Source organism: Variovorax sp. OK605 (assembly GCF_900115445.1).
Classification (GTDB): domain Bacteria; phylum Pseudomonadota; class Gammaproteobacteria; order Burkholderiales; family Burkholderiaceae_C; genus Variovorax.
This window is the reverse complement of record NZ_FOWL01000001.1, coordinates 447979-669571: the sequence shown is the minus strand read 5'-3', so window position 1 is coordinate 669571 and position 221593 is coordinate 447979. Positions and strand designations below refer to the sequence as shown.

The following is a 221593-nucleotide window of genomic DNA, read 5'->3' as shown; positions in this document are numbered from 1 at the left end:
CGCTCGAGCGCGGGCAGTTGCGTGATGCTGTTGCGCGTATGGCCGGCCAGGCCGGTGCGCGTGGCGTAGCTGCGCACCCGTTGCGGGTCGTCCGCCGCCAGGAACAGCTTGCCGGTGGAGGTCAGGTGCAGCGCGGCGCGCCCGCCGATGGCGCGAACCACCTGCATGCCCGAGCGTTCGCTGTACGAACGCTCGATGTACACGATCTCGTCGCCCTGGCGCATGCTCAGGTTGACGGGTTGCTGGGTGAGCTTGTGCAGCTCGCGCATGGGGCCCAGCGCGGCGTCGCGCACGTTGAGCCGACCCTTCACCAGGTTGCCGAGCTCCAGCAGGCGCATGCCCAGCCGGTAGCTGCCGGCCTCGGGCCGGTCGACGAAGCGGCCGACCGCCAGGTCATTGAGGATGCGATGGGTGGTGGACGGGTGGAGTCCGGTCTTTTCGCTGATCTCCTTCAGCGAAATCGCCTCTTCGCGGGATGCCAGCACGTCGATCAGCGCGAACATGCGCTCGATCACCTGGATCACGGGAACGGCGGGAATGTCTGATTGGTTTTTTCTCATGGCGCTCTGCGGTGAAGACCGGGCGCCATTTTACCTTGTGAAATCAGTTGATGCCTGCCAATGTCCATCCACCAGCACTTCGTGCGGGGAGAAGCGGGCCTTGTAGTTCATCTTCGGGCTGTGTTCGATCCAGTAGCCGAGGTAGACGTGCGGCAGGCCCAGCTTGCGCGCCTGCTCGATCTGCCAGAGCACGCTGTAGGTGCCGTACCCGTTGGACGTCGTCGCCGCGCTGGACACTTCGTGTTCTTGCTGCCCCCCCTGGGGGCCATTCGCTTGCCTGGCGCTGCCCGGCGCGGCGCGGGTGTCCGGCTCGTAGAAGGTATAGACCGCCGAGATGCCGTCGTTCAGCACGTCGAGGATCGACACCATCTTCAGCGCGCCCGCGCTGCCGTCGGGCAGCGTTTCGCGGAACTCGACCAGCCGCGAATTCACGCGGCTCTGCAGCAGGAACTGCGTGTACTGGTCGATGCTGTCGTGGTCCATGCCGCCGCCCGCGTGGCGGCCGTTCTGGTAGCGCAGATAGAGCTGGTAGTGCTCGGGCATGAAGCACAGCTTGAGCACGCGCGCCTGCAGGTCGGCATGCTGCTTGAGTGCGCGCCGCTGGCTGCGGTTGGGGTGGAAGCTGTTGGCCAGCACCCGCAGCGGAATGCAGGCGCGGCAGCCGTCGCAGTAGGGCCGGTAGGTGAACATGCCGCTGCGCCGGAAGCCGCTGAGCACCAGGTCGGAATAGGCGTCGTTGTGGATCAGGTGGCTGGGCGTGGCCACCTGCGAGCGGGCCTGGCGATCCGGCAGGTAACTGCAAGGATAGGGCGCCGTCGCGTAGAACTGCAGGGTGTGAAGCGGAAGGTCCTTGAGGTGCGTCACGTCGTCACATCGGGAGAATGAGGTCGCGCGGAAAGGATGTCGGCCCAGTATACGGGCTCGAATCGCCACCGTGGGCCCTCCAGTTGTCGCGCGGCAGCCACGTGCGCGACGAAGCGTTTGCGCGCCATTTCGCGCGCGCCCAGGCTCGCGAGGTGGGCCGTGTTCTGCTGGCAGTCGATCATCTGCACGCCGGAATGGCGGCACAGCGACACCAACGCCGCCAGCGCGATCTTCGAGGCATCGGGCCGGCGCGTGAACATCGACTCGCCGAACACGGCGCGGCCCAGCGCCACGCAGTAGAGGCCGCCCGCCAGCTCGCCGTCGATCCAGGTCTCGACGCTGTGCGCGAAGCCGGCGCGATGCAAATGCGTATAGGCCTTCACCATGTCCGGCACGATCCAGGTGCCCGACTGGCCCACGCGCGGCGAGCGCGAGCAGGCCTCGATGACGGCCTCGAAACCATGGTCGATGCGCACCTCGCACCCCGGCGTTTCCGCAAATCGGATCAAGGTCTTGCGCAGCGAGCGGTGCAGCTTGAAGTCGGCCACCCGCAGCACCATGCGCGGGTCCGGGCTCCACCACAGGATCGGCTGGTCCTCGCTGAACCACGGAAAGACGCAGTTGCTGTAGGCCTGCATCAAAGTATCGACGTCGAGTGCACCGCCGGCGGCAAGAAGTCCGGGCACGGGGTCGGCCATGCCCCATGCGGATGCGGGGTCGGGAAGGGCGTCTCCGGGTTCGAGCCAAGGCAGTTGTCGCATGGATGCAGGTATACACGGCTTCCCGAGAAACTGAATCCGGTTGCGGGAAAATTGCGTATGTCCCGGGTCCGTCCAACCGACAGTCCCCGGGGCACTGCAACCGTTGGCACGACACACCCACAAGACCCGTCGAAGACCATATAGTGCACAGCTTGCGTTCGCAGTACCACAGCGGATCCGGCAGGCATGCATGCTTTGCGCGGGGACCAGCACAAGAGGACCACGTTGACCACTGAACCCAATCCCACCCGCTTTGGCAGCGGCCAGGCGGTGCGCCGCCTGGAGGACGAAAGCCTGCTGTCGGGCGCCGGACGCTACACCGACGACGTCACGCTCCCCCACCAGGCGCACCTCGTTTTCCTTCGTTCTTCCTACCCGCACGCGCGCATCGTGTCGATCGACACCAGCGCTGCCGCGGCCATGCCCGGCGTGCTGCGCGTGATCACCGGCGCCGAGATGGTCGAGGCGGGCGTGCAGCCCATGCCGGGCGCCGCGGGCTTCAAGCGCGCCGACGGCAGCGACAGCGCCAGCCCGCCGCGCCGCGCCATTGCGCACGAGCGCACGCGCTTCGTGGGCGAGGCGGTGGCCGCCGTGGTGGCCGACACCGTGCAGCAGGCGCGCGATGCGGCCGAGGCCATCATGGTCGACTACGAAGACCTGCCGATGGTGGTCGACCTGGCCAGCGCCACGGCCGACGGCGCGCCGCAGCTGTGCGAGGAAGCCACCGGCAACATCGCCGCCGAGATGCGCCATGGCAGCAGCGACGCCGCCACCGCGGCCTTCGCCAAGGCCAGCCATGTGGTCGCGCTCGACGTGAACAACCAGCGCGTGGTCGCCCTGACGATCGAGCCGCGCTCCGTGCTCGCCGCGAACGACGCCGAAAGCGGCCGCCTCACGATCCGCATGAGCACGCAGATGCCCTCGGGCGTTCGCGACTCCGTCTGCGCGGCCATCGGCCTGGCCAAGGACAAGGTCCGCGTGGTGGTGGGCGACGTCGGCGGCGGCTTCGGCATGAAGACCGGCGCCTACCCCGAAGACATCGCGGTCGCCTTCGCCGCGCTGCAGGTCGACCGGCCCGTGAAGTGGGTGGCCGACCGCAGCGAAGAGTTTCTCTCCAGCGCGCACGGCCGCGACATCGAGGCCCGCGCCGAGATGGCGCTCGACGCCAGCGGCAAGATCCTCGCGCTGCGCATCAAGACGCTCGCCAACGTCGGCGCCTACGCCACCGGCACCGGCGTCGCGATCCAGCTGCTGATCGGGCCCTGGGTGCAGACCAGCGTCTACGACATCCAGACCATCGACTTCCATTTCAAGGCGGTGCTCACCAACACCGCCCCCACCGGCGCCTATCGCGGCGCGGGGCGCCCCGAGGCCATCTTCACCATCGAGCGACTGATGGACGAGGCCGCGCGCCAGACCGGCATCGACCGCATCGTGCTGCGCCGGCGCAACTTCATCCGCCCCGACCAGATGCCGTACCAGAACCCGATGGCGCAGACCTACGACACCGGCAACTTCGAGTCGGTGATGGACCAGGCCCTGGCGCTGGCCGACTGGCAGGGCTTCGACGGCCGCGCGGCCGAGTCGGCGCGCAACGGCCGCCAGCGCGGCCTGGGCATTGCCACTTTCCTCGAATGGACCGGCGGCAACGTGTTCGAAGAGCGCGTCACGGTCTCGGTGCAGGCCGACGGCGTGATCGAGGTGTTCTCCGCCGTCAACGCCATGGGGCAGGGCATTGCCACCTCGCTGGCGCAGCTGGCGGTCGATGCCTTCGGCGTGCCCATCGACAAGGTGCGCGTGGTGCTCGGCGACACCGACCGCGGCGACGGCTTCGGCAGCGCCGGTTCGCGCTCGCTGTTCACCGGCGGCTCGGCCGTGCGCGTCGGGGCGGAGCGCACCATCGACAAGGCCCGCGAACTCGCGGCGCAGGAGTTCGAAGCCGCGCTCGACGACATCACCTACAGCCGCGGCGTCTTCACCGTGGCCGGCACCGACCTCGAGCTCGACCTGTTCACGCTGGCCGGCAAGCAGCCCGACCGCGAGATCTTCGTCGACTCCACCAGCACCGTGGCCGGCCCCACCTGGCCCAACGGCTGCCACATCTGCGAGATCGAGATCGATCCGCCCACGGGCGAGATCAGCGTGGTGGCCTACAGCTCGGTGAACGACGTGGGCCGCGTGATCAACCCGATGATCGTGCGCGGCCAGCTCGAAGGCGGCGCGGTGCAGGGCATCGGGCAGGCGCTGTACGAGCAGGTGGTGTACGACAACGAAACCGGCCAGCCCGTCACCGGCAGCCTGATGGACTACGCCGCGCCGCGCGCCGACATCGTCGACACCATGTTCAACATGGAAATGGACGAATCGACGCCCTGCAAGAACAACCCGCTGGGCGTGAAGGGCGTGGGCGAGCTCGGCACCATCGGCGCCACGCCGGCCATCGTCAACGCGGTGGCCGACGCCTTCGCGCGCAACGGCCTCGCCACGCGCGCGCCGCGCCTGCACATGCCGCTGAGCCCGGCGCGCGTGTGGCAGGCCATGCAGACCGTCGACTGACGCCGCACCGGAAGGTGCCGCTCGAAGGGCGAAAGCCATGCTCGTCACCACCGAACTGCAGACCGACCCCATCCGCGTCGCCAGCTACCGCTGCGACGCGGGGCCCGACGCGCAGCCCTTCACCGAGCTGCACGAGAGCTACTCGGTGTCCTACGTGCGCAAGGGCAGCTTCGGCTACCGCACGCGCGGCCAGGCCTATGAACTCGTTGCAGGCTCGGTGCTCGTGGGCCACCCGGGCGACGAGTACATGTGCACGCACGACCACCATGTGTGCGGCGACGAATGCCTGGCCTTCCACCTGTCGCCCGGCTTCGTCGAGCTGATCGGCGGCGACCGGAAGACCTGGCGCACCGGCGGCCTGCCGCCCCTGGCCGAGCTCGTGGTCATCGGTGAACTCGCGCAGGCCGCGGCCGATGGGCAGGGCGATGCCGGGCTCGACGAACTGGGCATGTGGTTCGCGAGCCGTTTCGTCGAGGTCGTCTCCGGCGGCAAGAAGGCCGCCAGGCCATCGGATGCCGCGCCGCGCGACCGCCGCCGCGCGGTCGACGCCGCCATGTGGATCGACGCGCATTCGCAGCGCGACATCGGCCTGGAAGGCGCCGCCGCCGAGACCGGGCTGAGCGCCTTTCATTTCCTGCGCCTGTTCTCGCAGGTGCTGGGCGTCACGCCGCACCAGTACCTCGTGCGCTCGCGCCTTCGGCATGCCGCGCGGTTGCTGGCCGACGACGCGGGCCGCCCCGTCACCGACGTGGCGCTCGACGTGGGCTTTGCCGACCTCAGCAACTTCGTGCGCACCTTCCACCGCGCGGCGGGCGTGTCGCCGAGCGGCTTTCGCAAGGCCGCGCGCGGCGACCGCAAGATTTTCCAAGACCGGATCGCCGCACTTTTCGATGATGGCCGCCTGATCCACCCATCGAGCAGGAAGCCATCATGTACGACCACATCGGACTGAAAGTCAAAGACCTCTGCGCGAGCCGCCGCTTCTACGAAGCCGCGCTCGCACCGCTGGGCCACGTGCCGGGCTCCCACGACGACAGCTACGCCGGCATCGGGCCGGCCGACGCGCCCGCGCTGTGGCTCTACGCGGCGAAAGATGCAAAAGATGCGAACGGCCCGGGCACCCACGTCGCCTTTCGCGCGCCGAACCACGAGGCCGTGGCCGCGTTCCACCAGGCGGGCCTGAAGGCCGGCGGCACCGACAACGGCGGCGCGGGCCCGCGGCCGGACTACAGCCCGACCTACTACGCCGCCTTCCTGATCGACCCCGACGGCAACAACGTCGAGGCGGTCTGCCTTTGATGCGCGCCACGCTTTGACACGAGGTTCACCATGGCCACGATCTACAAGGAATTCATCGTCGAAGCGGATGCGGCCCACGTGTGGGACGCGCTGCGCGATTTCAACGCGGTGCACACCCGGCTCGCACCGGGCTTCCTGACCGCCTGCACCATCGACGCCGAAGGCGGGCGCGTTCTGACCTTCGCCAACGGGCTCGTCGCGCGCGAGATGCTGGTCGGCCTCGACGACGCGCATCGCCGCCTGGCCTACACCGTCACCGGCGGCAAGGCCGCGCACCACCACGCCACGGCGCAGGTGTTCGAAGAGGGCGCGGGCCGCTCGCGCTTCGTCTGGATCACCGACGTGCTGCCCGACGCCATGGCGGCCTACATCGAGCCGATGATGGCGCAGGGCGGCGCGGCGATGAAGGCCGCGCTCGAGGGGCGCGCGGCCCCCGCGGCGGCACCGGCGGGCGCTGTCTAGCTGCCTGGAAGGCTAGAAGTCTTCCAGCGGCAACCCGACGTAGTTCTCCGCCAGCGAGGTGGAGGCTGCGTGCGAGTGCACCAGGTAGTCGAGCTCGGCTTCCTGGATCTTCTGGCCGAAGGCGCCCGTCTCGGGGAAGCGGTGCATCAGCGAGGTGAACCACCACGAGAAGCGCTCGGCCTTCCACACGCGGCGCAGGCACAGGTCGGAATAGCGGTCCAGCGCCGAGGCCGACTTTTCCGCGTAGAAGATCTCGAGCGCGCGCGACAGGTAACCCACGTCGGCCGTGGCCAGGTTCAGCCCCTTGGCGCCGGTCGGCGGCACGATGTGCGCCGCGTCGCCGGCCAGGAACAGCGCGCCGAAGCGCATCGGCTCGGCCACGAAGCTGCGCAGCGGCGCAATGCTCTTCTCCAGCGACGGCCCGGTCACCAGCCGCTCGCGCGCCTCGGGGTCGAGCCGCGCGCGCAGCTCGTTCCAGAAGGCCTCGTCGCTCCAGTTTTCCACACGCTCTTCGGTCGGCACCTGCACGTAGTAGCGGCTGCGCGTGGCGCTGCGCATGCTGCACAGCGCAAAGCCGCGCTCGGTGTTGGCGTAGATCAGTTCGTGCGACACCGGCGGCACGTCGGCCAGCACGCCGAGCCAGCCGAAGGGGTAGACCTTCTCGTAGGTCTGGATCGCGTCGGCCGGCACGCTCGCGCGGCTCACGCCGTGGTAGCCGTCGCAGCCGGCGATGAAGTCGCATTCGAGCTCGTGCGTCTGGCCGTCCTTCTCGTAGCGCACGCGCGGCTTGGCCGAGTCGAAGTCGTGCAGGCTCACGTTGGCCGCGCTGTAGATGGTGGTGAGCCCTTCGGCCGTGCGCGCTTCCATCAGGTCGCGCGTCACCTCGGTCTGGCCGTACACCGTCACCTGCTTGCCGCCCGTGAGGCCGTGCATGTCGATGCGGTGGCGCGCGCCCTTGAACAGCAGCTCGATGCCCTCGTGCGGCAGGCCCTCGGCCTTGGCGCGGGCGTCGACGCCGGCACGCGCCAGCAGGTCCATCGTGACCTGTTCGAGCACGCCGGCGCGGATGCGCCCCAGCACGTAGTCGCCGCTCTGGCGTTCGACGATGACGTTGTCGATACCGGCCTTGTGCAGAAGCTGCCCGAGCAGAAGGCCGGCGGGGCCGCCGCCGATGATCGCGACCTGGGTGCGCATGTTCGTCATGTTCGTTGTCTCCGGGAGGGTTTTGCGCAGCGTAGGGCGCACTCGGGCCCCTGTGGGGGCGGCACCGGAGGCTCTGTGCGATCATGCGAACGCGTGCGCGATCATCGCGCAACACTTCGTCTGATCGACCCGACCCCCGCCGAATGACCATCGCCAGAGCCGATTTCATCGAGGGCATCGCCAAGGGAATGGCGGTGCTCGAAAGCTTCGACACCGAGCGCCAGCGCCTGAACGCCACGCTGGCCGCCGAGCGTGCCGGCCTCACGCGGGCGGCCGCGCGGCGCCACCTGCTGACGCTGGCGCACCTGGGCTACCTGGAAACCGACGGCAGCTATTTCTGGATGGCGCCCAAGGTGCTGCGCTTCTCGGGCAGCTACCTGGCGTCGTCCCGGCTGCCGCGCGCGCTGCAGCCCACGCTGAACCGGCTGGCGGCGCAAACGGGCGAGTCGTACTCGGCCGTGGTGCTCGACGGCGAAGAGGTGGTCATCGTCGCGCGCAGCGGCAGCTACGGTACGCCCACGCGCGTGCTGGCCTACGGCCTGCACCTGGGCGCGCGGCTGCCGGCGCATGCCACCTCCACGGGCCGTGTGCTGCTGGCCGCGATGGCGCCCACCCAGTTCACGCAGTGGCTCAAGGGTCGGCACCTGGCCCGCCTCACGCCGCAGACGGTCACGCTGGCGCGCGGCCTGCGCCAGCAGGTTGCCCGCGCGCGCAAGGACGACTATTGTTTTGCCAGCGAGGAGCACGAGCTCGGCGTGCAGGCGCTGGCGGTGCCGCTGCGCGACATGCAGGGGCACACGGTGGCCGCGCTCAACGTGGTGCTGTCGGGCACGCGCTACCAGGAGGAGGCGCTGCAGCGCGACATGCTGCCGCTGCTGTTCGAAGCCGCGCGCGAAGTGCGTTCCCTGCTCTGACCCGCCCTGATCTGAACTTTCGCCGCACCGCACGCCTCGAATCCCCGAAACGGACACAACCATGCGACTCCTGCTTCTGGAAGACGACGTGATGATCGGCGAGGCCGTGCTCGACCTGCTGCGCGCCGAGCAATACGCCGTCGACTGGGTGAAAGACGGCGAGGCCGCCGAGTCGGCCCTGCGCACCCAGCAATACGACCTGGTCATGCTCGACCTGGGCGTGCCGCGGCGCGACGGCCTCGAGGTGCTGCGCAACCTGCGCGCGCGCAAGCAGCGCATGCCCGTGCTCATCGCCACCGCGCGCGACTCGGTGCAGCAGCGCATCGAAGGGCTGGACGCCGGCGCCGACGACTACGTGCTCAAGCCCTACGACCTCGACGAGCTGCTGGCGCGCATCCGCGCCTTGCTGCGCCGCGCGGCGGGGCGCGCGGAACCGGTGTACGAGCACATGGGCGTGAGCATCAACCCGGCCACGCGCGAGGTCACGGTGGCCGGCCAGCCGGTGGTGCTGTCGGCACGCGAGTGGGCCGTGCTGGAGCCGCTGCTGGCGCGGCCCGGCATGGTGCTGTCGCGCGCCCAGCTCGAGGAAAAGCTCTACAGCTGGAAGGACGAGATCAGCAGCAACGCGGTCGAGGTGTACGTGCACGGGCTGCGCAAGAAGCTCGGCGCCGAGCTCATCCGCAACGTGCGCGGCGTCGGCTACATGGTGCCCAAGGCATGAGGCGCAGGCTGACGGGGTCGCTGCGCGCGCGGCTGCTGTGGTTCCTGCTGGCGGCCATCGTGCTGGCGGCGGGCGCGCAGGCGCTGGTGGCCTACCGCACGGTGCTGGCCGAGGCCGACGACATCTTCGACTACCACATGCAGCAGATGGCGCTGTCGCTGCGCGCCGGCCTGCCGCCGAGCGCGGCGGTGGGCGGCATCGGCTCCGGCGAGCAGAACTTCGACTTCGTGGTGCAGGTGTGGACGGCCGAGGGCGTGCGCATCTTCGAGTCGGCGGAAGAGGCCGCGCTGCCGCAGCTCGCGGTGCTGGGCTTTGCCGACGTGCATGCGCGCGGCACCACCTACCGCGTGTTCTCGATGCAGACGCGCGGCCTGGTGATCCAGGTGGCCCAGGACATGGCGGCGCGCCGCCACATGGCCGGCACGCTGGCGCTGCGCACCATTGCGCCGGTGGCGCTGATGGCGCCGCTGCTGATGCTGGTCGTGTGGTGGGTGGTGAGCCGGTCGTTGGCGCCGGTGGCGCGCGTGCGCAAGCAGGTGGCCTCGCGCCAGGCCGACGACCTGTCGCCGGTCAGCGAAGAAGACCTGCCCGAAGAGGTGCGCCCGCTGGTGCAGGAACTCAATCTGCTGTTCGACCGCGTGCGCCATGCCTTCGACGCGCAGAAGCACTTCGTGGCCGACGCGGCGCACGAGCTGCGCTCGCCGCTGGCGGCATTGAAGCTGCAGGTGCAGGGCCTGCAGCGCGCCCCCGACGACGCATCGCGCGAGCTGGCCGTGAGCCGGCTCGTGGCGGGCATCGACCGCGCGACACGGCTGGTCGAGCAGATGCTCGCGCTGGCGCGCCACGAGGCCAGCATGGCGGCCGGTGCGAAGCCCGAAGCGGTTGACCTGTGCGAGGTGGCGCGGCTCGCGGTGTCCGACGCGGTGGCCGCGGCGCAGGCGCGCGGCATCGACATCGGCATCACGCATGCCGATGCCGCGGTGGTCAGCGGCCAGCCCGAGGCGCTGCGCATGCTGCTGCGCAACCTGCTGGAGAACGCGGTGAAGTACACACCCGTCGAGGGCCGTGTCGACATCGGCATCGCGCAGCAGGGCGACGCGGTCGTGCTCAGCGTGGACGACAGCGGTCCGGGCCTGCCGCCCATGGAGCGCGAGCGCGTGCTCGACCGCTTCTACCGCTCCGGCGAGACGCAGGCGCCCGGCAGCGGCCTGGGCCTGGCCATCGTGAAGTCGATCGCCGACCTGCACGGCGCCACGGTGGCGCTCGACACGTCGCCGAGCCTGGGCGGGCTGCGCGTGCTGGTGCGCTTTGCGGTGCGCGCCTGAGTCCTTGAGCCTTTCAGCGATGGCGCGCCGTTTAAGCGGTGCTTAAGCCAGCGCAGCGACATTCCTTTCATCGTGTTTGCGTCCATACGCCTTGAAAGGAACCGACAAATGAACTCCCGTCTGACTTCGCCCCGCGCCCTGGTGATTGCCCTGGCGACCGCGGGTGTGATCGGTGCCGTCGGTGCCGGTGCGTACACCAGCGCCCGTGCCGTGGGCGCCCCGACCACCAACGCCACCGCCACCGCGCCGGCGGCCATGGTCACGCTGCCCGACTTCTCGACCATCACCTCGCGCGACGGCCCGGCCGTGGTCAACATCAGCGTGACCGGCACCATGAAGGCGTCGGACGACGAGGCCGCGGCCGAGGTCCAGGGCATCGACCCCGAAGACCCGATGTTCCAGTTCTTCCGCCGCTTCCAGGGCCAGATGAACCCGCGCGGCCAGCAGCAGCAGCAACGCGACGTGCCGGTGCGCGCGCAGGGCTCGGGCTTCATCGTCGATGCGAACGGCATCATCATCACCAACGCCCACGTCGTGAAGGACGCGAAGGAAGTCACCGTCAAGCTGACCGACCGCCGCGAGTTCCGCGCGAAGGTGCTGGGCGCCGACGCCAAGACCGACATCGCGGTGCTGAAGATCGACGCCAAGAACCTGCCCGTGCTCGCGCTGGGCAACACCAAGGACCTGAAGGTCGGCGAATGGGTGCTGGCCATCGGCTCGCCCTTCGGCTTCGAGAGCACCGTGACGGCCGGCGTGGTGAGCGCCAAGGGCCGCTCGCTGCCCGACGACAGCTACGTGCCCTTCATCCAGACCGACGTGGCGGTGAACCCCGGCAACTCCGGCGGCCCGCTGCTCAACACGCGCGGCGAGGTGGTGGGCATCAACTCGCAGATCTACAGCCGCAGCGGCGGCTACCAGGGCCTGTCGTTCGCGATCCCGATCGACGTGGCGATCCAGGTGAAGAACCAGATCGTCGCGACCGGCAAGGCCACGCACGGACGCCTTGGCGTGGCGGTGCAGGAGGTGAACCAGGCCTTTGCCGATTCGTTCAAGCTCGACAAGCCCGAAGGCGCGCTGGTCTCGAACATCGAGAAGGGCGGCCCCGGCGACAAGGCGGGCCTGAAGGCCGGCGACGTGATCCGCAAGGTCGACGGCCAGGCCATCGTGTCCTCGGGCGACCTGCCCGCGGTGATCGGCCAGCAGGCGCCAGGCAAGAACGTCACGCTCGAGGTGTGGCGCCAGGGCGAGCGCAAGGAACTCCAGGCCAAGCTCGGCGACGCGAGCGACAAGCCGGCCAAGGTCGCGAAGGCCGATGCCGACGTGGGCCAGGGCAAGCTGGGCCTGGCATTGCGCCCGCTGCAGCCGCAGGAAAAGCGCGAAGCCTCGATCGACACCGGCCTGCTGATCGAGGATGCCGCCGGCCCCTCGGCGCAGGCGGGCGTGCAGGCGGGCGATGTGCTGCTGGCCATCAACGGCACGCCGGCGCAAAGCGTGGAGCAGGTGCGCGAGGTGGTCGCGAAGGCGGCCAACAAGTCGGTGGCGCTGCTGATCCAGCGCGGCGAAGACAAGATCTTCGTGCCGGTGCGCATCGGCTGATCCGCACACCGGCCGAGCGAACGCGGTGAGCGAGCGGACCGGCGCCGGCCTCTCGGCGCACATCCTGCCCACGTCGGCCACCATGATCGGCGTGTGCATGACCGTGATGTCGATCGGCCACCTCGGCCCGCGCGACGACATGCGATTGCTGATCGACCGCCTGCTGGCGGTCGACGCGCTGGTCTTCCTGGCCAGCGCGTTGCTGTCTTTCATCTCGATGCGGGCGCGCCGTTCGGGCGCGCGGCTCGAGAGCTGGGGCGAGATGGTCTTCATCGCCGGCCTCGGCCTGTTGGCGCTCGGCGCGGTCACGCTGGCGTTCGCGCTGCGCTGATCCGTTTTTCGCCCCGTTTTCGGCCCGCGTCAGGGCAGGGCGCACGGCCAGTCCAGCCGCACACGCGTTCCGCCGTTCGAATCGTTCGCCGTCTCGATGTGCAGCCGCGCGCCGATCGACTGCGCGCGCGAGCGCATGTTCGAGATGCCGTGCCCCGCGGGCCGGCCGTCGTCGGGCGCCGCGGGCAGGCCGCGCCCGTTGTCGGTGAGCACGATGCGCACCAGCGGCGGCGTGCTGCCGCCGTGCCAGCTGGCATGCATCACGATGCGCGTGGCGCGCGCGTGCTTCAGCACATTGGTGAAGGCTTCGAGCAGGATGCGTTGCAGCTGCAGCGCGGCCTGCGCGGCGAACGGCGCGAGCGCGGGCATCACCGCCACGTCCCACACCAGCTCGATGCCCGCGGCGTCCAGCCGCGGCTGCAGGCGGTAGCGCAGCGTGGCGAGCACGGTGGGCAGGTCGTCGTGCGTGGGCTGCAGCGAATCGACGGCCATGCGCATCTCGTCGAGCGCGAGCTTCACGTGTTCCTCGACCACGCCGCGGTCGGGCGCGGCCTGCGTCACCACGTTGAGCAGGCCCACCAGCTGCGAGCCCACGCCGTCGTGGATCTCCCGCATGATGCGCTGGCGCTCCAGCAGCACGGCCTGCGTCTGCTGCTGCTGGCGCATGGTTTCGAAGGCGGCGCGCAGCTGGTCTTCGCGCTCCGCCACGCGGGCCGCGAGGTTGGCATTGAGCGCGCTGTAGTCGTCCACGGTGCGGCTGTAGCGCTCGACCACCAGGCCCGCCAGGATCATCACGAAGAAGAACATCGCATGCGGCGTGAGCGTGTACTCGGCGCCGCCGAACAGGCCCATGCGCACCAGCAGAAGGTCGTGCGCGCCCGCCAATATGGCCATGGTGCCCGCCGCCATCAGCACCGCCGCGATGCGCCGCTTCGCCACCAGCGCGCCGTGCACCACGTAGGGCAGGCAGACGATGCTGGTCAGCTGCAGGATGACCAGCCCGCCGGTCCACAGCAGCGGCTTCGCGAAGGCGAAGGAGGCGCAGGCCAGCGTGACCGACAGCGCCAGCGCGCCATGAATGGAGCGCACCAGCCACGGCGGATTGCGCTCGAGCACCAGCAGCACGAAGCGCGCGATGAGCCCGATGTGGCAGGCATAGCAGACCGCCACCACCGCGCCCCACAGCGGCCAGGGCACCGGCACGTCGGGCCACACGCGGTCGAGGTTGCGCCCCACGCCCGACAGCGCGGCCAGCGCGAAGCAGCCGTACAGCGCATCGCGCTGGCGCAGCCAGAGCCCGCCGGCCAGCCCGCCCATGAGCAGCAGGCTCACCGCGTAGACGATGGCCGAGGTGTTGCGCCAGTTCTGCTGCGAGCGGTACTGCACCGCGAGCGACGCCTCGGTGCCGTACTGCACGCTGGCCAGCCCTGCGCCGCGCTGCCGCTGGATGGTGGTGCGCACGACCAATGACTGGGCCTGCCCCTCGCGGTGCAGCGCGGCCGCCACGGGCATCAGCAGGTTGCTCTTGGACGCGTCGTGGTCCGGGTTGCCCTGCACGCCGTAGCTGGCGACCAGCGCGCCGTTGAACGACACGGCCACCTGGTTGCCCACGCCCGACATCAGCAGGGCGGCGGGCTCGTCGGGCGGCACGGCCATTGCCGGCAGCGCGATGCGGTACGTGGCCCTGCCGCCGCGGCCCGGAAACTCATGGTCCCAGCGAAACGGCAGTTGCACCCGGCGTTGCTGCGCGGGCAGGCCTTCGGGTTCGAGCGTGGCGTCGGCCGATGCGATGTCGATGGTGCGTGCACTGCTGCTTGTGCCGTTGCTCGCACCGGTGCGTTCGGCGGCTTGCGCCGCGCTGCCTGCCATCAGCAGCGACAACCACAGGCACGCGCACAGCGCGGCGAACAGCAGACACCGCAGGCGCCGGGCGCCGCTGGCGTTCACCCTAAGGAAGCCAGCCGAGGTTGCGTGCTTCGAACACGGCTTCCGATTTGTTGTGCACATCCAGCTTGCCGTAGATATTGCGGATATGGGTTTGAACGGTGGACGCAGAGACTCCCATCTGCACCCCGACTTCCACATAGGTGAAACCACGAGAGACAAGGTCGAGCACCTCGAACTCGCGCGGCGAGAGCCGCTCGGGCGCCACCGCGCTGCTGGGCTTGACGGCGGTGACGACCGCCGCCGCTGCCGTCGCCGCAACAGGCTGCCCCAGCGCGGCGCCCGAATGCGCCTGCCAGCGGCGCAGCAGCTTGCGCGCGATCACCGGCGACATCGGCGAGCCGCCCGCGCGCAGGTGGCGGATGTGGGTGGCCAGGTCGGCCTCGGTGCCGTCCTTCAGCAGGTAGCCGCTGGCGCCGGCTTCGAAGGCCTGCACCATGTTGGCCTCGTCGCCGAAGATCGACAGCACCATCACCGCGCAGGCCGGCTGCATGTTGCGGCACTGGCTGATCACCTGCAGGCCGGGGCGGTCGGGCAGGCCGAGGTCGACCAGCAGCACGTCGACCGGGTTGTCGGCCAGCCAGCCGAGGATGTCGGCGGCGTTCGAGGCGCTGTAGGCCAGGCTCAGCGAGGGGTCGGCGTCGACGACCCGCGCGATGCGCTCGCGCATGCCGGTGTCGTCTTCGACGAGGGCAACCTGTGTCTCCACGGTCATGTGCGCGCGGTTTCTGAAGGGCTGCATGCGGGCATGCAGGACATGAAGGCAGGGCGCATGGCGACGGGATTCCTCGGGCGGTTGCGGGGCGAGATGCAGGGAAAGACGCCTCGCAGGGTAGGGGGCGGTCCTTGCGCTGCCCATCCTATATACGGGGGAGGCGGCTTACGGCTTTCGGTGGCTCGACTTTGAACGGCGTGATGGCAGGGTCGGCGCCCGGCGTGTTGCCTTGCCGAGCCGGGCCGCGACCAGTGCGAGGTGATCTGCCAGCTCGCTCGGTGATTCGAGCTCGAAGTCGTACGGCAGGCAACCCAGCCAAACGGCCAGTGCATCGAGCGAATTGGCGCCGGTTGCGATGCGCGTCGCACCATTGCCGAGGGCCTCCGGCACGCCGCTCACCCAGCCGAGGTAAGCCTCCAGCGTCTCGGGCGTCGCGTGCACCACGACCTGCGCATGGTGCAGGTACGGCGAGACCTGCAGCGCATGTTCCATGTACGAGGCCACGTCGCCGTGCGGCAAGCGGCGCGGCGTGAAGCGTGCGCCCGTGGGCTCGGCGCCGTCGATGCGGTCGAGGCGGAAGGTGCGCCAGTCTTCGCGCGCCATGTCCCATGCGAGCAGGTACCAGCGCTGCCCGGTCTGCACCACGCGGTGCGGCTCGACCGTGCGCTCGGTGGTGGCGTCGTGGTGGTCGCGGTAGCCGAAACGCAGCACGAGCCGCGCGGTGCAGGCGTCGGCCAGAAAGGACACGGCCTTCAGCCGCACCGGCGACTTGCCGCGCATGACCGGCACCACCGACGCGCGCACGCTGTCGAGCCGGCGGCGCAGGCGCGGCGGCATCAGCTGCTCAAGCTTGGCCAGCGCGCGCATCGAAGCGGTCTCGATGTCGCCGGCGGCGTTGGCCGGGTTGCCCAGGCCGAGCGCGACGGCGATGGCCTCTTCGTCTTCCAGCAGCAACGGCGGCAGCGCCGTGCCCGCGCCCAGCCGGTAGCCGCCGGCCACGCCCGAGGTGGAGTCGACGGTGTAGCCGAGGCTGCGCAGCCGGTCGACGTCGCGGCGCAGCGTGCGTTCGGTGATCTCGAGGCGGGCGGCAAGCTCTGCGCCGCTCCAGAAGCGTTGCGCCTGGAACAGCGAGAGCAGCCGGATCAGGCGGGCGGTGGCGGACAGCATGGGCGCATCATGCCTGTCATCGAGGACAGGAACTGTCCGCAATGGGTCGTAGCCTTGGACGTCATCTCAACCACTGGACGAAGACCCATGACGACGAAGACATACAACGGCAGCTGCCACTGCGGCAAGGTTCGCTTTCAGGCCCTGATCGACCTCGCGCAGGGCACGGGCAAATGCAATTGCTCCATCTGCACCAAGGCGCGCGCATGGGGCGCCATCGTGAAGCCGGAGGCGTTCACGCTGCTGTCGGGGGAGAAAGACCTGTCGCTGTACCAGTTCAACACGCACAGCACGGAGCACCTGTTCTGCAGGCACTGCGGCATCCGGCCGTTCGGGCGCGGCAACGTGCCGCAGATCGGCGGGGCGTATGTCAGCGTGAACCTGAGCTGCCTGGACGACGTGACGACCGAGGAGCTGTCGACGGCGCCCGTCCGCTACATGGACGGGCGTCACGACAACTGGTTCGAGCCGCCGGCCGAGACGCGCTACCTCTGAGCGAAGCAGCGCCGACCGGCGATCGTGCGCACCGCTTACTTGCGGCGGCGGTTCGTGGAAGCGGCAGGTGCCGAGGTTTGCGACGGCGCAGCGCCGCCGTCCACGCCCAGGCGGCCACCGCCGCCGAGGCCCTGGCCGCGCACCGTCTGCGCCTTGTAGTTGCGCAGCGAGCGGACCATCTGGTTGAAGGCGTCCATGAAGGCGGCCGCAATCACCTTGCCTTGCGGCGTGCGCGTGTAGCCGCCGATGCCGCCCGCGCCGGAAAGGCCGCCCAGGCCGGCAAAGCCCGCGAAGTCGGTCTTGGACGCGCTGCCTTCGGCGGCAGCCACCTGCACGCCCGAGCGGTTGTCGATGAGGGTCAGCAGGGCGCTAGCTTCCTTGGTCTGCATGCTGGCGCCGAGCTGTGCGATGGCACGGCCGCGGCCGCCACCCACCAGGCCGCCCAGCGCGCCACCGAGGCCGCCGGCGTCGCTGTTGCTGAACACGATCTCGGGCGACAGGCCGTAGTCGGAGGCCACCATCTGGCCGCGGCCGAAGTTGCTGCCGCCGCGCATTTCGCCCGACTGCATCAGCGCGCGTTCGCGCGTCATGGCGTTCATGCCGGCCGCGCCGCGCTCGACCACCACGAAGCAGTTCGATTGCTGCACCAGCAGGCGCAGCAGGTTGGCCGTGGGCGGCAGCTTGTATTCGCCGGTGAGCACCGTGTACCAGCCTGCGCTCTGGTTCTCGATCAGCGAGACCGTGCCCAGCGGCGATTCGCAGCGCTCGAGCTGGCTGCTTTCGCCGGAGGTGGCGCCGCCTGCGGCGCTGCCGGTGGCCACGGTCTTGGCCGACTGGCTGCCCATCTGCATGTCCATGGTCTGGCAGCCCGAAAGGGCCAGAAGGCCGGCGAGTGCGCTTGCGAGAGAAAGTTTGGAAAAAGCCATGTCCTGATCTGTCAAGTGAGAAGAATGCGGCGCCCGTGGCGGACGTCACTTGTCAAAACCGAAGATGGAATTGCCATGGCCTGTACGACCTCCCGATTCGACGCGCCGCCGGCGACCGCGCGACGATACGACCCGAGAAATCGGCACACCAGTGCCGAAAGTCATGTGCCTGTGCGCACGGCCCGGTCGCTCGCCTTGCATCGCATGGGGAAGCAGCGCGACCGGAGTCCGAAATCGGGGACGTGTGGGTGGGGGCAACCCGGGTCCTCGATCGCTCCGGCCGCAACGTCGAACAGGCGTTCTGTTCGAGGGGACGACGCATGGAGCGGGGGCATTATTACTCAGGAAACTTTTTTTAACATTGGCGTAACGGCGGCGGGCGCCCGGCGCTGTTTCTCGAGGAAAACGCGAGGCTGCTGCGGCGTCGCCACGGTTACATGTCGGCCTTCGACGAGGCCGCGGCGTGTGCCTTCAGGTTGCGTAGTCGCCGCTGGCCTCCGGCTGGTAGAGCACTGCCAGCACGCGCGTCGCGCCCTCGGTGCCATTGGGCATGTCCCAGCGCGCGAGCGTCCCCGTCTTCACGCCCAGCAGGCCGATGCCCACCGGCGACAGCACCGAGACGAAGCCCGCGCCCGGCTGCGAGTCGCCGGGGTAGCACAAGGTGATCTTCTGGCGCTGCTGCGTGGACGGGTCCTCGACCTCCACCTGCGAGTTCATCGTGACGATGTCCGCGGGCATCTCGCGCGAGGGCAGCACGTCGGCCAGGTCGAGCAGCTCGGCGAGCGCGGGAGGTTGCTGGCCCGTCAGTTTGCCGAGACGGACGAAGTCGAGTTCGGTGAGCGTGCGCTCCCCGTGAATGGTTGCAAGCATGAAGCACTCCAGTTGAATGCGTCGCCGTCCTGAATGAAGGAACGAACGGCGTCGCTGCCGCGCGGCGGGTGCCCGGCGGTCAATGGTTCGCGCATCAAGAAGAAGGGTAGCGGACCGCCGGGCTCAGGAAAGTGCGGAGGTGCGTCGCAAGACCACCGCGGTCGCCGCAACGGCTGCACCCGCGCGACGGCCGGCCGCTGCCTTGGGCAGGGCTGCGCATGCGGCAGGGTGTTTGCGGGAGGTGGACCACGGAGACATTCGCGCGAGTTTAGGTGTGTGAGCCGAGGGCATCAAGCAAAGGCCTCATGTGCCTTGCCGATAAGCGGCATGCGGCCACGCACAATCAAAGCCATGCGGACCTTTCTTCTCTATGTTGCGACGGCGCTCGCGGAAATCGTCGGCTGCTATCTGCCTTATCTGTGGCTCAAGCAGGAGCGCCCGGCATGGCTGCTGGTGCCGGCTGCGATCAGCCTCGCGGTGTTCGCGTGGTTGCTGACATTGCACGAGACGGCGGCGGGGCGGGTGTACGCGGCGTATGGCGGCGTGTACATCGGCGTGGCGATCGCGTGGCTCTGGGCGGTCGACGGCATCAAGCCCACGGCGTGGGACCTGGCCGGCGTGGCCGTGTGCTTCGTCGGCATGGGGCTCATCGCGTTCCAGCCGCGATAGGGCGCTTCGCGCAAGCTGCGCCGCAAAAGGAAATGCCTCGCTACCTTGTGAGTAGCGAGGCATTCAGGAACCACCGGAGTGGTTTGTTTTGGCTCCTCGACCTGGGCTCGAACCAGGGACCTACGGATTAACAGTCCGGCGCTCTACCAACTGAGCTATCGAGGAACAAGCCTTAGATTATATGCAATTGATTTGCCGATTTTGGATCGACGCTTCATTTTTTTGAACGGTGTGCAACACCGTCGATGCCGCTGCACAAATGAAAATGCCCCGCTACCTTGTGAGTAGCGGAGTATCCAGTGGCCTTGGTGCTTTTTTGTGGCTCCTCGACCTGGGCTCGAACCAGGGACCTACGGATTAACAGTCCGGCGCTCTACCAACTGAGCTATCGAGGAACAAGCCTTAGATTATAGCGTGCTTTTTTGCTCGTTCTCAAGCGCGCACAGATTTCGAAGACACAACCGTGATCAGAGCGCCACGGTCAGCCCGAGCCGCAACGTGCGCGGCGCGCCAGGGAACAGATAGACATGGCTGAACTGGTAAGGCGACTCCTTCCAGTAGCGGCGATCGAACAGGTTGTCGACAGCGAGTGTCCACGTCGTGTTCACACCGCGCATCCTGGTGTCGTAGCGCAGCACCGCATCCACGCGCGTCCACGAGGGCAAGGTGACCGAGCCGTCGGGCAGCACGTTGCGCCGGCCTTCGTACGACAGCTGTCCCGCCACCTCGAGTCCCGGCACTGCCGGCACGCGGTACGCGGCCTGCGCGCGCAGCACCTGCTTGGGCACGTTGGTGGGCGACTGGCCGTTGAGCGCCGGGTTCGCCGTGCTGTCGCGGCGCTTCGCGTCGATCAGCGTCACGCTGCCGCCCAGGCGCCATGGCCCCTGGTTCCATTGCGCGCCGCCCTCCAGGCCGCGGTGCACCGCGCGGCCGTCGTTGCGCACGTCGCAGAACCCGCTGCACTGGTCGATGTTGGTGACCGGCCGCGAGATGTCGAAGTACGCCACCTGCCAGTTGAAGCCGTCGTTGCCGCCCTTGACGCCCAGCTCCCACTGGCGCGAACGCAGCGCGGGCAGCGCCTGCCCGGCATTGCCGTACGTCGCGCGGTTCGGCACGACCTGCGATTCCACACCCTGGCCCCAGCTCGCATACCCCAGCAGCCCCGGCTGGAGGGCATAGCTGGCCGCCAGCCATGGCGTGGTCACGCCTTGCTTGTAGCCCGTCGGTTCCGAGCCGTCGTTGCCGATGCTGCGGCGATCGAGCCGCGTGTGGCGCACGCCCACCCAGGTGCTGAAGCGCTCGGTCCAGCGGATCGCGTCCTGCACCGACAGCTCGGTCGAGCGCTCGTCGCGGTTGGTCTGCGGCGTGGTCGCATCGGGGCTCGGCGGCACGATGGCCGTGCCCCAGATGTTGCCGATGCCCGCGAAGTTGTAGGCCTGGTTGTCGAAGCGGTTGCGCACACGGCTTTGCAGCAGCCCGAAGCCCAGCTCGTGCTTCACGCTGCCCGTCATCACGTTGCCCTTGAGATTGAGGCTGCCCGCGGTCTGCGTGCGGCGCTCGTTCTCGCTGCGGAAGTCGTAGACGTCGAAGGTGCCGTCGGAGCAGTAGCGGTCGTAGTTGCCCTCGGCGCTGCAGCCGAAGGCATAGGCCAGCCGGTCGTCGCTCTTCAGGCGCTGCTGGCCGATCTGCGCGGACCAGCGCCAGTCGGCGTTCAGCGCCTGGCTGAAGCGCACGGTGCCGGTCAGCGCCTTGAACACCGACGGCTGCGACCACGGCTGGTTGTTGAGGTTGATGCGCGGGTCCACCGGCCGGGGCAGCACGCTGCCCAGCAGGCTGTAGCCGTTCTGGCTGGGCTGCGTCTTGCGGCTTTGCTCGATCTCGAATTCCAGCACCGAGTCGCGCGTGATGCGCCAGTCGGCCGCCAGCGAGAACAGGTTGCGGTTGCCGTCGAGGTTGTGCGTGAGCGGCTTCAGGTTCTCGCTCGCCACGTTGAGCCGGTAGCCGAACTCGCGGTTCTCGCCGAAGCGCCCGCCAAGGTCGAGCGCGCCGAGCACGCTGCCGCGGCTCGTGGTCTCGATGCGCACCGTGCGCAGGTCCTGCTCGGTCGGCCGCTTCACGACGTAGTTGACCAGTCCGCCCGGCGCACTGGTGCCGGCCTGGATGCCGCTGGTGCCGCGCAGGATCTCCACGCGCTCCTTGTTGTCCAGCGGGATCGAGGTCTCGGCGCTGATCGGCAGGCCTTCGCGGCGGTAGTTGAAGCGGTTGTCCAGCACGAAGCCGCGCACCGTCAGGTAGTCCCAGTAGCCGGCCGAGTTGTAGGCGTCGGTGACCGAGGCGTCGAACTGCGTGAGGTCGGCCAACCGGCGCGCGCCGCTCGCGCGCAGTTGCTGGCTGTCGACGATCGTGGCGGAAAGCGGCAGCTCGCGCAGCGGCACGTCGCCGAAGCCGCTCACGTCGGCCTGCGGCGCGGCGACCGCGTCGGTGACGGTGACTTCACGCAGCGCGGCCGACTGGGCTGGCTGGGCCGGTTGCGCCTGTTGGGCTGGTTGCGCCTGCGCGCCCCACGCGGCAGCAAGCAGCGCCGCGGCAATGGCACACGACAAAGGGGAAAGGGGCGAGAGAGTGTGTTGCTTCATTCTGTTCAAAGGCTGGCCGCGGCGGCCTGCATGGCCGCCATCCATTGCGCGGCCGTGAGTTCGGGGTCTTCGGCGGCGACCAGTGCGCGCACCACGGCGACCGAGCCGACGCCGGTGGCCAGCACCTCGGGCAGCCGCATGGTGTCGATGCCGCCGATGCCCACCTGCGGGTAGCCGCGCAGCAGCCGTGCATAGGCGCCGAGCCGGGCCACGCCCTGCGGTGCGGTCGCCATCTTCTTGAGCGTGGTCGGGTAGACCGCGCCCATCGCGATGTAGCTCGGGCTCACCCTGTCGGCGCGCACCATCTCCGCATAGCCGTGCGTGCTCACGCCCAGGCGCAGGCCGGAGGCGCGCAACCGCGCGAGAGATTCGGGCGAGAGCGCGTCCAGGTCTTCCTGGCCGAGGTGGATGCCGTAAGCCCCCGCCGCAATGGCGACCTGCCAGTGGTCGTTGATGAACAGCAGGGCGCCGGTGCCTTGCACCGCGTCGACGGCCGCCTGCACTTCGCGCTCGACGGCCGCGGCGTCTTCGGACTTGAAGCGCAACTGCACCGTCGGCACGCCGGCGCGCGCCATGCGGCCGACCCATTGCGCATCGGGCAGCACGGCGTAGAGGCCGAGCCGCTCGGGGCAGGGCGGAAACGCATCGCCGCGCGCGGTTGGCGGAAACGCCCGCATGCCGAAATCTTCGGGTGCATCGGGCCACAGCGCGGCGTCGAAGCTGCTCAGCCGCTGCGTCTGCGCGCGCCACGCGAGCGCGAGGCATTCGGCATCGATCTCGATGAAGCCGAGCGCGGAGCAGGCCCGCTTGGCGCCGCGGTACACGGGGTCGTCCGACGAGAAATTCGGCGCGCTCACGGGCGCTGAAGCAATGGCGCCAAAGCGCAACCCGTGCGCCGCGACGATGGCTTGCGCAACGGCGCCTGCTTCGAGTGCGGTGCTCATGGCGCGTGGTGCCAGAAAGGCGTGCCGAGCACGGGCGTGCTGGGGTGCGCGGCGTCTTGCGCGGCCATGGCGCCGGCGCGGTGCGCGGTGCGGCCGGCCTGAACGGCGTCGGCAAAGGCGCCGGCCATGGCGACGGGGTCTTGCGCGAGCGCCACGGCGGTGTTGAGCAGCACGCCGTCGTAGCCCCACTCCATCACCTGGCAGGCATGCGAGGGCAGGCCCAGCCCCGCATCGACCAGCATCGGCACCTTGAGCCGATCGCGCAGCACCTGCAGCGCATACGGGTTGACCGGGCCGCGGCCGGTGCCGATGGGCGCGGCCCACGGCATCACCGCCTGGCAGCCCACGTCGACCAGCCGCTGGCACAGCACGAGGTCTTCGGTGCAGTAGGGCAGCACCTTGAAGCCGTCGCGGATCAGCTGCGTTGCCGCATCGACCAGGTTCAGCGTGTCGGGCTGCAGCGTGTAGTCGTCGCCGATCAGCTCGAGCTTGATCCACGGCGTGTCGAACAGCTCGCGCGCCATCTGCGCGGTGGCGATCACTTCCTGCACGCTGTGGCAGCCGGCGGTGTTGGGCAGCACCGGCACGGCCAGCTTGCGCAGCAGCTCCCAGAAGCCATTGCCGAGGTCGCTGTTGCCCGAGCCCTGGCTGGCGGTCTGGCGGCGCAGCGAGGCGGTGAGCATGGCGGGCCTGGCGCGTTTCACCGCGGCCTCGAGCAGGTCGGGCGAGGGGTAGCGCGCGGTGCCGAGCAGCAGGCGGCTCTGGAAGGTCTCGCCGTAGAGAACCAGCGGATCGGCTGCGGTGGGTGCGGCGGGTGCGGTGGCTGCAGTGGCTGCAGTGGGTGTGGCGGTCATGTTGTCTGTCTCCATCATTCAGCCGCCCGTCACGGGGCGGATCACTTCGATGCGGTCGCCGGGCTGCAGCGCGCGCGCGGCGTAGGCCGAGCGCGGCACGAACTCGCGGTTCACCGCCACCGCGAAAGGCGGCGTGGCGGCCAGTGCGGCCAGCGCGTCGGTCAGCGTGGCACCGTCGGCCAGCGCGAAGGGCTTGTCGTTGATCAGGATGTTCATCGTCATGTGTCGGGTGCCTGCATGCCGAAGGCCTGCGCGAGGTCGGAGCGGCCATGCGTGAGCAGCTCCATCGCCACGTCGAGCATGGCCGGCGCGATCATGAAACCGTGGCGGTACAGGCCGTTGACCTGCAGCACGCGCGGCTGCGGCAGGCGGATGGCGGGCAGGTTGTCGGGCAACGTGGGGCGGCACTGCGTGGCGATCTCCACGATGCGTGCTTCGGCAAAGCCGCTGTGCACGGCGTAGGCCGCGCTCAGCAGTTCGAGCGTGGAGCGCACGCTGGCGGGCGACATGTCGTCCGACTCGATCTCGGTTGCGCCGATCACGAACAGGTTGCCGGGCTTGGGCGCGATGTAGAGCGGGTAGCGCGGGTGCACCAGGCGGGTGGGGCGCTGCAGGCTCACTTCGGGCGCATGCACGCGGATCACCTCGCCGCGCACGCCGCGCAGCGCGCTCCATTGGGGCTTGGCGCCGAGGCCGCGGCAGTCGATGACCCAGTCGGGCTGGCCGGCCGTGCCGGGCGAAAAGTCGGCGGGGGCGCGCGGCGATTGCCAGTGCAGCGTCACGCGCGGGTCGTTCTCGAGCGTTGCGCGCAGCGAGGCCAGCAGCGCGCGGTTGTCGAGCTGGCCTTCGCCCGGCAGGAACAGCCCTTGTGCGAAGCGTTGGCCCAGCGAAGGTTCCAGCGCGGCGATGGCTTGGCCGTCGAGCGTCTGCATCGGCGCGAGTTCGGGCACCTGCGCGCCGGTGTTCGCAAGCACGCGCGCCAGCCGCGTGGCCTCGGCGGCGTCCTGCCGGTGCCACAGCACCAGCGTGCCTTCACGCTGGAAGAACACCGGCTGCGCCAGCGGCGCGAGCAGCTCGGGCCAGCGCGACAGCGCATGCTGGCCCATGCGCACGACCGACACCGGCGCCACCGCCGACTCGGCCAGCGGCGCCAGCATGGCCGCGGCCACGCGCGCAGCGGCACCCTCGGCGTCGGGGCTTCCTGCTTCGAAGAGATCGACCGTGCAGCCCTGCCGCGCCAGCGTCACCGCCAGCAGCCGGCCCATGAGGCCCGCACCGAGGATCGCGGCCGATTCGAAAGGGAGGTTCATCGAAGAGCGGCTCATCGCCAGGCTCCTTCGCGTCGCCGATAATTTTCCGCATGACCCAAGGACCCACCCAGCGCTACGCACGCGTGCTTTCCATCGCCGGTTCCGACAGTGGCGGCGGCGCCGGCATCCAGGCCGACCTCAAGACCTTCGCGGCGCTCGGCTGCTACGGCATGACGGCCATCACCGCGCTCACCGCGCAGAACACGCTCGGCGTGTCGGGCATCCACGGCGTGCCGGCCGGGTTCCTCAAGGCGCAGATCCAGGCCGTGGTGGAAGACATCGGCGTCGACGCCGTCAAGCTCGGCATGCTGCACGCGCCCGAGGTGGTCGAGGTGGTGGCCTGGGCCATCGACCGCTACCAGCTGAAGAACGTGGTGCTCGACCCCGTGATGGTCGCCACCAGCGGCGACCGGCTCATTGCCGCCGACACGGTGCAGGTGCTGGTGCGCGAGCTGTTCCCGCGCGCGCTGGTGGTCACGCCCAACCTGGACGAGGCAGCCTTGCTGATCGGCCATGCCATCGGCGGCATCGACGCGCTCGACGGCGCGGCCGACGAGCTGCTCGCGCTCGGCGCGAAGGGCGTGCTGCTGAAGGGTGGCCACCTGCCCGGCGACGAGGTGGTCGACGTGCTGCTGCAATCCGGTGGCCAAAGAAAGCGCCTGGCGTCGCGGCGCATTGCCAGCCGCAACCTGCACGGCACCGGCTGCACGCTGTCGTCCGCCATTGCCGCGCACCTGGCGCTGGGCGCGGCGCTGCCCGAGGCGGTCGAGCAGGCGCGTGCCTACATCCTCGGTGCCATGGCGGCCGGGGCGGACGTGAAGGTCGGCGCGGGTCATGGCCCCCTCAACCACGGCTTTGCGCCAGTGCCGACGCGCCGCCTGCCGTTGTAGCGGTCGGCTTGGGGCGGCTGAGCCAGGCGAGCACGAAGGTCGCCGCCAGCGTCGGCAGGGCCGAGCCGAACTGCGGCGCCCACCTGGCCAGCGCGTGGTAGGCCGCGATGCCCGCGATCCAGATCAGCGCCGCGGCCACGTCGACCTTGCGCGCACCGGCCAGCGACACCGCCCGGCCGCTGCCCAGCCGCCCGATGATCACGCCGTACAGCGGCACGAACACCGAGCTCAGCATCAGCAGGAAGGGCTCCAGCGTGTGCATCGGCAGCACCAGCGCCAGCGCGATGCACAGCGCGGCCAGCAGCAGGCCCCAGCGTTTCACGCTCCAGCGCGGCAGCAGGCTGTGCGTGGACACGGCGCCTGAATACACGTCGCCATAGGCGTTGTCGAGCTCGTCGATCAGGATCAGGCCCAGCGCCACCAGCCCGCCTTGCGCCAGCAGCAGCGCGGTGACCAGCCCGGTGCCGGGTTCGGCCACGCTCACCACCATCACGCCCAGCGCATAGCACCAGATGTTGGCCAGCGCGTAGCCGATCCAGGTGCCGCTGAAGGCACTGCCCAGCCCGCCCGCGCTGCGCTTGCCGTGCCGCGCATAGTCGGCCACCAGCGGCAGCCACGAGACCGGCATGGCGATCACCAGGTCGAGCGCGCCGAACATGCCCATCGAACCGTCCCCCGGGCGCGCCCAGAAGGCGTCCAGCCCCTTGGCCTGCAGCTGCGTGGCGAACTGCCAGCTGAGCCACAGCAGCGACAGCACCACCAGCGGCAGCCCGAAGCGGCTCACGAAGCGGCGCACCAGCCTGACCATCGAGCCCGCGAGCAGCGCCAGCAGCACCGCGCCCCACAGCAGCGTGGTCAGCACGCCGCCCCAGGCGGTGCCCAGCGAGGGGCCGAACGCCGACTGGCCGATGGCCTGCGTGCCTTCGCGCATCACGACCAGTTCGAAGGTGGTCCAGCCCACCAGCTGCACGATGTTGAGCAGCACCGGCAGCCGCGCGAAGGCGCTGCCGTAGGTGGCGTGCATCAGGCCGGCGCTGGCCAGGCCGCTTTCGCAGCCCAGCCGCGCGGTCCATGCCAGCAGGCCGGCGCCCAGGCACGAGCCCAGCAGGATCGCCAGCGCCGCGTCGCGCGTGCCCACGGCCGGCACCAGGTAGGCGCCGATCTGCATCACCAGCAGGCCCACGCCCAGGCTGAACCAGAGCGAGGCATGGTCGTGCCAGCCGAACACGCGCTTCGATGCGTGCAGCGGGGTCAGCGCCTCGTTGGCGCCGGGGGCGGTGTCGTTGTCGTCGTGTGCCATCCGTTTGCTCCAGTGCAAAAGGTTTGGCAGGTGGGCGGGGCCCGAGCGGCGCGGCCGTCACGCGAGAGAACGTGAGAGACCACCGGACCAGCTTCCCTGCGCGAGGATTACCTCGGGCCTGCCAGATGAATGGCAGGCGCAATCAGGTTCAAAGGGACTTTCTCAGCCGGGCGGCAAGCCGCCCAGCACCCCTAGCAAATGCGCCATGGCGGACCACGGCGCAGGGCGGAGTCTATCCGGTGTCGGGAAGCCGCAACGCCGGGCGTGCCATTGCGCGGTGGCGGTTCAGAATCGCCCGAGGGAGAAAAACCAGAAAGAACGAGGGCGCGCGTGCACGCACGCGTGAGGATGAACCGTATGGCGGACGATTTCGCAAGCATGCGCATGCGGCGCTTCAGGGTCGACGTCGGCACCATCATCTGCGCCGTGGCGCTGGTGCAGTCGCTGCTGCTGGTCGGGCTGGGCTATTGGGCGGTCGAGCGGCTGGTGTCCGAGGTGGGCACGGCCGCGCACAAGATCAACCACGACCGCGTCGAGGACAACGCGCTGGCCTTCCTCGCCCGGACGGCGGCGGTGGTCCGCGCCATAGGCGACTCGCCCAGCCTGCATGCCGCGGGCGAAGACGGCGAGCAGACCGCCGAGATGCTCTGGACGCTGCTCGAGCAGAACCCCGAGCTCGACAGCCTCAACGTGGCCACCGGCGACGGCCACCTGGCCGCGGCGCTGCGCTACCCGTCGCCGGCCATCCGCCAGGTGCAGCGCAGCGCCGAATTCAGCACCGAGACCTGGCAGTACAAGCGCTCGCCCGACGCCGAAGGCGGCGACGCGAAGCAGCGCTTTGCCACGCACGGCATCAGCGCCTTTCGCAGCGACTACGACCCGACGCACCGCAGCTGGTTCACCGACGCGGTGAAGGCCCGGCGCCCGGTCTGGACCGCGCCTTTTCTGTCGGCGGCGTCGCAGGAACTCGCCATCAGCCTTTCGGAGCCCGCCGGCCGGCTCGACGACGAGGGCCGCACGCAGCACATGGTGGTGGCCGCCAACGTGTCGCTGAGTCACCTGTCGAAGCTGGTGCGCATCTTCGGCGAGCTCGGCCATGGCGACAGCGCCTTGCTGAGCGCCGACCACCACGTGCTCGCGCGCAGCGACCACCCCGACCCGGTGCGCGTGCTGGAGTCGCCCGACAGCGGCGTGCTCGGAACGGTGCACGCGCACATGCTGGCCGCGGGCACCGCGGGCGAGACCGAGGACATGGCCTTCGCCGTCACGCACGACGGCCGGCGCTACCTGGTGCAGACCTCGCACCTGCCGTCCACGCGCTGGCAACTGGTCAGCTGGGAGCCCGAAGACCTGCTGCTCGGCGACCTGCAGCGCACGGTGATCTGGGCGCTGCTGCTCACGTTCGGCTTCGTGGGCGTGGCGCTGTACATCTCGCTGCGGCTGTCCAAGCTCGTGACCCAACCCATCGAGAACCTGTCGCGCGTGGCGCGCCGCATCGGCCGGCTCGAGCTCGACAACCTGCCGCTCGCGTCGAGCCGGGTGCTGGAGATCCAGCACCTCAACCAGGCGCTGGAAGAGTCGGCGCGCAGCCTGAAGGCGTTCAGCAAGTTCGTGCCGGTGGACATCGTGAAGCAGCTCGTGGCCGAAGGGCAGGCGCTGGCGCCGGGCGGCTCGCCGCGGCGCATCACCGCCATGTTCACCGACGTGGAAGGCTTCACCTCCATCTCGGAATCGCTGGAGGCCGACGTGCTGGTCAGGCAGCTCACGGAGTACTTCAACCTCGCGGCGCGCATCTTCGCGCGGCATGGCGGCGTGGTCGACAAGTTCATGGGCGACGGGATCATGGTGCTGTGGGGCGCGCCGGCCGACCTGGAAGACGCGGAGTACCACGCCTGCGTGGCCGCGCTGGAGCTGCATGCCGAAATGGCCGAGCTCAACGCCAAGTGGCACGCCGAAGGCCTGCGCGAGTTCCGCACGCGCATCGGCATCCACACCGGCCACGTGATCGCGGGCGTGCTGGGCTCGAGCGACCGGCTGTCCTACACCGCCGTGGGAGACGTCATCAACGTGGCGAGCCGCATCGAAGGAGCGAACAAGGAGCTGGGCACGCGCACGCTGATCTCCGAAATCACCTTCGCGGGGCTCGGCGGCCGGCTGGCCGCGCGGCGCATCGAGGAGATGGCCGAGCTGCGCGGCCGGCAGACGCGCATGGTGCTCTACGAGCTGCTACAGGTCGAGCACCAGCCGGGCTGAGCGGGCCCGCGAACAGCAGGGCAGGAACTGGTCGTTGGCGGCCTGCTCCGCGGGCGTGAGGTAGAGGTCGCGGTGGTCGATGTCGCCGCAGAGCACGCGCGTGAGGCAGGTGCCGCACACGCCCTGCGCGCACGACACGGGAATCGCGACGCCTTCGGCCGCCAGCGCATCCACCACGCTGAGCGATGCCGGCACGCGCACCACGCGGCCCGAGTTGCGCAGCTCGACCTCGAAGTCGCCTGGCTCCGCAGCCGGCGTCGCGGCGCCCGCGAAGTACTCGAAATGCACCTGCGCTTCCGCCCACTGCAGTTCGCGCGCGGTGGCACGCACGGCCTCCAGGAAGCCCTGCGGACCGCACACGTACAGGTGCTTGCCCGGCGCGGGCTGGCCGAGCGTTGCCGCCAGGTCCAGCCGCTGCGCCGGCGGGCCGTCGTCGTGGTGGAAGAACACCTTGGCGGCGAACGCGCTGCCTTGCAGCCGGCGCCGGTAGGGCGCACGCGCGGCGGTGCGGCTGCAGCAGTGCAGCGAAAAATCCGCACCCAGCGCGGCCAGCCGCTGCGCCATCGACAGCAGGGGCGTCACGCCGATGCCACCGGCCAGCAGCAGGCTGTGCGTGGCGCCTTCGTCGAGCGGAAAGTGGTTGCGCGGCGGGCTGATGTTCAGCACCGCGCCTTCGTGCACCGCGTCGTGCATGGCGAGTGAGCCGCCGCGCGAGGCCGTGTCGCGCAGCACGCCGATCTCGTAGTGCTCGTCCTGCGACGGCAGGTTGCACAGCGAATACTGGCGCACCAGGCCTCCGGGCAATGCCACGTCGATGTGCGCGCCGGGCGCGAAGGGCGGCAGCCGCGCGCCGTCGGCCGCGACCAGGCGGAAACCCGCCACGCCCTCGGCCTCCACCGTCTTGCGCGCCACCCGGACCGCGAGCACAGCGCTCATTCGCGCACGAGGAAGTTGCCGGCCTCGAAATGCACGGGCGGTGCGGCGGGGTCGAAGCTCACGCCGGCCGGGTCGCCGCCTTCGCGCACCGCGTCGAGCTGGCGCTGCAGCAGCCGGCGCAGCATGACGATGCCGCGGTCCGACGAGGCCAGGTGCTCCTCGGAATGCGCCGTGATCGCGCCCTGGCTCACCTGCGCCTCGTAGTCGCCCGGAAAGGCGCGGTGCTCGGCCTCGCTCAGTTCCTCCCACAGCTTGCCGTTCAGCCGCGAGCGCACGCGCGCCAGGTCGCCGGGCGTCTTCACGCGGCCCACGGTGTAGATGCGAAAGCTGTGGTCGTCCATGGGCAGCACCCAGCCGATGGATTCCACCCGCCCGTACGCCGCCACGCGCGGGTTCGGCACCACGCGCAGCGTGGGCAGCACCGGGCCGGCCACGCGGCGGAAGGTGGCGCCGTCTTCCAGCTTGCGGATGGAGGTGATCGTCACGCCGGTCTCGGTGCTCTCGAAGCTCACGTCGGGCATCTGGCCCATCAGCGCCACGAACTGCGTGCCGCTGAAGCTGCCGTGCAACACGGGAACATGGAACGGGTCGGCCACGTTCTCGTAGTGCTGCAGCCAGTTGCACGGAATGACCTGCGGCCCGCCGCCGCCGATGCTGTTGCCGTCGGCCTCCAGCGTCTCGCCTTCGTCCATCGTTTCCAGGCAGTCGTAGCGCGGCAGCACGGGCTTCTTCTCGGCCGGGCCGAGGTAGGCCCAGACCAGGCCGTACTGCTCCTGCACCGGATACCAGGGCTGGCGCACGCGGGAGCGGCCGCGCGCGCCGCCGTCGGGCTCGCAGGGCTGGTCGACGCAATGGCCCTGCACGTCGAACATCCAGCCGTGGTAGCAGCAGCGGATGCCTTCTTCTTCCACGCGGCCGTAGTACAGCGAGGCGCCACGGTGCGCGCAGCGCCAGTGCACCAGGCCCGCGCGGCCCTTCCTGTCGCGGAACAGGATCAGGTCTTCGCCGAGCACGCGCACCTGGCGCGGCGTGTCGCCGGCATCGGCGGCCAGGCCGATCGGGTGCCAGTAGCGGCGCAGCAGCTCGCCCATGGGCGTGCCGGCACCGACCTCGGTCAGCTCGGGCTTGTGGCTCGGCGGCTTGCGGCCGTAGGCGGTGCCGGTGTCGAACGCGATGGGCTGCCAATCGCCACTGGTCGTCGCGGCAGCCGTGGCCGTGGAGGAGGAGGAGGAGGAGGAGGAGGGAGGTGCGACGGCGCTCATTCGGGGGTGACTCCTGCGGCCTTGATCAGGTCCGCGACACGGGGAAAGTCGGCCTTGTAATTGGCCCGGAATTCGGCGGGCGTGCTGCCCAGGGGCTCGAAGCCGAAGCCGGCCAGCCGCTCCTGGACGTCGGGCATCTTCGTGATCTCGCGCAGCGCGGCCGACCATTCGTCTAGCACCGGCTGCGGTGTCTTCGCGGGCGCGTACACGCCGATCCAGCTGTCGAGGTCGAAGCCCGCGAAGCCCTGCTCGGTGAAGGTCGGCACGTTGGGCATTGAGCGCACGCGCTGCCGCCCGGTGATGCCCAGCACCTTGATGCGGCCCGACTGCGCCAGCGCACGCGCCGTGGCCGGGTTGGCCCAGGCCACGCCCAGCGCCTCGCCGAACATGTCGTTGTGTGCCGCCGCCTCGGCCTTGTAGGGCACGTGGACCAGGTCGATGCCGGTCTGGCGCGCCAGCAGCTCGCCGAACAGGTGCGCGTTGGAGCCGTTGCCCCAGGTGCCGTAAGACACGCCCGGGTGCGCCTTGGCGTAGGCCACGAACTCGCGCACGTTCGAGAACGGCGCCGAGGCGCGCGCGATCAGCATCGGGCCGCCGGTGGCCAGCTGCGACAGCGGCTCGAAGTCCTTCACCGGGTCGTAGGGCAGCCTGGGCTGCAGCACCACGTTGTTGATGTGCGTGAGCGGCAGCGTCAGCAGTACGGTATAGCCGTCGGGCGCGGCCTTGGCCACCGTGTCGGCGGCAATGGTGCCGCTCGCGCCGGGCTTGGCCTCGACGATCACGGGCTGGTTCCAGCGCGTCTTGAGCTTCTCGGCGTAGATGCGCGCGATGACGTCCATCGGCCCGCCCGGCGACCCGAAGGGAACGATGCGCACCACGCGGCCGGGAAAGCGCGGGGCCTGCGCGAAGGCGGGGCCGGCAGCGAGTGCCGCGAGGCCCGCGCCAAGAATGCCGAGCGTGCGGCGGCGCGTGGCGCCTCCGTGCGGCGAGGGTCTGAACCGATTCATCGTGTCTCCAGTCGTGTTGTACTTGTGCGCTCGACGATACGGACCGCCCGCCCCATGGGCAATTCGAAGCTTTGGATATGAGATATGGCCCAACGTGATATCCGCAGCCTCGACGTCGGCATGCTGCGGACCTTCGATGCGCTGATGCGCGAACGCAGCGTGTCGCGCGCGGCAACTCGGCTGTTCCTGAGCCAGCCCGCGGTGAGTGCCTCGCTCAACCGCCTGCGCGACACCTTCGGCGACCCGCTGTTCACGCGCACCGCGCACGGCGTGGAACCCACGGCGCGCGCGCAGGCGCTGGCCGGCCAGGTGGAGCGCGTGCTGGCCGACCTGTCGGCCATGCTGGAGCCGGGCGAGGGCTTCGACCCGGCGGCCTCGCAGCGCATCTTTCGCATCTCCGGCGGCGACTACGCCAGCCACCTGCTGCTGCCCACGCTGGCCAACGAGCTGGTGGCGTGCGGCTCGCGCGTGCGCATCTACTGGGAGACCAGTTCGTTCCTCACGCTGACCGAGCGCCTGCGCAAGGGCGACTTCGACATTGCCGTGCTGCCGCGCCTGCAGCCGCCGAGCGACTGCGAATCGGCGCTGCTGTACGAAGACCGCTACGTGGTCGCGGTGCGGCGCGGGCATCCGACGATGGGCCACGGCGCCACGCCGGGCGTCACGCTCGAGGCCTTCTGCGCATCGCCGCATGTGTTCCTGGGCTATGGCAGCTCCGCGCTGGACGACCTCATCGACCAGGTGCTGGCGCGGCTGGGGCACACGCGCAACATGAGCGTCGCCATGACCAGCTTCGGCCAGATCGTCGACCTGCTGGCGCAGACCGACCACGTGGCCGTGATGCCGCTGCGCGTGGCCGACCGGTTTCGCGACCTGCTCGCGGTGCACCCGCTGCCGTTCGAGCTGCAGGGCTACCGCTCGGTCGTGTGCTGGAACCGGCGCTCGAATTCCGATGCGGGGGTGCTGTGGCTGAAGGACGCGCTGTTGCGCATCGGGCGCATCGGGCGCAGCGAAAGCACGGCTACCGCGGCTTGACCCTGCGCGCGAAGGCCTCGAGCCCGTCGATGGTCATCTGCACGTGGCGCTCGAAGCTGCTGTCCAGCGGCACCGCCGTGCCGTTGTCCCATCGCAGGATGAAGGCCTTGTTGGCCAGCAGCGGCAGGTTGCGCGTGAGCACCGGGTGGTCGAGCGGGCGAATGGTGTGCACGCGCTCGCGCAGCTCCTCGGCCCAGGCCTGCGTGTTGTCGGCGGGCAGCGGCGAGAACTCCATCGTGAGAAAACCCAGCATCGCCGCGATGGTGCAGTTGTAGGCCTCCAGCAGCGGCTCGCCTTCGAAGCCGGCCTCGGTCAGCGCGGCCAGCACGCCTTCGACCAGCTCGATCGGCAGACTGCCGTTGGACACCAGCTGCGCGCCCAGCAGCTGCGCCACGTTCGGGTGGCGGCGCACGGCGGCGCGGCAGCGGCGGAACAGCTCGGCCATCCACGCTTGCCAGGCCAGCTTGCCCGGCGGCGGCGTCACCTGGGCCATGACGGCGGATGCCACTTCGGCCAGCAGCGCCTCGCGCGTGCTCACGTGCCAGTGCACCGTGGCCGGGTACACGCCCAGGCGCGCCGCCACCTCGCGCATGCTGAAGGCGCCGAGGCCGAACTCGTCGATCTGCTCGAGCGCGACTTCGGCGATGCGCTGCCTGGTCAGCGCTGTGCCGCCTGAAGGGCGACCGGCGGTCCTGGGCGGGGCTTTTTTCGGGGTGGGGGTGGGCGTGGGAGGGGACATTGGCTGCGATTGTGTGGCAGTTGAATTGGCGGTATAAACAATATTAATTGAGCACTGATCAATAAAAATGACGATCAACGCTCGGCACGCAACCATGCAAAGGACGATTCCATGAGCGACCCCATCGACCAGGCCCTTGCCGACGCACACCGGCGCTTCACCGACGCCAACCCGGCCAGCCGCCGCCAGTTCGACGAGCAGGCGCGCTACATGCCGGGCGCCAACAGCCGCTCGGTGTTGTTCCATGCGCCGTTCCCGCTGACCATCGCCAGGGGCGAGGGCGCCGCGCTGTGGGACGCCGACGGCCACCGCTACGCCGACTTCATCGCCGAGTACACGGCCGGCGTCTACGGCCATTCGGCGCCGGAGATCCGCGACGCCGTCATCGAGGCCATGCGCAGCGGCATCAACCTCACGGGCCACAACCTGCTCGAAGGCCGGCTGGCCAAGCTCATCTGCGAGCGATTTCCGCAGATCGAGCAGCTGCGCTTCACCAACTCGGGCACCGAGGCCAACCTGATGGCGCTCACCGCGGCGCTGCACTTCACGGGCCGCCGCAAGATCGTGGTGTTCTCGGGCGGTTACCACGGCGGCGTGCTGGGCTTCGGCGCCGGGCCGCTGCCGACGACCGTGCCGTTCGACTTCCTGGTGCTGCCGTACAACGACGCGCAGCTGGCGCGCGAGCAGATCGAAAAGCACGGCGCCGATGTTGCCGCGGTGCTGGTCGAGCCGATGCAGGGCGCGAGCGGCTGCATTCCGGGCCGGCCGGATTTCCTGCAGGCCCTGCGCGAATCGGCCACGCGCGTGGGCGCCTTGCTGGTGTTCGACGAGGTGATGACTTCGCGCCTGGCGCCGCATGGGCTCGCGAACCAGCTCGGCATCCGCGCGGACCTCACCACGCTGGGCAAGTACATCGGCGGCGGCATGTCCTTCGGCGCCTTCGGCGGGCGTGCCGACGTGATGGCGCAGTTCGACCCGCGCACCGGTTCGCTCTCACACTCGGGCACCTTCAACAACAACGTGATGACGATGGCGGCCGGCTACGCGGGCCTCACCCAGTTGTTCCCGCCCGAGGCGGCCGGTGCGCTGGCGGCGCGCGGCGAGGCCATGCGCGAACGGCTCAATGCGCTGTGCGCGAAGGAGGGCGTCGGGCTGCAGTTCACCGGGCTGGGCTCGCTGATGAACGCGCATTTCGTGAACGGCGAGGTGGTGCGCTGCGAAGACCTGGCCGGCGTCGACGGGCGGCTGCGCCAGCTGCTGTTCTTCCACCTGCTGGCGCAGGGCATCTACGCGTCGCCGCGGGGTTTCGTGGTGCTGTCGTTGCCGGTGGCCGACGCGGACATCGACCGTTTCGTCGCCGCCATCGGCGGCTTCATCGGCGAGCACAAGGCGTTGCTGCCCCGCGCCGGTTAGCGCTGCGTCAGCGCGTGCCGGCCACGCCCAGCAACTCGTGCAGCCGCGTGCTGGTGGTCGTGTACTGCAGGTGCACGGCCTTGCCTGGGAACACGATGGCCGTGGCGCCCCAGGCGGCCAGCGTGGCCTCGTGGAAGCCGCAGACGATGAGCTTCTTCTTGCCCGGGTAGGTGTTGATGTCGCCCACTGCGAACACACCGCGTTCGCGGGTTTCGTACTTCTCGGTGTCGGCCGGCACCTTCTTGCGCTCCAGTGCCAGGCCCCAGTCGGCGATCGGGCCCAGGCGCGGCGAGATGCCCAGGCAGGCGACGAGTGCGTCCAGCGGAAACTCGACCGTGGCCGCGTCGGGCGTGGCGATCTGCAACTGCTTGCCGTCGAAGGCGCTGGGCTGGCCGACCTGGAAGGCCAGCTTGCCTTCGGCCACCAGCGCGCGCATGGCGGCCACGGTGGCTTCGGCGGCCTGGAAGCCGTCGCGGCGGTGCACCAGCGTGACCCGTTTTGCGATGGCCGTGAGCGCGATGGCGGTTTCCAGGGCGATGTCATCGCCCCCGTTGACCACCACCGCCTGTCCCGCGAAGCGGTCCAGCGATTCGGGGTGATAGAAGAGCGAAGTGCCCTCGAAGCGCGCGATGTCTTCCAGCGCGATGCGCTTGGGCACGAAGGCCCCGACGCCGGCGGCAATGAACACGGTCCTGGCCAGGAAAGCCTTGCCGGCCGACGTGGTCAGCAGCAGCCGGTCGTCGGCCTGGCGCTCGAGCGTGGCAACCTGCTCGCCGAAGTGGAACTGCGGCTTGAACGGCGCCACCTGCTGCAGCAGCGACTGCGCCAGGTCGCGCCCGCTGGTCACGGGCGTACCGGGAATGTCGTAGATCGGCTTGTCGCCGTACAGCGCCACGCACTGGCCGCCCGCGGCGGGCAGTGCGTCGACGATGTGGTAGGAGATTTCGAGCAGGCCCAGCTGGAAGGCCTGGAACAGCCCCACGGGGCCGGCACCGACGATCAGGGCGTCGGTTTCGACAGGGGCCACAGGAGCCCCGGGCGCCGTCATGGTGCTCAGCGAATCAACTCCCCGACCTTGTCGGTCTTGTCTTTCCATTCTTCGGCATCAGGCAGCGCGGGCTTGCGCTTGGTGATGCTCTTCCAGCCGTCGGCCAGGGCCAGCTCGGCATTGATCTTGATGAAGGCGATCTGGTTGGCCGGCAGGTCTTCTTCTGCGTAGATCGCGTTGACCGGGCATTCGGGAATGCACACGGCGCAATCGATGCATTCGTCCGGGTCGATCACCAGCATGTTGGGACCTTCGCGGAAGCAGTCGACGGGGCAAACGTCCACGCAGTCGGTGTATTTGCAACGGATGCAGGCTTCGGAGACGACGTGGGTCATTTGTCTTTTTGCGTCAGAAGTGGTCGGGAAAAACCCTAGATTTTAGGCCTTTGCGGCGGAAGGTTGCACAAGTACCGCGGCAGCGGTCTTGTGCGAGGCCGTGTCGACCAGCACCAGCGAGCCCAGCGCCCGCGACTGCGTGAACGGCAGCACCGCCAGCGGCTGCTGCAGCGCGAGCACCACGTCGCCGATGGAATTGGCTTCGAGCTGCGTGGCGGGCTCCGAATCGAGCGTGGTGATGTTCACCCGGTCGACGATGCGCGCCACCTTGGCCTTGACCCAGCGGTGGCCCTGCAGCGCCCAATAAACGCGGCCCGTCACCAGCGGCTCGTCGTCCAGCCAGGCCACGGTGGCCGTGATCTCGCGCACCGGCTCGAAGGCGCCGGGCGCCAGCAGCCAGTCGCCGCGCGACACGTCGACCTCGCGGTCGAGCACGATGCCCGCGCTGTGGCCCGCATGCACCGCCTGCGGCTGGCGCGTGTGGTTGAGCACCTGGGCGACGGTGGCGGTCTGGTTGCTCGGCAGCACGGTCACGCGCTGGCCCGGCTCCACATGGCCCGAGGCCACGCGGCCCCAGAACACGCGGCGGCCCTGCGAGGTGTCGGCCGAAGCCGAGAACTTCTCGACCCATTGCACCGGGAAGGCGAAGGGCACGGCCTCGTCCTGCGCGGTGACCGGCAGTTCCTCGAGCAGCTCGAGCAGGCTCGGGCCTTCGTAGCCGACCCAGTCGGCGTGGCGCGTGGCCACGTTCCAGCCCTTGAGGGCCGAGATCGGCACGATGGCCGCCACCTGCACGCCGGCCGCTTCGGCAAAGGCGTTCAGCGCGGTCGAGATGCGTTCGAAGGCCAGGCCGGCATCGGCGATGGCGTCGAGCTTGTTCACCGCGAACACGATCGACTGCACGCGCAGCAGGTGGCACAGCAGCGTGTGGCGGCGCGTTTGCGGCAGCAGCTCGCGCTTGACCACGGTGCCGTCTTCCACCTCGGCGGCCCAGGCCAGCTTGGTCGCGTCGACCAGCACCACGGCGGCGTCGGCGGCCGAGGCGGCCGTGACCATGTTGCGCGTGTACTGCTCATGGCCCGGCGCGTCGCCGATGATGAACTTGCGCTTGGCCGTCGAGAAGTAGCGGTAGGCCACGTCGATCGTGATGCCCTGTTCGCGCTCGGCCGAGAGGCCGTCCGTCAGCAGGGCCAGGTCGGTCTCGCCGCCGCGCTGCACGCCGGCCAGCTGGTCCTGCAGCACGGTCTTGCTGTCGACCAGCAGGCGGCCGATGAGCGTGCTCTTGCCGTCGTCGACCGAACCGCAGGTGATGAAGCGCAGGGCGGTGCCGGTGTCGCCGTGGACGGCGAGTTCGTTGGAGGTGGCTGTCGTCGTGCTCATCAGAAATACCCGTCTTTCTTGCGCTTCTCCATCGAAGCTTCGGAGGTCATGTCGTCCATGCGCGTGGCGCCGCGCTCGCTGACGTCGACCGACAGCGTCTCCAGCACCACGTCGGCGGCATCGGCCGCCAGGCTTTCCACCGGGCAGGTGGTGGTGATGTCGCCCACGGTACGGAAGCGCACGTCGCGCACTTCCACCGTCTCGCCGTCGCGCGGCGGGGTCAGCTCGGTCACCGGCACCAGCAGGCCGCGGCGCTCCACCACTTCGCGCTTGTGCGTGTAGTAGATCGAGGGCAGGCCCACTTCCTCGCGGGCGATGTACTGCCACACGTCGAGTTCGGTCCAGTTCGAAATCGGGAACACGCGGAAGTGCTCCCCCGGGGCCAGGCGCGTGTTGAACAGCGTCCACAGCTCGGGGCGCTGGTCCTTGGGCTGCCATTGGCCGAAGCTGTCGCGGTGCGAAAAGATGCGCTCCTTGGCGCGCGCCTTTTCCTCGTCGCGGCGGGCGCCGCCGATCAGCGCGTCGAAGCGGAACTCCTCGATGGCTTCCAGCAGCGTCACCGACTGGTGCGCGTTGCGCGACTCGCCCGGGTGGGCCAGGCGCACGGTGCCGCGCTTCATCGAGTCTTCCACGCTGCGCACGATCAGCTCGGCGCCGAGTTCCTTGGCGCGCTGGTCGCGGTAGGCCGTCACTTCGGGGAAGTTGTGGCCCGTGTCGATCATCAGCAGCGGGTAGGGAATGCGGCCCGCGCCGAAGGCCTTTTCCGCGCACTTCAGCAGCACCAGCGAGTCCTTGCCACCCGAGAACAGCAGGGTGGGGCGCTCGAAGGCCGCGGCCACTTCGCGCAGGATGAAGATGGTTTCTTCTTCCAGCGCGTCGAGGTGCGTGTTGGAGAGGTGCGCCGGCGGCAGCAGCAGTTCGGTTTCGGTACGGGCGTTCATCTGGTGAGGTGCTGAATGCGAAGAATCGGTCAGGGGATGGCTCTCTGTGCGCTCGGTGGGTTCAGTGCGAGAGATGCAGGCCGCACTCGCGGTTGTCTTCGCCTTTGGTCGGGTCCACGTAGTCGAAGTTGTTCGGCAGGCCGTGCTTCTCGCAGTATTCGTACAGGTCCTTGGACGACCAGTGCAGCAGCGGCGCGACCTTGATCAGCCCGTCGGGGTTGACGCTGACCGGGTCCATCTGCGCGCGCACCGCGGTGTCGGTGGCCCGCAGCGCGGTGAACCACACCTTGGGCGCCGTCTCGCGCAGCGCGCGGGCAAAGGGCTCCAGCTTCACTTCTTCGGTGAAGGCGGCGTGGCGCGGATCGTCGAGCGCCGGCGTCGCGCCTTCCACCGCTTCGCGATGCGCGCGCGAGCGGCGCGGCAGGTAGATGTGCAGGTCCAGGCCCAGCAGCCGGGTCACTTCGTCCGCAAAGCGGTAGGTGGCCTCGGTGTTGTAGCCGTTGTCCATCCAGACCACCGGAACGTCGGGCCTTGCGCGCGTGACCATGTGCAGGATCACGGCCTCGAAAGGGCGGAAGTTGGTCGTGATGATCGACGGCTGGCCCAGGCCGGTGGCCCAGTCCACCAAACCCTCGGCGTTGCGGCCGAGTTCGGTGTTGATGCGTGCGAAGTCGATGTCGGTGGCGATGCTCATGTCGAGGGTTCCGTGCGTGCTCAGCTGCCGGCCACGAAGTGCGGCGCGGTCTGCACCGCGTCGCCCTGGTAGAAGGTGGCGAAGCGGTCGAACTGGCGCTGTGCGTCGGAGGCGTCCACGCCTTCTTTCAGCACGGCGCTGGAGAAGCCGGTGCGCTCCATCTGCACGAGCTGGTCGATCAGCACGTCGCCGGTGGCGCGGATGTCGCCCTTGAAGCCCAGGCGGCGGCGCAGCAGGAAGGCCTGGCTGTAGGCGCGGCCGTCCGTGAACTTGGGAAAGTTCAGGTCGATGCGCTCGATGTCGGCCAGGCACACCTCGATGGCGAGCGGGTCGGCGTCGTTGGCCAGTTGCAGCACCTTCGGGTCGCCGTCGTCGATGTGGTCTTCGGCCGCCAGGATGTTCAACGTCTTGTTCATGCTGCTTCCTCCACCTTGAAACGCGCACCGTTGGCCGCGGCCTTGAACGGGTCGGCGCCCACGCGGCGCAGCGTGTCGATGAAGTTCTCGCCGTTTTCACGGGTGTCGCGGTAGGTGGTGAGCACGGCCTCGATCACGCCCGGCACTTCGGCCGCCGAGAACGAGGGGCCGACCGCCTTGCCGGCCACCGGCGCGCCGCTGAGCGCGGACCCGTCGGAGCCGCCCAGCGACACCTGGTACCACTCCTTGCCGTCCTTGTCGACGCCCAGGATGCCGATGTGGCCGCTGTGGTGGTGTCCGCAGGAGTTGATGCAGCCGCTGATGTGCAGGTCGATCTCACCCAGGTCGTCGAGTTCGTCGAGGTCCTGGTAACGCTCGGTGATGGCTTCGGCGATGGGAATGGAGCGCGCATTGGCCAGCGCGCAGAAGTCGCCGCCGGGGCAGGCGATCATGTCGGTCAGCAGGTGCACGTTGGCGCTCGCGAAACCGGCGGCGCGGGCGGCGAGCCACAGCGCGTGCAGGTCCTCGGCATGCACCCAGGGCAGCACCACGTTCTGGTCGTGCGTCACGCGGGCCTCGCCGGCGGAGAAGCGGTCGGCCAGCTGGGCGAGCGTGTCGAGCTGGTCGGCCGAGGCGTCGCCGGGGGCCTGCTTCAGGCGCTTGAACGACAGCGTGACGGCGCGCAGCGCGGGGTTCTTGTGCGGCGCCACGTTGCGGGCGAGCCAGCGGGCGAACTGCACGTCGTCGGCAGCGTGGGTGCGCAGCTCGGCATCGGTCTTCTCGGCGCTCTGCAGCACGCGGGTGGCCAGCGTCGGCGGCACGAAGGAGGCGGCCACGCGGTCGAACTCTTCCTGCGTGATGGTGTGCGGTGCGCCGTCGTGCTCCAGGATCTGCTTGTACTCGGCGTCCACGTCGTCGATGTAGCGCTGGCCTTCGGCCTTCACCAGGATCTTGATGCGCGCCTTGTAGATGTTGTCGCGGCGGCCGTAGCGGTTGTACACACGAATCACCGCTTCGAGGTAATTCATGATGTGCTGCCAGGGCAGGAACTCGCGCAGCACGGTGCCGATGATGGGCGTGCGGCCCATGCCGCCGCCCACCTGCACGCGAAAGCCGATCTCGCCGGCTTCGTTCTTCACGATGTGCAGGCCCACGTCGTGCCAGCCGGTGGCCGCGCGGTCTTCGGTGGCGCCGGTGATGGCAATCTTGAACTTGCGCGGCAGGAACGCGAACTCGGGGTGCAGCGTGCTCCACTGCCGCATGATTTCCGCGTACGGGCGCGGATCGGCGATCTCGTCGATGGCGACGCCGGCGCGCTCGTCGCTCGTGATGTTGCGGATGCAGTTGCCGCTGGTCTGGATGCCGTGCATGTCGACCGAAGCCAGCAGGTCCATCACGTCGGCCGACTTCGACAGCGGAATCCAGTTGTACTGGACGTTCTGGCGCGTCGAGAAGTGGGCGTAGTGGGTGGGCAGCTTGTGGCTGCCGAGCTGGCCCTGGGTCTCGATGGCCTTCTTGTAGACCTCGGCTTCGGGCTCGTCGTACTCGCGGGCGATGCGGGCCAGCACGCGCAACTGGCGGCTGGAAAGCTCGCCGTACGGCACGGCCACGCGCAGCATGGGCGCGTAGCGCTGGACGTACCAGCCGTTTTGCAGCCGCAGCGGCCGGAACTCGTCCTCGTGGAGGCGGCCCTTTTGCCAGCGTTCGAGCTGGTCTCGGAATTGGGCGGCCCGTTGGTGAACGAACTGGCGATCGAATTCTGTGTATTGGTACATCGTGCGTGTGTCTTGAGGAAGTGCGGTGCCGCACGTTCAACGGGGCGCCCCAGCAAGAAGCCGAGATTCTGAAAGCGCGCCTTATGGAAACAAACTATTTTTTGGTTCGCGTCTTATGCGGATAAGCTTATTCACCAGTATCCATGCGGGTTTCGGGACGGTTGGTTGCTTATTCCGGATAAGGCGAGCGAGCCGCGAACGGGTTGTCGGACCCGGGAATTCTAGGAAGTGAAGAAAGTCCGGGCTGGCGTGCGGAAGTTGCCTAAAGTTTTCATTGGCGCTGCCGATATCCAGCCTAGGAGAGCGGCCGACCGGTCGCTTTTTTTCAGATTCGACGCTGCTGCCCGTGCGCGGGCGGCAGTTCCTTCACATCCCCTGGAGTCCCGACCATGTTCTTGAGCAATGTCTCAATCGGCAAGCGCCTTGCCATCGTGCTGGGCGCCATCCTGGCGCTTTTCCTTGCCACCAGCGTCGCCGCGGTGCTGAAGCTGCAGCAACTGAGCCAGGAGATCGACACGATGATCCAGGACAACGTGAAGACCGAGCGCGCCGGCTCCGACTGGCTGCGCCACACCACTTCCGGCGTGCAGCGCGCCGCCGCCATTGCCAAGAGCAGCGACGCCAGCCTGATCGACTACTTCGCGCCGGCCACGGCCAAGTCGATCAAGGACACCAACGAACTGCAGAAATTCATCGAGGGCAAGCTGGTCAAGCCCGAGGAGAAGGCGCTGCTGGAGAAGGTCGGCAACCTGCGCAAGGCCTACCTGGCTTCGCGTGAAGAAGTGAGCAAGCTCAAGCTGACGGGCGACCTGGCAGGCGCCAACCGCGCCTTCGACAGCCAGTTCCAGCCCACGTCGGTGGCCTACCTGGCCGGCGTGCAGCAGGTCGTGGACACCCAGCGCGAGCAGCTCGACGCCGCCGCGGGCCGCGCCAACGACCTGCAATCGCAGACCCGCATGCTGCTGATCGTGTGCTCGGCCGTGAGCCTGGTGGCGGGTGCGCTGCTGGCCTGGCTGCTGGCGCGCAGCATCACCGCACCGTTGCGCAGCGCCGAGAGCATGGCGCAATCGATCGCCGAAATGGACCTGACCGGCGCCCCCCAGCTCACCTACGCCAAGGACGAGACCGGCCACCTGCTGCGCGCGCTCGACCAGATGCGCGACGCCCTGAAGGGTTCGCTCTCGCAGGTGCACGGCGTGGTGATGAACGTGTCGACCGCCAGCACGCAGATCGCCTCCGGCAACCAGGACCTGTCTTCGCGCACCGAAGAGCAGGCCAGCTCGCTGGAGCAGACCGCCGCCTCCATCGAGGAACTGACTTCCACCGTCAAGCAGAACGCCGACAACGCGCGCCAGGCCAACCAGCTCGCCACCTCCGCCTCGGAAGTGGCCGTGCGCGGCGGCAGCGTGGTGTTCCAGGTGGTGGAGACCATGGGTTCCATCAATGCGTCGTCCAAGAAGATCGTGGACATCATCAGCGTGATCGACGGCATTGCGTTCCAGACCAACATCCTGGCGCTGAACGCGGCCGTGGAAGCGGCCCGTGCGGGCGACCAGGGCCGCGGCTTCGCGGTGGTGGCGTCTGAAGTGCGCAGCCTGGCGCAACGCTCGGCCGCCGCGGCCAAGGAAATCAAGACGCTCATCGGCGATTCGGTCGAGAAGGTCGAGGAGGGCAGCCGCCAGGTGGCCGACGCCGGCCGCACCATGGACGAGATCGTGGGCAGCGTGAAGCGCGTGACCGACATCATGGGCGAGATCAGCGCCGCGAGCCAGGAACAGACCTCGGGCATCGAGCAGATCAACCAGGCCATCACGCAGATGGACCAGGTCACGCAGCAGAACGCCGCGCTGGTCGAAGAGGCCTCGGCCGCCGCGCAATCGCTTCAGGAGCAGGCGGGCAGCCTGTCGGAAATCGTGAGCCAGTTCAAGCTGGAGCCAGGCGCCAGCGCAGGCGGCCGCTCGCCGCGTGCTCTCGCGGCGAATGCACCGCGCGGCATCGGCATGCGCGACGTCGCGTTCCAGTAAGAAGCGACGAAAGACCGACGCCGAAGGGCGTCGGCCGGTGCTGCTGCCTCAGCGCAGCATCGAAGACATCGCCGAACAGCAGTTCAGCATGCGCACCGCCGCTTCCACCGTCTCGGCGGTGAAGCGCAGGGTGACGCCGTCGAGGCGCTCGAAGGCCGGCCACTGGCAGAACAGATCGGCCAGCGAGGGCGACTGGGCGCGCAGCGTCACGGTCTGCGGGCCCGTGAAGACCAGCGGCCTGGCGTTGGCACGCTGGGCCAGCGCTTCTTCCACGCCGGCACGGATGGCGCGGCGCGATTGCTCGGGCGACAGCGAGATGCCGCTGCCGAAGCCCGTGGCTTTCTTGGTTTCCACGAAGGTCGCGTGCGGGAACAGCGGGCGGTTCTCGGCGATGAACACGTCGTCGCCGCTGCCCATGACCACGGGCGCGCCGTACTCGCCGGCCAGCGCACCGTACAGGCCGGCTTCGCCCAGCTCCTGCCCGTTCAGCGAGATGCTCGCAAAGGCAAAGCTGTTGATGGTGTGCGCCAGGATGCCGCGGCCTTGCCCGCGCGAGTGGTAGCCCACCATGCACACCGCGTCCACGCCTTCTTCCACGCCGGCCACCATGCTCAGGTAGCGCGGCTTGCCTTGCACCACGCGCGCGCGCGGGTCGAGCACGTCGGGCGGCATGTTGCGAAAGCCGCCGTGCGAGTCGTTCACCAGCACCTCGGTGGCGCCCGCGTCGAAGGCGCCGGCAACGGCCGCATTGGCTTCCTGCGTCATCAGCAGGCGCGCGCGTTCGAACTCGGGGTTGCCGGGGCGCACCTGCTCGGGGTGGTAGACGCCGGCGACGCCTTCGATGTCGGTGGAGATCAGGACTTTCATGGGCGGTGCGATCGGAAATCGGGTCAGAGGGAAGAGGGGTGCAGCAGCTCGGAGAGCGCCGCGCGGTGGTTGCCGTCGCGGCCGGTCACGGCCTCGGCGCGCCACAGCGCATGAATGATCGCCTGCTCGGTGCTGTCGGCCGCGGCCTGGAACAGGCCGTCAAGCAGGCTGTCGTGCAGCATCGCCACGGCCGGCATCGGCCGTTCGGCGCTGTCGGGCACGGTGTAGGCGGTGGAAAAGGCCAGCACGATGTCGCCGCTGCCATGCCCGAAGACCGAGCCCGTGCGGGCCAGCCCGGCGCCCGCGCGCAGCGCCAGGCGGCGCAGCTGGCGCGCGTCCAGCGGGGCGTCGGTGGCCACCACGATGATGATCGAGCCCTTCTCGGTCTTGTCGGCGTCTTCCGTTGGCGGCAGGCTGCGCGCGGCCTGCCGCGCGGCGAGCCGCTCGCCCACCGCATGGCCGGCCAGCAGCAGCTGCGGCTGGCGCCCGTAGTTCGCGAGCACCAGCGTGCCCACGGTGTGGCAACCGCCTTTGCCACCTTTGCCACCTTGGCCACCTTGACAGCTGCTTCGTGCGGACACGCGCCTCGATGCGCTGCCGATCCCGCCCTTCAGCTGGAAGCTCGACATGCCGCGCCCCGCGCCGACCGAGCCCTGCGCAAAATCGGCGCCGGCGCCTTGCAGCGCCTGCAGGTAGTCGGCCTCGCTCACGGCCAGCCGCTGGATGTCGTTGAGGTAGCCGTCGTTGCACTCGAACACCAGCGGGTTCACCGTGGGCAGCGCGCGGCCGGTTTCGGGGTTGTTCGCCACGCAATGGCGGATCTGCGCGGTGGCCACCGTGCCGACCGAGAAGGTGTTGGTCAGCGCGATCGGCGTTTCCAGCACGCCGAGCTCTTCGAGCTGCACCAGCCCCACGCTCTTGCCGAAGCCGTTGAGCACCACGGCCGCGGCGGGCACCTTGTCGCGGAACGGGTCGAGCGCGTGCGGGCGGATCACCGTCACGCCCGTCTGCACGCCGCCGTCGTTCAGCGTGCGGTGGCCGACGGTGACGCCGGCCACGTCGGTGATGGCGTTGCGCTCGCCCTGGAGCAGGTTGCCGATGAAGGGAAGGGTGGCTTGCTGCTGGCTGGAAGACATGGGGACGGAAGTTACTGGCGGTCGATCTTCGGATCGAGCGCGTCGCGCAGTGCGTCGCCCAGCAGGTTGAAGGCGAGCACGGTGAAGAAGATGGCCAGGCTGGGGAACAGCGCCACGTGCGGCGAGGTCACCATGTCGGCGCGCGCTTCGCTGAGCATCGCGCCCCATTCGGGTGTGGGCGCCTGCGCCCCCATGCCCAGGAACGACAGGCTGGCCGCCGTGATGATCGAGGTGCCCACGCGCATCGAGAAATACACCACGATCGACGAGATGGTGCCCGGCAGGATGTGCCGCACGATGATGGTCCAGTCGGACGCGCCGATGCTGCGCTCCGCCTCGATGTAGGTCTGCTGCTTGAGCACCAGCGTGTTGCCGCGCACCAGGCGCGCGAAGGCCGGCACGCTGAACACCGACACCGCCACCACCACGTTGGTCATGCTGCTGCCCAGGATGGCCACCACGCCCAGCGCCAGCAGGATGCCGGGGAAGGCGAACAGCACGTCGGAAACCCGCATCACGATGCGGTCCCACCAGCCTTCGTAGTAGCCCGCCAGCAGGCCGAAGGCCGTGCCGATGAAGCCGCCCACCAGCACCGACAGGAAGCCGGCCATCAGCGAAATGCGCGCACCCGCCAGGATGCGGCTGAAGATGTCGCGGCCCAGCGGGTCCACGCCCATCCAGTGGGTGGCCGACGGACCGCTGTTGAGCATGTCGTAGTCGAAGAAGTTCTCGGGGTCGAAGGGCACGATCCACGGCGAGAACACCGCGATGAACACCAGCAGCGCCACGAACGCCGCGGCCACGAGGCCCACGGGCTGTTTCTTGAAGCGGCGCCAGCACTCGCCCCAGGGCGTGCGGATCTTGCCCGCGCTTTGCAGGGTGGCGACCGGGGAGGTCGGAAGAATGATTTCGGCAGGCGCGCCGGAAGCTTGCGTCATGTCGGCTGCCTCACTTGTATCGGATGGTCGGGTTGATGTAGCCGTACAGCACATCGACCACCAGGTTGATCAGGATGAATTCGAGCGAGAACAGCAGCACCAGCGTCTGGATGACGGGGTAGTCGCGCATCTGCACCGCGTCCACCAGCAGGCGGCCCAGGCCGGGCCAGTTGAACACCGCCTCCACCAGGATCGAGCCGCCCAGCAAAAAGCCGAACTGCAGGCCCATCATGGTGACCACCGGAATCAGCGCGTTGCGCAGCGTGTGCTTGAACACCACGCGCGACTCGTGCACGCCCTTGGCGCGCGCGGTGCGAACGAAGTCTTCCTGGATCACCTCGACGAACGAGGCGCGCGTGAAGCGCGCCATCACGGCCGCCACGGCCGCGCCCAGCGTGATCGAGGGCAGGATGTAGTGCTTCCAGGTGCTGGCGCCCACCGTGGGCAGCCAGCCGAGCTGGACCGAGAAGATCTGCATCAGCAGCATGCCGAGTGCAAATGCGGGAAAGGAGATGCCCGAGACCGCGAGCGTCATGCCCAGCCGGTCCGGCCATTTGTTGCGGTACACCGCCGAGACGATGCCGATGCCCATGCCGAAGATCACCGCCCACACCATGCTGGTGATGGTCAGCATCACCGTGGGGAAGAAGCGCTCGCCGATTTCCACCGACACCGGCCGCCGCGTGCGGATCGAGGTGCCGAAGTCGCCCTGCACCATGTGGGTGAAGAAGCTCACGAACTGCTGCGGCAGCGGCTTGTCGAGCCCGAGCTCCTGGCGCACCATGGCCACGGTCTGCTCGTCGGCGTCCTGGCCCGCGGCAAGGCGCGCGGGGTCGCCGGGAAGCATGTGGACGAACAGGAACACCAGCACCGCCACGATGAGCAGCGTGGGGATCAGGCCCAACAGTCGTTTGAGGAAGTAATTCAGCATGGGAGGCGTTTGTCGCGATCGGGCGGCGGCGGCATGCCGCCGCCCGTCGGACAGTCAGTCAGGAAAACGAGGAACCGGGGATCAGTTCGACACCGCGACGGCGTCGATGTTGATGTTGCCGTCGGGCATCACGAACACACCCGACAGGCGCTTGGCGTGGGCCGACAGGTTCTGCTCGGTGACCATCGGCACGCGCGGCAGGTCCTTGCGGATCTGCTCTTGCGCGGTCTTGTACAGCGCGGCCTTCTCGCCTTCGTCGATCGTCACCAGCGCCTTGGCCAGTGCGTTGTCGACCACGTCGCTCTTGTAGAACGACATGTTGTTCAGCTTGGGTGCCCAGGCTTCCGAGGCGAACAGCGGGCGCAGGCCCCAGTCGGCTTCACCGGTCGACGACGACCAGCCCGTGTAGTACATGCGGACCTTGGCGGTCTTGGCGTCCGGCCATGCATCCACCTGCTCCGTGCGCTGGCCCACTTCGAGCGCCTGCACCTGCAGCTTGATGCCCACTTGCGCGAGCTGCTGCTGCACGAACTGGATGGTCTTCTGGCTGGTCGTGTTGTTGTAGGCGCTCCACAGCACCGACTCGAAGCCGTTGGGGTAGCCGGCTTCGGCCAGCAGTTCCTTGGCCTTCTTCACGTCGTAGGGAATGGGGGCCATCTTCTCGGCGTACTTCACGCCCTGGGGCAGCACGCCCTGCGCCGGGAAGGCATAGCCGCCGAACGCGACCTTGGCCAGCGCTTCCTTGTTGATGGCGTAGCCGATGGCTTCGCGCACCTTCGGGTTGTCATAGGGCTTCTGCAGCATGTTGAATGCCAGGAAGCGCGTGATGATCGACGGCGTGGCCACCACTTCGAGCTTGTCGCTCTTCTTCAGCAGGTCGGCCTGCTCGTAGGGAATGGGGAACGCGAAATCGGCTTCGCCGGTCTGCAGCATGGCCGCGCGCGTGTTGTTCTCCAGCACCGGCTTCCATTGCACGGTGTCGACCTTGGGGAAGCCCTTCTTCCAGTAGCCGTCGAATTTCTTGGCCTTGACGGAGTCGGTCTGCTTCCACTCGACGAATTCGAACGGGCCGGTGCCCACGGGGTGGAACGCGATGTCCTTGTTGCCCCACTTCTTCAGCGCGGTGGGCGAGATCATGGCGGCCGAGGCGTGGGCCAGCGAGTTGATGAAGGGGCCGAAGGGCTCCTTCAGCGTGATGCGCACGGTGGTGGCGTTCACCGCCTCGACCTTGCTCACGCGGTTGAACTGGTTGTAGCGCAGCAGCTTGTTGTCCTGGTTCAGCACGCGGTCGAGCGTGAACTTGACGGCTTCCGCGTTGAAGTCGGTGCCGTCGTGGAACTTCACGCCGGTGCGCAGCTTGATGGTGTAGACCAGGCCGTCCTTGGACACGTCGTAGCTCTCGGCGAGCACGTTCTGCACCTTCAGGTCCTTGTCGAACTGGAACAGGCCTTCATAGAAGGTCTTCGTCACGGCCGTGGTGATGGTGGTGTTGGTGTTGTACGGGTCCAGCGTTTCCGGCTGGTAGCCGATCGACAGCACCACGTCTTTGGCGGCCAGTGCCGTGCCCGAAGCGGCCAACGCGGCCAGGCCCAGCAGTGCGGATGCCCATCGAAGGGAGGAAGAAGATTGCGTCATGGAAGAACTCCAGTCGGTTCGTGGAAAAAAGCAGGGGGGGGCCTGCCGGTTGAAAAAATAGGGTCTGAAAAGATCAGCTCAAAACGCGCCGCCGATGGCATGCCGTGCAACGAAATGCCCCGGTGCCACCTGCACCAGCGGCGGCACCACGGGCTCGTCGCCCACCGCGCGAATGGGGCTGGGAATCTCGCCTTCGAGCAGCGCGCGCGGCTTGTGGCGGCGCGACGGGTCGGCCACCGGCACGGCCGCCATCAGCTTGCGGGTGTAGGCGTGCTGCGGTGCCTCGAACACCGCGCGGCGCGGGCCGATCTCCACGATCTGGCCCAGGTACATCACGGCCACGCGGTGGCTGATGCGCTCCACCACCGCCATGTCGTGCGAGATGAACAAAAAGGCCACGCCCAGCTCGCGCTGTAGGTCGAGCATCAGGTTGACGATCTGCGCCTGAATGGACACGTCCAGCGCGGACACCGACTCGTCGGCCACCACCACCTTGGGGTTGAGCGCCAGTGCGCGCGCAATGGCAATGCGCTGGCGCTGGCCGCCCGAGAACTCGTGCGGGTAGCGCTGCGCCACCTCGGGCGGCAGGCCGACCTTCTGCAGCAGCCAGTCGACGCGCTGCTGCGCCTCGGCGCCCTTGGCGATGTTGTGGATGAGCAGCGGCTCCATGATCGAGAAGCCCACCGTCACGCGCGGGTCGAGCGAGGCGAACGGGTCCTGGAAGATGAACTGGATGTTGCGGCGCAGCGCCTGCAGCTCGCGCGTGGGCAGCTCGCGGATGTTCTGGCCGCCGAACTCGATGGCGCCGCTCTGGCTTTCCACCAGACGCAGCAGCGAGCGGCCCGTGGTCGACTTGCCGCAACCCGACTCGCCCACCAGCGCCAGCGTTTCGCCGGGGTACAGGTCGAAGCTGATCTTCTCCACCGCATGCACGCGGCGCTTCACGCGCCCGAGCAGGCCGCTGCGCACGTCGAAGCGCGTGACCAGGTCGCGCACGCGCAGGATCGGGCCCGCGTCGTCGCGCACCGTGTTCTGCGGCGTGGCCGCTTGCACCGGCGCGGCATCGGCCGTGGCGTCGACCGTGAATTCGGTGCGCAGCAGCTCGAACTTGGCCGGCAGGTCGGTGCCCTGCATGGCGCCCAGCTTGGGCACGGCGGACAGCAGGGCGCGGGTGTAGGGGTGCTGCGGCGCGGCGAACACGGCGTCCGACGTGCCGGCCTCCACCTTGTCGCCGCGGTACATCACCAGCACGCGGTCGGCAATCTCGGCCACCACGCCCATGTCGTGCGTGATGAACAGCACGCCCATGCGCATCTCCTTCTGCAGCTCGCGAATGAGCTGGAGGATCTGCGCCTGGATCGTCACGTCGAGCGCCGTGGTGGGCTCGTCGGCAATCAGCAGCTGCGGCTTGCACGACAGCGCCATCGCGATCATCACGCGCTGGCGCATGCCGCCCGACAGCTGGTGCGGGAAGCGGTCGAGCACGTTGCGCGCCTCGGGAATGCGCACCAGCTCCAGCATGCGAAGCGCTTCAGCGCGCGCGGCCGAATTGCTCTTGCCCTGGTGGATGCGGATGGCTTCGGCAATCTGGTCGCCGGCCGTGAACACCGGGTTCAGCGAGGTCATCGGCTCCTGGAAGATCATGGCGATGTCCGCGCCGCGGATGCCGCGCATCGTCTGGTCGCGCGCCTGGGCCAGGTCGAGCACCTCGCCGTTGCGGCGGCGGAATGCCATGCGCCCGTCGAGGATGCGGCCGCCGCCGTGCTCCACCAGGCGCATCAGCGCCAGCGAAGTCACCGACTTGCCCGAACCCGACTCGCCCACCACCGCGAGCGTTTCGCCGTGGTCGATGTGGAACGACAGTTTCTTCACGGCATCGACGGTGCGCTCGGAGGTCGAGAAGCGAACGGTGAGGTCGTCGACGGCGAGAACGCGGCCGTCCGGCAGGGCAAGGGAAGGGGTGGACATGGGAATGCGAGAGAAAAGGGGAACGCGCGGTGTCAGGCGAAGATGGCCGTTTGCGGCGCTTCGTTGCCGCGCGCGTGGCCGCGGTACATGCCTTCGGTGTTGAAGGCCAGGCTCAGGTTGCCGTGGCGGTCGACGGCAATCAGCCCGCCGGTGCCGCCGATGGCAGGCAGCGACTGCTGCACCACCGCGTGCGTGGCGGCTTCGAGCGTGGCGCCGCCGTAGGCCATGCGCGCGCACACGTCGTAGGCGGCGGCCACGCGGATGAACATCTCGCCGCTGCCGGTGCACGACACCGCGGCCGTGCGGTCGTCGGCATAGGTGCCCGCGCCGATGAGCGGCGAGTCGCCGATGCGGCCGACGCGCTTGTTGGTCATGCCGCCGGTGGAGGTGGCGGCCGCCAGGTGGCCGTGCATGTCGAGCGCGACGGCGCCGACGGTGCCCATCTTCCTGTCCTCGTCGAGCGGTGCGGCGGCTGCGGCCGATGTTGCCGTCGTTGCGGTCATCGAAGCGCCGTCATGGTCCGTCACCACGCGGCCGGTGTCGCGCACGCGATACAGCTGCTGGCGGCGCGCCTCGGTCGAGAAGAACGAGGGCTCGACCATCTCCAGCCCGTGTTCGCGCGCAAAGGCCTCGGCGCCCGCGCCGGCCAGCAGCACATGGGCGCCGTCTTCGAGCACGGCACGCGCGGCGCGCACCGGGCGGCGCACGTGGCACACGCCGGCAATGGCGCCGGCGGCCAGCGTGGCGCCGTTCATCACGGCGGCGTCGAGCTCATGGGTCTCGTCGTGCGTGAACACCGCGCCGTGGCCAGCGTTGAACAGCGGGCACTCCTCGAGCATCTCGACCGCGAGGCAGGCGGCGTCGAGCGCGGAGGCGCCTTTCAGCAGCATCGCCTGCGCGGCGGCCACGATCTGGTTCAGCGCGTCGTGATAGGCCTGCGCCTGTTCGGGGCTGGTGGTGGCGGCGCTGATGGTGCCGGCACCGCCGTGGATGGCGATCACGGGCACGTGGGTCTGTGTCATCGGGAAGCTTTCTTCTTGTTCTGGCCGGCGCCGTTCAGGGCGGCGGCTTCGGTTGTGTCGTCGAAACGCGCGACGGTGTTCATGCCGGTGCCGCGCGGCAAGCCGTTGGCGCCGTGCAGCCACGGGCGCACCGCCTGCAGGATGCGGCCGGCGGACTGCACCGGGTCGGGCGCGCGCAGCGCCACGGCGCTGGTGAGGGCCTCGATCAGCGCGAGCACGCTGGTCTCGCAGTTCGGGCGGTAGCTGGTTTCGGTCTGGCAATACAGCGCCACGTCGGCCAGCGGCGCGAGCGGCGAGCTGGGGCGGTCGGTGAGGGCGAGCACGGCGCAGCCCTGGCCGCGCGCGATCTGCGAGAGCGCCACCGTGTCGGTCAGGTAGCGCGGAAAGGTCAGGCCGATGAACAGGTCCTGCGGACCCGCGTGCATCAGCGTGCGCGCGGCGTGCGTCACGCCGCTCACGCCCGAGAGCAGGCGCACGTCGTTGCACGAGCCGTCCAGCCCGTGCTGCAGCAGGCCGGCCAGCCAGGCGCTGGCGCCGAAACCGGCGATGTAGATCGAGCGCGCCTTGCCGATGCGCTCCACCGCGGCTTCGCAGGCGGCGTAGTCCAGCGTCTGGCGCGTGGCGTCGATGTTGCGGCGGCTCTCGTCGAGCGCGGTGGCGAACACCTCGGCCACGGTCGACGGGCGCTCCAGGTTGCCGCGCAGCCGCTCCACGGGCGCCACCAAAGACTCGAAGCCGCGCACGAGCTCGGCGCGGAAGGTGGCGTAGCCGTCGAAGTCCAGCGCGCGGGCAAAGCGGTTGGCCGTGGCGACCGACACGCCCACCGCGGCGGCGAGCTCGTCGATGGGCAGCGTGGCCACTTGCAGCGGGTGCTCCAGCACGTAGTCGGCCACCTGGCGGTGCGAACGCGTCAGCCGCGGCAGCGCCTGCGCAATGCGCTGGGCCACGGTGGTGCCTGGGGTGTCGACGGTCGTGCTCATGAAAGGTGCGGCGTGCCCGAAAGTGTGCGTTTTTTGAAAACCAGTTTACAAATATAAGTCAAACAAGAAAATTTTCTGTCATTTTTGATCGTGTTTGCAAGGAACGGGCCAGCGGTGAAGGGGCATTGAACGCAGGGCCGCGCGGCGTTTTCCCTTGTGGGGCGGGCCTTCCGGCGTCGTCGGGGCCTGGCCTCTAGGGATTTCCCTGATGTGGCTGCTTCGTCAAAATCCACCGCAAACAGGAGGGTGTGAGATGGGCGAGAAAAAGAAGCTGGACGCAGCGTCGGTCCTGGGCGGACGCATCCTGAAAGTCGACCACGCGGGCGAGCAGGGCGCGGTGAACATCTACCGGGCACAGATCTTCATGGCGCGTTGGACCGCGCCGTCGCTGGTGGGTGAACTGCGCGAGTTCAAGTCGCACGAGGAGAAGCACAGGGCGCTGTTCGCGGCCGAGTTGCAGCGTCGCGGCGTTCGCCGATGCCGCAGCTATTGGCTGTGCGGGATCGGTGGATGGGTGCTCGGGTGCGTGACCGGTTTGCTGGGCCGGCACGCCATTTCCGCAACGACCGTCGCGGTCGAGCGCGTGGTGCTCGGACACCTGAAGGAACAGCTGCACACGCTCGCCGGGCAGGACGAGGCGGCGGTCCGGGTGATCTCGCAGATCGTCGACGAGGAGCAGCTGCACCACGACCGGTCCGCGTCGCATGTGCGCACGGACCATGTGTGGTCGAAGCTGCTCGGGCCTGTGGTTGCCGCGTCGACGGAGTCGGTGATCTGGTTGGGGATGCGGCTCTGAGTGTTGTGCGCGGCGCGCGGTCTGCCAGCGCTGGTGTCGGTCTCTTGGCTCTTGCCGAGCGCTACGCTGCCACCCGCACGCCGAAGCTCGGCGTGCTCGGGATTGGCGTCTCGAAGCACCTCTGGATGACTCAACGGAGGCCATTCATGGCTGCTTCTGCCTGCTCGCCCGCTCCCTTCGATACCGGCCTTGCCGAATCTCTCGCCATCCAGGCCTGCGACGAGACCGACAGCTTGCGCGAAGTGTTGTCCGCCTACGCATGCCTCGAAAAGCTCATCGAGCCGGCCGAGTTGGGCGACACCGAACAAGTCCATCCGACCCGCACCGAGCTCGCTGCATTGGTCGGCATGGTGAACTTGGAAATGAGCCGCCGGCTCGCCGTGATCGACGCGACGCTTCAATCGATGCGCGCCGAACTCAACGCGCGACCTACAGAAGCATCCCCAGCCAACTGATTGCGCGGCCGGCCGCATAGAGGCCCAGCCCGAACACCGCATGCGTGACCAGGCTGTGCATGCGCGCCATGGCCGGCCGCGGCGTGCGGCTGGCCGCGATGCCTGCACCTATGCCCGGCTGCAGCACGAAGAAGGGCGCGGCCACGCCGGCGATGCCGACGATCAGCGCGGGGCCGAGCGTGGGGTTGCTTGCCCATGCCATGCCCCAGACGGCGAGCAGCACGGCGGCGAATGCGATGCCGATGGCGTAGTGGGCCGTCCATCCGATGAGCCGCTCGTTGCGCACGGGCGGCGTCGCGGCGATGGGGTTGTGGCGCAAGCGTCCGCGCGTGAGGTGGACGAGCCAGCGGCCGACCAACGCGTAGTCCAGCGCGGGAACGCCGAACAGGCGCTTTCGCACCATGGCCCAGATGTCCATCACCACCGTCGCGCCCGCGCCCGATGGCGAGCGCGTGGGCGAGCCAGTCGGTTGCGGCGGTCATGCGGCAACCCCTTCGGCGCGGGCACCGATCGACCAGCACGCGGCCACCAGGCGGACTTCATCGCCGTGTACGAAGGGTTCGAACGCGGCGCGCACGGTGTCGATGACTTGCGCGCGGGTTCGTTCGTCGGCCTGCGACAGCGCCGAACCGACGGGCCCCATCCGGCTCAGGTAGCCGAGCAGGTCTTTCTCGGGCAGCGTGCAGGGCACGTCGATCGGCTCGATGGCGATGCCGTGCCAGCCGCTTTGTTGCAGCACGGCCTGGACGTGTGCGCGGTCGGCAAAGGCGAACTGCCCCGGCGCCCCCGGCTTGCGCGCGGGAAGGTTCGGCAGCAGCGGTGCCGCGGCGCGCTCGGCGGTGGTCATGAAAGGGTTCTCCGCGGCGCTGCGCCAGGCGATGAACCGCAGCGACGCGCCACGCGCCGCGGCGCGGTGCAGGTTGGCGAACGCGCTCACCGGGTCGTCGAAGAACATCACGCCGAAGCGCGAGACGAGCAGGTCGAAGCTGCCGGGTGCAAACGTGTGGGTCTGCGCGTCGGCGCAGACGAAGGTGGTGGGCATGTCTTGCCGCTCGGCGCGCGTGCGCGCGGTGGCGATCATGGGCTGCGAGATGTCGATGCCGCTGCATTGGCTTGCGGTACCGAGCTGCTGCGCCACGGCGAGCGTGGTGCCGCCGGTGCCGCAACCCACGTCGAGCACGCGGCGCGCGCCCGCGGCACGGGCTGCTTCGACCAGCAGGTCTTCGAAGGGTTTGAAGAGGCGGTCGAGCGAGGCTTGCGCGTCGACCCATGCGTGGCCCGATGAGCCGTTCCACAGCCGTGCCTGCTCGTTGCCCGTGGACTGGGTGGTTTCCATGATTTCGTTTCCTTTGGCTTGCCTTCGCGAGGCGGAAACCGCACTATGCGAGCTCAAGCCGACTTGAGGTCAAGAGGGGAGGGTCCAAAGAGTGATGCATCTGGACATCAGCGAGGTGGCGCAGCGTTCCGGCGTGCCGGCTTCGGCGCTGCGGTATTACGAAGAAAAGGGGCTGATCGCCTCGACCGGGCGGCGCGGCCTGCGCCGCCTGTTCGACATCGGCGTGCTCGAACGGCTGGCGCTGATCGCGCTGGGCCGCACCGCGGGTTTTTCGCTGGACGAGATCGCGCGCATGTTCGGCACCGATGGCCAACCGCGCATCGACCGGCTGATGCTCACGGCCAAGGCCGACGAGCTCGACCGGACCATCCGCAACCTGAGCGTGATGCGCGACGGGCTGCGGCATGCCGCCGTGTGTTCCGCGCCCAGCCATATGGAATGCCCGAAGTTCAGGCGCATCCTGCGGGCCGCGGAGGCTGGGGCGAAGGTGAAGTCGGAGAAGAAAGCACCGAAGCCACCGAAGCCACCAAAAGGCTGACGGAGATGACGGCTGGCCAGGGTGGCGGGTTGCGCCCGGGGTGCGATCCCGCCGACGGCGGGCCCTGTTTCGCGAATGTCCCCCGGCCTGCGGCCTCCTCCTTTATTTCGCGAAACAGGACCCACCATCGATGTGCTCGTTGTCAGGTGCGGTCGTTGATCGGCGAGCACCCGGTGTTCTGTGCACGCGTCCGGAACCAAGTCCGCACAGCGTCGCGCATCAAGCGCCGTTCACACCGGCGTCTTCTGCATGAAGACGCTGAACGGGTCGGGCCCGTACCCGCCGAACGGCCCGCGGCGTTCGTAGCCCGCGCGTGCATAGAGCGAGATGGCCTCGGGCTGGCTAGGTCCCGTCTCCAGCATGAACGTCATGCATCCCTTCGCCTTCGCTTCGTGCTCGAGAAAACCCAGCACCTTCGCCGCAATGCCTTGTCCGCGGTTCTCGGGTCGCACGAACATGCGCTTGAGTTCGCCGAACTCGGGGCCGACGACGATGGCGCCGCAGCCAACGGCCTTGCCTTCAAGGTCGCGCGCTACCGCGAACAGCACGTTCGCGGCCGACAGCGCCGCGATGTCGATGCCGTGGTGGCTCTCCGGTGGGTACAGCGGCTTCTGGTACGCGTCGAGGTCGTCGATGAGTTGGACGACGTCGGGTTGGTCGGGGCTTTCGAGGGAAATCTGCATCGGTCGATGCTATCCGGGCCGTCGATCAATCGACGGGTCGGGCGGACCTGAGCCGTCGTTCGGTCGCACGGCCCAGTGCGTCCTTCAAGAGTGCCATCTTGCGGGTATTGCAAGGTTCGCAGTCGTAGAAGCTGTCTGTGCCAGCGATGGGATCGAGTTTTGCAGTCGACTCGAAGACATTGATTCGCCCCGTAGGTTCGATCCCGACAACGATGGTCTTGCCATTCTTGAACGTGACGGACGCTCCTCCCGAGCAACCCGTTCTCTGCGTGTCCTCGCTGAAATAGGATTTCTTCGAGACCTTGCGCATGTTCCGCAGGGCGTAGCGCACGTCGTTCTCGGTCAGCACGACATCGGCGCAATCCAGGAAGTTCTTGTTCTCCCAGGCAGACCCGCTGGAGGGGTCGACGATGTCGATCTGCTTGATGGAATCGCCCGGGTATCGCTTGTCGGCCGCATGAGCGGGGACGATGACCGCTGCTGCAGCCAGCGCTATCCAAAGGATGCCGGCTCTGCTCATGGCATGGGCGGGAAGATTCCAGATTCGCCCCGTGCTTCCATCGGATCTCCTCGCGTGGTTGTTCGTCAGCCCAGCTCTTGCGTTGTGGCAGTGGCTTGGCTGCCTCGGCACGACCTCCCGGCGCATGCTACCGCAGGGAATTCGGAGCCAAGCCCGAAGTGCTCGGTGCTCTCGCGCAAAGCCCACCCGCGCACAAGGTTCCCTCCTTCGCCCAACAATGCCCTTCAACGGCAGGCCGGTCGGCCTGCCGATTTCTTGAATCCGCACGCGCGAAGGAGTAGCACTTTGGAATACCGTCATCTGGGCAAATCGGGCCTCAAGGTCCCCGTGCTGAGCTTCGGCACGGGCACCTTCGGCGGCAAGGGCGAGTTCTTCAGCGCATGGGGCAGCACCGACGTGGCCGAGGCTCGCAAGCTCATCGACATCTGCCTCGACGCGGGCGTCAACATGTTCGACAGCGCCGACATCTATTCGGCCGGCGCGGCCGAGTCGGTACTGGGCGAAGCCATCAAGGGCCGGGCGCGCGACCAGTTGCTGATCTCCACCAAGGCCACCTTTCGCAGCGGCAAGGGCGAGAACGAAGTGGGGTCGTCGCGCCATCACCTGGTGGCGGCGGTCGATGCGGCGCTCAAGCGCCTGGGCACGGACTACATCGACCTGTTCCAGCTGCACGGCTTCGATGCGAGCACGCCGGTGGAAGAAACGCTGTCCACGCTCGACGACCTCGTGCGCGCGGGCAAGCTGCGCTACATCGGCGTGTCGAACTTCTCGGGCTGGCACCTGATGAAGTCGCTGGCGGTGTCGCAGCGCTACGGCTACGCGCGCTACGTGGCGCACCAGGCCTATTACTCGCTGGTGGGGCGCGACTACGAATGGGAGCTGATGCCGCTCGCGCAGGACCAGGGCGTGGGCGCGGTGGTGTGGAGCCCGCTGGGCTGGGGCCGCCTCACGGGCAAGATCCGCCGCGGCCAGCCGCTGCCGGCCAACAGCCGCCTGCACGTGACGGCCGACATGGGCCCGCCGGTGCCCGACGAGCTGCTGTATCGCGTGGTCGAGGCGTTGGAAAAAGTGGGCGCCGAAGTCGGCAAGACGGTGCCGCAGGTCGCGCTGAACTGGCTGCTGCAACGCCCGACGGTGTCGAGCGTGGTTGTGGGCGCGCGCGACGAGGCGCAGCTGCGGCAGAACCTGGGCGCGGTGGGCTGGAACCTCACGCCCGCGCAGGTCGCCGAGCTCGACGCGGCCAGCGCCACGACGCGCGCCTACCCCTACTGGCACCAGCAGGGCTTTCTGGAGCGCAACCCGAATCCGGTCTAAGCCGGCGTGAGCCCCAGCACCCAGCGCTTGAAGTCTTCCAGCGCCCCGGAGGCCGGCCGGCCTTCGGGGTAGGCGAAGTAGTAGCCCTGGCGCACGTCGAGGTGCCGGTCGACCGGAATCACGAGCTCGCCGGTGCGCAGTTCCTGCGCGATCAGGATGCGCGGGGCCAGGCCCACGCCCATGCCGGCCGCCGTGGCCGCCACCACCATGGTGAAGAGCTCGTAGCGCGGCCCGCGCGAGGCGTGCACCGTGTACTCCCAGCCCTGCTGCGCATACCAGTCGCGCCAGGCATGCGCGCGCGTGCTCAGGTGCACGTGGCGGCAGCGCGCGAAGCTCGCTTCGTCCCACGGGCCGTGCGTGTCGCGAAACGCCGGGCTGCAGATGGGCACCATCCCGCCTTCGGAAAAGATCAAGCCGCCGCGCGTGTTGGGCCAGAACTGGTCGCCGAAGTAGATGGCCGCGTCGTAGGCGTTCTCCTGGAACGAGAAGGGCTGCGAGCGCGCCGACAGGTTGACGGTGATGTTCGGATGCAGCCGGCTGAACTCCGGCAGCCGCGGTATCAGCCATTGCGTGGCAAAGGTCGGCACCACGGCCAGTTCGAGCACAAAGCCCATCTCATGCCCGGCGCTGATCTCCAGCGTGTCGCGGCGGATCTGGTCGAGGTGGTGGCGGATGCGCGCCGCGTACTCGCGGCCCACGTCGGTGAGCGTGAGGCGCTTGCGCACGCGCGAGAACAGCGGCACGCCCAGCCGCTGCTCGAGCGCGGCCACCTGCCGGCCGACGGCGCTCTGCGTCAGCGCCAGCTCGCTCGCCGCGCGGGTGAAGCTCCCCAGCCGCGCCGAGGCCTCGAAGGCCTGCAGCGCGCCGAGGTTGGGAATGTCTTTTCTCATCGGCGCTATTCTGCAAGCTGCGTGCGGGCGGATGCACGACAAGAAAGGCAGTTCATGCGTCGTGCGGTGATCATCGGGGGCGGGGCCATCGGTTCGGCCATCGCATATTTCCTGACCCGCGACCCGGAGGAAGAGCCCTTCGAGGTCACGGTGGTCGAGCGCGACTTCTCTTACCGGCAGGCATCGTCGGCGCTCTCGGCCAGCTCGATCCGCCAGCAGTTTTCCACCGCCATCAACATCGAGATGTCGCTCTACGGCATCGGCTTTTTCCGCACGCTGGGCGAGACGCTGCGCGTGGGAAGCGACGTGCCCGACATCGGGCTGGTCGAGCCCGGCTATCTCTACCTGGCCTCGCCGGCGGGCGAGCAGGTGCTGCGCGAGAACCATGCGATGCAGAAGGCGCACGCGGTCGACGTGGCGCTGATGGCACCCGATGAACTGAAGGCGCGCTTTCCGTGGATCTCCACCGAAGGCGTGGCGCTTGCCTCGCTGGGGCTGTCGGGCGAGGGCTGGTACGACGGCTACAGCCTGCTGCAAGCCTTTCGCAAGAAAGCGGCGTCGCAGGGCGCGCACTACGTGCAGGCGCATGCGACCGGCTTGCGCCGCAACGCTCGCAACGTGACGGGTGTTCAGCTCGACGACGGTCGGGTCCTGGATGCAGACGTTGTCGTCAACGCCGCGGGTGCCTGGGCCGCGAAGGTGGCGGAATGGGCCGCCATCGACCTGCCGGTGCGCGGCCGCCGCCGCAGCGTGTTCAGCTTCTCGTGCCCCGACACGCTGCCCGGCTGCCCGCTGGTGATCGACACCTCCGGCATCTGGCTGCGGCCCGAGGGCCGCCAGTTCATCTGCGGCTTCGCGCCGCCCGCAGACCAGGACCCGGACGACATGCCGCTCGACGTGGAATACGAAGCCTTCGAGCGCCTGATCTGGCCGTCGTTGGCCGAGCGCGTGCCGGCCTTCGAGGCCGTCCGCATGACGGGGGCGTGGGCCGGCTACTACGAGATGAACGTGTTCGACCACAACGCCATCCTCGGCCTGCACCCAAACTGCGACAACCTCTACTTTGCGAACGGCTTCTCGGGCCATGGTCTGCAGCAGTGCCCGGCGGCGGGGCGCGGCATTGCGGAGCTGATCCGCTACGGCGCCTACCGCAGCCTCGACCTGTCGCCGGTGTCCTTCGCGCGCATCCTGGAGAACCGGCCGCTGCTCGAGAAGAACGTGATCTGACAGCGCCGGCGACGCGCCCGGTGGCTAAGGCGAGTTCTCGTCTCCATGGAAGATCTTGGTCCGGAACAGCCCGAACACGGCGAACGCCGATTCCGGCTTGCCATTGCGCGCAAAGGTGTAGCCGGTAGGGCAAAGCCACCGGTCCGGCTTGCGCGCCGCGAACTCCGCCGGGCTCAGCCGCTTGCGCAGTTCGCGCTTGAGGTACAGGGAGCTGTCGCACTCGATGGCGGGCGATCCGCCTGCTTAAGTGACGAGCGGTGAGAGCACGAGCGCCGCGATCGCCGCGATCGCCGAGAGCACGCGCTGCCCGCCCGCGCGGCGCGCCAAGGCGTAGATGCACGCGCCGATGCCGAGCACGACGCAAGCCGGAACGAGAAGGATCGACCACATGCGCCGACGATACGGCATGCCGGTTCGCCCCCGGGGCATTGGCTAGGCGGTGCGTGGGAGAGGGCGTACGATCTTCGCCAGAGAGGTGCACCCAACCATGACCGCACAGACACTCATCGATACCGCCCGCGCGCTGGTCGCCGGGGACAAGGGCCTGCTCGCCATGGACGAGAGCAACGCCACCTGCAACAAGCGCTTCGCGGTGCTGGGCATCCCGCAGACCGAGGCGGCGCGGCGCGACTGGCGCGAGCTGATCGTCACGGCACCGGGGCTGGCCGACAGCATCAGCGGCGCGATCCTGTTCGACGAAACGATCCGCCAGAAGACCAACGCCGGCGCGCCGTTTGCCAAGGCGCTGGCCGGCGTGGGGATCATTCCGGGCATCAAGGTCGACACCGGTGCGAAGCCGCTGGCCGGCCACCCGGGCGAGACCGTCACCGAAGGCCTCGACGGCCTGCGCGAGCGCCTCGCCGAATACGCCGGCATGGGCGCGCGCTTTGCCAAGTGGCGCGGCGTGATCGCCATCGACAGGGGCTTGCCGACCCGCGCCTGCATCCGCGTCAACGCGCATGCGCTCGCACGCTACGCCGCGCTGTGCCAGGAGGCCGGCATCGTGCCCATCGTCGAGCCCGAGGTGCTGATGGACGGCGACCATTCGCTCGCGCGCTGCGCCGAAGTCACCGAAGAAGTGCTGCACCGCACCTTCGCCGAGCTGCGCGCGCAGGGCGTGCTGCTCGAAGGCATGCTGCTGAAGCCGAACATGGTGCTGCCGGGGCAGAAGGCCGCCACGCAGGATTCGGTCGAGGCGGTGGCCGAGGCCACTGTCGGCTGCCTGCTGCGCACCGTGCCTGCCGCCGTGCCCGGCGTGGCGTTTCTCTCCGGCGGCCAGGCGGCGCACCTGGCGTCGGCCCGCCTGAACGAAATGAACGTGCGGTTCAAGTCGCGCATGCCGTGGGCCTTGACCTTCTCGTTCTCCCGCGCGGTGCAGCAGCCCGCGCTCGATGCATGGAAGGGCGACGGTGCCAACGTGGCGGTCGCCCAGCAGGCGCTGGTGCTTCGCACCCGCTCCAACCAGGCCGCGCGCCGCGGCAACTACAAGGAAGAGGCATAGACACGCGCATGACGACCCCCCAGGATCTGTACCGCCAGAAGCTGGCATCTCCCGCCGATGCCGTGCGCCAGGTGCGCAACGGCGACATGATCGTCGTGCCCACCGGCGTCGGCGAGCCGCCCACGCTGCTCACCGCGCTGTCGGAGCAGCGCCGCGATTTCCGCGACGTGAAGGTCGCGCAGATCCTGGCGATGCGCAAGTACGCCTACATCGATCCCGAGACTGTCGAGCATGTGCGCCACGTCGCGTTGTTCTTCGGCGGTGCCACGCGCGCGGGCGGGCAAGAGGGCTGGATCGACTTTTTGCCCAACTACTTTTCCGAGATCCCGGCGCAGATCGAGCGCGGGCAGATCCCGGCCGAGGTGGTGTTCAGCATGGCCTCGCCGATGGACGCGCACGGCTACTTCGCCGTGAGCCTGGGCGCCGACTACACCATGGCCGCCATCGCCAAGGCGCGCGCCGTGGTGCTCGAGGTGAACCCGAACGTGCCCTTTGCCTACGGCGCCTGCCATGTGCACATCTCGCAGGTGGCCGCGCTGGTCGAGAGCGACGCGCCGGTCATGGAGGTCGGCTTGCCGAAGATCGGGCCGGTGCAGCAAGCCATCGGCAAGCACGTGGCCGAGCTGATCGACGACGGCTCGACGCTGCAGATCGGCTATGGCGGCATTCCCGACGCGGTGGTCATGCAGCTCACGGGCAAGCAGGACCTGGGCATCCACACCGAGATGATCGGCGACGGCATCCTCACGCTGGTGGAGAGCGGCGCGGTCACCAACCGGCGCAAGAACTACCTGCCGGGCAAGTCGGTCGCCACCTTCGCGCTGGGGTCGAACAAGCTCTACCGCTTCATGGACCGCAACCCGGCGCTGGAGATGCACCCGGTCAACTTCACCAACGACCCGGCGCTGGCGGGCCTGAACGACAACCTCGTGGCCATCAACGCGACGATGCAGATCGACCTGCTGGGCCAGTGCGGCTCGGAGAGCCTGGGCCATGCGCCGTATTCGGGCACGGGCGGGCAATCGGACTTCGTGCGCGCGGCCAACCGTTCGCGCGGCGGCAAGGCCTTCATCGTGCTGCCTTCCACGGCCAAGGGCGACACCATCTCGCGCATCGTGCCCTCGCTGTCGCCCGGCACGCACCTGAGCACGAGCAAGAACGACATCAACTACGTGGTGACCGAGTACGGCGTCGCGCAGCTGCGCGGCAAGTCGGCCAAGCAGCGCGCGCGCGAGCTGATCGGCATCGCGCACCCGGATTTCCGGGCGGAGTTGACGGAGCAGGCGAAGCGGGCGAAGTTGCTGTAGGCCTGCTGCGTCAACCGGTGGATCAACCCGCCTTTGCCGCCTTCACCAGCGAAGGCGTCGCCTTGTAGGTCTCAGGGAACAGCTTCTTCAGGTCGTCGATCTTCGGCATGTCGTTGATCGCGATGTAGGGCTGGCTCGGATGCAGCGTCAGGTAGTCCTGGTGGTAGTCCTCGGCCGCGAAGAAGGGCTTGGACATCTCGACCGTGGTGGCCAGCGGCTTGCCGAAGGTCTTGGCCTGGTTCAGTTGCGCGATGTAGGCGGTGGCGATGCGCGCCTGCTCGGCGTTCTCGGCGAACACGGTGGAGCGGTACTGCGTGCCGCTGTCGGGGCCCTGGCGGTTGAGTTCGGTCGGGTCATGCGCGACCGAGAAATAGATCTGCAGCAGCTTGCCGTAGCTGACCTGCTGCGGGTCGTAGGTGATGCGCACCGACTCGGCATGGCCGGTGCGGCCCGAACCCACTTCGTCGTAGCGCGCCGTCCTGGCGTCGCCGCCGGCATAGCCCGACACGGCATTGCTCACGCCCTTGACGCGCTGGAACACGCCCTGCACGCCCCAGAAGCAGCCGCCGGCGAACACGGCGGTCTCGGTCTTGGCGGTGGGCGCCACCAGGTCGGCCGTGGGCGCGGGCACGCGGCGGGCGGTTTCGGCAAACGACGGCACCGCATGCCACACCAGGGCGGCGGCAGCCAGCGTGCTGGCAGTGAGTGCGAGGGATTTCATGGGGTTTCCTTGAGGCAGACGGTTCGGCAGGTGGCGGAGCTCGGAAGGGTGGCAAGACATTGACGCCGAATCCGCCGGGCGTCAATGGCAATTGCCGTGGTGCTTGTTGCCTGGCTTACTTCTTCATTTCGTCCTTGCCCATGCTGTCCTTCTTCATGGCGTCCTTGGACATGGAGTCCTTCGCCATCGAGTCCTTGGCCATGGAGTCCTTCTTCATGCCGTCCTTGGACATGGAGTCCTTGGCCATCGAATCCTTGGCCATGGAGTCTTTCTTCATGCCGTCCTTCGACATGGAGTCCTTGGCCATGCTGTCCTTGGACATCGAGTCCTTGGCCATTTCGTCCGCGGCGAAGGCCGAGGCGCCGGCAAAGGCCATGCAGGTAGCGAGCAGGGTGGCGGTGAGCTTGTTCATTTGAATTCCTTGGGTGTGTTTGGATTTCGTTTCAAAGATCGGCCTGGTTACAGTGAACCTGAACTCGGCCTCGCGCTTTCTTCGGCAGTCGAGCGGCTTCACCGGCCCCTCAGCTCCCTCCGAACCAGTTGTAGCCCTGGTCTTCCCAGTAGCCACCGGAATAGGTGTTGGTGACGAACATCGCCTTGATGTGCTTCGGGTTCTTGTAGCCAAGCTTGGTCGGCATGCGCAGCTTCATCGGGAAGCCGTACTTGGGCGGCAGCGGCTGGCCGTCGTAGGTGAGGGTGAGCAGCGTCTGCGGATGCAGCGCGGTGGGCATGTCGATGCTGGTGTAGTAGTCGTCCGCGCACTTGAAGCCGACGTACTTGGCCGTGGTGTCCGCGCCGATGTGGCGCAGGAAGTCGGCAAAGCGCACGCCGCCCCACTTGCCGATGGCGCTCCAGCCTTCCACGCAGATGTGCCGCGTGATCTGGTCGTGCTGCGGCATGGCGCGCAGCTCGGCCAGCGTCCAGGCGTGCCTGTCGGCGACCATGCCGGTCACTTCGAGCTTGTAGCTGGCCTCGTCGACCTCGCGCACCTCGTTCTCGCCGTAGTAGGCGTTGAAGGGGAAGGGGCGGGTGATCTCGGCCTCGGTGTAGGTCGGCGCCAGCTGCGTGGGGCTGAAGATCAGGCCCTGCACCTTGTCGTTGAAGCGCGAGATTCTGGTGAGCGCGGCTTCCACCTGCGTGTTGTCGCTGATGCTGCAGCCCGTGAGCAGCGACAGGCCGCCGAGCGTGAGCGAGCGCTGCATGAAGGCGCGGCGCGAAGGCTGGTCGAGCTTCTTCGCGATCAGCGTGCGGGCTTCGTGCAGCACGGCGTCGCCGTCGATGCCGGTGACGCGGGCGAGGGTGGGGGCTTTGAAGATCTTCATGATTGCTGGGTCACTTGCCTGGGTTCGCTGGCTTGCCTGGTGCACGGCCGCGGAGCATGGTGAGGAGCGTGCGGGGCACCAGCGCCACCATCACGAGGTGCACGGCGACGAAGGCGACGATGGCCGCCATCGCGAAGAAGTGGATGCGGCGCGCGAACTCGTAGCCGCCCAGCAGGTCGCGCAGCACGGCGAACTGCACCGACTTCCACAGCACCAGGCCCGACAGCACGATGACGATCAGGTCGAGCATCACGAACAGGTAGGCCAGCTTCTGCACGCTGTTGTAGTGGCGCGGGTCGGCATGCGAGAGCTTGCCCTTGAGCGCGGCCAGCAGGTCGTGCCAGATGCCCGCCGGCGTCACCGGGAAGAACTTGTGCGCCAGCCGGCCGCTGGCAATGTTCATGGCCAGGTACACGAAGCCGTTGAACACCAGCAGCCACATGGCCGCAAAGTGCCACTGCAGCGCGCCGCCGAGCCAGCCGCCGAGCGTGATGACCGTCGGAATGGTGAACGGGAAGAACGGCGAGGCGTCGTAGATGCGCCAGCCGCTGGTGACCAGCACCAGCACGGCCAGCGCATTGAGCCAATGCGTGATGCGCATCCACAGCGGGTGGATGGGCCGGGGGTCGGGTGCCGAGGCCGGGGCTTCCGGGGCTTCGGGCGCTTCCAGCGGGGCGATGGCGGTGCTGTTCATGGGCCGGATTGTTGGGCGCACCCCATGGCCGATTCATCACGCAAAGTTCAATTAATCGTGATAACTCCCCGGGCCGGATCGCGGGAGAATGGCGCCCCATGGACACTGCCAAGCGCGTGCTGATCGTCGAGGACGACGCCCACATTGCCGAACTTCTGCGCATGCACCTGCGCGACGAGGGCTACGCGGTCGAGCACGCCGCCGACGGCCACGCCGGCCTGCGCGAGCTGGAGCGCGGCAACTGGGACGCGCTGGTGCTCGACCTGATGCTGCCCGGCATCGACGGCCTGGAGATCTGCCGGCGCGCCCGCGCCATGACGCGCTACACGCCGATCATCATCATCAGCGCCCGCTCGAGCGAGGTGCACCGCATCCTGGGCCTGGAGCTGGGCGCCGACGACTACCTGGCCAAGCCCTTCTCGGTGCTGGAGCTGGTGGCGCGCGTGAAGGCGCTGCTGCGGCGCACCGACGCGCTGGCGCGCAATGCGCGCATGGAGTCGGGCAGCCTGACGCTGGGCAACCTGGACATCGAGCCGCTGGCGCGCGAGGTGCGCGTGGACGGCAAGCTCATCGAGCTCACGCCGCGCGAGTTCGACCTGCTGTACTTCTTTGCGCGCAACCCCGGCAAGGTGTTCTCGCGGCTCGACCTGCTCAACCAGGTCTGGGGCTACCAGCACGACGGCTACGAGCACACGGTGAACACGCACATCAACCGGCTGCGCACCAAGGTCGAGGCCGACCCGGCGGAACCGCGGCGCATCCTCACGGTGTGGGGGCGCGGGTACAAGCTGTCGGCCACCGCCACGGGGGAGGACGCATCGTGATGGCCTGGGCCACGCTGTCGCGGCGGCTGTCGGCCGTGTTCGCGGTGCTGCTGCTGGTGTGCTGCGGCGCCTCGGTGTGGCTGCAGGTGCGCTCCAACGGCATGCACGAGCAGGAGGTGATCCAGCGGCTGTCGGGCGGGCTGGCGGCGCACATCGCCGAGAACGCCGAACTCATGAAGCCGGGCGGCCTGAACCAGGACGCCGTGAAGGACCTGTTCGACAAGCTCATGGCCGTCAACCCCAGCGTGGAGGTCTACCTGCTGGGGCTGGACGGCCGCATCGAGGCGCAGGCCGCGCCGCCGGGGCACCTGAAGCGCGACAGGGTTGCGCTGGAGCCGATTCGCCGGCTGTTGTCGGGCGGCGCGCTGCCCATCGCGGGCGACGACCCGCGCAGCGCGGGCGGCTCCAAGGTGTTCAGCGCCGCGCCGTTGCGCATGGGCGGTCGGGATGCGGGCTACGTGTACGTGGTGCTGCAGGGCGAAGACCACGACGCGCTGGTCGCCAACGTGGCGGCCGACAACGTGCTGCGCACCACGCTGTGGTCGATGGGGCTGGTGGCGCTGCTGGGGCTGCTGGCGGGGCTGGCGGCCTTTCGCCTCATCACGCGGCCGCTGCGCGAGCTCACCGCGGCGGTGAAGCGCTTCGAGACCGACGGCATCGCCTCGCTCGAAAGCGAAGCGCCCACGCTGGCGCGGCTCTCGCAGGGCGGCGACGAGATCGCGCAGCTCGGCCAGGCCTTCACGCAGATGACGCGGCGCATCGCCGAGCAATGGCGCGAGCTCACGCTGCAGGACCAGCAGCGCCGCGAGCTGTTCGCCAACATCTCGCACGACCTGCGCACGCCGCTCACCTCGCTGCACGGCTACCTGGAGACGCTGCTGCTCAAGGCCGGCACGCTCGACGAGGCCGAGCGCCGGCGCTACCTGGAAATTGCGCTGGGCCAGAGCCGCAAGGTCGGCCGGCTCGCGCAGGAGGTGTTCGAGCTGGCGCGGCTCGAATACGGCGTGGTCAAGCCCGAGAAGGAGAACTTCGCGCTGGCCGACCTGGTGCAGGACGTGTTCCAGAAGTTCGAGCTGGCGGCCGAGGCGCGCCACCAGCGCCTGAGGCCCGACATCGCACCGGGCCTGCCGGTGGTGTCGGCCGACCTCGGCATGATCGAGCGCGTGCTGACCAACCTGCTTGACAACGCGATCCGCCACACGCCCCAGGGCGGCGAGATCGTGGTGCAGCTGCGCGCCGAGAACGCGGGCGTGACGGTGCAGGTGAGCGACACCGGCCCCGGCATTCCGGGCGAGCTGCAGCCTGCGCTGTTCATGCGGCCGGTGTTCATGAGCGGCTCGCGCATCGACAGCGCGAGCAGCGGCGGGTTGGGGCTGGTGATCGTGAAGCGCATCCTGCAGCTGCACGGCAGCGACATCCGGCTGGTGCAGCAGCCGGACAAGGGGGCGGTGTTCCGCTTCCAGCTGGGCGGCGTGACGGCCTGAAGCGGCGAGGGCGCCGGGCCGGTGGCCCCGATCCAATAAGTCAGGCCGGTGGTCCGACGTGCCGGTTCAACCGCTCCAGCAGCCCCTTCAGGTCGAAGCCCCGGGCGGCCACCGACTTCGGCACGACGTGGAAGAGCCGCGGCATCGGGTAGAGCAGCACGAAGCGGCCGTCGTGGCGCCACTTGAGCACGTTCTGCCAGACGATCGTGTGGTCGGAGTGGGGTACCGTGAGGCGCAGGCCGTGGTCCAGCAGCTCGGCGTTGAACTCTTCATGGATCGCCTTGTACTTGCGGTAGTGGCGCCGCGCCATGAGCGGCAGCACGATGAAGCGCGTGGCCAGCAGCACGCCGCCGCCGCCGACCAGCCCGCCGACGGATGCGGCCTCCAACAGCGGCGGGCCGAATGCCGCGCCCAGCACCAGCAGCAGGCCGATCCCGACCGTCAGCGCGAGCCGCGCGGGGGTGAGCCTGGCATGGAGCTTCATGGCGGCCAGGTAGTCGTCTTCGGAGATGCGGAACGTCGCGGTCATCGGGGCTTCCATGGTTTGCGTGCGTGCGGCGGTCGATGCTACAAGAGCGGCGCGACAGCATCGCCCATCACCGCCCAGCACATCGCCGCAAGGAGACAAGCCACATGCCCGCCTTCGACACCGTCCTGATCGACAAGGACCCGCGGCACCCGCGCATTGCGCGCCTCGTGCTCAACCGGCCCGACAAGCTCAACGCCATCGGTGAGACCACGCCGGCCGAGATCCGCAAGGCGGTGGAGTGGGCCGAAGCCGACGACGAGGTGCACGTGATCGTGGTCGAGGGCGCAGGGCGCGCCTTCTGCGCCGGCTACGACCTGGGCGACTACGCCGAGGGCCATGGCCGTGAAGGCAAGGGCGACCACCCCTGCCGGCAAGAGAAGACGCCCTGGGACCCGATGCTCGACTACGCCGCCATGAAGCGCAACACCGACGACTTCATGGCCCTGTGGCGCTGCCACAAGCCCACCATCGCCAAGGTGCACGGCTACGCGGTAGCCGGCGGCAGCGACATCGCGCTGTGCTGCGACCTGCTGGCCATGGCCGACGACGCGCGCATCGGCTACATGCCCACGCGCGTGTGGGGCTGCCCGACCACCGCCATGTGGACCTACCGGCTGGGCGCGCTGCGCGCCAAGCAGCTCATGTTCACGGGCGACACCATCGACGGCGCGCAGGCCGCCGAATGGGGGCTGGCGAATTTCTCGGTGCCCGCCGAGCAGCTCGACGACGCCACGCTGAAGCTCGCGCAACGCATCGCGGGCGTGCCGCGCTCGCACCTGATGATGCACAAGCTGGTGGTCAACCAGGTGTGGCATTCGATGGGGCTGGAGCAGAGCCAGATGTTCGCCACCGTGTTCGACGGCGTGACGCGCCACAACCCCGAGGGGATGTGGTTTCGCCGGCAGGCGGAGGTCGAAGGCTTCAAGAGCGCTGTCGCATGGCGCGACAGCGGCCGCAACATTCCGCAGGGCGACGAGGCGAGGGCGCTCGTCGCGGAACTGGAGGCCAGGCTGGCGGCGGCGCGGGCGGCGGTGCCGCCCGCGGGCTGATCGCCTGGCTCAGATGGGCGTCAGATGGGCGCGCAGGGGCTCAATGCCGCCCCGACCGGCCGCGTGGCCTTGCTGGTGTTGCTTTCATCCAGCGTGCCGAGCGGGCGTGTGAACGTGCAGCCGTAGTCGGGGTCCTTCACCGTGGCCGGCGTGATCACGTCGTCGCCCGCTGGTTTCGCGGCGCTGTCGTGCTCCCACGCGACCATGTCGTCGAAAGCCTCTTCCTGCTCCTTGATGGTGAAGTCGCAGTGCGTGATGCCGCGAATGGCGCGCTGCACCAGCCAGCCGCCGTTGCCCTTGGCCGCCGCGCGCTTGTTGTAGATCTGTTCCATGCTGAACGGCACGTACAGGTCGCCGAGCGTGTGCAGCGTGACCACCGGAATCTTGAATTCGCCGTTGACCTTGGGAATCCAGCGCAGGCCGTCGGTGCGCAGGCGGTTCGCGTCGACTGCGGCCGTGAGCTTCTGCGCATCGGCGTTGAGCGTGTCGGAGCGCGGGATGTCGCCGCTGATCTTGTAGGTGAAGCGGTTGGTGTCCAGCGTGCTCTTGTTGAGGATGCCGTTGACCGTGCCGTCGCTGCCGAACACGCCCCACACGGCGGCGAAGGAACCGCCGCTCTTGAAGCCCAGCGGGAACATCGGGCGCTCGCCGCCGGTGAGGTTCTCGATCACCGAGGCGTACCGGGCGCCGATGACCGTGGTGTCGATGTTCGGAACCGGCGAGGTCGTGAAGTCGGTGAAGAGCACGCCGCCCACCTGCGCGGCGATGTCCACCCACTTCGGCGTCGGGTAGCTGGCCTGCCCGGCCAGGGCCTGCGCGGCCACCTGCGCGCCGGCGAAGTAGTCGAACAGCTCGGTGTCGCCCACCACGCCGCACATCGGCACCGCGCCGTTGTACTTGACCTTGTGGTTGGCGGTGGCGTAGGTCTCGTCCTCGATGGCCGCCGCCGTGATGTGGCCGCCCATCGAATGGCCGGTGATGAAGATCTTCGAAGGCACGGCCACATCGCGGCCGTTGGCCTTGGCGATGGCGTTGAACTGCAGGGCCAGCGCGTTGGTGTCTTCCACGCCCGCGCGCACGTCGTAGAAGTTCTTGCTGTAGCTCGAAGCGGCCCAGGCATAGCCCAGCTGGATGAAGTGGCGGCGGATCGACGGGTCGCTCACCTCCAGCTTGTTGCCTTCGCCCGCATAGCCGTGGGCGTACATCACCAGCTTGCCGTTCCAGTTCTGCGGCACCTCGATGTGGTACTGCGCGCCGCCCAGCATGCCGGCCCAGCGGCTGGTGGTGCTGTTGTCGACGGTGTCGCTCGCGTCGGCGGCCAGCGCGGCGAAGGTGGTGGCCGTGGGGTCGGCCGGCGCGAACGAATTGCGGCTGTCCTGCAGGCGGGTTTCTTCCGCGACGGGGCCGGGCGGCGGGGCGACGGCCGGCGGCGGGGCGGGAGGTGCGGGCGGCACCTCGGCCACCGGCGTGAACGAGAAGCCGCTGTTGCCGCCGCCGCCGCCGCCGCCGCAGGATGCGACGACGAGGCTGGCTGCCAGGGCAATGAGTGTCAGGCGCGCTGAATGCATGTGTGTCTCTCTCCGTTCTTGTGGGTCTTGGGAAGAAAAACCGGCGCAGCACTGCACCCCCGGTCATACAGAACGACCGTGCTATTTCACCGAGCCGGCGGCGCAGCGTAGGGGTGTTGCGAAATGTGTAGCTGCGGGGTTACCCGCAGCGGCTATCGCCTGCGCGACAGCAGGCACCGGCACGCGGCAGCGCAGCCGCCAGCGCGCCGCAGCAGGCACCAGCGGGTCAGTCCTTGCGGCGCGTGACCACCACCGACGCCTCCAGGCCTTCGTAGGCCTCCGCGTCGCCGTACCAGCTGCCCGAGATGGGCGCGGCCTGCGCCGGGTCGCGCGTGACGCCCACGCGGATGAGCTGGCCGCTGCCCATCAGGTTGTTGGTCGGGTCGAAGGCGAGCCAGCCCACGCCCGGCAGGTAGGCCTGCAGCCAGGCGTGCGTGGTGCCGGCGCCGGTCATCGACTCGCCCTGCGCCGGCGCGGCGATGTCGAGCGCCGCGTCGTAGATGTAGCCCGAGACGAAGCGCGTCGCGATGCCCAGGCGGCGCGTGGCTTCCATCATCAGCAGCGCGTAGTCGCGGCAGCTGCCGCTGCCGAGCGTGAGCGTCTGCAGCGGCGTCTGCGTGCCTTCCTCGTCGCGCGCCTTGTACTCCAGGCTCTGGCCGATGTGCGCGTTCATGCGCGTGAGCACCTCGCGCGTGCTGTTGGGCTTGTCGGCGTGCAGGAACTGGTGGGCCCAGCGGATCAGCGTGCCCTGGCTGTCGTCGTCGTGGTGCGGGCGCAGGTAGTGCTCCAGGTCCAGGCGCTCCTGCAGCGTGTAGGCGAAGGGCAGGAACTCGGCGGCCGGGTCGAGCGCGAGCTGGTCCTGCTGCGCCGGCACGTGCTCGATGGTGAACGAGCAGACGATGCGCAGCTCGGTCGCCTCGCCCATCGGCTGCACCAGCGCCACGGAGTTGGAGTGCGGATCTTGGATCAGGCGGGTGAAGGCCTGCGGGCTCACCTGCAGGTCGGTGGCGAGCACGCGCAGGTCGTGGCTGTCGCGCGGACGGAACATCACGCGGTGCAAGCCGAAGGTGACCGGCTTGTTGTAGCGATAGACGGTGGTGTGCTTGATGTCGTACTGGGTGGCCATGCGCCGCATTTTGCGCGTCTAAGGCGACAGCCGGCTCGACCAGCTGCTCGGCGCCTTCGGGCAGGCCAGGCGAGCAGGACGCTGCCCTGGCTAGAGGCGCTGCGTACCGAGCGCCTTGGCCAGCGTGGCTGGCAGCGGCAGCGGCTCCGCATGCCATTGCGCGGCCAGCAGTTCGGCGCACAGCGCGGCGAAGCTCAGGCCGCGCGAGCCCAGCGCGGTGCAGGCCCAGAGGCCGGCGGCTGGCGCGCCGATCGCGCCGATGGGGCCGAGGGGGCCGATCGGGCCGACCAGGGGGCGCCGGTCGCCGGACGCGCAGCGCACGCCGACCCATGTGTGGACCTCGCCGCGTTCGAACGTGCCGGCCAGCGCGGCGGCTGCGGCCGGGTGCAGGCGGGCGAGCCGATCGCGATTCGCCAGGCTGTCCGCTTCGGTGGGCTCGAGCGTGGTGCTGTCGCGATCGAAGGTGGCGCCGGCCAGCCAGATCGGCGGGCCGTGCGGGACGGGCACCTGCGCGACGAGGTGGCCGTCGCCGTTGATCGGCGTGGTGGGAAGGGTGGTCAGGGGGGGCAAGGCGGGGTCGGCGGTGCCGTCAGGCACAGGCCCCCAGGCGACCTGGCCGCGCACGGACTGCAAGGGCAGCGCGGGTGCGAAGCGGCCCGATTCGAATCCGGCGCAGACGACCACGCGGTCGGCATCGGCCAGCCATTCACCGTCTGCGTCGAACAGCTGCCAGCCGCCCGCATGAGGCTCGAGGCGCGCCACATGGCAGCCGCCGCGAAACTCGACGCCGGGTTGCCGCAGCCACGCGGCGATCAGCTGGTGCGGCTTCACCCAGGCCGCGCGCGCATGCCAGAGCGCGGGCGTGTCGCCGGGCAGGCCGACGGCCGCCAACTGCTCGGCATTCGCGGGCCACGACTCATTCGGCCCGTCGCCGCTCCAGCCGGCGGGCACGCGCGTGTCGCCGTCGGGCCGGCGCTCGAGCACGCCGCTGGCGCGCCAGTCGCGGCCTTCTTCCAGCAGCCGCACCAGCTCGCTCCACGTCGCGCGGATGCCGGCGCGCGTGAGCCGCGACAGCAACGCATCGTCGGGCGACACATGCGGCGCCAGCATGCCCACGGGCAGCCCCGAGGCGCCAGCGGCTGGCCGGTCGGCCGCGTCGAGCACCGTCACTTGCCAGCCGCGCCGCGCGAGGCTGGCCGCCACGGCCGCGCCCGCCAGCCCGGCACCGATGACCGCGCAGCGGCCCGGCGTGTCGATGCGCTCGGGGACGGGCCCGCGGCGCCGCACCGTCCAGGCGGGCGCGAACACGCCGCGCAGGCCGTCGTCGCGTTCCTCGAGCATGAAACCGCACTGCCGGAGCGCGTCGCGCACCGGCTGCGCCGTGTTCCAGCTGGCAATGGCCGTGCCTTGCCGCGCAAAACGGGACACGGCCTTGAGTGCGTCAGGCGACCACAGGGCCGGGTCTTCCCGCGGCCCGAAGTCGTCCAGAAAGAGGCTGTCCGCCTCGAAGCGCTGCGCGCGCAGCATCGCCTGCGCATCGCCGATGCACAGGGTGAGCAGCACGCGCCCGTCGTCGAACGCGAGCCGGTGAAAGCCGGGCAGCAGCCCGTGCCATTGCGCGGCCAGCTCTCCGGCGAGGGACGCCAGGCCAGGTTGGCCGGGTGGGCCGGGGTGGGCCTGCGCCGCGCGCAGCAGCTCCTCAGCCGAGACCGGGCGCGCTTCGGTCGAGACGTAATGCAGCATGCGCGGCCGCTCGGGGTCCGAGCGCCACGCGTGCCACGTTGTCAGGAAATGAAGACCCAGGCCGAAGCCGGTTTCGAGAATCAGCCATTGCGGCTGTCCGGCCCACGCCTGGGGCAACCCGCGGCCGCTCAGGAACACATGGCGAGCTTGCGCCAGCTCGGCGGCCACGGCGGGGAGGGTGCTCAGGCGGCCGGGGGCGGCACGTAGCCCTGGGCGACGTCGGCGCCTTCGCCGAAGAAGTGCTTTTCCATCTGGCGCGCCAGGTACTGGCGGGCGCGCAGGTCGGCCAGGTTGAGGCGGTTTTCATTGACCAGCATGGTCTGTTGCTTGAGCCAGGCGGCCCAGGCTTCCTTGCTGACGTTTTCCCAGAGGCGTTTGCCCAGCTCGCCTGGGTAGGGCGGGAAGTCGAGCCCTTCGGCCTCTTTGCCGAGCTTGATGCACTGAACCATGCGTGCCATTTCGATTGCCTTTGAACGGGAAAAGTGGGGAAAGCGGTTGCTTAGTTGATTTAGCTATTTAGAACTGAGAACTTGGTCGTTCCAGTTTCTATATGTCGTATTGAGAATACGCAGCTTCATTGATATGCCTTTTTAGAGCAAGACACCATGAGCATTCGCCGCGACTTTATCAAGCTTTCCCTGGGTGCCGGCGTGGCCGGTGCATTTGCCCTGTCGGCATTGCCGGCGTTTGCCCAGGCCGCGGCGGCTGCCAAGGGCCCGGTGACGCTGTTGAACGTGTCCTATGACCCGACCCGCGAGCTGTACGTGGACTACAACCAGGCCTTCGCCAAGCACTGGAAGGCCAAGACCGGCCAGGACGTCTCGGTGAAGCAGTCGCACGGCGGCTCGGGCAAGCAGGCCCGCTCGATCATCGACGGCATCGACTCCGACGTGGCCACGCTGGCCCTGGGCGGCGACATCGACGCGCTGGTCACGCACGGCGGCCTGGTCAAGCCCGACTGGCAGAAGCGCCTGCCGCACAACTCCGCCCCCTATACCTCGACCATCGTGTTCCTGGTGAAGAAGGGCAACCCCAAGGGCCTGAAGGACTGGGACGACCTGGTCAAGCCCGGCGTGCAGGTGATCACGCCCAACCCCAAGACCTCGGGCGGCGCGCGCTGGAACTACCTGGCCGCCTGGGAGTTCGCCAAGCGCAAGTACGGTGGCGACGCCAAGGCCAAGGAATACATCGGCAACCTGTTCAAGAACGTGCCGGTGCTCGACACCGGCGCGCGCGGCGCGACCATCACCTTCGTGCAGCGCGGCGTGGGCGACGTGCTGCTGGCCTGGGAGAACGAAGCCTTCCTGGCGCTGAAGGAATTCGGCCCCGAGAAGTTCGAGATCGTGGTGCCGTCGATCTCCATCCTGGCCGAGCCCAGCGTGGCGGTGGTCGACAAGGTGGTCGACAAGAAGGGCACGCGCGCCGTGGCCGAGGAGTACCTGCAGTACCTGTACTCCGACGAAGGCCAGGACATCGCCGGTCGCAACTTCTACCGCCCGACCTCGGACAAGGCCAAGGCCAAGTACGACAAGCAGTTCCCCAAGCTGACGCTGGTCACCATCGACCAGGCTTTCGGCGGCTGGGCCAAGGCCGACAAGGAGCACTTCGCCGACGGCGGCTCCTTCGACCAGATCTACGCGCCCAAGCAAAAGTAAGCCAACCGCCCGCAGGCCGGCAGTGCAGGCACCCGTTGCGCGGGTGCCGTGGCCCGGCTCGGCCTGAATTTCCGAAGCAAACAGAAAGTCTCCCGTGTCCGTTCTCCTGATTGCCGGCAGCCCTTCGGCCCCCTCCCGTTCCACCGCATTGCTCGAAGCGGTGGGCGAGCGGCTGGCCCAGCGCAAGGCGCGCATCGAGCGCCTCGCCATCCGCGACCTGCCCGCGCAGGCGCTGCTGCTGGCCGACTGGAACCATCCGGCCATCGTGAACGCGATTGCCAGGGTGACCGAGGCCCGCGTGATCGTGGTGGCCACGCCGGTCTACAAGGCGGCCTACAGCGGCGTGCTCAAGGTCTTTCTCGACCTGCTGGCGCAGAACGCGCTCAAGGGCAAGACGGTGTTGCCGCTGGCCACCGGCGGCAGCCCGCACCACATGCTGGCGCTCGACTACGCGCTGCGGCCCGTGCTGCAGTCGCTGGCGGCGCGCCACATCCTGCCAGGCGTATACGCCAGCGATTCGCAGATCACGCTCACGCCCGAGAACGCCTACCAGGTGCACCCCGACCTGGCCGAGCGGCTCAACGAAGCGGTCGAGGTGCTGGCCACCGAAGGCCTGAAGCTGCCCGCCACCCACGGCTTCGAGCCGGTGCCGTTCTCTCGCGTGCGATGTAGCGTCTGAACGCGGGGTTCTTCGCCGAACCCAGCCACGCCAGACCCATTTCCTTCCCCCGTTTCTTGAAGCCGCCCGTGCGCGGCCGGGGGACAGTTTTGCCCGAAGTTCTGCACCCAGGAATCCCCGCATGAATCCCGTTGCCACCGAAGACGCCGTGCTCGACATCGGCACCGCGCCGCGTTCCCTCTGGCACGCGCTCGGCGATCTCGCCGTGAGCGCCATCGTGGTCAGCGCCATCGCGCTGATCGTCAGCTTCATCGCCGCCGCCTGAGCGCGGCGCACACCCAGCGAGCCTTGCCATGACACACCAGATTTCCACCCCGCGCCGCCGCCTGATCCAGGGCGTGGCCGCCGCCGTTGCGCTGCCGTCGTTCGCCGCGTTGGCGCAGGCGCCGGCGCGCCAGTTGCGCATCGGCAACCAGAAGGGCTACCTCACGCTGCTCAAGGGCCGCGGCACGCTGGAGAAGCGCCTGGCGCCGCTCGGCGTCACGGTGAAATGGACCGAGTTCACGGCCGGCCCGGTGCAGCTCGAGGCACTGAACGTGGGCTCCATCGACTTCGGCGACGTGGGCGAAGCGCCGCCCATCTTCGCGCAGGCCGCCGGTGCGCCGCTGGCCTACGTGGGGGCGACCGTGGCGCGCCCGCAGTCGGAGGCCGTGCTGGTGCCCAAGGCCTCGGCCATCAAGACCGTGGCGGAACTCAAGGGCAGGAAGATCGCGCTCAACAAGGGCTCGAACGTCCACTACTTCATCGTCAAGCTGTTCGAGAAGCACGGCCTCTCGTATGCCGACCTGAACCTGGTCTACCTGCCGCCGGCCGATGCGCGCGCCGCCTTCGAAAAGGGCTCGGTCGACGCCTGGGTCATCTGGGACCCGTTCCTGGCCGCGGCCGAAAAGACGCTCGACGCGCGCGTGCTGGCCGACGCCACCGGCGTGGTCGGCAATCGCGCGTACTACTTCTCTTCGCTCGACTACGTGGCGAAGAACGCCGACGTGCTGGCCATCGCGATCGAGGAAATCAACAGGATCGACGTCTGGGGCGCCGCCAACAAGGGTGAACTGGCCGGCGAGCTCGCCACGCTCTGGGGCCTGCCGAAGCCGGTGGCCGAGCTGTCGGTGAACCGCTCCGCCTACGGCACCACGCCGATCACCAAGGCCATCCTGGCCGAGCAGCAGAAGATCGCCGACACCTTCTTCGAACTCAAGCTGATCCCGAAAAAGATCAACGTGCTCGACGCCGCCGGCGCGGGAGTCGCGTGATGCAGATCTTCTGGTTCCTCCCCACGCACGGCGACAGCCGCTACCTCGGCACGAGCGAAGGCTCGCGCCCCGTCGACCTGGCCTACCTGCAGCAGATTGCCGGCGCGGCCGACAACCTCGGCTACGAAGGCGTGCTCATTCCCACGGGCCGCTCGTGCGAAGACCCGTGGGTCATCGCGTCCAGCCTCATCGGCTCGACCCGGAAGCTCAAGTTCCTGGTTGCGGTGCGCCCCGGCCTGCACCAGCCCAGCCTGGCCGCGCGCATGGCCGCGACCTTCGACCGCCTTTCGGGCGGGCGTCTGCTGGTGAACCTGGTGACCGGCGGCGACCAGACCGAGCTCGAAGGCGACGGCGTGTACCTGGACCATGCCTCGCGCTACGAGCAATCGGACGAGTTCATCCGCATCTGGCGCGAGATCCTCGCGCGCAGCCATGACGGCCAGGCCTTCGACTACGACGGCAAGCACCTGAGCGTGAAGGGCGCCAAGCTGCTGTACCCGCCGGTGCAGAAGCCGTACCCGCCCGTGTGGTTCGGCGGCTCCTCGGCCCCGGCGCACGAGCTGGCCGCCGGGCAGGTCGACGCGTACCTCACCTGGGGCGAGCCGCCCGCGGAAGTGGCCAAGAAGATCGCCGACGTGCGCGCCCGCGCCGAGCGCAAGGGCCGCAAGGTGGCGTTCGGCATCCGGCTGCACGTGATCGTGCGCGAGACCGAAGACGCCGCGTGGAAGGCCGCCGAAGAACTCATCAGCCGGGTCGACGACGACACCGTCATCCGCGCCCAGGCCGCCTTCGCGCGCATGGACTCCGAAGGCCAGCGCCGCATGGCCGCGCTGCATGCGGGCGGCGCCAGGCGCTCGCGCGCCGAACTCGAGATCGCGCCCAACCTCTGGGCCGGCGTGGGCCTGGTGCGCGGCGGTGCCGGCACCGCGCTTGTGGGCGATGCGAAGACCGTGGCGGCGCGCATCGAGGAATACGCGGCGCTGGGTCTGGACAAGTTCATCCTGTCGGGCTACCCGCACCTCGAAGAGGCCTACCGCTTCGCCGAGCTGGTGTTCCCGCTGCTTTCGCGCAAGGCGAAAACGCAACTGGCCGGTGGCTCGCTGAGCGGGCCGTTCGGCGAGGTCGTGGCAAATCTCGATGCGCCTTCGCGCCTCGTTTCCCAAAGCTGAAGGATCGTCATGACCGAACAAGTTCAGGACCTGCCAGCCGGTGTGCCCGCCGTGAGTGAAGGGCATGCGCTGAAGAATTTCGCGCTCAACGTGCTGGGACGGCTGGTGCCGTGGCTCGTGCCCGTCGGGCTCATCGTGTCCTGGCAGATCGCGTCGTCGCTGGGCTGGCTCAGCACGCGCGTGCTGCCGGCGCCGGTCGACGTGGTCAAGGCCGCGTGGACGCTCACGGCCTCCGGCGAACTGTGGACGCACGTGAAGGTCAGCGCGGGCCGTGCGCTCGCGGGCCTGGCCATCGGCGGCGGGGCGGGGCTCTTGCTGGGCCTGCTCACGGGCTCGGTGAAGTTCGCCGAGACGCTGCTCGACTCCACCATCCAGATGGTGCGCAACATTCCCGCGCTCGCGCTGATCCCGCTGGTCATCCTGTGGTTCGGCATCGACGAGTCGGCCAAGCTGTTCTTGATCTCGGTGTCGGTGTTCTTCCCGATCTACCTGAACACCTTCCACGGCATCCGCAACGTCGACCCGCAGCTCATCGAGATGGGCCGCACCTACGGCCTGTCGCGCTGGCAGCTGTACCGCGAAGTCATCCTGCCGGGCGCGCTGTCGTCGATCCTGGTGGGCCTGCGTTTCTCGCTCGGGCTGATGTGGGTGATCCTGATCGTGGCCGAGACCATTTCGGCGCAGGCCGGCATCGGCTACCTCACGATGAACGCCCGCGAGTTCCTGCAGACCGACATCGTGCTGGTGGGCATCCTGCTGTACGCGCTGCTCGGCAAGCTGGCCGACCTGTTCGCGCGCGGCCTGGAGCAATGGTGGCTGCGGTGGCATCCGGGCTACCAGAAGAAGACGAAGTGAGGGCAGGGGACATGACGCATTCCAGAATTTCCCGACGCGAGGCCATCGCCACGCTGGGCGCGCTGGGCGCGGCCGGTGCCACGGCCGCCTTCGCACAAGGCACCACCTCGCGGCCGGCGACCGTGCGGCTCGGCTACCAGAAGTCATCCACGCTGATCGCCTTGCTGAAGGTGCAGGGCACGCTCGAGAAGCAGCTCGCGCCGCTCGACGTGAGCGTGAGCTGGCACGAGTTCACCAGCGGCCTGCCGCTGCTCGAGGCGCTGAACCTCGACAACCTCGACATCAGCGCCGACGTGGCCGACACCGTGCCGGTGTTCGCACAGGCGGCCGGTGCCGACCTGACCTTCATCGCGCAGGAGGCGCCGTCGCCCGCCGCGCAAGCCATCGTGGTGCGCGAAGACTCGCCGCTGAAGACCGTGGCCGACCTCAAGGGCAAGAAGGTCGGTTTCGCCAAGGCGGCCGGTGTGCACTACCTGCTGATTGCCGCGCTCGACAAGGCCGGCCTGTCGTTCAAGGACATAGTGCCCGCCTACCTCACGCCCGCCGACGGCCGCGCCGCCTTCGAGAAGGGCGCCATCGACGCGTGGGTGGTGTGGGACCCGTTCCTGGCCGCCGCCCAGCGTCAACCGGGCCAGTCGAAGGTGCGCGTGCTGGCCGATGGCGCGGGCATCGCGTCGTACCAGCGCTACTACCTGGCGAGCACCAGGTTCGCGAAGGCGCGGCCCGACGTGCTGCGCGTGGTCTACGCCGAGCTCGAGAAGACCGGCAAGTGGGTCAAGCAGAACCCGAAGGACGCAGCCGCGTTGCTGTCGCCCGTCTGGGGCCTGGACGCCGCGACCATCGAGCAGGCCAACGGCCGCCGCAGCTACGCGGTGCGCCCGGTGGTGCCCGAGGTGCTGGGCGAGCAGCAGCGCATCGCCGACGCCTTCTTCGCCGAGAAGCTGCTGCCCCGAAAAATCGATGCGCTGAATGTGGCGCTGTTCAAGCCTGGAGCCTGAAACCATGAGTGCCGTTCTGAAAGACATCCAACCCCCCGCCATCGCTGGCGGCGTTCGCCTGGAAGCGCGCGGCCTGCACAAGCGCTACGGCGCGCGCGAGGTGCTGCGCAACACCCGCCTGACCATCGAGCCGGGCCAGTTCATCGCCATCGTCGGGCGCAGCGGCTGCGGCAAGAGCACGCTGCTGCGGCTCATCGCGGGGCTCGAGGAGCCGAGCGACGGTGGTCTCTACACCGACGGGCGCGCCGTGCACGGCCTGCACGACGACACCCGCATCATGTTCCAGGAGGCGCGCCTGCTGCCCTGGCGCCGCGTGCTCGACAACGTGACGCTGGGCCTGCCCAGCGACGCCAAGGCGCGCGGCAAGGAGGTGCTCGCGCAGGTCGGCCTGGCCGACCGCGAGAACGAATGGCCGGCGCGCCTGTCGGGCGGGCAGCGCCAGCGCGTGGCCCTGGCGCGCGCGCTGGTGCACCACCCGCGGCTGCTGCTGCTCGACGAGCCGCTGGGCGCGCTGGATGCGCTGACGCGCATCGAGATGCACCGGCTCATGAGAACCTGTGGCAGCGCCACCGCTTCACCGCGCTGCTGGTGACGCACGACGTGCAGGAGGCCGTGGCGCTGGCCGACCGCGTGATCCTGATCGAAGACGGGCGCATCGCGCTCGACGAGAACATTGCGCTGGCCCGCCCGCGTTCGCAGGGCGACCCGGCGTTCGCGGCCATCGAGAAACGCATCCTCGACAGGGTGCTGCAGAAGCCGGACGACACCGGCCCGCAGAGCACCGACGCCAACTGGCCCGGCACCCCCGCGCACGCGCTGCGCTGGGCGATCTGAGCGCCTTCATTCCTTCGCCAACCTGAAAGGCAGTCGCATGTCGCAGAACTGGAAATTCGAAACCCTGTCGGTGCACGCCGGCTATTCCCCCGAGCCCACCACGCGCGCCGTGGCGCCGCCCATCTACCAGACGGTGGCCTACGCGTTCGACAGCGCGCAGCACGGCGCCGACCTGTTCGACCTGAAGGTGCCGGGCAACATCTACACCCGCATCAACAACCCGACGCAGGACGTGCTCGAACAGCGCGTGGCCGCGCTGGAAGGCGGCATCGCGGCGCTGGCGCTGGCCTCGGGCCAGGCGGCCGTGACCTATGCCATCCAGACCATCGCGGAGGCCGGCGACAACATCGTCAGCAGCACCGCGCTGTATGGCGGCACCTACAACCTGTTCGCCCACACGCTGCCGCAGTTCGGCATCACCACGCGCTTCGCGGACCACCGCGACCCGGCCAGCTTCGAGAAGCTGTTCGACGAGAAGACCAAGGCGGTGTTCGTCGAGTCGCTGGGCAACCCAGCGGGCAACGTGACCGACATCGCGGCCATTGCCGAGATCGCGCACCGCCACGGCGTGCCGCTGATCGTCGACAACACCGTGCCCTCGCCCTACCTGAGCCGGCCCATCGAGCACGGCGCCGACATCGTGGTGCATTCGCTCACCAAGTACCTGGGCGGGCATGGCACCAGCATCGGCGGCGCCATCGTCGACTCGGGCAAGTTCCCGTGGGCCGAGCACAAGCAGCGCTTCAAGCGCCTGAACGAGCCCGACGTGAGCTACCACGGCGTGGTCTACACCGAGGCGCTCGGTGCGGCCGCCTACATCGGCCGCGCGCGCGTGGTGCCGCTGCGCAACACGGGCGCGGCCATTTCGCCGTTCAACGCCTTCCTGATCCTGCAGGGCATCGAGACGCTGGCGCTGCGCATGGACCGCATCAGCAGCAACGCACTGGCGGTGGCGCAGCACCTGAAGAAGAGCAAGGCCGTGAACTGGGTGAACTACGCCGCGCTGGAAGACCACCCGGACTACGCGCTGGCGAAGAAGTATTTCGGCGGGCGTTCCAGCGGCGTGCTGACCTTCGGCATTGGCGCAGGACGCGAGGGCGGGGCAAAGTTCCTCGATGCGCTGAAGCTCTTCACGCGCCTGGTGAACATCGGCGACGTGCGCTCGCTGGCCACGCACCCGGCCTCGACCACGCACCGCCAGCTGTCGCCCGAAGAGCTGGCCCGGGCCGGCGTGACCGAGGACACGGTGCGCCTGTCGGTCGGCATCGAGCACATCGACGACCTGATCGCCGACCTCGACCAGGCCCTGGCCGCGGCGTCGAACTGAAGCACTTTCCCAAAGCCATGACCACATTGCAAGCCATTCCCGACGCCGCGCTGGACCAGCTGTTTCGCAAGGCCCGCACCGTGCACGCGTTCAAGCCCGTGCCCGTGAGCGACGAGCTGATCCACAGGCTCTACGACCTCGTGAAGTGGGGCCCGACCGCGTTCAACGCGCAGCCGGCGCGCTACGTGTTCGTGCGCAGCGAAGAGGCCAAGGCCCGGCTGAAGCCGGCCGTGTCCGCGGGCAACACCGCTCAGACGCTGGCGGCCGGCGTCACGGTGATCGTGGCGCACGACACGCGCTTCTACGAGCACCTGCCCACGCAGTTCCCGGCCTACGACGCCAAGCCCATCTTCGAGAAGAGCGCCGAGGCCGCGCAGGCCACGGCATTCCGCAACAGCAGCCTGCAGGGCGCCTACCTGATCCTGGCGGCGCGCGCGCTCGGGCTCGACGCGGGGCCGCAGTCGGGCTTCAACGCCGACCTGGTCGACAAGGCCTTCTTTGCCGACGGGCGCTACCGGGCCAACTTCCTGGTCAACCTCGGCGTGGCCGACCACGCCGGCACCTTCGAGCGCGGGCCGCGGCTGGCGTTCGACGACGTGGCCGAGATCGCCTGAGGCGCCGCTTCTGCTGCCGAATGCTTCTCCTGAATTCCTTCCCCCATCAACCTGAAAGAGAACCCATCATGTCCATTCAAGCCATCAACGTGCGCAACCAGTTCAAGGGCAAGGTCCGCGAGATCATCCGCGGCGACGTCGTCTCCGAAGTCGATGTCGAGACCGCCTGGGGCATCGTCACCTCGGTCATCACCACGCGCTCGGTCGACGAGCTGCAGCTGAAGGTGGGCTCCGACGTGGTCGCGCTCGTGAAGTCCACCGAGGTTTCGATCGCCAAGCTCTGACGGACCCTCGGGCTTGCGAACACCCGGCGCCGCATTGGCGCCGGGTTTTTTCTTGTCAGCGTTCGAGCGGCACCGGTGGCACCAGCGGCACCAGCCGCCAGATGCCGTACGGGTTGTGGAAGAGCGAGTCTTCTTCGTAGGTCTGCGCGCTTTCCTCTTCGATGCGGTAGGCCGGCGCGTCCTGCGCGACCGAGAAAGTCTGGCCCGCGCGGACGGTGGGCGACTCCGTGAACAGGTAGCGCGTGAACACGCGCAGCAGCTCGATCGTTTCCGGCGGGTCGCCCGCGCCGTGCGTGACCGCGTCCTTCAGGCCGAGGTTGTGCATGCCGCAGGAGCACACGTCTTCGCCCGTGAGGTACACGACCAGCGCGCGGTGCGCAAAAAAGAGATGGAGGTTCTCGCAGTGATCGAACCAGTCCGAGGGCTTGTACGACAGGCCCGTGCTCTCGACCTTGACGCCCAGGCCGCTCGCGCGAAGCAGCGCGGCGCCGGCGCGCATGAGCGCCTCGGCGTTCTCGCGGCTGCCGCCCGAGCCGACCAGGTACACGACCGACCGGTGCGCGGCAATGGCCGCCATCTCCGGCGTGTCGCGCCAGTGCGGGCCGGACACCTCGAAGGCCCTGGGCATGCGCTCGTCGGCGCCTTCGAAGACCAGTTCGCAGCTGAAGCGCGTGGCCATGCACATCAGGATGCGCCCCGCGAAGAGGTAGCCGTCGCTGTCCTTCGCGAGGCGGCCGATGAGTTCGGTGCTGTCCGTCCAGGGGCCGGGAATGCACAGGACCATGTCGGGGTCGGGGGTGGGCTCGCTCACGTGATGTCCTCGATGTTGCAGGTTCGTGCGGGTGCGCTCAGGTGCGGCCTGCCATTTTGCGGGAAGATCGATGACAGCCGCCGCTGTTGCCCTGAGGCAGCATCTGTTGCGTTGACCCGTCCATTTACCTACCGGGGGTACCCCTACATGGCCCAATTCGAAGTGAGCGACATCGTCCGCGCGCTGCACGGCGTGCGCGACGAGTGGCGCGATTCGCAGCGCCGGTCGCGCGAGCCCGGCACGCGCGAGTTTCCGTCGCGCGACGCGCTCGCGCAGACCATCGAGTCGCTCAAGGGCGCGCTGTTCCCGATGCGGCTCGGCCCGCCCGACCTGCGCCACGAGAGCGAGGACTTCTACGTCGGCCACACGCTCGATTCCGCGCTGCAGTCGCTGCTGGTGCAGGCACGGCTCGAACTGAACTACAACGCCCGCCACGAGCCGCGCCCGTCGAGCGAGATCGACGGCGTGGCGGCCGAGGCCATCCGCCAGTTCGGCAACACACTGCCGCAGCTGCGCCGCCTGCTCGACACCGACGTGCTGGCCGCCTACCAGGGCGACCCGGCCGCGCGCAGCGTGGACGAGGTGCTGCTGTGCTACCCCGGCGTGCTGGCCATGATTCACCACCGGCTGGCGCACGAGCTCTACAAGCTCGGCCTGCCGCTGCTGGCGCGCATCGTGGCCGAGCTGGCGCATGCGCAGACCGGCATCGACATCCACCCCGGCGCGCGCATTGACGCGGGCTTCTTCATCGACCACGGCACGGGCGTGGTGATCGGCGAGACGGCCGTCATCGGCAAGCGCGTGCGGCTGTACCAGGCCGTGACGCTGGGCGCCAAGCGTTTCCCGACCGACGCCGAAGGCAACCTGCAGAAGGGCCTGCCGCGGCACCCGGTGGTGGAAGACGACGTGGTCGTCTACGCCGGCGCCACCATCCTGGGGCGCGTGACGCTGGGCAAGGGCGCGGTGATCGGCGGCAACGTGTGGATCACCGACGACGTGCCGGCCGGCGCGAGCGTCACGCAGGCCAGCCTGCAGGCCGCACCGAAGGCAGGTGGCGCATGAAGGAATTCGTCGAAGACTTCGGCACGGTCGTGCGCCAGTTGCGCGAAGGCAAGGGCTGGTCGCAGGACGAGCTGGCCCGGTGCGCGGACCTCAATCGCTCCTACGTGGGCGAGGTGGAGCGCGGGCTGGTGATTCCGTCGATCGTCACCGCGCGCAAGCTGGCCGACGCCGTGGGCATCAACATGGTCAACCTGCTCATGCGCTGCGAGCAGCTGGAGCAGTCGCGGCTGGTGCGGCGCATCGACCTGAACGCGATCGCCTACTGAGGTGCGCGCGGTGCCTGAGGCGTGTGAGGCGCCTGAAGCGCGTGCCCCGGGCTTGCCAGGTGCCGCCTGAAGAAGGCCACCACCTCGGCGTTGAAGGCGGTGTGAAAGGCCGTGCGATCGAAGCCGGGCCCGTCGCGGCAGATCTCGGGCAGGGCATTGGCCATGGCTGGCGCGCACGGCGCCAGGAAAGCGAAATGCGCCGCGCCGGCGGCCACATGCCAGTCCGGGGGCGCGGGCAGGTCGCGGCGAACGGCCGCCACGCTGTCCGGCGTCACGCCGTCGCCGCCGAACTCGGACGCCCAGAGCTGCAGCGGCACCGTCACCTGCTTCAGGCCCGCCGCGTCGAACACGCTCAGTGGATCGACGATGACGGCGGCCTTGATGCGCGGGTCCCGAGCGGGTGACACCAGCAGCGCTGGCAGGTCGCCGCGGCGGATCTCGCCGCACAGCGGCACCCGTGAGTCCGCCGGGCACAGGTCCTTGCGCAGCGTGAGGTCGGGCACGGCGCCGACCGCCACCAGCCCGGTGTAGCCGCCGCGCGAAAAGCCGAACAGGCCGATGCGGTCCGCATCGAGCGCCGACCGCCCGGGCCACGCGCCCAGCATGTGGTCGACCAGCCGTTTCATGTCCACCGGCCGCGTCGCGAACGCCGACAGGTGGCCCTGGCGGCTCAGGTCCTGGAAGTTGTCGCCCGGGTGGCTGATGGCGGCCACCACGAAGCCCGTGTCCGCCAGCGCGGCGGCGGTGTCGTGGTGCCCGAGAAAGGAGCCGCCCGTGCCGTGCGAGACCACCACCAGCGGCAGCGCGCTGCCGGCCACGGGGCAGTCGCGCGTGCCGGCGATGACCAGCGGGTCGAGCGCGATCCTGCCGGGCGCGGACGCGCAGGGCGTCCATACCGCCCCGCGCAGCGCGGGGCCGTTGCCGTCGGCGGGCACCTCGATGAAGCTGAAGCCCGCCGCGTGCGCGGCCACCGAGAGCCAGAGGGTGGCAAGGAAAAGAAGGCGGGCAAGGGGAAGGGCAAGGGTCGTGGCAAGGGTCATGGCATGGTTGCGCGGCGGATGGGAATCAGCAGGTCGGTGCGCAGTTCGGCCTGCGTGGCCGTGCGCGGCGAGTTCAGGTAGTGCTCCAGCGTGGGCCGGTCGTCCGGCTCGTAGCCGCTGGCCGGCAGCCAGCGGGCGTGCAGCGTGTTGATGGCCGCGTCGATGCGGCTGTAGGGGCCCACCAGGCAGTGCAGGGCATAGCGGCCGGCCGGAAGCACCAGCGTCTCGAGGTCGCCGCCCGCCGGCCACGGTTGGCGCGAGGCGGCCGCGGCGTAGTACCTGAAGCCCTCGGCATCGTCCGGGTCGCCGAAGGAGGCGCCGAGCCAGGCCGTCACGCCGGCGGTGCCGTCGTGAAGGTCCGGGTGCAGGTGCGGATGCAGGTGCAGCCGGCGCTGCGTATGGGGAATGGTCGACGGCGGGCCGTGGTGGCGCAGCGCCTGCACGCGCTGCGCCGGGCGCTCGACGATCCGCACGGCCGGCGCATCCGAGGCCCCCGGGCCGGCGAGCATCGCGGCGTGCATCTGCTGCTGGAACTCGCGCGGCGACTGGCCCGTGAACTGGCCGAAGGCGCGCGTGAACGCCTGCGGGCTGTCGTAGCCCGCGGCCATGGCGACCTGCGTGACGCTCTGGCCGCCGGCTTCCAGCAGCCGCGTGGCCAGGGCCAGCCGCACGCGCCGCACCGTGGCCGCCACGGTTTCGCCCGCGATGCTGCTGTAGACCCGGTGAAAGTGGAACGGCGAGAAATGCGCCAGGCGCGCCAGGTCTTCCAGCCGGTGCCCGGCCATCGGGTCGGCCACGATGGCCGCGACGACGCGGGCCACGCGTTCCCGGTAGCTTTGTTCTGCGCGGCGTAGGGTCGAGGGCATGGCCGGAGTTTGCCCGCGGCCGGCCCGCCGTACTTAGCCGGGATTGCGGTTTTGCATTCAGGGCGGCTGGCAGGCTATGCTTATCAATTGTTAACAATGACGCTTGCCTCCGCATGTCCCTGCCTCAAGCTTCTTCCCCCGTGGCCCCGACGGCCGCGGCGCCCGGCGTGGCCGACGAATCCTGCGACGTGATGGTCGTCGGCGGCGGCCCCGCCGGCTCGACCATCGCCGCGCTGCTGGCCCAGCAGGGCCGCAAGGTGGTGCTGCTCGAAAAGGCGCACCACCCGCGCTTTCACATCGGCGAATCGCTGCTGCCGGGGAATGTCGAGCTGTTCGAGAAGCTCGGCGTGCGCGACCAGGTCGAGAAGATCGGCATGCCGAAGTTCGGCATCGAGTTCGTCTCGCCCGAGCACGAGTACCGCAGCTACGTCGAATTTGCCGAAGGCCTGGACAAGTCGCTCGACTCCGCCTGGCAGGTGCGCCGCTCCGACCTCGACGAGATCCTGTTTCGCAACGCCGCCACGCGCGGCGCGCAGACCATCGAAGGCTGCAAGGTGCGCGACGTGGTCTTCGACGCCGACGGCGCCGTCGTGCAGGCCGAGATGGACGACGGCGCGCGCCGCAGCTGGCGCGCCCGCTTCGTGGTCGACGCCACCGGCCGCGACACGCTGCTGGCCAACAAATTCCGCTGCAAGGAAAAGAACCCCGACCACAACAGCACCGCGCTGTTCGGCCACTTCACCAACGCCGAGCGGCTCGAGGGCAAGAAGGAAGGCAACATCAGCATCTGCTGGTTCCCGCACGGCTGGTTCTGGTTCATTCCGCTGGCCGACGGCACCACCAGCATCGGCGCGGTCTGCTGGCCGTACTACCTGAAGACGCGCGACAAGCCGCTGAAGGAGTTCTTCTACGACACCATCGCGCTGTGCCCGGTGCTGGTGGAGCGGCTGAAGAACGCGACGCTGGTCGACGACGCGGTGCATGCCACCGGCAACTTCTCGTACACCAGCACGCACGCCACGGGCGATCGCTACCTGATGCTGGGCGACGCCTTCACCTTCATCGACCCGATGTTCTCCTCGGGCGTGTACCTGGCCATGACCAGCGCCTTCGACGGCGCAAGCCTGGTGGCCACGGCGCTCGACAAGCCGGCCTCGCTGCCCGCGGCGCGCAAGGGGTTCGAGCTGATGACGCGCAAGGGCCCGCGCGAGTACTCGTGGTTCATCTACCGCGCGACCAACCCGACCATCCGCGACATGTTCATGCACCCGGGCAACCCGTTCCGCGTGAAGGAGGGCCTGATGTCGCTGCTGGCCGGCGACATCTACCGCGGCAAGCCGATGTGGCGCGCGCTGGGCATGTTCAAGTTCCTGTACTACGTGATCTCGGTCACGCACGTGCGCCGCAGCTGGGAAGGCTGGAAGCGCCACCGCTTCAACGTCCGCGACATGGGGGTGTTGAAGGGGGAGACGGTGCTCAAGTCGGATTGAGCGGGGCGGTTCAGCCCGCCGCTGCCTCGCCAGTGAACTGCGCGTTCTTCCGGGCAATGGCGCGGAACGGCGCGGTGATGCGCGTGTCCGTCGCAACCGCCTGCCAGTACACGGTGGCCAGTTGGCGCGCGGCGGGCCATTCCTCCAGTGTCTCGATGGTCGGGACCAACCCGCCGGCTGCCAGTTCGCGCGGCGGCAATTCCCCATTGGTGGCGGCGTAGAGCGTCGGCAGCACGTCGTACGCAGGCGACAGCCGCCAGGTGCCGTTCTCGATGAGCAGCGAGATGTTGCCGTAGTGCCGATCGGTATTGCCGATGAGCCGGCCAAAGGCTTCGAGGAAGCGCAGCCGTCGTGCGTCGTCCGCGCGCAGGAGCCCGCGCGACGCCATGCGGTTGGCGGTGGCGGCCCAGTTGTCCATCTTGCCGATGTGCTGAGCGTCGTAGGCCATCAGCGACACCATGCCGACGCGGCCCCTGGCGGTGCGGTCGAAGCGTTCGACTTCCAGGAACACGCGGCCCGCTTCGATGAACACGCGCGTGGTGGCCGCGGCGATGCCGGCCTCTTGCAGTGTGCGAAGTGCCAGATGCTCGCTGACGAGCAGGTCGCGCGAGCGCTTGTCGGCAGGCGAACTGCCGGCCGAGGAGAACTTGACGATCACCTGCCGTTCGTCGCGCACGGTGCAGAACTTCGGCTGTTCACCGCCGGCCGATGAGCCCGGCAAGATGCCCTGCATGGCGCTGTCCGCCATGGCGGGGTAGTCGTTGGCGGTCACTGGCGATGCTGGCCGCGCGGCGATCGATTGAAAGCGGCGAAACGACTCTCCACCGGCCACCAGGCTGCCCGGCAGGTCCTCTCCACAGAGCGACAGCGCTTGAAGCACGTTGTCGTCGCTCCAGTGTTCGGGGTTGGCGGGCAGGCCGAGTTCGGGACGGCCATGCGCAAAGGCGCGGCCGATGAACCCCTGGGGGCGCATGTCGGAGAGGAACCAGGGCAGCCCGTCGTGCAGCGCGCTGGGGCCGTCCTGTTCGTCCATCCAGCAGCGGCCCCCTTGCAGCGGCACGATGCGGCCAAAGGCCGACGCGTCACCGCTTGCATCCACCTCGATGACCGGCACTTCCGCACCTACGCGTTCGACGTGCCTGGGCGCGACATACATCTGCGAGCGCGCCGCGCCGACCTTCAGGATATCTGCGCTGCGCAGCAGCGGTGCCAGCGTGCGCGACACGGTCGGCTGGCTGATGTCCAGCCGCGCCTGGATCTCGGCGCTGGAGGCGGCCCCCTGCGAGCGGACGAACGCAAGCGCTGTTTCTGCCAAGGTCGCGAAGGAGGGGGGCATTGAATACCAAAATGAATGGATAAATTATTCTATTCTTAATTGGTAAAAGATGGAATATGAATGGATTTGTGAATAGATACTTCGAGCTATCGTTCGGCTGCCCGAACCGCCAGTCGAACGCCCAGGGCGGGGCTGCTGAGCACCTCGATGCCGAGGTCAGCCAGCACTGCTTGAACGGGGGCCATGGAGGCTTGCGCGAGCACGACCACATCGGCCGCCGCAGCTTTCGCGCGAATCGCTTGCGCCAGTGTCTCGGCATAGCGAGCCATATCGCCGGCTTCGAAATGAGGCCATGCCTCCGCGACAAGCAACTGGCCCGGCCGCACTGCCACCCCGGCATGCTCTGCCGCTGAAAGAACCAGCGCCATCGTCGGCGCCAGCGTGCTTTCCACTGCCGCCACGATCAGCACGCGCCCTCCATGCCGTACCGCGCGGTCGGCCATGGCGCGGTCGATGCGCTGGGCCTCGAATGCATCGCCGGTGGGCGTGCGCTCGCCGATGGCGCCGATGGTCGAGCAGGTGCACACCACCACCTTCGCACCGCTGGCGGCCGCATCGTGCATCGCCTGGTGGACGCGTTCGATCAGCGCGGCGTCATCGACGCCGACCACGCGCGCATCGGCCAGCAGGTCTTCGCGCACCACGTGCCGCACGCGCAACCCGGGTGCCGTCTCGCGCACCAGCCGCTCGAAGGTCGGCACATGCACCTGTGCCGTGTGAACGAAGGCCAGGGCGTCGCGCGGGGCGCTCATCAGGCGGGCGTGCGGGCGCGTTGCGCCTCGTAGGCCTTCAGGTGGACGTACGCGGTGCGCAGCACCGTCGGCACGGGCGACGCGGCGGGCGCCGCGCGGCCCAGCAGGTCGCCCACGATGTGGTCGGCCTCGACCGCCGCGCCGCGCACGATGTCCTTGTACATCGAGGCGGTCATCGGCGAACCCGCCGCCGTCATGATGGTGCGCCCGCGCTGCACGGCCGGCGCGCGCGGCGCGAAGCCGTTGTGCGTGGCGATGGCGCAGCACTCGTCGAAGATCGACAGCGCCACGTCCTGGCCGCCCGCGGCCACGATGTCGCCGATGGACGCGCGCATCAAGCTCGTGAGGCCCGCCGCCGAGGCGATGAAGACCCACTTCTCCCACATGTCCTGCATGATGTTTTCGCTGGCCGTGGCGTCGAATTTCGCGCCCGCGAACTGGGCCGCGATGGCGTCCACGCGCGCCGAGCGTCCGCCGGCGCGTTCGCCGTAGCTCAGGCCGTGCATGTCGTTCAGGTGCAGCACGCGGCCTTCGTCGTCCAGCGTGGCGGAGATCATGCACAGGCCGCCCAGCACGCGCTCGGCGCCGAAGCGCGCCACCAGCCGGTCGATGTGGCCCATGCCGTTGAGCAGCGGCAGGATCACGGTGTCGGGGCCGACCGCCGGCGTGAACGAGTCCATGGTCGAGTCGAGGTCGTAGGCCTTGCTGCCGACCACCACCACGTCGTACGGGCCGTCGATGCCGTCGGCCAGCACGTGCCTGGGTGCGGGCAATTGCAGGTTGCCGAACGGGCTCTGCACCACCAGCCCGGTCTTGGCCAGTTGCGCCGCGCGGCGCGGGCGCAGCAGGAAGGTGACGTCGCGCCCGGCCTCCAGCAGGCGGCCGCCGAAATAACCACCGAGTGCGCCGGCACCCACCACCAGAAATCTCATCGCTTTCATCGCCTTCGCTGCTCCTGAGTCGGAAAAAAAGATCGAGCGCGATGATGCGCCCGATCGCGCGAAGCTGCTTCAGGCCGGCGATTTCTCCAGCAGCCGCCGCCGGGCAAAGGGCGACAGGTCGAGCGCGCTGTGCCGGCCCAGCACATGGTCGGCGATGGCGTCGCCCAGCCCGGCCGAGTGCTTGAAGCCGTGGCCCGAGCAGGCCGAGGCGATCAGCACGTTGGGCAGGCCGTCGAGCGCGTCGATCACGAAGCGGTTGTCGGGCGTCACGGTGTACATGCAGGCGCGCGCCTTCAGGGCGCGGCCGTCGATCTGCGGAAAGCGGCCCGCCACGCGCTCGCGGTACATGGCGGCGGTTTCCTCGGGGCTCACGTTGCGCTCGATGGTGTCGGGCGTGGTGGCGTGCACGTACTGCTCGGTCGCGACCTTGAGCGCGGGCTGCGCGGGGTCGGACGACGGAAAGCCGTACATGTAGTCCTCCTCGCCGTCGCCGTACATCCAGATGAAGATGGGAAAGCGCTCGGGCGCGAAGTCGGCGGCGGCGCTGCCGGTGTCGAACCAGTGCATCACCTGGCGGTGCACCGAGAAGTGCGCTTGCCAGTCGCTGCGCGCCTGCTGGCCGAGGAACTCGGGCAGCCACGCGCCGGCCGCCACCACGACGCGGTCGGCCGTGAAGCTCGCGCTGTCGGTGCGCACGCGCACGGTGTCGCCGTTGCCCACGGGTTCGACCGCGCGCACGCGCTCGCCGGTGCGCGTCTGCGCGCCCGAGGCGCGGGCCACGGCCAGTTGCGCGCCGATGGCGTCCTCGGGCCGCACGAAGCCGGCGTCGCGCTCGTGGTAGCCGAGCTCGTCGCCCTGCAGGTGGAACTGCGGAAAGCGCCGGCGGATGCCGGCCGCGTCGAGCACCTCGTGCGCGATGCCGAAGCGCTCGGCGCAGGCGATGGTGCCGCGCACGAAGTCGGTCTTGCCGTGGTGCGCCGCGGCGCCGTCGCGCGGGCCCAGCACGAGGCCGCCGGTGGTGGTCATCAGCGGCTTGCCGGTGCGTGCCTCGAGCTCGCGCCAGATGGCGTGCGAGCGCTGCACGAAGGGCGCGTATTCATTGCCCTCGCCGATGGCCAGCCGGGTGATGCGCGAGTCGCCGTGCGAGGAGCCCAGGTCGTGCGGCGGCGCGAACTGGTCGATGCCCAGCACGCGCGCGCCGCGTTGCGAGAGTTGGTAGAGCGTGGCGGCACCGAGGGCGCCCAGGCCGACGACGATGACGTCGTAATGAGAGGAAGAGGTCGGGAGTGTCACGTGCGAGGAGCGGCGTCAGACGAGGTTGAGGTCGAGGAAGGCGTCCTTCACCTCGATGGGTTTGGGAATGAGCTTGAGCTGCGCGAACACATCGGCCAGGCCCTGCTGTTCCTTCGCGATGGCGGGCGTGAGCGCAACCACGCCATATTGCCGCCGTTCGGTGGCCAGCGCCAGCACCTTGGGCTCGACCTTGAGCTGCGGCGCCAGCGTGGCGACCACGTCCGCCGGGTGCGCCTGCGCCCATTCGTTGGCCTTGCGCAGCTCGGAGAACACGGTGCGCAGCAGCTCGGCGTTGGCGCGCGCGAAGCCGGGCTGCGCGAAGTGGTAGGTGCGGTTGCCGCTCAGGCCGGTGCCGTCGAACAGCACGCGCGAGTCGGTGGCCAGCTGCGCCGCGGCCAGAAACGGGTCCCACAGGCCGATGGCCGCGACGCTGCCCGACTGGTAGGCCGCGATGGTGTCGGAGGCGGTGACGATGTAGACCGGCTCGATGTCTTCATAGCGCAGGCCCGCGGCTTCGAGCGCGCGGATCAGCACGTACTGCGTGTTGTAGCCGCGGCCGGTGACGACCTTCCTGCCCTTCAGGTCGCGCACGCTGCGAATGGGCGAGTCGCGCGGCACCAGGAAGCCGACGCCGCCGGGGTAGGGGCTTTCGGCCGCCAGGTATGCGAGGCCCTTGCCGCTGGCCTGCTGGAACACGCCGATGCCGTCGGAGGCATGGCCGAAGTCGATGGCGCCGGCGGCCAGTGCCTCCGACAGCTGGCTGCCGCCGAGGAACTCGGCCCACTCGAGCTTCACGCCGGCCGGCGCGAGCGCCTTCTCGAGCTGGCCCGTGCCCTTGAGGATGTTGAGCGTGTTGAACTTCTGGTAGCCGATGCGCAGGGTCGTGGCGCGGCCCTGGGCGAAGAGCGGGGTGGCGGCCGCGGTGACGGCGGCAGCGGTGCCGGCACGAAGGAGCTGGCGGCGGGAGAGCGAAAGGGTGTGCATGGCGAAGGCAAAAGTCCGCGACTGTAGGAGGCGCGGCGCTTCGGCGCCACGAAGCTTTCGTCATTTGCTCATGCCCAAGTCGGCGCTGCATATGCAAGCGGAATCTGCTTCGTTGGCGAGCGCGGGCGCGCTGCCTAGAGTCGCGGCTTTTCACACCGAAGAGCAGGCATGACCCGCAGCACATTCATCGTTTCGAGCCTGGCACTGGCCATCGGCTCCTTCACCCTTGCGGGCGCCGCCTGGGCCGACAAGCTGGACGACGTCAGGAAGGCCGGCGTGCTGCGCGTGGCCGCGTTCGACGGCAACCCGCCCTTCGGCTACATCGACCCGGCCAGCAAGAAGCAGGTGGGCCACGACATCGACCTGGCCACCGAGTTCGCGAAGAGCCTGGGCGTGAAGGTCGAACTGGTGCCGACCAATCCGGCCAACCGCATTCCATTGCTGACCTCGGGCAAGGTCGACGTGGTGTTCGCGAGCTTCACCATCACCGACGAGCGCGCCAAGGCGGTGGACTTCACCACGCCTTACTTCCTGGTGGGCCAGCAGTTCCTGGCGAAGAAAGGGCTGCTGACCGACGCCGCGCAGATCAAGGAGATCCGCATCGGCACCGAGAAGGGCACGACCATGGAGTCGAACCTGCGCAAGAACTACCCCGACGCCAAGGTGGTGCTGTACGACGATTCGCCCTTTGCGCTGGCGGCGCTGCGCAACGGCAACGTGCAGGCCATTACCAACGACGGCGTGAAGCTCACGGCGCAATGGAACGCGCTGCCCGACAGGGACAGGTACGAGATTGCGCCGATCACCGTGTCCAGGGAGTACCTGGGTGCCGCGGTGCCCAAGGGCGAAACGCGGCTGCTGGAGGCGCTGAACACCTGGCTGGTGGACAGCGAGAAGAACGGCCGCGCGCTGGCCATCTACGACACCTGGTTCGGCCCGAACAGCAAGGCGCCGCTGCCGCGCCTGCTGAAGATCGGCGACCAGCGCGTGGCGGCCAACTGAGGCCGATGCGCACTTGATCGATCTGTTGCGCGAGCAATTGCTCGCGCCCCGCTACCTGGGCTGGCTGCTCGACGGCTGGCTGACGACGATGTGGGCCTCGCTGCTGGTGGCGGCGGGCGCCACGGCGCTCGGCGTGGCCGTGGCGGCGGGGCGCTCGTCGAGCCGGCCGGGGCTGCTGCGCGCGACGGGCGCGTACGTCTCGCTGTTTCGCAACACGCCGCTGCTGGTGCAGCTGTTCTTCTGGTACTTCGGCGCGCCGGCGGTGCTGCCTGAAGCGGCGCGCGAGTGGCTGTATGCGGGGCATGTGCTGTCGTTCGAACTGCTGTCGGCGCTGGTCGGGCTCACGCTGTACGCGGCGGCCTATGTGGGCGAGGACATCCGTTCGGGCATCCGCGGCGTGCCGGCCGGGCAGACGCTCGCGGCCCGCGCGCTGGGTTTCACCCCGGCGCAGGTGCTCGCGCAGGTGGTGCTGCCGCAGGCGCTGCGCATCGCGCTGCCGCCCTTGCTGGGGCAGTACATGAACATCGTGAAGAACACCTCGCTCGCCATGGCGGTCGGGCTGGTCGAGCTGTCGTATGCGTCGCGGCAGGTGGAGGCCGAAACCTTCAAGACCTTCCAGGCCTTCGGGTTCGCGACGTTGCTGTACGTGGTGACCGTCGGCGCGATCGAGGTGCTGGCGGCGTGGGCGGCGCGGCGACAGGCGCGGGGACCGGGGCGGGCTGCATGGCGGTGATCGAGACGCTCTGGGACAGCCTGCCGTACCTGCTGTGGGGCGCGTTCCCGCAGGGGCCGCTGGGCGGGGCCGCGCTCACGGTGCTGCTCAGTGCCGGGTCGGCCGTGGCCTCGGCGGTGCTCGGGCTGGCGTGGGGCATTGGCCTGGCAAGCGCGACGGGCGGGGCCAAGGCCTTGCTCACGCTGGTGCTGGCGCTGCTGCGCGCCGTTCCGGTGCTGATGCTGATCTTCTGGACCTACTTTCTGCTGCCGTTCGCGCTCGGCATCAGCGTGCCGGGCGTGCTGTCGGTGATGTGCGCGCTGTCGCTGGTCGGCGGCGCATACCTGGCGCATGCGGTGCATGCCGGCATCCGCGGGGTGGGGCAGGGGCAATGGGCGGCGGGGCTGTCGCTGGGGCTCACGCGCTGGGGCACGCTGCGCGCCATCGTGCTGCCGCAGGCGCTGCGCATGATGCTGCCGTCGTTCGTCAACCAGTGGGTCACGCTGGTGAAGGACAGCTCGCTGGCCTACATCGTCGGCGTGGGCGAGCTGTCGTTCGTGGCCTCGCAGGTGAATGCGCGCACCATGGTCTACCCGGCGGAAATCTTCATGCTGGTGGGCGCCATCTACTGGCTGCTGTGCACCGGGCTCGACCGGCTGGCGAACGCGGGGCTGAAAAGAGCGCACACAGCTGCAAAAAGGCGCATCAACTTTTCAAGAAAAGGTCTTGGGCGGTTCGCATAATCGCGTTCGTCAGTTCGACCCCTTTCGACACTCTCACCCTAGGAGCTTCACCCATGGCCCAGACCCGCATTGCCGTCATCGTCGGCAGCCTGCGCAAGGATTCGTACAACCACAAGCTGGCCCTCGCGCTGGCGCATCTGGCGCCCTCGGACTTCACCTTCGAGACCCTGCGCATCGACGACCTGCCCCTGTACAACCAGGACGAGGACGGCAACCAGTCCGCGCCGGTGAAGCGCCTGAAGACCGAGATCGCGGCGGCCGACGGCCTGCTGTTCGTCACGCCCGAGTACAACCGCTCGATTCCCGGCGTGCTGAAGAACGCGATCGACCAGGCCTCGCGCCCCTACGGCCAGAGCGCCTGGGCGGGCAAGCCGGCCGGCGTGGTCGGCATCTCGGTGGGCGCCATCGGCACCGCGCTGGCGCAGCAGCACCTGCGCAACATCCTGGCCTACCTCGACGTGCCCACCATGGGCGCGCCCGAAGTGTTCCTGCAGGCCAAGGACGATCTGTTCGACGACAAGGGCCACATCGGCAACGAAGGCTCGAAGAAATTCCTGCAGGGCTGGATGGACAAGTACGTGGGCTGGGTCAAGAGCCACGCGGCCTGAGCCTTTCCGCAGGCTGCGGACGACAAAAAGCCGCCCATCGGGCGGCTTTTTGCATGGTGCTGAGCGTGCTCAGGCTGCGATGGCGGCGTCGCGCTGGTTGGCGGCTTCGGCCGTCGCCACCAGGATGTCGGCGCGGGCGGCCGCCAGCGCCTTGGCCTTGGCTTCGTCGCCCATGGCCAGGCCTTCGGCGCGCACGAAGCGCACGTCGGTGATGCCGAAGAAACCGAAGATCACCTTCAGGTAGCTCTCCTGGTGTTCCATCGCCTGGCCGCCTTCGCTGGTCGAGTAGGCGCCGCCGCGGGTCGAGGCCACGATCACGGTCTTGCCGCCGGCCAGGCCGACCGGGCCCTTTTCGGTGTACTTGAAGGTGCGGCCGATTTGCGCGAGGCGGTCGATCCAGGCCTTCAGTTGCGTGGGAATCGAGAAGTTGTAGAACGGCGTGCCGATGACGATCACGTCCGCGGCCAGGAACTGGCTCACCAGCTTTTCCGACAGGGCGTTTTCACGCAGCTGCGCTTCGGTCGGCTGGGCTTGCACGCCCGTCTTGATGCCCAGCGCGTCGGCGCTGAAGTGCGAGGGGGTGTCCACGGCCAGGTCGAGGTAGTCGACGTCGGTGTCGGGGTGGGCGGCGCGCCATGCGGTCACGGCTTCGGCCGAGAGCAGGCGCGAGGTCGAGTTGGTGCCGAGGATGCTGGAGTCGATGTGGAGCAGCTTCATGTCAATCAATCGCTTTCTGTGTTGGCTGTCGGCGCTCAATTGGCCGGCGGATGTGAGAATTCTATTTTTGGATCGAGTGGGTGATAAGTAGCCAAAAATCGCACTCATCGTTCTGTTTGCGGGACAATTGACCCATGCAAGACCTCAACGACATGGTTTTTTTCGCTGAAGTGGCCGAACGCGGCGGTTTTGCCGCCGCCAGCCGGGCGCTGGGCATTCCCAAGTCGCGCCTGTCGCGCCGCGTGGCCGACCTGGAAGAGCGCCTGGGCGTGCAGCTGATGCAGCGCAGCACGCGCCGCCTGTCGCTCACGCCGGCCGGCGAGATCTATCTGCGCCACGCCTCCGCCATGCGCGACGCGGCGCAGGCGGCGGCCGAGGCGGTGGCGCAGGTGCAGACCGAGCCCAGCGGGCTGGTGCGGCTGAGCTGCCCGGTGACCATCTCGCACAGCGGCCTGGCGCAGCTGATGCCGGTCTTCATGGGCCTGTATCCGGCGGTGCGCATCGACATGCGCGTGATCAACCGGCCGGTCGACCTGATCGAGGAGGGCATCGACATCGCGTTGCGCGTGCGCCCCGTGATCGAGGACAGCGCTTTGCTGGTGGCCAAGACCTTCGGCACCAGCCGCGGCGTGCTGGTGGCGAGCCCGGAGCTGATGGCCCGCTTCGGGCCTATTGAGTCGCCCGCCGACCTGGCGAAGCTGCCGACGGCATCGATGTCGGTCAACGGCGACGGGCGCGCCGACTGGCGGCTCGAAGGCCCGCACGGCGAGATCCACGTGCACACGCACGTGCCGCGCTACGTGGCGGACGACCTGGCCACGCTGCAGTACGGCACGCTGGGCAGCGTGGGCGCGACCCTGCTGCCCGACTACATGTGCCGGGCCGACGTGGAGGCGGGCCGCCTGGTGCGGGTGCTGCCGGGCTGGGGGCCGTCGCCGGTGGTGGCGCACATGGTGTTTCCGGCGCGGCGGGCGCTGGTGCCGGCGGTGCGGCGGCTGATCGACTTCCTGGCCGAGCACATGCAGAACGTCGACATGCGGATGTTCTGAGGCGAAAAGAAGCGCTCGCGCGCACCCGTGTTACGAAGTTTGCTATCTAAAAGATAGCGATATGCCGCTGCGCTCCGAATTCGTTATGCAGAAAACGTCATATCCAAACAAGCAGATATTCGTTTGTCATTGAAGCGATGGTTCGCACAATCCGAGGCTCCCATCCATCCAGGAGCGACCATGGCAACTCTGCGTCTCGGCGACACCGCCCCCAATTTCACCCAGGATTCCAGCGAAGGCCCGATCGACTTCTACCAGTGGGCCGGCGACTCGTGGGTCGTGTTCTTCTCGCACCCGGCCGACTTCACGCCCGTGTGCACCACCGAACTCGGCAAGACGGCGGCGCTGTCGGGCGAGTTCGCCAAGCGCGGCGTGAAGCCCATCGCGCTGAGCGTCGACCCGGCCACCAAGCACAAGGAATGGATCTCGGACATCAACGAGACGCAGAACACCACGGTCAACTTCCCCATCATTGCGGATGCCGACCGCAAGGTGGCCGACCTGTACGACCTGATCCATCCGAACGCCTCGGCCACGGCCACCGTTCGCAGCGTGTTCATCATCGACCCGAAGAAGGTCATCCGCACGACCATCACGTACCCGGCATCGACCGGGCGCAACTTCGACGAGATCATTCGCGTGATCGACTCGCTGCAGCTCACCGACAGCCACAAGGTGGCCACGCCCGTGAACTGGAAGGACGGCGACGACGTGGTCATCGTGCCGAGCATCCAGGACCCGGCCGAGCTGGCGGAGCGCTTCCCCAAGGGCTTCAAGGCCGTGAAGCCCTACCTGCGCATCACGCCGCAGCCGAACAAGTAAACGGACCAAGGCAGCGTCGTCATGCAGACCCGCGTGATCATCGTGCCCGGTTGGCGCGACTCCGGGCCCGGCCATTGGCAGAGCCTGTGGGAAGAGCGCATTCCGGGCGCCGCGCGGGTGGTGCAGGACGACTGGGCCTCGCCCAAGCGCGACGCCTGGGTGAGCGCGCTGGCCAGGCTGGTGCTGGAGAGCGAGGGCCCCGTGGTCATTGCCGCGCACAGCCTGGGCTGCATCGCCACGGCGCACCTGCCGGCCGCGGCGGCCGCGCGCATCTGCGGCGCGCTGCTGGTGGCGCCGGCCGACCCGGAGCGCCGCGCGGTGCTGTCCGACTTCGCGCCCGTGCCCTACGCCGCGCTGCCGTACCGCAGCATCGTGGTGGCCAGCAGCAACGATCCGTTTTGTCCCATCCGGCTGGCGGGTGCATATTCGCGCGCCTGGGGCAGCGAGTTCGTGCGCATGCAGAATGCGGGCCACATCAATATCGATTCGGGGCACGGAGACTGGCCGCTCGGCCTGGCCCTGCTGCAATCGTTGACCGACGAGCCCGCCGCCTGGTCGGCGGGCCGTGAATTTTCAGAAAACTTGGCAATCACATGACTTCCAGAATCAAGACCTTCGTCGCCGTGCTCGCGCTGGCGTCCTCCGCACTCGCCGGCAGCAGCGCCTTCGCGCAAGGCACCTCGCTGCTGAATGCGTCCTACGACGTGGCCCGCGAGTTCTACAAGGACTACAACGCGGCCTTCGTGGCGCACTACAAGAAGGCCACCGGCAAGGACGTGAAGATCGACCAGTCGCACGGCGGCTCCAGCGCCCAGGCGCGCTCGGTGGCCGACGGCCTCGACGCCGACGTGGTCACGATGAACACCTCGACCGACATCGACTTCCTGGCCAACGCCGGCGTGGTCGCCAAGGACTGGCCCAGGAAATTCCCCGAGAACGCATCGCCGACCACCTCGACCATGCTGTTCCTGGTGCGCAACGGCAACCCCAAGGGCATCAAGGACTGGGAAGACCTGGTCAAGCCCGGCGTCCAGGTCGTGATCGTCAACCCCAAGACCGGCGGCAACGGCCGTTACGCCTACCTGGCCGCCTGGGGCTACATCAAGAAGAAGGGCGGCACCGACGCCCAGGCCGCCGAGTTCGTCGGCAAGCTGTTCAAGAACGTGCCGGTGCTGGCACGTGGCGGGCGCGACGCGACCACCGCCTTCCTGCAACGCAACATCGGCGACGCGCTGATCACCTTCGAGTCGGAAGTGGTCTCCATCGACCGTGAATTCGGCACCGGCAAGGTCGACTCGGTGTACCCGTCGATCAGCATCGTGGCCGAGAACCCGGTGGCCGTGGTGGAACGCACCGTCAACAAGAAGGGCACCGGCGAACTGGCCAAGGCCTACCTCGACTGGCTCTACTCCGAAGAAGCGCAGGAAATCGCCGCCAAGCACGCGCTGCGTCCGCGCTCGCAGGCCGTGCTCAAGAAGTACGCCGCCACCTTCAAGCCGCTGCAACTCTTCACGGTGCAGGAACTGTTCGGCAGCCTGGGCGAAGCGCAGAAGGTGCACTTCAACGACGGCGGCCAGTTCGACAAGCTGTACACCCCCGGCGCGAAGTAAATGAGCGGCGCTGTCCCTTCGGCGCTCCCGTCCGCGGGAGCGCCTTTTTCGCGTGCCAACCGGGCAGGCGGCGCCAAGCGCGTGCTGCCCGGTTTTCACATCACGCTCGGCTTCTCGATCCTGTATCTGAGCCTGATCGTGCTGATCCCGCTGTCGGCGCTGGTCTTTCGGACCTTCACGCTGACCTGGGACCAGTTCTGGGTGGCCGTGACCGCGCCGCGCGTGATGGCCTCGTACCGCCTGACCTTCGGCGCCTCGCTGATCGCGGCGCTGGTGAACGCGGTGTTCGGCCTGCTGGTGGCCTGGGTGCTGGTGCGCTACAAGTTTCCGGGCAAGCGCATCGTCGATGCGCTGGTCGACCTGCCGTTCGCACTGCCGACGGCCGTGGCCGGCATCTCGCTGACCGCGCTGCTCGCGGGCAACGGCTGGATCGGGCAACTGCTCGAGCCGCACGGCATCAAGCTGGCGTTCACGCCGGCGGGCATCGTGATCGCGCTGATCTTCATCGGGTTGCCCTTCGTTGTGCGCACGGTGCAGCCGGTGCTCGAAGACACCGAGAAAGAGCTGGAGGAAGCCGCGACCTCGCTGGGCGCCACGCGGCTGCAGACTTTCACCAAGGTGATCTTTCCGTCGATCGCGCCGGCATTGCTCACGGGCTTTGCCATGGCCTTCGCACGCGCCATCGGCGAGTACGGCTCGGTGATCTTCATTGCCGGCAACATGCCGATGATCTCGGAGATCACGCCGCTCATCATCATCGGCAAGCTGGAGCAGTACGACTACGCCGGCGCCACCGCGGTCGCGCTGGTGATGCTGGTCATTTCCTTCGTGCTGCTGCTGGTCATCAACGGCCTGCAGGCGTGGCAGCGCCGCCGCTCGGGAGCATGACATGAGCGCACCTTCCAAGATCATTCGCCGCGCCAAGGCCGGCACCACAGAAGCGCCCTGGGTGCGCTGGACGCTGATCGGCATTGCGCTGGCGTTCATGTTCCTGTTCCTCGTGCTGCCGCTGGCGGCCGTGGCCACCGAGGCGCTGCGCAAGGGCGTCTCGGCGTACCTCGAGGCGCTGAAGGAGCCCGATGCCTGGAGCGCCATCCGCCTCACGCTGATCACGGCCGCCATCACGGTGCCGATGAACCTCGTGTTCGGCGTGGCCGCGGCCTGGGCCGTGGCCAAGTTCGAGTTCCGCGGCAAGGCCTTTCTCACCACGCTGATCGACCTGCCGTTCGCGGTGTCGCCGGTGGTGGCGGGCCTGATCTACGTGCTGGTGTTCGGCGCGCAGGGCTGGATCGGCCCGTGGCTTGCCGACCATGACATCAAGATCATCTTTGCCGTGCCCGGCATCGTGCTGGCGACCGTGTTCGTGACCTTCCCGTTCATCGCGCGCGAGCTGATTCCGCTGATGCAGGCGCAGGGCACCGACGAGGAGCAGGCCGCCATCGTGCTGGGCGCGACCGGCTGGCAGACCTTCTGGCGCGTCACGCTGCCCAACATCAAGTGGGGCCTGCTGTACGGCGTGATCCTGTGCAATGCGCGGGCCATGGGCGAGTTCGGCGCGGTGTCGGTGGTGTCGGGCCACATCCGCGGGCAGACCAACACCATGCCGCTGCACGTGGAAGTGCTCTACAACGAATACCAGTCGGTGGCCGCGTTCGCCGTGGCCTCGCTGCTGGCCATCCTCGCGCTGGTCACGCTGGTGATCAAGTCGGTCATCGAATGGCGCCACGAGCGCGAAATGAAGGCCATTGCCGAGTTGCCCCCTGAGCGTCCTCCTGAAACGACGGCGGCTTGAGAGAGAAGAAACCATGAGCATCGAAATCCGCAACATCAGCAAGCAGTTCGGCGACTTCCGCGCGCTGCGCGACGTGAACCTCGACGTGCAGTCGGGCGAGCTCGTCGCGCTGCTCGGCCCCTCGGGCTGCGGCAAGACCACGCTGCTGCGCATCATCGCGGGGCTGGAAACGGCCGACACCGGCAGCATCCTGTTCTCGGGCGAGGACACCACCGACGTGCACGTGCGCGAGCGCCAGGTCGGCTTCGTGTTCCAGCACTACGCGCTGTTCCGCCACATGACCGTGTTCGAGAACGTCGCCTTCGGCCTGCGCGTGAAGCCGCGCAAGGAACGCCCGAGCGACGCGCAGATCAAGGCCAAGGTCACCGACCTGCTCAAGCTGGTACAGCTCGACTGGCTGGCCGACCGCTACCCGTCGCAGCTGTCGGGCGGCCAGCGCCAGCGCATTGCGCTGGCCCGCGCGCTGGCCGTGGAGCCCAAGGTGCTGCTGCTGGACGAACCCTTCGGCGCGCTCGACGCCAAGGTGCGCAAGGAACTGCGCCGCTGGCTGCGCCGGCTGCACGACGAGCTGCACGTGACCTCGATCTTCGTCACGCACGACCAGGAAGAGGCGCTCGAGGTGGCCGACCGCGTGGTGGTCATCAACAAGGGGCAGATCGAGCAGGTCGGCTCGCCGCAGGAAGTGTGGGACCAGCCCGCGAGTCCTTTCGTCTACGGTTTCCTGGGCGACGTGAACCTGTTCCACGGCCGGGCCGACAACGGCGCGGTGCAGCTCGACGGCATGCGCCTGGACTCGCCCGAGCACAGCGGTGCGCGCGACGCCAAGGCACGCGCCTATGTGCGCCCGCATGACATCGATGTGACACGCTACGTGGCCGGCGCCTCGGGCATCGTCGCCACGCTGGCGCGTGCAATCGTGGTCGGACCGATCGCGCGGCTGGAACTTGAGCCCACCGAAACGAATCCAGATAATCCGGGCTCCGGAACCATCATCGAGGCGCAACTCCCTGCGCAACAGTTCCGTGACCTGGGCTTGAAGGAAGGCGACACCGTCGTCGCCAACCCACGCAAGGCCAGGGTGTTCGTAGAAGAAGATTGGGTGTCTCCTTGATCGATTGGTACTTCGGCGCGCCGCGCCGCGCGCATGGGCTGATCTGCCTGGCCTGCGTTCTCATGCTGGCCTTCGGGCTCTACCTGCAGCACGTGGTGGGGCTCGAGCCTTGTCCCATGTGCATCGTGCAGCGCTATGCGCTGGTGCTGGTGGCACTTTTCACCGGCCTGGCCGGCATGTTCCGCAACCGGGGCCTGCAGGTGACCGGCGGCGTGCTGGCACTGGTGTCGGCGGTGGGCGGTGCCTACACGGCGGCCGCGCAGAGCTGGCTGCAGTGGTACCCGCCGGAGGTGGTGTCCTGCGGGCGCGACCTGTACGGAATGATCGAGACCTTCCCGCTGAAGCGCGCGCTGCCGCTGATCTTCCGCGGCGGCGGCGACTGTTCCAAGGTCGACTGGACGCTGTTCGGCCTGACGCTGGCGAACTGGTCGTTCATCGCCTTCACGGTGCTGTCGCTGGTGCTGCTCACGCTGCTGGTGCGCTCGCGCCGGGCGCGCTGAGAGCGCCAAGAACGCAGACAGGCTGATAGCGCCGCTAGCGCCGATATCGGCAACCGCATCGGACGCAATGTCCCGATGCGGTCCCCGGCTTTAGGGGACCTTCAGGAACCGCGGCTAGGATGAAAGCCGCCGCCACGCAGTTGGCCCGCGCAGCCGGTCTCTCCGGTTCGCGGGCCGTGGCGCTTCACTTCATCCTCACTGCATGCCAAACACCCCCAAGCGGCGCTCACGCAAGCTCATCTACGGCATCGTTGCCGTGGTGGTCCTGGGCCTGCTGTCCCTTTTCTGGTTCAGCCCGGCCAAGAAGACCGACTACCTCACCGCCAGGGTGCAGCGCACCGACCTCGAGAACGCGGTGCTCGCCACCGGCGTGCTGCAGGCGCTGCGGCAGGTCGAGGTGGGCGCGCAGGTCAGCGGGCAGCTCAAGTCGCTGAAGGTGGTGCTGGGCCAGACCGTGAAGAAGGGCGACTGGCTCGCCGAGATCGACCCCGTCATCTCGCAGAACACGCTCGCGCAGGAGCAGGCCAAGCTGGAGAACCTGCAGGCGCAGAAGCTCGCGAAAGAGGTCCGCATCCGGCAGGCCCAGCTCACCTGGGCGCGGCAGCAGGAAATGCTCGCGCAGGACGCCGCGCCCCGTCAGGACATGGAAAGCGCCGATGCCGAGCTGCGCGCGCTGCGTGCCGACGGGGTGTCGCTCGACGCGCAGATCCGCCAGCAGAAGCTGGCCGTGGCCTCGGCGCAGACCAATCTGTCGTACACGCGCATCGTCGCGCCCATCGACGGCGACGTGGTCTCCATCAGCACGCTCGAAGGCCAGACCGTGGTGGCCGCCTTCCAGGTGCCCACGCTGATGAAGCTGGCCGACCTGTCGACCATGACGGTGAAGGCACAGGTGTCCGAAGCCGACGTGGTGCGCGTGAAACCGGGGCAGCCCGTGTACTTCACCATCCTCGGCGACCCCGATACGCGCTACCACGGCACGCTGCGCGCGGTGCAGCCGTCGCCCGAGAAGATCAACAACGCCGTGTTCTTCAACGCGCTGTTCGACGTGCCCAACCCCGAGCGCACGCTGCGCGTCGACATGACGGCGCAGGTCGCCATCCTGCTGGGCGAGGCGAAGCAGGCACTGACCGTGCCGTTGACGGCGCTGGGGCCGCGCGACAAGGACGGCCGCCAGGAAGTGCGCGTGCTCAAGGCCGACCAGAGCGTGGAAAAGCGCCAGGTGCGCGTGGGCATCAGCAACAACTTCCAGGCGCAGGTGCTCGAGGGGCTGAGCGAGGGCGACAACGTGATCACGGGCGACCCCTCGACGGCGCCGGACCGCAGTGACAGCGGCGAAGGCGGTCCGCGAGGCAAGCGCTCATGACGCCGGCGGCGCAGGGAAGGCAACCGCTGCTGGCCCTGCGCGGCATCGGCCGCAGCTTTCCCTCGGGCGAGCAGCAAGTGCAGGTGCTGAAAGACGTCGACCTGGACATCGGCAGCGGCGAGATGCTGGCCATCGTCGGCGCGTCGGGCTCGGGCAAGTCGACGCTGATGAACATCCTCGGCTGCCTCGACCGGCCGAGCACCGGCACCTACACGGTGTCGGGCCACGACGTGGGCACGCTCGACAGCGACGCGCTGGCCGAGCTGCGGCGCGAGCACTTCGGCTTCATCTTCCAGCGCTACCACCTGATGCAGCACCTGACGGCCACCGGCAACGTCGAGGTGCCCGCCGTGTACGCCGGCACCGACGGGCAGGCGCGCGACGCGCGGGCGCGCCAGCTGCTCGAGCGGCTGGGCCTGGGCGACCGCACCGAGCACCGGCCCAGCCAGCTGTCGGGCGGGCAGCAGCAGCGCGTGAGCATTGCGCGCGCGCTGATGAACGGCGGGCAGGTGATCCTGGCCGACGAGCCGACCGGCGCGCTCGACAGCAAGAGCGGGCAGGAGGTGATCGGCATCCTGCGCGAGCTGCATGCGCAGGGGCACACCGTCATCATCGTGACGCACGACATGCAGGTGGCGAGCTGCACCGAACGCATCATCGAGATCGCCGACGGCGTGATCGTGGGCGACCGGGCCAATGTGCCGAGCGTGGCCGCGCCGACGAAAGACGTGCGGGAAAACGCCGCCGCCCCAGTGGAGATGTCCCGGCCCAAACTGGGCATCGCGCGCTTCAGCACCGGCTGGGCCCGCTTCGCCGAGGCCTTTCGCATGGCCTGGCGCTCGATGATGGCGCACCGCATGCGCACCGCGCTCACCATGCTGGGCATCGTGATCGGCATCACCTCGGTGGTGTCGATCGTGGCCATCGGGGAAGGCGCCAAGCGCTTCGTGCTGTCGGACATCCGGGCCATCGGCACCAACACGCTCGACGTGTACCCGGGGCATGACTTCGGCGACGACAAGGCCTCGAGCATCCGCACGCTGACGCCGTCCGACCTGGAGGCGATCGGCGCGCAGCCCTATGTGCACAGCGTGACGCCCGCGACCCAGCGCAGCCTGCGGCTGCGCTACCGCAGCGTGGACATCAACGGCACGGTGAACGGCGTGAGCGACAGTTTCTTTCGCGTGCGCGACATCCAGATGACCCGCGGCGCGGCCTTCACGGCCGCCGACGTGCGCCACCAGTCGCAGGTGGTGGTGATCGACCAGAACACGCAGCGCAAGCTGTTTCCCGACGGGGCCGACCCGGTCGGCAAGATCATCCTGGTGGGCAACCTGCCGTGCACGGTGATCGGCGTGTCGGAGGAAAAGAAGAGCATGTTCGGGGAGAACAAGTCGCTCAACATCTGGCTGCCGTACAGCACCGGCGCGAGCCGGCTGTTCGGGCAGCAGCACTTCGACAGCATCACCGTGCGCATCCGCGACGACCAGCCGACGAAGGCGGCCGAGGACAGCATCGTCAAGCTGCTCACGATGCGCCACGGCGGCAAGGACTTTTTCACCTTCAACATGGACAGCATCGTGAAGACGGCCGAGCGCACGAGCCAGTCGCTCACGCTGCTGCTGTCGCTCATTGCGGTGATCTCGCTGGTGGTGGGCGGCATCGGCGTGATGAACATCATGCTGGTGTCGGTGACCGAGCGCACGCGCGAGATCGGCATTCGCATGGCCGTGGGCGCGCGCCAGAGCGACGTGCTGCAGCAGTTCCTGACCGAGGCGGTGCTGGTGTGCCTGGTGGGCGGATTGATCGGCGTGACGCTGTCGTACGGCATCAGCTTTCTGTTTTCGCTTTTCGTCAAGCAATGGCAAATGATCTTTTCGATGGGCGCCGTGGTGTCGGCCTTTCTTTGCGCGTCGCTGATCGGCGTGCTGTTCGGCTACCTGCCGGCGCGCAACGCGGCGCGGCTGGACCCGATCGAGGCGCTGGCGCGTGAGTAGCGCACGCCGTCTTTGCGCGGTGGGCGCGGCCGTGCTGGCGCTCGGCGGCTGCACCCTGTTCCAGCCGGAGCAGCGGGCGCAGCGGCCGCTGGAGATTCCACAGGGCTGGCAGCAGCCAGCCGCTTCGGAAGGCGCTGCAGCGGTGCCGTCCGGAAACTGGTGGGCGACCTTCAACGATCCGAAGCTCGACTGGCTGGTGGGCGACGCGCTGTGCACCAACAACAACCTGGCCGCGGCGGGCATCCGCGTGCAGCGCGCGCAGCTGCAGGCGGGCCTGGCGAACACGAACCTCACGCCTGGCGTGGTTGGGCAGGCCAGCACGAGCCGCGGCTACGACCTGAAGCGCGGCGGCGTCGTGGGCTCCACGTCGAGCTCGCTGGTCACGCTGAGCTACGAGCTCGACCTGTGGGGGCGGCTCGCGGCGCAGCGCAGCGCGGCCGACTGGGAGCTGAAGGCCACGGAGTCCGACCGCCAGGCCACCGCTCTCGCGCTGGTCGGCACGACCGCCGGGCTCTACTGGCAGGTCGGCTATCTGAACCAGCGCATCGCACTGAGCGAAGCAGGAATGGAGGACGGCCGCCGCATCCTCGCGCTGGTGCGTGTGAAGTACGCGGCGGGCGCGGTGTCGGGGCTGGACGTGGCGCAGGCCGGGCAGAACCTCGCAACGCAGGAAGCCGCGCACACGCAGCTGCTGCAGCAGCGCGTCGAGGCGCGCAATGCGCTGGCGATCCTGTTCGACCGGCCGCCTCAGCCATTGGCGGCCGAACCCGCGCAGTTGCCCGACATCGCCTTGCCGGCAATCGACGCCGGCGTGCCCGCGAGCCTGCTGGGCCGGCGCCCGGACCTGCGCGCCGCCGAGCAGCGGCTGCGCGGCGCGCTGGCGAACGTGGACGCGACACGCACCGGGTTCTATCCGGCGCTGAGCCTGACCGGCTCGCTCGGCACGTCGAGCACCGCGCTGGGCGAACTGCTGAAGAACCCGGTCGGCACGCTGGGCGCGGGGCTGGCGTTGCCGTTCCTGCAATGGAACACCGCGCGGCTGAGCGTGGCGGTGTCGCAGGCGCAGTACGAAGAGGCCGTGGCGGGATTCCGCCAGTCGCTCTACACGGCGCTGTCGGAGGTGGAGAACGCGTTGTCGTCACGCACGCAGCTGCGCGCGGAGAGTGAGAAGCTGGTGCTGGCGCTGCAGGAGGCGCAGCGCGCGGAGCGGTTGTCGGAGGTGCGCTACCGCGCCGGGGCGACCGCGCTGCAGCCGGTGCTCGACGCGAAGGACCGGCGCCGCACGGCGGAGGTGTCGCTGGCGCTGAACCGGCTGAACCAGCTCAACGCGACGATGACGCTGTACAAGGCGCTGGGCGGGGCCGCGGTGACAGTTCCCTATTCCTCCGGGATCGGGGCGGGGTGACGGCCGCGGCCTTCAAGCCGAGGCTGCGTTTCACCGAACGCGCATTCCCCGCAAAGACCTCAGTCCTGGAACGGCGCCTTCTTCGCCAGCTTGCGGAACACCAGCCCCGGCAGCCGCAGCACGAACTCGACCATCAGCCGTGCGTGCATCCACGTCAGCAGCACGTTGTCGCGCCCATAGCGGAAGTGCGAAACGCCGCCTTCTTCCGCCGTCAGGTACTTCACCGGCGCATCGATGTTCACCGGCTTGACGCCGCGCCACGCCAGCCGCACGACGGCTTCGGTGTCGAAGTCGAAGCGGCGCATCCAGGGCTGGCGCGCCATCACGGCGATCAGGTCGGTCACCGGGTACACGCGAAACCCGTAGAGCGAATCGCCCACGCCGGCGAACAGGGTCTCGAGCTGGGTCCAGCCGTTCGACACGCGCCGTCCGCGCACGCGCAGCAGCGGCGCGCTGGCGTCGAACACGGGGCGCCCGAGCACCATCGTCTCGGGTCGGGCCAGCGAGGCCTTCATGAATTCGGGGATCAGGTCCGCCGGATGCTGGCCGTCGGAGTCCATCGTCAACGCATGGGTGAAGCCGGCCTCCCTGGCGGCGCGAAGGCCGTGCAGCACGGCCGAGCCCTTGCCCTGGTTCTGCGGCAGCACCCACACGCGCAGGCCCGGGTCGCCGGCCGCGATCTGCTGCATGCGCTCGGCGGTGCCGTCGTCGCTGCCGTCGATCACCACCCACACCGGGCTCCATTGCGCACGTGCCGCGGCCACGGTGGAGAACAGCCGTTCGCCGGTGTTGTAGCTGGGAATCAGGACAAGGTGGGTGCGCGAGGCGTCTGGCATTCGGGGGACGCGTCGGTGGCGCGCTGTTCCATGTTGTGGCGGAAATACTGTTCGAGGTCGGCCTGCAGCACGTCGCTGTCCTGCGTCGGCGCGAAGCGCTTGCCCAGGCGCAGCGTGAACACGATCGGCAGCGGCGGCACGCGCCACAGCGGCCAGCCCTTGCTGAGGTAGGGCGAGTCGGTGTCGATGAACACGGTCTGGATCGGCGCCTGCGCGAGCTTGGCGATCAGCGTGGTGCCGGGGCGGAACGGGTTGAGCGGTGGCGTCACGGTGCGCGTGCCCTCGGGGAAGATCACCAGTTGCCCGCCGTTGCGCAGGTCGTTCACCGCCAGCCGCACCATGGTGCGGGCCGACTTGTTGCTGATGTAGCGCGCCAGCCGGGCGCCCGCGCCCAGGAAGATGTTGCCCATCAGGTCGGCCTTCATGATGCAGGCGCTGCGCGGCAGCCGCGCCACCAGCAGCAGCGCGTCGAGCATGGTGGGGTGGTTGGCCACGAAGATCACGCCCGGCTCCTTGCGCATCGGGTCGAGGCAGGAGGCGTCGATGCGCATCATGCCGGTGACCGAGGCCAGCCACCAGAACATGCGGTAGGCGAAGGCGATGGTCATGCGGCCCAGCGCGCGCGCCGGCCTCGCCGGCATGACCGGGTAGATCAGCATGGCGACAAGGTTCCAGACCAGCGAGATCAGGCCCAGGAACAGCAGCAGCGCGTAGAGCATCAACGCGAGCGGAATCGACGTGAGAATTCGCAGCACGCGAGTCATTGAATCAGTGAATCGGACGGGGAGCGGTCGGACGAAGACCGGTCAGGCCCGCAGCTGTCCGCCCGCGACCGTGTGGGCCTCGATCTCGACCAGCAGGTCGCTGCGGCAGATGTCGGCTTCCAGGTACACGGCGTGGCGCGTCATCGGCGCGTCGGCGCCGAGCGCGCCTTCGAGGATGCCGCGCACCGCCTCGGTGTCCGACGGGTTGCGCACGTAGACCACGCAGTCGAGTTCGGCCAGCGAGAACTTCGCGCTGCCGCGCGCATTGGCCGCGTCGATCACCGCCTGCAGGTTGCGCAGCGTTTCGCGCGTCTGCTCGCGCACGTCGCCGTGGTGCACGGTTTCGTGGCCGACGATGCTCGCGGTGCCCGAGATGAACAGGGCGATGTTGCCGTCGCCGATGTCGGCCAGCGCGGCGCGCGAGAAGGTCGGCGAGCGCGGGCCGTAGGTTTCCGGATAGCGGTAGGCCGAGATCTGGCGCGGGTTCTCCACCGGCACGGGCGCCTGCGGGCCGGCCAGGAAACGCACCGACAGCGCGCCCTGGTGGATGCCCAGTGCGCAGGCCGCGGGCGCGCCCTCGAAGGCGGCGCGGCCGGCTTCGAGGAAGGCTTCCTGGCGGCCCAGGTTGAACTGGCGGTAGCGCTCCAGGCCGCCGCCGTCGGCGTTGATGCGCGGCAAGTAGTTCCAGATGCGCTGCAGGTGCGAAATGCCGGCCTGGTCGAGCGTCTTGAACAGGTCGCGGTAGGCGCGGTGGGCGAGTTCGGCCAGGCCCTGCTGCTCGGTGGCCTCGTCGAGGTCGATGGCGCCGAGCAGCCAATGGCCGTCGGTGCGCCAGCGCGCGATGCCGGTGGTGCCCGACTCGATGTGCGGCGCGCTCACGTGCCACACGTCGGCCATGGCGCCGTGCGGGGACAGCACGCGGGCGTTGACGGTCGGCATCCACGCCACGCCGTGCGGCGTGCCGTAGCCCAGCGCCGCGAAGGGCGCCTTGCCGCGGGTGGCCAGCGCGAGGCTGTCGGGCAATGAAAGGCGCTCGACGCGCAGATGGGAGGAGGTTTCGTCCTGAGCTCGCACTGTCAACTGGCCTCGGCGATGTGTTCTGGTTTGACGGCGGTATAGCAGGAGAAGACGCCGAGGCTGGCATGGCGCTGCACGTCGCGCAAGCCCGCGTCGGCCAGCGCCTGCATCACGCGCTCCGGTGCGATGCAGGCCTCGATCGTGTCCCAGTAGTAGCGCCAGAGTTCCGAGGTGTTGCGCTGGCGGCCCACCACGCGGGCGATCAGCGGCACCACGGCACGCATGTAGCCCTTGAGCAGCGCCGTCGCGACGCGACCCTCGGGCTTGGTGATCTCGAGCACCGCCACGCGCCCGCCGGGGCGCAGCACGCGGTGGAATTCGCCGAAGGCGGCGGCCACGTCGCTGATGTGGCGCATGGCGTAGCCCATGCTCACGAAGTCGCAGCTGGCGTCGGGGCGGGGCAGGTCTTCGGCCACGCCGCGGATCAGCTCGACGCCGGGCAGGTCGACCTGGCTCATCATGCCGGGGCTGGGGTCGACGCCCACGAGCTGGCCGGTGGAGCCGATGAGCTTGAGCGCTTCCCGTGCGACGAGCCCGGTGCCGATACCCACGTCCAGCACCTGCACGCCCGGCATGAGGCCGGCCTGGCGCAGCGCCGCGCGGCGGTACGAGGGGCCGGTGCCGAAGGCCAGCACGCTCTCGATGCGGTCGTAGTCCGCCGCAGTGCTGTCGAAGATGCGCAGCAGGAACGCCTGGTGCTCGGCTTCGGTCTTGTAGTACAGCGGCAGGGGTGCGTGGGGCGGCAGGGTGTCAGGATGGCCCGACCCGACGGAAGGCGATGGCGTCATCGAACGATTATCACCAAAAGCCCCGGGCCGAAATCCCACCCCCCGGCGGGCCGTTGTGTGCGCCGGACAGTAAACTCGGCGCTTGCTTTGAAAACACAAGACAGCGAGATAGAAAGCCATGGCCGGACACAGCAAGTGGGCAAATATTCAGCACCGGAAGGGCCGCCAGGACGAGAAGCGCGGCAAGCTCTGGACCCGTGCCATTCGCGAAATCACGGTGGCCGCCCGTGCCGGCGGCGCTGACCTGGGCTCCAACCCCCGGCTGCGGCTGGCGGTGGAAAAGGCCAAGGCGGTGAACCTGCCGATCGACACGATCAAGCGCAACATCGACAAGGCCACCGGCAACCTCGAAGGCGTGAACTACGAGGAAATTCGTTACGAAGGGTACGGCATCGGCGGCGCGGCGATCATCGTCGACACCATGACCGACAACCGCGTGCGCACCGTGGCCGAAGTGCGCCACGCCTTCTCCAAGCACGGCGGCAACATGGGCACCGAAGGCTCGGTGGCCTTCCAGTTCAAGCACTGCGGCCAGATCATCTTCGCGCCGGGCGCCGATGAGGACAAGGTCATGGAAGCGGCGCTCGAGGCGGGTGCCGAGGACGTCGTGACCGACGACGACGGCGCCATCGAGGTGATCACCGCCGTGACCGATTTCGAAGCCGTGAAGAACGCGCTGGAGGCCGCCGGCCTGAAGCCCGACGCGGCCGAAGTCACCATGCGCGCGGAAAACACCGTGGACGTGACCGGCGAAGACGCCGCAAGAATGCAGAAGTTGCTCGACGTGCTCGAGGACCTGGACGACGTGCAGGACGTTTTTCACAACGCCTTGCTGTCTGAATGAGTGAATGTTTGTTTGTTGAACCACAGCGAGAAATGAAGGCCCGCGAATGAAGGTACTGGTAATTGGGGGAGGGGGCCGTGAACACGCTCTGGCATGGCGTCTGGCGCAGGCCACCCGGGTGAGCCGCGTGTACGTGGCGCCCGGCAACGGCGGCACCGCCAGCGACGAACGCTACGACTGCATCGACATCACCGAGCCCGCCGCGCTGCGCGAGTGGGCCATCAAGGAAAAGATCGCGCTGACCGTGGTCGGCCCCGAAGGCCCGTTGGCCGCCGGCGTGGTGGACGAGTTCCGCGCGCACGGCCTGCGCATCTTCGGCCCGACGCAGGCCGCCGCCCAGCTCGAGAGCTCCAAGGCGTTCTCCAAGGCGTTCATGAAGCGCCACAAGATCCCGACGGCCGAATACGAGGCCTTCACCGACGCGGCCGCCGCGCATGCGTACATCGACGCCAAGGGCGCGCCCATCGTGGTCAAGGCCGACGGCCTGGCCGCCGGCAAGGGCGTGGTGGTGGCCATGACCGCGCAGGAAGCGCACGAGGCGGTCGACTTCATGCTGGTCGACAACAAGTTCGGCGTGTCGCACAACGAAGGCGGCGCGCGCGTCGTCATCGAGGAGTTCCTGCAGGGCGAGGAAGCCAGCTTCATCGTGCTGTGCGACGGCAAGAACGTCACCGCGCTGGCCACCAGCCAGGACCACAAGCGCCTGCTCGACAACGACGAAGGCCCCAACACCGGCGGCATGGGCGCGTATTCGCCCGCGCCGGTGGTCACGGCCGAGGTGCATGCCCGCGCGATGCGCGAGATCATCCTGCCGACCATCCGCGGCATGGAAAAGGACGGCATTCCGTTCACCGGCTTCCTGTACGCCGGCCTGATGATCGACGCCACCGGCCACCCCAAGACGCTCGAGTTCAACTGCCGCATGGGCGACCCCGAGACGCAGCCGATCATGATGCGCCTGAAGTCCGACCTGTTCGAGGTGTTCTGGCACGCCACCGACGGCACGCTCGACCAGGTCGATCTGCAATGGGACCGCCGCGTGGCGCTGGGCGTGGTCATGGCCGCGCACGGCTACCCGCTGTCGCCGCGCAAGGGCGACCGCATCACCGGCATTCCGGCCGAGGTGGCCGACGCCGTGGTGTTCCACGCGGGCACCACGCTGGAAAACGGCGAGCTCAAGACCAGCGGCGGCCGCGTGCTCTGCGTGACCGTGCTGGCCGACAGCGTGAAGCAGGCGCAGCAACGCGCCTACGAGGTCGCGGCGCGCGTCGACTTCGACGGCGCCCAGTACCGCAAGGACATCGGGTTCCGCGCCCTGCACGCGCGCAACACGCCCCACGCCTGATGCAGTCCACCCATCCGGCGGCGGTCGGCGAGTACCTGCGCGGACTGCAGCAGTCGATCATCGCGGCGGTCGAGAAGGCCGATGGCGGCCGCTGCGTGCGCGATGCCTGGGAGAAGGCGCCCGGCGAGCCGCTGCAAGGCAGCGGCCTGACCTGCATCCTCGAAGGCGGTGAGCTGTTCGAGCGCGCGGGTTGCGGGTTTTCGCAGGTGCGCGGCCCCAGCCTGCCGCCTTCGGCCACGCAGAACCGGCCCGAGCTGGCGGGCGCGCCCTTCGAGGCGATGGGCGTGTCGCTGGTGTTCCATCCGCGCAACCCCTATGTGCCGATCGTTCACATGAACGTGCGCATGTTGGCGGCGTTGCCGAAGGACGGTTCAGGTGGCCCAGGCGGCAAGCCCGTGTGCTGGTTCGGCGGCGGCATGGACCTCACGCCGTGCTACGGCTTCGCCGAAGACGCGGTGCACTTCCACGCCACGTGCCGCGACGCGCTCGCGGCCTTCGGCGACGACAAGTACCCGCGCTTCAAGACATGGTGCGACGAGTATTTCTTCCTGAAGCACCGCAACGAGCAGCGCGGCATCGGCGGCATCTTCTTCGATGACTTTTCCGAAGGTGGCCTGGAGAACGGCTTCGACATGATCCGCTCGGTGGGCGACGGCTTCCTGCCGGCCTACATGCCGATCGTCGAGCGCCGCCGCGCCACGCCGTACACCGAGCGCGAGCGCAGCTTCCAGCTCTACCGGCGCGGCCGGTACGTGGAGTTCAACCTCGTGTGGGACCGCGGCACGCACTTCGGGCTGCAGTCGGGCGGGCGCACCGAGTCGATCCTGCTGTCGATGCCGCCACTCGCCAGCTGGGCCTACCAGCAGCAACCCGAGCCGGGCAGCCCCGAAGCCGCGCTGTACAGCGACTTCATCGTGCGACGCGATTGGCTGTGAACCCTCCCGGCAAGGCCACACGACGCATCGGCGTTTTCGGCGGCGCATTCGATCCGCCGCACATCGCCCATGTGGCGCTTGCCGAAGCCGCGCTGGCGCAGCTCCGCCTCGACGAGCTGCACGTGATTCCCACCGGGCAGGCCTGGCACAAGAGCCGCACGCTCACGCCGAAGGAAGACCGCCTCGCAATGACGCGGCTGGCCTTTGCCAACCTGCAGGGCACCGTGGTCGTCGACAGCCGCGAAGTGTTGCGCGACGGCCCCACCTACACGCTGGACACCCTGCACGAACTGCAGCAGGAACAGCCCGGCGCACAGCTGGTGCTGATCATGGGCGCCGACCAGGCCAGCGCGCTGCCGACCTGGCACGGCTGGCAGGATATACTAGCCATTGCTATCGTTTCTGTAGCGTATCGCGCACTATCGACGGGCGACACTGCTCGTTTTGATCCGAAAATGCTGCCCGGCCTCCCGGCTGGCGCTCATTTCGAGGCGCTCGAATTGCCTCCTATGGACACCAGCGCCACCGAAATCCGGCGGCGCGCGGCGCTTGGCGTGGACATTTCCTCGCTGGTTCCGCCCGCGGTTGCACGCTATATTGACCAACACCACCTCTACCGCTCTGCCTGATGACCACTGAAGCCGCCGCCAAGAAAGACACCCAGAAACTCCAGCGAGCCATCATCGATGGTCTCGAAGACGTCAAGGCGCAGGACATCCAGGTATTCGACACACAACATCTGTCGCCGCTGTTCGAGCGCGTGATCGTGGCGTCGGGCACCTCCAACCGCCAGACCAAGGCGCTGGCCGCCAGCGTGCGCGACGCGGTGCGCGAAGCCGGTTTCGGCAAGCCGCGCATCGAGGGCGAGGACAACGGCGAGTGGATCATCGTGGACTGCGGCGCGGCCGTGGCGCACATCATGCAGCCCGCCATCCGCCAGTACTACCACCTCGAGGAGATCTGGGGCGACAAGCCGGTGCGCGCCAAGCTCGGCAGCGCCAAGCCCGCGATGTCGACCAGCTCGTCGGTGAAGGACGAGCCCGAAGGCAAGAAGAAGCCCGCGGCCAAGGAACCGACGCTGCGCCGCTCGAGCGCCGCCAAGACCGCGATCCGCGCGGCCGAGCAGGAAGCCAAGGCCGCGAAGGCGCCGGCCCGCAAGCCGGCATCCAAGACGGCTGCAAAGACCGCCGCCAAGAAGGCACCGGCCCGCAAGACGGGAACCACGGCGCGCGTGCCGGTCAAGGTGGTGGGCAAGCCCGCCGCCAAGAAGACCGCCGCGAAGACCGTGGCCGCCAAGAAGGCGCCTGCCAAGAAGGCACCCGCCCGCCGCGCATGAAGCTGCTGGTGGTCGCCGTCGGGCAGCGCATGCCCGATTGGGCACAGACCGCCTGGGACGACTACGCCAAGCGCTTTCCGCCCGAGCTCAAGCTCGAGCTGCGCGCGGTCAAGACCGAGCCGCGCGGCTCCAAGACACTCGAAACGCTGTATGCCGCCGAGCGCGAGCGCATCGAAGGCGCGATTGCGCGCGGCATGCGCATCGTCGCGCTCGACGAGCGTGGCACCGCGCTGACCACCAAGGCGCTGGCCGCACGGCTGCAAACCTGGCAAGGCGAGGGCGATGACGTCGCCCTGGTCATCGGCGGGCCCGACGGGCTCGACCCGGCCTTCAAGGCCGCCGCGCACGAACGCATCCGCCTGTCCGACCTGACATTGCCGCACGCCATGGCGCGCGTGCTGCTGGTCGAGCAGCTGTACCGGGCGTGGTCGGTGAACGCAGGTCACCCTTACCACCGCGAATGACGAGCGCCGACGGGCAGGCCGCGCGGCTCCGGCAGAGGGGCTACGCGCTCCTGCCGGGCCTGCTGCCGTCCGGCCTGCTGGACGAGGTGGCGCAGGCGCTCGACGATCGGCTCGGGTCTTCCGCGGGCAGCCGCAACCTGCTGGCCCAGCCGCAGTGCATTGCAATCGCTGAACTGCTGCAGACGAAGCTCGCCGCCCTGGCGCTGCTCGACGCCTCTTCCGTGGCCGTGCAATGCACGCTCTTCGACAAGACGCCCGCGCGCAACTGGCTGGTCGCGCTCCACCAGGACACCTCGATTCCCGCATCGGGCGACGGCATGCCGGCCGTCGTCAAGGAAGGCGAGCCGTACCTGCAACCGCCGGACGAGGTGCTGCAGTCGCTGCTCGCCGTGCGCGTGCACCTGGACGACTGCGGCGACGACGCGGGCCCGCTGCGCGTCGTTCCCGGCAGCCATCGCGCAGGCCGCCTCGGCGAAGCCGCTGCACAAGCCCTGCGCGCCGAACACGGCGAAGCGGTCTGCACCGCGGCGCGCGGCGATGCCTTGCTGATGCGCCCGCTGCTGCTGCATGCGTCTTCCAGGGCGCGGTCGCCGCAGCGGCGACGCGTCCTTCACTTTCTTTTCGGACCCGCGCGCCTGCCGCACGGACTGGTCTGGAACCGCACCATGGCCGGCATGCAGCCGGCCCACCAGGAGAACTGAACCTTGCCGGACTTCATCTACCTCGCCTCGCAAAGCCCGCGCCGCGCCCAACTGCTCGGCCAGCTCGGCATTCGCCATGCGCTGCTGCTGGCCGACGCGAGCGAAGACGCCGAGTCGCTCGAGGCGGTGCTGCCCCATGAGGCTCCGGCCACCTACGTGCAGCGCGTCACAGCGCTCAAGCTCGATGCCGCCGTGGCCCGGCTGCAGCGCCGCGGCCTCGCCGAGGCGCCGGTGCTGTGCGCAGACACCACGGTCGCGCTCGGCCGCACCATCCTCGGCAAGCCCGAAGACGAGAAAGACGCCGCGCGCATGCTGCGGATGCTGTCGGGCGCCACGCACCGCGTGCTGACGGCGGTGGCGCTGCAGCACGGCACGCAGCGCCATGCGGCGCTCAGCGTGTCGCGCGTGCGCTTCGCGGAAATGACCGATGCGCAGATCGCGCGCTATGCCGAAGGCGGCGAGCCGCTCGGCAAGGCCGGAGCGTATGCCGTGCAGGGCGCGGCTGCCGTGTTCATCGAGCACATCAGCGGGTCCTATTCGGGCATCATGGGACTTCCGATGTTCGAGACCGCAGAGCTGCTTCGAAGCGCCGGTTTCAATACCTGAGAATTCCATGCAAGACATCCTGATCAACTGGTCTCCGCAGGAGACCCGCGTGGCGCTGGTCGAGCACGGCGCCGTGCAAGAGCTCCACGTCGAACGCACGCTCGAGCGCGGGCTGGTCGGCAACATCTACCTGGGCAAGGTGTCGCGCGTGCTGCCGGGCATGCAGTCGGCCTTCATCGACATCGGCCTGGAGCGCACCGCTTTCCTGCACGTGGCCGACATCGTCGCGCCGTTCACGCCGGGCTCGCGGCCCAGCGCGCCGGCACCCGAGCGCGACCACCGCAACGGCGGCCCGATGGTGCCGATCGAGAAGCAGGTCTTCGAAGGCCAGTCGCTGCTGGTGCAGGTCATCAAGGACCCCATCGGCACCAAGGGCGCGCGCCTGTCGACGCAGATCAGCATCGCCGGGCGGCTGCTGGTGTTTCTGCCGCAGGACAACCACATCGGCGTGTCGCAGAAGATCCCGTCGGACCAGCGCGAGTCGCTGCGCACGCGCATGCTGGCGCTGATCGAGGCGGCCGCGGCGGCCGACAGCGGCGGCGTGGTGCCGGCCAACACCGGCGGCTTCATCCTGCGCACCAACGGCGAAGACTCCACCGACGCCGAGCTGGCCGAAGACATCGCCTACCTGCGCAAGACCTGGTCGCGCATCCGCGAAGCCTCCATGCGCATGCCCGCGATGTCGCTGCTGCACCAGGACCTGAGCCTGCTGCAGCGCGTGCTGCGCGACATGACCGTCGAGGACACCCAGACCATCCGCATCGATTCGCGCGAGCAGTTCGAGGTGCTGCTGAAGTTCGGCCTCGAATTCATGCCCAAGGCGGCCGGCAAGCTGCAGCACTACAAGGGCGAGCGGCCGATCTTCGACCTGTACTCGGTCGATGAGGAAATCGCCAAGGCGCTGGGCCGGCGCGTCGAACTCAAGTCGGGCGGCTACCTCGTGGTCGACCAGACCGAGGCGCTGACCACGGTCGACGTGAACACCGGCGGCTTCGTCGGCGCGCGCAACTTCGACGACACCATCTTCAAGACCAACCTCGAGGCCGCGCAGGCCATCGCGCGGCAATTGCGGCTGCGCAACCTGGGCGGGATCATCATCGTCGACTTCATCGACATGGGCCGCGACGACCACCGCGAGCAGGTGCTGGGGGAGTTTCGCAAGCAGTTGTCGCGCGACAGGGTGAAGACCACCGCGGGCGGCTTCTCGCAACTCGGCCTGGTCGAGATGACGCGCAAGCGCACGCGCGAATCGCTGGCCCACATGCTGTGCGAGCCCTGCGTGGCCTGCGGCGGCCAGGGCATCGTGAAGACCGCGCGCAGCGTGGCCTACGACGTGATGCGCGAGATCCTGCGCGAGGCGCGGCAGTTCACGCCGCGCGAATTCCGCATCGTGTCGTCACCGCAGGTGATCGAGCTGTTTCTCGACGAGGAAAGCCAGCACCTGGCGGGGCTCAGCGACTTCATCGGGAAGCCGATTTCGCTGCAGTCCGAGCCCGCGATCGGGCAGGGGCAGTACGACATCGTGCTGCTGTAGGGCCTCAGAAGGCTCAGAGCGTCGGATCCTGCCCCGGCGTGGCGCTGCGCACCGCCAGCGTCTGCAGCCGCGCATACAGCCCGTCCAGCGCCATCAGCTGCGCGTGGCTGCCTTGCTCCGCGATGCGGCCGCGTTCCATCACGATGATGCGGTCGGCGTGCTGGATGGTCGACAGGCGGTGGGCGACGATCAGCGTGGTGCGGTTCTGCATCAGGCGCTGCAGGGCGTCCTGCACCAGCCGCTCCGATTCGGTGTCGAGCGCCGAGGTGGCTTCGTCGAGCAGCAGCACGGGCGCGTTCTTGTAGAGCGCGCGGGCAATCGCCAGGCGTTGGCGCTGGCCGCCCGAGAGTTGCGTGGCGTTGTGGCCCAGCACCGTGTCGATGCCCTGCGGCAGGCTTTCGACGTGCGAGCTGAGGTTGGCCGCAGCGATGCATTGCAGCACGCGCTCGCGATCGATCTCGTCGCCCAGCGACACGTTGGCCGCCAGCGAGTCGTTGAGCATGACCACGTCCTGGCTCACCATGGCGAACTGGCTGCGCAGGTTCTTGAGCTGCCATTCGCGCGTGTCGTGCCCGTCGAGCAGCACCTGGCCGCCACTGGGCTGCACGAAGCGCGGCAGCAGGTTGACCAGCGTGGTCTTGCCCGAGCCCGAGGGGCCGACAAAGGCCACCACCTGGCCGGGTTCGATGGTCAAGTTCACGCCGTCGAGCGCGCGCTGTTCGTCTTCGCCGCGGTAGCTGACCTGCACGTCGCGCAGCTCGATGCGGCCTTCGGCGTGCTCGACCTGGAACGTGCCTTGCGACTCCGGCGCCACGTCGTCGATCAGGATCAGGCCGCGCTCCAGTGCGGCAAGGCCGCGCGTGATGGGGCCGGCCACTTCGGCGAGCCGGCGGATCGGGGCGATCAGCATCAGCATGGCCGTGATGTAGGCAACGAAGCCGCCCACCGTGAAGCCCTGCTTGCCGCTTTGCCACAGCGCGATCATCACCACCACCGACAGCGCGAGCGAGGCCATCATCTGCGTGAGGGGCGTGGTCGCGGCCTGGGCGATGGTCGATTTCACGGCCAGGCGGTTGAGGCGCTGGCTCAGCTGTTCGAAGCGCCGGCCTTGCGCCTCTTCCGCGCCGTGCAGCCGCACCACGCGGTGCGCGAGCACGTTTTCCTCGACCACGTAGGCCAGCTCGTCGGTGGCCTGCTGGCCCTGCTGCGTGAGGCGGTACAGCCGCTTGGAGAACACTTTCATGATCCAGGAGATGCTGGGCACCAGGAAGGCGACGATCAGGGTGAGCTTCCAGTTCAGGTAGACCAGGTAGCCCAGCAGCGCGATCAGCGTGAAGCCGTCGCGCGAAAGACCGAGCAGCGCCTGCACCAGCAGCATCGCGCCGGTCTGCACTTCGTAGACCACGGTGTTCGACAGGGTGCTGGCCGACTGCCGCGCGAACAGCGCGAGCTCGGCGCCGAGCAGCCGCTCGAACAGCACGCGCCGCAGTTTCTGCATGCCTTCGTTGGCGATGCGTGACAGGGCGTATTGAGAAATGAACTGGGCGATGCCGCGCACCGCGAACAGCAGCAGCACGGCGGCGGGCACGAACCACAGCGGCATTTCGCCGCGCGTGAAGCCGCGGTCGAGCAGCGGTTTCAGCAGGGCGGCCATCAGCGGCTCGGTAATGGCCGCGAGCATGGCCCCGCTCAAGCCGAGGGCCCACCATTGGCGCGAGCCGCCAAACCAGGTCATGAGTCGCGCCATACGGCGCATCAGGGGAGGGCGAGGGGTCTCGGCACCGGGGGAAGCTTGCATGGCGGCGGATTCTACGGGGGCCCCTTTTTGCGGCCGTCCGCAAGCTCTTTGCGTGCGCCTTGCGGCGGTTCTGTAGGACCGCACCGCTGGAAACACCTTTTGTGACGGCGCCTCCAAACCAGTGTGTAACATGTGGCCCGTCAAGCCGGGGAGAACTTTTTGCCCGGAAACCTCTCCGAACCGCATGAACAAGCCGTTGCCAACTCCAATTCCAACTCCTTCTTCATCGCTATTTGCACGCCGCAGTCTCATTGCGGCCCTCGCTGCAACTCCCATGATTCCTGCACTGGCCCAGTTCCGGGTCGAAGTGTCGGGCGTCGGGCTGACGCAGTTGCCAATCGCGCTCGTTCCCTTCAAGGGACAGGAAAGCTCGCCCCAGAAGATCTCGGACATCGTCCAGGCCGACCTCGAACGCAGCGGCCAGTTCCGCGGCGTCGATGCCTCGGGCCAGGCGCTGGACGAGGCTTCGCGCCCCGACCTGTCGCTGTGGCGCCAACGCACAGCCGACTCGCTCGTGGTGGGCAGCGTCAGCAAGCTGGCCGACGGCCGCTTCGACGTGCGTTTCCGTCTATGGGACGTAGTGAAGGGACAAGACCTCGGTGGCCAGAGCTACACCGTGCCGCAGGGTGACCTGCGACTGGCGTCGCACCGCATCGCCGACTACGTGTACGAAAAGCTGACCGGTGAAAAGGGCATCTTCTCGACGCGCATCGCCTACGTCACCAAGGGTGGCAGCCGCTACTCGCTGTGGGTGGCCGACGCCGACGGCGAGAACGCGCAAGCCGCGCTCGCCAGCCCCGAACCCATCATCTCGCCGTGCTGGTCGTCCAACGGCCAGCAGCTGGCGTACGTGTCGTTCGAGTCGCGCAAGCCGGTCGTGTACGTGCACAACGTGGCCAGCGGCCAGCGCCGCCTGATCGCCAACTTCAAGGGATCCAACAGCGCCCCGGCCTGGGCACCCGACGGCAACTCGCTGGCCGTGACGCTCAGCCGCGACGGCGGCTCGCAGCTCTTCACCATTCCGTCGAGCGGCGGCGAACCGCGCCGCCTGACGCAAAGCTCCAGCATCGACACCGAACCGGTCTACTCGGCCGACGGCGGCACCATCTACTTCGTGAGCGATCGCGGCGGCGCGCCGCAGATCTACAAGATGGGCGCCGGCGGCGGCAACCCGACGCGGGTGACCTTCAGCGGCACCTACAACATCTCTCCGTCTGTCAGCGGCGATGGCCGGTGGTTGGCCTACATCTCCCGGGTGGGGGGTGCCTTCAAACTCCACGTGATGGAGTTGGCGACCGGAACCGTCAATGCCATCACCGACACGACCGCCGACGAAAGTCCGAGTTTTGCGCCGAACAGCAAGTTGATCGTCTACGCCACCCACCTGCAAGGCCGCGAGGCGCTGATGACCACCACGCTCGATGGGAAAATCAAGGCCCGGCTGGCAGGACAGGCGGGAGACATAAGAGAACCGGACTGGGGTCCGTTTCAGAAGCAATGACCAAGGTTTATTTGAGGAGTTCGAAAATGTTGAAACGCACGATTTATTCGCTGGCCATCGTGGCCCTGATTGCCGGTTGCTCGTCGGGCACCAAGCTCAACGACACGCCGGTCACCGACCGTTCCGGCAGCGCCGGTGGCCAGCAAGGCCAGAGTTCCGTGGCGCCTGTCATCACAGACGAGGCCGCCGGTACCGCGCAAGGTCCGGTGAATGTGGCTCGCATCATCTACTTCGACTACGACAGCTACACGGTCAAGCCCGAGTTCCAGTCGGCCATCGACGGTCATGCGCGTTTCCTCAAGGCCAACCCGCAACGCCGCATCTCGATCGAAGGTCACACCGACGAACGCGGCGGCCGCGAGTACAACCTGGCACTGGGCCAGAAGCGCTCGGAAGCCGTGCGTCGTGCACTCACCCTGCTGGGCGTGAACGACAACCAGATCGAAGCCGTGAGCTTCGGCAAGGAAAAGCCTGCCGTCACGGGCTCGGGTGAAGAAGTGTGGGCGCAAAACCGCCGCGCCGAAATCACGTACCGCCGGTGATGCCACGCGCTGTGTTGCGAGGCGCGGCGCTGGCTGCCGCCTTGCTTTGCGCCTCGGTAGGGTCGCAGGCTGCGCTGTTCGAGGATGACGAAGCCCGCAAGGCCATCCTCGACCTGCGCCAGCGCGTCGAGGCCATGCGCCAGCAGACCGACCAGCGGCTGACCGACGAGAACGGCCAGTTGCGCCGCAGCCTGCTCGACCTGCAGAACCAGATCGAGCAGATGCGGGGCGACCTGGCGCGCATGACCGGCCAGAACGAGCAGCTCACGCGCACGTTGAGCGACATGCAGTCGCGCCAGACCACCATCGACGACAAGCTCAAGCAGAGCGAGCCCTCGAAGGTGTCGGTGGACGGGCGCGAGTTCAATGCCGATCCCAAGGAAAAGGCCGACTTCGACGCCGCCCTCGGTGTGTTCCGCTCGGGCCAGTTCGCGCAGGCGCAGACCGCGTTCGCCGAATTCGTCAAGCGCAACCCGCAAAGCGGCTACAACCCGTCGGCGTTGTTCTGGCTCGGCAATGCGCAGTACGCCACGCGCAACTACAACGAGGCCATCGCGAACTTCCGCTCCATGCTCTCGCTCGCGCCCGACCATGCCAAGGCCCCCGAGGCCGTGCTGTCGATCGCGAACTGCCAGATCGAGCTGAAGGACACGCGCGCCGCGCGCCGCACGCTGGAAGACCTGACCAAGGCCTACCCGCAGTCGGAAGCCGCACAGGCCGGCCGCGAGCGTCTCTCGCGCCTGCGTTGATGCCGGCGGAGCTTTCCGCTTGAGCGCGATCATCACCGACGCTTTCACTCCTCCTGCCGCCGCGGATGTCCTCACCGACACCGCGGCGCCTGACTTTGCGCGCCGCTTCGGCGGGCTCGAGCGGCTGTACGGCGTGCCGGGTGCCGCGCGCATCCGCCACGCGCACGTGCTGGTCGTCGGCATCGGCGGCGTGGGCTCGTGGGCTGTAGAGGCGCTGGCGCGCAGCGGGGTGGGGCGGCTGACCATGATCGATCTCGACCACGTGTCGGAGTCGAACATCAACCGCCAGATCCACGCGCTCGAGGCGACCGTGGGCCAGGCCAAGGTCGAGGCCATGCGCGAGCGCATTGCGCAGATCAATCCCGAATGCAAGGTGCAGGCGATCGACGATTTCGTCGAGCCGGGCAACTGGACATCGCTGCTCGACGCGGCGCAGGCCGCGAACGGGCCGGCAACGGCCGTCATCGACGCCTGCGACCAGGTCAAGGCCAAGGTGGCCATGGCGGCCTGGGCACGTGCGTCGCATGCATCGCGCACGGCGTTCATCACCGTGGGCGCAGCAGGCGGCAAGCGCCAGGCGCACAAGGTCGACATCGACGACCTGTCGCTCGTCACGCACGACCCGCTGCTGGCACAGCTGCGCCAGCGCCTGCGCAAGGAACACGGTGCGCCGCGCGAGGGCCGCAAGATCGGCGTGGCCTGCGTGTTCAGCCGCGAAAGCGTGGCGCCGCCGGACGCGTCGTGCGCCATCGAAGGCGACGGTTCGCTCAACTGCCACGGCTATGGATCGGTGGTCAGCGTGACCGCTACTTTCGGTCAATGTGCGGCAGGTTGGGTTTTGGACAAAATAGCGTCCAACCTCGCGCTATAATCTTTGGCTTTGCCGGATTCAACATCGGCAAGAAGCAAAAAAATGGTTCCGGGACGTTAGCTCAGTTGGTAGAGCAGCGGACTTTTAATCCGTTGGTCACTGGTTCGAATCCAGTACGTCCTACCAGAACCTCCCTTGCGGGAAATCCAGAAGCCAGCTGTCGATGCGATAGCTGGTTTTTTTTTGGGGAAAGATGAATCCCCGCCGGCACGCCACCTGTTGGACGAACTCGAGTGTCATCTGCACAGTGAATACCGCTCCTGCCTTCCTTGCGTCCCACTACAACCTGTGGGTGGTCGCCGCTTCGCTGCTCCTCGCAACGCTTGCTTCCTACGTGGCGCTCGACCTGTCGCGCCGCGTGCGGCATGCCAGCGGGCGGCCGCACCTGCTGTGGTGGGCCATCGGGTCGTTCGCGATGGGCACGGGCATCTGGTCGATGCACTTCGTCGGCATGCTGGGCTTCTCGCTGCCGATCGCGCTCGGCTTCTCGGGCTCGACGACGCTGACCTCCTGGGTGGCCGGTGTCACAGCATCCGGCATCGCGCTGTGGGTGGCCGGCGAGGCGGACTACAGCCTGCGGCGCATCGCCATCGCTTCCGTGGCCATGGCGGTCGGCATCTGCGGCATGCACTACATCGGCATGGCCGCGCTCGACATGTCGCCGCCCATCGTCTGGCACCTGCCGACGGTGGGCCTCTCGCTGCTGATCGGCCTGGTGGCCTCCGCGGCGGCGTTGCTGATCTTCAAGTTCCTCGGTGACATCCACAACACCCACCGCGTGGCCTTCCAGCTGCTGGCCGCGCTGGTCATGGGCATTGCGATCTGCGGCATGCACTACACGGGCATGGCGGCGGCGAACTTTCCGGCCGATTCGGTGTGCCGCAGCGCCAACGCGCTGTACGGCGCCGACCTCACCGCGATCGTCGTGCTGGCGTCGGGCGTGCTGCTGCTGGGCACGCTCTTCACCTCGATCCTGGAATCGCGCCTGCAGCTGGTGGCCAAGCGGCTGTCGAGCTCGCTCGAAGAGGCCAACGCCGAGCTCACGCAGGCCAACCGCGAGCTGCAGAAGCGCGCGTTCACCGATGCGCTGACCGGCCTGCCCAACCGCGTGCTGTTCGAAGACCGCCTGCGGCACGCGCTGCTGCGCATGGAGCGGGCCAACCAGCTGCAGGTGGAAGAGCGCATTGCCGTGCTCTTCGTCGACCTCGACGGCTTCAAGCCCATCAATGATTCCTTCGGTCATGCAGCGGGCGACCAGATCCTGCGTGCCGCCGCGCACCGGCTGAGCCAGACGACGCGAAACAGCGACACGGTCGCGCGCATCGGCGGCGACGAATTCCTGCTGCTGCTCGAAGGCGTGCGCGACCGCGCCGAATGCGCGCAGGCCGCCAACCGCGTGCTGCGCACGCTCACCGAGCCTTTCAATGTGGCGGGCAAGCAGATCCAGATCGCATGCTCCATCGGCATCGTGCTGCATCCGGAGGAGGGCGAGCCCGGCAAGCTCGTGGCCAACGCCGATGCCGCCATGTACGAGGCCAAGCGCGCGGGCGGCGGCAACTACGTGATGTTCGAGTCGCACATGGGTGCCGACGCGGCCAAGCAGCTGCAGCTGCAAAGCGACCTGCGCCGGGCCGTGGAGCTCAAGCAGTTCGAGCTTTACTACCAGCCGAAGATCAACGTCGCGGGCGGCGGCCTGAGCGGTGTCGAGGCGCTGGTGCGCTGGAACCACCCGCAGCACGGCCTGGTCGGTCCCGCCGAGTTCATCGGGCTGGCCGAGCGCTTCGGCCTCATCGTGCGCCTGGGCGACTGGATCCTCGACGAAGCCTGCCGCCAGATCGCGCAGTGGCGCACGCAAGGCACGTGGATGTGCGTGGCCGTGAACCTGTCGGTCATGCAGCTGCGCGAGATCGACTTCGTGGCGCGCGTCGAGCAGGCGCTCGCCAGGCACGACGTGCCGGCGTCCTTGCTGCTGTGCGAGATCACCGAATCGGTGGCCATGGAAGACATCAAGGCGACGCAGCGCACCTTCGAAGGGCTGGCGCGGGTCGGCGTGTTCCTGTCGATCGACGACTTCGGCACCGGTTATTCCAGCCTGAGCCATCTGCGCAAGCTGCCGGCGCGGCAGGTGAAGATCGACCGCAGCTTCGTGCAGGACCTCGAGTCCAAGGAAGATGCGCGCGCCGTGGTGGACGCGGTCATCCGCCTGGCCCATGCGCTGGGGCTGAGCGTGGTGGCCGAGGGCGTCGAGAACGAGGCGCAGCGCGACATCCTGCTGGAAATGGGATGCGACGAACTGCAGGGCTTTCTGTTCTCGCACCCGCTGCCGGCAGGGGACCTGTTGGCGTGGTTCGCGAAGCGCGAAGCCGATGAAGCCGATGAAGCCGATGAAGCCGGCGAGGGCGGCGAGCCCGCGAGCAACTGAGCAACCAGCAATTGAGCGCCGCTCGCCGGCCTCAGGCCGGCCACCAGTACCTTTGCGCATAGACCACCGTCATCACCACGCCCGACACGATGACGAAGCCGCGCACGAACGCCGGTGACAGCACGCGAATCAGCCGGCCGCCCGCATAACCTCCGGCCAGTGCGCCCGCGAGCATGACCAGCGTCTCGCGCCATTCGACGACGCCCCTGGCAATGAAGATCGCCATGGCCGCAGCGCTGACGCAGGTGGCCAGCAAATTCTTCAGCACCTTCACGGCGCGGATGTCGTTGGGTTCGGTGATGGCCAGCACCGCCGTGAGGATCACGCCCAGCCCCGCACCGAAGAAGCCGCCGTACACCGAGGCCGCCGCGAGCACGAGCGCACCGCGCGTGGCCCTCGGTTTCGCACCGGCCGGCGCACGGCGCTGCGCCCAGGCCTGGATGCGCGGCGCGAACGCGAAGAGCAGGGTGGCGAAGGCGATCAGCGCCGGCACCGGCAGCACGAAGAGCCGGGCCGGCAAGACCAGCAGCAAGGCCGCGCCGATCGCGCCGCCGGCCAGTGCCGCCGCCGAAAGCAACAGCAGCCGCGCGTCGGCGGCGGGGAGCTTCTGCCGGTCGGCGCAGGCCGCGATGAAGTGACCCGGAAAGATCGCCACCGCGTTGGACGCGTTGGCAATCACGGGCGGCAGGCCTGCCGCCAGCATCGCGGGAAAGGTGATCAGGGTCGCGCCGCCCGCCACCGCGTTGACGATGCCACCCAGAAAGCCCGCGCCCACCAGCAACGCGCCGATCCATCCATCCATGCAGAACGCTCCAGAGTCCGTGTCGATGGCGCGGGACTCTAGGGCGCTTGCCCGGCGGCGTCTGGAACGAATGTGATCAGCGCCTCCAGCGCCTTCAGCGCATCTGCTGGCGGTAGCGTGCGGGCGTGGTGCCGAAGGTGCGCCGGAACAGCCGGCCGAAGTGGCTCTGGTCCGCAAAGCCCGACGCCGCGGCGATCTCCGCGATGGGTTCGCTGCCGCGCAGTTGCCGCCTCGCTTCGTTCAGCCGGCGCAGGGTGCGGTAGTCGCGCGGCGGCAGGCCCATGGCACGGGTGAAGGCGCGGCTGAACGCTTCACGCGTCATGCCTTGGCGGCGCGCGACGTCGGCCACACGGGCGTCCGGCGCCACGGCGGCGGCGAGCGCGCTGCCTTGCGCATGCGAATCGGGCCGGGCCATCGCAACGGCACGCTCCACCGCCTCCATCAGCCGGTCGATTCGCAGCGGGCCCACGGCATTCCAGCCCTCCGGAAGCGCCAGCACGGCCGCATGGCGCGGCCGGCACGCCGTCTGCCGCAGGTAGACGTTCATGCAGCGGTTGTCCGCATCGCCCACCGTCACGCTGGCATGCGGGCACCCGGCGGGTATCACGACCAGCTGCCCGGCCGCGGCGCGCAGCACGCGGCCCTCGACCTCGAATGCACGCGCGCCCGAGATGACCAGCGTGAGCTGCAGCTCGTCATGAAAATGCGCGTGCAGCCCGGGCGCGGGGAGGCCGCTCCAGTGAGCGACCTCGATCTGCGAGTCCGGCGACAGGCGCGCGTACGACCACGAGGCGCCGGTATCGCGCACCGGTCAGGCCTCGGGTGCGACCCTGCCCGGCAGTGCGGGCGGCGGCTCGTGCGCGCGAGATGCGTCGGAAGCATCGGCTTCGTGCGTCGCATCGGCGCCTTCTTCCTTCTTGTGCCGCGCCGCAATGGCCAGGTACATCGCCGGCACCACGAACAGCGTGAACAGCGTGCCGATCGACAGCCCGCTGAAGATCACGATGCCCATCGCCTTGCGGCCGGCGGCGCCCGCGCCCGAGGCGATCACCAGCGGCAGCACGCCGAACACCATGGCCGCCGTGGTCATCAGGATGGGCCGCAGCCGCGTGCCCGCCGCCTCGACGATCGCGTCCAGCTTGCTCAGCCCCTGCTTCTGCAGCCGGTTGGCCACCTCGACGATCAGGATGCCGTGCTTGCTGATGAGGCCCATCAGCGTCACCAGCCCCACCTGCGTGTAGATGTTCATCGAGGCAAAGCCCCAGAAGATGAAGATCATGGCGCCGAACAGCGCGAGCGGCACCGACACCAGGATCACCACCGGGTCGCGGAAGCTCTCGAACTGCGCGGCCAGCGCCAGGAACACGATGATCAGCGCGAACAGGAAGGTGATGGCGAAGTTGCCCGACTCCTGCACGAACTGGCGCGACTGGCCCGAGTAGTCGACCGTGTAGCCGGTGGGCGCGAGCTGCTGCACCACGCCGCGCAGGTACTCCAGCGTCTCGCCTTGCGTGCCGCTGGGCACGCCCTGGATGGTCACGGAATTCAGCTGCTGGAAGTGGTTCACCGTCTCGGGCTGCACGGTGTACTTCAGGCTGGCCACGGTGCTGGCCGGCACCACGCCGTTGGGCGTCTTGATGTAGAAGTTCAGCACGTCCGACGGGTTGAGCCGGTCGACCTGCTGCACCTGCGGGATCACCTTGTACGAGCGCCCCGAGATCGAGAAGTAGTTGACGTAGCCGCCGCCCAGCGCCGCGCCCATCGCGTTGCCGACGTCCTGCTGGGTGATGCCCAGCGTGGCGATCTTGTCGCGGTCGACCACCACGGTGGCCTGCGGCAGGTCGATCTTCAGGTCGGCGTCGATGTAGTAGAACTTGCCGTCCGCGCGCGCCTTGTCCATGATCTGCTGCGCCAGCGTGTTCAGGTTCTCGAAGGGCTCGGTGGTCTTGATGACGAACTGCACCGGCAAGCCGGAGGCGCCCGGCAGCGCCGGGAACTGGAAGGCCACCACCTTGGCGCCGGCAATGCCGTTCCAGCGCTTTTGCAGGTCGGTCTGGATGTCGTGCGCGTTGCGCGTGCGCTGGTCCCAGGGCTTGAGCAGCACGCCGGCAATGCCCGCGTTGGTGCTGGGCACGCCGGTGAGCTGGAACAGCTGCTCGTACTCGGGCGTGTCGTGCGCCACCTTGAAGATCTGGTCCGCATAGGTCTGCATCTGGTCGATGGTGGCCGTGGGCGCGCCCACCACCTGCGACAGCACGATGCCCTGGTCTTCCTCGGGCGCGAGCTCCGACTTCGACATCTTGAACATCACGAACAGCAACGCGACCAGGATGACGCCCATGACGATCATCACCGGCCAGGTCTTCAGCACGCTGCGCAGGATGAGCTGGTAACGGTGGTGCACGCGCTCGAAGGTGCGCTCGATGGCCGCGGCGAACTTGCCGCTGTCCTGCTCGGGCTTGAAGAAGCGCGAGCACATCATGGGCGACAGCGTGAGCGCGACCACGCCCGACACCACCACCGAGCCCGCCAGGGTGAAGGCGAATTCGGTGAACAGCGAGCCCGTGAGCCCGCCCTGGAAGCCGATGGGCACGTACACCGCTACCAGCACCACGGTCATGGCCAGGATGGGCCCGCCCAGCTCGCGCGCGGCAAGCAATGACGCCTGCAGCGGCGACTTGCCCTCGCGCATGTGCCGGTCGACGTTCTCCACCACGATGATGGCGTCGTCCACCACCAGCCCGATCGCCAGCACCAGCGCCAGCAGCGTGAGCAGGTTGATGGAGTAGCCCAGCACCAGCATCACGAAGAAGGTGCCGATGAGCGACAGCGGCATGGCGATCACCGGCACCACCACCGCGCGGAAGCTGCCCAGGAACAGGTAGATCACGACCGTCACGATGACCAGCGCCTCGACCAGCGTCTTGATCACTTCGCTGATGGAGGTGTTGATGAAGTCGGTCGAGTCGTAGACGATCTTGCCGGTCAGGCCCGTGGGCAGCTGCGACTGGATGTCGGGGAACGCGGTGCGCACCTGCTTGGCCACGTCCAGGATGTTGGCCTCGGGCGCCACCTTGATGCCGATGAACACCGAGCGCACGCCGTTGAAGGCCACGTTGAAGTTGTAGTTCTCCGAGCCCAGCGTGACGTTGGCCACGTCCTGCAGCCGCACGATGGCGCCGTTGCTGCTCTTCACCGACAGCTGCTTGAACTCGTCCACGCTGTGCAGCGAGGTGCCGGCCGTGAGCGGCACGCTCACCATCTGGCCCTTGCTGGTGCCGATGGCCGCCAGGTAGTTGTTGGCGGCCAGCGCGGTGCTCACGTCGGTGGCGGTCACGCCGTAGGCGGCCATCTTCTGTGCGTCGAGCCAGGCGCGCAGCGCGAAGGTGCGCGCGCCCAGTATCTCGGCGGTCTGCACGCCGGCAATGGCGTTGAGCTTGGGCTGCACCACGCGCACCAGGAAGTCGGTCACGTTGTTGTTGGGCAGCGTGTCGCTGTAGAAGCCGATGTACATCGCGTCGGTGGTCTGGCCCGTGGCCACCGTGAGCACCGGCTGCTGCGCCTGCGGCGGCAGCTGGTTGCGTACCGAATTCACCTGCGTGTTGATCTCGGTCAGCGCGCGGTTGGAGTCGTAGTTCAGCCGCAGCGTGGCGGTGATGGTCGACACGCCCAGGCTGCTGGAAGAAGACAGGTAGTCGATGCCCTGCGCCTGCGACACGGCGGCTTCCAGCGGCTGGGTGATGAAGCCCGCGACCGTGGCCGCGTCCGCGCCGAAGTAGGTGGTGCTGATGGTGACCACGCCGTTCTCGGTCTTGGGGTACTGGTTGACCGGCAGGCCGGACAACGCACGCAACCCCAGCACCACGATCAGCAGGCTCACCACCATCGCCAGCACGGGCCGGCGGATGAAGATGTCGGTGAAGTTCATGCGCTCGGCCTCACTTTTCCTGCGGCTTCGGGTTGGCGTCGTTGGTGGGCTGGACGCTGTTGTCCACCGCCACCGGCGTGCCGTTCTTCAGCTTGTTCTGGCCGCTGCTGACCACCACCTGGCCGGCTTCCAGGCCCTTGACGATGGAGATCTGGTCGCCGCGCGTGGGGCCGGTTTCCACGAAGACCTGCTGGGCCACGAGCTGCGGCTTGCCGGAGGCGTCGGTGGCGGGCGCGGGAGCTGGCGTTCCAGGTGCCCCTGGCTTCGGCGGCTCGGCCTGCTTCACCACGTACACCGTCGAGCCGTACGGGTTGTAGGTCACGGCCGTGGACGGCAGCGTGAGCCGCTCCTGCGAGCCGCCGATGTCGATCTTCACGTTGGCGAACATGCCCGGCAGCAGCACCTGCTTGGCGTTGCCCACGGTGGCCTCGACCTGCACGTTGCGCGTGGCGGCATCGACCTTGGGGCTGATCGCGTTGATCTTTCCCGCGAAGGTCTGCCCCGGGAAGGTGTCGACCGACAGGTTCACCACCTGGCCCACCTCCAGCCCCGCGAGCTGCTGCTGCGGCAGCGAGAAGTCGACGTAGATCGGGTCGAGCGTCTGCAGCGTGACCAGCTTGTCGCCCGCGTTCACGTACTGGCCCGGGTTCAGGCCCGAGATGCCCAGGCGGCCCGAGAAGGGCGCGCGGATCGACTTCTTCGCGACCACCGCGGCCTGCTGCTCGACCTGCGCGCGCTTGGCCTTCAGGTCGTTGGTGTCGGCGTCGATCTGTGCCTGGCTCACGGCCTGCACCGCGAGCTGCGCCTGGTCGCGCTTGAGCACGGTGGCGGCCTGCGCGGCGGCGGCTTCGGCGGCGTGCAGCAGCGCGATGTCGGAGTCGGCGTTGAGCTCGACCAGCAGCGCGCCGGCCTTCACGTCCTGCCCCGACTTGAAGTGCACGCCGCGCACCAGCCCGGCCACTTCGGTGCTGAGGTCGGCGCCGCGCACCGGGTTCAGCGTGCCGACGGCCGTGAACTGCGACTGCCACTGCATCTTCTGCACCTCGACCGTCGACACGGTCTGCGCGCCCGGCTTGGGCACGGCCGCGATGAGGGCGCGGATCTGCAGGAACTTGCCGAGCGCGAGCGCGGCGATCAGCAGCAGCACGCAGCCGATCATGATGATCATTCTCCGGGTCATAGGTAGGCTTTTCTTGGAGTTATGGAGGTGTTCAGTTCTTGGCCGCGGCCTGTTCGGGCTGTGCGGCCTGTACCGGCTGTGCAGGCTGGCCCGGTGCAATCGCCGCGTTGGCCAGCTCGCCGCGGTTCCACCAGCCGCCGCCCAGCGCCTGGAAGAGGGCGGCCGTGTCGGCATAGCGCGCGGCCTGCGCCTGCACCAGCGCCGTGTGCGTCTGCAGCCAGGCCTGCTGCGCGGTCAGCAGCGTGACGTAGCTCACCGCACCGGCGCGGAACTGCGCGGTCGAAAGGTCGAGCGACTGCCGGGCCAGCGATTCGGCCGTGGCCTGGTTCTGCAGCGCGACGGCGTCGAGCTCGAGTGCACGCAGCGCGTCGGCCACGTTCTGGAACGCGCCCAGCACCGTGTTGCGGTACTGCGCCGCGGCCGAGTCGTAGGCCGCGACCGCCGCGCGCTGTTGCGCGCGCAGCGCACCGCCGTTGAACAGCGGCTGCGTGAGGCCGGCGCCGATGTTCCACAGCGTCGTCGGCCCCGTGAACAGGTCGCGCGCACGCAGCGAGGTGTTGCCGTAGCTGCCGCTCAGCTGGATCTGCGGATACAGGTTGGCCGTGGCCACGCCCACCGCCGCGCTGGCCTGGTGCAGCTGCGCCTCGCTGGCGCGCACGTCGGGCCGCTGGCGGGCGAGCTCCGAAGGCAACGACAGCGGCAGCGCCTCGGGCAGCGAGAGGCTCGCCAGGTCGAACTCGGGCAGGCCGGCTTCGGACGGCAGGCGGCCCGCGAACACGGCGAGCTGGTGGCGCGTCTGCGCCAACGCCTTCTCGATGGGTGGCAGCGTGGCCGTGGTCTGCGCGACCTGCGTGCGCTGCTGCAGCACGATCGACTTGGGAATGGCGCCGGTGTCGAACTGCTTTTCGATCACGCCGAGCTGGTCGCTCTGCGCCTGCAGCACTTCACGCGCGGCCTGCAGCTGCGCGCGCAGCGAGGCCTCGCGGATGGCCGTGGTCACGAGGTTGGAGGTGAGCGTGAGGTACACCGCCTCGACCTGGTAGCGCTGCGCTTCCACCGCGGCCTGCGCGCCTTCGATCTGCCGGCGCGAGCCGCCGAACACGTCGAGGTTGTAGCTGACGTTGACCGACGCGTTGTACAGCGTGAGCAGCTGCCCGCCCGGCACCCGCGAGCTGACCTCCGATGCACGCTCGCGCTGCGCGCCCAGCTGCGCGGAGACCTGCGGCCACAGCAGGTTGCCCGACTTCGCGTCGTAGGTGGCCTCGGCCTGGCGCAGCGCGGCCTGCGCGGACGCGAGCGTGGGGCTTTGCGCGAGCGAGGCGCGAATGAGCCGGTCCAGCGGCTCGGAATGGAACACGTCCCACCACTGCGCGGGAATGTCGCGGCCCGGCAGCAGCTCCTGCGACTGGCCGCCCGGCACGTCCGACTTTGCGGTGCGCGCGGGCATGGGGGCGGGCGTGTAGTCGGCGCCTTGCGCGGCGGCCGGCTGGTCGGGTGTCTTGAAATCGGGGCCCACCGCGCAGGCGCCGAGCAGCAGGGTTGCGCCCAGCACGGCGCCGTGGATCGCGGCTTGCGCGGGCCCCCTGTTTCGCTGGCGCGCGGGGGCCGCGCGCGGTGAAAAGGGGGAGTTCGCCAGCGCAGTTGGGTGTCGATTTGGCATGGGGCAGCGTTGTACACCCGGAAGGGCCCGAGTGCCTGAGTTGTTTCTGAATGTCGTCGCGCTGGCGCGCTTTCGCGAACGAAATGCGACGAAATCTGTGCCGCATGGCGCGAAATGCAGGGGCACGCCGCCAAGCGCGGCCGGGTTTTCCTTCAGACCGCCGCCGAATCTGTTTCGCGCGGGCTCCCGTATTGATCGCAACCGACGCCATTTCGCAGCGGTTCATTCATCCACAGGAGCATTTCCATGCAACGCCAACTTCATCGCATCGCCGCCGTCTCCCTCGCTCTCGCGCTGTCCGCCGGGGCCTGCTCGGCCCTCGCGGCCTCCGTCATGGTGGGCGGCGCGCCGATGCTGCCGACCAAGGACATCATCGACAACGCCGTGAATTCCAAGGACCACACCACGCTGGTCGCCGCCGTGAAGGCCGCGGGGCTGGTCGACACGCTCAAGGGCCCGGGCCCGTTCACCGTGTTCGCGCCGACCAACGCGGCCTTTGCCGCGCTGCCGGCCGGCACGGTCGACACCCTGCTCAAGCCCGAGAGCAAGGACGCCCTGACCGGCGTGCTGACTTACCACGTGGTGCCCGGCAAGCTCGACGCGGCCGCGCTCAAGAAGGAGATCAAGGCGGGCAAGGGCTCGGCCGAACTGAAGACCGTCGCCGGCGGCACGCTGGTGGCCAAGGAGAAGGGCGGCAAGATCATGATCACCGACGAGAAGGGCGGCACCGCGACGGTGACGATTCCCAACGTGTACCAGTCCAACGGCGTGATCCACGTGGTCAACAAGGTGCTGCTGCCCAAGTGACCCGGTGACCGATCTCCTCCAGGTCGCAGGCAAAAAAAAGCCCGCACGAGGCGGGCTTGAAGGTGACCTGCTGGAGGAGGGAGGATCAGAGGATGCAGGCCACAGGGAGAGACATGAATATCTCTCACGAACCTGCACGCAACCTGACCTCGCCGAATGTCTTTCTGAAAAGACGAGCGGCCTTCAGTCCTCGTCTTCCCATTTGCCCACGACGGTGCCCAGCACGGTGAACGCCAGGCGTATCGGCTCGTGCTTCAGGTTGAGCGGCAGCAGCCAGCGCCGTCCGTCCTCGTTCTTGAACACCTTGCACGTGACCTCGCCCGTTTCGTCGATGCGGGCGATCACGCGCTCGCCGTCGTCGGGCGTCTTCAGTTGCGTGTCGACGAAGACGATCGAGCCTGCGCGGTAGCTTTTCAGGAAGCCGCTGTCGGCCGTCATGCTGTCGCCGCGGATGCGCAGCGCGTAGGTGTCCAGGCTGTGGTGCGCGATGCATGGAATCCACTGCTCGGGCTGGGTCTGCTGCGAGGCCGTGCGGTCCTGCCAGGCGGCGGCTTCTTCCCAGGTGATGAGCGGCACGGTGTTGGGCGTGCGCGGATTGAACGAAGGCCCCATGGGCGGAAAGTGCAGCACGCGGTAGCTGCCGTGCGGTTCCTTGGCGCTGTCGTGCGCCAGCCGCAGGTGGCTTTCTCCCGGTGCCGGGCCGTCCCCGGTGTCGAGCCAGTTCGGATCGACGCGGTAGACGCGGGCCAGTGCCAGCACGCTCATCGATCGCGTGGTGTCCCCCCGTTCGATCTTCGAGATGCTCGATTGCTTGACGCCGGAGGCTGCTTCAGCCTGCTTCTGCGTCATCTTCGCGAATTTTCGCGCTGCTTTGGCGCGTGTCCCTATGCTCTCCATCGGTCGCATTTAAGCCCAGATGAATATTATAAAGAGACTTTAGAATATTAAAAAAGGGGAGTGATCTATGAAGCCACGCGAGTTGGTGCTGGCGCTGAGGGCCATGGGGCTCACGCAGAAGCAGATCGAGAAAAAAACGGGCATTCCGCAGCCGACGGTCAGCAAGATCGGCCTCGGGCGGGTTGCCGACGTGATGTCGCGCCACTACGTGGCGCTGCTCACGGCCTACGAGGAGCAGGTGAGGGAGGCCGCGATGCGCCCGGCACCGCTGCTCGGCAGTCCACCGTCCCATGACTGACGTGTGCCGCGCCGCGCCTCGCGCAGCCTGTGGCTCGACCGCGCCCTGTGCGCGGTGCTGGCGCTGCTGTCGGTTGCGGCGCTGACCTTCGGGCTGGTGGCGTCGTCGCCGGCGATGGCCGGGGTGGGCTGCTTCGGGCTGGTGTGCGCCGGGTGGGCCGCGCAGGTGCTGTTCGACCGCGAGGCGCTCAGGCGCTCGGCGGCGGTGCGTGCGGCGATCCGTGCGGCGATCCGCAAGGGTTCGCGTCGGTCCGGCAGGTCAGGGCGGTTCTAGGGCCAGCGTGGTGCTCACGCGCACGCAGTCCTTGATGTGCTGCTCGCCCAGCGCCCGCAAGGCTGCGTAGCCGAGCGCGGCCGACACCAGTTGCCCCGCAATGGGCACGTACTTGGTCGCCTGCTTGGCGGTGAGGCGCACGCCCGCGTGCTTGGCCAGGCGGATCAGCAGGTCGCGCGTGACGATGCGGCCCACCAGCAGGGCGCCCAGCGTGGTGGCCGCCTTCTGGATGCGCTCGCGCTGGTGCGGCGCGAGCTTTTCGACTTGCGTGACCGAGAGGCCGAACTCCGCGCTGATCTGCGGCACCAGGCGCGAGAGCAGCGCCGCGTCGGCCATCCAGTCGACGCCGGGCAGGGGCACGGCGCTGGCGGCCGCGGCGATCAGCGCCTTGCGCGTGATGAGCTTGCGGCTGCGGTGCACGGCGGCGACGAGCTTTTCGTCACCCCGGGCCAGGTCGATGGCGGACGGCATCCGGTGCCCCTTTCAGGTTTCGCGTTGTCAGGCCGCGAGCGCTTCCAGCTGGTCCGACAGGGCCAGCCAGCGCTCCTCGAGGCGGCCGATTTCGTCGTTCAGCGCCTTCAGCCGCTTGCCGGCATCGGCAATCTCGGCGGCGGGCAGCGGCTGGCTCATGCGGGCCTCGAGCGCGGTGCGCTCGGTGCTGGCGGCGGCCATGCGTTCGTCGATCTGGGCGATCTCGCGCTTGATCGGCTTGGCCTGTTCGCTGCGCTGCTGGCGCTCCTGGGCGTCCTGCTTGCGCTGCTGCGGAACGGCCGGGGCCGCGACCGGTGCGGCGGCCGCGGTGGCGGCTTCGCGCACCGCCACCTTGGCTTCTTCGCGCAGGCGCTTGGCCTCGTCCAGCAGGTAGCGCTGGTAGTCGTCCAGGTCGCCGTCGAAGTCCGCGACCACGCCGCGGCCCACGAGCCAGAACTCGTCGCACACCGAGCGCAACAGCGCGCGGTCGTGGCTCACCAGCATCAGCGTGCCTTCGAACTCGTTCAGCGCCACGGCCAGGGCCTCGCGGGTGGCGAGGTCCAGGTGGTTGGTGGGCTCGTCCAGCAGCAGCAGGTTGGGGCGCTGCCACACCATCATGGCGAGCACGAGGCGGGCCTTTTCGCCGCCGCTCATGGTGCCCACGGGCTGCTTGACCATGTCGCCGCTGAAGTTGAAGCTGCCCAGGAAGCCGCGCAGCGCCTGCTCGCCGGTGGCTTCCTTCGCGTTGCTGCCCAGCTCGCGCGCCATGCGCACCATGTGTTCGAGCGGGTTGTCCTGCGGGCGCAGCACGTCGAGTTCCTGCTGCGCGAAGTAGCCGATGTTCAGGCCCTTGCCCTCGGTGACTTCGCCTGCCAGCGCGCCCATTTCGCGCGCAATGGTCTTCACCAGCGTCGACTTGCCCTGGCCGTTGGCGCCCAGGATGCCGATGCGCTGGCCCGCCAGCACCGAGCGGCTCACGCCGCGCAGGATGGTCTTGGGCGCCGCGTCTTCGCTCTCGCCCGACGCCTGGTAGCCGAAGCTCGCGTTGCTGATCGACAGCATCGGGTTGGGGATGTTGCCCGGTTCCTTGAACTCGAAGGTGAAGTCGGCCTCCGCCAGCAGCGGCGCCACCTTCTCCATGCGCTCCAGCGCCTTCACGCGGCTTTGCGCCTGCTTGGCCTTGCTGGCCTTGGCCTTGAAGCGGTCGATGAACTTCTGCAGGTGGGCGATCTTGTCCTGCTGCTTGCTGAAGGCCACCTGCTGCTGCTCCATCTGCAGCGCGCGCATGTCCTCGAACTTGCTGTAGTTGCCGCCGTAGCGCGTGAGCTGGGCGTTGGCGATGTGCAGGGTCACGTCGGTCACGGCATCGAGAAACTCGCGGTCGTGGCTGATGACGATCATGGTGCCTTCGTACTTCTGCAGCCAGGCTTCGAGCCACACCAGCGCGTCCAGGTCCAAGTGGTTGGTGGGTTCGTCCAGCAGCAGCAGGTCGCTCGGGCACATCAGGGCGCGGGCCAGTTGCAGGCGCATGCGCCAGCCGCCGGAGAAGCTGTTCACGGGCTCGTCGAGCTCGTGCGACTTGAAGCCCAGGCCCAGGATGAGCGCCTGTGCGCGGGGCACCGCGTCGTGCTCGCCGGCATCGGCCAGGTCGGTGTAGGCGTGTGCCAGTTCCATGCCGATGTCGGCGTCTTCCGGGTTGGCTTCGTAGGCGGTCTCGATGGCCGCCAGCGTGGCGCGCAGCTCGGTCAGGCGGGTGTCGCCGCCCACCACGAAATCGGTGGCCGAGTCGTCGGTTTCGGGCATGTCCTGCGCCACCTGCGCCATGCGCCACTGCTTGGGCACATAGAAGTCGCCGCCGTCTTCGTGCAGCGAGCCATTGAAGAGCGCGAACAGCGAGGACTTGCCGGCGCCGTTGCGCCCCACGAGGCCGACCTTTTCGCCGGGGTTGAGGTTGACGGTGGCGCCGTCGAGGAGTTTCTTGGCACTGCGGCGAAGAATGACGTTTTTGAGAGTGATCATGAAAGAGGAACCGTAGGAGGGATTATCCCGCCCGGCCCTTTCGGTACGGCAAAAAGGGACAAAGAGGGGCAAAGGCGCGGGGATATCGCCTGGAAACCGGGGATCGCAGCCATTGGCTGCGCGAAAGCGGCGGAAGAAGGCTTGGGGGGCTTGGACCGGCGCCGCTAACGCGCGCCGGCGCCAGCCACCAACTCGGCCAGGGCGCTGCGGGTCACAAGCAAGACCTGGTCCTCGCCCGCCGAGGTTTCGAGCCAGACCACCTCGAGCTGCGGAAACGCCGCCTCGAAATAGTCGCGCTCGTTGCCGATTTCCAGCACCAGCACGGCGCGTTCGCTCATGCGCGCTGGCGCGTCGGCGAACAGCTGGCGCACGAAGTCCATGCCGTCGGTGCCGCCGGCCAGCGCCAGTTCAGGCTCGGCGCGGTATTCGGCGGGCAGGGCGGCCATGCTCTCGCTGTTCACGTAGGGCGGGTTGCACAGCACCAGGTCGTAGGGGCCGGGCACGTTGTTCAGGCCGTCCGATTCGATCAGCGTGACGCGCGCGTCCAGCTCATGGCGCGTGACGTTGATGGCCGCCACCTCGAGCGCTTCGACCGACAGGTCGGCCGCGTCCACCGTCACGTCGGGGTAGGTGAGCGCCGCCAGCACCGCGAGGCTGCCGTTGCCGGTGCACAGGTCGAGCACGCGCTGCGTGTGTTCGCCCAGCCAGTAGTCGATGCTGCCGTCGGCAATCAGCTCGGCGATGAAGCTGCGCGGCACGATGGCGCGCTCGTCCACGTAGAACGCAACGCCCTGCAGCCAGGCCTCCTTGGTGAGGTAGGCCGCGGGCTTGCGCGTGGCGATGCGTTCGTCGACGAGCGCGGCCACCTTGGCGGCGTCGGCGGGCGCCACGGCCGTGTCGGCCACGGCGTCGATGTCGTCCAGCGGCAGCTTCAGGCGCCACAGCACCAGCCAGGCGGCTTCGTCGAAGGCGTTGGCCGTACCATGGCCGAAGGCCACGCCGGCGTCTGTCAGCCGCTTGGCGCCGGCCTCGATGAGTTCGATGACGGTGCTCATGCGGCGAGCGCAGCGTTCAACTGCTTGAGGGTGCGCACGTAGATGTTCTTCAGCGTCTCGATCTCGGCCACGTCGATGTGCTCGTCGATCTTGTGGATGCTGGCATTCACCGGGCCGAGCTCGACCACCTGCTTGCAGATCTTGGCGATGAAGCGCGCGTCGCTGGTGCCGCCGCTGGTCGACAGCTCGGTCTCGATGCCGGTTTCCTCGCGGATCGCGCCCTGCACGGCCGTGACCAGCTCGCCTGGCGTCGTGAGGAAGGGCAGGCCGCCGATGGTCCAGGCCAGCGTGTACTCGACCTGGTGCGCGTCGAGCACGGCATGCACGCGCTGCTGCAGCGACTCGGGCGTCGATTCGGTCGAGAAGCGGAAGTTGAAGTCGATCACCGCACTGCCCGGGATCACGTTGCTCGCGCCGGTGCCCGAGTGGAAATTGCTGATCTGCCAGCTGGTCGGCTGGAAGTAGGCGTTGCCCGCGTCCCAGCCGCCGGCGGTGTTCAGCGCCACCAGTTCGGCCAGCGCGGGCGCCACCGAATGCACCGGGTTCTTCGCCAGGTGCGGGTAGGCGATGTGGCCCTGCACGCCCTTGACCGTGAGCTTGCCGCTCATGGTGCCGCGGCGGCCGTTCTTGATCATGTCGCCGCAGCGCTCCACCGCGGTGGGCTCGCCGACGATGCAGTAGTCGACCACCTCGCCGCGCGCGGCCAGTGCGTTGCACACGATGACGGTGCCGTCGACGCCGGGGCCTTCCTCGTCGCTGGTGAGCAGCAGCGCCAGCGTGAGCTGCGGGTCGGGCTCGGCCTGCAAGAATTCTTCGATCGACACGACGAACGCCGCCACCGAGGTCTTCATGTCGCAGGCGCCGCGGCCGTAGAGCTTGCCGTCGCGGTGCGTGGGGGTGAAGGGGTGGCTGGTCCACTGCTCGACGGGGCCGGTGGGCACGACGTCGGTGTGGCCGGCGAACACCAGCGTCCTGGTGGGCTTGGCGCTTTGGCCAGCCGAGGGGCGGCGCACCGCCCACAGGTTGGTCACGCGAAAGTCGGCCGGGCCGCTCTCGATGGTTTCCAGCGTGAAGCCCAGTTGCGCCAGACGCTCGCCGAGGATCTGCTGGCAGCCCGCGTCGTCAGGCGTGACGGAAGGGCGCGAGATGAGTTGTTCGGCGAGCTGGAGCGTACGGGACATCGAAAAAGGCCGGCTGGGGCCGGCAATGAGAGCTGGGGTCAGAACTTCACGTCGAGCGTGATGTCGGTGAAGGTGGGTTCGTCGAACTGGTCCGTCAGCTGACGGTCGTCGACCTGCTGCTTGGGCGCCGCGCGGTTCTGCAGGCGCCACATCAGGTTGGTGGGGGAGTCGGCTTGCGCCAGGCCTTCCTCGCGGCTCACGCGCTCCTCGGTGACGAGGCGGGCAATGTCTTCCTCGAAGGTCTGCGAGCCTTCGGCCATCGACTTTTCCATGGCTTCCTTGACGCCTGAGAAGTCGCCCTTCTCGATCAGCTCGGCCACCAGCGCGGTGTTGAGCATGACTTCGAGCGCCGGCACGCGCGAGCCGACCGGCGTGCGCAGCAGGCGCTGCGACACGATGGCGCGCAGCGCGCCGCCCAGGTCGCCCAGCAGCGTGGGACGCACCTCGACGGGGTAGAAGCTCAGGATGCGGTTCAGCGCGCGGTAGCTGTTGTTGGCGTGCAGCGTGGCCACGCACAGGTGGCCCGACTGCGCATACGCGATGGCGGCGGACATGGTGTCGCGGTCGCGGATTTCGCCGATCTGGATCACGTCGGGCGCCTGGCGCAGCGCGTTCTTCAGCGCCGTCTGCAGCGAGACGGTGTCGCTGCCCACGTCGCGCTGGTTCACCACCGACTTCTTGTTGGTGTAGGTGAACTCGATCGGTTCCTCGACGGTGAGGATGTGGCCGCTGGCGTGCTCGTTGCGGTAGTCGATCATCGAGGCCAGCGTGGTGGTCTTGCCGGCGCCGGTGGCGCCCACCATCAGGATCAGCCCGCGCTTTTCCATGATGAGCGTCTTCAGGATGTCGGGCAGGTTCAGCTCCGCGAAGCTCGGGATGGTGGAGGCGATGTGCCGCACCACCACCGCGTAGCTGCCGCGCTGGCGCATGGCGCTCACGCGGTAGTTGCCGGCGCCTTCGAGGGCGACGGCCATGTTCAGTTCGCCCGTGCTTTCCAGTTCCTGGATGCGCTCTGCGGGCACCACTTCGGACAGCAGCGCCAGCGGCGCCGAGGCGGGCAGCACCTGCGCGTTGATGGGCACGCAGTTGCCGTTGATGCGGATCAGCACCGGGGAGTGCGCAGAGAGGTAGATGTCGGAGGCCTTGCGCTCGGCCATCAAACGAAGAATTCGCTCCATCATGTTCATCTGACTCTCTCCTCGGGTGCTGTTGTTTTCTTCAAGGGAACAGGCACGGTCCCGCGAGGGACCGGCGGGATCAGTCGCGCAGCAGGTCGTTCAGCGAGGTGGTCGAACGCGTCTTGGCGTCGACCTTCTTCATGATGATGGCTGCGTAGGTGTTGTACTTGCCGCCCGGCTTGGGCAGCGTGCCGGCCACGACCACCGAGCCCGCGGGCACGCGGCCGTACATGACGGTGTCGGTGGCGCGGTCGTAGATGGGGGTGCTCTGGCCGATGAAGACGCCCATCGACAGCACCGAGTTCTCTTCGATCACCACGCCTTCGACCACTTCCGAGCGCGCGCCGATGAAGCAGTTGTCCTCGATGATGGTGGGGCCGGCCTGCAGCGGCTCGAGCACGCCGCCGATGCCGACGCCGCCCGACAGGTGCACGTTGGCGCCGATCTGCGCGCACGAGCCCACGGTGGCCCAGGTGTCGACCATGGTGCCTTCGCCCACGTAGGCGCCGATGTTCACGTACGAGGGCATCAGGATCGCGCCCTTGGCGATGAAGCTGCCGCGGCGGGCCACGGCCGGCGGCACGATGCGCACGCCCGATTCCTTCAGCTCGTTGGCCGACAGGTGCGAGAACTTGGTCGGCACCTTGTCGTAGAAGCCGAGCGAGCCGGCCTGCATCTGCTCGTTGTCCTTCAGGCGGAACGACAGCAGCACGGCCTTCTTGATCCACTGGTGCACCGTCCACTGGCCCACGCTCTCGCGGGTGGCCACGCGCAGCTTGCCGTTGTTGAGCTCGGTGATCACGTGCTCGACGGCGTCGCGCACTTCGGCGGGCGCGGCGGCGGGCGAGATGTTGGCGCGGTCTTCCCACGCGGCGTCGATGATTTGTTGCAGTTGCTGGGTCATGGAGAAAGTCTCGGGTGAAAAATGGGTGCGCTCGGCTGCGGGCGCGGCGGGTTCACGGCACGGCGGCCGCAAGGGGTCCAATGGGTCGTTACCGGCCGTCCTTGACGAAGCGGACGATGCGCTCGGCGGCCTCCACGCACTCGGCCGTCTCGGCCACCAGCGCCATGCGGATGCGGCCCCGGCCGGGGTTGGCGCTGTGGGAGGTGTCGCGCGCCAGATAGCTGCCCGGCAGGACCGTGACATTGTATTGAGCGTAGAGCGCGCGGGCGAAGGCTTCGTCGTCGCCAGCCCACACTTCGGGCACGCCGGCCCAGAGGTAGAAACTGGCGTCGGGCAGGCGCACGTCGAGCACCGGTTCGAGCAGCGGCGTGACGGCCGCGAACTTGGCGCGGTACATGGCGCGGTTCTCGACCACGTGGGCCTCGTCGCCCCAGGCCGCGATGCTGGCCGCGCCCACGGTGCCGCTCATGGCGCTGCCGTGGTAGGTGCGGTAGAGCAGAAACTTCTTGATGATGGCCGCGTCGCCCGCCACGAAGCCGCTGCGCAGGCCGGGCACGTTGCTGCGCTTGGACAGCGAGGTCAGCGCGATCAGGTTCCTGAAGTCGGGCCGGCCGAGCTTCACCGAGGCCTCCAGGCCGCTGAGCGGGGGCTCTTCGCGGAAGTAGATCTCGCTGTAGCACTCGTCGGCCGCGATCACGAAGCCGTGGCGGTCCGACAGCGCGAACAGCTTGCGCCACTCGTCCAGCGACATGACGGCGCCCGTCGGGTTGCCCGGCGAGCACACGAACACCAGCTGCGTGCGGGCCCACACGGCCTCGGGCACGCTGTCCCAGTCGACCGCGAAGTTGCGCGCCGGCACGCTGGGCACGTAGTACGGCTCGGCGCCCGAGAGCAGGGCGGCACCCTCGTAGATTTGATAGAACGGGTTGGGCGAGATCACCACCGGCGGCGGCGACACGGTCGGGTCGATCACCGTCTGCGCCAGCGAGAACAGCGCCTCGCGCGAGCCGTTGACCGGCAGCACCTGCGTGGCCGGGTCGAGCGCGAGGCTGTAGCGGGTCTGCAGCCAGTCGGTGAAGGCCGTGCGCAGTTTCAGGTCGCCGGCAGTGGCCGGATAGGCGGCCAGCGCGCCGAGGCTGGCGCTCAGGGCTTCCTTGATGAACGCGGGCGTCGCGTGCTTGGGTTCGCCGATGCCCAGGCTGATGGCGGGGAGCTCTGGGTTGGGCGTGACGCCCGCGAACAGTTGCTTCAGCCGCTCGAAGGGATAGGGCTGCAACCTGGAAAGCAAGGGATTCATGCCCGGGATTATCGGCGACGGGGTGGCCGCCCCGTGACGCCGGGGACTCATGACGCTTGCGCCAGCGTGTCGATGGTCCGGTCGACCAGCGCCCGCAGCCGCGCAAGGCGCCGCAGGTCGCGGTGATAGCCCAGCCACACGTCGCGTCCCGGGGGCGGTTCGCCGAGGTCCACGCGCTCGATGCCGGGCGTCTGCTCGCCCAGCGCCAGGGGCAGCACGGCCAGGCCGATTCCGGCGGCGCACAGCCGGGCCTGCGCCTCGCGGTTGTTGCTGCCGAAGGCGGTTCGGGCGTTCGGCAGCATGCGCCGCAGCCACACCGCATCGGGAAAGTCGCGGTAGGCGCTGTCGAGCGTGACCAGCGCGCTGCCTTCGCCGTCGCCGGCGGCGGGATGCGGCTGGCCCGCCGCGGTGTAGAGCGCGTAGTCCAGGTGCATCAGCTTGCGCTGGATGATGTACGGCTCGTCGAAAGGCTGGATGCGGAACACCAGGTCGGCCTCGCGGCGCGCCAGGTTCAGCAGGCGCGCGTCGGTCAGCAGCTCGATGCCGACGCCTGGGTGCTCCCGCAGGAAGCCCGCCAGCACTGGCGACAGCACGTACACGCCGAACCAGTCGGAGGACGACACGCGCAGCGCGCCTTCGAGCTGCTGTTCGCTGCCCGCGAGTTCGCGCTGGAAGGCGAGCGCCTGTTCCTCCATGCGCTCGGCGTGGCCGAGCACCGATTCGCCCTCGGCCGTGAGCACGAAGCCCTCGCTGGTGCGCTGGAACAGCGTGAGCGACAGGGCCGCCTCGAGCGCCTTCAGGCGCCGGCCCATGGTCGGCTGCGACAGGCCGGTCTGGCGCGCGGCGCCCATCAGCGTGCCGCTGCGGGCGATGGCGAGGAACACCCGCACGTCGCTCCATTCCATCGGCGCGGCTGGTGGGGCCGGTGCGGCCGGTGCGCCCTGTGCTCGGATCGAGTCATTCATTTTTGAATGATAAGACTGCAATCTTGTCAATTTACTTGCAGTTGTGTAGATCGAACAATCGACCCATCGATCCAACCCAAGCAAGGAATTTCGCCATGACCACGATGACAACGCCTTCCCCGACCATGCGCGCCGCCGTTCTCGACGCCGCCGCCCAGCCCTTTCGCATCGCCCGGCTCGACCGTCCCGTGCCGGCCCGGGGCCAGGTGCTGGTGCGCATCCACGCCAGCGGCGTGAACCCGCTGGACACCAAGATCCGCGCCGGCCAGGCGGCCCACGCGCAACAGCCGCTGCCCTCGGTGCTGGGCATGGACCTGGCGGGCGTGGTCGAGGCGGTCGGCCCCGGCGTGAGCCGGTTCAAGCGCGGCGACGAGGTCTACGGCATGGCCGGCGGCATCGGCGGGCTGCAGGGCACGCTCGCCGAGTACGCGGCGGTGGACGCCGACCTGCTCGCGCTGAAGCCGCACAACCTCGGCATGCGCGAGGCGGCGGGCCTGCCGCTGGTGTTCATCACGGCATGGGAAGGCCTGGTCGACCGCGCCCGCACGCAGGCCGGCCAGAAGGTGCTGGTGCACGGCGGCGCGGGCGGCGTCGGGCACATGGCGGTGCAGCTGGCGGTGTCGCTGGGCGCCGAGGTGTTCGCCACCGGCGGGCCCGCGCAAGCGGAAACCATTCGCCGCTTCGGCGCGACGCCCATCGACTACACGGCGACATCGGTCGACGACTACGTGGCGCGGCACACCGCAGGCGAGGGTTTCGACGTGGTCTACGACACGGTCGGCGGCGCGGTGCTCGACGCCTCGTTCTCGGCCGCGCGCCGTTACGGCGGCCATGTGGTCAGCTGCCTGGGCTGGGGCACGCACAAGCTGGCGCCGCTCTCGTTCCGCGCGGCGACCTACTCGGGCGTGTTCACGCTGCTGCCGATGATCACGGGCCGCGGGCGCGCCCACCACGGCGAGATCCTGGAGGCGGCCACCCGCCTGGTGGAGGGCGGGCGGCTCGTGCCGCTGATGGACGCGCGCCGCTTCAGCCTGGAGGAGGCCACTTCGGCCCACGAGGCCGTCGAAGCCGGCACGGCCCGGGGCCGCGTCGTGGTCGACGTGTCGGCCTGAACACCGCGCAGGCGCCGCGCCGGTTCAGCACGACGGATGGTTGAACTGGCCGATCATGTTGGCGAAGTTCTGGTTGTAGCGGTTGGCCGAGCTGACGATGCTGGAGCTGCGCATGTGCGCGGGCATGCGCGCCATCACGCCGGTTTCGGTGCGCTTGAACACGCCGTCCTTGATGTTCTTGACCATGGAGCGCGACTGGCCGATGAACTCGTTGATGTGCAGCATGCCGCCGTCGCAGCTCCTGCCGCTCTTGGCCGATTGCTCGCTCATCTTCTGGCTCCAGCCCGCCGCCGACTCGGCCACCAGCGCCAGCGAGGCTTCGAAGGCGGCGAGCGCCTTCGGGTCGTTGGGCGATTCGAACAGCGCGTTGGCGTCGTTGTGGTTGAGCTTGCCGTGGTAGATGAGCCCGGCGCGGTAGTAGGCCGCGGTGTCCTTGGGCGCCTTTTCGAAGGCTTCCTTGGTCAGCGCCCGGTCGCGCGCGCCCAGGCCGTCGTCGAAAGCGGCTTCGGCGGTGGCGACGCCGGTGAGCGCGGCCAGGTAGTCCTTGTTCAGCTGGCGCGCCTTGTCGCCGTTGTCGGCAAGGTAGCCCTTCGAATTCGCGTAGTTGTTCAGCTCGCGGCTCAGCGGCGACAGCACCTTGAGCGCGGCGGAAAACGCCTTGGCCGGCTCGTCGATCTCGGGCAGCGGCGCGGCAATGGCCACGGCGGCGTCGAGCTTCCTGGCGGAGCGGTCGACAAAGATGTCGTTCTGGATGCGCAGGCTGGTCAGCGGCGCCTTGGCTTCGAGCAGCGGCACCTGCTGCGCGATGTACTCCGCGCGCGCCTGCTGGAACGAGGTGCGCAGGTTGTTCGACACGTCGACGTAGATGTTGTATTTCTCGACCAGCTGCTGCTCGTTGGCAGCCTGCGCGGGCTTGCCCTGCGAGGCTTGCGAGGCCTGTTGCGTGTCGCCCGATTTGTTGTCGCTGCAGCCGGCAAGGAGCGCCGAGGCGGTGACAAAGGTGGCTCCCAGGATCGTCCAGTACTTCATTCTTACTTTTCCTCCGTTAAAGAAATGCGCAGGCAAGCCGTACCCGGCTTGCCGAGAAATCGTCGGGGCCGCGAGGCCCCGGGGAAACATCAGGGTGGACAGCCGCGCGGTTGCGGCCGTCAGGGGCGCGCAGCTCAGGCCGCGCTGCGGCGGTAGAACGCCAGCGAGCCGGCCAGCGCCAGCAGCATGCCGCCGCAGGCGCGGTCGATCCAGCGCGTGGCCGACACGGTGAGCAGGCGGATCGCGCGGGCGCCGACGAAGGCATAGGCCAGCATCACCGTCATGTCCAGGCCCGCGAAGATCAGCGCGATCACGAGGTACTGCGGCGCCTGCGCGGCCGACGGGTCGATGAACTGCGGCAGCAGCGCCGAGCAGAAGATGTAGCCCTTGGGGTTGGTCACCGCCACGAGGAAAGACTTGAAGAAGATGCGCCGGCTCTCATGCGCCGAGACCGACGGTGCCGCATCGGCCGCCGGCAGCTGCAGGCCGCCCCTGGAGCGCAGCATGCGCAGGCCCAGCCACGCCAGGTAAGCCGCGCCGACCCATTTCAGCATCGAGAACCAGAACTCCGACGCCGCCAGCAGCGCGCCCAGGCCCAGCGCCACCGCGCCGACCAGCACGAAGTCCGACAGCACCGCGCCGAGCATGCCCGGCAGCGCGCGGCGCACGCCGTGGCGCGAACCGTTGCTCAGCGCCAGCAGCACCGTGGGGCCGGGCGTGGCGATGGCGGCGAAGGCCACGATGGCGAAGAGCAGGGCGGTGGCGAGCGTCATCGTGGGTTCTCCTCTGTCGTCAGATCTTCTTGACCAGCACCTGGCTCTTGCGGTCCCAGTTGTACTTGCGCTTGCGCGCCTCGGGCAGCCAGTCGGGGTTGACCTGCTGGAAGCCGCGCTTGAGGAACCAGTGCATGGTGCGCGTGGTGAGCACGAAGATGCTGTCGAAGCCCATGGCCTTGGCGCGGTGCTCGATGCGCTTGAGGATGCGTTCGCCGTCGCCCTGCGACTGCGATTGCGGCGACACCGTGAGCGCGGCCATCTCGGCGGTGCGCGCCTCGGGGTAGGGGTAGAGCGCGGCGCAGCCGAAGATCACGCCGTCGTGCTCGATCACCGTGTAGTGGCCCACGTCGCGTTCGATCTCGGTGCGGTCGCGCTTGACCAGCGTGCCGTCGCGCTCGAAGGGCTCGATCAGCTGCAGGATGCCGCCGATGTCGTCCACCGAGGCTTCGCGCAGGCTCTCGAGCTTCTCGTCGATCACCATGGTGCCCACGCCGTCGTGCACGTACACCTCCAGCAGCAGCGAGCCGTCGAGCGCGAACGGCAGGATGTGGTTGCGCTCCACGCCGGCCTTGCAGGCCTTCACGCAGTGCTGCAGGTAGAAGGCCGTGTCCGTCGGCTTCTGGGCGGGCGGCAGCGAGGCGAGCAGCTTCTCGGCGGCGTCCAGCGGCAGCTCGGTGTCGATCGGGTTGTCCTCGCTCTCGGGCAGTTCGCTGTCCATGCGGATGCCCGGGATCTCGGTCAGGAAGATCAGCTTGTCGGCCTGGATGGAAATGGCCACGCTGGTCGCCACTTCTTCCATCGTCAGGTTGAAGGCTTCGCCGGTGGGCGAAAAACCGAAGGGCGACATCAGCACCATGGCGCCGAAATCGAGCGTGCGGCGGATGCCCGACGAGTCGACCTTGCGCACCAGGCCCGAATGCTTGAAGTCCACCCCGTCGACCACGCCCACGGGGCGCGCGGTGATGAAGTTGCCCGAGATCACGCGCACCGTGGAACCGGCCATGGGCGTGTTCGGCAGGCCCTGGCTGAAGGCGGCCTCGATCTCGTAGCGCAGCTGGCCGGCGGCTTCCTGCGCGGAGTCGAGCGCCACCTCGTCGGTGATGCGGATGCCGTGCGAGTACTTCGCTTCGTGGCCCTTGGCCGCGAGCTGCTCGTTGACCTGCGGACGGAAGCCGTGCACCAGCACGATCTTCACGCCCATGCTCTGGATCAGCGCCAGGTCCTGCGCGATGTTCTGCAGCTTGCCCGCAGCGATCGCCTCGCCCGCGAGCCCGACCACGAAAGTCTTACCGCGGTGCGTGTGGATGTAGGGCGCGACCGAGCGGAACCACGGCACGAAGGTGAAATTGAAGACGGTGGACATGGGGCGTGATTGTGCATTCATGAGACGTCATTTGCCTGACTCGGGCGATTCAAGCGATTGCGCGCAACACGCGCGCTGCGCTGGCGGGAAAAGAGGCCCCGTCGCCCTTGGCGAACGGAGGCGCCGAGGGCTCGGCGTGACGCGCGCGGAAGGTGCCCAGCAGCGCCGCGTAGGCGTCGGTTGCCGGACCCGTCGCGCCGCCTGAAGGGACGGCATTGGCCAACGGTTCCGGCAGCCCGAGCATCGCGGCCAGCCGGGCCGGCGCGATCGAGCCTTCGCGCATCAGCGCGTCGACCACCGCCATCAGCGCCGGCACGTGCGCCTGCAGCAGCGCCAGGGCGCGCGCATGCTCGTGCACCAGCAGTGCCTCGATCTCGGCGTTGGTCGCTTCGACGTCGGTGTTGACGTTGTCCTGCGGGTCGTTCGCGACGTCGGTGCGGCTCAGGCGCGTGCCGAAGGCGTGGTGGCGCACGTACTGCGCCGCATGGGCCGTGGCCTGCAGGAAGTCCTGCGTGGCGCCGGCGGTGCAGGCTTGGTCGCCGAACACCAGTTGCTCGGCCGCGCGGCCCGCGAGGCTCACGCAGATGCAGTCGCGCAGGTTCTGCTTCGACCACGCCTTGCGCTGCTCGTAGCTGTTGTAGCCGCCTTCGAACGAGGCCACGTTGATCTTGATTTCCTGCGGCGCGCGATCGAACAGCAGGCCGTAGGCCACGCCGTGGCCGGCCTCGTGCACCGCGAGCAGGGCGCGGAAGTCCTCGTTCGAGCGCTGCTTGAGGCGGTTGAGCTCCAGCGCCACCGGGAACCGTCGTCGCGCCTCGTGGTACTTCGCGGTGATGCACGACATGTCCGCCTCCAGCGTGAGCCACACGGGTTCGCTGTCGTTGTTGACCTTCTTGCCATCGCTGGCTTGTGCCAGCGCCCACACCGCGGCGTTGACCAGCGTCGCGCTCAGGATCGCGTGGATCGACGAGAACAGCGGGCGCGTGCCCTGCGCCGGGAACACGGCGTTGGCGTAGATCTGCTCGTACACGCTCGCGTCGAGCACGAAGCGCACGCCCGAGCTGTCCTGGATCTCGCTCACGTAGCCGTCGCAGATCGACAGGATGAGCCGCACATAGGTCGCGCGGTTGAACGAGGGGTAGATCACGTGGTTGTTGCCCAGCCGCGCGATCTGCTCGGGGCGAAAGCGCTCGGCCAGCGCCTTCTTCACGTCGATGATCGAGAGCTTCCTGGTCAGCGCATGGAAGATGTCGGCGTCGGTGTCGCAGTCTTCGACGCGGCGCGCCGTCTCGGCGTACATCTCGTCGAGGTTGCCCGAGACGAACACCAGCAGCTTGCTGTAGTCGGTCTCCCAGCTCTGCTGCGCATCGCGAAAGGCACGCAGGCGCGCCTGCACCTCGGTGGGCTTCCACGCCATGATCTGCAGCAGCGTTTCCGACAGCTTCAGGCAGCGCTTGACCTCCTGCGCCTCCCACGGCGACAGGTGCAGCTTGCGCTTCCTGTGGGCCTTCTTCTTGCCGGCGGCGCCGTCGCGGTCCTGCTCGTACTCGGCTTCCGCAAGCGAGGACTCGATTTCGCCCAGCAGCGACAGCGCGGGCGGCAGGCGGCCATCTGACAGCAGCGCCCACACGTCCTGGTAGCGCTCTACCTTGGCGTCGTGGCCCTTGTCGTCGACGGTGCGAAAGCGCTGGAACTCGTCGAGCACCAGGATGCCGGGCGTGCCTTCGGCGATGCCCGATTCGGCCAGCATGGCCGAGATGGCGCCGCGGCTGCTGTAGCCCGAGCCGTGGCTGAAGCCGTCCATCTGCACCTCGATGAAGCGGTCGTAGAAGCCCAGGTGCTGCGCAAGGCGGCGCACCAGTTGCGTCTTGCCGGTGCCGGTCAAGCCCCAGAGGCAGACGATGACGGGGCGGCTGATGAGCTGCGGCAGCACATACCAGGCGCGCAGCGAATCGATCACGCGGTCGATGATGTCGTCGATGCCGAAGAGCTCGGCCTTCAGGGCCTCGGCGGCGGCCTGCAGGTGGCGCGTGCGCTCGGACAGCGCGGCGTGCAGGCATGTGCGGGAACTGGAACTGGAATGGGATTGGATGTCTTTGGCCATGGTGTTTCTTCTCGATCGAACGGGTACGCAACGGCGTGCTCCTTCCAGCGAAGGAGCCGGCGAACGGCGCGTGGGGGCGTTGTCGGGGCGCTTGCGTGCTTGAAGCGCGCGGGACACGCACCAGGCGGGGCAGGCGGGGCAGGCGGGTCGGGCGTGTCAGGCCGGGCAGGCCGGCTAGGCTGGTCGAGGCAGCTTGACCCGGCCATGCGCGGCGAGCGCGTGGCTTGCGCAGCGGCGGCGCAAAGGGGTGGGAGCAAGGCGATGAGACATGGACGCGATCGTAGCGGCGGTTAACATTCGAGTAAAGAATATTTACGCCATGGGCCGTAGCCTGGCCGACGCACTGTGGAAGCCGTGCAACAGGCATCCCGCGCACCGATAATCGACGGCTCGCCCGCCGCGACAGCTTGACGACTGCCTTCCCTTGACGACCACGACCCCCTCCGCACCCCTTCGAATCGAGTTTCCCGAATCGCTCCCTGTCTCCGCCAGGCGCGACGAAATCATGGACGCCATCTCGGCGCACCAGGTGGTGATCGTCTGCGGTGAAACGGGCTCGGGCAAGACCACGCAGCTGCCGAAGATCGCGCTTGCGCTGGGCCGCGGCAAGCTCAACGCCGAGCCCGGCAAGGGCCGCCTGATCGGCCACACGCAGCCGCGGCGCATTGCCGCAAGCTCGGTGGCCAAGCGCATCGCCGAAGAGCTGAAGACGCCGCTGGGCGACGTGGTCGGCTTCAAGGTGCGTTTCCAGGACCGGCTGAGCCGCGACGCCTCGGTCAAGCTCATGACCGACGGCATCCTGCTGGCCGAGACGCAGACCGACCCGCTGCTGAAGGCCTACGACACGCTGATCATCGACGAGGCGCACGAGCGCTCGCTGAACATCGACTTCCTGCTGGGCTACCTGCGCGAGATCCTGCCGCGCCGGCCCGACCTGAAGGTGATCGTCACCTCGGCCACCATCGACGCCGACCGCTTCGCGCAGCACTTCGCCTCGGCCAAGGGGCCGGCGCCGACCATCATGGTGTCGGGGCGCACCTTTCCGGTGGAGCAGCGCTACCGGCCGTTCGAAGAGTCGCGCGAGCACGACCTGAACGACGCCATTGCCGACGCGGTCGACGAGCTCTGGCGCGACCCGCACAACGCGGGCGACATCCTGATCTTCCTGCCCGGCGAGCGTGAGATCCGCGAAGCCGCCGACCACCTGCGCCGCCACGTCAGCCACCAGCCGCTGTTTCGCAGCGCCGAGGTGCTGCCGCTGTTCGCGCGGCTGTCGGGCCCCGAACAGGACCGCATCTTCGAAAGCCACAACGGCCGGCGCATCGTGCTGGCCACCAACGTAGCCGAGACCTCGCTCACGGTGCCGGGCATCCGCTACGTGATCGACACCGGCACGGCGCGCGTGAAGCGCTACAGCTTCCGCAGCAAGGTCGAGCAGCTGCTGGTCGAGCCGATCAGCCAGGCGGCGGCCAACCAGCGCGCCGGCCGATGCGGCCGCGTGGCGAACGGCATCTGCATCCGCCTTTACGACGAGAAGGATTTCGACGGCCGTCCGCGCTTCACCGACCCGGAAATCCTGCGTTCGTCGCTGGCCGGCGTGATCCTGCGGATGAAGTCGCTGCGCCTGGGCGACGTGGCGCGCTTTCCGTTCCTGGAAGCACCGTCGCCGCGTGCGATTGCCGACGGCTACCAGTTGCTCAACGAGCTGGGCGCGGTCGACGACGCCAACGAACTCACGCAAACGGGCGCCGAGTTGTCGCGGCTGCCGCTCGACCCGCGCGTCGGCCGAATGATCCTCGAAGCCCGCGCCCGCGGCGCGCTCGAAGAGGTGCTGATCATCGCGTCGGCGCTGAGCGTGCAGGACGTGCGCGACCGCCCGATGGAAGCGCAGCAGCAGGCCGACCAGGCGCATTCGAAGTTCGACGACGAGAAGAGCGAGTTCAGCGGCTACCTGCGGCTGTGGAAATGGATTGCCGACGCGCGCGGTGGCCACGGCGACACGCACAAGCTCAGCAACCGCCAGTACGAGCAGCTGCTGCGGCAGAACTTCATCAACATCCGCCGCGTGCGCGAATGGCGCGACATCCACTCGCAGCTGCTCACGGTCGTCACCGAGCACAAGTGGCGCATCAACGGTGAGCCCGCGGGCTACGAGCCGCTGCACCTGTCGATGCTCTCGGGCCTGCTCGGCAACATCGGCTGGAAGCTGGAGGACGACGAGGCCTACCTTGGCGCGCGTGGCATCAAGTTCTACAAGCACCCCGGCGCGCACCTGAAGAAGAAACCGGGGCGCTGGATCGTCGCGGCCGAGCTGGTCGAGACCACGCGGCTCTTCGGGCGCGGCGTGGCCAACATCGAGCCGCAGTGGCTCGAGCAGGTGGCGGGACACTTGCTGAAGAAGCAGCTGCTCGACCCGCACTGGGAGAAGAAGGGCGCGCAGGTGTCGGCGCTGGAGCGCGCCACGCTCTACGGGTTGGTGGTGTACAGCGGGCGGCGCGTCGACTTCACCAAGGTCGACCCGGTCGCTGCGCGCGAGATCTTCATCCGCGAGGCGCTGGTTGCCGGCCAGTGGGAAACGAAGTTCGCGTTCCTGCAGGCCAACCGCAAGCTGGTGCGCGAGGTCGAGGGGCTGGAGCACAAGTCGCGCCGGCAGGATGTGCTGGTCGACGACGAGCTGATCTTCGCCTTCTACGACGCGCAACTGCCCGCCGACGTGGCCAGCGGCATCAGTTTCGAGAGCTGGTACCGCCCCGCCTCCAGGGACCAGCCGCGCCTGCTGTTCCTGACACGCGACGAACTCATGCGCCACCAGGCCGCGGGCATCACGACGCAGTCGTTCCCGGCCACGATGCGCCTGGGTGGCGTGGACTGCGCGGCCACCTACCTGCACGAACCCGGCGACGCGAAGGACGGCCTCACGGTCAGCGTGCCGCTGTTCGTGCTGAACCAGGTGAGCGAGGAGCGCTGCGAATGGCTGGTGACGGGCATGCTCAAGGACAAGATCCAGGCGCTGCTCAAGAGCCTGCCGCAGCGCCCGCGCTCGCGGCTGGTGCCGCTGCCCGAGTCGGCGTCGAAGCTGGCGGAAGAACTGTCGGCGCCCGAGGCGTTCGGCGCGGGTTCGCTGACCGACGTGCTGCTCAAGCGCGTGCGCGACATGACCAGCATCGACGTGAAGCGCGCCGACTTCAAGCTCGACATGCTGCCGCCGCACCTGTTCATGAACCTGCGCGTGATCGACGAGCACGGCCGGCAACTGGGCATGGGGCGCAACCTGGGTGCGCTGAAGGCCGAGCTGGGCGCGCAGGCGCGAGGGGCGTTCCAGGCATTGGCGGGGCTGAATGTGAAAGCGTCGCCGGAGAAAAAGGCCGCGGCCACCGACGATGGCTCGAAGGCGCCCGCGAAGGCGGCCGCCAACGCGCCCGCGCCCGCCGCATTGCCCGCCGGCCAGCGCTACACCGCCTGGACCTTCGGCGAACTGCCTGAGCTGATGGAAGTGCGCCGCGGCGCGCAGTCGCTCATCGGCTTCCCGGCGCTGCGCGACGAAGGCGACGCCGTGACCATCGAGGTGTTCGATGAGCCCGCCGTGGCCGCCGCCAAGCACCGCGCGGGCCTGCGCCGCCTGTTCGCGCTGCAGCTGAAGGACGCGCTGAAGTACCTCGAGAAGAACGTCCCCGACCTGCAGAAGATGTCGGTGGCCTACATGCCGCTGGGCACCTCCGAAGAGCTGCGCACGCAGATCATCGACGTGGCGATCGACCGGGCCTTTCTGCAGGAGCCGCTGCCGACCGACGAGTTCGCGTTCAAGAAGCGGCTGGAGGAGGGGCGAGGGCGCCTCACGCTGATCGCCAACGAGGTGGCGCGGCTCGCCTCGACCATCTTGGTGGAGTACGCCGCCGCGGCGCGCAAGATCAAGGACACCAAGATCCAGCCCGAGGCCGTGCAGGACGCCGCGCAGCAGCTGCAGCGCCTGGTCGGCAAGCGCTTCATCGCCGATGCGCCGTGGACGCAGCTGCAGCACTTTGCGCGCTACCTGAAGGCGATCGTGCTGCGCCTGGACAAGCTGCGCGCCGACCCCGCGCGCGACGCCGCCAAACTGGCCGAACTGAAGCCGCAGGACCAGCGCTACTGGCGCCTGGTGGCCGAGCGCAAGGGCGTGGTGGACGACCGCATGCTGGAATTCCGCTGGCTGCTCGAGGAACTGCGCGTGAGCTTCTTCGCGCAGGAGCTGCGCACGCCGCAGCCGGTGAGCGTGAAGCGGCTGGACAAGGCCTGGGCGCAGCTGCAGGCCTGAACGGCGCGGCAGCTGCAGACGTGAAAAAGCCCGCTCGCGCGGGCTTTTCCTTATGTGCCGGCCAAGCCGGCACCAGAGCCTATATGCGTCCCATGAGCACGAGGATCACGATGATCACCACGATGAGGCCGACGCCGCCGCTGGGCCCGTAGCCCCAGGACCGGCTGTAGCCCCAGCTCGGCAGCGCGCCGATCAGTATCAGGATCAGGACGATCAGCAGAATGAACGAGAGCGACATGTTTTCTCCAGGGCGGTTGTTGTGATGAGCTTTGATGCTCCTCCCGCCACGTCGCGCGGATCGCCGGAGAGTCGCCCCTTCGGCGGTCATCTTTCGTCCTACCGTGGGTGTCGGCGCCCAGGCGGGGCGCCGTCAGTGGCCGCCTCAGAGGCGTGCCAGCCGCTCCAGCGCCGCGAGCAGGGTCTCGTCCTTCTTGGCGAAGCAGAAGCGCACCACGCGCTGGTCGAAACCGTTGCCGTAGAAGGCCGACAGCGGAATGGCGGCCACGCCGATCTCGCTGGTGAGCCACAGGCAGAAGTCGGCCTCCGACAGGTCGCTGACCGCCGAGATGTCGACGCACTGGAAGTAGCTGCCTTCGCTGCGCAGCAGCCTGAAGCGCGTCTTCTCGGCCAGGCCCGCGGCGAACAGGTCGCGCTTGCGCTGGTAGAACGCCGGCAGTTCCAGGTATGGCCTGGGCTCGGCCATGTACTGCGCGAGCGCGTGCTGCATGGGCGTGTTCACGGTGAACACGTTGAACTGGTGCACCTTGCGGAACTCGGCCATCAGCGGGGCCGGCGCGGCCACGTAGCCGACCTTCCAGCCGGTGACGTGGTAGGTCTTGCCGAAGCTGCTCACGATGAAGCTGCGCGCGGCCAGGCCCGGGAAGCGCGCCACGCTTTCGTGGCGGGCGCTGTCGAACACCATGTGCTCGTAGACCTCGTCGCTGATGACGAACACGTCGGTCGGCGCGAGCAGGTCTTCGAGCTGGCGCATCTCGGCGGCGGTCCAGACCGTGGCGCTCGGGTTGTGCGGCGTGTTGATGATGATCGCGCGCGTGCGCGGCGTGAGCGCGGCGGCGATCTTGTCGAAGTCGGGGCGGAAGGTGCCGGGCACCAGCGGCACGCGCACCACGCTGCCGCCGGCCAGCTCGATGTTGGGCACGTAGCTGTCGTAGCAGGGCTCCAGCACGATCACTTCGTCGCCCGGGCGCACCACGGCCAGGATGGCCGTGATGATGGCCTGCGTGGCGCCGGCCGTGACGGTGATTTCCGTGGCCGGGCTGTAGCCGTGGCCGTACATCGCCGAGAGCTTGCCCGCGATGGCTTCGCGCAGCGCCGGGATGCCGGGCATCGGCGGGTACTGGTTGTGGCCGGCGGCCATGGCGGCCGTGACGTCCTCGAGCAGCTTCGGGTCGCAGTGGAAATCGGGGAAGCCCTGGCCCAGGTTGACGGCGTTCTTCTCGGCGGCCAGCGCCGACATGACGGTGAAGATGGTGGTGCCCACGGAGGGCAGCTTGGTGCCGACGTCGGGCGTGCGTGGGGCGGGTGGGGTGGGTGGGGTGTGAACCGTGCTCATAGCTCGTAGTCTTGTTGGTGGCCGCTCAGGGCCTTGGCGATCAGGTTGCGGTCGAGGCGGTCGCTCAGCAGTTCGGCGAACTTGAAGACGAAGTTGCGCAGATAGGCGCTGCGCTTGAACGCGACCCGCGCGATATTCTGGCCGAACACATGGCCCATGGGACGCACCACGAGGTCGGCGTTCGACTCGTCGCGCACCGCCATCTCGGCCACGATGCCCACGCCCAGGCCGAGACGCACGTAGGTCTTGATCACGTCGGAGTCGATGGCTTCCAGCGCGATGCGCGGCGTGAGTTTCTTCTGCGCGAACGCGTGGTCGATGCGCGTGCGGCCGGTGAACGAGGGGTGGTACGTGATGATCGGTTCGGCGGCCAGGTCCTCGAGCGAAATGCGCTCCTTGGCGGCCAGCGGATGCTCCTTGGGCAGCACCAGCACGTGCTGCCATTCGTAGCAGGGCAGCGTGACCAGTTCGGCGTAGCCGTCGAGCGACTCGGTGGCGATGCCGATCTCGGCGATTTCGTCGATCACCATGCGCGCGACCTGGTCGGGCGAGCCCTGGTGCAGGCTCACGTTGACCTTGGGGTAGGCCTCGCGCAGGTTGGCCACGGGCACCGGCAGCACGTAGCGCGCCTGGGTGTGGGTGGTGGCGATGGAGAGGGTGCCGCTGTCCTGCGCGCTGAACTGTTCGCCGATGCGCTTGAGGTTGCCCACCTCGCGCATGATCAGCTCGATGCTGGCGATGACGTGCTGGCCCGGCTCGGTGACCCGTTTGAGGCGCTTGCCGTGGCGCGCGAAGATCTCGACGCCCAGTTCTTCCTCGAGCTCGATGATGGCCTTGGAGACGCCAGGCTGCGAGGTGTGCAGCGCCTTGGCCGCTTCGGTGAGGTTCAGGTTGCGCCGCACGGCTTCCTGAACAAACTTGAACTGATGCAGATTCATATCAAATTCCGTCTTATTGCGGAATTCATTATGCCTTCGGAATCTATCGAAATGCCCGAATGTTCGGGATTGTTCAGTTTTTGATGGCGATCCTGGCCAGCAGCTCGACCAGTTCGGGCTCTTCGCCCACGATGCGGGTGAGCGTGAACTCGGTGTTCGGCCACGCCTGGCGCAGTGCCTCGATCTGGTGCGGGAGGTCTTCGCGCGCGTGCTTGCCCATGCCCAGGAACAGCGGCACCACGCGGATGGCGGTGGCGCCGGCGGTGATGAGGGCGGCCGTTGCCGTGTGCAGGTCGGGCGCGGCGAGCTCCATGTACGCGCAGGTCACGAGCGCGTCGGGCGCACGCGAGGTCACGCGCGCGGCCACGGCCTCGATCGGTTCGCGCCAGCGCGTGTCGCGCGAGCCGTGCGCCAGCAGCACGATGCCCAGCGCCTGCCTGCCTGCGGGTGTCGTCATCGTCGCAACACCAGCCAGCTGAAGGCCGTGAGGGACATCACCGAATAGATCATTCCCGGCGCCGCCGCCGTGAGCCACGGCGACCAGTTGCTCAGGTTGCCGAGGTAGCCGAACACGTTGTTCAGCAGGAAGAAGCTGATGCCGATCATCACGCCGCCGAACACGTAGGTCGTGATGCCGGCCTGGCGGAAGTGCAGGTAGGCGAAGGGCAGGGCGAGCACCACCATCACCAGGCACGAGAGCGGGTAGAACACCTTGCGCCAGAACTCGATCTCGTAGCGCTGGGCCGTCTGGCCGTTGGCGTCGAGGTGGCGGATGTAGTCGAACAGGTCGATCGTGCCCATGCGGTCGGGGCGCAGCAGCGCCACCGACACCATCTCGCCGGTCAGCGAGGTCGGCCAGTTCAGCTGCGGGATCTTGGTGGTGACGATGTGTGCCTGGTCGGCCGTGCTGCGGGTGTCGTACTTCTGCTCGTCGACGTCGGTGAGCATCCAGTGCCCGTCGTTGCCGATGGTGGCCGAGGCCGCGGTGATCTGGGTGCTGATGTAGCCGTTGTCGTCGAACTCGAAGATGCGCGGGTTCTTCAGCGCGCCCTTGCGGTCGATGGCCAGCACGTTCACCGCGTACGACACGTCGCCGCGCTTTTCCTTGAGCCAGGCGCCCGTGTTGCCGGCCAGCGAGTAGGTGCCCTGGTACTTGGCCTTGAGCAGCTGGCCGGTGCGCTCGGACGCCGGCGCCACGTAGTCGCCGATGGCGAAGGTCAGCACCACGAAGCCGATGCCCAGCAGCAGCAGCGTGCGCAGCGCGCGCCACGGGCCCAGCCCGCTGGTGCGCAGGATGGTGTATTCGGAGCTCTGCGCGAGCCGCGCCATCACGAAGATGGACCCGATCAGCACGGTGATGGGCAGCAGCTCGTACAGGTGGCTCGGAATGAGCAGCATCACGTAGACGAGCGCCTGCATGGCCCCGTAGTTGAGGCTGTCCGGCTTGCCGATGGACTGCAGTTCGTCGACGAAGTCGAAGAAGAAGAAGAGGCTCAGGAAGCCGAGCGTGACGAACGCCACCGACTTCAGCACCTCCACGTAGATCAGGCGTCTTATCGTTTTCACGTGGGTTCGATCTTGGGTGTGGGCGCGATGGCGGCGCTGTCACGCCGTGCGCGCGGCGTGCGGCGGCCCCAGTTGTTCTGGCGCGCGCTCAGCCATGCGAGGTTGATCAGCAGCACGCCGCCGTGCAGCGCCAGCATGAAGCCGCCCATGCTGAAGCGGCCCGAGCTGATCCAGCTCTGCCCCAGGTTCAGCATGTTGTAGTAGACGACGAAGGCAAACAGCGCCAGCAGCAGGTTGCCGCTGCGTCCGACGCGCGGGTTGGCGCTGGAGACGTTGAGCGCCAGCAGCACGAAATTGATGGCGGTGAACAGCATGCCGATGCGCCAGGCCAGCTCACCGCGGCTCGGGGTGCTGGCGTCGGCCAGCAGCGACACGGTGGTGCGCGCGCGCGGCGGCGTTGCGTCGTTCACCAGGCCGTTGTTGCCGCCGGCGCGGGTGCCGTAGGTCTTGAATTCGCTGATCTTCAGGCCGGTGTTGGCCATCGGCTGCTCCAGCCGCTGGCCGCTGTTGAGCAGCAGGTAGCGCGAGTCGCCGATGTTCTCGATGCTGCCGCTGCGCGCCGAGGTGGTGATCTGCAGGTTGCGCTCGATCGACCAGATGAAGACGTTGGTGGCCTTGGAGTTGTCCGGCGTGTCCTTGTCGATGAAGAACACCCGCACGCGGCCGGCGGATTCGCGGAACTCGCCCGGCGACACGCGCTCGATGTCGCTGCGCTGCTCGTACTGCTGGCGCATGCCGATGGTCTGCGAGTTGGCCCAGGGCCAGCCCACCAGCGCCATCACCGCGATGAGGATGAGCACCGGCCAGGCGAAGCGGAACATGGGCTTCACGAAGTCCATGAGGCCGCGTCCGCTGGAAAACCAGATCACCATCTCGCTGTCGCGATACATGCGCGACAGGGTGCCGACGATGGCGATGAACAGGCTCAGGCTCAGGATGGTCGGCATGTAGCCGAGCACCGTGTAGGCCATCACCAGGAACACCTCCTGCGGATTCACACTGCCCTTGGAGGCAAGCCCCAGGGTGCGGATGAGCATCATGGTCATCACGATGGTGACCAGGACCACGAGGGTTGCTCCGAAGCTGCGGGACAGCTCCTTGCGTAGGGAAGAATGGAATAACATCGTTCGAGGAAAAAAAGGATTATGGACTTTCAACTCAAGACCCTCACCGTCGCCCAGGCTGCAGCCGAGAAATCCGATGTCCTGATCGTGCTCGTCGGCAGCGCTGCCCTCACTGGAAAAGACCCGATTTCCGTGCTCGCCGCCAGCGCCCGCAAGGCCGGCGACCTGCCCGACAAGGCCGGCAAGCTGCTGTCGCTCTACCGTCCGGAAGACGTCGTCCCCGCGCGCGTGCTGCTCGCCGCCATCGGCGACGGCAAGCCCGCCTCGGTGCGCAGTGGCGTGATTGCCGCGGTCGGCGCCGCCAAGGCCCAGGCACCCAAGCGGGTGGTCGTGGTGTTCGCCCAGCCGGCGGACGCCGCCGCCGTGGCGGCCGCCGTGACGGCCTCGGCCGACGCCAGCTACGTCTACACGACCACCAAGTCGAAGGCCGAGCCGCGCAGCATCCGCAACCTGACGCTCGGCGTGGCTGATGCCGCCGCCGTCACCGGCGCCTTCGACACCGCCCGTGCCACCGTGCGGGGCATCGAGCTGGCCAAGGAATGGGGCAACCGCCCGGCCAACCACGCCACGCCCACGCTGCTGGCCGAAGCCGCCAAGGGGTTGGCCAAGTTGGCGAACATCAAGTGCGAAGTGCTGGGGCCGAAGGAAGTCGAGAAGCTCGGCATGGGCGCGTTCGCCGCGGTCGCGCAGGGCTCGGCCGAGCCGCTGCGCTTCATCGTGCTGCGCTATCACGGCGCGGCCAAGGACCAGGCGCCCGTGGTGCTGGTCGGCAAGGGCATCACCTTCGACACCGGCGGCGTCTCTCTCAAGCCGGCGGCCGAAATGGACGAGATGAAGTTCGACATGTGTGGCGCGGCCAGCGTGCTCGGCACCTTCCGCGCGCTTGGCGACATCCAGCCCGCCATCAATGTGATCGGCCTGATTCCCTCGTGCGAGAACATGAACGACGGCCGCGCGGTGAAGCCGGGCGACGTGGTCACCAGCATGAGCGGCCAGACCATCGAGGTGCTCAATACCGACGCCGAGGGCCGGCTCGTCCTGTGCGACGCGTTGACCTATGCGAAGCGTTTCGACCCCGCCGCCGTGATCGACATCGCCACCCTCACCGGCGCCTGCGTGGTGGCCCTGGGCGGCGTGCGCAGCGGCCTGTTCTCGAGCGACGAAACGCTGGCCGCCGCGCTGGAGTCGGCCGGCGAGGTCTCGCAAGACCGCTGCTGGCGCCTGCCGCTGGACGACGACTACGCCGAAGGCCTGAAGACCAACTTCGCCGACGTGGCCAACATCGCCGGGCGCGCCGGCGGTGCCATCACCGCGGCCAAGTTCCTGCAGCGCTTCACCAGCGAGTTCGCGTGGGCGCACCTCGACATCGCGGGCACGGCCTGGAAGAGCGGGGCGGCCAAGGGTTCCACGGGCCGGCCGGTGGGCCTGCTGGTGTCGTACCTGACGACCCGCGCGGGCGCCGCCGAGGCATCGGTCAAGGAGAAGGCGCCGAAGGCAGTCAAGACAGCCAAGGCAGCAAAGACAGCCAAGGCCGTCACGGTGCCAGCCACACCGAAGGCGCGGACCGCGAAGTGACCGAGATCGGCTTTCACTACAACGCCCCGGACAAGCTGAACTACGCCTGCCGGCTGGTTCGCAAGGCCGTGAATGCGCGCGGCCTGCGCGTGGTGGTCGTGGGCGATGCGCAAACGCTCGACGTGGTGGACGCCGCGCTCTGGCAGCTGTCGCCGGTGGACTTCGTTGCGCATTGCCGCGCCGACGCACCGGCGCATGTGGTGGCGCGGTCGGCCGTGGTGCTGTCGGCCGAGGGCGCCGACGCGGCCTCGCTGCCGCACCGCGAGATGCTGGTGAACCTCGGCCTCGACGTGCCTGCGGGCTTCGAGCGCTACGAGCGCATGATCGACATCGTGAGCGACGAGGCCAACGACCGCCAGGTCGGCCGCTCGCGCTGGCGGCACTATGCCGACCGCGGCTACACCATCCAGCCCCACGACTTCGCAAAGAGTTCCTGACATGGCCAGCAACCTGCGCACGCCACCGCGGTTCGTCCCCACGCTGACCACCGTGCTCGAGGTTCCGCCGGAGCCCTCAGCCGTCGAGCCCGAGGCCGCATCGGCCACCCAGCCGGACCCCGCGAGCGCGATGGCATTGCCGCCGGCCATGCAGCTGTCGCAGGCCGAAATCGTCAGCCTCGAAGAGCAGCTTCTGCACCGCGTCTTGCAGCGCGTCGACCTGTCGCTCGAAGAGCGTTTGAGCGACACCGTGTCAGCTGCGATTCAGCATCAACTCGACGCAATGGTGCCGCGTTTGCGCAATGAAATCGAAGCCGTTTTGCGCGCTTTGGTGATCGAGGCAATGGCCGCCGAACTCTCGGAAAACACAGGGTCTACGCCAGCTTCCGGCGTGTAAATCCTCGGCTAAACTGCGCCGCAGGTCGGAAGGGCGTGAGGGTGCCGCTGGTCCGCGGCGCGAAACTTGCGAGGTCTGCGCGCCCGGATCACACGACCGGTTTTTTATTGTTCTCATCCAAGTTCTGGAGGTTCCCATGCAATTGAAATGGACTGCGGTCGCACTGGCTGCAATCACGCTTGTGGCTTGCGGCAAGAAGGAAGAAGCTGCTGCTCCCGCTGCGGCGCCGGCGCCTACGGCTGCGGCCCCGGCTGCACCTGCACCCGCACCTGCCGGAGACACGCTGGTCGTCAAGATCGGCCATGTGGCACCCACCAGCGGCCCGATTGCCCACCTCGGCAAGGACAACGAGTTCGGCGCCAAGATGGCCATCGAAGACCTGAACGCCAAGGGCCTCAAGATCGGCGACAAGGTTGCCAAGTTCGAACTGGTTCCCGAAGACGATGCCGGTGATCCGAAGCAAGGCACCGCAGTCGCCCAGAAGCTCGTGGACGAAAAGGTCAACGGCGTGGTCGGTCACCTGAACTCGGGCACCACCATCCCCGCCTCGAAGCTGTACAGCGACGCCGGCATTCCGCAGATCTCGCCTTCGGCCACGAACCCGAAGTACACGCGTCAAGGCTTCAAGACCACGTTCCGCGTGGTGGCTGACGACACGCAACTCGGCGGCACGCTGGGCAAGTACGCAGTCGAAACGCTCAAGGGCAAGAACATTGCCGTGATCGACGACCGTACCGCCTACGGCCAAGGCGTTGCCGAGGAATTCGAGAAGGCTGCGAAGGCTGCCGGTGCCACCATCGTGGGCCACGAATTCACCACCGACAAGTCGACCGACTTCAACGCCATCCTGACCAAGCTGAAGGCTTCCAAGCCCGACGTGCTGTTCTTCGGCGGCATGGACGCCGTTGGCGGCCCGATGCTCAAGCAGGTCAAGCAACTCGGCATGAACGTCAAGTTCATGGGCGGCGACGGCCTGTGCACCGGCGAACTGCCGAAGCTGGCTGGCGATGCCATCGGCGAAGACATGGTGGTGTGCGCTGAAGCCGGCGGCGTGGACGGCGACTTCAAGCAGCCGCTGGAAGACTTCAAGGCCAGGTTCAAGACCAAGAACGGCGTCGAAGTGCAGATCTATGCACCGTACGTGTACGACGCGGTCAACGTGCTGGCCGAAGCCATGGTCAAGGCCGGTTCGTCCGACCCCGAGAAGTACCTGCCTGAAGTCGGCAAGGTGCAATACAAGGGCGTGACCGGCCCGATCGCCTTCGACGAAAAGGGCGACATCAAGAACGGTGCCCTGACGCTGTACACCTACAAGGGCGGTGCGCGTACACAGATCGCCGTGGTGCGCTGATCCGCTGATTCGCATCAGCCAAACAAAAAGGGCCTTCGGGCCCTTTTTTCATTTCTGCTCGGCAAGCGTCTTGGTGCGGTTCAGAGCGGCGCGAGGCCCGAGGGGCGGTTGGTGTTGCAGTACTCGATGAAGGCGTCGAGGTCGCGCGACTTGTCGAACACCGCGTCCGCGCCCAGCGCGGCGCAACGGGCCCGGATGTCGACGGTCACATAGTTGCTGAGCACCACCACGCGCTGCATGGGCGTGCGCGTCTTGCAGCCGGCAAGCACGCCAAGGCCGGAGCCTTCCTTGAGGAAGAGGTCGACGATCAGCAGTTGCCAGTCGTTGGGGTGGTCGGCGAGCCAGGCGAGCGCTTCGGTTTCGGTTTCAGCGAAGCCGACCACGCGGCCGTTGACGAGGTCCTCGAGTGCCGGGACCAGGTTGTCCCTGATGGTCTTGTTGTCCTCGACGAGGAACGTGATGAGGGCCATGCCGTGGTTTTGCTTTGAGAACCAATAGCGTAGCGTGCCTGACGCCGTCCCAGCGTAGGAGAAGGGATACGGACGCAGGGAGCAAGGCGCGCTGCCGTGCTCGGCTCGGCCTGGCTCAGTCCTTCAGTCTTTCCCTTCGGCGCGGATCCGGGCCTTGAGCGTCTCGGCCAGTGCCTTGCTCTCGTCGAGCTCGGCGGTGACTTCGAGGCGTCTCTCGATCTCTTCGCTCAGGGCGGCATTGACCTCCGCGAGCTTCTCGGCGGACTTGGCCAGCTTTTCCTCGAGCTGGCTGGTGTGCTCGATGGCCTGCGCCACTTCGCCGACCTGCACTTCGTCGGGCAGTTCCTGCTCGAGCACGGTGCTCACGACGGCGAGGTTGTCCGAGGCGCGCTGCACGTCGGCGGCGACCTGTTCGCTCTTCTTCAGGGTGCTGTCCAGCGATGTCGTGCCGCGCGGCGAGGTTTGGGGTTGTCCGGCCATCGAGGCTCCTTTGCGGGCTAGAAACGAAAACGTCTGGATCGTACCGCCAGAGCCGGGCGTCCGGTGGGCGTTGTCCAGTGGTTGGAAAGCAACGCGTCGCGCTGCCCTCCAGATGACAAAAAAGCCCAAGCGCTTGTGGCGACTTGGGCTTCTTGCTATCTGCATGCTTGTTCGTGAACGGTTACGAACAATCAATCTCTGGCGGAGCAGGCGGGATTCGAACCCGCGGAGGGCTATTAACCCTCACACGCTTTCCAGGCGTGCGACTTAAACCGCTCATCCACCGCTCCGAGCCTTCGAGTATAGCAGTCAGTTCAGCTCGGATTCGAAGGTTTGCCGGCCTGGACCATGCGCATCGCCGATGCGATGAGCGCCGCGGTCTCGCTCATGTTGCTCGGCACGATCAGCGTGGTCTTGGAATCGGCCGCGACCTTGCCGTAGGCGTCGACGGCGCGCTCGGCCACCTTGAGCTGCACGGCCTGCTCGCCGCCCGGCAGGCGGATGGCCGCGGCCACGCGTTCGATGGCGTCCGCCGTCGCGGTGGCCACCGCGGTGATGGCGGCGGCTTCACCCTGCGCGTTGTTGATCTGCGCCTGCTTCTCGCCTTCGGAGCGGGCAATGAAGGCCTCGCGTTCGCCGGTGGCTATGTTGATCTGCTCCTGGCGGCGGCCTTCCGAGGCCGCAATCAGCGCGCGCTTGCCGCGCTCGGCGGTGATCTGCGCCTGCATGGCCAGCAGGATTTCCTTCGGCGGCGTCAGGTCCTTGATTTCGTAGCGCAGCACCTTCACGCCCCAGTTCAGCGCCGCTTCGTCGATCGCGGCCACCACCTGCGCGTTGATCACGTCGCGTTCCTCGAAGGTCTTGTCGAGCTCGAGCTTGCCGATCACGCTGCGCAGCGAGGTCTGCGCGAGTTGCGTCACCGCCACGATGTAGTTCGACGAGCCGTAGCTCGCGCGCATCGGGTCGGTCACCTGGAAGTACAGGATGCCGTCGACCTGCAGCTGCGTGTTGTCGCGCGTGATGCAGATCTGGCTCGGCACGTCGAGCGGGATCTCCTTCAGGCTGTGCTTGTAGGCCACCCGGTCGATGAACGGGATCAGGAAGTTGGGGCCGGGCGTCATGGTGCCGTGGTACTTGCCCAGGCGCTCGCGCACCCAGGCGTTCTGCTGCGGCACGAACTTCACCGACTGGCTGATGAAGATGATCGCGATGACCAGGATGATGAGGGGGACCGAAAATTCCATGGTGCGCTTCCTTTTCTAAGTTCTCTGGATTCGTTGAGTTCTGCGGACTGACTAGACCTTGTCGACCACCAGCCGGCTGCCGACCACCTCGACCACGCGGTGTTCACCGGTCGATGGCGTGTGGCCCGCGCGCTGGATCACCGTCCATTGCGCACCCCGGTAGCGCACGGTGGCCGTGCCGTCGGCGTTCCAGGCGTCGACGTGCACGCTCTCGCCGATGTCGAGGTTCACGTCGCGGTTGGCTTCGGTGGGCGGGGCGGGCGGACGCTTGCGCTGGACCGAGTACCAGACCAGCACGGCCCCCACGCCGATGAGGGCAGCCACGATCAGCTGCGTGACGGTGCCGAAGCCCAGGTGCGCGGAGATCGCTGCGGCCGCGAAGCCGGCGGCGAGCAGCAGCAGGTAGACCGTGCCCGAAAGCAACTCGACGACGATGGCCACTCCCGCAATCAGCCACCAGACGGTGGAATTCGCCATGACAACTCCTCTTTTCCTTGTTCGATGCGCGCCATTCTGATGCATGAAGCTCAAGCGCTTGTCCTGCGTAGGGGTACTGGCGCGAGGGAAGCGGCCTTGCCTGACGGGACCGAATGTCTTGCGCGAAGCTGACCAAATCCGTCATCCGAATTCCGTACACTTCGCGCCTCGCTCTTTTGCCCTGTCTTCCAGCCTGACCGTCGGAGCCCCGCTCATGAAATTTCGCTTTCCCATCGTCATCATCGACGAGGACTTCCGCTCCGAAAACACTTCGGGCCTCGGCATTCGCGCGCTCGCGCAGGCCTTCGAAAGCGAGGGCTTCGAGGTGCTGGGCGTCACGAGCTACGGCGATCTGAGCCAGTTCGCGCAGCAGCAAAGCCGCGCCAGCGCGTTCATCCTGTCGATCGACGACGAAGAGTTCACTGTCGGCCCCGACCTCGACCCGGCCGTGCTGAACCTGCGCAACTTCATCGGCGAAGTGCGTCGCAAGAACGCCGACGTGCCGATCTACATCTACGGCGAGACCAAGACCTCGCGCCACATCCCGAACGACATCCTGCGCGAACTGCATGGCTTCATCCACATGTTCGAGGACACCCCCGAATTCGTGGCGCGCCACATCATTCGCGAGGCCAAGAGCTATCTGGAGGGCGTGCAGCCCCCGTTCTTCAAGGCGCTGATCGACTACGCGGAAGACGGTTCGTACTCGTGGCACTGCCCGGGCCACTCCGGCGGCGTGGCGTTCCTGAAGAGCCCCGTGGGCCAGATGTTCCACCAGTTCTTTGGCGAGAACATGCTGCGCGCGGACGTCTGCAACGCGGTGGAAGAACTCGGCCAGCTGCTCGACCACACCGGCCCGGTGGCGGCCAGCGAACGCAATGCGGCGCGCATCTTCAATGCCGACCATTGCTTCTTCGTGACCAACGGCACCAGCACCAGCAACAAGATGGTGTGGCACCACACGGTGGCGCCGGGCGACGTGGTGGTGGTCGACCGCAACTGCCACAAGTCGATCCTGCACGCGATCATCATGACCGGCGCGATTCCGGTGTTCATGAAGCCCACGCGCAACCACTTCGGCATCATCGGCCCCATTCCGAAGAGCGAGTTCGAACAGAGCGCCATCAAGGCCAAGATCAAGGCCAACCCGTTGCTGGCCGATATCGATCACGAGAAGGTCAAGCCGCGTGTGATGACGCTCACGCAGTCGACCTACGACGGCGTGATCTACAACACCGAGACCATCAAGAACATGCTCGACGGCTACGTCGACACGCTGCACTTCGACGAAGCCTGGCTGCCCCATGCGGCCTTCCACCCGTTCTACGGTGCGTACCACGCGATGGGCAAGCGCCGCGTGCGGCCCAAGGATTCGCTGGTGTTCGCCACGCAGTCCACCCACAAGCTGCTGGCCGGCATCAGCCAGGCCAGCCACGTGCTCGTGCAGGACTCACAGAACCGCCAGCTCGACCGCGACCTCTTCAACGAGGCCTACCTGATGCACTCGTCGACCAGCCCGCAGTACGCGATCATCGCGAGCTGCGACGTGGCCGCCGCCATGATGGAGCCGCCCGGCGGCACCGCGCTGGTGGAAGAAAGCATCCTGGAAGCGCTCGACTTCCGCCGCGCCATGCGCAAGGTGGAAGAGGAGTTCGGCAAGGACGAGTGGTGGTTCAAGGTCTGGGGCCCCGAGAAGCTCGTCGACGAAGGCATCGGCCGCGCCGAGGACTGGATCATGACGGGCGAGAAGGAGCCCTCCAAGCGCAAGACCAAGAAGTCGCCGCGCAACTGGCACGGCTTCGGCGACCTGGCCGACGGCTTCAACATGCTCGACCCGATCAAGTCGACCATCGTCACGCCCGGCCTCGACCTCGAAGGCAACTTCGCCGAGACCGGCATCCCGGCCAGCGTGGTGACCAAGTTCCTCGCCGAGCACGGCGTGATCGTGGAGAAGACCGGCCTGTACAGCTTCTTCATCATGTTCACCATCGGCATCACCAAGGGCCGCTGGAACACGCTGCTCACGGCGCTGCAGCAGTTCAAGGACGACTACGCGCGCAACCAGCCGATGTGGCGCATCCTGCCCGAGTTCTGCCAGCAGCACCCTGGCTATGAGCGCCTGGGCCTGCGCGATCTGTGCCAGCACATCCACCAACTGTATGCGCGCTACGACGTGGCCCGCCTCACGACCGAGATGTACCTGAGCGACCTGACGCCGGCCATGAAGCCGAGCGACGCGTTCGCCCATATCGCGCACCGCAAGACCGAGCGCGTGGAGATCGACGAACTCGAAGGCCGCATCACCACCAGCCTGATCACGCCGTACCCGCCGGGCATTCCGCTGCTGATCCCGGGCGAAGTGTTCAACAAGAAGATCGTCGACTACCTCAAGTTCTCGCGCGAGTTCAACACGCAGTGCCCGGGCTTCGAGACCGACATCCACGGCCTGGTGGCGCGCGTCGACGAGACGGGCAAGAAGCGCTACTACGCGGACTGCGTCCGGGAAGCGAAGTAAGGGCCTGAAAAGACCTGAGGTTGGGCGGCCCGGAAGACTTCCGCGGCCGGCCCGGCTTTCTAGCCTTCGCGCACCCGCATGAAGCGCGCGAAGCGCGGCAGGCCCTTGGCGGTGGTGCCGTTGTAGCGGTAGGTCACCCAGCTGCCGATGGCGGGCGGGTGCTCCCGCTCGGCGTCGGTCAGCCCGGTGCCGAGCTTGAAGCGCTTGCCGTCGGCCGTCTCGACCACCAGCGCGCCGAGCCGGGCGCTGTGCTTGCCCTTGCCGGGCACGTGCTCGATCACGCGGGCTTCGGCGTCTTCATAGGGCTTGACCTTCAGCAGGTCGCTGTTGCGTTCGCCCCGGTACTGGGAGCTGCCGCGGTGGAGCATCAACCCTTCGCCGCCCATCTTGACCGTCTTGTCGAGCAGCGCCTGCAGCTCTTCGTGCGTGGTCGCGCGCTGCTGCGGCACCGGCACCACCCACGGCGCGTCGGTGATGGGCAGCAGCTTGCGCAGCGCGGCCAGCCGGGTGCTGAAGTCGCCGCCCTGGGCGGGCAGGTCGAACACCATGAAGCGCATCTCGTGCCACGCGACGTCGTTGGGCGTCTGGCTGCGCACGGTCGAGACCGCGTGCGCGAACCTGCCACGGCCCGCCCACAGCTCCCCGTCGAGCGGCTGCCGGGGCAGAGGGGCGGTGAACCATGTGGGCGCCACCACGCGCTCGCCGCCGCGCGTCCAGAGCTGCTTGCCGTCCCAGTAGCCGCGCACGCCGTCGTACTTCTCGCTGACCCAGTAGTCGTTCAGCGACATGCCCTGGCGGTAGACGTCGGCCAGCATGAGCGACGGCGCGGCCTCGCGCGCGAACACGGCGGGCGCCGCGATCACGCCGAAAGCGGCCAGCAGGAGGGAGCGTCGGCTCAGCACGGTGCTATGAAATAAGTAGCGCAATACGACCGTCTGACGACCGTATCAAGCATTTGGGGCGTTTTCGGCAGAGTTACTCGGCCATCCCGCCGACGACGTTGCTGAAGCCGCCGTCGACGTAGGTGATCTCCGCCGTCACGCCGCTGGCCAGGTCGCTCAACAGGAATGCGGCCACGTTGCCGACTTCCTCGATCGTCACGTTGCGGCGGATCGGCGAGGCGTCGGCCACGGCGGCCAGCATCTTGCCGAAGCCCTTGATGCCGCTGGCGGCCAGCGTCTTGATCGGGCCGGCGCTGATGCCGTTCACGCGCATGCCCTTCGGGCCGAGCGACGCCGCCGTGTAGCGCACCGACGCTTCGAGCGAAGCCTTGGCCAGGCCCATGGTGTTGTAGTTGGGCAGCGCGCGCTCGGCGCCCAGGTAGGTCAGCGTGAGCAGCGCCGACTTGTCGTTCAGGTAGGGCAGTGCCGCCTTGGCCATGGCCGGGAAGCTGTAGGCGCTGATGTCGTGCGCGATCTTGAAGCCTTCGCGCGAGAGCCCGTCGAGGAAGTCGCCCGAGATCGACTCGCGCTGTGCGAAGCCGATGCTGTGCACGAAGCCGTCGAACTTGGGCCAGGTCTGCGAGAGATCGGCGAAGAGCTTGTCGATCTGCGCGTCGTCGCCCACGTCGCAGTCGAAAATCAGCTTCGAGCCGAAGTCTGCGGCATATTCGGTGATACGGTCCTTGAACCGCTCGCCGACATAGCTGAAGGCGAGCTCCGCGCCCTGTTCGTGACAGGCCTTGGCAATGCCATAAGCAATGGAGCGATTGCTCAACACACCGGTGATCAACAGTTTTTTGCCGGAAAGAAAGCCCATGAAGTTGCCTCGTGAAAATCTTGGGCAGAATTCTCGCATGCGGTTTCTCCGGGTCTGGTGGTTGATGGTGTGTGCGGTTCCCGCGTGGGCCGCGCATGGATATGCACTCTGGGACGACCTGAAGTACGCCCCGGGCTTCAAGGCCTTCGACTACGTGAACGTCGACGCGCCCAAGGGCGGCGAGCTGCGGCTGGTGAGCAACCTGCGGGTGTCCACCTTCGACAAGTACAACCCCTTCACCATCAAGGGCTCGGCGCCGGCCTACCTCGACAGCCTGCTGTTCGATACGCTGCTGACCGGCGCCATGGACGAGACCGGCTCCGGCTACGGCCTGCTGGCCGAGGACGTCACGGTGGCCGCGGACCGCCGCAGCGTCACCTTCCGCCTGCGGCCCGAGGCCCGGTTCCACAACGGCATGCCGGTCGAGGCGGCCGACGTGAAGCACAGCTACGACACGCTCATCGGCCCTTTCACCTCGCCAGGCTACAAGACGCTGCTGCAGGAGGTCGACGGCGCCGACGTGCTCGACGCGCGCACCATCCGCTTCCGCTTCAAGACCATCAACCGCGAGCTGCCGCTGATCGTGGGCAGCCTGCCGGTCTTCAGCCGGGCCTGGGGTGTGGAAAACGGCAAGGCCAAGCCCTTCGACCAGGTGGTGATGGACATTCCCATCGGCAGCGGCGCCTACAAGATCGGCCCGGTGCGTTTCGGCAAGGACATCACCTACGTGCGCGACCCCGCCTACTGGGGGCGCGACCTGCCGGTGAACCGCGGTTCGCACAACTTCGATCGCATCACCGTCAAGATCTACAAGGACAACACGGCGCGGCTCGAGGCCCTGAAGGCCGGCGAGTTCGACATGATGAGCTTCTACTCGGCCGGCGACTGGGCGCGCCGGGTGAACGGCAAGCGCTTCACCACGGGCGAGCTCGTCAAGCACGAGTTCGCGCACAAGAAGCCTTCGGGTTTCCAGAGCTTCGTGCTCAACAGCCGGCGCGACAAGCTCGGCGACCCGCGCGTGCGCGAGGCGCTGGGCCTGGCGCTCGACTACGAGTGGATGAACCGGCAGATGTTCTACAACGGCTACCCGCGCGTGACGGACCTGTTCGGCAACACCGACTGCGAGGCCCGGGGTCTGCCGTCGCCCGAGGAAAAGGCGCTGCTCGAACCCTGGCGCGGCAAGATCCCCGAAGCGAGCTTCGGCCCGATGTACGCCCCGCCCGTCACCGAGGGCGAGGGCCAGTCGCTGCGCAACAACCTGCGCCGCGCGCGCGACCTGCTCAAGCAGGCCGGCTGGGAGTATCGCGACGGCGCGCTGCGCAACGCCAAGGGCGAGGCCATGACGTTGGAGTACCTCGACAGCAAGGAAGGCGGCGTGCGCACGGTGTCGCCGTGGATCCGCAACCTCGAGAAGCTCGGCATTTCGCTGAACTTCGCCACGGTCGACTTCGCGCTCTACCAGGAGCGGCTCGACCGCTTCGAATTCGACATCACGACCATCAACTTTCCGGGCACCAACAACCCGGGCCAGCAACTGCTGGAGATCTTCGGCAGCAAGGCGGCCAAGACCGAAAGCTCGGGCAACTACATGGGTGTTTCGACGCCCGCGGTCGATGCGCTGCTCAAGGACATCGTCGACGCCGACACCAAGGCCGAGCTGATGCCGGCCTGCCGCGCGCTCGACCGCGTGATCATGCACAGCCACTACCTGATTCCCCAGTGGACGCTGACCTCGCACCGCATCGTCTACGACGACTGGCGCCTGGCCTTCAAGTCGCCCATGCCGCCGTATTCCAACGGCGAAGACTGGGTCATGGGCACGTGGTGGGCCAAGCCGCCAAGCCAGAAATAGAAGAGAAGGAAACCGGCCGTGCTCTCCTATGTCCTCAAACGCCTCTTGCTGTTCATTCCGACCTTGCTCGGCGTACTGCTGGTGACCTTCCTCGTGATCCAGTTCGTGCCCGGCGGCCCGGTGGAGCAGTACCTGGCCGAAGCCAAGACGGCGGGGCGGGGCGGCGGTGGCGGCGGCTTCGAGTCCGGTGGCGGCAGCTACCGCGGCAACCAGGGCGTCGACCCCAAGCGGCTCGAGCAGATCAAGGCGCTGTACGGCTTCGACAAGCCGGCGCACGAGCGGCTGTTCCAGATGCTCGGCCAGTTCGCGCGCTTCGACCTGGGCAAGAGCTTCTTCCAGAACAAGGACGTCTGGACGCTGATCCTGGAGAAGCTGCCGGTTTCCATCAGCCTGGGCCTCTGGACCTTCTTCATCAGCTACGGCGTGGCCGTGCCCCTGGGCGTCGCGAAAGCGGTGAGGGCGGGCACGCGATTCGACCTGATCAGCACGCTGATCGTTCTCATCGGCTATGCCATTCCGGGCTTCGTGCTGGGCGTTGCGCTGCTGGTGGTGTTCGGAGGGCAGTTGCAGTGGTTTCCGTTGCGAGGACTGACCTCGGCCAACTGGGACGACCTGGGCTGGGGCGCGCGCATCGTCGACTACCTCTGGCACATCACGCTGCCCGTCACGGCCATGGTGCTCGGCAGTTTCGCGGTGACGGCCATGCTCACCAAGAACGCCTTTCTCGAGGAAATCCGCAAGCAGTACGTGCTGACGGCGCGGGCCAAGGGGCTGGGCGAGGGGCAGGTGTTGTGGAAGCACGTGTTCCGCAACGCGCTGATCCCGATCATCACGGGCTTGCCGTCGGCGTTCATCGGCGCGTTCTTCGCGGGCTCGCTGCTCATCGAGACGCTGTTCTCGCTCGACGGCCTCGGGTTGCTGGGCTACGAGAGCGTGATCCGGCGCGACTACCCGGTGGTGCTGGGCACGCTGTACCTCTTCACGCTGATCGGCCTGGTGACCAAGCTGATCTCCGATCTCTGCTACGTATGGGTGGACCCGCGTGTCAAATTCGACTGAGGGCGTCATGGGCGGCGCCGTCGCGGGCAGCGTCGAGGCGAAGGCTCCGGCGCTGGCCAAGACCGCTCACATCTCGCCCGGCCGCCGTGCCTGGCTGCGCTTCAAGCGCAACCGGCTCGGTTTCTGGAGCCTGGTGATCTTCACCGTCCTGGTGGTGCTGAGCCTGTTCGCCGAGGTGCTCTCCACCGACAAGCCGCTGGTGCTGCGCTACGAAGGCCACACCTATTTCCCGGTGCTGCGCGACTACTCCGAGAAGACCTTCGGCGGCGACTTCGAAACACCGGCCGACTACCTCGACCCCTTCATTCGCGAGCGCATCACGCAGGGCGACAACTGGGCGGTCTACGCGCCCAACCCCTACGGCCCGAAAACGCTCAACTACTTCGCCAAGGCGCCCAGCCCGGCCGCGCCGACGGGTGACAACTTCTTCGGCACCGACGACCGCGGCCGCGACCTCCTGGCGCAACTGATCTACGGCTTTCGCGTGAGCGTGCTGTTCGGCCTGGCGCTCACCGCCATCGGCACGGTGCTGGGCGTGGCGGCGGGCGCGGTGCAAGGCTACTTCGCAGGGAAGATCGACCTCGCGTTCCAGCGCTTCATCGAAATCTGGGGCTCCATGCCCGAGCTGTACCTGCTGATCATCTTCAGCGCGATCTTCGCCCCCAGCGTGGCGCTGCTGCTCATCCTGCTGAGCCTGTTCGGCTGGATGGGCCTGGCCGACTACGTGCGCGCCGAGTTCCTGCGCAACCGCCAGATGGATTACGTGCGCGCCGCGCGCGCCCTGGGCGTGAGCAACCTGCAGATCATGTGGCGTCACATCCTGCCCAACAGCATGGTGCCGGTCGTCACCTTCCTGCCGTTTCGCATGAGCGCGGCCATCCTGGCGCTGACCTCGCTCGACTTCCTGGGCCTGGGCGTGCCGCCGGGCACGCCGTCGCTCGGCGAACTGCTGAGCCAGGGCAAGGCCAACATCGACGCCTGGTGGATTTCCATTTCCACCTTCGGCGTGCTGGTCGTCACGCTGATGCTGCTGACCTTCATGGGTGACGCGCTGCGCGATGCACTCGATCCCCGCAAGGCAGACAAGTGATGAACGGTGCTCCCGCAAATCTCCCCTTGATCGACGTGAAGGGCCTGCGCGTCGCGTTCGGCGGCAAGGAGGTCGTGCACGGCATCGACTTCCAGATTGCCGCCGGCGAAAAGCTGGCGCTGGTCGGCGAATCGGGCTCGGGCAAGACGGTCACGGCGCTGTCGCTGCTGCGGCTGGTGCAGAACGCCGATGTGACCGGCGTTGCAAGGCTTTTCGGCGGCGAACGCACGCAGGACGTGCGAGACCTGCTATCGATTCCGGAGCGCCAGCTGCGCGGTATCCGCGGCAAGGAGATCGCGATGATCTTCCAGGAGCCGATGACCGCGCTGAATGCGCTCTACACCGTGGGCGACCAGATCGCCGAGGTGCTCGAGCTGCACGAAGGGCTGTCGGCGCGTGCCGCACGGGCGGCCGCGGTGCAGCTGCTGGCCGACACGGGCATTCCGGAGCCGGCGCGGCGCGCGCAGGCGTTTCCGCACCAGCTCTCGGGCGGGCAGCGCCAGCGCGCCATGATCGCCATGGCGCTGGCCTGCAAGCCGCGCCTGCTGCTGGCCGACGAGCCGACCACGGCGCTCGACGTCACGGTGCGCGCGCAGATCCTCGACCTGCTGGCCGACCTGCAGCGCAAGCACGGCATGGCGGTGCTGCTGATCACGCACGACCTGAACCTGGTGCGCCGCTTCGCCGACCGCGTGGCGGTCATGGAGGACGGCCACATCGTCGAACATGGCGCGGTGGCGCCGGTGTTCGACGCGCCGCGGCATCCCTACACCCGCAAGCTGATCGACAGCCACCCCGAGCGCGACGTGGCGGCCGTGCCGGCCGGCGGCGCGGCGCCGGTGCTCGAGGCCAAGGCGCTGCGCGTGATCTACCCGGTGCCCAAGCCCGGCATCGGCGGCTGGTTCCGCAAGGGCGAGTTCGTGGCGGTGCAGGGCGCGGATTTCCGCATCGCGCCGGGCGAGACGCTGGGCGTGGTCGGCGAATCGGGGTCGGGCAAGTCGACGCTCGCGCTGGCGGCGCTGGGGTTGTTGCGCTACCAGGGCGCGCTGAAGGTCACCGGGAAGGACTGGGCGGTCGATCGTGCGTCGGACCTGGGCCTGCGCCGCGTGATGCAGGTGGTGTTCCAGGACCCGTTCTCCTCGCTGTCGCCGCGCATGACGGTCGAGCAGATCGTGGGCGAAGGGCTGCGCGTGCATGCGCCGCAACTGGACGCCGAGGCGCGGCGGGCGCGTTCGCTCACGGCGCTGGCCGATGTCGGGCTGACCGAGGCGCAGTTTCCGTCGCTGCTCGACCGCTATCCGCACGAGTTTTCCGGCGGCCAGCGCCAGCGCCTGGCGATTGCGCGCGCGCTGATCGTCGATCCGCAACTGCTGGTGCTCGACGAGCCGACCAGCGCGCTCGACGTGACGATCCAGAAGCAGGTGCTGGCGCTGCTGCAGCGCCTGCAGCGCGAGCGGGGGCTGAGCTACCTGCTGATCACGCACGACGTCGAGGTGATCCGCGCCATGGCGCACCAGGTCATCGTGATGAAGGACGGGGCGATCCTCGAAAACGGGGCGGTGGAGCGCGTGCTCGACGCGCCCGAGCATCCCTATACAAAGAAGCTGGTGGCCGCCGCGCTGCTGGAATAAACGGAGTCTTCAAGCAATGCCGGAAATCGGACGCGACCGTCGCGGGGCGTGGCGCGCTGCGCTGGCCTGCATGGTCACCCTGTCGGTGGCCATGGGCCTGGGGCGCTTCGCCTTCACGCCCATGCTGCCCATCATGCTGCACGAGGGCAAGCTGGAGCTGGCGGCCGGCGGGTTGCTGGCGTCGCTCAACTACCTGGGTTATTTCCTGGGGGCGGTGAGCTGCGCGGCAATCAGCGTCAAGGCGTCGAGCATGGTGCGTGGCGGGCTTCTGGCCACGGCGGCGCTGCTGGTCGGCATGGGGCTGCTGCACAGCTTCACGAGCTGGGGCGTGCTGCGCACCGCGGCCGGCGTGATGAGCGCCTGGGTGTTCGTCTTCGCTTCGGGTTGGGGGCTGCGGCGGCTGGCCGAGACGAACGCGCCGGCGCTGGCGGGCGTGATCTACACGGGGCCGGGCATCGGCATCGCGATGACCGGGCTGCTGGGCGGCGCGCTAGGGCGCTGGGGTTCGGAGGCGGGGTGGATCGGGCTGGGCATCCTGGGGCTGGCGCTGATCGCGGTGATCTGGCGCGTGTTCGATGACGGCGAGAGGGCGCCGGCTGGCACTGCGGGTGCAGCGGCGCCCGCGGCGGCGGCGCGTACCGCGGCATCGGCCGCGGACCGCAGCGACGCCATCTGGCTGGTGGCGCTCTACGGCCTCGCAGGATTTGGTTACATCATCACCGCGACTTTTCTGCCGGTGATCGCGCGGCAGGCGCTGCCGGGCTCGTCGTGGCCCGATTTCTTCTGGCCGCTGTTCGGCCTGGCCATCATTCCGGGGGCGCTGATCGGTGCTCGCGCGCCGACGCACTGGGACAACCGGCTGCTGCTGGCGGTGGCCTATGCGCTGCAGGCACTGGGCGTGGTGTTTTCGGTGGCGTGGCCCACCATTGGCGGCTTTGCGCTCGGCAGCCTGCTGCTGGGCATGCCGTTCACGGCCATCACTCTTTTTGCGATGCGCGACGCGCGCCGGCTGCGCGGCAATGCCGCGGCGGGGCTGATCGGCTATGCGACGGCGTCGTACGGGGTGGGGCAGATCATCGGCCCGCTGTTCGCGGCGCCGCTGGCGCAGCGCACGGGTTCTTTTCAGGTGCCGCTGCTGGTCGCGGCAGCCGCTTTGGCGCTCGGCGCGGTATTGTTTGCGTGGGTCTGGTTCAAATCTCGCCGCTCAATCACCATTTGAGTGCTGAAGCCCCTTCATTTATTACACGAATAGCATATAATTCGAGGCTCACGACCAAACGGGCGGGTACCAACCGCCCGTTTTTTTTGGTCTATGCATTCTGAACATTCCAGCGATCTGGCGTCCGTGGCGGGCGGACGGCACAGGTCCCGTACTTAAAAGGCATCTTCGAACACGTGGCATTGCAGCAAATAGTTGAACAAACCGTGGCCGGTCTCGGCTATGACCTGGTCGAGATCGAGCGCTCGGCCGGGGGAACGCTGCGCGTGACGATTGATTTGCCCTGGACGGCCCCCACCTCCGAAGACTTGGCTGCCGGCGTTCCGGAGCCCTTCGTGACGGTCGAGGACTGCGAGAAGGTCACGCGCCAGTTGCAATTCGCGCTCGAAGTGGATGGTGTCGACTACAAGCGGCTCGAGGTGTCCTCGCCGGGTATCGACCGTCCGCTGCGCAATGAGCAGGATTTCGCGCGTTTCGTGGGAGCGGTGATCGACATCACGCTCAAGGCGCCCATGGGCGCGGCGGCGGCGGGCCAGGTGTCGGCCAATCGCAAGAAATTTCGCGGCACGCTGGAGCGGGCCGAGCAGCAGGGCGAGGAGGGCGGCGGCGCCCGAGGCTGGCAAATCGTCTGGAGCGATGCGCCCGAGCCCAAGCCCGGACAAAAAGTGAGCAAGAAGCGCGCGCCTGCACCGTTGCATGCGCTGGGCTTCGTTCTGGACGAGCTGCGCGACGCGCGGCTCGCACCCATTGTGGATTTCAAGGGCCGCAAGGCCAAAACCCAACCGGGTTTTTCGGATATTGACGACGGAACGCAGGTTCCGGACTGACCAGAGGAGTGGTGGCATGAATCGCGAAATGTTGATGTTGGTGGATGCGATCTCGCGCGAGAAGAACGTCGAACGTGACGTGGTCTTCGGCGCGGTCGAATCCGCACTGGCGCAAGCCACCAAGAAGCTCCACCAGGGCGACGTGGACATCCGCGTCTCGGTCGATCGCGACAGCGGCGACTACGAAACCTTCCGCCGCTGGCACGTCGTTCCGGACGAAGCCGGCCTGCAATTGCCCGACCAGGAAATCCTGCTTTTCGAAGCCAAGGAAGAAATGTCGGACATCGAGGTCGGCGAGTACATCGAGGAAGCGGTGGACTCTGTGCCGATCGGCCGCATCGGCGCCATGGCCGCCAAGCAGGTCATCCTGCAGAAGATCCGTGACGCCGAGCGCGAGATGCTGCTCAACGACTTCATGTCGCGCGGCGACAAGATCTTCGTGGGCACCGTCAAGCGCCTGGACAAGGGCGACATCATCGTCGAGGCCGGCCGCGTCGAAGGCCGCCTGCGCCGCAGCGAGATGATCGCCAAGGAAAACCTGCGCAATGGCGACCGCGTGCGCGCCATGATCATGGAGGTCGACCTGACGCTGCGCGGCGCGCCGATCATCCTGTCGCGCTCGGCCCCCGAATTCATGATCGAGCTGTTCCGCCAGGAAGTGCCCGAGATCGAACAGGGCCTGCTCGAAATCAAGAGCTGCGCCCGTGACCCGGGTTCGCGCGCCAAGATCGCCGTGCTCTCGCACGACAAGCGCGTCGACCCGATCGGCACCTGCGTCGGCGTGCGCGGCACCCGTGTCAACGCCGTGACCAACGAGCTCGCCGGCGAGCGCGTGGACATCGTGCTGTGGAGCGAAGACCCGGCCCAGTTCGTCATCGGCGCGCTGGCCCCGGCCAACGTGTCGTCGATCGTGGTGGACGAAGAAAAGCACGCCATGGACGTGGTGGTCGACGAGGAAAACCTCGCCATCGCCATCGGCCGCGGCGGCCAGAACGTGCGCCTGGCTTCCGACCTGACCGGTTGGAAGATCAACATCATGGATGCGAACGAGTCGGCGCAGAAGCAGGCCAGCGAAACCGATGCCAGCCGCAAGCTGTTCATGGAAAAGCTCGACGTCGACGAGGAAATCGCCGACATCCTGATCGCCGAAGGCTTCAACAGCCTCGAAGAAGTCGCCTATGTGCCGATCTCCGAAATGCTCGAGATCGAGGCGTTCGACGAAGACACCATCAACGAGCTGCGCGCCCGCGCCAAGGATGCGCTGTTGACCATGGAAATCGCCAAGGAAGAGGGCGTCGAGGCCCAGCCGCAAGTGTCGCAAGACCTGCACGACCTCGAAGGCCTGGACCCCGAGCTGATTCCCAAGCTGACCGAAGCGGGTGTGAACACCCGTGACGACCTTGCCGACCTCGCGGTCGATGAACTCACCGAGATCACCGGCCAGAGTGCCGATGACGCCAAAGCCCTCATCTTGAAAGCCCGCGAACATTGGTTCGCCGGCCAAGAGTGACGGTCATGGAGGCACGAAACCAATATGTCCAGTACCACTGTCGCCGAGTTCGCGAACGAGCTCAAGAAGACTCCCGAAACCTTGCTTGACCAGCTCAAGAGCGCAGGCGTGCCCAAAGCGGCCGTCACCGATGCACTCACCGAGGCTGACAAGCAGCGCCTGCTCGGCCACCTGAAGGCCAGCCACGGCACTGTTGAGCCCGAGCGCAAGAAGATCACGTTGACGAAAAAGTCGACCAGCGAGATCAAGCAGGCCGACGCCACCGGCCGTGCGCGCACGATCCAGGTCGAGGTGCGCAAGAAGCGCACCTTCATCCAGCGTGAAGACGGTCATCCGGCCACGCCGGAATCGGCGCAGCACGTGGCCGAGGCGCCCGTTGAGCCGCCCGCACCGCCTCAGGTCGATCCCGCCGAACTGGCCCGCCGCGAGGAAGAAGCGCGTCGCCAGGCCGAGCTGATCCGCCGCCAGGAAGAAGAGCTGGCCGAGAAGCGTCGCCTGCGCGAAGAAACCGAAGCCCGCGAACGCGAACAGGCTGAGAAGGCCGAGCGCGCCGAACAGGCCGAACAAGCCCAGCAGGAAGCCGTGCGCATCGCCGCCGAGAAGAAGGCCGCGGCCTTCGCCGAAACTGCTGCAGTGAACGCCGCCAACCGCGACGCGAACAGCAAGCCGGCTGCGCCCGCCGTGGCCGCTGCCGCCGCCGCTGCCGCTGCGGCCGCCGCCGCCGCTGAACAACAGGCCGCCGACACCAAGCTCGCCGCGCAGAACGCTGCCGCGCAAGCCAAGGAAGACGCCAAGGCCAAGGCCGCCGCCGAATCGAAGGCCCGTGCCGACGAAGAAGCCGCCCGCGCCAAGGACCTCGACGAGCGTCGCCGCAAGGCCCTCGCCGAAGCCGAAGCCATTCGCGCCATGATGAACGCGCCGGCCCGCGTGCTGGTGCCGCACAAGGCGCCCGAGAAGCCGCAGCCTGAAAAGTCCGCGGTCAAGGGCACGCTGCACAAGCCGGCCACGCCCGCCGCACGCCCCGGTGCGCCTGCCGCGCCCGGCGCTGCAGCAGCACCCGGCGCCGCCGGTGCGGGCAAGGAAGTCAAGTCCGCGAAGCTCTCGTCGAGCTGGGCTGGCGATCCTGCCAAGAAGAAGGAAATCAAGACCCGCGGCGATGCCAGCGGTGGTGTCGGTCGCGGCAACTGGCGCGGAGGCCCGCGCGGTCGCCGTGGCAACGACCGCGGCGGTCACGACGAGCAGCACGCACCGGCCGCACCGGTCGAGGCGCGCATTCTCGAAGTGCACGTGCCCGAAACCATCACGGTGGCCGAGCTCGCGCACAAGATGGCCGTCAAGGCGCAAGAGGTCATCAAGCAACTGATGAAGCTCGGCCAGATGGCGACCATCAACCAGTCGCTGGACCAGGACACCGCCATGATCCTGGTGGAAGAAATGGGCCATACCGCGGTGGTTGCCGCGCTGGACGACCCGGAAGCTTTCACCGACGAGGACGTGTCGGCGCAAACCGCCGAGGCCCTGCCGCGCGCACCGGTCGTGACCGTCATGGGTCACGTCGACCACGGCAAGACCTCGCTGCTGGACTACATCCGCCGCGCCAAGGTTGCCGCGGGCGAAGCCGGCGGCATCACGCAGCACATCGGTGCGTACCACGTGGAAACCGAACGCGGCATGGTGTCGTTCCTCGACACCCCGGGTCACGAGGCCTTCACGGCCATGCGTGCCCGCGGTGCGCAGGCCACCGACATCGTGATCCTGGTGGTGGCGGCTGACGACGGCGTCATGCCCCAGACCAAGGAAGCCATCAAGCACGCGAAGGCGGCTGGTGTGCCGATCGTGGTTGCCATCAACAAGGTGGACAAGCCCGACGCCAACCTGGACCGCGTGAAGCAGGAACTGGTGGCCGAAGAGGTCGTGCCTGAAGAGTACGGCGGCGACGTGCCGTTTGTGCCGGTGTCCGCCAAGACGGGCCAGGGCGTCGACGACCTGCTCGAGCAGGTGCTGCTGCAGGCCGAAGTGCTGGAACTCAAGGCGCCGGTGGAAGCCGCCGCCAAGGGCCTGGTCATCGAAGCCCAGCTCGACAAGGGCCGCGGCCCGGTCGCTACCGTGCTGGTTCAGTCCGGTACGCTCAAGACCGGCGACGTGGTGCTGGCCGGTTCGACCTATGGCCGCGTGCGCGCCATGCTGGACGAAGACGGCAGGTCGACCAAGTCGGCGGGTCCGTCGATCCCGGTGGAAATCCAGGGCCTGACCGAAGTGCCGCAAGCGGGCGACGAGTTCATGGTGATGAGCGACGAGCGCCGTGCGCGCGAAATCGCTACCTACCGAGCCGGCAAGTTCCGCAACACCAAGCTGGCGAAGCTGCAGGCCGCAAACCTGCAGAACATGTTCACCGACCTGTCGGCAGGCGAAGTGCAGACGCTGCGCATCATCATCAAGGCCGACGTGCAGGGCTCGCAGGAAGCGCTCGCGCAATCGCTGCTCAAGCTGGCAACGGACGAAGTCAAGGTGCAGGTGGTGTATGCCGGCGTGGGTGGCATCAGCGAAAGCGACATCAACCTGGCCATCGCATCGAAGGCTGTTGTGATCGGCTTCAACGTGCGTGCCGATGCCGGCGCGCGCAAGCTGGCCGAGAACAACGGCGTGCAACTGAACTACTACAGCATCATTTACGACGCTGTGGACGAGATCAAGGTTGCGATGTCGGGCATGCTGGCACCGGAGCGCCGCGAGGAAATCATCGGCTCGGCCGAGATCCGCACGGTGTTCGTGGCCTCGAAGATCGGCACCGTTGCCGGCTCGTACGTCACTTCGGGCTCGGTCAACCGCAGCGCGCATTTCCGCCTGCTGCGCGACAACGTGGTGATCTACACCGGCGAAGTCGACTCGATCAAGCGCATGAAGGACGATGTCCGCGAAGTCCGCGAAGGTTTTGAGTGCGGTATCAAGCTCAAGAACTACAACGACATCAAGGAAGGCGATCAGCTCGAATTCTTCGAGATCAAGGAAATCGCCCGGACGCTGTAAGCGTTCGAAGCGAGAGAGTCCATGCCGAAAAGAAAAGCCGCCGCCCCCAACCGCGCGTTCAAGGTTGCCGACCAGATCCAGCGCGATCTGACGGAGCTGATCGCGCGCGAGTTGAAGGACCCGCGCGTGGGCATGGTCACGATCCAGGCCGTCGAGGTCACGCCCGACTATGCGCACGCGAAGATCTTCTTCAGCCTGCTCACGGGCGACGTGGACGAGACCACCGAAGCGTTGAACCAGGCCGCGGGCTTCCTGCGCAACGGCCTGTTCAAGCGCCTGCACATCCACACGGTGCCCACGCTGCACTTCCTGTTCGACCGCACCACCGAGCGTGCGGCCGACATGAACGCGCTCATCGCGCAAGCCGTCGCCTCGCGTTCGAAAGACGAATAGCCATGAACGCGCCACGCACCAGGGTGCAGCGGCGCCCTGTGCATGGGGTGTTGTTGCTCGACAAGCCGCTGGGACTCTCCAGCAACCAGGCCTTGCAGAAGGTCAAGTGGTTGCTGCGCGCTGAAAAGGCGGGCCACACCGGCACGCTGGATCCGCTCGCGACGGGCGTCCTGCCGCTGTGCTTTGGCGCGGCCACCAAATTCAGCCAGTTGCACCTGGACGCCGACAAGACCTACGAGGCCACGGCCCGCCTGGGCGTGAAGACCGCGACCGGCGATGCCGAGGGCGACGTGATCGCCGAGCGGCCCGTGCACGTGACGCCGGAAGACCTGGCGCGCGTCGAGGCGCAGTTCACCGGCCCGATCCGCCAGGTGCCCCCGATGCACAGCGCGCTCAAGAAGGACGGCAAGGCGCTGTACGAGTACGCACGTGAAGGCATCGAAATCGAACGCGCTCCGCGCGACGTCGTGATTTATCAGCTGAAAGTGTCCGATACGGGCGCCCCACAAGAGAAGTTTGCTATCAAGATCGAAGCAAAAGTCAGCAAGGGCACCTACATCCGCACGCTCGGCGAAGACATCGGTGAAGCGCTGGGATGCGGCGCGCACCTGAGTTCGCTGCGGCGCACCGCCACCGGCGGTTTCGTCGAGGCGCAATGCATCACGCTCGAAGCGCTGGAGGCGATGGACGAAGAGGAGCGCCTGGCGCTGCTCTTGCCTGCCGAGGTGCTGGTGGACGGCCACAGCCGCGTCACGCTCGGCGCGGAAGATGCGGCACGTTTTCTCTCGGGCCTGCGCCGCCGCGGCGACTGGGCCGATGCAGGCGAGGTGGCCGTGTTCGGCACCGAGCCGGCGGCCTTCCTGGGCACCGCCCACGTAGTGGCCGGCGAACTGATCCCGGGGCGCTTGCTGAACCCCATCGAAATTCAGCAAATTCTTTTGAACGCACAACAGACCGAAGCGACACCATGAGTACCAAGCAAATCCGCAATATCGCCATCATTGCCCACGTGGACCATGGCAAGACCACGATGGTCGACCAGCTGCTGCGCCAGTCGGGCACCTTCGCCGAGCACGAGAAGGTCGTCGACACGGTGATGGACAACAACGCCATCGAAAAGGAACGTGGCATCACGATCCTGGCCAAGAACTGCGCCGTGACCTGGGAAGGCACGCACATCAACATCGTCGACACCCCGGGCCACGCGGACTTCGGCGGTGAAGTGGAACGCGCGCTGTCGATGGTCGACGGCGTGGTGCTGCTGATCGACGCGCAGGAAGGCCCGATGCCGCAGACGCGCTTCGTGACCAAGAAGGCGCTGGCCCTGGGCCTGAAGCCGATCCTGGTGGTGAACAAGGTCGACAAGCCCGGTGCGAACCCCGACAAGGTGGTCAACGCCGCCTTCGACCTGTTCGACAAGCTCGGCGCAACCGACGAACAGCTCGACTTCCCCGTGGTGTACGCCTCGGGCATCAACGGCTGGTCGTCGCTGGAAGAAGGCGCGGCCGGTGAGCAGTGGGGCCCCGACATGTCGGCCCTGTTCAACACCATCCTGAAGCACGTGCCGTCGCAAAAGGGTGACCCCGCCGCGCCGCTGCAGCTGCAGATCTCGGCCCTCGACTTCTCGACCTTCGTCGGCCGCATCGGCGTGGGCCGCATCAGCCAGGGCACGCTCAAGCCCATGACCGACGTGCTGGTCATGGAAGGCCCGGACGGCAAGACCGTCAAGGGACGCGTGAACCAGGTGCTGACCTTCCAGGGCCTGGACCGCGTGCAGTCGACCGAAGCCGGCCCCGGCGAAATCGTGCTGATCAACGGCATCACCGACATCGGCATCGGCGTCACCGTGACCGACAAGGACAAGCCCGCGCCGCTGCCCATGCTCAAGGTCGACGAACCGACGCTGACCATGAACTTCTGCGTGAACACCAGCCCGCTGGCCGGCCGCGAGGGCAAGTTCGTCACCAGCCGCCAGATCTGGGACCGCCTGCAAAAGGAATTGCAGCACAACGTGGCCCTGCGCGTGAGCGAGACCGACGAAGAAGGCATCTTCGAGGTCATGGGCCGCGGCGAACTGCACCTGACCATCCTCTTGGAAAACATGCGCCGCGAAGGCTATGAAATGGCCGTGTCGAAGCCGCGCGTGGTGTTCCGCACCGTGAACGGCGAGAAGCACGAGCCCATCGAATTGGTCACGGCCGACATCGAAGAAGGCCACCAGGGCGGCGTGATGCAGGCGCTGGGCGAACGCAAGGGCGAACTGGTCAACATGGAGCCGGACGGCCGTGGACGCGTGCGTCTCGAGTACCGCATTCCGGCGCGCGGCCTGATCGGCTTCACGAACGAATTCCTGAACCTGACGCGCGGCTCGGGCCTCATCAGCAACATCTTCGACAGCTACGAAGCCCACAAGGGCGAGATCGGCAGCCGCAAGAACGGCGTGCTGATCTCCATGGACGACGGTGAAATCTTCACCTACGCGCTGGGCAAGCTGGACGACCGCGGCCGCATGTTCGTGAAGGCGAACGATCCGGTGTACGAAGGCATGATCGTCGGCATCCACAGCCGCGACAACGACCTGGTGGTGAACGCCACGCGCACCAAGCAGCTGACCAACTTCCGCGTGAGCGGCAAGGAAGACGCGATCAAGATCACGCCCCCCATCGACCTCACGTTGGAATACGGCGTCGAGTTCATCGAAGACGACGAACTGGTCGAGATCACGCCCAAGAGCGTGCGCCTGCGCAAGCGTTTCCTGAAGGAAAGCGATCGCAAGCGCGCCGGCCGCGACACGTCGATGGGCTGATTGCCCTGACGCCCCGCCTTGGCGGGGGCGCAGTCTGAAAATCACCTCCGGCTCGGCTTCTTCAGGAAGCCGGCGCCGCAGGTGATTTTTTCGTTTTTGCGGGGAACGGCGGCAAACGGCAAGAACGGCAAGAACGGCAAGAACGGCGAGGGCGGCGCGGATCGCGCCGGGCGGTCCACGCTACTGTGGCATGGCCGCGTCGGTGACACCCATGCGCTTGAGGCGGGCCTCGAGCAGCGTGCGCGTGAAGATCTTCGGAAAATCGTCGCTCACGCGCCAGCTGCCGTCGTCCTGCACGAAGCTGAATTCGCCGCTCAGCGCGATCGAGGTGCTGTCGTCGCCGCCGATGGCGCCCAGCAGGCGGTCGTTGTATTCGACGACCAGCGGGCAGGCCTGGCCCGCGTCGTTCTCCAGCGCGCGGCAGGCGCCCGTCACTTCGATCTCCGCAATCTCACGCGAGCGGGCGGGGTCGGTGTCGACCATGCTGGATTCGCTGTGTGCGCGTGGGCGCGGATACGAGCCGGCCTGGCGCGCGCTCAGCGGCGCGGCGCCTGCGCGGAAAGCGGCTTCCAATGCCTCGCGGCCGATCGGCTCGGCGTTGTAGCGCGGCTTGCCGCTGGCGTCGAGATGGCCGAAGCGCGCTCGCACGATCGTCGGGTCGGCGCCGCGCACGATCATCTCGTCGCTCTTCGGCGCCACGGGGCCGATGGTGTAGGCCATCTCGTCCTTGTCGTCGCCCTGCGTGATGACGGCCGTGCAGCCGCGCACGCGGTCTGCCTTGCGGTAGCCGACCTCGCGCAGCGCGCCGATGGTGGGCGTGCGCACGTCGGCGCGCTGCTCGGGGTCGATGGTGTGCATGCGCACGTCCATGCCCACGCGGAACATCAGGCGGTCGAGCGTCTTGCGCGTGGAAGCGGCGTCGCAGCCGGGCACGCCGGCCGGCGCGAGCAGGTACCAGCCGAGGCCGCCGCCGAGCACCAGCACGGTCAGCAGGAACTTCAGCGCGCCGGTGCGCCGCGTGCGTTGCGTGTTCGACTTCCAGGTGCTCATGAGCTGTGCGTCGGCGTCGATCAGCGCCTGCGCCTCTTTCACGATGCGCGCGCGCTCGGCGGCCAGGGCAAAGGCCGGCTCGGCCGCGACCTGGGCCCGCGTGGCCTCGAAGCTGGCTTTCTCCAGCAGTTCTTCCGTCACCAGCCAGGCCAGCGTGGCGGGCAGCGCAGCGGGCACGCTGCCGGTGACCGGTGTTTCTTGCCGCGCGATGTCGCGTGTCTCTGCGTCGATCAGGCCGTCCTTGTGGAGCGCCTCGAGCGCTTCGTGCGTGATGCCTTGGCCGGCCAGGTCGACGAGGTCGTCGGCATCGATGGCGATGTCCGTCGCGTCGTCGGCGTGGGGGTGATCCGTCGCGGCGGATTCGATCCTGTCGAGCGCGGCGTCCTGTTCCTCTTGGGTGATCAGGCCGCGCACGCGCATCCACGCCAGGGCGTGCGCCGGGCCGGGCAGCGGGGGCAGGGCGGCGGTTTCAGGGTGGGCCAGCACGGCGTCGTGCTGTGCATCGGTGATCAGGCCCTGGGTCAGCAACGCGAGGAACGCGTCCGGGTTGGCGGCGGATGTCGTCATGCGGGGATTCTGCCGTGAGCCCGCGCGGCGCGGCGTCGGCCGAAACGGACAAAAAAACGCCGGCAGATGCCGGCGTTGTCTTCGTGCGTCCGGGTCGTTGGACCCGGATCAGGCGCACGGATCAGGGACGGGCAACCTTCCAGGCGCCGTTGGCCACGCCGTCGCCGGTCTTGTCACCGGGCTTGGCATCCTTGGCCCAGAAGTACAGCGGCCAGCCCTTGTAGGCCCATTGGCGCTTGCCGTCTTCGCGAATGATGATGGTGTAGCCGCCGATGGGCTTGGCGGTGTCGGCCACGCCGAGCGCCGGCCAGTTGGCCGCGCACTGGGCGACGCAGGCGGAGGTGCCGGCACCGGCCGTGTCCTTGGCGAAGGTGTACAGCGTCATGCCGTTCGGGCCGACCAGCACGCCGTCGGCGGTGCGGGTGGGCGTGTCGGGCGTGCTGGCGGTCTTGTTGGACATGCCGCCGCAGCCGGCAAGCAGGGCCGCCGCGAGGATCGAGGCGCTGAGCAATTTCATGCAGTTTCTCCTTCAGTTGAAAAATCGCGAAGACAAGCCCGGTGACGGGCCGGGCCGTGTGAATGCGCGAGCCGGCAGTTTATGCGTTCATCAAGACAAATCGCGGTAGGCCAGCGTCGCAAGTTTGAGCAGAACTTCTCGCGGCAGCTTGCCCGCGAGGGCGTAGCCGAAGCCCTGGTCGACCCAGTAGAAGCTGGGCACCGGGCCTTCGGAGGCGAAGCGGAAGGCGGTTTCGCGCGCGGCCGTGGCACCGGCGGCACCGGTGGCCCCAGCGGCGCCGGCGTCCAGCGTGCCGATGTAGAGCGTGACGCGCTCGCCCGCCGCATCCTCGAACATGAACTGGGCGCGCGCGCCGCTCTCGCCGGGCAGCAGGCGGCCGCCGACCAGGGTGTAGCCCTGGGTGGAAAGGTCGGGCACCTTCAGGGTGCGGTCCAGGCGCTTGGAAAGCCATTGCACCAGGTGCTGCTGCTCGGCCGCCGCCACCTCGACCGGGTGCCGCTTCTCGGGCGCGTAGACGGCGTGCGCGACCGAGGCGTCGTGCACGAACTCGCGCACCGCCGGCGCCCTGGCCAACTGGGCGCCGCCACGCGCGGCCGGCCCCTGGGACCATTGCGCATTGCCAAGCCAGCCTGCCGCGAATGCGACCAGCAGGCCGGCCGCCATGCCGCCCCAGCGCAGCCAGGAGACACGCTGCGCCTGCCTCGGCTGGTGGCGCTCCAGGGCGCCCATCAAGGCGTCGGGAACCGGCTCGTCGAGCAGCTCGCCGTGCAGCCGGCGCAAGGCGTCGCGCTGCGTGTGCCACGCGGCGATCTTCGCGGCCACGGCGAGGTCGTGGGCGATGGCGTGCTCGACCGCGCCATGACGCTCGGCGGGCAACTGGCCGTCGACCCAGGCGTGCAGCTCGTCGTCGGTGGGGGGCGGGGCGGGGCGGTTCATGGTGCGGCGGGTTTCATTTGAGGCGGCGCAGGCCGGGGCGAACGGGGGCGGCGGCCCCATCCATCAGTTCCTGCAGCCGGACGCGGGCGCGCGACAGGCGCGACATGACCGTGCCGGCCGGAATGCCGAGCACCTTCGCCACCTCGGCATACGACAGGTCCTCGAGCGTCACGAGGAGCAGCACGGCGCGCTGCTCCTCGGGCAATTGCATCAGGCAGCGCTGCAGGTCGAGCTGCGTGCCCTGGTCGCGGCCCGGGTCGACGCCGCCCTGCAGCTCTTGCGGCACGTCGTCCAGCGCCACCACCGCATGCGGCGGCGGGGTGCGGCGCACCTGGCTCGCGAAGATGTTGTGCATCACCGTGAAGAGCCACGCGCGCAGGTCGCTGCCCACCACCCACAGGCGCCACTTGCTGCAGGCGCGCTCGAGCGTGTCCTGCACCAGGTCGTCGGCCGCCCACGCATTGCCCGTGAGCGCCCGCGCGTAGCGGCGCAGGCTCGGGATGTGCTCGACCAGCAGGCGGGCGTCCATGGGTGGGTGTGGGCGGGTCGGATCGTGGGGGCGGTCTGTGGAACTGCCGATCAGGGCTTGGCGGTCTTCCAGACGCTGTTGACGCCGTCGCCGGTCTTGTCGCCGGGCTTGGTGTCCTTGGCCCAGTAGTACAGCGGCCAGCCCTTGGCGGCCCATTGCTTCTTGCCGTCGTCGCGGGTGAAGATGGTGAAGTCACCGCTCGGCTTGTCGGCATCGGCGGCCATGAACGGCGGCCAGTTGGTGGCGCAGCCGCCGTTGCAGGCCGACTTGCCGCTGCCGGCCGCGTCCTTGTCGAAGGTGTAGAGCGTCATGCCGTTCGGGCCCACCAGCGCGCCGTCGGCGGGCTTGGGCTGGGCGAAGGCGGGGAGTGCGAGCAGGGCGCTCAGCAGGACGCTCGGAATGAGGACGGAAGAAGCACGCGAAGGCGACATGGAAAGACTCCTGGGTTGTGGCGACACCGGTTCGTTCGGTGACAACCGCACAAACGCCTGCAAGCCGTCTTTTATTCCATCGCCCGCAAAAAAAGAATCAGCGGCTGCGGCTCTTCATGGCGCGCTCGACCTCGCGCTTGCCTTCGCGGTCCTTGATGGTGTCGCGCTTGTCGTGCTCGGCCTTGCCCTTGGCCAGCGCAATCTCGCACTTCACCTTGCCGGCCTTCCAGTGCAGGTTGAGCGGCACCAGCGTGTAGCCCTTTTGCTCGACCTTGCCGACCAGCCGGCGGATCTCTTCCTTGTGCAGCAGCAGCTTCTTGGTGCGGATCGAATCGGGGTTGACGTGGGTCGACGCGCTCTTGAGCGGGTTGATCTGCAGACCCACGACGAACAGCTCGCCGTTGCGGATCACCACGTAGCCGTCGGTGAGCTGGACCTTGCCTTCGCGCAGCGATTTGACTTCCCAGCCCTCGAGGACCAGGCCGGCTTCGAAGCGTTCTTCGAAGAAGTAGTTGTAGGCGGCCTTCTTGTTGTCGGCGATGCGGGAGGAGGTATCTTGTTTCTTTGTGGCCATGACTCAGGAATGTTGGGGCTGCATGGCTTCAATACAATCCGTCGCGCACGCTGTGCCGATTCTATGAAAACAGTCAACAAGTCCGTCCTCATCTGGTACAGCGCTGAAGAGATGTATGCGCTGGTCACCGATGTGGCCAAGTATCCGCAGTTTCTTCCCTGGTGCGACAAGTCGCGCGTCATCGAGCAGGACGAGGCCGGCATGACCGCCGAAGTCGGCCTGTCCTTCGCCGGATTGCACCAGAGCTTCACCACCCGCAACACCCATGTCCCCGGGCGCGAGGTGCACCTCAAGCTCGTCGACGGGCCGTTCTCCAACCTCGACGGCAAGTGGAAGTTCACGCCCGTGGGCGAAGCGGGCGAGCGCGCCTGCCGCGTTGAGCTGCACCTGAGCTACGGCTTCAGCAACTTCGCCTTGCAGGCGCTCGTGGGGCCGGTGTTCGACACCATCGCCTCCAGCCTGGTCGAGGCCTTCGTCAAGCGCGCCGAGCAGGTCTACGGCAGTTCCTGATGATCGAGGTCACGCTGAACTGCTCGCCCGCGGCACGCGAGGTGTTCGAGCAGGTGTTGCAGCTCGCGCCCGACGCCACGCTGGTCGATGCCGTGAAGGCGAGCGGGCTTTCGCAGAGATTTCCGGAACTGGACTGGCGTCACGCGCTGACGCCGGGCATCTGGGGCAGGGCGGTCGAGTGGGAGCAGTCGCTGAAGGACGGTGACCGCATCGAACTGTGCCGGCCGCTCACGGTCGATCCGAAGGTGGCGCGCCGGGAGCGCTTCCAGCGCCAAGGCGCGCGCGGCACGGGGCTTTTTGCCACGCAGCGCAAGGGCGGCAAGGCGGGTTACTGAACCCGGCTTGCTGGCGCAGGATTACTTGCAGTCGCTGTTGATGACGGTCTGAAGACGCGCCTGCTCCGCGGCGCGGGCGGCATCATCCAGGATTTCGCGTTCGCCCTGCGCATTGACCCTGCCGACGCGGGCGCCGCTGTCGATCGTGGCCTTGCCCTGGCGGGCCAGCACGCAGTTGTCTGCCTTGGCCTTGGCGATCCTGGTGGCTTCGGCGGCCTGCTTGGCCTTTTCATCAGCTTCGGCCTTCTTGGTTTTCTCCTCGAGTTCCTTGTCGACGCCGGTGGGCTTGGGGGCCGCCGGCGTTTCGGCTGCGCCTTCCGCTGGCGGCGGTGGCGCATCGACGTTCAGGTTCACTGTTGGGCGCGCCTTGGGGGGCGGCCCGATGCGGCGCAGGATGTTCTTCTCGGGAACATCGGGGGGCGGCGCCTGGTCGCTGAAGACCTTCTTGCCGTTCTTGTCGAGCCATTGCCATTGGGCGCTGGCCGACAGCGGCAGCGCAACGACACATCCCAGTACCAGCCAGTGCACGATTTTCATCCCCGAAGTTTAGCCGGGCCTTACTTTTAGCAACATCCACATTGGGTGGTTTTGCAACGCTCGGAAAAAGCCCGCGCCAGCAAAGCACCCAAGGCCCTCGTTACAATCCGTCTTTTGGAGCTTCACCCATGCGCCTTCTTGGCAAAGCGCTCACCTTCGACGACGTGTTGTTGGTGCCAGCGTTCTCACAGGTCCTGCCCAAGGACACTTCCCTCGCCACCAGATTCTCCCGAAACATCACGCTGAACCTGCCGCTCGTCTCGGCGGCCATGGACACCGTGACTGAAGCCCGCCTCGCGATCGCCATCGCGCAGGAAGGCGGTATCGGGATCGTTCACAAGAACCTCACCGCGCAAGAGCAGGCCGCCCAGGTGGCCCGGGTGAAGCGCTATGAGTCGGGCGTTCTGCGCGACCCGGTGGTGATCACGCCGACGCACTCGGTGCGCCAGGTGATGGCACTGTCGGACCAGCTCGGCATCTCGGGCTTCCCGGTGATCGACGGCGGCAAGGTGGTCGGCATCGTCACGGGGCGCGACCTGCGCTTCGAGAACCGCTACGACGTGCCCGTCAGCGAAATCATGACGCAGCGCGACCGGCTCATCACCGTGCCCGACGGCACCACGCTGGCCGAAGCCAAGGCGCTGCTGAACAAGCACAAGCTCGAGCGCCTGCTGGTCATCAACGGCGACTGGGAGCTCAAGGGCCTCATCACCGTCAAGGACATCACCAAGCAGACCAGCTTCCCCAACGCCGCACGCGACGCCAACGGCCGCCTGCGCGTGGGCGCTGCAGTGGGCGTGGGTGACGGCACCGAAGAGCGCGTCGAAGCCCTGGTCAAGGCCGGCGTCGACGCCATCGTGGTCGACACCGCGCACGGCCACAGCGCCGGCGTGATCGAGCGCGTGCGCTGGGTCAAGAAGAACTATCCGCAGGTCGACGTCATCGGCGGCAACATCGCCACCGGCGACGCCGCGCGCGCACTGGCCGACGCCGGTGCCGACGCGGTCAAGGTCGGCATCGGCCCTGGCTCCATCTGCACCACCCGCATCGTGGCCGGCGTGGGCGTGCCGCAGATCATGGCGGTCGACAGCGTCGCCACCGCCTTGCAAGGCACCGGCATTCCGCTGATCTCCGACGGCGGCGTGCGCTACTCGGGCGACATCGCCAAGGCCATCGCGGCCGGGGCCAGCACCGTGATGATGGGCAGCATGTTCGCGGGCACCGAAGAGGCGCCGGGCGAAATCGTGCTGTACCAGGGCCGCAGCTACAAGAGCTACCGCGGCATGGGCTCCATCGGCGCGATGCAGCAGGGCAGCGCCGACCGGTACTTCCAGGAGTCGACCACCGGCAACCCGAACACCGACAAGCTCGTGCCCGAAGGCATCGAAGGCCGCGTGCCCTACAAGGGCTCGATCGTCTCGATCGTCTACCAGATGGCCGGCGGCGTGCGCGCCAGCATGGGCTACTGCGGCTGCGCCACCATCGCGGACATGCAGATAAAGGCCGAGTTCGTCGAGATCACCACGGCCGGTATCCGTGAGAGCCACGTCCACGACGTGCAGATCACGAAGGAAGCGCCAAACTACCGCGCGGAGTGATGTAAGCCCGCACGCGCCCCCGCTGCGTGTGGGGCGCTGCCCCCCAAGGGGGCCAAGGGGGCCGCAAGCCGCCTTGGGGCGGCTCAGCGGCGGCCTGACCCCATTTTGGCCAGACCTTGAAAGTCAGGCCAGACTGGGATTAGAATTTGGGCCAGATTCAATTTTTCTGGCCCAAATGCAATCCATCGGCATCGCTGAAGCCAAGAACAACTTCTCGGCCCTGATCGACCTGGTCGAAAAGGGCGAGGAGGTTCGCATCACCCGCCACGGCAAGGAAGTCGTGCGCATGCTGCCGGTGCGCCGCAAGCCGGTCATCACCGACGAGCAGATCCAGCGCGAGCTCGGCCAGATCGACGCGCTGCACGCCACCATCCAGCCCGGCTTGTCCCTGAGCGCCTTGCGCGACGAAGGGCGCCAGCCATGACGGCCTTCGTCATGGACGCCTCGGTCACCGCCGCCTGGCTGCTGCCCGACATGGCCAGCGAACACACCCGCAAGCTCTACGCCGCCATCCGCCGCGACGAGGTCGAGCCGCAGGCGCCCAATGCCTGGCAGTGGGAATGCACCAACATCCTCGCCAACGGCGTGCGCAGCGGCCGCATCCCGTCTTCGGCCGTCGAAGGCCTGTGGAGCGTGCTCGACGCCATCCGCCACCGTGTCGAGTTGCACGATCTCGCCCCCGCGCAGCACAAGGCCGTGCTGGCCGTGGCCATCGACGCGGGCGTGTCCCAGTACGACGCGGGCTACCTCTGGCTCGCAAAATCGCTCAACCTTCCGCTCGCCACCTTCGACGAGCGACTCATCCAGGCTGCGCCGCAAGCAGGCGTCAGGCTGCTCGACATTTCAACGCTCTGAGTCCCAACGCCATGCAACACGACAAGATCCTCATCCTCGACTTCGGCTCGCAAGTCACCCAGCTGATCGCACGCCGCGTGCGCGAAGCCCATGTGCTGAGCGAAGTGCACCCCTGCGATGTCACCGACGAATGGGTGCGCGAATACGCCGCCGACGGCCACCTGAAGGGCGTGATCCTTTCGGGCAGCCACGCCAGCGTGTACGAGGAAACCACCGACAAGTGCCCGCAGGCCGTGTTCGACCTCGGCGTGCCTGTGCTGGGCATCTGCTACGGCATGCAGACCATGGCGCACCAGTTGGGCGGCAAGGTCGAGGGCGGCCACAAGCGCGAGTTCGGCTTTGCGGCCGTGCGCGCCCACGGCCACACCGCGCTGCTGAAGGACATCGCCGACTTCACCACGCCCGAAGGCCACGGCATGCTGAACGTGTGGATGAGCCACGGCGACAAGGTCACCGAGCTGCCGCCCGGCTTCAAGCTCATGGCCAGCACCGACAGCTGTCCCATTGCCGGCATGGCCGACGAGGCGCGCCGCTACTACGGCGTGCAGTTCCACCCCGAAGTCACGCACACCGTGCAGGGCAAGGCGCTGATCGAACGCTTCGTGCTGGGCATCTGCGAATCGAAGCCCGACTGGGTCATGCGCGACCACATCGCCGAGGCCGTGCAGAAGATCCGCGAGCAGGTGGGTGACGAAGAAGTCATCCTGGGCCTGTCGGGCGGTGTCGATTCGAGCGTGGCTGCCGCGCTCATCCACCGCGCCATCGGCGACCAGCTGACCTGCGTGTTCGTCGACCACGGCCTGCTGCGCCTGAACGAGGGCGACCTGGTCATGGAGATGTTCGAGGGCAAGCTCAATGCGAAGGTGATTCGCGTCGACGCCAGCGACCTGTTCCTCGGCAAGCTCGCCGGCGTGAGCGACCCCGAAGCCAAGCGCAAGATCATCGGCGGCGAATTCGTCACCGTGTTCAAGCAGGAAGCAGCGAAGCTCAAGGCCGGCGACGGCGGCCACAAGGGCGCGACCTTCCTGGCACAAGGCACCATCTATCCGGACGTCATCGAGTCCGGCGGTGCCAAGAGCAAGAAGGCCGTCACCATCAAGAGCCACCACAACGTGGGCGGCCTGCCCGAGCAGCTCGGCCTGAAGCTGCTCGAACCGCTGCGCGACCTGTTCAAGGACGAAGTGCGCGAACTCGGCGTGGCGCTGGGCCTGCCGCCCGAGATGGTGTACCGCCACCCGTTCCCCGGCCCGGGCCTGGGCGTGCGCATCCTCGGCGAAGTGAAGAAGGAATACGCCGACCTGCTGCGCCGCGCCGACGCGATCTTCATCGAGGAGCTGCGCAACTTCAAGGACGAGAGCGGCAAGACCTGGTACGACCTCACGAGCCAGGCCTTCACCGTGTTCCTGCCCGTGAAGAGCGTGGGCGTGATGGGCGACGGCCGCACCTACGACTACGTGGTGGCACTGCGCGCCGTGCAGACCAGCGACTTCATGACCGCCGACTGGGCCGAGCTGCCGTACGCGCTGCTCAAGAAGGTGTCGGGCCGGATCATCAATGAAGTGCGCGGCATCAATCGCGTGACCTACGACGTCTCGAGCAAGCCGCCGGCGACGATCGAGTGGGAGTGAGTTGAAGCACGGGCACGGCACGCCGCCGTGCCCTGGGCGCAGGATCATTTCGATGCGCACCGGGCGTTGTTGAAAACGCGGCCGCACAACGCAGGCACAACGCAGGCACAACGCACGCCAGAAGCCAGTAGAACGCCGCTGAACACGGTCGACTTACACGCACCGCGCGCGTGGGCAATGCCCCATCGCATACGATGACCGCTGTTCGTCGCCCTGTCGAACGATGGTGCACCGGCCTCGCTCAGCGCATATGCCGGATGCCAGCCACCTCGCATCAGCGAGCCAGCCCGCCACTGAAACCTTCGCAGCGCCTGCCATCTGTCGTGGGGCGGCCTTCTCATTTCGAAGGACGCTGACATGCACCCGGATATTTCTACACTTCGTTCCCAGCAGCGCCAGGCCCTGGGCTTGTTGCTGGAGCGCCATTCGCCGTGGCCGCTGACCGAGCCCGCGCCGTCCGCGCAAGAACTCGACCTCGTGTTCCAGGCCGCACTGCGCGCGCCCGACCACGGGCAACTGCAGCCGTGGCGCTTCGTCGTCATCCGCGGCGACGCGCGCCTGGCCTTGGGCAATGTCTTTGCGCGGGCCGCGCAGCTGCGCGATCCGCTGGACGACGGCGAGCGCTTTCGCGGCAAGGCGATGGCCGCGCCCGTGCTCATCGCCATCTGCGCGCGCGTGCAGGCGCCGCACAAGGTGCCCGAGTCGGAACAGGTGCTGGCCGTCGGCGCCGCCGCCATGAACATGCTCAACGCGCTGCACCTGCTGGGCTACGGCGGCTTCTGGGCCACGGGGCTCAACAGCTACGACCGCCATGTGCAAAAGGCGCTGGGACTGCAGGACGCGGACCGCCTGCTGGGCTTTCTCTACGCCGGCACGCCGAAGGAGGCGACGCGCGCGCCCGAGCGCCACGCGCCGCCGGCCTTCGTGCGCGAGTGGACCGGCGAATCGGCCGCGCACGACATCGCGGAAACGGCAGCCGCGCGATAGGCGCGTCAGGCCGGCGCTAGCGCTGGCGCGGTGCGGCCTAGAAGCTCGCCTTCAGGCCCACCGTCAGCATCCCGCCCTTGGCCTGCTTGGACAGCTTGCCGAAGTAGTCGTAGTCCGCGGTGATCGACAGGCTCTGCGTCACGCGGTACTCCGCGCCAAAGCCCGCCATGACGCCCGTCGAACTGCCCGAGATGCGCTGGTTGCCCGGCACCCAGTTGTCGCCGCCCGAAATGCGCCCGCGCGACACGCCGAGGCGGCCGTTGATCGCGAACGCGTCGCCCAGCGGCAGCCGCGCGGTGGCCGCGGCATAGAGGGCCTGGCCCGAGCCGCCTTGCAGCCGCGCGTACCCGCCGACGGACGACCACTGGCTCACGCGGCCCAGGCGCGCGTAGCCGGCTTCCACGCCGAAGTTTTCCGTCAACCGGTAGCCGCCGTACAGCTTGTAGGCCGTGCCGGCCTTGCTGCTTTTCTCGCCGCCCCACGGCACGGGAGCGCGGTTGGACGACGAGAGACTGAAGCTCGAGCGGCCGATGGCGCCGCCCACGTAGATGCCGGTGTCGGCGTTGGGGCCGGCGGCGTGCGCGCCGATGGCGGCGGTGCCGAGCAGCAGGGCCGCGAAAACGGAAAGGGCATGCGAATGCGTCAAGGTGAATTTCCTGGTTGGAGCTGTTGAGATCGTTGCGACCGGCAACCGGCTGTCTGGCCGGCCACCGCCGTGCGACGATTCTCGAAATCCAATCTGAAGAAGAGCTTGGCGCTTGCTGAAGAGCGCATGAAGCGCGCCTTCGATGGGCGATGATCGGGGCAATGCCAGAACAGCTTTTTCTTCCCGGAATCGATCCCCCGCCGCGGCCACTGCCGCGCTCCCGCAGCAAGGTGCTTCGCAAGGAACCACCGCCGCACACACTCTTTCTCGCGCTGGTTCCTCACACCCCGGACGCCACCGCGATCGCCGCGCTCGGCGAGCGCATGAACTCGCAACACGCACTGAAAGGCACGCTGGTCGAGGCGCATCGACTGCACGTCACGTTGTTCGACCTCGGCGGCCACGCGCAGGTGCCGGCCAGCCTGGTGGCGCAGGCTTCGACCGCCGCCGCCTCTGTGCCCGTGCCCGCCTTCGACATCGTCTTCGAGAAAGCCATGAGCTTCGCGAAGGGTGCGCTGGTGCTGTGCGCCGAAGACGAGCAGAACGTTTCCGCGCTCAGGTCGTTCAGGCAGCGACTGGGCGAGGCGCTGGCCGACGCCGGCCTGAAGCCCCCGCGTTCGTTCACGCCGCACATGACCGTCGCCTATGCGCGGCGCAAGCTCGAGAAACATGCGCTCGAAGCGCCGGTGCGGTGGACCGCGGGCTCGCTCGTGCTCATCGACAGCCATGTCGGCGAGGGCGTGCACGAGGTGCTGGGCCGCTGGCCCGATGCGCCCGATGCGCCCAACTTGCCGCCCGACTTGCCCGACTTGTCCCCCGAGCGTCTCGGCACAACAGGGGCCTGACATGGACGCGCCGCTGCTGGTCTGCCTCGACGTGGATTACCGCGCCGACGTGGCCGTGGCGGCGGGCATCTGGTTTCGCGGTTGGACCGCGGAAATTGAAGAAGCGCAGGCCGTCGCCGGCTTCAGCGGCGTGGCCGCGTACGAGCCCGGCGAGTTCTATCGCCGCGAGTTGCCGTGCCTGCGCGGCGTGCTGCGCGACGGTCCGCAGGCGGACATCGTCATCGTCGACGGCTATGTGTCGCTGGGGCAGGGCCATCCGGGCCTGGGCGCGTACCTGCACGAGGCACTCGCACGCAAGGTGCCCGTGGTCGGCGTCGCCAAGACGGCCTACCGCAGCGCGACCGACGCCGTCGAGGTGCGGCGCGGGCAGAGCGGCTCACCGCTGTTCGTGACGGCCATCGGCATCGAAGTGGCGCTGGCCGCGCAAGAAGTGCAGCGCATGCACGGCACGTACCGCGTGCCGACCTTGCTGCGCGCGGTCGACCAGCTTGCGCGCCACGCGGCAATGCCGGATCAGGTCAGGCCGGCCATCTAGTCCCCATCCGCGAAGTTGTCGAACAGCAATCCGCGCAGCCACTGGTTGCCCGGATCTCGGTGCGCCTTCGCATGCCAGAACAGGTTGATGGCAATCTGCGGCAGCGCGACCGGGTGAGGGCGCCACACCAGCCCGAAGGGCTCGGCGATGCTCTGCGCCAGCCGCTCGGGCACGGTCGCGATCATGCCGCTCGATCGCAGGATGTGGCCGATGGCCACGAAGTGCGGCACCTTGAGCCGGATGCGCCGCTGGATGCCCTGCGCCGCCATCACGTCGTCGGCCTTGCCGTGGCCCGTGCCGGCCGCCTGCACCTGCACGTGGTCGGCCGCGCCGAAGTCCTTGAGCGACACGCTGCGCTTGCGCGCCAGCGGGTGCTCCTTCGAGAAAAGGCACACATAGCGCTGCAGGAACAGCCGGCGCTGGAACACGCCCGCCTTCAGTTGCGGCAGCAGGCCGATGGCGATGTCGACATGGCCGGCTTCCAGCTCGTCGCGCAGGTGGGTGGCGGTGTTGTTGCGCAGCGTGCTGATGGTCACGCCAGGCGCCGCGACGGACAGCGCCTCCATGAGCCGCGGCGTGAAGTAGATCTCGCCGATGTCGGTCATGGCCAGCGTGAAGCTGCGCGTGCTCGTGGCGGGGTCGAACACCACCTGCTGGTTGAGGGCGGTGTGCAGCGCGCCCATGGCATAGGCCACCGGCTCGGCCAGCTGCAGCGCGAAGGGCGTGGGCTCCATGCCGCGCGCGGTGCGCAGGAACAGCTCGTCGCTCAGCAGCTTGCGCAGCCGCGCCAGCGCGTTGCTGATGGCGGGCTGCGACAGGCCCAGCGATTCGGCCACGGCCGACACGCGCTTCTCGGCCAGCATGCGGTCGAACACCAGCAGCAGGTTGAGGTCGATGTCCTTGAGTTGCATGGCTTGCCCTTGTACCTTTATTCACGGCAGTGATGAAGAGGATTCACCAAATTCTATTGGTCAATCGGCACGCGCCGCGCATCATCGCCCCCAAGAGACAAGCCGGTCATGACACCGGCGCAAGAGAGCCCCCCGATGGACCTGCACATACACCCCCTTTCCCGCACCCTCGAGGTCCGCCCCGGCGCGAACCTGCTCGAGGTGCTGCGCGAGCATCACGTGCCCGTGTCGTACAGCTGCATGTCGGGCCGCTGCGGCACCTGCCGTTGCAAGGTGGTGTCGGGCCAGGTGCTCGATGCCGGGCAGGACGCGATCCGCCCCGACGGGCAGGGCGAGCGCTATGTGCTGGCCTGCCAGGCCACGCTGACCGAAAGTTGCGCCATCGAGATCCCCGAGCCCGACGAGGTCGTGGTGCATCCGGCGCGCATTCTCAAGGCGAGCGTGACCGGCATCGACGAGCTGACCCACGACATCCGCCGCCTGCGCCTCAAGCCCAACAAGCCGCTGGAGTTTTCGCCGGGCCAGTACGCGCAGCTGCAGTTCGCGCCCGACCTGGCGCGGCCTTACTCGATGGCGGGCCTGAGCCGCGACGCGGAGCTCGAATTCCATGTGCGCCGGGTGCCTGGCGGGCGCGTGACCGCGCACATCTTCGAGCAGCTTCGCATCGGCGATTCGGTGCGCGTGAGCGGCCCGCTGGGCACCGCCTACCTGCGCACGAAGCACCGCGGGCCGATGCTGTGCGCGGCCGGTGGCACGGGGCTCGCCCCGATCCTGTCGATCGTGCGCGGTGCCATCGCGGCCGGGCTCACGCAACCCATCCACCTCTACCTGGGCGTGCGCTCGGACGCCGACGTCTACGGCCTGGCCGAACTGCGCGAACTGCAGGCGCTGCACCCGGGCCTGAACGTGCACGTGGTGGTCGTCACCGGCCCGGCGCGCGACAAGCAGCGCGTGGGCCTCATCACCGACGCCATCCGCGCCGACTGGCCGGGCAACCTCGACGGCTGGCGCGCCTACCTGTGCGGCTCGCCGCCGATGGTGGAGGCCGTCACGCAGCTGGTGCGGGGCAGGGGCCTTGCACCCGAACAGACGCATGCCGACGCCTTCTACCTGCAAGGCACCTGAGGCCAAGAGATTCGACGACAGAACGACAGAACGACAGAAAAAAGGAGACCCGCGATGACCACGCAAGCCGTGTTCCCCATCGAGCTGAAATGGGAGAGCGACAAGAGCAGCCGCATTCCCTTCATGGCCTACACCGACGAGACGCTGCACAAGAAGGAGCTGCAGCGCTTCTTCTATGAAAAGCACTGGTGCTACGTCGGCCTGGAAGCCGAGATCCCCAACCCGGGCGACTTCAAGCGCACCGCCATCGGCGAGCGCTCGGTCGTCATGTCGCGCGACCAGGAAGGCGTGATCCACGTCTTCGAGAACGTCTGCGCGCACCGCGGCATGCAGTTCTGCCGCGAGCGGCACGGCAACCGCAAGGAGTTCGTGTGCCCCTACCACCAGTGGAACTACACGCTCAAGGGCGACTTGCAGGGCGTGCCGTTTCGCCGCGGCGTGAAGCAGGACGGCAAGGTCAACGGCGGCATGCCGGCCGACTTCAAGACCGAGGACCACGGCCTCACCAAGCTCAAGGTGGCGTCGCGCGGCGGCGTGGTGTTCGCGTCGTTCGACCATGAGATCGAGTCGCTCGAAGACTTCCTCGGGCCGGACATCCTGCATTACTTCGACCGCCTGTTCGACGGCCGCAAGCTCACCATCCTGGGCTACAGCCGCCAGCGCATTCCGGGCAACTGGAAGCTCATGCAGGAGAACATCAAGGACCCGTACCACCCGGGCCTGCTGCACACCTGGTTCGTCACCTTCGGGCTCTGGCGCGCCGACAACAAGTCGCAGCTGAAGATGGACGCGCACGGGCGCCACGCCGCGATGATCTCCACGCGCGGCACCGGCGGCAAGGCCGCACAAGTCGCTCAGGTCACGCAAGTGTCGAGCTTCAAGGAGAGCATGCAGCTGAAGGACCCGCGCTTCCTCGACATCGTGCCCGAGGAATGGTGGAAGGGCCCTACGGCGGTGCTGATGACGCTGTTCCCGAGCCTGATCCTGCAGCAGCAGGTCAACAGCGTGTCGACCCGGCACATCCAGCCGGTGGGCCACGACGCCTTCGATTTCGTGTGGACGCATTTCGGCTTCGAGGAAGACACCGAGGAAATGACCCAGCGCCGCCTGCGCCAGGCCAACCTGTTCGGGCCGGCGGGCTTCGTGTCGGCCGACGACGGCGAGGTCATCGAGTTCTCGCAACAGGGCTTCGAGCAGAAGCCCTTCCACCGCACGCTGGCCGAGCTGGGCGGGCGCGAGGTCGAGAACACCGACCACATGGTGACCGAGACGCTCATTCGCGGCATGTACCGCTACTGGCGCGAGGTGATGGAAGCATGAAGACCCTCGACGCCAACGCCTACCTCGAGCTGTCGCGCCTTTACGCGGCCTATGCGCACGCGGTCGATTCGGGCAACTGGGAGCTGTGGCCCACGTTCTTCATCGAGCAATGCAGCTACCGGCTGCAGCCGCGCGAGAACCACGAGCGCAACCTGCCGCTGGCCACGCTCTCGTTCGAGAGCCGGGGCATGCTGGAAGATCGGGTCTACGGCATCAAGGAGACGCTGTTCCACGACCCGTACTACCAGCGCCACGTGGTCGGCCTGCCGCTGGTGCACCAGGTCGACGACAACGGCACGGTGCACAGCGAGGCCAACTACGCGGTGTTCCGGACCAAGCTAGACGGTCCTTCGACCGTGTTCAACGTGGGCCGCTACATCGACACCGTGGTGCCGACGCCCGAAGGCCTGAAGTTCGCCACGCGCCTGTGCGTGTTCGACAGCGAGATGATCCCGAACTCCATCATTTACCCCATCTGACATCCGACCAGAGCCATGCAAGAAAAAGAACCAGAGACACACGGCGCGCCGCTGCGCCGCTTCACCGACCCGGCCTACGTGCCGCTGTGCGACAACCTTGCCGGGGTGCGCGAGAACATCGACAGGCTCGACCGCCAGATCGTCGCGCTGCTGGCCGAGCGCGGCCGCTACGTGAAGGACGCGGCGCGTTTCAAGCGTGACGCCTTCCAGGTGTCGGCGCCGCAGCGCCAGCAGGAAGTGATCGACAAGGTGAAGGCGCTGGCCCGGAAGGAGGGCGCCTACCCCGAGGTGGTCGAGGCCGCCTACCGCGCGCTCATCGCGGGTTTCATCGCGCGCGAGCAGCAGGACCATCTGGGCATGGCCGATGTGGAGGTGAAGCCATGACGTTCGCTCGCCTCGCAAGCCTCGCAAGCCACGCATTGGCCCTCACCGCAACCGCCATGGCGGTTGCCGCCCAGGCGCAGGAATGGCCGCAACGCCCGATCCGCATCGTGGTGCCGTTCGCGGCCGGCTCGTCGCCCGACATCCTCGCGCGCATCGTCAACGACAAGCTCGCCGCGCGCATCGGCCAGCCGCTGATCGTCGACAACAAGCCCGGCGCGGGCGGCAACACCGGCACCGACCAGGTCTCCAAGGCGCAGCCCGACGGCTACACCTTCCTGCTGTCGGTGAACGCGCCGCTGGTCTACAACACCATCCTCTACAAGAACCTGCCGTACGACCCGTTCAAGGACCTCGTACCGGTGTCGCTCGCGGCCACCACGCCCAACGTGTGCGCGGTGTCGAATTCGATGAACGTCGACTCGGTGAAGGGCTGGCTCGACGCGATGAAGCGCAACCCGGGCAAGTTCAACTTTGCCTCGACCGGCAATGGCTCGATCTCGCACCTGGGCGTGGAACTGGTCAAGCTCAAGACCAATTCCTTCGCGGTGCACATTCCGTATGCGTCGTCGGGCCAGGCGGTCACGGCCATCATCCAGGGTGACGTGCAGTACGCCTGCCTGCCGCCGGTCACGGTGATGCCGCAGGCCAAGGCGGGCCGGCTGAAGGCGCTGGCCGTGACCTCGGCCGAACGCTCGGCGCTGCTGCCCGACCTGCCGACGCTGCGCGAGTCGGGCCTGCCCGACATCCAGGCCGTGCCGTGGTTCGCCTACATGGCGCCCAAGGGCACGCCGCCCGAGATCGTGCAGCGCATGAGCCGCGAGATTGCCGCGGCGCTGAAGGAGCCCGAGACGCTCAAGCGGCTGCAGACCGCGTACTTCGACCCCGTGGGCAGCACGCCCGAGGCGCTGAGCAAGTTCATGGGCGAGGAACTGCGCCGCTGGAAACCCGTGATCGAGCGCGCCGGCATCAAGCCCGACAACTGAACCCCACGAGCAAGGACACAAGAATGAGCACGATGACCTGGGTCGACGCCGCGGCGGTCGACGACGTTCCCTCCGACGACGTGGTGGGCATCGAGGTGCAGGGGCGCGACATTGCGCTGTACGGCACCGACGATGGCATCCACGCCACCGACAACATCTGCACGCACGGCCATGCGCGGCTGTGCGACGGTTTTCTCGAGGGCCATGAAATCGAATGCCCGCTGCACCAGGGCCGCTTCGACGTGCGCACGGGCAAGGCCATGTGCGCGCCGCTCACGGAAGACCTGCGCAGCTACCCGGTGAAGATCGAAGGCGGGCGGGTGTTCCTGGCGTTCGAGGGCTGATCTGTTCCGGCTCCGATCGGGGTGGTCTGTATCTGTTCTGCCTTGGACGGGCTGGCGACAATGCGTGTTCACCAGCCCTCGTTTGACGGAACAGCCATGACAGAAAAGACCCGAGACCAGATCGCCGACCAGATTGCCGCCGAGCTCGGCCACAGCTTCGACGGCGAGATCATTGCCGGCGGTCACTACGTGCCGCTCGTGCGCGACGGCCGCACGGTCTACCTCAGCGGCCAGGTGCCGCGCGTGGGTACCACGGTGGTCGTTACCGGGCGCGTGGGCGATGCGGTGTCGCTCGACAAGGCACGCGAAGGCGCGCAGATCTGCACCTTGCGCAGCCTCACGCTGCTGCGCCGCGCGCTCGGCTCGCTCGACGCGGTCGAGAAGGTGTTGCGCGTGGGCGTGTTCGTGCAGTGCACGGCCGACTTCACGCAGCAAAGCGAAGTGGCCGACGCGGCCTCCGACCTGCTGCACCGCGTGTTCGGCGAGGCCGGCGTGCACGTGCGCACGGCGGTGGGCGTGTATCAGTTGCCGAAGAACGCGACGGTCGAGGTCGAGATGACCGTGGCCGCCAAGCAGAACGTCGCCTAGGCAGCCGTCAGGCCGGACAGGCCGGCCAGGCAGGTGAGATCGCGCGCAAGCTGCGCGATCGTCAGCGGCGCGCAGCCTTCGGCGTTGTTGCTCACGGTGACGAAGGCGTTCTGGCCCGCGCGCGTGGTGCCCGCGATCACCTTGGCCAGCGCGGCACGCGTTTCAGGATCGGGGTCGACGATCTTGTCGAACGGGCCGTAGAGCTTTTCCGCATCCTCGTAGCCGAAGCGGCCGTGGCGCCGGTGCAGGTTCCAGCGGCACACCAGCGGCCCGGGCCACAGCGCGCGCAGCATCGGCAACTGCGCTTCGATGGGCGGCATCTTGGCGTGCAGGCCCATGCAGAAAGTGGCGCCCACGCTGCGCAGCATCTCGGCGAAGGCGGGGTTGAGCAACTGCGGGTCGCGCACCTCGACGGCGACGACGGCATCGGGCGCAGCGTGCTTCAGGTCGGGCAGCGCCTCGATCATGTTGGCGATGCGCGCGAGCAGCGCGGGCTGGTCGGCCAGGAGGTGCCCCGGAATCGGGCTCAGCTGGAACACCAGCACGCCGATGCGGTCGCCCAGGCCTTCGAGCGCCGGCAGCACGAACTCCTGCCGCGCGATCTCGGGGCTCAGGAACACGGGGTTGGCCTGCATGCCGCGGCCGCTCTCGTCGCGCACGGTGGCGTCGGTCACGAGGCTCGGGGCCTTCACCACGAAGCGGAAGTCGCCGGGCACCATGGCCGCATAGCGCGCGTACTGGCTCGCGGTGAGGGCGCGGTAGAAGTTGCGGTCCAGGCTCACGGTGCGAAACAGCGGGTGCTTCGCGAGCGCCGAAAGCCCGTTCTTCGACAGCACGCTCTCGGCGTATTCGCCGTCCCACACCAGGTCGGCCCAGCCGGGGTAGCTCCACGACGAGGTGCCCAGCCGCAGGTGGGGCGGCAGGGCGGCGGCGAGTTCGGCCAGTGCCGGGTCGGTGGGCGCGGGCTCGACGATGCCGGTGCGCGATTTCTTCCTTGCGGGCGGCTCGTCGGCCTGCGCCTTGGCGGGCGCAACGGCGGCGGACGCCTCTTCGGGCGGCGGCAGATCGGGAAAAAGAGAGTCCTGTACTTCGGCCATGTCTGGGGCCGCATTCTCGGCCAACATCGAACGCACTTGCCGCGCCGGGCACAATCCGCGCCATGAAACAGTGGTTGCGTACGCAGGGTGGTTGGTGGCTGGCATGGCTGGCGCTGACGGCCGTGGGCGCGGTGTGGATCGCGCGCGCCGAGCTCGCGCAGATGCACCAGGACTTCGAGACCGACGTGCGGATCGCGCACCGCCTCATGAGCCAGCAGATGGTGCAGTACGACGCCGTGCTGGCCACGCTCGCGCTGCTGGAGCCCAGCACCGGCGCCGACCATCCGGAGCAGCGGCTGCCTTCCGTGTACTCGTCGATCCTGCGCGTGCAGCGGCGCGACCGCGACGAGCCCTGGCCCGACGGCGCGCAGGCCGCGGTGCTGGCCGCCGCGGAGGCGCGCTCGCGCGGCCAGCAGCGTGCCGACCTCGCCATGCTCGACCTGGCGCACGGCCGCTATGTGCTGGTGATCGGCGCCACGCCGTTCAGCTACGCCCTGGACATCGACCTGGCCGGTTCCGTGCCGTGGCGCGACTGGCCGATGAACCCGCAGCGCAGCCCGGTGCGGCTGAGCCTGCAGCGCGACGGCCAGCAACTGGTGCTGCAGCCCGGCGTGCCGGCGCGCAACGGTTGGCGCTTCGACCTGACCAAGGCGCTGGCGTCGCCGAGCCAGCCCTTCGACCTGGTGGCCGAGCGGCAGGTGGGCTGGGGCGAGCTGCCGTGGCGCGGCATCGCGGGCTTTGCGGTTGCCATGGCCGCGCTGCTTGCGGGGCTGTGGGCCGCGCAGCGCCAGCGCGTGGCGCGGCGGCGCGCCGAAGAGCTGTTGCGGCTGGGGCAGGTCGCGCGGCTCAACGCGCTGGGCGAGCTGTCGGCCGGGCTGGCGCACGAGCTCAACCAGCCGCTCACCGCGGTGCTGGCCAATGCGCAGGCCGCACGCCGCCTGCTCGACGACGAACCGCCGGACCTGGCCACGGCACGCGAGGCGATGGGGCAGGCCGTCGAGCAAGCCCGCCGCGCGGCCGGCGTGGTGGGCCGGCTGCGCCGCGTCATCGAGCGGCCCGAGGCCGGCGGCGACATGAAGCCGCTGGTGCTGCAGGAGGTGGTGCGCAGCGCCATGCACCTGCTGGCGCCCGAGTTCGCGAAACACACGGTCGCGACCCAGTTCGACGCCACGGCGCAGGCGCCCGTGCGCGTGCAGGCCGAGGCGGTGGCGCTCGAGCAGATCGTCCACAACCTGCTGATGAACGCCGTGCAGGCGCTCGAGCTGGTGCCCGCCGCCGAGCGCCGCCTGGTCGTCTCGGTCGGGCGCAACGGCCAGGAGGGCGTGCTGACCGTGACCGACAACGGCCGCGGCATCGCGCCCGAGGCCTTGCCCCGCCTCTTCGAACCTTTCTTCAGCACGCGCGAAGGCGGGCTGGGCCTCGGCCTGAGCCTGAGCGAAACGCTCGCCAGCGGCATGGGCGGCAGCTTGAGCGCGGCCAATGCCCAGCCGCGCGGCGCGCGCTTCACGCTGCTGCTGCCGCTGGTTGCGGTAGCGGCAACGAACTGAGTCCGCCATGAACGCGCCCGCACCCCATCCGCCGCTGTCCCCTCTGGTCCACCTGATCGACGACGACCAGGCCGTGCGCGACAGCCTCTCGCTGCTGATCGGCACGGTCGGCCTGCGCGTGCAGGCCTGGGCCGACCCGCAGGCCTTCATCGACAGCTTCGACCGCGCGAGCGTGGGCGCCATCGTGCTCGACGTGCGCATGCCCGGCATCAGTGGCCTGACGGTGCTCGACCGGCTGGTGGCGCAGGGCGTCGACCAGCCCGTGATCATGCTGACCGGGCACGGCACGGTCGAGATGTGCCGCCGCGCCTTCAAGGCCGGCGCGGCCGAGTTCCTCGAAAAGCCGGTGGACGACGAGCAACTGCTCGAGGCGCTGCAGCACGCGGTGCGCCAGCATGTGCGTTCGCGCGAGCGCTCGCAGGCCGACAACGCCGCGCGCGAGCAGGTGGCGCAGCTGTCGGAGCGCGAGCGCGAGGTGCTGGCCTTCATCGTGCAGGGGCTCACCAACAAGGAGATTGCGCGCACGCTGGCGCTGTCGCCGCGCACGGTGGAAACCCATCGCGCCAACCTGTTCGCCAAGCTCGGGTGCGATTCGCTCGCGCAGCTGATCCGGCGCTACGCGGTGCTGGTGGACGGCACTGCGTAGTTCTACGGAGTGCCGCGCGTAGCCGTACGAATGGCTGCCGCGCGCCGAGTTTTCTACAGTGACGCAGCTGTCGGCAACGGCCGGCGCAACCACCCGAATCACTGGAGAAAACGAACAATGCACACCGCTCTTCGCCTCGGCAGCCTCGCCGTCCTGCTCGCCGCATCCGTCGCTCAAGCGCAGACCGCCGCACCGGCGGCCTCGGCCGTCCGTACCGAAAAGAACATGTCGCTCGCGCTGGCCAACCAGCTCGCCGCCGAAGCCGTGGCCGCCTGCGCCGCCAACGGCTACAACGTGGCCGCCACCGTGGTCGACCGCGCCGGCACCGTGCGTGCCGTGCAGCGCGCCGACAACGCGGGCCCGCACACGCTGGCCTCGAGCGAGCGCAAGGCCTGGACCTCGGCATCGGCCAAGAGCCCCACGCAAGCCATGATGGAAGGTTCGCAGAAGAACCCCGCCGGCGCGAACCTGGTGTACCTGCCGGGCATGCTGCTGCTGGGCGGCGGCGTGCCGGTGAAGTCGGGCAATGAAGTGATCGGCGCGGTCGGCGTGGGCGGCGCGCCCGGCGGACACCTCGACGAGCAGTGCGCCAACGCGGCCATCGACAAGGTCAAGGGCCTGCTCTGATGTTCGCGCGCGGCATCTGGCAAGGCGTGTTGGCGGCGGCGCTCGGGTTGGGCGCGTCGGCCGGTGCGTGGGCCCAGGTGCCGCCGCTCGCGGCCGAGGTGCTTGCCTACGAAGGGCTGCACCAGGCCGCGTGGCAGGGCGACCTGCCGAAGTTGAAGGCGCTGGTGGCCTCGGGCGCGAACCTCGATGCGCGCGACACGCGCGGCCGCACGCCGCTGCAGGTCGCCACGCATGCGCGCCAGCGCGAGGCGATCAAGCTGCTGGCCAAGGCCGGCGCCAACCTCGACCTGCTGGAAGACGACCGCTACGACGCGGTCACCATCGCGTCGGTGGCAGACGACGCCGCCACGCTCTCTGTTCTCCTGTCGCTCGGCGCCAATGCCGGGCAGACCACGAGCCGCTACGACGGCACCGCGCTCATTGCCGCCGCGCACCTCGGGCACGACGAAGTGGTGCGCCGCCTGATTGCGGCCGGCGCGCCGCTGGACCACGTCAACAACCTGCGCTGGACCGCGGTGATCGAGTCGATCGTGCTCGGCGACGGCGGGCCACGCCACCAGCGCACGCTGGCCGCGCTGATCGACGCGGGCGCCAGCCTGAAGCTGGCCGACCGGCAGGGCAACACGCCGCTGCAGCTCGCGAAGGCGCGCGGCTACACGGCCATGGTGAAGCTGCTGGAGACGCCGCGCGCAAGATAGGGCGGCTCGGGGACAATCGGGGCTCCCCACGAGGAACACGCCCCATGTACATGCCCCCGCAGTTCAATGCCAAGGACCCGGCCATCGCGCTGGAGCTGATGCGCTCGCACCCGTTCGCGAGCCTCGTCTCCAACGACGATGACGGCCTGCCGTACGTCACGAACCTGCCGCTGGTCGCGCAACCGCGGGACGGCGACGAACTGGTGTTGTGGGGCCATTGCGCCAGGCCCAACCCGCACTGGCGCTACCTGCAGGCGCGGCCAAGGGCGGTCGTCACTTTCCTCGGCCCGCATTCGTACCTGTCGCCCTCGGTCTATCCCGACCTGGCGCGCGTGCCCACCTGGAACTACCTTGCCGTGCATTGCACGGTCGAGGCCCGCCTGGTCGAGGAGCCGGCCGCCAAGGACGAACTGCTCAAGAAGCTCATCGGCGACCACGAGCCCGCGTATGCACAACAGTGGCGCGACCTGGGCGAGGAGTTCCAGCTCAAGATGCTGGCCGGCATCGTCGGCTTCGAGCTGCGCGTGACGGCGCTGCAGTGCAAGGTCAAGCTCAACCAGCACCGCCGCGAGTCGCATGCGGCCATGCACGCGGTCTACAGCGCGGGCACGCCCGACGAGCAGGCGCTGGCTGCGTGGATGGACCGCCTCGGCATGCCCGCCCCGGCACCGGTGACGGAGGGCCACTGAGATGCGTGGACTCGGACTGATCGGCCTCGTGCTGGCGCTGGTGATCGTGGGGCTGGTGGCGAAGAAGCAGATGACGGGCGCGGGTGCTTCGGCGCGGCCGGCGGTGTCCGCCAACGGCGAAGCGCCTGCGAACGTGCCCGTGAACTCGCCCGACCAAGTGCAGCAGGCGCAACAGGTACAGCAACAGGTCAAGGACGCGCTCGACGCGGCGGCCAAGACGCGCCAGATGCCGGATGACAACTGAGGCCATGCCATCGCCGTTGCCGTTGCCGGTGCCGGTGCCGGGCGCGAGCGACGCGCACTGGATGGCGCTCGCGCTTGCAGAGGCGCGGCTCGCCGCCGAGGCGGGCGAGGTGCCGGTCGGCGCGGTGCTGGTCAAGGACGGGCAGCTCATCGCCACCGGCCGCAACACGCCCGTCGCGCAGCATGACCCGAGCGCGCATGCCGAGATCAACGCGCTGCGCGCCGGTGCCGCCGCGCTCGGCAACTACCGGCTCGACGGCTGCGAGCTGTTCGTGACGCTCGAGCCGTGCGCAATGTGTTCGGGCGCGATGCTGCACTCGCGGCTGGCGCGCGTGGTGTTCGGCGCGACCGACCCGAAGACCGGTGCGGCCGGCTCGGTGCTCGACCTTTTCGCCGAGCCGCGGCTGAACCACCGCACACAGGTGCAGGGCGGTGTGCTCGCGCACGAGTGCGCCGCGGTGCTGCAGGCCTTCTTCCAGCAACGCCGCAGCGCCGCGCGCGCGCAGGCCGAGCCCTTGCGCGACGACGCGCTGCGCACGCCGGCGGAGCGCTTCGCAGGCCTGGCCGGCTATGACTTCGCGCCGCATCACGTGCAGGACCTGCAGAGCCTTCGAGGCTGGCGGATGCAGTACATCGACGAGGGCGGTGCAGGCGAGGGCGATGCAGGCAAGGGCAGCGACGGCCAGGCGGCCTGCTGCCTCTGCCTGCACGGCCCCGGCGAGTGGGGCTACTTCTTCCGTCACCTCGTCGGCTTGCCGGGCCTGCGCACGCTCGTGCCCGACCTGGTCGGCTTCGGCAAGAGCGACAAGCCCAAGCGCGAAACCCCGCACACGCTCGCATGGCACCGCGACGTGCTGCTCGAATGGCTCGCGCAGGTGCAGCCCGGCCCTATGGTGCTCGTGCACAGCGCGGCTGCCGCGGAGCTGGCCGCGCTGCTGCAGGCCGCCGCGCCCGGCCGCTTCGCTGCACTGCTCGAAGCGCCGAACGGCACGGAACGCGTCGAGGACGCGTGGCGCGCGCCGTTTCCCGACCGGGGCTACGAAGCCGCACTGCGCGCGCTGGGCCCCGCCGCATGCGCATCCGCATCCGCATCCGAATTCGTTTCAGGACCGGCGCCCGCGCAGGCCCTCGTGCTCGCGCAGCAGGCGAGACATGCAATGGGATACTCGACCACGTGACCAAACACATCTACATCTACTCTCCCTCCAGTGCCATTCGCGACAAGGCCGCTTTTCGCCGCGGCGTGAAGCGGCTCAAGGCACTGGGCCATGAAGTCGAAGTCGACGACGCAGCCCTGTCGGTGCACCAGCGTTTTGCGGGCGACGACGCCACGCGGCTCGCCGCGATTTCACGCGCAGCGGCCAGCGGCGCCGACGTGGCGCTCATTGCGCGCGGCGGCTACGGCCTCACGCGCATCCTCGACGCGCTGCCGTACAAGGCGCTCGCCAAGGCGATCGGCAAGGGCACCGAGTTCGTCGGCTGCAGCGACTTCACCGCGCTGCAGAACGCGCTGCTCGCCAAGACCGGCGCGGTCACCTGGTCGGGCCCCGCGGTCGGCGAAGACTTCGGTGCCGAGGCCGGCCCCGACGACATCATGGAAGCCTGCTTCGACGACCTCGTGACGGGGCAGGGCGAAGGCACCGGCTGGCGCATGCCGGCACGCGACGCCGAGCTGAAATTCAAGCCCGTGCAGGACGCGGTGCTGTGGGGCGGCAACCTCTGCGTGCTGACCAGCCTGCTCGGCACGCCGTACTTTCCGGCGGTCGACAAGGGCGTGCTGTTCATCGAGGACACCAACGAGCATCCGTACCGCGTCGAGCGCATGCTCGACCAGCTCAAGCTGGCCGGCGTGCTCGCGCGCCAGCGGGCCGTCGTGTTCGGGCAGTTCACGGGCGTGCGCGCCGTGGCTGGTTACGACCGCGGCTTCGGCATGAACACGGTGATCGACCGGCTGCGCGCGACGCTCAAGGTGCCCGTGCTGGCCGGCCTGCCGTTCGGCCATGTGCCGACGAAGGTGCTGCTTCCGGTGGGCGCCAAGGTGGCGATGGCGGCCGAGGGGCGCGATGTCTTCCTCGTCTGGGGCCACCGGCACGAAGGCGGCCATGACCATGCGCACGGCCATCATGACCACCATGGTCATGACCCTCATCACGGCCACGACCACTGATTTGCGCGCGGCGAAAAAGAAGAAGCATAAAAGCAAAGCGGCCATTGAAGGCCGCTGCTGCTGGGGAGATGGCGTGTCAGGCGTCGTGCGTGAAGCGCTGGTGAGCTCGCGGGCTCATCGAGCCGGGCAAGCCGCCCTTGAACATGCTGTTGATGTCTTTCATCTGGCGGCGTGCGGCGGTTTCGCCGTCGATGGCGCTCAGCGCCATCATCACGTCCTGTCGCAGGTACCAGAGGGCTTCGACATCGGCGGCGAAGCGCACGCGCTGGCTGACACGCTGCACCGAATGACCGGCATGGGCCTGAAGCACCGACAGCATTGCGGTACGGATGCGCCCCAGTTGGCTCTCTGCGGCGCGGCGGGATCCGAACCCGGGCACGTTCAGCAGACGAAGAATGCGGCGGAAGAACATGAGACGAAAAGCGTATTGCGGGAAAGCCAAGACGAGCCATACCTTAAGCCCCAGTTCACCATTGCACAAGATCCGGAACAGTGTTTCTTGTTTGTAAACAACACGCTTTACTTAGTGTCATGACGCTGTCGCAGATTTTTGTTTTCCAAAGTACTACATATTGGGAAATGACCTTGTTGCATCGGCGCCGTCGAGAGCAGCGTATACACGTAACGTCAACAAAAAAGGCGTGCAATACGTTTCATTTGTACAGCGCGGGACACATGCGGCGGAAATTGCTTGCAGGTCACGGCAGGGCCGCTGAACATTCAGGCTCAGCGGTCTGAAAAATCGAGAATCACAACAATATGGGTGTCAATTCCACAGTCGTTTTCGCGGACTTGACGGGGAGCACCAGGGTCTTCGAGGCCATGGGGAATGCACGGGCCACGGAGACCGTGACGCGACTGACGCAATGGATCGGCGGCGTGTGCCAGGCACACGGCGGCCGTGTCGTCAAATCGCTCGGCGATGGCGTGTTCGCCATCTTCACGAGCGGCGCCGCCGCCACGCACGCGGTGATCGAACTCCAGCGTTACCACCAGAAGCGCCTGCTCGCATGGCCGGCGCCGCTGCGCATGGCGCTGCAGATCGGCGTGGCCAGCGGCGAGGTGGTCGAGGTCGAGGGCGACTGCTACGGCGACGCCGTCAACCTGGCCTCGCGCCTGAGCGACCTGGCCGGCCCCGGCCAGATCTGGGTGACCGATGCGGTCATCTCGCAGCTGCGCGAAAGCTCGGTGCAGCACCGCGACCTGGGCCTCATCAACATCCGCGGGCGCAGCGAGATGTCGGTCGTGCACCGCATCGACTGGCAGGAGGATGTCACCTCCTTCCTCACCGTGCCGGCCGCGCTCGCGCCGTTGCGCATGCCCGATTCGTCGTTCGGCCAGATCGAGCTGGCGTGGCTCGACGTGCGCTCGATGTTCCGCACCGAGGAGCTGCCGATCCACCTGGGCCGTGTCGACGAGGCGCAGTTCGTGGTGAACGACCCGCGCGTGTCGCGGCTGCATGCGCGCATCGAGTTGCGCCAGGGCAGCTGCGTGCTGATCGACGTCAGCACCTACGGCACGTGGGTGCGCTTTCATGGCAACGGCGGCACGAGCACCGAGATTGCCCTGCGCCGCGAGGAGTGCGTGCTGCACGGGCGCGGCGAAATCGGGCTGGGCGCGCCGCTGAGCGACTTCAGCGCGCCGACCATCGCGTTCAACACGACCGGTGGCGACGTGATGCTGTCGCGGCGCGAAGTTGCGAGGTGAGGGCGCAAGGCGTGAAAGGTCCATACGGACGGCGCACCGGGCCGCTCACCGAACCGCTCACCGAACCACTCACGTTTGGCAACCACCTTCCACGCCGTCGGGTGCACCGCCACGTTCGCTGCGGCGTTGCATGGGCACCCGGACACCGTCCGTCATCGGCCCTGGAGCCTCTGTGACCCCCAAAAATCAATCTTCGGTATTCAAATGGATGGCCATCGGTGCCATGGCCGCCGGCGCGCTGCTCGCCGCCGGTGCCGCCAGCGCGCGCGGCAGCTGGTCGGTGCAGATCGGCACGCCGGGCCTGGCCGTCGGCGCCTACCCGGCGCCTTACTACGCACCGCCGCCCGTGTACCCGTATCCCGCGCCCATTTATTACGAACCGCCGCCGCCGGTCTATTACCGTCCGCCGCCTCCCGTCTACTACCGCCCGGCGCCGGTCTATGTGCCGCCAGCCGGCCGCGTCTACTACGGCCCTGGTTACCCGTACCGTCCGCCGAACGAGTGGGACGACGAACGCGACTGAAGCACCCCGGCTGCCTGCGCGGCTGAAGGTTTGCTGAAACATGGCATGCAGGCTGGCATGCCATTTTTGTTTCAAGAGGTGACGAAAAAGTCACATTGATTCACATTTTTGTGGTCAGGCGTCCAATTTTGGCGCTCCGGCTACATCCTTTCTCTGCTGTTTCCCTCCCGTTTCGCACAGGGCATGCAGCTTGCCTTGGCTGCTCCAACCGGCGTTGGAGCGCCCAGGAGCGAGGAACATGGTGGAACAGTTCGAAGCAGGCGCCACAAGCCTGGCCGACGAGGCGGGACCGGATCTTTCGAGGCCCGCGAAGGCCGCTGCGGTGTTTTCCATCGCGGCGGCGCTGGCCGCCTGCGGCGGGGGCGGCGGAGGAGGAGGCGGCTCGGGCGGCATGTTCCTGCCCGGCGGCGGCGCCGGCGCGCCGGGCTCCGACCCCGCGGCCGACACCGGCCCCTATCACTACCCCCAGGCCAAGACCGACGACGAAGCCGCGCGCTTCCTGCTGCAGGCCCAGCTTTCCTCCTCCGACAAGGACATCGCCGACGTGCGCGCCAAGGGCTACATGCCCTGGCTGGTCGAACAGCTCGGCGCGCCGCGCGACGGCACCGCCTGGGATTGGGTGAACGGCAAGGCCCGCGAAGCCGTCGACGCCGACGCCATGATCTGGCGCCAGCTCATGACCTCGGCCGACCCGGTGCGCAAGCGCATGGCGCTGGCGCTCAGCGAGATCTTCGTGGTGTCGTCCACCGAGATCGGCTCGAGCTGGCCGACCGCCATGATGGCGCAGTACTGGGACA

219 protein-coding genes, 4 tRNA genes and 2 pseudogenes (2 of these 225 running past the window's edge) are annotated in these 221593 nt (G+C 68.2%); 119 read left to right on the top strand and 106 right to left on the bottom strand.

What is annotated here, in order from left to right:
- The 3 genes in view from BM013_RS03120 to aat are tightly spaced (at most 30 nt apart) and all read right to left on the bottom strand, a layout consistent with a single transcriptional unit that may run on beyond the window.
- Window positions 1–560, bottom strand: the 5' portion of a protein-coding gene (locus tag BM013_RS03120) for an IclR family transcriptional regulator (protein ID WP_093122632.1). The gene continues 277 nt to the left of window position 1, outside the view; 560 of the gene's 837 nt are visible here — the first part of the coding sequence; the start codon lies at window positions 558–560; its stop codon lies off the left edge, out of view.
- Between the two features lie 30 nt (window positions 561–590).
- Window positions 591–1424 (bottom strand): arginyltransferase, encoded by an 834-nt coding sequence (locus BM013_RS03115; protein WP_093122630.1) that lies wholly within the window; start codon window positions 1422–1424, stop codon window positions 591–593.
- Complete coding sequence (aat, locus tag BM013_RS03110) at window positions 1421–2185, bottom strand: leucyl/phenylalanyl-tRNA--protein transferase (protein WP_093122627.1); 765 nt, start codon at window positions 2183–2185, stop codon at window positions 1421–1423. The genes BM013_RS03115 and aat overlap by 4 nt, the downstream gene beginning before the upstream one ends.
- 225 nt (window positions 2186–2410) lie before the next feature.
- Between aat and BM013_RS03105 the strand changes: the two genes are divergently transcribed.
- The 4 genes from BM013_RS03105 to BM013_RS03090 are packed head-to-tail and all read left to right on the top strand — an operon-like array spanning window position 2411 to window position 6502.
- Window positions 2411–4741, top strand: coding sequence for a xanthine dehydrogenase family protein molybdopterin-binding subunit (locus BM013_RS03105; RefSeq protein WP_093122624.1), 2331 nt, complete (start codon window positions 2411–2413; stop codon window positions 4739–4741).
- A 37-nt stretch (window positions 4742–4778) separates the two neighbouring features.
- Window positions 4779–5693, top strand: a complete 915-nt coding sequence (locus BM013_RS03100) for an AraC family transcriptional regulator (RefSeq protein WP_093122622.1) — start codon at window positions 4779–4781, stop codon at window positions 5691–5693.
- Window positions 5672–6040, top strand: a complete 369-nt coding sequence (locus BM013_RS03095; protein ID WP_093122620.1) for a VOC family protein — start codon at window positions 5672–5674, stop codon at window positions 6038–6040. The genes BM013_RS03100 and BM013_RS03095 overlap by 22 nt, the downstream gene beginning before the upstream one ends.
- Window positions 6041–6070: 30 nt before the next feature.
- On the top strand, window positions 6071–6502 hold the full coding sequence (locus BM013_RS03090) for an SRPBCC family protein (RefSeq protein ID WP_093122617.1): 432 nt from the start codon (window positions 6071–6073) through the stop codon (window positions 6500–6502).
- A 12-nt stretch (window positions 6503–6514) separates the two neighbouring features.
- Here BM013_RS03090 and pobA read toward each other — a convergent pair whose 3' ends face one another.
- Window positions 6515–7696 (bottom strand): 4-hydroxybenzoate 3-monooxygenase, encoded by a 1182-nt coding sequence (gene pobA, locus BM013_RS03085; protein ID WP_093123347.1) that lies wholly within the window; start codon window positions 7694–7696, stop codon window positions 6515–6517.
- 152 nt (window positions 7697–7848) lie between these two features.
- Between pobA and BM013_RS03080 the strand changes: the two genes are divergently transcribed.
- The 5 genes from BM013_RS03080 to BM013_RS03060 all read left to right on the top strand — a co-directional run bounded on the left by BM013_RS03080 (window position 7849) and on the right by BM013_RS03060 (window position 12592).
- Complete coding sequence (locus BM013_RS03080; protein ID WP_093122614.1) at window positions 7849–8619, top strand: IclR family transcriptional regulator domain-containing protein; 771 nt, start codon at window positions 7849–7851, stop codon at window positions 8617–8619.
- Between the two features lie 61 nt (window positions 8620–8680).
- The gene (locus tag BM013_RS03075) at window positions 8681–9340 is read left to right on the top strand and encodes a response regulator (protein WP_093122612.1); all 660 of its coding nucleotides are present in this window, start codon (window positions 8681–8683) and stop codon (window positions 9338–9340) included.
- Window positions 9337–10665, top strand: a complete 1329-nt coding sequence (locus BM013_RS03070) for an ATP-binding protein (protein WP_093122609.1) — start codon at window positions 9337–9339, stop codon at window positions 10663–10665. Before BM013_RS03075 ends, BM013_RS03070 begins: the two co-directional genes overlap by 4 nt.
- 108 nt (window positions 10666–10773) lie before the next feature.
- Window positions 10774–12261: a DegQ family serine endoprotease gene (locus tag BM013_RS03065; protein ID WP_093122606.1), complete on the top strand. Its 1488-nt coding sequence runs from the start codon at window positions 10774–10776 to the stop codon at window positions 12259–12261.
- Window positions 12262–12286: 25 nt separating this feature from the next.
- Window positions 12287–12592, top strand: a complete 306-nt coding sequence (locus BM013_RS03060) for a hypothetical protein (RefSeq protein WP_256219856.1) — start codon at window positions 12287–12289, stop codon at window positions 12590–12592.
- Window positions 12593–12621: 29 nt separating this feature from the next.
- Here BM013_RS03060 and BM013_RS03055 read toward each other — a convergent pair whose 3' ends face one another.
- From BM013_RS03055 to BM013_RS03045, 3 genes are all read right to left on the bottom strand, one after another.
- A complete protein-coding gene (locus BM013_RS03055; RefSeq protein WP_256221366.1) occupies window positions 12622–14538 on the bottom strand; it encodes a sensor histidine kinase in 1917 nt (638 codons plus the stop codon).
- 1 nt (window position 14539) lies between these two features.
- Window positions 14540–15250 carry a response regulator transcription factor gene (locus tag BM013_RS03050; RefSeq protein ID WP_093123342.1) on the bottom strand — a complete coding sequence of 237 codons (711 nt, stop codon included), beginning with the start codon at window positions 15248–15250 and terminating at the stop codon, window positions 14540–14542.
- Window positions 15251–15415: 165 nt separating this feature from the next.
- The gene (locus BM013_RS03045; RefSeq protein ID WP_093122600.1) at window positions 15416–16417 is read right to left on the bottom strand and encodes a helix-turn-helix transcriptional regulator; all 1002 of its coding nucleotides are present in this window, start codon (window positions 16415–16417) and stop codon (window positions 15416–15418) included.
- Between the two features lie 87 nt (window positions 16418–16504).
- On the opposite strand from BM013_RS03045, the gene BM013_RS03040 reads away from it, so the two are divergent.
- Window positions 16505–16912 carry a GFA family protein gene (locus BM013_RS03040; RefSeq protein WP_093122597.1) on the top strand — a complete coding sequence of 136 codons (408 nt, stop codon included), beginning with the start codon at window positions 16505–16507 and terminating at the stop codon, window positions 16910–16912.
- A gap of 35 nt (window positions 16913–16947) precedes the next feature.
- Here BM013_RS03040 and BM013_RS03035 read toward each other — a convergent pair whose 3' ends face one another.
- Window positions 16948–17838 (bottom strand): CsgG/HfaB family protein, encoded by an 891-nt coding sequence (locus BM013_RS03035; protein WP_093122594.1) that lies wholly within the window; start codon window positions 17836–17838, stop codon window positions 16948–16950.
- Window positions 17839–18309: 471 nt separating this feature from the next.
- On the bottom strand, window positions 18310–18708 hold the full coding sequence (locus tag BM013_RS03030) for a GreA/GreB family elongation factor (protein WP_093122592.1): 399 nt from the start codon (window positions 18706–18708) through the stop codon (window positions 18310–18312).
- 351 nt (window positions 18709–19059) lie between these two features.
- On the opposite strand from BM013_RS03030, the gene BM013_RS03025 reads away from it, so the two are divergent.
- Window positions 19060–19377 carry a YnfA family protein gene (locus BM013_RS03025; protein ID WP_093122590.1) on the top strand — a complete coding sequence of 106 codons (318 nt, stop codon included), beginning with the start codon at window positions 19060–19062 and terminating at the stop codon, window positions 19375–19377.
- Window positions 19378–19466: 89 nt separating this feature from the next.
- On the opposite strand, the gene BM013_RS03020 is transcribed toward BM013_RS03025, so the two are convergent.
- The 7 genes from BM013_RS03020 to BM013_RS02990 form a co-directional block, all read right to left on the bottom strand.
- Window positions 19467–19542 (bottom strand) — tRNA-Asn (locus tag BM013_RS03020).
- A 154-nt stretch (window positions 19543–19696) separates the two neighbouring features.
- Window positions 19697–19772: transfer RNA gene (locus BM013_RS03015), tRNA-Asn, on the bottom strand.
- Between the two features lie 72 nt (window positions 19773–19844).
- Window positions 19845–22013, bottom strand: coding sequence for a TonB-dependent siderophore receptor (locus BM013_RS03010; RefSeq protein ID WP_093122587.1), 2169 nt, complete (start codon window positions 22011–22013; stop codon window positions 19845–19847).
- A gap of 5 nt (window positions 22014–22018) precedes the next feature.
- The gene (gene thiE / locus BM013_RS03005; protein ID WP_093122585.1) at window positions 22019–22957 is read right to left on the bottom strand and encodes a thiamine phosphate synthase; all 939 of its coding nucleotides are present in this window, start codon (window positions 22955–22957) and stop codon (window positions 22019–22021) included.
- Entirely contained in the window at window positions 22954–23811 is an 858-nt protein-coding gene (locus BM013_RS03000; RefSeq protein ID WP_093123340.1) for a thiazole synthase, read from the bottom strand. Before BM013_RS03000 ends, thiE begins: the two co-directional genes overlap by 4 nt.
- A gap of 18 nt (window positions 23812–23829) precedes the next feature.
- Window positions 23830–24033, bottom strand: coding sequence for a sulfur carrier protein ThiS (gene thiS, locus BM013_RS02995; RefSeq protein ID WP_093122582.1), 204 nt, complete (start codon window positions 24031–24033; stop codon window positions 23830–23832).
- Window positions 24030–25121, bottom strand: a complete 1092-nt coding sequence (locus BM013_RS02990) for an FAD-dependent oxidoreductase (RefSeq protein ID WP_093123337.1) — start codon at window positions 25119–25121, stop codon at window positions 24030–24032. Before BM013_RS02990 ends, thiS begins: the two co-directional genes overlap by 4 nt.
- Before the next feature lie 50 nt (window positions 25122–25171).
- Between BM013_RS02990 and thiD the strand changes: the two genes are divergently transcribed.
- Window positions 25172–26011 carry a bifunctional hydroxymethylpyrimidine kinase/phosphomethylpyrimidine kinase gene (gene thiD / locus BM013_RS02985; protein ID WP_093122580.1) on the top strand — a complete coding sequence of 280 codons (840 nt, stop codon included), beginning with the start codon at window positions 25172–25174 and terminating at the stop codon, window positions 26009–26011.
- Here the strand turns inward: thiD and BM013_RS02980 are convergent.
- On the bottom strand, window positions 25965–27311 hold the full coding sequence (locus BM013_RS02980; RefSeq protein ID WP_093122578.1) for a purine-cytosine permease family protein: 1347 nt from the start codon (window positions 27309–27311) through the stop codon (window positions 25965–25967). The genes thiD and BM013_RS02980 overlap by 47 nt on opposite strands.
- 357 nt (window positions 27312–27668) lie before the next feature.
- Here BM013_RS02980 and BM013_RS02975 point away from each other — a divergent pair, with 357 nt between their 5' ends.
- Entirely contained in the window at window positions 27669–29564 is a 1896-nt protein-coding gene (locus BM013_RS02975) for an adenylate/guanylate cyclase domain-containing protein (protein ID WP_093122576.1), read from the top strand.
- Here BM013_RS02975 and BM013_RS02970 read toward each other — a convergent pair.
- From BM013_RS02970 to BM013_RS02960, 3 genes are read right to left on the bottom strand one after another with little or no spacing between them, the layout of a single operon-like run.
- Window positions 29538–30500, bottom strand: coding sequence for a PDR/VanB family oxidoreductase (locus BM013_RS02970; RefSeq protein WP_093122574.1), 963 nt, complete (start codon window positions 30498–30500; stop codon window positions 29538–29540). The two genes, BM013_RS02975 and BM013_RS02970, sit on opposite strands and share 27 nt — an antisense overlap.
- Complete coding sequence (locus BM013_RS02965; protein ID WP_093122572.1) at window positions 30497–31762, bottom strand: aromatic ring-hydroxylating dioxygenase subunit alpha; 1266 nt, start codon at window positions 31760–31762, stop codon at window positions 30497–30499. Before BM013_RS02965 ends, BM013_RS02970 begins: the two co-directional genes overlap by 4 nt.
- On the bottom strand, window positions 31759–32769 hold the full coding sequence (locus BM013_RS02960) for a Bug family tripartite tricarboxylate transporter substrate binding protein (protein ID WP_093122569.1): 1011 nt from the start codon (window positions 32767–32769) through the stop codon (window positions 31759–31761). The genes BM013_RS02965 and BM013_RS02960 overlap by 4 nt, the downstream gene beginning before the upstream one ends.
- Before the next feature lie 84 nt (window positions 32770–32853).
- On the opposite strand from BM013_RS02960, the gene BM013_RS02955 reads away from it, so the two are divergent.
- On the top strand, window positions 32854–33804 hold the full coding sequence (locus BM013_RS02955) for a LysR family transcriptional regulator (protein WP_093122566.1): 951 nt from the start codon (window positions 32854–32856) through the stop codon (window positions 33802–33804).
- Here BM013_RS02955 and BM013_RS02950 read toward each other — a convergent pair.
- Window positions 33791–34543 carry a TetR/AcrR family transcriptional regulator gene (locus tag BM013_RS02950; protein WP_093122563.1) on the bottom strand — a complete coding sequence of 251 codons (753 nt, stop codon included), beginning with the start codon at window positions 34541–34543 and terminating at the stop codon, window positions 33791–33793. The two genes, BM013_RS02955 and BM013_RS02950, sit on opposite strands and share 14 nt — an antisense overlap.
- A gap of 111 nt (window positions 34544–34654) precedes the next feature.
- Here BM013_RS02950 and BM013_RS02945 point away from each other — a divergent pair, with 111 nt between their 5' ends.
- Entirely contained in the window at window positions 34655–35956 is a 1302-nt protein-coding gene (locus BM013_RS02945) for an aspartate aminotransferase family protein (RefSeq protein WP_093122561.1), read from the top strand.
- Window positions 35957–35963: 7 nt separating this feature from the next.
- On the opposite strand, the gene BM013_RS02940 is transcribed toward BM013_RS02945, so the two are convergent.
- The 7 genes from BM013_RS02940 to BM013_RS02910 form a co-directional block, all read right to left on the bottom strand.
- Window positions 35964–37004 carry an NAD(P)/FAD-dependent oxidoreductase gene (locus tag BM013_RS02940; RefSeq protein ID WP_256221365.1) on the bottom strand — a complete coding sequence of 347 codons (1041 nt, stop codon included), beginning with the start codon at window positions 37002–37004 and terminating at the stop codon, window positions 35964–35966.
- A 5-nt stretch (window positions 37005–37009) separates the two neighbouring features.
- Entirely contained in the window at window positions 37010–37339 is a 330-nt protein-coding gene (gene fdxA, locus BM013_RS02935) for a ferredoxin FdxA (RefSeq protein ID WP_093123335.1), read from the bottom strand.
- 42 nt (window positions 37340–37381) lie between these two features.
- A complete protein-coding gene (locus BM013_RS02930) occupies window positions 37382–38719 on the bottom strand; it encodes a sulfate adenylyltransferase subunit 1 (RefSeq protein WP_093122556.1) in 1338 nt (445 codons plus the stop codon).
- Window positions 38719–39660, bottom strand: coding sequence for a sulfate adenylyltransferase subunit CysD (cysD, locus tag BM013_RS02925; protein ID WP_093122554.1), 942 nt, complete (start codon window positions 39658–39660; stop codon window positions 38719–38721). The genes BM013_RS02930 and cysD overlap by 1 nt, the downstream gene beginning before the upstream one ends.
- Before the next feature lie 61 nt (window positions 39661–39721).
- A complete protein-coding gene (locus tag BM013_RS02920; protein WP_093122551.1) occupies window positions 39722–40354 on the bottom strand; it encodes a phosphoadenosine phosphosulfate reductase domain-containing protein in 633 nt (210 codons plus the stop codon).
- A 20-nt stretch (window positions 40355–40374) separates the two neighbouring features.
- Window positions 40375–40770, bottom strand: coding sequence for a DUF934 domain-containing protein (locus BM013_RS02915; protein ID WP_093122549.1), 396 nt, complete (start codon window positions 40768–40770; stop codon window positions 40375–40377).
- Window positions 40767–42545, bottom strand: a complete 1779-nt coding sequence (locus tag BM013_RS02910; RefSeq protein WP_093122546.1) for a nitrite/sulfite reductase — start codon at window positions 42543–42545, stop codon at window positions 40767–40769. The genes BM013_RS02915 and BM013_RS02910 overlap by 4 nt, the downstream gene beginning before the upstream one ends.
- 389 nt (window positions 42546–42934) lie before the next feature.
- Here BM013_RS02910 and BM013_RS02905 point away from each other — a divergent pair, with 389 nt between their 5' ends.
- Entirely contained in the window at window positions 42935–44569 is a 1635-nt protein-coding gene (locus BM013_RS02905) for a methyl-accepting chemotaxis protein (RefSeq protein ID WP_093122544.1), read from the top strand.
- A gap of 48 nt (window positions 44570–44617) precedes the next feature.
- Here the strand turns inward: BM013_RS02905 and BM013_RS02900 are convergent, their stop codons facing one another.
- The 8 genes from BM013_RS02900 to BM013_RS02865 all read right to left on the bottom strand — a co-directional run bounded on the left by BM013_RS02900 (window position 44618) and on the right by BM013_RS02865 (window position 54046).
- Entirely contained in the window at window positions 44618–45436 is an 819-nt protein-coding gene (locus tag BM013_RS02900; RefSeq protein ID WP_093122542.1) for a M55 family metallopeptidase, read from the bottom strand.
- A gap of 23 nt (window positions 45437–45459) precedes the next feature.
- Window positions 45460–46572 (bottom strand): P1 family peptidase, encoded by a 1113-nt coding sequence (locus tag BM013_RS02895; RefSeq protein WP_093122539.1) that lies wholly within the window; start codon window positions 46570–46572, stop codon window positions 45460–45462.
- An 11-nt stretch (window positions 46573–46583) separates the two neighbouring features.
- Window positions 46584–47510, bottom strand: a complete 927-nt coding sequence (gsiD, locus tag BM013_RS02890) for a glutathione ABC transporter permease GsiD (protein WP_093122537.1) — start codon at window positions 47508–47510, stop codon at window positions 46584–46586.
- Window positions 47511–47520: 10 nt separating this feature from the next.
- A complete protein-coding gene (gene gsiC, locus BM013_RS02885) occupies window positions 47521–48441 on the bottom strand; it encodes a glutathione ABC transporter permease GsiC (protein WP_093122534.1) in 921 nt (306 codons plus the stop codon).
- 81 nt (window positions 48442–48522) lie between these two features.
- Complete coding sequence (gene gsiB, locus BM013_RS02880; protein WP_093122532.1) at window positions 48523–50076, bottom strand: glutathione ABC transporter substrate-binding protein GsiB; 1554 nt, start codon at window positions 50074–50076, stop codon at window positions 48523–48525.
- Window positions 50077–50154: 78 nt separating this feature from the next.
- On the bottom strand, window positions 50155–52044 hold the full coding sequence (locus BM013_RS02875) for a dipeptide ABC transporter ATP-binding protein (protein ID WP_093122530.1): 1890 nt from the start codon (window positions 52042–52044) through the stop codon (window positions 50155–50157).
- A gap of 32 nt (window positions 52045–52076) precedes the next feature.
- Window positions 52077–53066 carry an isoaspartyl peptidase/L-asparaginase family protein gene (locus BM013_RS02870; RefSeq protein ID WP_093122528.1) on the bottom strand — a complete coding sequence of 330 codons (990 nt, stop codon included), beginning with the start codon at window positions 53064–53066 and terminating at the stop codon, window positions 52077–52079.
- Window positions 53063–54046: a MurR/RpiR family transcriptional regulator gene (locus tag BM013_RS02865; protein ID WP_093122526.1), complete on the bottom strand. Its 984-nt coding sequence runs from the start codon at window positions 54044–54046 to the stop codon at window positions 53063–53065. The genes BM013_RS02870 and BM013_RS02865 overlap by 4 nt, the downstream gene beginning before the upstream one ends.
- Window positions 54047–54299: 253 nt before the next feature.
- On the opposite strand from BM013_RS02865, the gene BM013_RS02860 reads away from it, so the two are divergent.
- Both BM013_RS02860 and BM013_RS02855 read left to right on the top strand, forming a co-directional pair.
- Window positions 54300–54842 (top strand): demethoxyubiquinone hydroxylase family protein, encoded by a 543-nt coding sequence (locus BM013_RS02860; RefSeq protein ID WP_093122524.1) that lies wholly within the window; start codon window positions 54300–54302, stop codon window positions 54840–54842.
- 146 nt (window positions 54843–54988) lie between these two features.
- Complete coding sequence (locus BM013_RS02855) at window positions 54989–55297, top strand: hypothetical protein (RefSeq protein WP_093123333.1); 309 nt, start codon at window positions 54989–54991, stop codon at window positions 55295–55297.
- On the opposite strand, the pseudogene BM013_RS02850 reads toward BM013_RS02855, so the two are convergent.
- Together BM013_RS02850 and BM013_RS02845 are read right to left on the bottom strand one after the other, a co-directional pair.
- Window positions 55272–55736 (bottom strand): annotated as a pseudogene (locus BM013_RS02850) (DUF2938 domain-containing protein); the annotation flags it as partial. The gene BM013_RS02855 and the pseudogene BM013_RS02850 overlap by 26 nt on opposite strands.
- Window positions 55737–55775: 39 nt before the next feature.
- A complete protein-coding gene (locus BM013_RS02845) occupies window positions 55776–56633 on the bottom strand; it encodes a class I SAM-dependent methyltransferase (protein ID WP_093122521.1) in 858 nt (285 codons plus the stop codon).
- 91 nt (window positions 56634–56724) lie between these two features.
- Here BM013_RS02845 and BM013_RS02840 point away from each other — a divergent pair, with 91 nt between their 5' ends.
- A complete protein-coding gene (locus tag BM013_RS02840) occupies window positions 56725–57171 on the top strand; it encodes a helix-turn-helix domain-containing protein (protein ID WP_177225410.1) in 447 nt (148 codons plus the stop codon).
- Window positions 57172–57401: 230 nt separating this feature from the next.
- Here BM013_RS02840 and BM013_RS02835 read toward each other — a convergent pair whose 3' ends face one another.
- The gene (locus BM013_RS02835) at window positions 57402–57854 is read right to left on the bottom strand and encodes a GNAT family N-acetyltransferase (RefSeq protein ID WP_093122516.1); all 453 of its coding nucleotides are present in this window, start codon (window positions 57852–57854) and stop codon (window positions 57402–57404) included.
- Between the two features lie 25 nt (window positions 57855–57879).
- Complete coding sequence (locus tag BM013_RS02830; protein ID WP_093122514.1) at window positions 57880–58374, bottom strand: hypothetical protein; 495 nt, start codon at window positions 58372–58374, stop codon at window positions 57880–57882.
- Window positions 58375–58659: 285 nt separating this feature from the next.
- On the opposite strand from BM013_RS02830, the gene BM013_RS02825 reads away from it, so the two are divergent.
- The gene (locus BM013_RS02825) at window positions 58660–59688 is read left to right on the top strand and encodes an aldo/keto reductase (RefSeq protein WP_093122511.1); all 1029 of its coding nucleotides are present in this window, start codon (window positions 58660–58662) and stop codon (window positions 59686–59688) included.
- Here the strand turns inward: BM013_RS02825 and BM013_RS02820 are convergent.
- Complete coding sequence (locus BM013_RS02820; RefSeq protein WP_093122508.1) at window positions 59685–60578, bottom strand: LysR substrate-binding domain-containing protein; 894 nt, start codon at window positions 60576–60578, stop codon at window positions 59685–59687. The genes BM013_RS02825 and BM013_RS02820 overlap by 4 nt on opposite strands.
- Window positions 60579–60632: 54 nt before the next feature.
- Here BM013_RS02820 and BM013_RS02815 point away from each other — a divergent pair, with 54 nt between their 5' ends.
- Window positions 60633–61805 carry an NAD(P)/FAD-dependent oxidoreductase gene (locus BM013_RS02815; RefSeq protein WP_093122506.1) on the top strand — a complete coding sequence of 391 codons (1173 nt, stop codon included), beginning with the start codon at window positions 60633–60635 and terminating at the stop codon, window positions 61803–61805.
- Window positions 61806–62048: 243 nt separating this feature from the next.
- Here BM013_RS02815 and BM013_RS41145 read toward each other — a convergent pair whose 3' ends face one another.
- Window positions 62049–62195, bottom strand: a complete 147-nt coding sequence (locus BM013_RS41145) for a hypothetical protein (protein ID WP_177225409.1) — start codon at window positions 62193–62195, stop codon at window positions 62049–62051.
- Between the two features lie 97 nt (window positions 62196–62292).
- On the opposite strand from BM013_RS41145, the gene BM013_RS02810 reads away from it, so the two are divergent.
- A complete protein-coding gene (locus BM013_RS02810; RefSeq protein ID WP_093122504.1) occupies window positions 62293–63306 on the top strand; it encodes a class I fructose-bisphosphate aldolase in 1014 nt (337 codons plus the stop codon).
- Between the two features lie 8 nt (window positions 63307–63314).
- Window positions 63315–64613: an acetyl-CoA hydrolase/transferase family protein gene (locus tag BM013_RS02805; RefSeq protein ID WP_093122502.1), complete on the top strand. Its 1299-nt coding sequence runs from the start codon at window positions 63315–63317 to the stop codon at window positions 64611–64613.
- 22 nt (window positions 64614–64635) lie between these two features.
- On the opposite strand, the gene msrA is transcribed toward BM013_RS02805, so the two are convergent.
- The 4 genes from msrA to BM013_RS02785 all read right to left on the bottom strand — a co-directional run bounded on the left by msrA (window position 64636) and on the right by BM013_RS02785 (window position 67350).
- A complete protein-coding gene (gene msrA / locus BM013_RS02800; RefSeq protein ID WP_093122499.1) occupies window positions 64636–65334 on the bottom strand; it encodes a peptide-methionine (S)-S-oxide reductase MsrA in 699 nt (232 codons plus the stop codon).
- Between the two features lie 115 nt (window positions 65335–65449).
- Complete coding sequence (locus BM013_RS02795) at window positions 65450–65746, bottom strand: pentapeptide MXKDX repeat protein (protein ID WP_093122496.1); 297 nt, start codon at window positions 65744–65746, stop codon at window positions 65450–65452.
- Window positions 65747–65855: 109 nt separating this feature from the next.
- Window positions 65856–66656, bottom strand: coding sequence for a molybdopterin-binding protein (locus BM013_RS02790; protein ID WP_093122494.1), 801 nt, complete (start codon window positions 66654–66656; stop codon window positions 65856–65858).
- A gap of 10 nt (window positions 66657–66666) precedes the next feature.
- On the bottom strand, window positions 66667–67350 hold the full coding sequence (locus BM013_RS02785) for a cytochrome b/b6 domain-containing protein (protein WP_093122491.1): 684 nt from the start codon (window positions 67348–67350) through the stop codon (window positions 66667–66669).
- Window positions 67351–67448: 98 nt separating this feature from the next.
- Between BM013_RS02785 and BM013_RS02780 the strand changes: the two genes are divergently transcribed.
- Complete coding sequence (locus BM013_RS02780) at window positions 67449–68174, top strand: response regulator transcription factor (RefSeq protein WP_093122488.1); 726 nt, start codon at window positions 67449–67451, stop codon at window positions 68172–68174.
- The gene (locus BM013_RS02775; RefSeq protein ID WP_093122486.1) at window positions 68174–69658 is read left to right on the top strand and encodes a sensor histidine kinase; all 1485 of its coding nucleotides are present in this window, start codon (window positions 68174–68176) and stop codon (window positions 69656–69658) included. The genes BM013_RS02780 and BM013_RS02775 overlap by 1 nt, the downstream gene beginning before the upstream one ends.
- A 40-nt stretch (window positions 69659–69698) precedes the next feature.
- On the opposite strand, the gene BM013_RS02770 is transcribed toward BM013_RS02775, so the two are convergent.
- Window positions 69699–70187 (bottom strand): YcxB family protein, encoded by a 489-nt coding sequence (locus tag BM013_RS02770; protein WP_093122484.1) that lies wholly within the window; start codon window positions 70185–70187, stop codon window positions 69699–69701.
- Between the two features lie 104 nt (window positions 70188–70291).
- Here BM013_RS02770 and BM013_RS02765 point away from each other — a divergent pair, with 104 nt between their 5' ends.
- Complete coding sequence (locus BM013_RS02765) at window positions 70292–71236, top strand: crotonase/enoyl-CoA hydratase family protein (protein ID WP_093122481.1); 945 nt, start codon at window positions 70292–70294, stop codon at window positions 71234–71236.
- Between the two features lie 20 nt (window positions 71237–71256).
- On the opposite strand, the gene BM013_RS02760 is transcribed toward BM013_RS02765, so the two are convergent.
- The 4 genes from BM013_RS02760 to BM013_RS02745 all read right to left on the bottom strand — a co-directional run bounded on the left by BM013_RS02760 (window position 71257) and on the right by BM013_RS02745 (window position 76131).
- Window positions 71257–72804 (bottom strand): alpha/beta hydrolase family protein, encoded by a 1548-nt coding sequence (locus BM013_RS02760; protein ID WP_093122479.1) that lies wholly within the window; start codon window positions 72802–72804, stop codon window positions 71257–71259.
- A gap of 226 nt (window positions 72805–73030) precedes the next feature.
- Entirely contained in the window at window positions 73031–73930 is a 900-nt protein-coding gene (locus BM013_RS02755) for a transglutaminase family protein (RefSeq protein ID WP_256219859.1), read from the bottom strand.
- 90 nt (window positions 73931–74020) lie between these two features.
- Window positions 74021–75841 (bottom strand): FAD-dependent 5-carboxymethylaminomethyl-2-thiouridine(34) oxidoreductase MnmC1, encoded by a 1821-nt coding sequence (gene mnmC, locus BM013_RS02750; RefSeq protein WP_256221363.1) that lies wholly within the window; start codon window positions 75839–75841, stop codon window positions 74021–74023.
- 14 nt (window positions 75842–75855) lie between these two features.
- The gene (locus BM013_RS02745; RefSeq protein ID WP_093122472.1) at window positions 75856–76131 is read right to left on the bottom strand and encodes an oxidative damage protection protein; all 276 of its coding nucleotides are present in this window, start codon (window positions 76129–76131) and stop codon (window positions 75856–75858) included.
- 147 nt (window positions 76132–76278) lie between these two features.
- Between BM013_RS02745 and BM013_RS02740 the strand changes: the two genes are divergently transcribed.
- From BM013_RS02740 to BM013_RS02695, 11 genes and pseudogenes are all read left to right on the top strand, one after another.
- On the top strand, window positions 76279–77328 hold the full coding sequence (locus BM013_RS02740; RefSeq protein ID WP_093122470.1) for a sulfate ABC transporter substrate-binding protein: 1050 nt from the start codon (window positions 76279–76281) through the stop codon (window positions 77326–77328).
- Between the two features lie 94 nt (window positions 77329–77422).
- A complete protein-coding gene (gene ssuE / locus BM013_RS02735) occupies window positions 77423–78007 on the top strand; it encodes an NADPH-dependent FMN reductase (RefSeq protein ID WP_093122468.1) in 585 nt (194 codons plus the stop codon).
- Between the two features lie 121 nt (window positions 78008–78128).
- Window positions 78129–78272: a hypothetical protein gene (locus BM013_RS41140; protein ID WP_177206484.1), complete on the top strand. Its 144-nt coding sequence runs from the start codon at window positions 78129–78131 to the stop codon at window positions 78270–78272.
- 28 nt (window positions 78273–78300) lie between these two features.
- Window positions 78301–79260 carry a sulfonate ABC transporter substrate-binding protein gene (locus tag BM013_RS02730; RefSeq protein ID WP_093122466.1) on the top strand — a complete coding sequence of 320 codons (960 nt, stop codon included), beginning with the start codon at window positions 78301–78303 and terminating at the stop codon, window positions 79258–79260.
- Window positions 79260–80429 carry an FMNH2-dependent alkanesulfonate monooxygenase gene (ssuD, locus tag BM013_RS02725; protein ID WP_093123330.1) on the top strand — a complete coding sequence of 390 codons (1170 nt, stop codon included), beginning with the start codon at window positions 79260–79262 and terminating at the stop codon, window positions 80427–80429. The genes BM013_RS02730 and ssuD overlap by 1 nt, the downstream gene beginning before the upstream one ends.
- 9 nt (window positions 80430–80438) lie before the next feature.
- Window positions 80439–81284 (top strand): aliphatic sulfonate ABC transporter permease SsuC, encoded by an 846-nt coding sequence (gene ssuC / locus BM013_RS02720; protein ID WP_093122463.1) that lies wholly within the window; start codon window positions 80439–80441, stop codon window positions 81282–81284.
- 11 nt (window positions 81285–81295) lie between these two features.
- Window positions 81296–82282 (top strand): aliphatic sulfonate ABC transporter substrate-binding protein, encoded by a 987-nt coding sequence (locus tag BM013_RS02715; RefSeq protein WP_093122462.1) that lies wholly within the window; start codon window positions 81296–81298, stop codon window positions 82280–82282.
- Window positions 82283–82286: 4 nt separating this feature from the next.
- Window positions 82287–83116 (top strand): annotated as a pseudogene (locus BM013_RS02710) (ATP-binding cassette domain-containing protein).
- A 37-nt stretch (window positions 83117–83153) separates the two neighbouring features.
- A complete protein-coding gene (locus BM013_RS02705) occupies window positions 83154–84443 on the top strand; it encodes an O-acetylhomoserine aminocarboxypropyltransferase/cysteine synthase family protein (protein ID WP_093122459.1) in 1290 nt (429 codons plus the stop codon).
- A gap of 17 nt (window positions 84444–84460) precedes the next feature.
- Entirely contained in the window at window positions 84461–85057 is a 597-nt protein-coding gene (locus BM013_RS02700; protein WP_093122457.1) for a malonic semialdehyde reductase, read from the top strand.
- Window positions 85058–85125: 68 nt separating this feature from the next.
- A complete protein-coding gene (locus BM013_RS02695) occupies window positions 85126–85341 on the top strand; it encodes a TOBE domain-containing protein (RefSeq protein WP_007829250.1) in 216 nt (71 codons plus the stop codon).
- Between the two features lie 55 nt (window positions 85342–85396).
- Here BM013_RS02695 and BM013_RS02690 read toward each other — a convergent pair whose 3' ends face one another.
- Window positions 85397–86152 carry a DUF4261 domain-containing protein gene (locus BM013_RS02690; RefSeq protein ID WP_218153628.1) on the bottom strand — a complete coding sequence of 252 codons (756 nt, stop codon included), beginning with the start codon at window positions 86150–86152 and terminating at the stop codon, window positions 85397–85399.
- 147 nt (window positions 86153–86299) lie between these two features.
- Between BM013_RS02690 and epsC the strand changes: the two genes are divergently transcribed.
- Both epsC and BM013_RS02680 read left to right on the top strand, forming a co-directional pair.
- Window positions 86300–87214 (top strand): serine O-acetyltransferase EpsC, encoded by a 915-nt coding sequence (gene epsC / locus BM013_RS02685; protein ID WP_093122454.1) that lies wholly within the window; start codon window positions 86300–86302, stop codon window positions 87212–87214.
- On the top strand, window positions 87211–87480 hold the full coding sequence (locus tag BM013_RS02680; protein ID WP_093122452.1) for a helix-turn-helix domain-containing protein: 270 nt from the start codon (window positions 87211–87213) through the stop codon (window positions 87478–87480). The genes epsC and BM013_RS02680 overlap by 4 nt, the downstream gene beginning before the upstream one ends.
- Here the strand turns inward: BM013_RS02680 and BM013_RS02675 are convergent.
- Window positions 87474–88520, bottom strand: coding sequence for an alpha/beta hydrolase family protein (locus BM013_RS02675; RefSeq protein WP_177225408.1), 1047 nt, complete (start codon window positions 88518–88520; stop codon window positions 87474–87476). The two genes, BM013_RS02680 and BM013_RS02675, sit on opposite strands and share 7 nt — an antisense overlap.
- Entirely contained in the window at window positions 88517–89386 is an 870-nt protein-coding gene (locus BM013_RS02670) for an AraC family transcriptional regulator (protein WP_093122448.1), read from the bottom strand. Before BM013_RS02670 ends, BM013_RS02675 begins: the two co-directional genes overlap by 4 nt.
- A 113-nt stretch (window positions 89387–89499) precedes the next feature.
- Between BM013_RS02670 and BM013_RS02665 the strand changes: the two genes are divergently transcribed.
- A complete protein-coding gene (locus tag BM013_RS02665; protein ID WP_093122446.1) occupies window positions 89500–90876 on the top strand; it encodes an NAD(P)/FAD-dependent oxidoreductase in 1377 nt (458 codons plus the stop codon).
- Window positions 90877–90886: 10 nt separating this feature from the next.
- Here the strand turns inward: BM013_RS02665 and yjjJ are convergent, their stop codons facing one another.
- From yjjJ to BM013_RS02640, 5 genes are all read right to left on the bottom strand, one after another.
- Window positions 90887–92191: a type II toxin-antitoxin system HipA family toxin YjjJ gene (gene yjjJ / locus BM013_RS02660; RefSeq protein ID WP_256221362.1), complete on the bottom strand. Its 1305-nt coding sequence runs from the start codon at window positions 92189–92191 to the stop codon at window positions 90887–90889.
- Window positions 92192–92298: 107 nt separating this feature from the next.
- Entirely contained in the window at window positions 92299–92964 is a 666-nt protein-coding gene (locus BM013_RS02655) for an Asp/Glu/hydantoin racemase (RefSeq protein ID WP_093122441.1), read from the bottom strand.
- The gene (panE, locus tag BM013_RS02650; RefSeq protein ID WP_093123325.1) at window positions 92964–93896 is read right to left on the bottom strand and encodes a 2-dehydropantoate 2-reductase; all 933 of its coding nucleotides are present in this window, start codon (window positions 93894–93896) and stop codon (window positions 92964–92966) included. Before panE ends, BM013_RS02655 begins: the two co-directional genes overlap by 1 nt.
- Before the next feature lie 78 nt (window positions 93897–93974).
- Entirely contained in the window at window positions 93975–95198 is a 1224-nt protein-coding gene (solA, locus tag BM013_RS02645; RefSeq protein WP_093122439.1) for an N-methyl-L-tryptophan oxidase, read from the bottom strand.
- A gap of 15 nt (window positions 95199–95213) precedes the next feature.
- A complete protein-coding gene (locus tag BM013_RS02640) occupies window positions 95214–96182 on the bottom strand; it encodes an aliphatic sulfonate ABC transporter substrate-binding protein (protein WP_093122436.1) in 969 nt (322 codons plus the stop codon).
- Between the two features lie 168 nt (window positions 96183–96350).
- On the opposite strand from BM013_RS02640, the gene BM013_RS02635 reads away from it, so the two are divergent.
- From BM013_RS02635 to BM013_RS02620, 4 genes are read left to right on the top strand one after another with little or no spacing between them, the layout of a single operon-like run.
- The gene (locus tag BM013_RS02635) at window positions 96351–97184 is read left to right on the top strand and encodes an ABC transporter substrate-binding protein (protein WP_093122434.1); all 834 of its coding nucleotides are present in this window, start codon (window positions 96351–96353) and stop codon (window positions 97182–97184) included.
- A 22-nt stretch (window positions 97185–97206) separates the two neighbouring features.
- The gene (locus BM013_RS02630) at window positions 97207–97917 is read left to right on the top strand and encodes an amino acid ABC transporter permease (RefSeq protein WP_093123322.1); all 711 of its coding nucleotides are present in this window, start codon (window positions 97207–97209) and stop codon (window positions 97915–97917) included.
- Window positions 97908–98639: an amino acid ABC transporter permease gene (locus tag BM013_RS02625; protein ID WP_093122431.1), complete on the top strand. Its 732-nt coding sequence runs from the start codon at window positions 97908–97910 to the stop codon at window positions 98637–98639. The genes BM013_RS02630 and BM013_RS02625 overlap by 10 nt, the downstream gene beginning before the upstream one ends.
- Window positions 98640–98692: 53 nt before the next feature.
- A complete protein-coding gene (locus BM013_RS02620) occupies window positions 98693–99247 on the top strand; it encodes an NADPH-dependent FMN reductase (protein ID WP_093122429.1) in 555 nt (184 codons plus the stop codon).
- A 69-nt stretch (window positions 99248–99316) separates the two neighbouring features.
- Here BM013_RS02620 and BM013_RS02615 read toward each other — a convergent pair whose 3' ends face one another.
- Window positions 99317–99964 carry an FMN-dependent NADH-azoreductase gene (locus BM013_RS02615; RefSeq protein WP_093122426.1) on the bottom strand — a complete coding sequence of 216 codons (648 nt, stop codon included), beginning with the start codon at window positions 99962–99964 and terminating at the stop codon, window positions 99317–99319.
- A 134-nt stretch (window positions 99965–100098) separates the two neighbouring features.
- Here BM013_RS02615 and BM013_RS02610 point away from each other — a divergent pair, with 134 nt between their 5' ends.
- From BM013_RS02610 to BM013_RS02560, 11 genes are all read left to right on the top strand, one after another.
- On the top strand, window positions 100099–101013 hold the full coding sequence (locus BM013_RS02610) for a LysR family transcriptional regulator (protein ID WP_093122423.1): 915 nt from the start codon (window positions 100099–100101) through the stop codon (window positions 101011–101013).
- A 180-nt stretch (window positions 101014–101193) separates the two neighbouring features.
- On the top strand, window positions 101194–101835 hold the full coding sequence (locus tag BM013_RS02605) for a peroxiredoxin (RefSeq protein WP_093122420.1): 642 nt from the start codon (window positions 101194–101196) through the stop codon (window positions 101833–101835).
- Between the two features lie 21 nt (window positions 101836–101856).
- Window positions 101857–102432, top strand: a complete 576-nt coding sequence (locus BM013_RS02600; protein WP_093122418.1) for an RBBP9/YdeN family alpha/beta hydrolase — start codon at window positions 101857–101859, stop codon at window positions 102430–102432.
- On the top strand, window positions 102429–103445 hold the full coding sequence (locus tag BM013_RS02595) for a sulfate ABC transporter substrate-binding protein (RefSeq protein ID WP_093122415.1): 1017 nt from the start codon (window positions 102429–102431) through the stop codon (window positions 103443–103445). The genes BM013_RS02600 and BM013_RS02595 overlap by 4 nt, the downstream gene beginning before the upstream one ends.
- Complete coding sequence (cysT, locus tag BM013_RS02590) at window positions 103446–104333, top strand: sulfate ABC transporter permease subunit CysT (RefSeq protein WP_093122413.1); 888 nt, start codon at window positions 103446–103448, stop codon at window positions 104331–104333.
- Window position 104334: 1 nt separating this feature from the next.
- On the top strand, window positions 104335–105237 hold the full coding sequence (gene cysW, locus BM013_RS02585; protein ID WP_093122411.1) for a sulfate ABC transporter permease subunit CysW: 903 nt from the start codon (window positions 104335–104337) through the stop codon (window positions 105235–105237).
- Window positions 105238–105250: 13 nt separating this feature from the next.
- Window positions 105251–106348: a sulfate/molybdate ABC transporter ATP-binding protein gene (locus BM013_RS02580; RefSeq protein ID WP_093122408.1), complete on the top strand. Its 1098-nt coding sequence runs from the start codon at window positions 105251–105253 to the stop codon at window positions 106346–106348.
- Entirely contained in the window at window positions 106345–106848 is a 504-nt protein-coding gene (locus tag BM013_RS02575; protein WP_093122406.1) for a disulfide bond formation protein B, read from the top strand. The genes BM013_RS02580 and BM013_RS02575 overlap by 4 nt, the downstream gene beginning before the upstream one ends.
- A gap of 202 nt (window positions 106849–107050) precedes the next feature.
- Entirely contained in the window at window positions 107051–108214 is a 1164-nt protein-coding gene (gene macA / locus BM013_RS02570) for a macrolide transporter subunit MacA (protein ID WP_093122403.1), read from the top strand.
- Window positions 108211–110211 (top strand): macrolide ABC transporter ATP-binding protein/permease MacB, encoded by a 2001-nt coding sequence (macB, locus tag BM013_RS02565; protein WP_093122401.1) that lies wholly within the window; start codon window positions 108211–108213, stop codon window positions 110209–110211. The genes macA and macB overlap by 4 nt, the downstream gene beginning before the upstream one ends.
- Entirely contained in the window at window positions 110204–111616 is a 1413-nt protein-coding gene (locus BM013_RS02560; protein ID WP_093122399.1) for an efflux transporter outer membrane subunit, read from the top strand. The genes macB and BM013_RS02560 overlap by 8 nt, the downstream gene beginning before the upstream one ends.
- A gap of 59 nt (window positions 111617–111675) precedes the next feature.
- Here BM013_RS02560 and BM013_RS02555 read toward each other — a convergent pair whose 3' ends face one another.
- Genes BM013_RS02555 through BM013_RS02540 form a run of 4 tightly spaced genes read right to left on the bottom strand, consistent with a single transcriptional unit; the run spans window position 111676 to window position 115081 of the window.
- On the bottom strand, window positions 111676–112452 hold the full coding sequence (locus tag BM013_RS02555; protein ID WP_093122396.1) for a glycosyltransferase family 2 protein: 777 nt from the start codon (window positions 112450–112452) through the stop codon (window positions 111676–111678).
- Window positions 112419–113216, bottom strand: coding sequence for a lysophospholipid acyltransferase family protein (locus BM013_RS02550; protein ID WP_093122393.1), 798 nt, complete (start codon window positions 113214–113216; stop codon window positions 112419–112421). Before BM013_RS02550 ends, BM013_RS02555 begins: the two co-directional genes overlap by 34 nt.
- A 42-nt stretch (window positions 113217–113258) precedes the next feature.
- On the bottom strand, window positions 113259–114239 hold the full coding sequence (locus tag BM013_RS02545; RefSeq protein ID WP_256221361.1) for a chorismate transformation FkbO/Hyg5 family protein: 981 nt from the start codon (window positions 114237–114239) through the stop codon (window positions 113259–113261).
- 53 nt (window positions 114240–114292) lie between these two features.
- Window positions 114293–115081 carry a class I SAM-dependent methyltransferase gene (locus BM013_RS02540; protein WP_093122388.1) on the bottom strand — a complete coding sequence of 263 codons (789 nt, stop codon included), beginning with the start codon at window positions 115079–115081 and terminating at the stop codon, window positions 114293–114295.
- Window positions 115082–115199: 118 nt separating this feature from the next.
- On the opposite strand from BM013_RS02540, the gene BM013_RS02535 reads away from it, so the two are divergent.
- The 9 genes from BM013_RS02535 to rng are packed head-to-tail and all read left to right on the top strand — an operon-like array spanning window position 115200 to window position 122846.
- Window positions 115200–115925 (top strand): YebC/PmpR family DNA-binding transcriptional regulator, encoded by a 726-nt coding sequence (locus BM013_RS02535; protein WP_093122386.1) that lies wholly within the window; start codon window positions 115200–115202, stop codon window positions 115923–115925.
- A 46-nt stretch (window positions 115926–115971) separates the two neighbouring features.
- Window positions 115972–117270, top strand: a complete 1299-nt coding sequence (purD, locus tag BM013_RS02530) for a phosphoribosylamine--glycine ligase (protein WP_093122384.1) — start codon at window positions 115972–115974, stop codon at window positions 117268–117270.
- Complete coding sequence (gene hemF / locus BM013_RS02525; protein WP_093122381.1) at window positions 117270–118205, top strand: oxygen-dependent coproporphyrinogen oxidase; 936 nt, start codon at window positions 117270–117272, stop codon at window positions 118203–118205. Before purD ends, hemF begins: the two co-directional genes overlap by 1 nt.
- Window positions 118202–118834 carry a nicotinate (nicotinamide) nucleotide adenylyltransferase gene (gene nadD, locus BM013_RS02520; protein ID WP_093122378.1) on the top strand — a complete coding sequence of 211 codons (633 nt, stop codon included), beginning with the start codon at window positions 118202–118204 and terminating at the stop codon, window positions 118832–118834. Before hemF ends, nadD begins: the two co-directional genes overlap by 4 nt.
- A complete protein-coding gene (gene rsfS / locus BM013_RS02515; RefSeq protein WP_093122376.1) occupies window positions 118834–119541 on the top strand; it encodes a ribosome silencing factor in 708 nt (235 codons plus the stop codon). The genes nadD and rsfS overlap by 1 nt, the downstream gene beginning before the upstream one ends.
- Window positions 119538–120005 carry a 23S rRNA (pseudouridine(1915)-N(3))-methyltransferase RlmH gene (gene rlmH / locus BM013_RS02510; RefSeq protein ID WP_093122373.1) on the top strand — a complete coding sequence of 156 codons (468 nt, stop codon included), beginning with the start codon at window positions 119538–119540 and terminating at the stop codon, window positions 120003–120005. Before rsfS ends, rlmH begins: the two co-directional genes overlap by 4 nt.
- Entirely contained in the window at window positions 120002–120706 is a 705-nt protein-coding gene (locus BM013_RS02505; RefSeq protein WP_093122370.1) for a phytanoyl-CoA dioxygenase family protein, read from the top strand. The genes rlmH and BM013_RS02505 overlap by 4 nt, the downstream gene beginning before the upstream one ends.
- Before the next feature lie 3 nt (window positions 120707–120709).
- A complete protein-coding gene (locus tag BM013_RS02500) occupies window positions 120710–121312 on the top strand; it encodes a Maf family protein (protein ID WP_093122367.1) in 603 nt (200 codons plus the stop codon).
- 7 nt (window positions 121313–121319) lie between these two features.
- Window positions 121320–122846, top strand: a complete 1527-nt coding sequence (gene rng / locus BM013_RS02495; protein WP_093122364.1) for a ribonuclease G — start codon at window positions 121320–121322, stop codon at window positions 122844–122846.
- Window positions 122847–122859: 13 nt separating this feature from the next.
- Here the strand turns inward: rng and msbA are convergent, their stop codons facing one another.
- Complete coding sequence (msbA, locus tag BM013_RS02490) at window positions 122860–124644, bottom strand: lipid A export permease/ATP-binding protein MsbA (RefSeq protein WP_093122362.1); 1785 nt, start codon at window positions 124642–124644, stop codon at window positions 122860–122862.
- Window positions 124645–124918: 274 nt separating this feature from the next.
- Here msbA and tolB point away from each other — a divergent pair, with 274 nt between their 5' ends.
- The 6 genes from tolB (at window position 124919) to BM013_RS02460 (ending at window position 130729) form a co-directional block, all read left to right on the top strand.
- A complete protein-coding gene (gene tolB / locus BM013_RS02485) occupies window positions 124919–126145 on the top strand; it encodes a Tol-Pal system beta propeller repeat protein TolB (protein ID WP_218152685.1) in 1227 nt (408 codons plus the stop codon).
- Between the two features lie 26 nt (window positions 126146–126171).
- Window positions 126172–126687, top strand: a complete 516-nt coding sequence (gene pal, locus BM013_RS02480) for a peptidoglycan-associated lipoprotein Pal (RefSeq protein ID WP_093122357.1) — start codon at window positions 126172–126174, stop codon at window positions 126685–126687.
- Window positions 126687–127436, top strand: a complete 750-nt coding sequence (gene ybgF / locus BM013_RS02475) for a tol-pal system protein YbgF (protein WP_093122354.1) — start codon at window positions 126687–126689, stop codon at window positions 127434–127436. The genes pal and ybgF overlap by 1 nt, the downstream gene beginning before the upstream one ends.
- Window positions 127437–127467: 31 nt before the next feature.
- The gene (locus BM013_RS02470) at window positions 127468–128307 is read left to right on the top strand and encodes a tRNA threonylcarbamoyladenosine dehydratase (RefSeq protein ID WP_371269456.1); all 840 of its coding nucleotides are present in this window, start codon (window positions 127468–127470) and stop codon (window positions 128305–128307) included.
- A 50-nt stretch (window positions 128308–128357) separates the two neighbouring features.
- Window positions 128358–128433 (top strand) — tRNA-Lys (locus BM013_RS02465).
- Between the two features lie 121 nt (window positions 128434–128554).
- Entirely contained in the window at window positions 128555–130729 is a 2175-nt protein-coding gene (locus tag BM013_RS02460; protein WP_256221360.1) for a putative bifunctional diguanylate cyclase/phosphodiesterase, read from the top strand.
- Between the two features lie 31 nt (window positions 130730–130760).
- On the opposite strand, the gene BM013_RS02455 is transcribed toward BM013_RS02460, so the two are convergent.
- The 5 genes from BM013_RS02455 to BM013_RS02435 all read right to left on the bottom strand — a co-directional run bounded on the left by BM013_RS02455 (window position 130761) and on the right by BM013_RS02435 (window position 138191).
- On the bottom strand, window positions 130761–131531 hold the full coding sequence (locus tag BM013_RS02455; protein ID WP_093122346.1) for a sulfite exporter TauE/SafE family protein: 771 nt from the start codon (window positions 131529–131531) through the stop codon (window positions 130761–130763).
- Between the two features lie 94 nt (window positions 131532–131625).
- On the bottom strand, window positions 131626–132339 hold the full coding sequence (locus tag BM013_RS42130) for a helix-turn-helix domain-containing protein (protein ID WP_093122344.1): 714 nt from the start codon (window positions 132337–132339) through the stop codon (window positions 131626–131628).
- Window positions 132340–132342: 3 nt separating this feature from the next.
- Window positions 132343–135459, bottom strand: coding sequence for an efflux RND transporter permease subunit (locus tag BM013_RS02445; protein ID WP_093122342.1), 3117 nt, complete (start codon window positions 135457–135459; stop codon window positions 132343–132345).
- A 10-nt stretch (window positions 135460–135469) separates the two neighbouring features.
- Window positions 135470–136627, bottom strand: a complete 1158-nt coding sequence (locus BM013_RS02440; RefSeq protein ID WP_256221359.1) for an efflux RND transporter periplasmic adaptor subunit — start codon at window positions 136625–136627, stop codon at window positions 135470–135472.
- Window positions 136628–136670: 43 nt separating this feature from the next.
- Window positions 136671–138191, bottom strand: coding sequence for an efflux transporter outer membrane subunit (locus BM013_RS02435; RefSeq protein ID WP_093122339.1), 1521 nt, complete (start codon window positions 138189–138191; stop codon window positions 136671–136673).
- A gap of 354 nt (window positions 138192–138545) precedes the next feature.
- Between BM013_RS02435 and BM013_RS02430 the strand changes: the two genes are divergently transcribed.
- Complete coding sequence (locus BM013_RS02430; protein WP_093122336.1) at window positions 138546–139106, top strand: fasciclin domain-containing protein; 561 nt, start codon at window positions 138546–138548, stop codon at window positions 139104–139106.
- A gap of 183 nt (window positions 139107–139289) precedes the next feature.
- On the opposite strand, the gene BM013_RS02425 is transcribed toward BM013_RS02430, so the two are convergent.
- Complete coding sequence (locus BM013_RS02425) at window positions 139290–140003, bottom strand: helix-turn-helix domain-containing protein (RefSeq protein ID WP_093122333.1); 714 nt, start codon at window positions 140001–140003, stop codon at window positions 139290–139292.
- Between the two features lie 67 nt (window positions 140004–140070).
- Between BM013_RS02425 and BM013_RS02420 the strand changes: the two genes are divergently transcribed.
- Window positions 140071–140301: a helix-turn-helix domain-containing protein gene (locus BM013_RS02420; protein ID WP_093122331.1), complete on the top strand. Its 231-nt coding sequence runs from the start codon at window positions 140071–140073 to the stop codon at window positions 140299–140301.
- A 3-nt stretch (window positions 140302–140304) separates the two neighbouring features.
- Window positions 140305–140574 (top strand): hypothetical protein, encoded by a 270-nt coding sequence (locus BM013_RS02415; protein ID WP_093122329.1) that lies wholly within the window; start codon window positions 140305–140307, stop codon window positions 140572–140574.
- Here the strand turns inward: BM013_RS02415 and BM013_RS02410 are convergent.
- From BM013_RS02410 to BM013_RS02375, 8 genes are all read right to left on the bottom strand, one after another.
- Window positions 140560–141045: a hypothetical protein gene (locus tag BM013_RS02410; protein WP_093122326.1), complete on the bottom strand. Its 486-nt coding sequence runs from the start codon at window positions 141043–141045 to the stop codon at window positions 140560–140562. The two genes, BM013_RS02415 and BM013_RS02410, sit on opposite strands and share 15 nt — an antisense overlap.
- A gap of 27 nt (window positions 141046–141072) precedes the next feature.
- Entirely contained in the window at window positions 141073–143064 is a 1992-nt protein-coding gene (locus tag BM013_RS02405) for an ABC-F family ATP-binding cassette domain-containing protein (protein WP_093122324.1), read from the bottom strand.
- 164 nt (window positions 143065–143228) lie between these two features.
- The gene (gene prmB / locus BM013_RS02400; protein WP_093122322.1) at window positions 143229–144119 is read right to left on the bottom strand and encodes a 50S ribosomal protein L3 N(5)-glutamine methyltransferase; all 891 of its coding nucleotides are present in this window, start codon (window positions 144117–144119) and stop codon (window positions 143229–143231) included.
- A complete protein-coding gene (gene dapE, locus BM013_RS02395) occupies window positions 144116–145300 on the bottom strand; it encodes a succinyl-diaminopimelate desuccinylase (protein ID WP_093122320.1) in 1185 nt (394 codons plus the stop codon). The genes prmB and dapE overlap by 4 nt, the downstream gene beginning before the upstream one ends.
- 38 nt (window positions 145301–145338) lie before the next feature.
- Window positions 145339–146487 carry a PilT/PilU family type 4a pilus ATPase gene (locus BM013_RS02390; RefSeq protein ID WP_093122318.1) on the bottom strand — a complete coding sequence of 383 codons (1149 nt, stop codon included), beginning with the start codon at window positions 146485–146487 and terminating at the stop codon, window positions 145339–145341.
- A 70-nt stretch (window positions 146488–146557) separates the two neighbouring features.
- On the bottom strand, window positions 146558–147382 hold the full coding sequence (gene dapD, locus BM013_RS02385; RefSeq protein WP_093122315.1) for a 2,3,4,5-tetrahydropyridine-2,6-dicarboxylate N-succinyltransferase: 825 nt from the start codon (window positions 147380–147382) through the stop codon (window positions 146558–146560).
- An 88-nt stretch (window positions 147383–147470) separates the two neighbouring features.
- Window positions 147471–148679, bottom strand: a complete 1209-nt coding sequence (dapC, locus tag BM013_RS02380) for a succinyldiaminopimelate transaminase (RefSeq protein WP_093122313.1) — start codon at window positions 148677–148679, stop codon at window positions 147471–147473.
- A 47-nt stretch (window positions 148680–148726) separates the two neighbouring features.
- Window positions 148727–149644 (bottom strand): LysR family transcriptional regulator, encoded by a 918-nt coding sequence (locus tag BM013_RS02375; protein ID WP_256221358.1) that lies wholly within the window; start codon window positions 149642–149644, stop codon window positions 148727–148729.
- A 95-nt stretch (window positions 149645–149739) separates the two neighbouring features.
- Here BM013_RS02375 and BM013_RS02370 point away from each other — a divergent pair, with 95 nt between their 5' ends.
- The gene (locus tag BM013_RS02370; RefSeq protein WP_371269255.1) at window positions 149740–150756 is read left to right on the top strand and encodes a zinc-dependent alcohol dehydrogenase family protein; all 1017 of its coding nucleotides are present in this window, start codon (window positions 149740–149742) and stop codon (window positions 150754–150756) included.
- 24 nt (window positions 150757–150780) lie between these two features.
- Here BM013_RS02370 and BM013_RS02365 read toward each other — a convergent pair whose 3' ends face one another.
- The 4 genes from BM013_RS02365 to BM013_RS02350 all read right to left on the bottom strand — a co-directional run bounded on the left by BM013_RS02365 (window position 150781) and on the right by BM013_RS02350 (window position 156028).
- On the bottom strand, window positions 150781–151785 hold the full coding sequence (locus tag BM013_RS02365) for a DUF3829 domain-containing protein (protein WP_093122309.1): 1005 nt from the start codon (window positions 151783–151785) through the stop codon (window positions 150781–150783).
- 134 nt (window positions 151786–151919) lie between these two features.
- Complete coding sequence (locus BM013_RS02360; RefSeq protein WP_093122306.1) at window positions 151920–152558, bottom strand: LysE family translocator; 639 nt, start codon at window positions 152556–152558, stop codon at window positions 151920–151922.
- Window positions 152559–152577: 19 nt separating this feature from the next.
- Window positions 152578–153924, bottom strand: coding sequence for an amino-acid N-acetyltransferase (gene argA, locus BM013_RS02355; RefSeq protein WP_093122303.1), 1347 nt, complete (start codon window positions 153922–153924; stop codon window positions 152578–152580).
- 49 nt (window positions 153925–153973) lie between these two features.
- Entirely contained in the window at window positions 153974–156028 is a 2055-nt protein-coding gene (locus BM013_RS02350) for an AAA family ATPase (RefSeq protein ID WP_093122300.1), read from the bottom strand.
- Window positions 156029–156533: 505 nt separating this feature from the next.
- Between BM013_RS02350 and hrpA the strand changes: the two genes are divergently transcribed.
- Entirely contained in the window at window positions 156534–160319 is a 3786-nt protein-coding gene (hrpA, locus tag BM013_RS02345) for an ATP-dependent RNA helicase HrpA (RefSeq protein WP_256221357.1), read from the top strand.
- Window positions 160320–160398: 79 nt separating this feature from the next.
- Here the strand turns inward: hrpA and BM013_RS02340 are convergent, their stop codons facing one another.
- From BM013_RS02340 to lptF, 6 genes are all read right to left on the bottom strand, one after another.
- Window positions 160399–160557 (bottom strand): DUF3309 family protein, encoded by a 159-nt coding sequence (locus BM013_RS02340; RefSeq protein WP_093122295.1) that lies wholly within the window; start codon window positions 160555–160557, stop codon window positions 160399–160401.
- A 144-nt stretch (window positions 160558–160701) separates the two neighbouring features.
- Complete coding sequence (locus BM013_RS02335) at window positions 160702–161892, bottom strand: pyridoxal phosphate-dependent aminotransferase (RefSeq protein WP_093122293.1); 1191 nt, start codon at window positions 161890–161892, stop codon at window positions 160702–160704.
- Complete coding sequence (locus BM013_RS02330) at window positions 161889–162830, bottom strand: CysB family HTH-type transcriptional regulator (protein ID WP_093122290.1); 942 nt, start codon at window positions 162828–162830, stop codon at window positions 161889–161891. The genes BM013_RS02335 and BM013_RS02330 overlap by 4 nt, the downstream gene beginning before the upstream one ends.
- Before the next feature lie 73 nt (window positions 162831–162903).
- Window positions 162904–163287 carry a sirohydrochlorin chelatase gene (locus tag BM013_RS02325; protein WP_093122288.1) on the bottom strand — a complete coding sequence of 128 codons (384 nt, stop codon included), beginning with the start codon at window positions 163285–163287 and terminating at the stop codon, window positions 162904–162906.
- Window positions 163284–164396 (bottom strand): LPS export ABC transporter permease LptG, encoded by a 1113-nt coding sequence (gene lptG, locus BM013_RS02320; RefSeq protein ID WP_093122285.1) that lies wholly within the window; start codon window positions 164394–164396, stop codon window positions 163284–163286. Before lptG ends, BM013_RS02325 begins: the two co-directional genes overlap by 4 nt.
- On the bottom strand, window positions 164393–165520 hold the full coding sequence (lptF, locus tag BM013_RS02315; RefSeq protein ID WP_093122283.1) for an LPS export ABC transporter permease LptF: 1128 nt from the start codon (window positions 165518–165520) through the stop codon (window positions 164393–164395). The genes lptG and lptF overlap by 4 nt, the downstream gene beginning before the upstream one ends.
- Window positions 165521–165541: 21 nt before the next feature.
- On the opposite strand from lptF, the gene BM013_RS02310 reads away from it, so the two are divergent.
- From BM013_RS02310 to BM013_RS02295, 4 genes are all read left to right on the top strand, one after another.
- Window positions 165542–167095 carry a leucyl aminopeptidase gene (locus BM013_RS02310; RefSeq protein WP_093122280.1) on the top strand — a complete coding sequence of 518 codons (1554 nt, stop codon included), beginning with the start codon at window positions 165542–165544 and terminating at the stop codon, window positions 167093–167095.
- Window positions 167092–167532 (top strand): DNA polymerase III subunit chi, encoded by a 441-nt coding sequence (locus BM013_RS02305; RefSeq protein ID WP_093122278.1) that lies wholly within the window; start codon window positions 167092–167094, stop codon window positions 167530–167532. Before BM013_RS02310 ends, BM013_RS02305 begins: the two co-directional genes overlap by 4 nt.
- A gap of 1 nt (window position 167533) precedes the next feature.
- The gene (locus tag BM013_RS02300) at window positions 167534–167929 is read left to right on the top strand and encodes a hypothetical protein (RefSeq protein WP_093122275.1); all 396 of its coding nucleotides are present in this window, start codon (window positions 167534–167536) and stop codon (window positions 167927–167929) included.
- Window positions 167930–168065: 136 nt separating this feature from the next.
- The gene (locus tag BM013_RS02295) at window positions 168066–169280 is read left to right on the top strand and encodes a branched-chain amino acid ABC transporter substrate-binding protein (protein ID WP_093122272.1); all 1215 of its coding nucleotides are present in this window, start codon (window positions 168066–168068) and stop codon (window positions 169278–169280) included.
- An 80-nt stretch (window positions 169281–169360) separates the two neighbouring features.
- On the opposite strand, the gene BM013_RS02290 is transcribed toward BM013_RS02295, so the two are convergent.
- The 5 genes from BM013_RS02290 to BM013_RS02270 form a co-directional block, all read right to left on the bottom strand.
- Window positions 169361–169750, bottom strand: coding sequence for a response regulator (locus BM013_RS02290; RefSeq protein ID WP_093122270.1), 390 nt, complete (start codon window positions 169748–169750; stop codon window positions 169361–169363).
- A gap of 123 nt (window positions 169751–169873) precedes the next feature.
- Entirely contained in the window at window positions 169874–170230 is a 357-nt protein-coding gene (locus BM013_RS02285; RefSeq protein ID WP_093122268.1) for a hypothetical protein, read from the bottom strand.
- 199 nt (window positions 170231–170429) lie between these two features.
- Window positions 170430–170520 (bottom strand) — tRNA-Ser (locus tag BM013_RS02280).
- A gap of 24 nt (window positions 170521–170544) precedes the next feature.
- Window positions 170545–171474: an SPFH domain-containing protein gene (locus BM013_RS02275; protein WP_093122265.1), complete on the bottom strand. Its 930-nt coding sequence runs from the start codon at window positions 171472–171474 to the stop codon at window positions 170545–170547.
- 51 nt (window positions 171475–171525) lie between these two features.
- On the bottom strand, window positions 171526–171951 hold the full coding sequence (locus tag BM013_RS02270) for an NfeD family protein (protein ID WP_093122263.1): 426 nt from the start codon (window positions 171949–171951) through the stop codon (window positions 171526–171528).
- Between the two features lie 214 nt (window positions 171952–172165).
- On the opposite strand from BM013_RS02270, the gene BM013_RS02265 reads away from it, so the two are divergent.
- Window positions 172166–174466, top strand: coding sequence for an arginine/lysine/ornithine decarboxylase (locus tag BM013_RS02265; protein ID WP_093122260.1), 2301 nt, complete (start codon window positions 172166–172168; stop codon window positions 174464–174466).
- 59 nt (window positions 174467–174525) lie between these two features.
- Here BM013_RS02265 and BM013_RS02260 read toward each other — a convergent pair whose 3' ends face one another.
- The gene (locus tag BM013_RS02260) at window positions 174526–175368 is read right to left on the bottom strand and encodes a DNA ligase (RefSeq protein ID WP_093122258.1); all 843 of its coding nucleotides are present in this window, start codon (window positions 175366–175368) and stop codon (window positions 174526–174528) included.
- A gap of 73 nt (window positions 175369–175441) precedes the next feature.
- Window positions 175442–176224 carry an enoyl-ACP reductase FabI gene (fabI, locus tag BM013_RS02255; protein WP_093122256.1) on the bottom strand — a complete coding sequence of 261 codons (783 nt, stop codon included), beginning with the start codon at window positions 176222–176224 and terminating at the stop codon, window positions 175442–175444.
- 37 nt (window positions 176225–176261) lie between these two features.
- On the opposite strand from fabI, the gene BM013_RS02250 reads away from it, so the two are divergent.
- The 11 genes from BM013_RS02250 (at window position 176262) to typA (ending at window position 191638) form a co-directional block, all read left to right on the top strand.
- Window positions 176262–178076, top strand: coding sequence for an extracellular solute-binding protein (locus BM013_RS02250; RefSeq protein ID WP_093122253.1), 1815 nt, complete (start codon window positions 176262–176264; stop codon window positions 178074–178076).
- A gap of 18 nt (window positions 178077–178094) precedes the next feature.
- Window positions 178095–179135 carry a microcin C ABC transporter permease YejB gene (locus BM013_RS02245; RefSeq protein WP_093122250.1) on the top strand — a complete coding sequence of 347 codons (1041 nt, stop codon included), beginning with the start codon at window positions 178095–178097 and terminating at the stop codon, window positions 179133–179135.
- 7 nt (window positions 179136–179142) lie between these two features.
- Window positions 179143–180225, top strand: a complete 1083-nt coding sequence (locus BM013_RS02240) for an ABC transporter permease (RefSeq protein WP_177225407.1) — start codon at window positions 179143–179145, stop codon at window positions 180223–180225.
- Window positions 180225–181856, top strand: a complete 1632-nt coding sequence (locus BM013_RS02235) for an ABC transporter ATP-binding protein (protein WP_093122248.1) — start codon at window positions 180225–180227, stop codon at window positions 181854–181856. The genes BM013_RS02240 and BM013_RS02235 overlap by 1 nt, the downstream gene beginning before the upstream one ends.
- Before the next feature lie 16 nt (window positions 181857–181872).
- Window positions 181873–183075 carry a YbfB/YjiJ family MFS transporter gene (locus BM013_RS02230; protein WP_093122246.1) on the top strand — a complete coding sequence of 401 codons (1203 nt, stop codon included), beginning with the start codon at window positions 181873–181875 and terminating at the stop codon, window positions 183073–183075.
- A gap of 176 nt (window positions 183076–183251) precedes the next feature.
- Entirely contained in the window at window positions 183252–183902 is a 651-nt protein-coding gene (gene rimP / locus BM013_RS02225) for a ribosome maturation factor RimP (RefSeq protein WP_093122243.1), read from the top strand.
- 16 nt (window positions 183903–183918) lie between these two features.
- Entirely contained in the window at window positions 183919–185412 is a 1494-nt protein-coding gene (gene nusA / locus BM013_RS02220) for a transcription termination factor NusA (RefSeq protein ID WP_093122241.1), read from the top strand.
- Between the two features lie 24 nt (window positions 185413–185436).
- Window positions 185437–188439 (top strand): translation initiation factor IF-2, encoded by a 3003-nt coding sequence (infB, locus tag BM013_RS02215; protein ID WP_093122238.1) that lies wholly within the window; start codon window positions 185437–185439, stop codon window positions 188437–188439.
- Window positions 188440–188460: 21 nt separating this feature from the next.
- Entirely contained in the window at window positions 188461–188832 is a 372-nt protein-coding gene (gene rbfA / locus BM013_RS02210) for a 30S ribosome-binding factor RbfA (RefSeq protein ID WP_093122236.1), read from the top strand.
- 2 nt (window positions 188833–188834) lie between these two features.
- A complete protein-coding gene (gene truB / locus BM013_RS02205; RefSeq protein ID WP_093122233.1) occupies window positions 188835–189803 on the top strand; it encodes a tRNA pseudouridine(55) synthase TruB in 969 nt (322 codons plus the stop codon).
- Entirely contained in the window at window positions 189800–191638 is a 1839-nt protein-coding gene (gene typA / locus BM013_RS02200) for a translational GTPase TypA (RefSeq protein ID WP_093122230.1), read from the top strand. The genes truB and typA overlap by 4 nt, the downstream gene beginning before the upstream one ends.
- 180 nt (window positions 191639–191818) lie before the next feature.
- On the opposite strand, the gene BM013_RS02195 is transcribed toward typA, so the two are convergent.
- From BM013_RS02195 to smpB, 6 genes are all read right to left on the bottom strand, one after another.
- The gene (locus BM013_RS02195; protein WP_093122228.1) at window positions 191819–193255 is read right to left on the bottom strand and encodes a hypothetical protein; all 1437 of its coding nucleotides are present in this window, start codon (window positions 193253–193255) and stop codon (window positions 191819–191821) included.
- Between the two features lie 121 nt (window positions 193256–193376).
- Window positions 193377–193772, bottom strand: coding sequence for a COG4315 family predicted lipoprotein (locus BM013_RS02190; RefSeq protein WP_093122225.1), 396 nt, complete (start codon window positions 193770–193772; stop codon window positions 193377–193379).
- Window positions 193773–193862: 90 nt separating this feature from the next.
- Window positions 193863–194708 (bottom strand): anti-sigma factor family protein, encoded by an 846-nt coding sequence (locus BM013_RS02185; protein ID WP_093122223.1) that lies wholly within the window; start codon window positions 194706–194708, stop codon window positions 193863–193865.
- A 13-nt stretch (window positions 194709–194721) separates the two neighbouring features.
- Window positions 194722–195237, bottom strand: coding sequence for an RNA polymerase sigma factor (locus BM013_RS02180; protein WP_093122221.1), 516 nt, complete (start codon window positions 195235–195237; stop codon window positions 194722–194724).
- Window positions 195238–195287: 50 nt separating this feature from the next.
- Window positions 195288–195668, bottom strand: coding sequence for a COG4315 family predicted lipoprotein (locus tag BM013_RS02175; RefSeq protein WP_093122218.1), 381 nt, complete (start codon window positions 195666–195668; stop codon window positions 195288–195290).
- A gap of 97 nt (window positions 195669–195765) precedes the next feature.
- On the bottom strand, window positions 195766–196242 hold the full coding sequence (gene smpB / locus BM013_RS02170) for an SsrA-binding protein SmpB (RefSeq protein WP_093122216.1): 477 nt from the start codon (window positions 196240–196242) through the stop codon (window positions 195766–195768).
- 63 nt (window positions 196243–196305) lie between these two features.
- On the opposite strand from smpB, the gene BM013_RS02165 reads away from it, so the two are divergent.
- Both BM013_RS02165 and BM013_RS02160 read left to right on the top strand, forming a co-directional pair.
- Window positions 196306–196752, top strand: coding sequence for a type II toxin-antitoxin system RatA family toxin (locus BM013_RS02165; RefSeq protein ID WP_093122213.1), 447 nt, complete (start codon window positions 196306–196308; stop codon window positions 196750–196752).
- Window positions 196752–197087 (top strand): RnfH family protein, encoded by a 336-nt coding sequence (locus tag BM013_RS02160; protein ID WP_093122210.1) that lies wholly within the window; start codon window positions 196752–196754, stop codon window positions 197085–197087. The genes BM013_RS02165 and BM013_RS02160 overlap by 1 nt, the downstream gene beginning before the upstream one ends.
- Before the next feature lie 21 nt (window positions 197088–197108).
- On the opposite strand, the gene BM013_RS02155 is transcribed toward BM013_RS02160, so the two are convergent.
- Window positions 197109–197624: a DUF4124 domain-containing protein gene (locus tag BM013_RS02155; RefSeq protein ID WP_093122207.1), complete on the bottom strand. Its 516-nt coding sequence runs from the start codon at window positions 197622–197624 to the stop codon at window positions 197109–197111.
- 128 nt (window positions 197625–197752) lie between these two features.
- Between BM013_RS02155 and guaB the strand changes: the two genes are divergently transcribed.
- The 5 genes from guaB (at window position 197753) to BM013_RS02130 (ending at window position 202692) form a co-directional block, all read left to right on the top strand.
- Window positions 197753–199222, top strand: coding sequence for an IMP dehydrogenase (gene guaB, locus BM013_RS02150; protein WP_093122204.1), 1470 nt, complete (start codon window positions 197753–197755; stop codon window positions 199220–199222).
- Between the two features lie 175 nt (window positions 199223–199397).
- Window positions 199398–199646: a type II toxin-antitoxin system Phd/YefM family antitoxin gene (locus BM013_RS02145; RefSeq protein WP_093122201.1), complete on the top strand. Its 249-nt coding sequence runs from the start codon at window positions 199398–199400 to the stop codon at window positions 199644–199646.
- Window positions 199643–200077 (top strand): type II toxin-antitoxin system VapC family toxin, encoded by a 435-nt coding sequence (locus BM013_RS02140; RefSeq protein WP_177206486.1) that lies wholly within the window; start codon window positions 199643–199645, stop codon window positions 200075–200077. The genes BM013_RS02145 and BM013_RS02140 overlap by 4 nt, the downstream gene beginning before the upstream one ends.
- Window positions 200078–200088: 11 nt before the next feature.
- The gene (gene guaA, locus BM013_RS02135) at window positions 200089–201705 is read left to right on the top strand and encodes a glutamine-hydrolyzing GMP synthase (protein WP_093122199.1); all 1617 of its coding nucleotides are present in this window, start codon (window positions 200089–200091) and stop codon (window positions 201703–201705) included.
- Window positions 201706–202062: 357 nt separating this feature from the next.
- Window positions 202063–202692: a nitroreductase family protein gene (locus BM013_RS02130; RefSeq protein ID WP_093122196.1), complete on the top strand. Its 630-nt coding sequence runs from the start codon at window positions 202063–202065 to the stop codon at window positions 202690–202692.
- Between the two features lie 37 nt (window positions 202693–202729).
- On the opposite strand, the gene BM013_RS02125 is transcribed toward BM013_RS02130, so the two are convergent.
- A complete protein-coding gene (locus BM013_RS02125) occupies window positions 202730–203338 on the bottom strand; it encodes a porin family protein (RefSeq protein WP_177225406.1) in 609 nt (202 codons plus the stop codon).
- A 323-nt stretch (window positions 203339–203661) separates the two neighbouring features.
- Here BM013_RS02125 and BM013_RS02120 point away from each other — a divergent pair, with 323 nt between their 5' ends.
- Together BM013_RS02120 and BM013_RS02115 are read left to right on the top strand one after the other, a co-directional pair.
- Entirely contained in the window at window positions 203662–204183 is a 522-nt protein-coding gene (locus BM013_RS02120; protein WP_256221356.1) for a 2'-5' RNA ligase family protein, read from the top strand.
- Window position 204184: 1 nt separating this feature from the next.
- Entirely contained in the window at window positions 204185–204718 is a 534-nt protein-coding gene (locus tag BM013_RS02115; protein WP_218153627.1) for an endonuclease V, read from the top strand.
- Here the strand turns inward: BM013_RS02115 and BM013_RS02110 are convergent.
- Window positions 204715–205629, bottom strand: a complete 915-nt coding sequence (locus BM013_RS02110) for a LysR family transcriptional regulator (RefSeq protein ID WP_093122189.1) — start codon at window positions 205627–205629, stop codon at window positions 204715–204717. The genes BM013_RS02115 and BM013_RS02110 overlap by 4 nt on opposite strands.
- 135 nt (window positions 205630–205764) lie before the next feature.
- Here BM013_RS02110 and BM013_RS02105 point away from each other — a divergent pair, with 135 nt between their 5' ends.
- The 7 genes from BM013_RS02105 to BM013_RS02075 all read left to right on the top strand — a co-directional run bounded on the left by BM013_RS02105 (window position 205765) and on the right by BM013_RS02075 (window position 210852).
- Window positions 205765–206754 carry a 2Fe-2S iron-sulfur cluster-binding protein gene (locus tag BM013_RS02105; RefSeq protein ID WP_093122187.1) on the top strand — a complete coding sequence of 330 codons (990 nt, stop codon included), beginning with the start codon at window positions 205765–205767 and terminating at the stop codon, window positions 206752–206754.
- A 54-nt stretch (window positions 206755–206808) separates the two neighbouring features.
- Entirely contained in the window at window positions 206809–208074 is a 1266-nt protein-coding gene (locus BM013_RS02100; protein WP_093122185.1) for an aromatic ring-hydroxylating dioxygenase subunit alpha, read from the top strand.
- Entirely contained in the window at window positions 208071–208553 is a 483-nt protein-coding gene (locus BM013_RS02095; protein ID WP_093122183.1) for an aromatic-ring-hydroxylating dioxygenase subunit beta, read from the top strand. Before BM013_RS02100 ends, BM013_RS02095 begins: the two co-directional genes overlap by 4 nt.
- A 15-nt stretch (window positions 208554–208568) precedes the next feature.
- On the top strand, window positions 208569–208937 hold the full coding sequence (locus BM013_RS02090) for a chorismate mutase (protein WP_093122181.1): 369 nt from the start codon (window positions 208569–208571) through the stop codon (window positions 208935–208937).
- Entirely contained in the window at window positions 208934–209920 is a 987-nt protein-coding gene (locus BM013_RS02085) for a Bug family tripartite tricarboxylate transporter substrate binding protein (protein WP_093122179.1), read from the top strand. Before BM013_RS02090 ends, BM013_RS02085 begins: the two co-directional genes overlap by 4 nt.
- 23 nt (window positions 209921–209943) lie before the next feature.
- Complete coding sequence (locus BM013_RS02080) at window positions 209944–210264, top strand: non-heme iron oxygenase ferredoxin subunit (RefSeq protein WP_093122176.1); 321 nt, start codon at window positions 209944–209946, stop codon at window positions 210262–210264.
- Between the two features lie 96 nt (window positions 210265–210360).
- Window positions 210361–210852, top strand: coding sequence for a RidA family protein (locus BM013_RS02075; RefSeq protein WP_093122173.1), 492 nt, complete (start codon window positions 210361–210363; stop codon window positions 210850–210852).
- Here the strand turns inward: BM013_RS02075 and BM013_RS02070 are convergent.
- The gene (locus tag BM013_RS02070; protein ID WP_093122171.1) at window positions 210849–211949 is read right to left on the bottom strand and encodes a DUF72 domain-containing protein; all 1101 of its coding nucleotides are present in this window, start codon (window positions 211947–211949) and stop codon (window positions 210849–210851) included. The two genes, BM013_RS02075 and BM013_RS02070, sit on opposite strands and share 4 nt — an antisense overlap.
- A 62-nt stretch (window positions 211950–212011) precedes the next feature.
- Here BM013_RS02070 and BM013_RS02065 point away from each other — a divergent pair, with 62 nt between their 5' ends.
- From BM013_RS02065 to BM013_RS02010, 12 genes are all read left to right on the top strand, one after another.
- A complete protein-coding gene (locus BM013_RS02065; RefSeq protein ID WP_093122168.1) occupies window positions 212012–213496 on the top strand; it encodes a sensor histidine kinase in 1485 nt (494 codons plus the stop codon).
- 7 nt (window positions 213497–213503) lie between these two features.
- Window positions 213504–214142, top strand: a complete 639-nt coding sequence (locus BM013_RS02060; RefSeq protein WP_093122166.1) for a response regulator transcription factor — start codon at window positions 213504–213506, stop codon at window positions 214140–214142.
- 117 nt (window positions 214143–214259) lie between these two features.
- Window positions 214260–214769 (top strand): GlcG/HbpS family heme-binding protein, encoded by a 510-nt coding sequence (locus BM013_RS02055; RefSeq protein WP_093122164.1) that lies wholly within the window; start codon window positions 214260–214262, stop codon window positions 214767–214769.
- Window positions 214769–215467 (top strand): ankyrin repeat domain-containing protein, encoded by a 699-nt coding sequence (locus tag BM013_RS02050; RefSeq protein ID WP_093122160.1) that lies wholly within the window; start codon window positions 214769–214771, stop codon window positions 215465–215467. Before BM013_RS02055 ends, BM013_RS02050 begins: the two co-directional genes overlap by 1 nt.
- A gap of 44 nt (window positions 215468–215511) precedes the next feature.
- Window positions 215512–216156, top strand: coding sequence for an FMN-binding negative transcriptional regulator (locus BM013_RS02045; protein ID WP_093122158.1), 645 nt, complete (start codon window positions 215512–215514; stop codon window positions 216154–216156).
- Between the two features lies 1 nt (window position 216157).
- Entirely contained in the window at window positions 216158–216400 is a 243-nt protein-coding gene (locus tag BM013_RS02040; protein WP_093122156.1) for a hypothetical protein, read from the top strand.
- The gene (gene tadA, locus BM013_RS02035) at window positions 216390–217577 is read left to right on the top strand and encodes a tRNA adenosine(34) deaminase TadA (RefSeq protein ID WP_093122154.1); all 1188 of its coding nucleotides are present in this window, start codon (window positions 216390–216392) and stop codon (window positions 217575–217577) included. The genes BM013_RS02040 and tadA overlap by 11 nt, the downstream gene beginning before the upstream one ends.
- Window positions 217574–218566, top strand: a complete 993-nt coding sequence (locus BM013_RS02030) for an LD-carboxypeptidase (protein WP_093122151.1) — start codon at window positions 217574–217576, stop codon at window positions 218564–218566. The genes tadA and BM013_RS02030 overlap by 4 nt, the downstream gene beginning before the upstream one ends.
- The gene (locus tag BM013_RS41135; RefSeq protein WP_177225405.1) at window positions 218502–219101 is read left to right on the top strand and encodes a hypothetical protein; all 600 of its coding nucleotides are present in this window, start codon (window positions 218502–218504) and stop codon (window positions 219099–219101) included. Before BM013_RS02030 ends, BM013_RS41135 begins: the two co-directional genes overlap by 65 nt.
- A 224-nt stretch (window positions 219102–219325) precedes the next feature.
- Window positions 219326–220273 (top strand): adenylate/guanylate cyclase domain-containing protein, encoded by a 948-nt coding sequence (locus tag BM013_RS02020; protein WP_093122146.1) that lies wholly within the window; start codon window positions 219326–219328, stop codon window positions 220271–220273.
- A gap of 208 nt (window positions 220274–220481) precedes the next feature.
- Window positions 220482–220796 (top strand): hypothetical protein, encoded by a 315-nt coding sequence (locus BM013_RS02015; RefSeq protein WP_256219869.1) that lies wholly within the window; start codon window positions 220482–220484, stop codon window positions 220794–220796.
- 238 nt (window positions 220797–221034) lie between these two features.
- On the top strand, window positions 221035–221593 hold the 5' portion of the coding sequence (locus BM013_RS02010) for a DUF1800 domain-containing protein (protein WP_093122141.1). It continues 1226 nt past the right edge of the window; the window shows 559 of its 1785 coding nt (coding positions 1–559); it begins with the start codon at window positions 221035–221037; the stop codon falls past the right edge of the window.

Excerpts from the sequence above, each read along its gene's own strand:
- aat (WP_093122627.1), bottom strand. The coding sequence starts at position 2,185 with ATGCGACAACTGCCTTGGCTCGAACCCGGAGACGCCCTTCCCGACCCC.
- BM013_RS03100 (WP_093122622.1), top strand. The coding sequence starts at position 4,779 with ATGCTCGTCACCACCGAACTGCAGACCGACCCCATCCGCGTCGCCAGC.
- BM013_RS03095 (WP_093122620.1), top strand. The coding sequence starts at position 5,672 with ATGTACGACCACATCGGACTGAAAGTCAAAGACCTCTGCGCGAGCCGC.
- BM013_RS03090 (WP_093122617.1), top strand. The coding sequence starts at position 6,071 with ATGGCCACGATCTACAAGGAATTCATCGTCGAAGCGGATGCGGCCCAC.
- pobA (WP_093123347.1), bottom strand. The coding sequence starts at position 7,696 with ATGCGCACCCAGGTCGCGATCATCGGCGGCGGCCCCGCCGGCCTTCTG.
- BM013_RS03080 (WP_093122614.1), top strand. The coding sequence starts at position 7,849 with ATGACCATCGCCAGAGCCGATTTCATCGAGGGCATCGCCAAGGGAATG.
- BM013_RS03075 (WP_093122612.1), top strand. The coding sequence starts at position 8,681 with ATGCGACTCCTGCTTCTGGAAGACGACGTGATGATCGGCGAGGCCGTG.
- BM013_RS03070 (WP_093122609.1), top strand. The coding sequence starts at position 9,337 with ATGAGGCGCAGGCTGACGGGGTCGCTGCGCGCGCGGCTGCTGTGGTTC.
- BM013_RS03065 (WP_093122606.1), top strand. The coding sequence starts at position 10,774 with ATGAACTCCCGTCTGACTTCGCCCCGCGCCCTGGTGATTGCCCTGGCG.
- BM013_RS03050 (WP_093123342.1), bottom strand. The coding sequence starts at position 15,250 with ATGACCGTGGAGACACAGGTTGCCCTCGTCGAAGACGACACCGGCATG.
- BM013_RS03045 (WP_093122600.1), bottom strand. The coding sequence starts at position 16,417 with ATGCTGTCCGCCACCGCCCGCCTGATCCGGCTGCTCTCGCTGTTCCAG.
- BM013_RS03040 (WP_093122597.1), top strand. The coding sequence starts at position 16,505 with ATGACGACGAAGACATACAACGGCAGCTGCCACTGCGGCAAGGTTCGC.
- BM013_RS03035 (WP_093122594.1), bottom strand. The coding sequence starts at position 17,838 with ATGGCTTTTTCCAAACTTTCTCTCGCAAGCGCACTCGCCGGCCTTCTG.
- BM013_RS03030 (WP_093122592.1), bottom strand. The coding sequence starts at position 18,708 with ATGCTTGCAACCATTCACGGGGAGCGCACGCTCACCGAACTCGACTTC.
- BM013_RS03025 (WP_093122590.1), top strand. The coding sequence starts at position 19,060 with ATGCGGACCTTTCTTCTCTATGTTGCGACGGCGCTCGCGGAAATCGTC.
- BM013_RS03010 (WP_093122587.1), bottom strand. The coding sequence starts at position 22,013 with ATGAAGCAACACACTCTCTCGCCCCTTTCCCCTTTGTCGTGTGCCATT.
- thiE (WP_093122585.1), bottom strand. The coding sequence starts at position 22,957 with ATGAGCACCGCACTCGAAGCAGGCGCCGTTGCGCAAGCCATCGTCGCG.
- BM013_RS03000 (WP_093123340.1), bottom strand. The coding sequence starts at position 23,811 with ATGACCGCCACACCCACTGCAGCCACTGCAGCCACCGCACCCGCCGCA.
- thiS (WP_093122582.1), bottom strand. The coding sequence starts at position 24,033 with ATGACGATGAACATCCTGATCAACGACAAGCCCTTCGCGCTGGCCGAC.
- BM013_RS02990 (WP_093123337.1), bottom strand. The coding sequence starts at position 25,121 with ATGAACCTCCCTTTCGAATCGGCCGCGATCCTCGGTGCGGGCCTCATG.
- thiD (WP_093122580.1), top strand. The coding sequence starts at position 25,172 with ATGACCCAAGGACCCACCCAGCGCTACGCACGCGTGCTTTCCATCGCC.
- BM013_RS02980 (WP_093122578.1), bottom strand. The coding sequence starts at position 27,311 with ATGGCACACGACGACAACGACACCGCCCCCGGCGCCAACGAGGCGCTG.
- BM013_RS02975 (WP_093122576.1), top strand. The coding sequence starts at position 27,669 with ATGGCGGACGATTTCGCAAGCATGCGCATGCGGCGCTTCAGGGTCGAC.
- BM013_RS02970 (WP_093122574.1), bottom strand. The coding sequence starts at position 30,500 with ATGAGCGCTGTGCTCGCGGTCCGGGTGGCGCGCAAGACGGTGGAGGCC.
- BM013_RS02965 (WP_093122572.1), bottom strand. The coding sequence starts at position 31,762 with ATGAGCGCCGTCGCACCTCCCTCCTCCTCCTCCTCCTCCTCCTCCACG.
- BM013_RS02960 (WP_093122569.1), bottom strand. The coding sequence starts at position 32,769 with ATGAATCGGTTCAGACCCTCGCCGCACGGAGGCGCCACGCGCCGCCGC.
- BM013_RS02955 (WP_093122566.1), top strand. The coding sequence starts at position 32,854 with ATGGCCCAACGTGATATCCGCAGCCTCGACGTCGGCATGCTGCGGACC.
- BM013_RS02950 (WP_093122563.1), bottom strand. The coding sequence starts at position 34,543 with ATGTCCCCTCCCACGCCCACCCCCACCCCGAAAAAAGCCCCGCCCAGG.
- BM013_RS02945 (WP_093122561.1), top strand. The coding sequence starts at position 34,655 with ATGAGCGACCCCATCGACCAGGCCCTTGCCGACGCACACCGGCGCTTC.
- BM013_RS02940 (WP_256221365.1), bottom strand. The coding sequence starts at position 37,004 with ATGACGGCGCCCGGGGCTCCTGTGGCCCCTGTCGAAACCGACGCCCTG.
- fdxA (WP_093123335.1), bottom strand. The coding sequence starts at position 37,339 with ATGACCCACGTCGTCTCCGAAGCCTGCATCCGTTGCAAATACACCGAC.
- BM013_RS02930 (WP_093122556.1), bottom strand. The coding sequence starts at position 38,719 with ATGAGCACGACGACAGCCACCTCCAACGAACTCGCCGTCCACGGCGAC.
- cysD (WP_093122554.1), bottom strand. The coding sequence starts at position 39,660 with ATGAACGCCCGTACCGAAACCGAACTGCTGCTGCCGCCGGCGCACCTC.
- BM013_RS02920 (WP_093122551.1), bottom strand. The coding sequence starts at position 40,354 with ATGAGCATCGCCACCGACATCGACTTCGCACGCATCAACACCGAACTC.
- BM013_RS02915 (WP_093122549.1), bottom strand. The coding sequence starts at position 40,770 with ATGAACAAGACGTTGAACATCCTGGCGGCCGAAGACCACATCGACGAC.
- BM013_RS02910 (WP_093122546.1), bottom strand. The coding sequence starts at position 42,545 with ATGTACCAATACACAGAATTCGATCGCCAGTTCGTTCACCAACGGGCC.
- BM013_RS02905 (WP_093122544.1), top strand. The coding sequence starts at position 42,935 with ATGTTCTTGAGCAATGTCTCAATCGGCAAGCGCCTTGCCATCGTGCTG.
- BM013_RS02900 (WP_093122542.1), bottom strand. The coding sequence starts at position 45,436 with ATGAAAGTCCTGATCTCCACCGACATCGAAGGCGTCGCCGGCGTCTAC.
- BM013_RS02895 (WP_093122539.1), bottom strand. The coding sequence starts at position 46,572 with ATGTCTTCCAGCCAGCAGCAAGCCACCCTTCCCTTCATCGGCAACCTG.
- gsiD (WP_093122537.1), bottom strand. The coding sequence starts at position 47,510 with ATGACGCAAGCTTCCGGCGCGCCTGCCGAAATCATTCTTCCGACCTCC.
- gsiC (WP_093122534.1), bottom strand. The coding sequence starts at position 48,441 with ATGCTGAATTACTTCCTCAAACGACTGTTGGGCCTGATCCCCACGCTG.
- gsiB (WP_093122532.1), bottom strand. The coding sequence starts at position 50,076 with ATGACGCAATCTTCTTCCTCCCTTCGATGGGCATCCGCACTGCTGGGC.
- BM013_RS02875 (WP_093122530.1), bottom strand. The coding sequence starts at position 52,044 with ATGTCCACCCCTTCCCTTGCCCTGCCGGACGGCCGCGTTCTCGCCGTC.
- BM013_RS02870 (WP_093122528.1), bottom strand. The coding sequence starts at position 53,066 with ATGACACAGACCCACGTGCCCGTGATCGCCATCCACGGCGGTGCCGGC.
- BM013_RS02865 (WP_093122526.1), bottom strand. The coding sequence starts at position 54,046 with ATGAGCACGACCGTCGACACCCCAGGCACCACCGTGGCCCAGCGCATT.
- BM013_RS02860 (WP_093122524.1), top strand. The coding sequence starts at position 54,300 with ATGGGCGAGAAAAAGAAGCTGGACGCAGCGTCGGTCCTGGGCGGACGC.
- BM013_RS02855 (WP_093123333.1), top strand. The coding sequence starts at position 54,989 with ATGGCTGCTTCTGCCTGCTCGCCCGCTCCCTTCGATACCGGCCTTGCC.
- BM013_RS02845 (WP_093122521.1), bottom strand. The coding sequence starts at position 56,633 with ATGGAAACCACCCAGTCCACGGGCAACGAGCAGGCACGGCTGTGGAAC.
- BM013_RS02835 (WP_093122516.1), bottom strand. The coding sequence starts at position 57,854 with ATGCAGATTTCCCTCGAAAGCCCCGACCAACCCGACGTCGTCCAACTC.
- BM013_RS02830 (WP_093122514.1), bottom strand. The coding sequence starts at position 58,374 with ATGAGCAGAGCCGGCATCCTTTGGATAGCGCTGGCTGCAGCAGCGGTC.
- BM013_RS02820 (WP_093122508.1), bottom strand. The coding sequence starts at position 60,578 with ATGAGAAAAGACATTCCCAACCTCGGCGCGCTGCAGGCCTTCGAGGCC.
- BM013_RS02815 (WP_093122506.1), top strand. The coding sequence starts at position 60,633 with ATGCGTCGTGCGGTGATCATCGGGGGCGGGGCCATCGGTTCGGCCATC.
- BM013_RS41145 (WP_177225409.1), bottom strand. The coding sequence starts at position 62,195 with ATGTGGTCGATCCTTCTCGTTCCGGCTTGCGTCGTGCTCGGCATCGGC.
- BM013_RS02810 (WP_093122504.1), top strand. The coding sequence starts at position 62,293 with ATGACCGCACAGACACTCATCGATACCGCCCGCGCGCTGGTCGCCGGG.
- BM013_RS02805 (WP_093122502.1), top strand. The coding sequence starts at position 63,315 with ATGACGACCCCCCAGGATCTGTACCGCCAGAAGCTGGCATCTCCCGCC.
- msrA (WP_093122499.1), bottom strand. The coding sequence starts at position 65,334 with ATGAAATCCCTCGCACTCACTGCCAGCACGCTGGCTGCCGCCGCCCTG.
- BM013_RS02795 (WP_093122496.1), bottom strand. The coding sequence starts at position 65,746 with ATGAACAAGCTCACCGCCACCCTGCTCGCTACCTGCATGGCCTTTGCC.
- BM013_RS02790 (WP_093122494.1), bottom strand. The coding sequence starts at position 66,656 with ATGAAGATCTTCAAAGCCCCCACCCTCGCCCGCGTCACCGGCATCGAC.
- BM013_RS02785 (WP_093122491.1), bottom strand. The coding sequence starts at position 67,350 with ATGAACAGCACCGCCATCGCCCCGCTGGAAGCGCCCGAAGCCCCGGAA.
- BM013_RS02780 (WP_093122488.1), top strand. The coding sequence starts at position 67,449 with ATGGACACTGCCAAGCGCGTGCTGATCGTCGAGGACGACGCCCACATT.
- BM013_RS02775 (WP_093122486.1), top strand. The coding sequence starts at position 68,174 with ATGGCCTGGGCCACGCTGTCGCGGCGGCTGTCGGCCGTGTTCGCGGTG.
- BM013_RS02770 (WP_093122484.1), bottom strand. The coding sequence starts at position 70,187 with ATGACCGCGACGTTCCGCATCTCCGAAGACGACTACCTGGCCGCCATG.
- BM013_RS02765 (WP_093122481.1), top strand. The coding sequence starts at position 70,292 with ATGCCCGCCTTCGACACCGTCCTGATCGACAAGGACCCGCGGCACCCG.
- BM013_RS02760 (WP_093122479.1), bottom strand. The coding sequence starts at position 72,804 with ATGCATTCAGCGCGCCTGACACTCATTGCCCTGGCAGCCAGCCTCGTC.
- BM013_RS02755 (WP_256219859.1), bottom strand. The coding sequence starts at position 73,930 with ATGGCCACCCAGTACGACATCAAGCACACCACCGTCTATCGCTACAAC.
- BM013_RS02745 (WP_093122472.1), bottom strand. The coding sequence starts at position 76,131 with ATGGCACGCATGGTTCAGTGCATCAAGCTCGGCAAAGAGGCCGAAGGG.
- BM013_RS02740 (WP_093122470.1), top strand. The coding sequence starts at position 76,279 with ATGAGCATTCGCCGCGACTTTATCAAGCTTTCCCTGGGTGCCGGCGTG.
- BM013_RS41140 (WP_177206484.1), top strand. The coding sequence starts at position 78,129 with ATGAATCCCGTTGCCACCGAAGACGCCGTGCTCGACATCGGCACCGCG.
- BM013_RS02730 (WP_093122466.1), top strand. The coding sequence starts at position 78,301 with ATGACACACCAGATTTCCACCCCGCGCCGCCGCCTGATCCAGGGCGTG.
- ssuD (WP_093123330.1), top strand. The coding sequence starts at position 79,260 with ATGCAGATCTTCTGGTTCCTCCCCACGCACGGCGACAGCCGCTACCTC.
- ssuC (WP_093122463.1), top strand. The coding sequence starts at position 80,439 with ATGACCGAACAAGTTCAGGACCTGCCAGCCGGTGTGCCCGCCGTGAGT.
- BM013_RS02715 (WP_093122462.1), top strand. The coding sequence starts at position 81,296 with ATGACGCATTCCAGAATTTCCCGACGCGAGGCCATCGCCACGCTGGGC.
- BM013_RS02705 (WP_093122459.1), top strand. The coding sequence starts at position 83,154 with ATGTCGCAGAACTGGAAATTCGAAACCCTGTCGGTGCACGCCGGCTAT.
- BM013_RS02700 (WP_093122457.1), top strand. The coding sequence starts at position 84,461 with ATGACCACATTGCAAGCCATTCCCGACGCCGCGCTGGACCAGCTGTTT.
- BM013_RS02695 (WP_007829250.1), top strand. The coding sequence starts at position 85,126 with ATGTCCATTCAAGCCATCAACGTGCGCAACCAGTTCAAGGGCAAGGTC.
- epsC (WP_093122454.1), top strand. The coding sequence starts at position 86,300 with ATGGCCCAATTCGAAGTGAGCGACATCGTCCGCGCGCTGCACGGCGTG.
- BM013_RS02680 (WP_093122452.1), top strand. The coding sequence starts at position 87,211 with ATGAAGGAATTCGTCGAAGACTTCGGCACGGTCGTGCGCCAGTTGCGC.
- BM013_RS02675 (WP_177225408.1), bottom strand. The coding sequence starts at position 88,520 with ATGACCCTTGCCACGACCCTTGCCCTTCCCCTTGCCCGCCTTCTTTTC.
- BM013_RS02670 (WP_093122448.1), bottom strand. The coding sequence starts at position 89,386 with ATGCCCTCGACCCTACGCCGCGCAGAACAAAGCTACCGGGAACGCGTG.
- BM013_RS02665 (WP_093122446.1), top strand. The coding sequence starts at position 89,500 with ATGTCCCTGCCTCAAGCTTCTTCCCCCGTGGCCCCGACGGCCGCGGCG.
- BM013_RS02655 (WP_093122441.1), bottom strand. The coding sequence starts at position 92,964 with ATGAGCGCCCCGCGCGACGCCCTGGCCTTCGTTCACACGGCACAGGTG.
- panE (WP_093123325.1), bottom strand. The coding sequence starts at position 93,896 with ATGAGATTTCTGGTGGTGGGTGCCGGCGCACTCGGTGGTTATTTCGGC.
- BM013_RS02640 (WP_093122436.1), bottom strand. The coding sequence starts at position 96,182 with ATGCACACCCTTTCGCTCTCCCGCCGCCAGCTCCTTCGTGCCGGCACC.
- BM013_RS02635 (WP_093122434.1), top strand. The coding sequence starts at position 96,351 with ATGACCCGCAGCACATTCATCGTTTCGAGCCTGGCACTGGCCATCGGC.
- BM013_RS02625 (WP_093122431.1), top strand. The coding sequence starts at position 97,908 with ATGGCGGTGATCGAGACGCTCTGGGACAGCCTGCCGTACCTGCTGTGG.
- BM013_RS02620 (WP_093122429.1), top strand. The coding sequence starts at position 98,693 with ATGGCCCAGACCCGCATTGCCGTCATCGTCGGCAGCCTGCGCAAGGAT.
- BM013_RS02615 (WP_093122426.1), bottom strand. The coding sequence starts at position 99,964 with ATGAAGCTGCTCCACATCGACTCCAGCATCCTCGGCACCAACTCGACC.
- BM013_RS02610 (WP_093122423.1), top strand. The coding sequence starts at position 100,099 with ATGCAAGACCTCAACGACATGGTTTTTTTCGCTGAAGTGGCCGAACGC.
- BM013_RS02605 (WP_093122420.1), top strand. The coding sequence starts at position 101,194 with ATGGCAACTCTGCGTCTCGGCGACACCGCCCCCAATTTCACCCAGGAT.
- BM013_RS02600 (WP_093122418.1), top strand. The coding sequence starts at position 101,857 with ATGCAGACCCGCGTGATCATCGTGCCCGGTTGGCGCGACTCCGGGCCC.
- BM013_RS02595 (WP_093122415.1), top strand. The coding sequence starts at position 102,429 with ATGACTTCCAGAATCAAGACCTTCGTCGCCGTGCTCGCGCTGGCGTCC.
- cysT (WP_093122413.1), top strand. The coding sequence starts at position 103,446 with ATGAGCGGCGCTGTCCCTTCGGCGCTCCCGTCCGCGGGAGCGCCTTTT.
- cysW (WP_093122411.1), top strand. The coding sequence starts at position 104,335 with ATGAGCGCACCTTCCAAGATCATTCGCCGCGCCAAGGCCGGCACCACA.
- BM013_RS02580 (WP_093122408.1), top strand. The coding sequence starts at position 105,251 with ATGAGCATCGAAATCCGCAACATCAGCAAGCAGTTCGGCGACTTCCGC.
- macA (WP_093122403.1), top strand. The coding sequence starts at position 107,051 with ATGCCAAACACCCCCAAGCGGCGCTCACGCAAGCTCATCTACGGCATC.
- macB (WP_093122401.1), top strand. The coding sequence starts at position 108,211 with ATGACGCCGGCGGCGCAGGGAAGGCAACCGCTGCTGGCCCTGCGCGGC.
- BM013_RS02555 (WP_093122396.1), bottom strand. The coding sequence starts at position 112,452 with ATGCCAGACGCCTCGCGCACCCACCTTGTCCTGATTCCCAGCTACAAC.
- BM013_RS02550 (WP_093122393.1), bottom strand. The coding sequence starts at position 113,216 with ATGACTCGCGTGCTGCGAATTCTCACGTCGATTCCGCTCGCGTTGATG.
- BM013_RS02540 (WP_093122388.1), bottom strand. The coding sequence starts at position 115,081 with ATGACGCCATCGCCTTCCGTCGGGTCGGGCCATCCTGACACCCTGCCG.
- BM013_RS02535 (WP_093122386.1), top strand. The coding sequence starts at position 115,200 with ATGGCCGGACACAGCAAGTGGGCAAATATTCAGCACCGGAAGGGCCGC.
- purD (WP_093122384.1), top strand. The coding sequence starts at position 115,972 with ATGAAGGTACTGGTAATTGGGGGAGGGGGCCGTGAACACGCTCTGGCA.
- hemF (WP_093122381.1), top strand. The coding sequence starts at position 117,270 with ATGCAGTCCACCCATCCGGCGGCGGTCGGCGAGTACCTGCGCGGACTG.
- rsfS (WP_093122376.1), top strand. The coding sequence starts at position 118,834 with ATGACCACTGAAGCCGCCGCCAAGAAAGACACCCAGAAACTCCAGCGA.
- rlmH (WP_093122373.1), top strand. The coding sequence starts at position 119,538 with ATGAAGCTGCTGGTGGTCGCCGTCGGGCAGCGCATGCCCGATTGGGCA.
- BM013_RS02505 (WP_093122370.1), top strand. The coding sequence starts at position 120,002 with ATGACGAGCGCCGACGGGCAGGCCGCGCGGCTCCGGCAGAGGGGCTAC.
- rng (WP_093122364.1), top strand. The coding sequence starts at position 121,320 with ATGCAAGACATCCTGATCAACTGGTCTCCGCAGGAGACCCGCGTGGCG.
- msbA (WP_093122362.1), bottom strand. The coding sequence starts at position 124,644 with ATGCAAGCTTCCCCCGGTGCCGAGACCCCTCGCCCTCCCCTGATGCGC.
- tolB (WP_218152685.1), top strand. The coding sequence starts at position 124,919 with ATGATTCCTGCACTGGCCCAGTTCCGGGTCGAAGTGTCGGGCGTCGGG.
- pal (WP_093122357.1), top strand. The coding sequence starts at position 126,172 with ATGTTGAAACGCACGATTTATTCGCTGGCCATCGTGGCCCTGATTGCC.
- ybgF (WP_093122354.1), top strand. The coding sequence starts at position 126,687 with ATGCCACGCGCTGTGTTGCGAGGCGCGGCGCTGGCTGCCGCCTTGCTT.
- BM013_RS02455 (WP_093122346.1), bottom strand. The coding sequence starts at position 131,531 with ATGGATGGATGGATCGGCGCGTTGCTGGTGGGCGCGGGCTTTCTGGGT.
- BM013_RS02445 (WP_093122342.1), bottom strand. The coding sequence starts at position 135,459 with ATGAACTTCACCGACATCTTCATCCGCCGGCCCGTGCTGGCGATGGTG.
- BM013_RS02440 (WP_256221359.1), bottom strand. The coding sequence starts at position 136,627 with ATGATCATCATGATCGGCTGCGTGCTGCTGCTGATCGCCGCGCTCGCG.
- BM013_RS02430 (WP_093122336.1), top strand. The coding sequence starts at position 138,546 with ATGCAACGCCAACTTCATCGCATCGCCGCCGTCTCCCTCGCTCTCGCG.
- BM013_RS02425 (WP_093122333.1), bottom strand. The coding sequence starts at position 140,003 with ATGGAGAGCATAGGGACACGCGCCAAAGCAGCGCGAAAATTCGCGAAG.
- BM013_RS02420 (WP_093122331.1), top strand. The coding sequence starts at position 140,071 with ATGAAGCCACGCGAGTTGGTGCTGGCGCTGAGGGCCATGGGGCTCACG.
- BM013_RS02410 (WP_093122326.1), bottom strand. The coding sequence starts at position 141,045 with ATGCCGTCCGCCATCGACCTGGCCCGGGGTGACGAAAAGCTCGTCGCC.
- BM013_RS02405 (WP_093122324.1), bottom strand. The coding sequence starts at position 143,064 with ATGATCACTCTCAAAAACGTCATTCTTCGCCGCAGTGCCAAGAAACTC.
- prmB (WP_093122322.1), bottom strand. The coding sequence starts at position 144,119 with ATGAGCACCGTCATCGAACTCATCGAGGCCGGCGCCAAGCGGCTGACA.
- dapE (WP_093122320.1), bottom strand. The coding sequence starts at position 145,300 with ATGTCCCGTACGCTCCAGCTCGCCGAACAACTCATCTCGCGCCCTTCC.
- BM013_RS02390 (WP_093122318.1), bottom strand. The coding sequence starts at position 146,487 with ATGAACATGATGGAGCGAATTCTTCGTTTGATGGCCGAGCGCAAGGCC.
- dapD (WP_093122315.1), bottom strand. The coding sequence starts at position 147,382 with ATGACCCAGCAACTGCAACAAATCATCGACGCCGCGTGGGAAGACCGC.
- dapC (WP_093122313.1), bottom strand. The coding sequence starts at position 148,679 with ATGAATCCCTTGCTTTCCAGGTTGCAGCCCTATCCCTTCGAGCGGCTG.
- BM013_RS02375 (WP_256221358.1), bottom strand. The coding sequence starts at position 149,644 with ATGAATGACTCGATCCGAGCACAGGGCGCACCGGCCGCACCGGCCCCA.
- BM013_RS02370 (WP_371269255.1), top strand. The coding sequence starts at position 149,740 with ATGACCACGATGACAACGCCTTCCCCGACCATGCGCGCCGCCGTTCTC.
- BM013_RS02365 (WP_093122309.1), bottom strand. The coding sequence starts at position 151,785 with ATGAAGTACTGGACGATCCTGGGAGCCACCTTTGTCACCGCCTCGGCG.
- BM013_RS02360 (WP_093122306.1), bottom strand. The coding sequence starts at position 152,558 with ATGACGCTCGCCACCGCCCTGCTCTTCGCCATCGTGGCCTTCGCCGCC.
- argA (WP_093122303.1), bottom strand. The coding sequence starts at position 153,924 with ATGTCCACCGTCTTCAATTTCACCTTCGTGCCGTGGTTCCGCTCGGTC.
- BM013_RS02350 (WP_093122300.1), bottom strand. The coding sequence starts at position 156,028 with ATGGCCAAAGACATCCAATCCCATTCCAGTTCCAGTTCCCGCACATGC.
- hrpA (WP_256221357.1), top strand. The coding sequence starts at position 156,534 with ATGGACGCCATCTCGGCGCACCAGGTGGTGATCGTCTGCGGTGAAACG.
- BM013_RS02340 (WP_093122295.1), bottom strand. The coding sequence starts at position 160,557 with ATGTCGCTCTCGTTCATTCTGCTGATCGTCCTGATCCTGATACTGATC.
- BM013_RS02335 (WP_093122293.1), bottom strand. The coding sequence starts at position 161,892 with ATGAGCACGGTTCACACCCCACCCACCCCACCCGCCCCACGCACGCCC.
- BM013_RS02330 (WP_093122290.1), bottom strand. The coding sequence starts at position 162,830 with ATGAATCTGCATCAGTTCAAGTTTGTTCAGGAAGCCGTGCGGCGCAAC.
- BM013_RS02325 (WP_093122288.1), bottom strand. The coding sequence starts at position 163,287 with ATGACGACACCCGCAGGCAGGCAGGCGCTGGGCATCGTGCTGCTGGCG.
- lptF (WP_093122283.1), bottom strand. The coding sequence starts at position 165,520 with ATGTTATTCCATTCTTCCCTACGCAAGGAGCTGTCCCGCAGCTTCGGA.
- BM013_RS02310 (WP_093122280.1), top strand. The coding sequence starts at position 165,542 with ATGGACTTTCAACTCAAGACCCTCACCGTCGCCCAGGCTGCAGCCGAG.
- BM013_RS02300 (WP_093122275.1), top strand. The coding sequence starts at position 167,534 with ATGGCCAGCAACCTGCGCACGCCACCGCGGTTCGTCCCCACGCTGACC.
- BM013_RS02295 (WP_093122272.1), top strand. The coding sequence starts at position 168,066 with ATGCAATTGAAATGGACTGCGGTCGCACTGGCTGCAATCACGCTTGTG.
- BM013_RS02290 (WP_093122270.1), bottom strand. The coding sequence starts at position 169,750 with ATGGCCCTCATCACGTTCCTCGTCGAGGACAACAAGACCATCAGGGAC.
- BM013_RS02285 (WP_093122268.1), bottom strand. The coding sequence starts at position 170,230 with ATGGCCGGACAACCCCAAACCTCGCCGCGCGGCACGACATCGCTGGAC.
- BM013_RS02275 (WP_093122265.1), bottom strand. The coding sequence starts at position 171,474 with ATGGAATTTTCGGTCCCCCTCATCATCCTGGTCATCGCGATCATCTTC.
- BM013_RS02270 (WP_093122263.1), bottom strand. The coding sequence starts at position 171,951 with ATGGCGAATTCCACCGTCTGGTGGCTGATTGCGGGAGTGGCCATCGTC.
- BM013_RS02265 (WP_093122260.1), top strand. The coding sequence starts at position 172,166 with ATGAAATTTCGCTTTCCCATCGTCATCATCGACGAGGACTTCCGCTCC.
- fabI (WP_093122256.1), bottom strand. The coding sequence starts at position 176,224 with ATGGGCTTTCTTTCCGGCAAAAAACTGTTGATCACCGGTGTGTTGAGC.
- BM013_RS02250 (WP_093122253.1), top strand. The coding sequence starts at position 176,262 with ATGCGGTTTCTCCGGGTCTGGTGGTTGATGGTGTGTGCGGTTCCCGCG.
- BM013_RS02240 (WP_177225407.1), top strand. The coding sequence starts at position 179,143 with ATGGGCGGCGCCGTCGCGGGCAGCGTCGAGGCGAAGGCTCCGGCGCTG.
- BM013_RS02235 (WP_093122248.1), top strand. The coding sequence starts at position 180,225 with ATGAACGGTGCTCCCGCAAATCTCCCCTTGATCGACGTGAAGGGCCTG.
- BM013_RS02230 (WP_093122246.1), top strand. The coding sequence starts at position 181,873 with ATGCCGGAAATCGGACGCGACCGTCGCGGGGCGTGGCGCGCTGCGCTG.
- nusA (WP_093122241.1), top strand. The coding sequence starts at position 183,919 with ATGAATCGCGAAATGTTGATGTTGGTGGATGCGATCTCGCGCGAGAAG.
- infB (WP_093122238.1), top strand. The coding sequence starts at position 185,437 with ATGTCCAGTACCACTGTCGCCGAGTTCGCGAACGAGCTCAAGAAGACT.
- rbfA (WP_093122236.1), top strand. The coding sequence starts at position 188,461 with ATGCCGAAAAGAAAAGCCGCCGCCCCCAACCGCGCGTTCAAGGTTGCC.
- truB (WP_093122233.1), top strand. The coding sequence starts at position 188,835 with ATGAACGCGCCACGCACCAGGGTGCAGCGGCGCCCTGTGCATGGGGTG.
- typA (WP_093122230.1), top strand. The coding sequence starts at position 189,800 with ATGAGTACCAAGCAAATCCGCAATATCGCCATCATTGCCCACGTGGAC.
- BM013_RS02195 (WP_093122228.1), bottom strand. The coding sequence starts at position 193,255 with ATGACGACATCCGCCGCCAACCCGGACGCGTTCCTCGCGTTGCTGACC.
- BM013_RS02190 (WP_093122225.1), bottom strand. The coding sequence starts at position 193,772 with ATGAAATTGCTCAGCGCCTCGATCCTCGCGGCGGCCCTGCTTGCCGGC.
- BM013_RS02185 (WP_093122223.1), bottom strand. The coding sequence starts at position 194,708 with ATGAACCGCCCCGCCCCGCCCCCCACCGACGACGAGCTGCACGCCTGG.
- BM013_RS02180 (WP_093122221.1), bottom strand. The coding sequence starts at position 195,237 with ATGGACGCCCGCCTGCTGGTCGAGCACATCCCGAGCCTGCGCCGCTAC.
- BM013_RS02175 (WP_093122218.1), bottom strand. The coding sequence starts at position 195,668 with ATGTCGCCTTCGCGTGCTTCTTCCGTCCTCATTCCGAGCGTCCTGCTG.
- smpB (WP_093122216.1), bottom strand. The coding sequence starts at position 196,242 with ATGGCCACAAAGAAACAAGATACCTCCTCCCGCATCGCCGACAACAAG.
- BM013_RS02165 (WP_093122213.1), top strand. The coding sequence starts at position 196,306 with ATGAAAACAGTCAACAAGTCCGTCCTCATCTGGTACAGCGCTGAAGAG.
- BM013_RS02160 (WP_093122210.1), top strand. The coding sequence starts at position 196,752 with ATGATCGAGGTCACGCTGAACTGCTCGCCCGCGGCACGCGAGGTGTTC.
- BM013_RS02155 (WP_093122207.1), bottom strand. The coding sequence starts at position 197,624 with ATGAAAATCGTGCACTGGCTGGTACTGGGATGTGTCGTTGCGCTGCCG.
- guaB (WP_093122204.1), top strand. The coding sequence starts at position 197,753 with ATGCGCCTTCTTGGCAAAGCGCTCACCTTCGACGACGTGTTGTTGGTG.
- BM013_RS02145 (WP_093122201.1), top strand. The coding sequence starts at position 199,398 with ATGCAATCCATCGGCATCGCTGAAGCCAAGAACAACTTCTCGGCCCTG.
- BM013_RS02140 (WP_177206486.1), top strand. The coding sequence starts at position 199,643 with ATGACGGCCTTCGTCATGGACGCCTCGGTCACCGCCGCCTGGCTGCTG.
- guaA (WP_093122199.1), top strand. The coding sequence starts at position 200,089 with ATGCAACACGACAAGATCCTCATCCTCGACTTCGGCTCGCAAGTCACC.
- BM013_RS02130 (WP_093122196.1), top strand. The coding sequence starts at position 202,063 with ATGCACCCGGATATTTCTACACTTCGTTCCCAGCAGCGCCAGGCCCTG.
- BM013_RS02120 (WP_256221356.1), top strand. The coding sequence starts at position 203,662 with ATGAACTCGCAACACGCACTGAAAGGCACGCTGGTCGAGGCGCATCGA.
- BM013_RS02115 (WP_218153627.1), top strand. The coding sequence starts at position 204,185 with ATGGACGCGCCGCTGCTGGTCTGCCTCGACGTGGATTACCGCGCCGAC.
- BM013_RS02110 (WP_093122189.1), bottom strand. The coding sequence starts at position 205,629 with ATGCAACTCAAGGACATCGACCTCAACCTGCTGCTGGTGTTCGACCGC.
- BM013_RS02105 (WP_093122187.1), top strand. The coding sequence starts at position 205,765 with ATGGACCTGCACATACACCCCCTTTCCCGCACCCTCGAGGTCCGCCCC.
- BM013_RS02100 (WP_093122185.1), top strand. The coding sequence starts at position 206,809 with ATGACCACGCAAGCCGTGTTCCCCATCGAGCTGAAATGGGAGAGCGAC.
- BM013_RS02095 (WP_093122183.1), top strand. The coding sequence starts at position 208,071 with ATGAAGACCCTCGACGCCAACGCCTACCTCGAGCTGTCGCGCCTTTAC.
- BM013_RS02090 (WP_093122181.1), top strand. The coding sequence starts at position 208,569 with ATGCAAGAAAAAGAACCAGAGACACACGGCGCGCCGCTGCGCCGCTTC.
- BM013_RS02085 (WP_093122179.1), top strand. The coding sequence starts at position 208,934 with ATGACGTTCGCTCGCCTCGCAAGCCTCGCAAGCCACGCATTGGCCCTC.
- BM013_RS02080 (WP_093122176.1), top strand. The coding sequence starts at position 209,944 with ATGAGCACGATGACCTGGGTCGACGCCGCGGCGGTCGACGACGTTCCC.
- BM013_RS02075 (WP_093122173.1), top strand. The coding sequence starts at position 210,361 with ATGACAGAAAAGACCCGAGACCAGATCGCCGACCAGATTGCCGCCGAG.
- BM013_RS02070 (WP_093122171.1), bottom strand. The coding sequence starts at position 211,949 with ATGGCCGAAGTACAGGACTCTCTTTTTCCCGATCTGCCGCCGCCCGAA.
- BM013_RS02065 (WP_093122168.1), top strand. The coding sequence starts at position 212,012 with ATGAAACAGTGGTTGCGTACGCAGGGTGGTTGGTGGCTGGCATGGCTG.
- BM013_RS02060 (WP_093122166.1), top strand. The coding sequence starts at position 213,504 with ATGAACGCGCCCGCACCCCATCCGCCGCTGTCCCCTCTGGTCCACCTG.
- BM013_RS02055 (WP_093122164.1), top strand. The coding sequence starts at position 214,260 with ATGCACACCGCTCTTCGCCTCGGCAGCCTCGCCGTCCTGCTCGCCGCA.
- BM013_RS02050 (WP_093122160.1), top strand. The coding sequence starts at position 214,769 with ATGTTCGCGCGCGGCATCTGGCAAGGCGTGTTGGCGGCGGCGCTCGGG.
- BM013_RS02045 (WP_093122158.1), top strand. The coding sequence starts at position 215,512 with ATGTACATGCCCCCGCAGTTCAATGCCAAGGACCCGGCCATCGCGCTG.
- BM013_RS02040 (WP_093122156.1), top strand. The coding sequence starts at position 216,158 with ATGCGTGGACTCGGACTGATCGGCCTCGTGCTGGCGCTGGTGATCGTG.
- tadA (WP_093122154.1), top strand. The coding sequence starts at position 216,390 with ATGACAACTGAGGCCATGCCATCGCCGTTGCCGTTGCCGGTGCCGGTG.
- BM013_RS41135 (WP_177225405.1), top strand. The coding sequence starts at position 218,502 with ATGACCATGCGCACGGCCATCATGACCACCATGGTCATGACCCTCATC.
- BM013_RS02020 (WP_093122146.1), top strand. The coding sequence starts at position 219,326 with ATGGGTGTCAATTCCACAGTCGTTTTCGCGGACTTGACGGGGAGCACC.
- BM013_RS02015 (WP_256219869.1), top strand. The coding sequence starts at position 220,482 with ATGGCCATCGGTGCCATGGCCGCCGGCGCGCTGCTCGCCGCCGGTGCC.